Origin of the sequence: Ascidiaceihabitans sp. (genome assembly GCF_039986515.1) — a bacterium.
Lineage (GTDB): Bacteria > Pseudomonadota > Alphaproteobacteria > Rhodobacterales > Rhodobacteraceae > Ascidiaceihabitans.
Window position 1 is genome coordinate 168,790 of the sequence record NZ_JBDWQO010000007.1, and the last position, 224,050, is coordinate 392,839.

General features: G+C 55.6%; 224 protein-coding genes and 1 tRNA gene (2 of these 225 running past the window's edge). 117 read left to right on the forward strand and 108 right to left on the reverse strand.

The genetic code is table 11. The annotated features are described in order from the left end of the window. On the forward strand, nt 1-25 hold the final stretch of the coding sequence (locus ABJL60_RS03455) for a gamma-glutamyl-gamma-aminobutyrate hydrolase family protein (protein WP_348288040.1). Its footprint begins 752 nt before the window's first position; 25 of the gene's 777 nt are visible here — the last part of the coding sequence; the start codon falls outside the window, past its left edge; its stop codon occupies nt 23-25. A gap of 36 nt (nt 26-61) precedes the next feature. Here the strand turns inward: ABJL60_RS03455 and ABJL60_RS03460 are convergent, their stop codons facing one another. Next, complete coding sequence (locus ABJL60_RS03460; RefSeq protein WP_348374798.1) at nt 62-685, reverse strand: transposase; 624 nt, start codon at nt 683-685, stop codon at nt 62-64. A gap of 88 nt (nt 686-773) precedes the next feature. Then, nucleotides 774-1,526, reverse strand: a complete 753-nt coding sequence (locus ABJL60_RS03465) for an SDR family oxidoreductase (RefSeq protein ID WP_348374799.1) — start codon at nt 1,524-1,526, stop codon at nt 774-776. A gap of 105 nt (nt 1,527-1,631) precedes the next feature. Between ABJL60_RS03465 and ABJL60_RS03470 the strand changes: the two genes are divergently transcribed. The 3 genes from ABJL60_RS03470 (at nt 1,632) to ABJL60_RS03480 (ending at nt 5,270) form a co-directional block, all read left to right on the forward strand. Next, nucleotides 1,632-2,099 carry an isoprenylcysteine carboxylmethyltransferase family protein gene (locus tag ABJL60_RS03470; protein ID WP_348288034.1) on the forward strand — a complete coding sequence of 156 codons (468 nt, stop codon included), beginning with the start codon at nt 1,632-1,634 and terminating at the stop codon, nt 2,097-2,099. A gap of 150 nt (nt 2,100-2,249) precedes the next feature. Then, nucleotides 2,250-3,824, forward strand: a complete 1,575-nt coding sequence (locus ABJL60_RS03475; RefSeq protein ID WP_348288032.1) for a Re/Si-specific NAD(P)(+) transhydrogenase subunit alpha — start codon at nt 2,250-2,252, stop codon at nt 3,822-3,824. Between the two features lie 12 nt (nt 3,825-3,836). Then, nucleotides 3,837-5,270 carry an NAD(P)(+) transhydrogenase (Re/Si-specific) subunit beta gene (locus ABJL60_RS03480; RefSeq protein WP_348288031.1) on the forward strand — a complete coding sequence of 478 codons (1,434 nt, stop codon included), beginning with the start codon at nt 3,837-3,839 and terminating at the stop codon, nt 5,268-5,270. 48 nt (nt 5,271-5,318) lie between these two features. On the opposite strand, the gene ABJL60_RS03485 is transcribed toward ABJL60_RS03480, so the two are convergent. Then, the gene (locus tag ABJL60_RS03485; RefSeq protein WP_348374801.1) at nt 5,319-5,756 is read right to left on the reverse strand and encodes a hypothetical protein; all 438 of its coding nucleotides are present in this window, start codon (nt 5,754-5,756) and stop codon (nt 5,319-5,321) included. 136 nt (nt 5,757-5,892) lie between these two features. On the opposite strand from ABJL60_RS03485, the gene ABJL60_RS03490 reads away from it, so the two are divergent. Further along, complete coding sequence (locus ABJL60_RS03490) at nt 5,893-6,795, forward strand: hypothetical protein (protein ID WP_348374803.1); 903 nt, start codon at nt 5,893-5,895, stop codon at nt 6,793-6,795. Nucleotides 6,796-6,912: 117 nt separating this feature from the next. After that, nucleotides 6,913-8,199 carry a DUF3422 domain-containing protein gene (locus tag ABJL60_RS03495; RefSeq protein WP_348288025.1) on the forward strand — a complete coding sequence of 429 codons (1,287 nt, stop codon included), beginning with the start codon at nt 6,913-6,915 and terminating at the stop codon, nt 8,197-8,199. A 33-nt stretch (nt 8,200-8,232) separates the two neighbouring features. On the opposite strand, the gene ABJL60_RS03500 is transcribed toward ABJL60_RS03495, so the two are convergent. From ABJL60_RS03500 to ABJL60_RS03510, 3 genes are all read right to left on the reverse strand, one after another. Then, nucleotides 8,233-9,222, reverse strand: a complete 990-nt coding sequence (locus ABJL60_RS03500; RefSeq protein ID WP_348288023.1) for an ABC transporter permease — start codon at nt 9,220-9,222, stop codon at nt 8,233-8,235. Then, complete coding sequence (locus ABJL60_RS03505; protein WP_108828820.1) at nt 9,215-10,222, reverse strand: ABC transporter permease; 1,008 nt, start codon at nt 10,220-10,222, stop codon at nt 9,215-9,217. The genes ABJL60_RS03500 and ABJL60_RS03505 overlap by 8 nt, the downstream gene beginning before the upstream one ends. An 86-nt stretch (nt 10,223-10,308) precedes the next feature. Further along, on the reverse strand, nt 10,309-12,030 hold the full coding sequence (locus tag ABJL60_RS03510) for a peptide ABC transporter substrate-binding protein (RefSeq protein WP_348374805.1): 1,722 nt from the start codon (nt 12,028-12,030) through the stop codon (nt 10,309-10,311). 302 nt (nt 12,031-12,332) lie between these two features. Here ABJL60_RS03510 and ABJL60_RS03515 point away from each other — a divergent pair, with 302 nt between their 5' ends. The 5 genes from ABJL60_RS03515 (at nt 12,333) to ABJL60_RS03535 (ending at nt 19,257) form a co-directional block, all read left to right on the forward strand. After that, nucleotides 12,333-14,180 carry an ABC transporter ATP-binding protein gene (locus ABJL60_RS03515; protein WP_348374806.1) on the forward strand — a complete coding sequence of 616 codons (1,848 nt, stop codon included), beginning with the start codon at nt 12,333-12,335 and terminating at the stop codon, nt 14,178-14,180. Nucleotide 14,181: 1 nt separating this feature from the next. Continuing rightward, on the forward strand, nt 14,182-15,348 hold the full coding sequence (gene argE / locus ABJL60_RS03520) for an acetylornithine deacetylase (protein WP_348374808.1): 1,167 nt from the start codon (nt 14,182-14,184) through the stop codon (nt 15,346-15,348). Between the two features lie 79 nt (nt 15,349-15,427). Continuing rightward, the gene (locus tag ABJL60_RS03525) at nt 15,428-16,771 is read left to right on the forward strand and encodes an FAD-binding oxidoreductase (RefSeq protein ID WP_348374810.1); all 1,344 of its coding nucleotides are present in this window, start codon (nt 15,428-15,430) and stop codon (nt 16,769-16,771) included. Nucleotides 16,772-16,869: 98 nt separating this feature from the next. Beyond that, the gene (locus ABJL60_RS03530; protein WP_348288014.1) at nt 16,870-18,039 is read left to right on the forward strand and encodes a M20 aminoacylase family protein; all 1,170 of its coding nucleotides are present in this window, start codon (nt 16,870-16,872) and stop codon (nt 18,037-18,039) included. 54 nt (nt 18,040-18,093) lie between these two features. Then, the gene (locus tag ABJL60_RS03535; protein WP_348288012.1) at nt 18,094-19,257 is read left to right on the forward strand and encodes a M20 aminoacylase family protein; all 1,164 of its coding nucleotides are present in this window, start codon (nt 18,094-18,096) and stop codon (nt 19,255-19,257) included. Between the two features lie 39 nt (nt 19,258-19,296). Here ABJL60_RS03535 and ABJL60_RS03540 read toward each other — a convergent pair whose 3' ends face one another. From ABJL60_RS03540 to moaA, 3 genes are read right to left on the reverse strand one after another with little or no spacing between them, the layout of a single operon-like run. After that, nucleotides 19,297-20,325: a glycosyltransferase family 4 protein gene (locus tag ABJL60_RS03540; protein WP_348374812.1), complete on the reverse strand. Its 1,029-nt coding sequence runs from the start codon at nt 20,323-20,325 to the stop codon at nt 19,297-19,299. Beyond that, the gene (locus ABJL60_RS03545; RefSeq protein WP_348374814.1) at nt 20,322-21,602 is read right to left on the reverse strand and encodes a 3-deoxy-D-manno-octulosonic acid transferase; all 1,281 of its coding nucleotides are present in this window, start codon (nt 21,600-21,602) and stop codon (nt 20,322-20,324) included. Before ABJL60_RS03545 ends, ABJL60_RS03540 begins: the two co-directional genes overlap by 4 nt. Next, nucleotides 21,602-22,609 carry a GTP 3',8-cyclase MoaA gene (gene moaA, locus ABJL60_RS03550; protein ID WP_348288006.1) on the reverse strand — a complete coding sequence of 336 codons (1,008 nt, stop codon included), beginning with the start codon at nt 22,607-22,609 and terminating at the stop codon, nt 21,602-21,604. The genes ABJL60_RS03545 and moaA overlap by 1 nt, the downstream gene beginning before the upstream one ends. 86 nt (nt 22,610-22,695) lie before the next feature. On the opposite strand from moaA, the gene ABJL60_RS03555 reads away from it, so the two are divergent. Together ABJL60_RS03555 and ABJL60_RS03560 are read left to right on the forward strand one after the other, a co-directional pair. Next, a complete protein-coding gene (locus ABJL60_RS03555; RefSeq protein WP_348374816.1) occupies nt 22,696-23,208 on the forward strand; it encodes a hypothetical protein in 513 nt (170 codons plus the stop codon). A 131-nt stretch (nt 23,209-23,339) separates the two neighbouring features. Next, nucleotides 23,340-23,873 carry a peroxiredoxin-like family protein gene (locus ABJL60_RS03560; protein ID WP_348374818.1) on the forward strand — a complete coding sequence of 178 codons (534 nt, stop codon included), beginning with the start codon at nt 23,340-23,342 and terminating at the stop codon, nt 23,871-23,873. Between the two features lie 12 nt (nt 23,874-23,885). On the opposite strand, the gene ABJL60_RS03565 is transcribed toward ABJL60_RS03560, so the two are convergent. Genes ABJL60_RS03565 through glmU form a run of 4 tightly spaced genes read right to left on the reverse strand, consistent with a single transcriptional unit; the run spans nt 23,886 to nt 28,309 of the window. Continuing rightward, entirely contained in the window at nt 23,886-24,566 is a 681-nt protein-coding gene (locus ABJL60_RS03565) for a DNA alkylation repair protein (RefSeq protein WP_348374820.1), read from the reverse strand. Beyond that, nucleotides 24,563-25,129 carry a pyridoxamine 5'-phosphate oxidase family protein gene (locus ABJL60_RS03570; RefSeq protein ID WP_348374822.1) on the reverse strand — a complete coding sequence of 189 codons (567 nt, stop codon included), beginning with the start codon at nt 25,127-25,129 and terminating at the stop codon, nt 24,563-24,565. The genes ABJL60_RS03565 and ABJL60_RS03570 overlap by 4 nt, the downstream gene beginning before the upstream one ends. 10 nt (nt 25,130-25,139) lie before the next feature. Beyond that, nucleotides 25,140-26,960 (reverse strand): glutamine--fructose-6-phosphate transaminase (isomerizing), encoded by a 1,821-nt coding sequence (glmS, locus tag ABJL60_RS03575; RefSeq protein ID WP_348374824.1) that lies wholly within the window; start codon nt 26,958-26,960, stop codon nt 25,140-25,142. 2 nt (nt 26,961-26,962) lie between these two features. Continuing rightward, nucleotides 26,963-28,309 (reverse strand): bifunctional UDP-N-acetylglucosamine diphosphorylase/glucosamine-1-phosphate N-acetyltransferase GlmU, encoded by a 1,347-nt coding sequence (glmU, locus tag ABJL60_RS03580; RefSeq protein WP_348287994.1) that lies wholly within the window; start codon nt 28,307-28,309, stop codon nt 26,963-26,965. A 140-nt stretch (nt 28,310-28,449) separates the two neighbouring features. On the opposite strand from glmU, the gene ABJL60_RS03585 reads away from it, so the two are divergent. Continuing rightward, the gene (locus tag ABJL60_RS03585; protein ID WP_348374826.1) at nt 28,450-29,115 is read left to right on the forward strand and encodes an HAD-IA family hydrolase; all 666 of its coding nucleotides are present in this window, start codon (nt 28,450-28,452) and stop codon (nt 29,113-29,115) included. 75 nt (nt 29,116-29,190) lie between these two features. Then, entirely contained in the window at nt 29,191-30,402 is a 1,212-nt protein-coding gene (locus ABJL60_RS03590; RefSeq protein WP_348374828.1) for an aminotransferase class I/II-fold pyridoxal phosphate-dependent enzyme, read from the forward strand. A gap of 119 nt (nt 30,403-30,521) precedes the next feature. On the opposite strand, the gene ABJL60_RS03595 is transcribed toward ABJL60_RS03590, so the two are convergent. Next, nucleotides 30,522-30,752 carry a hypothetical protein gene (locus ABJL60_RS03595; protein ID WP_348374830.1) on the reverse strand — a complete coding sequence of 77 codons (231 nt, stop codon included), beginning with the start codon at nt 30,750-30,752 and terminating at the stop codon, nt 30,522-30,524. Between the two features lie 204 nt (nt 30,753-30,956). Between ABJL60_RS03595 and ABJL60_RS03600 the strand changes: the two genes are divergently transcribed. From ABJL60_RS03600 to ABJL60_RS03645, 10 genes are all read left to right on the forward strand, one after another. Beyond that, nucleotides 30,957-32,120 (forward strand): isovaleryl-CoA dehydrogenase, encoded by a 1,164-nt coding sequence (locus ABJL60_RS03600; RefSeq protein WP_348287988.1) that lies wholly within the window; start codon nt 30,957-30,959, stop codon nt 32,118-32,120. Beyond that, nucleotides 32,120-32,410, forward strand: a complete 291-nt coding sequence (locus ABJL60_RS03605; protein ID WP_348374832.1) for a hypothetical protein — start codon at nt 32,120-32,122, stop codon at nt 32,408-32,410. Before ABJL60_RS03600 ends, ABJL60_RS03605 begins: the two co-directional genes overlap by 1 nt. Beyond that, nucleotides 32,407-33,888 (forward strand): AMP-binding protein, encoded by a 1,482-nt coding sequence (locus ABJL60_RS03610; RefSeq protein WP_348374834.1) that lies wholly within the window; start codon nt 32,407-32,409, stop codon nt 33,886-33,888. Before ABJL60_RS03605 ends, ABJL60_RS03610 begins: the two co-directional genes overlap by 4 nt. Nucleotides 33,889-34,034: 146 nt before the next feature. Then, the gene (locus ABJL60_RS03615; protein WP_348374836.1) at nt 34,035-35,639 is read left to right on the forward strand and encodes a carboxyl transferase domain-containing protein; all 1,605 of its coding nucleotides are present in this window, start codon (nt 34,035-34,037) and stop codon (nt 35,637-35,639) included. Between the two features lie 57 nt (nt 35,640-35,696). Beyond that, a complete protein-coding gene (locus ABJL60_RS03620; RefSeq protein WP_348287981.1) occupies nt 35,697-36,134 on the forward strand; it encodes a hypothetical protein in 438 nt (145 codons plus the stop codon). Between the two features lie 57 nt (nt 36,135-36,191). Continuing rightward, nucleotides 36,192-38,138, forward strand: coding sequence for an acetyl/propionyl/methylcrotonyl-CoA carboxylase subunit alpha (locus ABJL60_RS03625; protein ID WP_348374838.1), 1,947 nt, complete (start codon nt 36,192-36,194; stop codon nt 38,136-38,138). Further along, nucleotides 38,135-38,794 (forward strand): glutathione S-transferase family protein, encoded by a 660-nt coding sequence (locus ABJL60_RS03630; protein ID WP_348374840.1) that lies wholly within the window; start codon nt 38,135-38,137, stop codon nt 38,792-38,794. Before ABJL60_RS03625 ends, ABJL60_RS03630 begins: the two co-directional genes overlap by 4 nt. Then, nucleotides 38,791-39,462: a glutathione S-transferase family protein gene (locus ABJL60_RS03635; protein WP_348318606.1), complete on the forward strand. Its 672-nt coding sequence runs from the start codon at nt 38,791-38,793 to the stop codon at nt 39,460-39,462. The genes ABJL60_RS03630 and ABJL60_RS03635 overlap by 4 nt, the downstream gene beginning before the upstream one ends. 3 nt (nt 39,463-39,465) lie before the next feature. Then, entirely contained in the window at nt 39,466-40,320 is an 855-nt protein-coding gene (locus ABJL60_RS03640) for a hydroxymethylglutaryl-CoA lyase (RefSeq protein WP_348374842.1), read from the forward strand. An 11-nt stretch (nt 40,321-40,331) separates the two neighbouring features. Beyond that, a complete protein-coding gene (locus ABJL60_RS03645; protein ID WP_348374844.1) occupies nt 40,332-41,111 on the forward strand; it encodes a crotonase/enoyl-CoA hydratase family protein in 780 nt (259 codons plus the stop codon). A gap of 21 nt (nt 41,112-41,132) precedes the next feature. Here the strand turns inward: ABJL60_RS03645 and ABJL60_RS03650 are convergent, their stop codons facing one another. Further along, on the reverse strand, nt 41,133-41,450 hold the full coding sequence (locus ABJL60_RS03650; protein ID WP_348374846.1) for a cupin: 318 nt from the start codon (nt 41,448-41,450) through the stop codon (nt 41,133-41,135). Between the two features lie 409 nt (nt 41,451-41,859). Here ABJL60_RS03650 and ABJL60_RS03655 point away from each other — a divergent pair, with 409 nt between their 5' ends. The 30 genes from ABJL60_RS03655 to ABJL60_RS03800 all read left to right on the forward strand — a co-directional run bounded on the left by ABJL60_RS03655 (nt 41,860) and on the right by ABJL60_RS03800 (nt 66,702). After that, nucleotides 41,860-42,225 (forward strand): NADH-quinone oxidoreductase subunit A, encoded by a 366-nt coding sequence (locus tag ABJL60_RS03655; protein WP_108828789.1) that lies wholly within the window; start codon nt 41,860-41,862, stop codon nt 42,223-42,225. Further along, entirely contained in the window at nt 42,216-42,740 is a 525-nt protein-coding gene (locus tag ABJL60_RS03660) for an NADH-quinone oxidoreductase subunit B family protein (protein ID WP_348287967.1), read from the forward strand. The genes ABJL60_RS03655 and ABJL60_RS03660 overlap by 10 nt, the downstream gene beginning before the upstream one ends. A gap of 11 nt (nt 42,741-42,751) precedes the next feature. Further along, entirely contained in the window at nt 42,752-43,351 is a 600-nt protein-coding gene (locus tag ABJL60_RS03665) for an NADH-quinone oxidoreductase subunit C (RefSeq protein ID WP_108828787.1), read from the forward strand. Nucleotides 43,352-43,402: 51 nt separating this feature from the next. After that, nucleotides 43,403-44,284 (forward strand): sulfotransferase, encoded by an 882-nt coding sequence (locus ABJL60_RS03670; protein ID WP_348374848.1) that lies wholly within the window; start codon nt 43,403-43,405, stop codon nt 44,282-44,284. Then, nucleotides 44,284-44,457 carry a hypothetical protein gene (locus ABJL60_RS03675; protein WP_181364478.1) on the forward strand — a complete coding sequence of 58 codons (174 nt, stop codon included), beginning with the start codon at nt 44,284-44,286 and terminating at the stop codon, nt 44,455-44,457. The genes ABJL60_RS03670 and ABJL60_RS03675 overlap by 1 nt, the downstream gene beginning before the upstream one ends. After that, on the forward strand, nt 44,457-45,350 hold the full coding sequence (locus tag ABJL60_RS03680; protein WP_348374850.1) for a sulfotransferase: 894 nt from the start codon (nt 44,457-44,459) through the stop codon (nt 45,348-45,350). The genes ABJL60_RS03675 and ABJL60_RS03680 overlap by 1 nt, the downstream gene beginning before the upstream one ends. After that, on the forward strand, nt 45,350-46,561 hold the full coding sequence (locus ABJL60_RS03685) for an NADH-quinone oxidoreductase subunit D (RefSeq protein WP_108828784.1): 1,212 nt from the start codon (nt 45,350-45,352) through the stop codon (nt 46,559-46,561). The genes ABJL60_RS03680 and ABJL60_RS03685 overlap by 1 nt, the downstream gene beginning before the upstream one ends. Nucleotides 46,562-46,643: 82 nt before the next feature. Next, nucleotides 46,644-47,798 (forward strand): NADH-quinone oxidoreductase subunit E, encoded by a 1,155-nt coding sequence (locus tag ABJL60_RS03690; RefSeq protein WP_348374851.1) that lies wholly within the window; start codon nt 46,644-46,646, stop codon nt 47,796-47,798. 32 nt (nt 47,799-47,830) lie between these two features. Then, nucleotides 47,831-48,877, forward strand: a complete 1,047-nt coding sequence (locus ABJL60_RS03695) for an endonuclease (RefSeq protein ID WP_348374853.1) — start codon at nt 47,831-47,833, stop codon at nt 48,875-48,877. A gap of 15 nt (nt 48,878-48,892) precedes the next feature. Further along, a complete protein-coding gene (locus tag ABJL60_RS03700) occupies nt 48,893-49,111 on the forward strand; it encodes a DUF5337 domain-containing protein (protein WP_108828782.1) in 219 nt (72 codons plus the stop codon). A gap of 4 nt (nt 49,112-49,115) precedes the next feature. Then, complete coding sequence (gene nuoF / locus ABJL60_RS03705) at nt 49,116-50,411, forward strand: NADH-quinone oxidoreductase subunit NuoF (RefSeq protein WP_348374855.1); 1,296 nt, start codon at nt 49,116-49,118, stop codon at nt 50,409-50,411. A 5-nt stretch (nt 50,412-50,416) separates the two neighbouring features. After that, nucleotides 50,417-50,800, forward strand: coding sequence for a hypothetical protein (locus tag ABJL60_RS03710; RefSeq protein ID WP_348287956.1), 384 nt, complete (start codon nt 50,417-50,419; stop codon nt 50,798-50,800). 11 nt (nt 50,801-50,811) lie between these two features. Beyond that, on the forward strand, nt 50,812-51,246 hold the full coding sequence (locus ABJL60_RS03715) for a DUF5333 family protein (RefSeq protein ID WP_348287954.1): 435 nt from the start codon (nt 50,812-50,814) through the stop codon (nt 51,244-51,246). Beyond that, on the forward strand, nt 51,243-51,575 hold the full coding sequence (locus ABJL60_RS03720; protein ID WP_348374857.1) for a hypothetical protein: 333 nt from the start codon (nt 51,243-51,245) through the stop codon (nt 51,573-51,575). Before ABJL60_RS03715 ends, ABJL60_RS03720 begins: the two co-directional genes overlap by 4 nt. A 132-nt stretch (nt 51,576-51,707) precedes the next feature. After that, on the forward strand, nt 51,708-52,109 hold the full coding sequence (locus tag ABJL60_RS03725) for a DUF5333 domain-containing protein (protein ID WP_348374859.1): 402 nt from the start codon (nt 51,708-51,710) through the stop codon (nt 52,107-52,109). Nucleotides 52,110-52,112: 3 nt separating this feature from the next. Further along, nucleotides 52,113-54,128, forward strand: coding sequence for an NADH-quinone oxidoreductase subunit NuoG (gene nuoG / locus ABJL60_RS03730; protein ID WP_348374861.1), 2,016 nt, complete (start codon nt 52,113-52,115; stop codon nt 54,126-54,128). Continuing rightward, nucleotides 54,125-54,505, forward strand: coding sequence for a hypothetical protein (locus tag ABJL60_RS03735; RefSeq protein WP_348287946.1), 381 nt, complete (start codon nt 54,125-54,127; stop codon nt 54,503-54,505). Before nuoG ends, ABJL60_RS03735 begins: the two co-directional genes overlap by 4 nt. Before the next feature lie 6 nt (nt 54,506-54,511). Beyond that, entirely contained in the window at nt 54,512-55,552 is a 1,041-nt protein-coding gene (nuoH, locus tag ABJL60_RS03740; protein ID WP_108828776.1) for an NADH-quinone oxidoreductase subunit NuoH, read from the forward strand. Between the two features lie 2 nt (nt 55,553-55,554). Further along, nucleotides 55,555-56,049, forward strand: coding sequence for an NADH-quinone oxidoreductase subunit NuoI (nuoI, locus tag ABJL60_RS03745; protein WP_348287945.1), 495 nt, complete (start codon nt 55,555-55,557; stop codon nt 56,047-56,049). A 17-nt stretch (nt 56,050-56,066) separates the two neighbouring features. After that, nucleotides 56,067-56,483 carry a DUF4259 domain-containing protein gene (locus ABJL60_RS03750; RefSeq protein ID WP_348374862.1) on the forward strand — a complete coding sequence of 139 codons (417 nt, stop codon included), beginning with the start codon at nt 56,067-56,069 and terminating at the stop codon, nt 56,481-56,483. Further along, nucleotides 56,480-56,896 (forward strand): carboxymuconolactone decarboxylase family protein, encoded by a 417-nt coding sequence (locus ABJL60_RS03755; protein ID WP_348287941.1) that lies wholly within the window; start codon nt 56,480-56,482, stop codon nt 56,894-56,896. Before ABJL60_RS03750 ends, ABJL60_RS03755 begins: the two co-directional genes overlap by 4 nt. After that, nucleotides 56,893-57,495 (forward strand): NADH-quinone oxidoreductase subunit J, encoded by a 603-nt coding sequence (locus tag ABJL60_RS03760; protein WP_108828772.1) that lies wholly within the window; start codon nt 56,893-56,895, stop codon nt 57,493-57,495. The genes ABJL60_RS03755 and ABJL60_RS03760 overlap by 4 nt, the downstream gene beginning before the upstream one ends. A gap of 8 nt (nt 57,496-57,503) precedes the next feature. Further along, nucleotides 57,504-58,034 carry a hypothetical protein gene (locus ABJL60_RS03765; protein ID WP_348374864.1) on the forward strand — a complete coding sequence of 177 codons (531 nt, stop codon included), beginning with the start codon at nt 57,504-57,506 and terminating at the stop codon, nt 58,032-58,034. Nucleotides 58,035-58,047: 13 nt separating this feature from the next. Beyond that, a complete protein-coding gene (nuoK, locus tag ABJL60_RS03770) occupies nt 58,048-58,353 on the forward strand; it encodes an NADH-quinone oxidoreductase subunit NuoK (protein ID WP_039686350.1) in 306 nt (101 codons plus the stop codon). 5 nt (nt 58,354-58,358) lie between these two features. Further along, nucleotides 58,359-60,455 (forward strand): NADH-quinone oxidoreductase subunit L, encoded by a 2,097-nt coding sequence (gene nuoL / locus ABJL60_RS03775; protein ID WP_348287937.1) that lies wholly within the window; start codon nt 58,359-58,361, stop codon nt 60,453-60,455. Further along, entirely contained in the window at nt 60,455-61,996 is a 1,542-nt protein-coding gene (locus ABJL60_RS03780; RefSeq protein ID WP_108828769.1) for an NADH-quinone oxidoreductase subunit M, read from the forward strand. The genes nuoL and ABJL60_RS03780 overlap by 1 nt, the downstream gene beginning before the upstream one ends. Nucleotides 61,997-62,010: 14 nt before the next feature. Continuing rightward, nucleotides 62,011-63,456: an NADH-quinone oxidoreductase subunit NuoN gene (nuoN, locus tag ABJL60_RS03785; protein ID WP_348374866.1), complete on the forward strand. Its 1,446-nt coding sequence runs from the start codon at nt 62,011-62,013 to the stop codon at nt 63,454-63,456. 39 nt (nt 63,457-63,495) lie between these two features. Beyond that, nucleotides 63,496-64,245: a biotin--[acetyl-CoA-carboxylase] ligase gene (locus ABJL60_RS03790; protein WP_348374868.1), complete on the forward strand. Its 750-nt coding sequence runs from the start codon at nt 63,496-63,498 to the stop codon at nt 64,243-64,245. Between the two features lie 12 nt (nt 64,246-64,257). Beyond that, nucleotides 64,258-65,031 carry a type III pantothenate kinase gene (locus ABJL60_RS03795; RefSeq protein ID WP_348287931.1) on the forward strand — a complete coding sequence of 258 codons (774 nt, stop codon included), beginning with the start codon at nt 64,258-64,260 and terminating at the stop codon, nt 65,029-65,031. Between the two features lie 3 nt (nt 65,032-65,034). Continuing rightward, complete coding sequence (locus ABJL60_RS03800; RefSeq protein ID WP_348374870.1) at nt 65,035-66,702, forward strand: ribonuclease J; 1,668 nt, start codon at nt 65,035-65,037, stop codon at nt 66,700-66,702. Between the two features lie 79 nt (nt 66,703-66,781). Here the strand turns inward: ABJL60_RS03800 and ABJL60_RS03805 are convergent, their stop codons facing one another. From ABJL60_RS03805 to ABJL60_RS03820, 4 genes are all read right to left on the reverse strand, one after another. Then, complete coding sequence (locus ABJL60_RS03805) at nt 66,782-68,296, reverse strand: DEAD/DEAH box helicase (RefSeq protein WP_348374872.1); 1,515 nt, start codon at nt 68,294-68,296, stop codon at nt 66,782-66,784. Between the two features lie 131 nt (nt 68,297-68,427). Continuing rightward, entirely contained in the window at nt 68,428-69,366 is a 939-nt protein-coding gene (locus ABJL60_RS03810) for a glycosyltransferase family 2 protein (RefSeq protein ID WP_348287925.1), read from the reverse strand. A 32-nt stretch (nt 69,367-69,398) separates the two neighbouring features. After that, complete coding sequence (locus tag ABJL60_RS03815; protein ID WP_348374874.1) at nt 69,399-70,148, reverse strand: hypothetical protein; 750 nt, start codon at nt 70,146-70,148, stop codon at nt 69,399-69,401. After that, complete coding sequence (locus ABJL60_RS03820) at nt 70,148-71,767, reverse strand: peptide chain release factor 3 (RefSeq protein WP_348318605.1); 1,620 nt, start codon at nt 71,765-71,767, stop codon at nt 70,148-70,150. Before ABJL60_RS03820 ends, ABJL60_RS03815 begins: the two co-directional genes overlap by 1 nt. A gap of 157 nt (nt 71,768-71,924) precedes the next feature. Between ABJL60_RS03820 and ABJL60_RS03825 the strand changes: the two genes are divergently transcribed. Both ABJL60_RS03825 and ABJL60_RS03830 read left to right on the forward strand, forming a co-directional pair. After that, nucleotides 71,925-72,311 carry a RidA family protein gene (locus ABJL60_RS03825; protein ID WP_348374876.1) on the forward strand — a complete coding sequence of 129 codons (387 nt, stop codon included), beginning with the start codon at nt 71,925-71,927 and terminating at the stop codon, nt 72,309-72,311. 141 nt (nt 72,312-72,452) lie between these two features. Then, a complete protein-coding gene (locus ABJL60_RS03830; protein WP_348374878.1) occupies nt 72,453-73,010 on the forward strand; it encodes a GNAT family N-acetyltransferase in 558 nt (185 codons plus the stop codon). A gap of 55 nt (nt 73,011-73,065) precedes the next feature. On the opposite strand, the gene ABJL60_RS03835 is transcribed toward ABJL60_RS03830, so the two are convergent. Then, the gene (locus ABJL60_RS03835) at nt 73,066-74,088 is read right to left on the reverse strand and encodes a Hint domain-containing protein (RefSeq protein ID WP_348374880.1); all 1,023 of its coding nucleotides are present in this window, start codon (nt 74,086-74,088) and stop codon (nt 73,066-73,068) included. 195 nt (nt 74,089-74,283) lie between these two features. On the opposite strand from ABJL60_RS03835, the gene ABJL60_RS03840 reads away from it, so the two are divergent. The 7 genes from ABJL60_RS03840 to ABJL60_RS03870 all read left to right on the forward strand — a co-directional run bounded on the left by ABJL60_RS03840 (nt 74,284) and on the right by ABJL60_RS03870 (nt 80,119). After that, complete coding sequence (locus ABJL60_RS03840; RefSeq protein WP_348286905.1) at nt 74,284-75,063, forward strand: SDR family oxidoreductase; 780 nt, start codon at nt 74,284-74,286, stop codon at nt 75,061-75,063. Between the two features lie 48 nt (nt 75,064-75,111). Then, nucleotides 75,112-76,218, forward strand: coding sequence for a DNA alkylation repair protein (locus ABJL60_RS03845; protein WP_348374881.1), 1,107 nt, complete (start codon nt 75,112-75,114; stop codon nt 76,216-76,218). 89 nt (nt 76,219-76,307) lie between these two features. Next, complete coding sequence (locus ABJL60_RS03850) at nt 76,308-77,666, forward strand: sodium:proline symporter (RefSeq protein ID WP_348374883.1); 1,359 nt, start codon at nt 76,308-76,310, stop codon at nt 77,664-77,666. 37 nt (nt 77,667-77,703) lie between these two features. Next, a complete protein-coding gene (locus ABJL60_RS03855) occupies nt 77,704-78,828 on the forward strand; it encodes an ABC transporter ATP-binding protein (RefSeq protein ID WP_348286911.1) in 1,125 nt (374 codons plus the stop codon). Continuing rightward, nucleotides 78,828-79,175 carry a Lin0512 family protein gene (locus ABJL60_RS03860; protein WP_348374885.1) on the forward strand — a complete coding sequence of 116 codons (348 nt, stop codon included), beginning with the start codon at nt 78,828-78,830 and terminating at the stop codon, nt 79,173-79,175. The genes ABJL60_RS03855 and ABJL60_RS03860 overlap by 1 nt, the downstream gene beginning before the upstream one ends. Continuing rightward, the gene (locus tag ABJL60_RS03865; RefSeq protein ID WP_348286914.1) at nt 79,168-79,539 is read left to right on the forward strand and encodes a Lin0512 family protein; all 372 of its coding nucleotides are present in this window, start codon (nt 79,168-79,170) and stop codon (nt 79,537-79,539) included. The genes ABJL60_RS03860 and ABJL60_RS03865 overlap by 8 nt, the downstream gene beginning before the upstream one ends. Nucleotides 79,540-79,573: 34 nt before the next feature. Continuing rightward, the gene (locus tag ABJL60_RS03870; RefSeq protein WP_348374887.1) at nt 79,574-80,119 is read left to right on the forward strand and encodes a hypothetical protein; all 546 of its coding nucleotides are present in this window, start codon (nt 79,574-79,576) and stop codon (nt 80,117-80,119) included. Between the two features lie 2 nt (nt 80,120-80,121). Here ABJL60_RS03870 and ABJL60_RS03875 read toward each other — a convergent pair whose 3' ends face one another. Then, nucleotides 80,122-80,787, reverse strand: a complete 666-nt coding sequence (locus ABJL60_RS03875; protein WP_348374889.1) for a YafY family protein — start codon at nt 80,785-80,787, stop codon at nt 80,122-80,124. 363 nt (nt 80,788-81,150) lie between these two features. Here ABJL60_RS03875 and ABJL60_RS03880 point away from each other — a divergent pair, with 363 nt between their 5' ends. From ABJL60_RS03880 to ABJL60_RS03895, 4 genes are read left to right on the forward strand one after another with little or no spacing between them, the layout of a single operon-like run. Next, the gene (locus tag ABJL60_RS03880; RefSeq protein ID WP_348374891.1) at nt 81,151-81,375 is read left to right on the forward strand and encodes a twin-arginine translocase TatA/TatE family subunit; all 225 of its coding nucleotides are present in this window, start codon (nt 81,151-81,153) and stop codon (nt 81,373-81,375) included. 3 nt (nt 81,376-81,378) lie between these two features. Continuing rightward, a complete protein-coding gene (tatB, locus tag ABJL60_RS03885) occupies nt 81,379-81,861 on the forward strand; it encodes a Sec-independent protein translocase protein TatB (protein WP_108828751.1) in 483 nt (160 codons plus the stop codon). Continuing rightward, complete coding sequence (locus tag ABJL60_RS03890; RefSeq protein ID WP_348374893.1) at nt 81,858-82,856, forward strand: twin-arginine translocase subunit TatC; 999 nt, start codon at nt 81,858-81,860, stop codon at nt 82,854-82,856. Before tatB ends, ABJL60_RS03890 begins: the two co-directional genes overlap by 4 nt. After that, entirely contained in the window at nt 82,853-83,689 is an 837-nt protein-coding gene (locus ABJL60_RS03895) for an ATP-binding protein (RefSeq protein WP_348374895.1), read from the forward strand. Before ABJL60_RS03890 ends, ABJL60_RS03895 begins: the two co-directional genes overlap by 4 nt. A 59-nt stretch (nt 83,690-83,748) precedes the next feature. Here ABJL60_RS03895 and ABJL60_RS03900 read toward each other — a convergent pair whose 3' ends face one another. The 5 genes from ABJL60_RS03900 to ABJL60_RS03920 form a co-directional block, all read right to left on the reverse strand. Next, entirely contained in the window at nt 83,749-84,777 is a 1,029-nt protein-coding gene (locus ABJL60_RS03900; RefSeq protein ID WP_348374896.1) for a Hint domain-containing protein, read from the reverse strand. Between the two features lie 160 nt (nt 84,778-84,937). Further along, nucleotides 84,938-85,471, reverse strand: coding sequence for a hypothetical protein (locus ABJL60_RS03905; RefSeq protein ID WP_348374898.1), 534 nt, complete (start codon nt 85,469-85,471; stop codon nt 84,938-84,940). Between the two features lie 230 nt (nt 85,472-85,701). Beyond that, nucleotides 85,702-86,892 (reverse strand): peptidoglycan DD-metalloendopeptidase family protein, encoded by a 1,191-nt coding sequence (locus tag ABJL60_RS03910; protein ID WP_348286927.1) that lies wholly within the window; start codon nt 86,890-86,892, stop codon nt 85,702-85,704. A 214-nt stretch (nt 86,893-87,106) separates the two neighbouring features. Further along, the gene (locus ABJL60_RS03915) at nt 87,107-90,547 is read right to left on the reverse strand and encodes a pyruvate carboxylase (protein WP_348286928.1); all 3,441 of its coding nucleotides are present in this window, start codon (nt 90,545-90,547) and stop codon (nt 87,107-87,109) included. A gap of 176 nt (nt 90,548-90,723) precedes the next feature. Further along, on the reverse strand, nt 90,724-91,866 hold the full coding sequence (locus tag ABJL60_RS03920; protein WP_348374900.1) for an alpha-hydroxy acid oxidase: 1,143 nt from the start codon (nt 91,864-91,866) through the stop codon (nt 90,724-90,726). Between the two features lie 156 nt (nt 91,867-92,022). On the opposite strand from ABJL60_RS03920, the gene ABJL60_RS03925 reads away from it, so the two are divergent. Further along, nucleotides 92,023-94,410, forward strand: coding sequence for a UvrD-helicase domain-containing protein (locus tag ABJL60_RS03925; RefSeq protein WP_348374902.1), 2,388 nt, complete (start codon nt 92,023-92,025; stop codon nt 94,408-94,410). Here ABJL60_RS03925 and ABJL60_RS03930 read toward each other — a convergent pair. The 9 genes from ABJL60_RS03930 to purF form a co-directional block, all read right to left on the reverse strand. Then, nucleotides 94,407-95,189, reverse strand: coding sequence for a lysophospholipid acyltransferase family protein (locus tag ABJL60_RS03930; protein ID WP_348374904.1), 783 nt, complete (start codon nt 95,187-95,189; stop codon nt 94,407-94,409). The two genes, ABJL60_RS03925 and ABJL60_RS03930, sit on opposite strands and share 4 nt — an antisense overlap. Before the next feature lie 144 nt (nt 95,190-95,333). Then, complete coding sequence (locus tag ABJL60_RS03935; RefSeq protein ID WP_348286933.1) at nt 95,334-95,651, reverse strand: hypothetical protein; 318 nt, start codon at nt 95,649-95,651, stop codon at nt 95,334-95,336. Between the two features lie 25 nt (nt 95,652-95,676). Continuing rightward, the gene (locus ABJL60_RS03940) at nt 95,677-96,048 is read right to left on the reverse strand and encodes a hypothetical protein (protein WP_348286935.1); all 372 of its coding nucleotides are present in this window, start codon (nt 96,046-96,048) and stop codon (nt 95,677-95,679) included. Nucleotide 96,049: 1 nt separating this feature from the next. Further along, entirely contained in the window at nt 96,050-96,253 is a 204-nt protein-coding gene (locus ABJL60_RS03945; protein ID WP_348286936.1) for a hypothetical protein, read from the reverse strand. 139 nt (nt 96,254-96,392) lie between these two features. Further along, nucleotides 96,393-97,052, reverse strand: coding sequence for a protein-L-isoaspartate(D-aspartate) O-methyltransferase (locus ABJL60_RS03950; protein WP_348286938.1), 660 nt, complete (start codon nt 97,050-97,052; stop codon nt 96,393-96,395). Then, nucleotides 97,049-97,834, reverse strand: coding sequence for a 5'/3'-nucleotidase SurE (gene surE / locus ABJL60_RS03955; protein WP_348286940.1), 786 nt, complete (start codon nt 97,832-97,834; stop codon nt 97,049-97,051). Before surE ends, ABJL60_RS03950 begins: the two co-directional genes overlap by 4 nt. A gap of 157 nt (nt 97,835-97,991) precedes the next feature. Next, nucleotides 97,992-98,633, reverse strand: coding sequence for an SDR family oxidoreductase (locus ABJL60_RS03960; RefSeq protein WP_348286942.1), 642 nt, complete (start codon nt 98,631-98,633; stop codon nt 97,992-97,994). Nucleotides 98,634-98,664: 31 nt separating this feature from the next. After that, nucleotides 98,665-99,066 (reverse strand): DUF1801 domain-containing protein, encoded by a 402-nt coding sequence (locus ABJL60_RS03965; RefSeq protein WP_348374906.1) that lies wholly within the window; start codon nt 99,064-99,066, stop codon nt 98,665-98,667. 608 nt (nt 99,067-99,674) lie between these two features. Beyond that, on the reverse strand, nt 99,675-101,132 hold the full coding sequence (gene purF, locus ABJL60_RS03970; protein WP_348375359.1) for an amidophosphoribosyltransferase: 1,458 nt from the start codon (nt 101,130-101,132) through the stop codon (nt 99,675-99,677). Nucleotides 101,133-101,300: 168 nt separating this feature from the next. Between purF and ABJL60_RS03975 the strand changes: the two genes are divergently transcribed. Continuing rightward, nucleotides 101,301-102,611: a methyl-accepting chemotaxis protein gene (locus ABJL60_RS03975; protein ID WP_348374908.1), complete on the forward strand. Its 1,311-nt coding sequence runs from the start codon at nt 101,301-101,303 to the stop codon at nt 102,609-102,611. A gap of 72 nt (nt 102,612-102,683) precedes the next feature. Here the strand turns inward: ABJL60_RS03975 and ABJL60_RS03980 are convergent, their stop codons facing one another. From ABJL60_RS03980 to ABJL60_RS04050, 15 genes are all read right to left on the reverse strand, one after another. Next, nucleotides 102,684-103,250: a CvpA family protein gene (locus ABJL60_RS03980; protein WP_108828735.1), complete on the reverse strand. Its 567-nt coding sequence runs from the start codon at nt 103,248-103,250 to the stop codon at nt 102,684-102,686. Between the two features lie 27 nt (nt 103,251-103,277). After that, nucleotides 103,278-104,648: a DNA repair protein RadA gene (gene radA, locus ABJL60_RS03985; RefSeq protein WP_348374910.1), complete on the reverse strand. Its 1,371-nt coding sequence runs from the start codon at nt 104,646-104,648 to the stop codon at nt 103,278-103,280. A gap of 38 nt (nt 104,649-104,686) precedes the next feature. Next, a complete protein-coding gene (locus ABJL60_RS03990) occupies nt 104,687-105,406 on the reverse strand; it encodes a DNA repair protein (RefSeq protein ID WP_348374912.1) in 720 nt (239 codons plus the stop codon). Nucleotides 105,407-105,596: 190 nt separating this feature from the next. Then, the gene (locus ABJL60_RS03995) at nt 105,597-106,064 is read right to left on the reverse strand and encodes a paraquat-inducible protein A (RefSeq protein WP_348286952.1); all 468 of its coding nucleotides are present in this window, start codon (nt 106,062-106,064) and stop codon (nt 105,597-105,599) included. A gap of 89 nt (nt 106,065-106,153) precedes the next feature. Then, a complete protein-coding gene (locus tag ABJL60_RS04000; RefSeq protein WP_348374913.1) occupies nt 106,154-106,900 on the reverse strand; it encodes an ATP-binding cassette domain-containing protein in 747 nt (248 codons plus the stop codon). Further along, a complete protein-coding gene (locus tag ABJL60_RS04005; protein ID WP_348374915.1) occupies nt 106,897-107,670 on the reverse strand; it encodes an ABC transporter permease in 774 nt (257 codons plus the stop codon). Before ABJL60_RS04005 ends, ABJL60_RS04000 begins: the two co-directional genes overlap by 4 nt. Continuing rightward, nucleotides 107,667-108,701, reverse strand: a complete 1,035-nt coding sequence (gene alr / locus ABJL60_RS04010) for an alanine racemase (RefSeq protein WP_348374917.1) — start codon at nt 108,699-108,701, stop codon at nt 107,667-107,669. Before alr ends, ABJL60_RS04005 begins: the two co-directional genes overlap by 4 nt. Before the next feature lie 67 nt (nt 108,702-108,768). Further along, nucleotides 108,769-110,265 carry a replicative DNA helicase gene (locus tag ABJL60_RS04015; protein WP_348286959.1) on the reverse strand — a complete coding sequence of 499 codons (1,497 nt, stop codon included), beginning with the start codon at nt 110,263-110,265 and terminating at the stop codon, nt 108,769-108,771. A 161-nt stretch (nt 110,266-110,426) separates the two neighbouring features. Beyond that, nucleotides 110,427-111,104, reverse strand: coding sequence for an orotate phosphoribosyltransferase (locus tag ABJL60_RS04020; protein WP_348286961.1), 678 nt, complete (start codon nt 111,102-111,104; stop codon nt 110,427-110,429). A 70-nt stretch (nt 111,105-111,174) separates the two neighbouring features. Continuing rightward, nucleotides 111,175-112,212, reverse strand: a complete 1,038-nt coding sequence (gene pyrC, locus ABJL60_RS04025) for a dihydroorotase (RefSeq protein ID WP_348374919.1) — start codon at nt 112,210-112,212, stop codon at nt 111,175-111,177. A gap of 80 nt (nt 112,213-112,292) precedes the next feature. After that, on the reverse strand, nt 112,293-113,240 hold the full coding sequence (locus tag ABJL60_RS04030) for a phosphoadenosine phosphosulfate reductase (protein WP_348286965.1): 948 nt from the start codon (nt 113,238-113,240) through the stop codon (nt 112,293-112,295). Nucleotides 113,241-113,360: 120 nt separating this feature from the next. Further along, nucleotides 113,361-114,410, reverse strand: a complete 1,050-nt coding sequence (locus ABJL60_RS04035) for a glycosyltransferase family 2 protein (RefSeq protein ID WP_348374921.1) — start codon at nt 114,408-114,410, stop codon at nt 113,361-113,363. Between the two features lie 28 nt (nt 114,411-114,438). Further along, nucleotides 114,439-116,814, reverse strand: coding sequence for a glycosyltransferase family 2 protein (locus ABJL60_RS04040; RefSeq protein WP_348374923.1), 2,376 nt, complete (start codon nt 116,812-116,814; stop codon nt 114,439-114,441). Beyond that, nucleotides 116,814-117,455: a sulfotransferase gene (locus ABJL60_RS04045; RefSeq protein ID WP_348374925.1), complete on the reverse strand. Its 642-nt coding sequence runs from the start codon at nt 117,453-117,455 to the stop codon at nt 116,814-116,816. The genes ABJL60_RS04040 and ABJL60_RS04045 overlap by 1 nt, the downstream gene beginning before the upstream one ends. Continuing rightward, nucleotides 117,452-118,495 carry a glycosyltransferase family 2 protein gene (locus ABJL60_RS04050; protein ID WP_348375360.1) on the reverse strand — a complete coding sequence of 348 codons (1,044 nt, stop codon included), beginning with the start codon at nt 118,493-118,495 and terminating at the stop codon, nt 117,452-117,454. The genes ABJL60_RS04045 and ABJL60_RS04050 overlap by 4 nt, the downstream gene beginning before the upstream one ends. A 208-nt stretch (nt 118,496-118,703) precedes the next feature. On the opposite strand from ABJL60_RS04050, the gene ABJL60_RS04055 reads away from it, so the two are divergent. Both ABJL60_RS04055 and ABJL60_RS04060 read left to right on the forward strand, forming a co-directional pair. Next, nucleotides 118,704-119,612, forward strand: a complete 909-nt coding sequence (locus ABJL60_RS04055; RefSeq protein ID WP_348286973.1) for a MoxR family ATPase — start codon at nt 118,704-118,706, stop codon at nt 119,610-119,612. 2 nt (nt 119,613-119,614) lie between these two features. Beyond that, nucleotides 119,615-120,868, forward strand: a complete 1,254-nt coding sequence (locus tag ABJL60_RS04060) for a VWA domain-containing protein (protein WP_348374927.1) — start codon at nt 119,615-119,617, stop codon at nt 120,866-120,868. Here the strand turns inward: ABJL60_RS04060 and purL are convergent. The 4 genes from purL to ABJL60_RS04080 form a co-directional block, all read right to left on the reverse strand. Then, on the reverse strand, nt 120,865-123,027 hold the full coding sequence (purL, locus tag ABJL60_RS04065) for a phosphoribosylformylglycinamidine synthase subunit PurL (RefSeq protein ID WP_348374929.1): 2,163 nt from the start codon (nt 123,025-123,027) through the stop codon (nt 120,865-120,867). The two genes, ABJL60_RS04060 and purL, sit on opposite strands and share 4 nt — an antisense overlap. Nucleotides 123,028-123,184: 157 nt before the next feature. Then, nucleotides 123,185-123,670 (reverse strand): hypothetical protein, encoded by a 486-nt coding sequence (locus tag ABJL60_RS04070; RefSeq protein ID WP_348374931.1) that lies wholly within the window; start codon nt 123,668-123,670, stop codon nt 123,185-123,187. Nucleotides 123,671-123,801: 131 nt separating this feature from the next. After that, nucleotides 123,802-126,078: a mechanosensitive ion channel family protein gene (locus tag ABJL60_RS04075; RefSeq protein WP_348374933.1), complete on the reverse strand. Its 2,277-nt coding sequence runs from the start codon at nt 126,076-126,078 to the stop codon at nt 123,802-123,804. Between the two features lie 256 nt (nt 126,079-126,334). Next, nucleotides 126,335-127,240 (reverse strand): LysR family transcriptional regulator, encoded by a 906-nt coding sequence (locus tag ABJL60_RS04080; protein ID WP_348374936.1) that lies wholly within the window; start codon nt 127,238-127,240, stop codon nt 126,335-126,337. Between the two features lie 169 nt (nt 127,241-127,409). Between ABJL60_RS04080 and ABJL60_RS04085 the strand changes: the two genes are divergently transcribed. The 10 genes from ABJL60_RS04085 to ABJL60_RS04130 all read left to right on the forward strand — a co-directional run bounded on the left by ABJL60_RS04085 (nt 127,410) and on the right by ABJL60_RS04130 (nt 138,796). Further along, nucleotides 127,410-130,811: an indolepyruvate ferredoxin oxidoreductase family protein gene (locus ABJL60_RS04085; RefSeq protein ID WP_348374937.1), complete on the forward strand. Its 3,402-nt coding sequence runs from the start codon at nt 127,410-127,412 to the stop codon at nt 130,809-130,811. 142 nt (nt 130,812-130,953) lie between these two features. After that, nucleotides 130,954-131,841, forward strand: coding sequence for a lysophospholipid acyltransferase family protein (locus ABJL60_RS04090; protein WP_348375362.1), 888 nt, complete (start codon nt 130,954-130,956; stop codon nt 131,839-131,841). A 17-nt stretch (nt 131,842-131,858) separates the two neighbouring features. Further along, a complete protein-coding gene (locus ABJL60_RS04095) occupies nt 131,859-132,668 on the forward strand; it encodes an aspartate/glutamate racemase family protein (RefSeq protein WP_108828717.1) in 810 nt (269 codons plus the stop codon). Nucleotides 132,669-132,694: 26 nt separating this feature from the next. Further along, nucleotides 132,695-133,723: an N-acetyl-gamma-glutamyl-phosphate reductase gene (gene argC, locus ABJL60_RS04100; RefSeq protein ID WP_348374940.1), complete on the forward strand. Its 1,029-nt coding sequence runs from the start codon at nt 132,695-132,697 to the stop codon at nt 133,721-133,723. A 15-nt stretch (nt 133,724-133,738) separates the two neighbouring features. Then, nucleotides 133,739-134,182 carry a cytochrome c maturation protein CcmE gene (gene ccmE, locus ABJL60_RS04105; RefSeq protein WP_108828715.1) on the forward strand — a complete coding sequence of 148 codons (444 nt, stop codon included), beginning with the start codon at nt 133,739-133,741 and terminating at the stop codon, nt 134,180-134,182. A gap of 88 nt (nt 134,183-134,270) precedes the next feature. Continuing rightward, on the forward strand, nt 134,271-134,882 hold the full coding sequence (locus ABJL60_RS04110; RefSeq protein WP_348374942.1) for a holin-associated N-acetylmuramidase: 612 nt from the start codon (nt 134,271-134,273) through the stop codon (nt 134,880-134,882). After that, nucleotides 134,873-135,448, forward strand: coding sequence for a holin family protein (locus tag ABJL60_RS04115; protein WP_348374944.1), 576 nt, complete (start codon nt 134,873-134,875; stop codon nt 135,446-135,448). Before ABJL60_RS04110 ends, ABJL60_RS04115 begins: the two co-directional genes overlap by 10 nt. Before the next feature lie 82 nt (nt 135,449-135,530). After that, a complete protein-coding gene (locus ABJL60_RS04120; protein ID WP_348374946.1) occupies nt 135,531-137,501 on the forward strand; it encodes a heme lyase CcmF/NrfE family subunit in 1,971 nt (656 codons plus the stop codon). Beyond that, nucleotides 137,498-137,950 (forward strand): cytochrome c-type biogenesis protein, encoded by a 453-nt coding sequence (locus ABJL60_RS04125; RefSeq protein WP_348286993.1) that lies wholly within the window; start codon nt 137,498-137,500, stop codon nt 137,948-137,950. The genes ABJL60_RS04120 and ABJL60_RS04125 overlap by 4 nt, the downstream gene beginning before the upstream one ends. 69 nt (nt 137,951-138,019) lie before the next feature. Continuing rightward, nucleotides 138,020-138,796, forward strand: a complete 777-nt coding sequence (locus ABJL60_RS04130; RefSeq protein WP_348374948.1) for an enoyl-CoA hydratase-related protein — start codon at nt 138,020-138,022, stop codon at nt 138,794-138,796. Between the two features lie 22 nt (nt 138,797-138,818). Here ABJL60_RS04130 and ABJL60_RS04135 read toward each other — a convergent pair whose 3' ends face one another. The 3 genes from ABJL60_RS04135 to gltX all read right to left on the reverse strand — a co-directional run bounded on the left by ABJL60_RS04135 (nt 138,819) and on the right by gltX (nt 142,276). Next, the gene (locus tag ABJL60_RS04135; protein ID WP_348286997.1) at nt 138,819-139,109 is read right to left on the reverse strand and encodes a hypothetical protein; all 291 of its coding nucleotides are present in this window, start codon (nt 139,107-139,109) and stop codon (nt 138,819-138,821) included. 335 nt (nt 139,110-139,444) lie between these two features. Continuing rightward, nucleotides 139,445-140,740 carry a citrate synthase gene (locus ABJL60_RS04140; RefSeq protein WP_348286999.1) on the reverse strand — a complete coding sequence of 432 codons (1,296 nt, stop codon included), beginning with the start codon at nt 140,738-140,740 and terminating at the stop codon, nt 139,445-139,447. A gap of 126 nt (nt 140,741-140,866) precedes the next feature. Continuing rightward, nucleotides 140,867-142,276, reverse strand: a complete 1,410-nt coding sequence (gltX, locus tag ABJL60_RS04145) for a glutamate--tRNA ligase (RefSeq protein ID WP_348374950.1) — start codon at nt 142,274-142,276, stop codon at nt 140,867-140,869. A 78-nt stretch (nt 142,277-142,354) separates the two neighbouring features. On the opposite strand from gltX, the gene ABJL60_RS04150 reads away from it, so the two are divergent. Further along, on the forward strand, nt 142,355-144,397 hold the full coding sequence (locus ABJL60_RS04150; protein ID WP_348374952.1) for a ComEC/Rec2 family competence protein: 2,043 nt from the start codon (nt 142,355-142,357) through the stop codon (nt 144,395-144,397). 53 nt (nt 144,398-144,450) lie between these two features. Here the strand turns inward: ABJL60_RS04150 and lexA are convergent, their stop codons facing one another. The 6 genes from lexA to ABJL60_RS04180 all read right to left on the reverse strand — a co-directional run bounded on the left by lexA (nt 144,451) and on the right by ABJL60_RS04180 (nt 149,406). Then, nucleotides 144,451-145,152 (reverse strand): transcriptional repressor LexA, encoded by a 702-nt coding sequence (lexA, locus tag ABJL60_RS04155; RefSeq protein ID WP_348287004.1) that lies wholly within the window; start codon nt 145,150-145,152, stop codon nt 144,451-144,453. A gap of 98 nt (nt 145,153-145,250) precedes the next feature. After that, complete coding sequence (gene glp / locus ABJL60_RS04160) at nt 145,251-146,423, reverse strand: gephyrin-like molybdotransferase Glp (protein ID WP_348287006.1); 1,173 nt, start codon at nt 146,421-146,423, stop codon at nt 145,251-145,253. Between the two features lie 100 nt (nt 146,424-146,523). Next, nucleotides 146,524-146,997, reverse strand: coding sequence for a cyclic pyranopterin monophosphate synthase MoaC (gene moaC, locus ABJL60_RS04165; RefSeq protein WP_348287007.1), 474 nt, complete (start codon nt 146,995-146,997; stop codon nt 146,524-146,526). After that, complete coding sequence (gene trpC, locus ABJL60_RS04170; RefSeq protein WP_348374954.1) at nt 146,997-147,809, reverse strand: indole-3-glycerol phosphate synthase TrpC; 813 nt, start codon at nt 147,807-147,809, stop codon at nt 146,997-146,999. The genes moaC and trpC overlap by 1 nt, the downstream gene beginning before the upstream one ends. Next, nucleotides 147,806-148,828: an anthranilate phosphoribosyltransferase gene (gene trpD / locus ABJL60_RS04175; RefSeq protein ID WP_348374956.1), complete on the reverse strand. Its 1,023-nt coding sequence runs from the start codon at nt 148,826-148,828 to the stop codon at nt 147,806-147,808. The genes trpC and trpD overlap by 4 nt, the downstream gene beginning before the upstream one ends. Beyond that, on the reverse strand, nt 148,825-149,406 hold the full coding sequence (locus ABJL60_RS04180) for an aminodeoxychorismate/anthranilate synthase component II (protein ID WP_348374958.1): 582 nt from the start codon (nt 149,404-149,406) through the stop codon (nt 148,825-148,827). Before ABJL60_RS04180 ends, trpD begins: the two co-directional genes overlap by 4 nt. A 164-nt stretch (nt 149,407-149,570) precedes the next feature. Here ABJL60_RS04180 and ABJL60_RS04185 point away from each other — a divergent pair, with 164 nt between their 5' ends. Both ABJL60_RS04185 and ABJL60_RS04190 read left to right on the forward strand, forming a co-directional pair. Further along, nucleotides 149,571-151,052, forward strand: a complete 1,482-nt coding sequence (locus ABJL60_RS04185) for a divergent polysaccharide deacetylase family protein (RefSeq protein ID WP_348374960.1) — start codon at nt 149,571-149,573, stop codon at nt 151,050-151,052. A gap of 43 nt (nt 151,053-151,095) precedes the next feature. Next, a complete protein-coding gene (locus ABJL60_RS04190; RefSeq protein WP_348374962.1) occupies nt 151,096-151,749 on the forward strand; it encodes a hypothetical protein in 654 nt (217 codons plus the stop codon). 17 nt (nt 151,750-151,766) lie between these two features. On the opposite strand, the gene ABJL60_RS04195 is transcribed toward ABJL60_RS04190, so the two are convergent. The 5 genes from ABJL60_RS04195 to ABJL60_RS04215 form a co-directional block, all read right to left on the reverse strand. Beyond that, nucleotides 151,767-152,954 carry a VWA domain-containing protein gene (locus ABJL60_RS04195; RefSeq protein ID WP_348287020.1) on the reverse strand — a complete coding sequence of 396 codons (1,188 nt, stop codon included), beginning with the start codon at nt 152,952-152,954 and terminating at the stop codon, nt 151,767-151,769. Continuing rightward, nucleotides 152,954-153,121 (reverse strand): apolipoprotein acyltransferase, encoded by a 168-nt coding sequence (locus ABJL60_RS04200; protein ID WP_108828696.1) that lies wholly within the window; start codon nt 153,119-153,121, stop codon nt 152,954-152,956. The genes ABJL60_RS04195 and ABJL60_RS04200 overlap by 1 nt, the downstream gene beginning before the upstream one ends. 26 nt (nt 153,122-153,147) lie before the next feature. Beyond that, nucleotides 153,148-154,515: a DUF2927 domain-containing protein gene (locus ABJL60_RS04205; protein WP_348287022.1), complete on the reverse strand. Its 1,368-nt coding sequence runs from the start codon at nt 154,513-154,515 to the stop codon at nt 153,148-153,150. Then, a complete protein-coding gene (locus ABJL60_RS04210; RefSeq protein ID WP_348287024.1) occupies nt 154,512-154,970 on the reverse strand; it encodes a GNAT family N-acetyltransferase in 459 nt (152 codons plus the stop codon). Before ABJL60_RS04210 ends, ABJL60_RS04205 begins: the two co-directional genes overlap by 4 nt. 330 nt (nt 154,971-155,300) lie before the next feature. Then, nucleotides 155,301-156,143, reverse strand: coding sequence for a MoxR family ATPase (locus tag ABJL60_RS04215; RefSeq protein ID WP_348374963.1), 843 nt, complete (start codon nt 156,141-156,143; stop codon nt 155,301-155,303). Nucleotides 156,144-156,316: 173 nt separating this feature from the next. Here ABJL60_RS04215 and dksA point away from each other — a divergent pair, with 173 nt between their 5' ends. Then, a complete protein-coding gene (gene dksA / locus ABJL60_RS04220) occupies nt 156,317-156,739 on the forward strand; it encodes an RNA polymerase-binding protein DksA (RefSeq protein ID WP_108830147.1) in 423 nt (140 codons plus the stop codon). A gap of 90 nt (nt 156,740-156,829) precedes the next feature. Continuing rightward, a complete protein-coding gene (locus tag ABJL60_RS04225; RefSeq protein ID WP_348374966.1) occupies nt 156,830-157,993 on the forward strand; it encodes an FAD-dependent monooxygenase in 1,164 nt (387 codons plus the stop codon). Here the strand turns inward: ABJL60_RS04225 and xth are convergent. Continuing rightward, complete coding sequence (xth, locus tag ABJL60_RS04230; RefSeq protein WP_348287029.1) at nt 157,990-158,772, reverse strand: exodeoxyribonuclease III; 783 nt, start codon at nt 158,770-158,772, stop codon at nt 157,990-157,992. The genes ABJL60_RS04225 and xth overlap by 4 nt on opposite strands. A 351-nt stretch (nt 158,773-159,123) precedes the next feature. Between xth and ABJL60_RS04235 the strand changes: the two genes are divergently transcribed. Further along, entirely contained in the window at nt 159,124-159,516 is a 393-nt protein-coding gene (locus ABJL60_RS04235; protein WP_348287031.1) for a hypothetical protein, read from the forward strand. Nucleotides 159,517-159,562: 46 nt separating this feature from the next. Next, complete coding sequence (locus ABJL60_RS04240; RefSeq protein ID WP_348374968.1) at nt 159,563-160,627, forward strand: hypothetical protein; 1,065 nt, start codon at nt 159,563-159,565, stop codon at nt 160,625-160,627. A 4-nt stretch (nt 160,628-160,631) separates the two neighbouring features. Here ABJL60_RS04240 and ABJL60_RS04245 read toward each other — a convergent pair whose 3' ends face one another. After that, nucleotides 160,632-160,955, reverse strand: coding sequence for an iron-sulfur cluster assembly accessory protein (locus ABJL60_RS04245; RefSeq protein WP_348287036.1), 324 nt, complete (start codon nt 160,953-160,955; stop codon nt 160,632-160,634). A 94-nt stretch (nt 160,956-161,049) separates the two neighbouring features. Between ABJL60_RS04245 and ABJL60_RS04250 the strand changes: the two genes are divergently transcribed. The 7 genes from ABJL60_RS04250 (at nt 161,050) to ABJL60_RS04280 (ending at nt 167,869) form a co-directional block, all read left to right on the forward strand. Beyond that, complete coding sequence (locus ABJL60_RS04250; protein ID WP_348374970.1) at nt 161,050-162,189, forward strand: deoxyguanosinetriphosphate triphosphohydrolase; 1,140 nt, start codon at nt 161,050-161,052, stop codon at nt 162,187-162,189. A gap of 85 nt (nt 162,190-162,274) precedes the next feature. Next, nucleotides 162,275-164,020 (forward strand): arginine--tRNA ligase, encoded by a 1,746-nt coding sequence (gene argS, locus ABJL60_RS04255; RefSeq protein ID WP_348374972.1) that lies wholly within the window; start codon nt 162,275-162,277, stop codon nt 164,018-164,020. A 78-nt stretch (nt 164,021-164,098) separates the two neighbouring features. Next, entirely contained in the window at nt 164,099-165,100 is a 1,002-nt protein-coding gene (locus ABJL60_RS04260) for an SPOR domain-containing protein (RefSeq protein WP_348374974.1), read from the forward strand. Then, nucleotides 165,097-166,092: a beta-N-acetylhexosaminidase gene (nagZ, locus tag ABJL60_RS04265; RefSeq protein ID WP_348374976.1), complete on the forward strand. Its 996-nt coding sequence runs from the start codon at nt 165,097-165,099 to the stop codon at nt 166,090-166,092. Before ABJL60_RS04260 ends, nagZ begins: the two co-directional genes overlap by 4 nt. Before the next feature lie 15 nt (nt 166,093-166,107). Beyond that, nucleotides 166,108-166,890, forward strand: coding sequence for a ScpA family protein (locus ABJL60_RS04270; protein ID WP_108828683.1), 783 nt, complete (start codon nt 166,108-166,110; stop codon nt 166,888-166,890). 4 nt (nt 166,891-166,894) lie between these two features. After that, the gene (gene scpB, locus ABJL60_RS04275) at nt 166,895-167,557 is read left to right on the forward strand and encodes an SMC-Scp complex subunit ScpB (protein WP_108828682.1); all 663 of its coding nucleotides are present in this window, start codon (nt 166,895-166,897) and stop codon (nt 167,555-167,557) included. A 63-nt stretch (nt 167,558-167,620) separates the two neighbouring features. Next, nucleotides 167,621-167,869 (forward strand): hypothetical protein, encoded by a 249-nt coding sequence (locus ABJL60_RS04280; protein ID WP_348285468.1) that lies wholly within the window; start codon nt 167,621-167,623, stop codon nt 167,867-167,869. Between the two features lie 6 nt (nt 167,870-167,875). Here ABJL60_RS04280 and ABJL60_RS04285 read toward each other — a convergent pair whose 3' ends face one another. From ABJL60_RS04285 to ABJL60_RS04320, 8 genes are all read right to left on the reverse strand, one after another. Then, entirely contained in the window at nt 167,876-168,958 is a 1,083-nt protein-coding gene (locus ABJL60_RS04285; protein WP_348285469.1) for a 2'-deoxycytidine 5'-triphosphate deaminase, read from the reverse strand. Nucleotides 168,959-169,029: 71 nt separating this feature from the next. Next, nucleotides 169,030-169,106, reverse strand: a tRNA-Pro gene (locus ABJL60_RS04290). 58 nt (nt 169,107-169,164) lie between these two features. Then, entirely contained in the window at nt 169,165-170,661 is a 1,497-nt protein-coding gene (locus ABJL60_RS04295) for a MerR family transcriptional regulator (protein ID WP_348374978.1), read from the reverse strand. Nucleotides 170,662-170,665: 4 nt separating this feature from the next. After that, nucleotides 170,666-170,968 carry an integration host factor subunit alpha gene (ihfA, locus tag ABJL60_RS04300; RefSeq protein ID WP_108828679.1) on the reverse strand — a complete coding sequence of 101 codons (303 nt, stop codon included), beginning with the start codon at nt 170,966-170,968 and terminating at the stop codon, nt 170,666-170,668. Nucleotides 170,969-171,076: 108 nt separating this feature from the next. Further along, on the reverse strand, nt 171,077-172,048 hold the full coding sequence (locus ABJL60_RS04305) for a beta-ketoacyl-ACP synthase III (protein WP_348374980.1): 972 nt from the start codon (nt 172,046-172,048) through the stop codon (nt 171,077-171,079). Next, nucleotides 172,045-173,148: a phosphate acyltransferase PlsX gene (plsX, locus tag ABJL60_RS04310; protein WP_348285472.1), complete on the reverse strand. Its 1,104-nt coding sequence runs from the start codon at nt 173,146-173,148 to the stop codon at nt 172,045-172,047. Before plsX ends, ABJL60_RS04305 begins: the two co-directional genes overlap by 4 nt. Nucleotides 173,149-173,192: 44 nt before the next feature. Beyond that, a complete protein-coding gene (rpmF, locus tag ABJL60_RS04315; RefSeq protein WP_108828676.1) occupies nt 173,193-173,399 on the reverse strand; it encodes a 50S ribosomal protein L32 in 207 nt (68 codons plus the stop codon). 176 nt (nt 173,400-173,575) lie between these two features. Continuing rightward, entirely contained in the window at nt 173,576-174,127 is a 552-nt protein-coding gene (locus ABJL60_RS04320; RefSeq protein WP_348374982.1) for a DUF177 domain-containing protein, read from the reverse strand. Nucleotides 174,128-174,214: 87 nt separating this feature from the next. Here ABJL60_RS04320 and ABJL60_RS04325 point away from each other — a divergent pair, with 87 nt between their 5' ends. From ABJL60_RS04325 to ABJL60_RS04335, 3 genes are all read left to right on the forward strand, one after another. Then, entirely contained in the window at nt 174,215-174,673 is a 459-nt protein-coding gene (locus ABJL60_RS04325) for an outer membrane protein assembly factor BamE (RefSeq protein ID WP_108828675.1), read from the forward strand. Between the two features lie 28 nt (nt 174,674-174,701). Further along, nucleotides 174,702-175,421 (forward strand): GNAT family N-acyltransferase, encoded by a 720-nt coding sequence (locus tag ABJL60_RS04330; protein WP_348374984.1) that lies wholly within the window; start codon nt 174,702-174,704, stop codon nt 175,419-175,421. Between the two features lie 159 nt (nt 175,422-175,580). Next, nucleotides 175,581-177,389, forward strand: coding sequence for an ATP-binding cassette domain-containing protein (locus ABJL60_RS04335; protein ID WP_348285475.1), 1,809 nt, complete (start codon nt 175,581-175,583; stop codon nt 177,387-177,389). Nucleotides 177,390-177,468: 79 nt separating this feature from the next. Here ABJL60_RS04335 and ABJL60_RS04340 read toward each other — a convergent pair whose 3' ends face one another. From ABJL60_RS04340 to tyrS, 3 genes are all read right to left on the reverse strand, one after another. Next, a complete protein-coding gene (locus ABJL60_RS04340) occupies nt 177,469-178,224 on the reverse strand; it encodes a 3-hydroxyacyl-CoA dehydrogenase (protein ID WP_348374986.1) in 756 nt (251 codons plus the stop codon). Nucleotides 178,225-178,290: 66 nt separating this feature from the next. Further along, the gene (locus ABJL60_RS04345) at nt 178,291-179,118 is read right to left on the reverse strand and encodes a GNAT family N-acetyltransferase (protein ID WP_348374988.1); all 828 of its coding nucleotides are present in this window, start codon (nt 179,116-179,118) and stop codon (nt 178,291-178,293) included. Between the two features lie 59 nt (nt 179,119-179,177). Continuing rightward, entirely contained in the window at nt 179,178-180,428 is a 1,251-nt protein-coding gene (gene tyrS, locus ABJL60_RS04350) for a tyrosine--tRNA ligase (RefSeq protein WP_348374990.1), read from the reverse strand. A gap of 80 nt (nt 180,429-180,508) precedes the next feature. Between tyrS and ABJL60_RS04355 the strand changes: the two genes are divergently transcribed. After that, nucleotides 180,509-181,633 (forward strand): anhydro-N-acetylmuramic acid kinase, encoded by a 1,125-nt coding sequence (locus ABJL60_RS04355; protein WP_348374992.1) that lies wholly within the window; start codon nt 180,509-180,511, stop codon nt 181,631-181,633. On the opposite strand, the gene ABJL60_RS04360 is transcribed toward ABJL60_RS04355, so the two are convergent. Both ABJL60_RS04360 and ABJL60_RS04365 read right to left on the reverse strand, forming a co-directional pair. After that, the gene (locus ABJL60_RS04360; RefSeq protein ID WP_348374994.1) at nt 181,599-182,486 is read right to left on the reverse strand and encodes a fatty acid desaturase; all 888 of its coding nucleotides are present in this window, start codon (nt 182,484-182,486) and stop codon (nt 181,599-181,601) included. The two genes, ABJL60_RS04355 and ABJL60_RS04360, sit on opposite strands and share 35 nt — an antisense overlap. 3 nt (nt 182,487-182,489) lie before the next feature. After that, complete coding sequence (locus ABJL60_RS04365) at nt 182,490-182,921, reverse strand: cupin domain-containing protein (protein ID WP_348374996.1); 432 nt, start codon at nt 182,919-182,921, stop codon at nt 182,490-182,492. A 45-nt stretch (nt 182,922-182,966) separates the two neighbouring features. Here ABJL60_RS04365 and ABJL60_RS04370 point away from each other — a divergent pair, with 45 nt between their 5' ends. Continuing rightward, nucleotides 182,967-184,040, forward strand: coding sequence for an FAD-dependent oxidoreductase (locus ABJL60_RS04370; protein ID WP_348374998.1), 1,074 nt, complete (start codon nt 182,967-182,969; stop codon nt 184,038-184,040). Here the strand turns inward: ABJL60_RS04370 and ABJL60_RS04375 are convergent. The 4 genes from ABJL60_RS04375 to ABJL60_RS04390 form a co-directional block, all read right to left on the reverse strand. Continuing rightward, complete coding sequence (locus tag ABJL60_RS04375; RefSeq protein WP_348375000.1) at nt 184,028-184,537, reverse strand: GNAT family N-acetyltransferase; 510 nt, start codon at nt 184,535-184,537, stop codon at nt 184,028-184,030. The two genes, ABJL60_RS04370 and ABJL60_RS04375, sit on opposite strands and share 13 nt — an antisense overlap. Next, nucleotides 184,534-185,808 carry a phosphopyruvate hydratase gene (gene eno / locus ABJL60_RS04380; RefSeq protein WP_348375002.1) on the reverse strand — a complete coding sequence of 425 codons (1,275 nt, stop codon included), beginning with the start codon at nt 185,806-185,808 and terminating at the stop codon, nt 184,534-184,536. The genes ABJL60_RS04375 and eno overlap by 4 nt, the downstream gene beginning before the upstream one ends. Before the next feature lie 54 nt (nt 185,809-185,862). Then, nucleotides 185,863-186,732: a DMT family transporter gene (locus ABJL60_RS04385; RefSeq protein ID WP_348285485.1), complete on the reverse strand. Its 870-nt coding sequence runs from the start codon at nt 186,730-186,732 to the stop codon at nt 185,863-185,865. 533 nt (nt 186,733-187,265) lie between these two features. Then, nucleotides 187,266-187,676 carry a Fur family transcriptional regulator gene (locus ABJL60_RS04390; RefSeq protein ID WP_108828659.1) on the reverse strand — a complete coding sequence of 137 codons (411 nt, stop codon included), beginning with the start codon at nt 187,674-187,676 and terminating at the stop codon, nt 187,266-187,268. Between the two features lie 346 nt (nt 187,677-188,022). On the opposite strand from ABJL60_RS04390, the gene ABJL60_RS04395 reads away from it, so the two are divergent. Then, nucleotides 188,023-189,360 (forward strand): DEAD/DEAH box helicase, encoded by a 1,338-nt coding sequence (locus tag ABJL60_RS04395; RefSeq protein WP_348375003.1) that lies wholly within the window; start codon nt 188,023-188,025, stop codon nt 189,358-189,360. A gap of 240 nt (nt 189,361-189,600) precedes the next feature. Next, nucleotides 189,601-189,900 carry a hypothetical protein gene (locus ABJL60_RS04400; RefSeq protein ID WP_348375005.1) on the forward strand — a complete coding sequence of 100 codons (300 nt, stop codon included), beginning with the start codon at nt 189,601-189,603 and terminating at the stop codon, nt 189,898-189,900. 181 nt (nt 189,901-190,081) lie between these two features. Here the strand turns inward: ABJL60_RS04400 and ABJL60_RS04405 are convergent, their stop codons facing one another. Beyond that, a complete protein-coding gene (locus ABJL60_RS04405; protein WP_348375006.1) occupies nt 190,082-190,936 on the reverse strand; it encodes a DUF533 domain-containing protein in 855 nt (284 codons plus the stop codon). A gap of 186 nt (nt 190,937-191,122) precedes the next feature. Here ABJL60_RS04405 and ABJL60_RS04410 point away from each other — a divergent pair, with 186 nt between their 5' ends. Beyond that, complete coding sequence (locus tag ABJL60_RS04410) at nt 191,123-191,998, forward strand: DMT family transporter (RefSeq protein ID WP_348375364.1); 876 nt, start codon at nt 191,123-191,125, stop codon at nt 191,996-191,998. A 60-nt stretch (nt 191,999-192,058) separates the two neighbouring features. Here ABJL60_RS04410 and ABJL60_RS04415 read toward each other — a convergent pair whose 3' ends face one another. The 5 genes from ABJL60_RS04415 to mazG form a co-directional block, all read right to left on the reverse strand. Then, a complete protein-coding gene (locus ABJL60_RS04415; protein ID WP_348375007.1) occupies nt 192,059-193,474 on the reverse strand; it encodes a protein adenylyltransferase SelO in 1,416 nt (471 codons plus the stop codon). Nucleotides 193,475-193,499: 25 nt separating this feature from the next. Next, nucleotides 193,500-193,949, reverse strand: a complete 450-nt coding sequence (locus ABJL60_RS04420; protein ID WP_348285491.1) for a GNAT family N-acetyltransferase — start codon at nt 193,947-193,949, stop codon at nt 193,500-193,502. Next, the gene (locus ABJL60_RS04425) at nt 193,946-194,458 is read right to left on the reverse strand and encodes a GrpB family protein (RefSeq protein WP_348285492.1); all 513 of its coding nucleotides are present in this window, start codon (nt 194,456-194,458) and stop codon (nt 193,946-193,948) included. Before ABJL60_RS04425 ends, ABJL60_RS04420 begins: the two co-directional genes overlap by 4 nt. Next, entirely contained in the window at nt 194,455-195,396 is a 942-nt protein-coding gene (locus ABJL60_RS04430) for a nucleoside hydrolase (protein ID WP_348375008.1), read from the reverse strand. The genes ABJL60_RS04425 and ABJL60_RS04430 overlap by 4 nt, the downstream gene beginning before the upstream one ends. Nucleotides 195,397-195,500: 104 nt before the next feature. Then, nucleotides 195,501-196,325: a nucleoside triphosphate pyrophosphohydrolase gene (gene mazG / locus ABJL60_RS04435; RefSeq protein WP_348375010.1), complete on the reverse strand. Its 825-nt coding sequence runs from the start codon at nt 196,323-196,325 to the stop codon at nt 195,501-195,503. Between the two features lie 63 nt (nt 196,326-196,388). Between mazG and ABJL60_RS04440 the strand changes: the two genes are divergently transcribed. Genes ABJL60_RS04440 through ABJL60_RS04455 form a run of 4 tightly spaced genes read left to right on the forward strand, consistent with a single transcriptional unit; the run spans nt 196,389 to nt 199,909 of the window. Beyond that, nucleotides 196,389-197,555: a M20 aminoacylase family protein gene (locus ABJL60_RS04440; RefSeq protein WP_348375012.1), complete on the forward strand. Its 1,167-nt coding sequence runs from the start codon at nt 196,389-196,391 to the stop codon at nt 197,553-197,555. Nucleotides 197,556-197,559: 4 nt separating this feature from the next. Beyond that, the gene (speB, locus tag ABJL60_RS04445; protein ID WP_348375014.1) at nt 197,560-198,528 is read left to right on the forward strand and encodes an agmatinase; all 969 of its coding nucleotides are present in this window, start codon (nt 197,560-197,562) and stop codon (nt 198,526-198,528) included. Continuing rightward, nucleotides 198,518-199,465: an agmatinase gene (gene speB, locus ABJL60_RS04450; protein WP_348375016.1), complete on the forward strand. Its 948-nt coding sequence runs from the start codon at nt 198,518-198,520 to the stop codon at nt 199,463-199,465. The genes speB (ABJL60_RS04445) and speB (ABJL60_RS04450) overlap by 11 nt, the downstream gene beginning before the upstream one ends. A 48-nt stretch (nt 199,466-199,513) precedes the next feature. After that, nucleotides 199,514-199,909, forward strand: coding sequence for a DUF1499 domain-containing protein (locus ABJL60_RS04455; protein WP_348375018.1), 396 nt, complete (start codon nt 199,514-199,516; stop codon nt 199,907-199,909). On the opposite strand, the gene ABJL60_RS04460 is transcribed toward ABJL60_RS04455, so the two are convergent. Next, nucleotides 199,853-200,164, reverse strand: coding sequence for a hypothetical protein (locus ABJL60_RS04460; protein ID WP_348285499.1), 312 nt, complete (start codon nt 200,162-200,164; stop codon nt 199,853-199,855). The two genes, ABJL60_RS04455 and ABJL60_RS04460, sit on opposite strands and share 57 nt — an antisense overlap. 63 nt (nt 200,165-200,227) lie before the next feature. Here ABJL60_RS04460 and prfA point away from each other — a divergent pair, with 63 nt between their 5' ends. From prfA to ABJL60_RS04480, 4 genes are all read left to right on the forward strand, one after another. Continuing rightward, entirely contained in the window at nt 200,228-201,283 is a 1,056-nt protein-coding gene (prfA, locus tag ABJL60_RS04465; RefSeq protein WP_348285500.1) for a peptide chain release factor 1, read from the forward strand. After that, nucleotides 201,280-202,113: a peptide chain release factor N(5)-glutamine methyltransferase gene (prmC, locus tag ABJL60_RS04470; protein ID WP_348285501.1), complete on the forward strand. Its 834-nt coding sequence runs from the start codon at nt 201,280-201,282 to the stop codon at nt 202,111-202,113. The genes prfA and prmC overlap by 4 nt, the downstream gene beginning before the upstream one ends. 229 nt (nt 202,114-202,342) lie before the next feature. Continuing rightward, a complete protein-coding gene (locus ABJL60_RS04475; RefSeq protein ID WP_348285502.1) occupies nt 202,343-202,939 on the forward strand; it encodes a DUF4167 domain-containing protein in 597 nt (198 codons plus the stop codon). Between the two features lie 138 nt (nt 202,940-203,077). Then, complete coding sequence (locus tag ABJL60_RS04480) at nt 203,078-203,257, forward strand: hypothetical protein (RefSeq protein ID WP_108830144.1); 180 nt, start codon at nt 203,078-203,080, stop codon at nt 203,255-203,257. A gap of 1 nt (nt 203,258) precedes the next feature. Here ABJL60_RS04480 and rsmA read toward each other — a convergent pair whose 3' ends face one another. Genes rsmA through lptF form a run of 6 tightly spaced genes read right to left on the reverse strand, consistent with a single transcriptional unit; the run spans nt 203,259 to nt 210,645 of the window. After that, nucleotides 203,259-204,101, reverse strand: a complete 843-nt coding sequence (rsmA, locus tag ABJL60_RS04485; RefSeq protein ID WP_348285503.1) for a 16S rRNA (adenine(1518)-N(6)/adenine(1519)-N(6))-dimethyltransferase RsmA — start codon at nt 204,099-204,101, stop codon at nt 203,259-203,261. Further along, nucleotides 204,098-205,063: a 4-hydroxythreonine-4-phosphate dehydrogenase PdxA gene (gene pdxA, locus ABJL60_RS04490; protein WP_348285504.1), complete on the reverse strand. Its 966-nt coding sequence runs from the start codon at nt 205,061-205,063 to the stop codon at nt 204,098-204,100. The genes rsmA and pdxA overlap by 4 nt, the downstream gene beginning before the upstream one ends. Continuing rightward, entirely contained in the window at nt 205,060-206,265 is a 1,206-nt protein-coding gene (locus ABJL60_RS04495) for a peptidylprolyl isomerase (protein ID WP_348375020.1), read from the reverse strand. The genes pdxA and ABJL60_RS04495 overlap by 4 nt, the downstream gene beginning before the upstream one ends. Nucleotides 206,266-206,276: 11 nt before the next feature. After that, nucleotides 206,277-208,430: an LPS assembly protein LptD gene (gene lptD, locus ABJL60_RS04500; RefSeq protein WP_348375022.1), complete on the reverse strand. Its 2,154-nt coding sequence runs from the start codon at nt 208,428-208,430 to the stop codon at nt 206,277-206,279. Further along, nucleotides 208,427-209,524, reverse strand: a complete 1,098-nt coding sequence (lptG, locus tag ABJL60_RS04505; protein ID WP_348285507.1) for an LPS export ABC transporter permease LptG — start codon at nt 209,522-209,524, stop codon at nt 208,427-208,429. The genes lptD and lptG overlap by 4 nt, the downstream gene beginning before the upstream one ends. Beyond that, nucleotides 209,521-210,645, reverse strand: a complete 1,125-nt coding sequence (gene lptF / locus ABJL60_RS04510) for an LPS export ABC transporter permease LptF (protein ID WP_348285508.1) — start codon at nt 210,643-210,645, stop codon at nt 209,521-209,523. Before lptF ends, lptG begins: the two co-directional genes overlap by 4 nt. Before the next feature lie 148 nt (nt 210,646-210,793). Here lptF and ABJL60_RS04515 point away from each other — a divergent pair, with 148 nt between their 5' ends. Together ABJL60_RS04515 and ABJL60_RS04520 are read left to right on the forward strand one after the other, a co-directional pair. Next, a complete protein-coding gene (locus ABJL60_RS04515; RefSeq protein ID WP_348375024.1) occupies nt 210,794-212,266 on the forward strand; it encodes a leucyl aminopeptidase in 1,473 nt (490 codons plus the stop codon). Then, on the forward strand, nt 212,266-212,724 hold the full coding sequence (locus ABJL60_RS04520) for a DNA polymerase III subunit chi (protein WP_348285510.1): 459 nt from the start codon (nt 212,266-212,268) through the stop codon (nt 212,722-212,724). Before ABJL60_RS04515 ends, ABJL60_RS04520 begins: the two co-directional genes overlap by 1 nt. Before the next feature lie 5 nt (nt 212,725-212,729). Here ABJL60_RS04520 and ABJL60_RS04525 read toward each other — a convergent pair whose 3' ends face one another. The 3 genes from ABJL60_RS04525 to ABJL60_RS04535 form a co-directional block, all read right to left on the reverse strand. Continuing rightward, entirely contained in the window at nt 212,730-213,311 is a 582-nt protein-coding gene (locus ABJL60_RS04525) for a TIGR02281 family clan AA aspartic protease (RefSeq protein ID WP_348285511.1), read from the reverse strand. Between the two features lie 48 nt (nt 213,312-213,359). After that, nucleotides 213,360-213,989 carry a MarC family protein gene (locus ABJL60_RS04530; protein WP_348285512.1) on the reverse strand — a complete coding sequence of 210 codons (630 nt, stop codon included), beginning with the start codon at nt 213,987-213,989 and terminating at the stop codon, nt 213,360-213,362. Between the two features lie 73 nt (nt 213,990-214,062). After that, nucleotides 214,063-215,907, reverse strand: coding sequence for an ABC-F family ATP-binding cassette domain-containing protein (locus ABJL60_RS04535; protein WP_348375026.1), 1,845 nt, complete (start codon nt 215,905-215,907; stop codon nt 214,063-214,065). Nucleotides 215,908-216,050: 143 nt separating this feature from the next. Here ABJL60_RS04535 and ndk point away from each other — a divergent pair, with 143 nt between their 5' ends. Further along, nucleotides 216,051-216,473, forward strand: a complete 423-nt coding sequence (gene ndk, locus ABJL60_RS04540; protein ID WP_108828632.1) for a nucleoside-diphosphate kinase — start codon at nt 216,051-216,053, stop codon at nt 216,471-216,473. A gap of 107 nt (nt 216,474-216,580) precedes the next feature. Here the strand turns inward: ndk and ABJL60_RS04545 are convergent, their stop codons facing one another. Together ABJL60_RS04545 and ABJL60_RS04550 are read right to left on the reverse strand one after the other, a co-directional pair. Then, nucleotides 216,581-216,910, reverse strand: a complete 330-nt coding sequence (locus ABJL60_RS04545) for a TfoX/Sxy family protein (RefSeq protein WP_348285514.1) — start codon at nt 216,908-216,910, stop codon at nt 216,581-216,583. 240 nt (nt 216,911-217,150) lie between these two features. Continuing rightward, nucleotides 217,151-218,095 carry an aldose epimerase family protein gene (locus tag ABJL60_RS04550; protein WP_348375027.1) on the reverse strand — a complete coding sequence of 315 codons (945 nt, stop codon included), beginning with the start codon at nt 218,093-218,095 and terminating at the stop codon, nt 217,151-217,153. A 111-nt stretch (nt 218,096-218,206) separates the two neighbouring features. On the opposite strand from ABJL60_RS04550, the gene ABJL60_RS04555 reads away from it, so the two are divergent. Together ABJL60_RS04555 and ABJL60_RS04560 are read left to right on the forward strand one after the other, a co-directional pair. Continuing rightward, on the forward strand, nt 218,207-220,399 hold the full coding sequence (locus ABJL60_RS04555) for a thiamine pyrophosphate-dependent enzyme (protein ID WP_348375029.1): 2,193 nt from the start codon (nt 218,207-218,209) through the stop codon (nt 220,397-220,399). After that, nucleotides 220,396-221,427, forward strand: a complete 1,032-nt coding sequence (locus tag ABJL60_RS04560; protein ID WP_348375031.1) for an ACP S-malonyltransferase — start codon at nt 220,396-220,398, stop codon at nt 221,425-221,427. The genes ABJL60_RS04555 and ABJL60_RS04560 overlap by 4 nt, the downstream gene beginning before the upstream one ends. Before the next feature lie 555 nt (nt 221,428-221,982). Here ABJL60_RS04560 and ABJL60_RS04565 read toward each other — a convergent pair. The 3 genes from ABJL60_RS04565 to ABJL60_RS04575 form a co-directional block, all read right to left on the reverse strand. Continuing rightward, nucleotides 221,983-222,369, reverse strand: a complete 387-nt coding sequence (locus ABJL60_RS04565) for a response regulator (RefSeq protein WP_348285518.1) — start codon at nt 222,367-222,369, stop codon at nt 221,983-221,985. A gap of 92 nt (nt 222,370-222,461) precedes the next feature. Continuing rightward, the gene (locus ABJL60_RS04570; protein WP_108828625.1) at nt 222,462-222,920 is read right to left on the reverse strand and encodes a chemotaxis protein CheW; all 459 of its coding nucleotides are present in this window, start codon (nt 222,918-222,920) and stop codon (nt 222,462-222,464) included. A 17-nt stretch (nt 222,921-222,937) separates the two neighbouring features. Continuing rightward, nucleotides 222,938-224,050: the 3' portion of a chemotaxis protein CheA gene (locus ABJL60_RS04575; RefSeq protein ID WP_348375033.1), read on the reverse strand. The gene runs 999 nt beyond the window's last position; 1,113 of the gene's 2,112 nt are visible here — the last part of the coding sequence; its start codon lies beyond the right edge, outside the window; the stop codon is at nt 222,938-222,940.

The following is a 224,050-nucleotide window of genomic DNA, read 5'->3' on the forward strand; positions in this document are numbered from 1 at the left end:
GCGCCCTGCGCTGAAGTCTGCTTGAACGGGGGAGGGTGCACTGAAGCGCACCTTACCATTTTCAGAGCGACTTTGACCCTGTTACCGCAGAGGTTTCATTGGGAAGAGGATGGCGCGTAAGGCGTGGCTTGCCGCGCATTGGGGCAGTTGGGTTGTGCGCCTTTGTCTGGTTTGGGGCATACGAAAACCCCACAGGCGTTTGTGGATCATACTCACCACGCCGAATGGCTCTGTGAACCGACGTATAGGCCCAATCCTGTGGACGGCGGACCAAACCAGCCTGCACCGGTGCCTTCAGGATCATTTGCCGGTGTGCTTCATAATCATCGGCATCTTTCAGGTGGTGTTCCCAGAAACGACGCTGCCAAATACCTTTCTCACCCCGCCGTATGGTCACTGGATCGCGGTGTGCCGGAGTAGGAAGTCCACGCGAAAACTGCGACTTTAGCATGCGCCAGCGGGTGCTAAAATCAGAGTCGGCGGGCGGCAACGTCCAGATGGTGTGGATGACAGCGGGCAAAACAACGATCTCGTTGATCTCGAAGGGGTAACGCGTGCGGGTGATGCGTGTGGCGTGTCGCAGCCGCTCGATTTCGCGCACAAGCAAGTCGCCGTTGCGGTTTGCAAGACGGACGGTGAAGAAAAGTTGAGCGCCGGGTTGCTGTGTACGGATATAATTGGACATGTCCCGATCCTATCCACGTCTTGGTTAAGCGAAGTTTAACGTGAGACGGGAAAGGGACGGGGTAAGGTGCACCTTGGTGCACCCCATTTCACATCTGTCCGCCGGCAATCTCGATGTTCTGGCCATTGATGCTGCCGGATCCCGGACCGACGATGTAATTCATGGCGGCGGTCACTTCCTCGACCTCGACCAAGCGGCGATGCCGGTTTGTATTCACCATGATCCCACGTGCTTTGTCTTCGGAAATACCTGCACGTTGGGCAATGCTCGTGGTGTTGCGGGTCACGATGTCGGTGTCGACGTAGCCCGGGCAGATCGAATTGAAGGTAAACCCGGTGCCCATGTAGTCCTCTGACAAAGAGCGGATCAGCCCGATCATGCCGTGTTTGGACGCCGAATAGCAGGCCGCCCCCGGCACGCCGCGGATGCCCGCAATCGACGACACCGCGATCACACGTCCCCAATCGGTGTGTCGCATCGAGGCGAGACTTTCGCGGATGGTCAGAAAGGCGCCGTCCAAATTGGTTGCCATCATGTCGCGCCAGAATGCCATGTCGGTTTTATGCACGGCCTTGCCTGTCGCAACGCCTGCGTTGGCGATGCAAACCTGCACTGGCCCGCGTGCTTCAACTGCGGCCCCGATGGTGTCAACAATCTGCTGTTCTTCGCGTACATCCATCGCCATGCCTGTCATGCCAGCGGTCGCAACCTCGTCCAGAACCTCTTGGCGGCGTCCTGTGATTGTCACCAACGCCCCCTGCGCCGCAAGACTACGCGCCATATCCAGACCAATCCCCGTGCCGCCGCCGGTGATCAGCGCGTGTTTTCCCTGCAATGTCATATGAGTGCTCCCTTAAAGTTGATTTCACGGTAGTCGCAAGGATTTGTATCGCAAACTGTGCCGTTGGGTCATTGCACTGGCTGTGACGTTAGGTGACAAGGGGGAATGGAACAGCTTTCCCTACCCAAAATGATAGATGTGCCACCCGTTTGGTTGGCAGCCTTCGCTGCGATTGCATGGTGTCAGGCGACCTATCTGCCATTGGGATTAAGCCTTGCACACCCGATAATCCAATTGCTGGGCGGATTGCTTGTTGGGGCAGGGGTCGTGGTGATCTTATTGGCTGCTTACGAATTCCGACGTCATAAAACGTCAATTATTCCACATCTCACACCAAACACGATTATCCAGTCCGGCGTGTTTTCAAAGTCGCGTAATCCAATCTATCTGGGCGACGCACTGATCTTGTTGGGACTGGTTTTGCGCTGGGACGCCGTGCTGTCGCTGCCCTTGGTCCCGATCTTTGTTTGGTGTATCGAAAAGCGGTTTGTCGTGGTCGAGGAAAACCGGATGCGGCGTGAATTTCGGGCAGATTATGGTCGATACGAACAAAAAGTACGTCGCTGGCTGTAAATCTTTGCGTTTATTGTTGCTGCGTCGCAGCGTCGTGACTTGTATCGGAAACTTTTGCAGGGTAGTGGACATTGCAGAATAATGCGCCATGTTGCCGCCTATCCAAGCGCGGTTGTCGCTTATTGAATAGGAACGATGGGGGACTTTCGAGTGAAGATCGGGACACCAAAAGAGTTATTTGAGGGCGAAGCCCGTGTGGCGATGACGCCAGACAGTGCGCTTCAGCTGCAAAAGCTGGGTCATGAATGTGTTGTTGAAACGGGCGCAGGTGCGCTGGCGGGTTTTGATGATGCTGCATACAAGGACGCAGGCGTTGAGGTCGTGAAAACGGCTGCCGCTTTGTGGAAGGCCGCAGATGTGGTCGCCAAGGTCCGCGCACCGGATGCGACAGAGGTCAAACGCCTGCGCGATGGTCAAACGCTGATTTCCTTCATCAATCCAGCGGCTAACGAAAAGCTGATGGATCAAGCCGCTAAAAAGGGTGCTACCGTCGTCGCGATGGACATGGTGCCACGTATTTCGCGTGCCCAGAAAATGGATGCGTTGTCGTCCATGGCAAACATTGCGGGTTATCGCGCGGTTATTGAGGCTGGCAACAACTTTGGCCGCTTCTTTACGGGGCAAATTACGGCTGCTGGTAAGGTTCCGCCTGCCAAGGTTCTGGTTGTTGGCGCTGGTGTGGCTGGTTTGGCCGCTGTGGGCACTTCCACGTCGCTGGGTGCCATCACATATGCCTTTGACGTGCGGCCGGAAGTTGCCGAACAGATTGAATCCATGGGCGCCGAATTTGTCTTCCTCGATTTTGAAGAAGAACAGCAAGACGGTGCGGCCACGGGCGGTTATGCCTCGGTGTCTTCCCCTGAGTTTCGCGAGGCCCAATTGGCCAAGTTCCGCGAAATGGCCCCTGAGGTTGATATCGTCATCACCACGGCCTTGATCCCCAACCGTGAGGCCCCTGAATTGTGGACCGAAGACATGGTTGCGGCCATGAAACCCGGTTCGGTTATCGTTGACTTGGCGGCGGAAAAAGGCGGCAACTGCAAGCTGACCGTCATGGACGAAAAGATCGTCACCGACAACGGTGTCACCATCATCGGGTACACCGATTTCCCAAGCCGTATGGCGACCCAAGCCTCGACACTGTATTCCACGAACATCCGCCACATGATGACGGACCTGACGCCGGAAAAAGACGGGGTCATCAACCACGACATGGAAGATGACGTTATTCGTGGGGCCACCGTGACCCATGAAAAAGCCGTCACTTTCCCGCCACCCCCACCAAAGATCGCAGCGATTGCAGCGCAGCCTAAAAAGGACGCGCCAAAAGAGCTGACGGCCGAAGAAAAACGCGCCGCAGAAACAGCGGCCTTCAAAGCACAGACCAAAAATCAGGTCACGCTTTTGGCCGTGGGCGGCATTGCATTGCTTGCTGTGGGTCTTGTTGCCCCCGCCAGCTTTATGCAGCACTTCATCGTGTTTGTTCTGTCGGTCTTTATCGGCTTTCAGGTTATTTGGGGCGTGGCGCATTCGCTGCACACACCGCTTATGGCCGTCACAAACGCCATCTCGTCCATCATCATTCTGGGCGCACTTATGCAGATCGGATCGGGCTCCGGCCTTGTCATTCTGCTGGCGGCCTTGTCGGTCTTTATGACGGGTATCAATATTTTCGGCGGCTTCTTGGTCACACGGCGCATGCTCGCCATGTTCCAGAAATCGTAAGGGGGCGGATCAATGGAATTCGGTTTTACAACAGCGGCTTATGTGGTCGCAGCGGTTCTTTTCATCCTGTCTTTGGGTGGATTGTCCGGTCAAGAAAGCGCGAAACGCGCGGTATGGTATGGCATTGCGGGCATGGCTTTGGCTGTGGCTGCGACACTGGTCGGTCCTGGTGCGGGGTACTGGTTGCTGTCGCTGATCCTGATCGCCATGGGCGGCATGATTGGTTATCAATTGGCCACCAAAGTGCAGATGACGCAGATGCCGGAACTGGTTGCAGCGATGCACTCATTGGTCGGCTTGGCCGCGGTCTTTGTGGGCCTCATCGCGCACATTGAAATGGGCCGCGTTGCGGGCATGGGCGAAGACGAACGCAAAGCGCTTGAAGGTTTCGCCGCACTCCTCGCCAAGAAAGACGGCGTTGAGATTGCGATTTTGCGCGTTGAGCTGTTCTTGGGCGTCTTCATCGGTGCTGTGACCTTCACAGGCTCTGTCATTGCCTATGGCAAGCTGGCGGGTAAAGTGGATTCAGCCGCGACGAAACTGCCAGGCGGTCATTTGTTGAACGCAGCGGCAGGCGGTTTGTCGATCATCTGCCTTGTTTGGTACTTCAACACAGGCGGCTTTATGCCCTTGTTCTTGATGACGTTGGCGGCACTCTTCATCGGCTACCACTTGATCATGGGCATCGGCGGCGCGGATATGCCTGTGGTTGTTTCCATGCTGAACAGCTATTCCGGCTGGGCGGCGGCGGCGATTGGTTTCAGCCTTGGCAACGACCTGTTGATCGTTGTGGGCGCACTTGTTGGCTCTTCCGGTGCGATCCTGTCCTACATCATGTGTAAGGCGATGAACCGGTCCTTTGTGTCTGTGATCTTGGGCGGTTTTGGCGGCCCGGCTGGCGAACAAATGGCCGTTGAAGGCGAACAGATCGCGATTGAGGCGGACGGCGTTGCCACCGCTTTGAACGAAGCGGACAGCGTCATCATCATCCCGGGTTACGGCATGGCGGTGGCGCAGGCGCAAACAGGTGTGGCCGAGCTGGTCCGCAAACTGCGCGCCAAGGGCAAGAACGTGCGCTTCGCCATTCACCCCGTCGCGGGGCGGTTGCCGGGCCACATGAACGTGCTGCTGGCCGAGGCCAAAGTGCCTTATGACATCGTGATGGAAATGGACGAGATCAACGAAGACTTCCCCGACACGGACGTCGCCATCGTGATAGGCTCCAACGACATCGTGAACCCTGCGGCGCAGGACGATCCGAACTCGCCTATCGCAGGCATGCCGGTTCTGGAATGCTGGAAAGCGAAAACCGTGTTCGTGTCCAAGCGCGGGCAGGGCACAGGGTATTCCGGCATCGAAAACCCGCTGTTCTTCAAGGACAACACGCGCATGTTCTATGGCGATGCAAAAGCATCCCTAGACAAGCTTTTGCCGATGATCGACTAAGGCACAGTCATAGACATTTGGGAAAGGCGGTCTTCGGGCCGCCTTTTTCTATTTGGGCAGGTTTTTTGCATACCATTGCAACGTCTTGAACAGGGCAAATAACCCGCCAGCCAGAACCATGCTTGTGATCCCGTTGCGGTTTCTAAGAGTTAGACCGAACAGGTCGGGTAACAAAACTTCGCACAAGACAAGCCCCATCAGGCTGAACAAACACCCCGACACGATCATGGCCAACACGATGACGCGGGCCTCACGTTCTGGAATGTTGGAATTGCCCTTTAACACGGCGATGCTGGCTTGCCTGTTTGATTTTGAAAAACTGCGACGCAGGCTGACGGTAGGGAACAACAAAAAATACGGCCAAAGCGCCAAAGCCACTGCTCCTGAAATCACAAATGCCAAGGCCACGGGACCATGCATCAACGCCACGGTCGCTCCGACTGCGGCTTGTAGGGCAATGTATTTGGGATCTTCTACGGTCTTCATGGATCACCTTTTACTCGGTTTTAAGACAGACTTAGCTGACGGAAATACCGAAAGGCGAAGGGAAAGGCAAAACCCGACCTGCATTTTTGAGGGGTTGTAAACTTGATAGCAATATTTTTGTGGCACTCAAAGGCAAATGGATAATCTTGAAAAATACGTCGAAGCAGGCAGTGCTGCCAAGACTTCGGGTGGCTTTACGAAATGGCTGACAAAGCATGCAGTCATGTTTTACCCACGCAGCAACCGGCTGGTGGTGACGTTTGACAATATGAAAAGCAGGGATGCGAAAGCGCCTGTTTATCCGTGGGGTTACAATTTTGTGGCCAAACACGGCTGGTCGCATCTGGGGATCGTGATGGTGGATCGAAATGATTGGTTTCGACATCCAAGCTTGTGGGCGTGTCTGGACCGGTTTCGCAAGAAGGGTTTTTTTGAACAATTCGACGAGGTGGTTTTTTACGGCAGTTCCATGGGGGGCTACGGGGCACTTGCCTATGCCCCATTGTCACCGGGGGCTACGGTGGTGGCTTTGACGCCGCAAACTTCGCTTGATCCACGGATTGTTCCATTTGAAACGCGTTTTCCGGCCCCGTTCAACCGCGGCACATGGACAGGGCCTTACGCTGACGGGGTTGCGGGTGCTGCTTCGGCACAAAAGGTGTATGTGCTGGTGGACCCATTTTTTGCACCAGACGCGCAACACGTCATGCGACTGCAAACGGACAACCTGATCTGGTTGAAAACACCACATCTGAAAAATCAGGCGGCAAATGTTCTGAAAAACGGCAACCTTCTTTCAAAAGTGGTGCCTGATGCGTGGAACGGTACCCTGACGGCGCAGTCCTTTGACAGGCAGTTTGACGCTTTGCGCCTATCCAAACCCTTTGCGCGGGTTTTGATCCGTTCTGCTATTGATGCAGGGCATTACGATCTTGCCGAACGCGCCTTGGATGCAATTTCCGCAGCGCACCCAAAGTGGGCGTTTTCACCTCTGCACGAAAAACTACAAGGCGCCACCGGGGACGAACAAAGACACTAAACCTACTTGGATTTGCCTTTGGTATACAATTGTATTCCAGTAACATGTTGAAATATAATAAAAGTTTGACTTTTTGTTGAAAGGGCGTATCTCTCCTACAAGAGCGGAGAATAAGACATGCCCCCTATCGACGATCACCCGATGCGCTACAAATTGGCCAATGAACTGCATGCGCGTCCGTTCCCGTCCATGTCAGCGCCTTGCACAGCAGCCTATATTGCGATCAAGCAATCGGGCAAATCGGCGACGCGTGACCGCACCCTTGATCTGGATCATTTGATTGCCTTGTTGGACCGTCACGGGGCACCTCACCCTCAGCCCGGGGCCACGCATTACTACGGGCAAATCGGCCGCCATTGGTTGAAGTGGGAACAGCACACCGAATTTGTCACCTACACGGTCTTCTCGGAAGGGGTAGGGGACCGTGCGTTTGACCCGTTAGCGTTCGATCCCTTTCCTGCCGATTGGCTCGGTGTCGCACCAGGGGTGACGATGACGTCGGCCCTTTTGCGCATCGAAGTGGAAGCTACCGAAAGCAAGATTGTGCAGCGCCTGCAGGATTGGTTTGTGCCGGAAAGCCTGGCTGTCAGTTCTGTGCTTGACGGTGCCGCTGTGGTGGCCGGAGACTTTCGGATAGACACAAGCGGTCACCAGCGGTTTGCGGTCTTTGTGGCGCCGAACACAGGGGCGCGGCGCATCGGGCGCATCGTGCAGCGTTTGTGCGAGGTCGAAACCTATAAGACAATGTCGATGCTTGGATTCGCGCGATCGCGCGAACTGGGGCCTGACCTGAACCGGTTGGACACGCAACTGACATCGCTGGTGGGCAACATGCGCGATGCGGATGCAGAAGCGGAAAAGACGCTTCAAGAGCTGCTGGCGGTGTCCGCGGAACTGGAAACCTTGTCCGCGGAAAGCGCATTCCGCTTCGGGGCGACAGGGGCTTATGAGGCCATCGTAGATCAACGCATCAATGCGCTGCGCGAAGAACGCTATCTTGGGCGTCAAAGCTTTGGTGAATTCATGATGCGCCGGTATGAGCCTGCAATGCGCACTGTCAAATCAGCTGAGCGACGCCTTGAGGCAATGACCAGCCGTTCTATTCGTGTCAGTAATTTGTTGCGCACCCGCGTTGATGTGGAACGCTCTGCCCAGAACCAAGCCTTGTTGGAAAGTATGGACAAGCGATCTGATTTGCAGTTGCGGTTGCAGCGCACGGTAGAGGGCCTGTCTGTGGTCGCGATCAGTTACTACGCAGTGTCGCTGGCTGCTTATGTTTTGTATCCCGTGACAGAGCTTACAGGCATCAGCAAAGGTATGCTGACAGCGCTTGTCGCTTTGCCTGTGGTTGGTCTGGTCTGGTACATGGTGCGACGTATCCGCAGCAGTGTCGAAGGCAAGTAAGCCCGAAAGGCGCAGGTAAAACGCGCCCTTTGGTCAGCGCCCCCGAATACGTGGATCAAGCGCGTCGCGCAGCCCGTCGCCCAAGTAGTTCACACCCAGAACCGTGAGGGAAATCGCAATGCCCGGAAACAGCACCCGTTCTGGAAATTCGGTCATGCGCGGAACTGCATCAGACAGCAATTTGCCCCATGTCGGAAAATCAGATGGAAAGCCAAAACCAAGGAACGACAGCGCACTTTCGGTAATGATCGCCGTCGCCAGCCCCAAAGTCGCTGACACCATGATTGGCGAAATGACGTTGGGCAGCAGGTGCCGTGTGATAATTTTGTAGTTGGATGTTCCGATAGATCGCGCCGCCAGAATGAATTCGCGTTCTTTCAGGGCCAGTATTTCACCACGCACAATCCGTGCGGTTTGCATCCAGCTTGTAATGGCGATAACGCCCACAATCAGAATAAACATCCCCATTTCGGGTCCGAAGTTCGACCGTAAGGGTTGCCGAAACAGCACCACAGCCACCAACAAAAGTGGCAGGATCGGCAAGGACAACACAAGGTCGGTGAAGCGCATCAGCCAGAAATCCATCTTGCGGAAATAGCCTGACATCACACCAATGCCAGTGCCGATCACCAAAGACAGCACCATGGCAGCCCACCCGACGGCCATTGATGCGCGCCCGCCTGCAATGATGTTGGCCAGTATATCGCGGCCCAGATTGTCCGTGCCTAACGGGCGTGACCACATCACTTTGGCATCAAAATCCCACAGTGCGACAAAGATGGGCCGCACGTCGCGCAGCGTCAACATTTCGCGGCCCTTTGGCAGCGCTTGCGGATCAACCCGCCAGATGTATGGGCCGATCAACACAAACAGCGTGATAAACACAAGGAAACCGCCGCCAAACAGCGCCCCTTTGTGCTTTTTGAATTGGTTCCACACATCAGCCCATTGGCTGCGGGGGTCCTTTGGAGGCTCGATGTCACGAAGCGCCTCGAAGTGATCGTCAGGTGCAGTCTCAGTCATAGCGGATCCTCGGGTCGAGCACGCCGTAAAGGACGTCTGCGATCAGGTTGAAAAGCACGATCAGGATCGCGAAGATAAAGGCCAGGGTTTGAACCGTGGGCAGGTCGTTGGACAGCAGTGCACGAATGAACATGTCGCCGATGCCCGAGACACCAAAGACCACTTCGGTGATGATTGCGCCGCCAAAGATGGCAGGGATGCCCAAAGCGATGACAGTGATCACCGGGATCATGGAATTGCGCACGACATGCACCATGACCACAACCGCCTCGGACAAGCCTTTGGACCGCGCTGTGCGCACATAGTCCTGGTTCAGGTTGTCCAGCACAGAGGCCCGCATATAGCGGCTGATCTGGGCCGTGGTTTGCAGCGCAAGCACCATCACGGGCAGGATCATTTGCTGGAACTGCACTTTGAAGCTGGCCCAGTCCTCAACCACGTGGGTGGTGTCGTACAGCAGGGGCACCCATCCCAGTTGCACCGCAAATATGATGCCCAACAAAGGTCCGGTGAAAAACGGTGGCACGGAAAAGCCGATCATGGTGATGAATGTACCCGATTGATCAAAGACCGAATACTGGCGGTAGGCTGAATAAATGCCCACAGGGATCGAAATCAGCACGCCCACAACATAGGCCATGCCCACAACCCAGAATGTCTGGGGCAGGCGTTGCACGACCACATCCATGACCGGACCACGCCACTGCCATGAGATCACGCGTTGTTTGCCTTCGGAAAACTCCGTTCCGAAGAAGTAATCAAAGGCAACTTGCGGTTCGATCCAGAAGAACTGGATCAGCCATTTGTAGTATTGCACATAGATAGGCTCACCCAAACCAAGGGCTTCGCGCATCTTCTGTTTCACCTCTGGAGGCACGGTCAAAGGCACTTGCGCCATCGGATCACCGGGGGCGAGCTGCAACAGTAAAAAAATGATAAGGCTGATAAACAAAAGCGTCGGGATCGACAGAAGCAGTCGTCGGATCGTGAAGGTCAGCATGCGCGGCGCCTTTGTGCGTCAGTCTTTTTATGGGAAAGGGTTGGGACGCACACGCGCCCCAACCCATGGATCATAAGGCAGATGCCTTATTCGCCTATACGGTACCAGTCTGCAACATTCCACAGCTCTGAATCGAACACGTTCAAGCGAACGCCACCCAATGTGACGGCATGGCCGGACACACGACCACGATCGACCAAAGGTACGATTGTGTTGCTTTCTTTCGTCAGCATGTCGTTCATTTTACGTGCGATTTTGCCGCGCTCTTCCAAGTCGCCTGTTGTGGCAAGCTTGTCGATCAGTGCGTCATATTCTGGATCGCAGAAGCGGTTGATGTTTTCACCCTGCCACTGGCTGTCTGGTTTTGGCTCATTGCCGCAACGGTAGGCTGCCAGATAGGCTTGCGGGTCTGTACCATCAAACACGTTCGCGTACATTTCAACGTCCGCATAGAACTTTTGGAACGTGTCAGGCGAACCTGGGTCACCACCAAAGAACACGGAACCGTCCAGGTTGCGCAATTCGGTTTCAACGCCGATTTCGCTCCAGGATTGTTTGATCAGGGCTTGGAAGTCCTGACGCACAGCGTTTGTGGATGTTTGATACAGCAAGGACAGCTTCATGCCGTCTTTGTCGCGGATGCCGTCGCCGTCTGTGTCAGTCCAACCGGCTTCGTCCAGCAGCGCACGTGCGCCGTCCAGATCCTGTGTCAGGCATTCCGTGTTGTCGGACGCGTAGATCGCAGGTGCAGGCACCAGATTACATGTTGGGCGACCCGCGTCACCGTAGCCGACTTCAACCAGCAATTCGCGGTCGATGGCGATAGACAAAGCTTTGCGCACACGACCATCGCTGAGGATCGGGTGAGGTTCGGCAACTGTTGCGCGCGTTTCTGGCGGCAGGTCAGGCGACGGGTTTGTCAGGTTCATTTCCAGACGCTCAACCAACGCACCGAATGCGGACACAGGCACACCTTTGCCGCCTTCAGCCATTTTGGCGATGACGTCGGGTGCCAGTTGCAGGTTCCAGCCGTAATCAAATTCGCCTGTTTCCATGACCGCACGACCAGAGGCTTCGGCAGAACCGCCACCTTTGAACGTGACAGAAGCAAAGGCAGGTTTGCCCGCTTCACGGTAGTTTTCGTTCGCAACCATCGTGATCACATCATTCGGTTTGAAGTCTGTGACGACAAACGGGCCTGTGCCGATGGGGCCAAAGTTGGCGTCTGTGCATTCAGGTGCGCGTGCACCCATGCAGTCTGCAAACTGTGCCGCTTGGATAATCGGGGACTGACCGCCCATGAAGGGACCATAGGGGTTTGGCTTGGGCTGATCGAATGTGACTTTGATGGTCAGATCGTCCAAGGCTTCAACGCTTGTGACACCGTCAAATTTGGCACCCTGGGCGCAACCGCCTTCTGGGTCCATGCAATATTCAGCCGTGAATTTGACGTCGGCGGATGTCACGGGCGTGCCATCGGACCATTTCAGGCCCTCTTTCAGCTTCCATGTGATGGATGTCAGATCTTCGGACACGCCACCATTGCCAACTGTCGGAATTTCTTGCGCCAGAAACGGCACAGGGTTGCCGTCGGGGTCGTAGCGGCCCAGCGGTTCGACCACCAGCGAAGACGATTCGATGTCTTTGGTGCCGCCCGATAGATAAGGGTTCAGGATGGAAGGGGCCTGCCAATAGATGATGCGCACTTCGCCATCGCGGCCGCGTTCACCTTCGTGGCCGTCTGCATAAGCCATAGGCGCCATCGCACCCATAGCTGTTGCAGCAAGCAAGAGGGATTTGAGTTTCATGTCATACTCCATGTTGGACACTTTTCGTGCCGTTGAATGTCACGGTTGTCCGCGAACATTTTTGACCTTTGGGAATAAAGACGCTTCAACTGCGATGCTTAACCTTACGGTTAAATTCAGTTTTTGCCTGTTCCCCCACAAGCCGATCATCCTATCGAAACAGGTTTGTGAAAAAAAGCAAGTGCTGTCGTGCGGGAAATGCTGCGAAACCACGCGTTACTCGGGTTGGTGTTTGACACTGTCTAAGAAACGGTCGTAGCGTCGCGTACCATTGATTTTTCCAAAGACCTTGAGGACATAGGATGCTCGATACGGCCGACGCGGCGCAACCGGCACAAACCATTGCAGAAATTGAAGGTTTGCGGGTCGAATTTCAAACCAAAGACGGGCCGGTGGTCGGTGTCAAAGACGTGTCTTTCAACATCAAATCGGGCGAAACGGTCTGCGTTGTCGGAGAATCAGGGTCGGGTAAGTCGGTGTCGTCGCTGTCTTTGATGCGTCTGGTAGAGTTCGGCGGCGGCAAAATTGCGGGTGGGCGCCTGTTATTTGATCGTAAGGATCAAGACAAAGTCGATTTAGCCGACATCGACCCCGAGATTATGCGTGGCATTCGTGGCAACGAGATCGGCATGATCTTCCAAGAACCCATGACGGCGCTCAACCCCGTGTTTACGGTCGGGCGTCAATTGACGGAAGGGCTGCGCCTGCATCGCGGCATGTCCAAATCCCAAGCCAACACGCGCGCCCTTGAGCTGATGCGTCAGGTGCGGATCCCTGAACCCGAACGTCGCCTAAAGCAATATCCGCATGAATTGTCAGGTGGTATGCGCCAGCGTGTTGTCATTGCCATTGCGCTTGCCTGTGAGCCGCGCCTGCTGATTGCGGATGAACCGACCACAGCACTTGATGTGACCATTCAGGCCGAAATTCTGGCCCTGATGGATCGGTTGAAGCGCGAAACAGGTACGGCCGTGATGTTCATTACCCATGACATGGCGGTGGTGGCCCAAATGGCGGATCGGGTTGTCGTCATGTTCCGCGGCGAGAAGGTCGAAGAAGGCACTGTTGAAGAAATTTTCGAGAATCCGCAGCATCCCTACACAAAATCGCTTTTGGCAGCGGTCCCCAAGCTGGGCGAAATGACCGGCAAAGAATATCCGGAACCCATGGTCTTGATGAACAGCCGCAATCCGTCGGCGGGTGTCCCCATCAAAGGCACAGATGAAGTGCTGCTAGAGGTGAAAAACCTGACGACGCGCTTCCCGGTGAAAGGCGGGTTTTTCCGGCGCACTGTCGCCAATGTTCACGCCGTTGAGGATTTGTCATTTTCCATCAACAAGGGGCAAACCTTAAGTCTTGTAGGCGAATCTGGGTGCGGCAAATCTACAGCGGGCCGATCCATTTTGCGGCTGGTTGAACCGCAGGCGGGTTCGATCAAAGTGGGCGACACCGACATCATGGCGCTGAGCCACAAAGATCTGCGCGACAGCCGTCTGGATATGCAGATGATCTTTCAGGATCCATTTGCAAGCCTGAACCCGCAAATGCAGTTGTCCGATCAGGTTGCGGAACCCATCCATAACTTTGGCACTTTAAAAGGGGCCGCCATCCAACAACGCGTTGAGATGCTGTTTGACCGTGTGGAACTGCCGCGCAGCTTTATGCGCCGCTTCCCGCATGAATTGTCCGGTGGCCAACGTCAGCGCGTGGCGATTGCGCGGGCACTGGCTTTGAACCCCAAGCTGATTATCGCAGACGAAGCCGTGTCGGCGCTGGATGTTTCGGTGCAGGCACAGGTTTTGAACCTGATGATGGAATTGCAATCCGAACTGGATTTGTCGTTTCTGTTTATTTCACATGACATGGCAGTTGTTGAACGGGTCAGTCACAATGTGGGTGTTATGTATTTGGGGCGGATCGTTGAAATGGGGCCACGTGCCGCTGTTTTCGAGAACCCGCAACATCCCTACACCCAAGCCTTGATGAAAGCGGTACCCATTGCGGATCCGCGAAAGCGCAAAGACGAAAAAGATCTGAATTTTAAGCCGATCCCGTCACCGATCCACGGGCTGGATTACACTGCTGAACCGTCGGTCTACAAAGAAGTCTCGCCGGGTCACCAAGTGCTTTTGACGGACAGCGGATACTGATATGATCCTACGAATGGCGCCGCTGGACCTGATGACCAAGCTTATCAGTTTTCCAACGGTCAGCAGCGAAACCAATCTGCCTTTGATCGGTTGGGTGGAAGATTATCTATCGTCTCACGGGATCACGGCACATAGGTGGCCGGACCCGGACCAACCCCATAAGGCGGCTTTGTTCGCCCATGTCGGCCCGGACGTCGAAGGGGCGGTGGTGTTGTCGGGCCACACGGACGTGGTCCCTGTCGAAGGCCAGCCATGGGACACCGACCCTTGGACCGTGGTAGAGGCGAAGGGGCGCTATTACGGCCGCGGTACCTGTGACATGAAAGGCTACGATGCGCTGGCGATCTGGGCGCTGGTCGAGGCGCATTATGCTGAATTGCGCACGCCGATGCAGCTTGCACTCAGCTTTGACGAAGAGGTCGGTTGCACGGGTGCGCCGCCTATGATCCGGGCCATGCAAGGAGTGGTGCCCAAGGGCCGCACAGTTATTGTGGGTGAGCCGTCGATGATGAAAGCCGTCACAGGCCATAAGGGGGGCAATGCATGGCGCACCCATGTGATCGGGTTCGAGATGCATTCGTCTTTGCAAGACCGCTCTGTCAGCGCCATTCATGAAGCAGCCCGTTTGATCGGTTGGGCCAACGATATGAACGAAGCGGCTGCCGCGGCCACGCCGGGGCCATTGGCAGCAAAGTTCGATCCGCCCTTCACCACCTGGCACGTGGGCACCATTCAAGGCGGTACGGCCGACAACATCACGGCCAAGGACTGCCATTTCAACATGGGATACCGGGCTGTGCCAGGCGACGACACGGACGCGTTGGACAAGGCATGGCTGGATAAGGTCGCGCAAGTTGAAGCCGCAATGAAAAGGATCCGCCCCGAGGCGGAGATCAGATTGACCCCGAAGTTTGCTGTGCCGCCTTTGTTGCCAGAAGATATGGGGCGCGCTGAGACTTTGGCCCGGGCGTTGACCGGTGACAATGGGTCCCATGTTGTCAGCTATGGCACTGAAGCGGGGCAGTTTCAGGACGCTGGTTATTCCGCCGTGGTCTGTGGTCCCGGTGACATCGCACAAGCGCACCAGCCCAACGAATTCATCGAAGTGACACAATTCGAGGCGGGCCATCAGTTCATGCGCGATCTGGTGACGCGCCTTTGTCAGTGAGACGGCGCGCTTGGCTTCACCAAGACGCCCCGCCCACCGACCCACGCCACGTCCTTTAGGATCACAAACAGGTAAAACAGTGAAATTCCCGATCTCAGAAGCCACCCCTATTACGTATCCCGGTCCCGTCCCAACGGAAGCGGACGTTGTTGTGATTGGTGCCGGTGTCATTGGCGTATGCACGGCACTTTTTCTAGCGCAGGACGGACACAAGGTCGCGCTGCTGGAAAAGGGCCGCATCGCGTGTGAACAATCCAGCCGCAATTGGGGGTGGATTCGGCAGCAAGGGCGCGACCCCGATGAACTGCCTATCACAGCCGAAGCCAACCGTTTGTGGCGTGAACTGGCAACCCAAACCAATATCGACATTGGTTTGGTGCAAGGTGGTGTGACCTATCTGGCAGAAACGACCGAAGAAATGGAGACCTATGCAAACTGGTTGCCACACGCCAAAACACATGGCGTCGACAGTAGACTGTTGAGCGACGCGGAGATTGCGCAGGTGTTTCCTGGGATTTCGCGTCGGTTTGCAGGTGCGCTCCATACACCCAGCGACATGCGCGCAGAGCCTTGGGTGACGGTGCCCGCTTTGGCCGGAATAGCGGCCCGCGCAGGTGTTGCAATTGTTGAAAACTGTGCAGTGCGATGTCTGGACCGCGAAGCGGGCCGTGTCAGTGGCGTTGTGACCGAAGCAGGCGTTGTAAAAACAACACAGGTTGTTTTGGCAGCGGGGGCGTGGTCATCCCTGTTTTTGCGCAACGAAGGAATATCGCTTCCACAGTTAAGTGTCCGCGCCACAGTGGCCGCGACCCACCCCTTGGCACATCTTTCGCAAGGGGCTGCAGCTGCTGAAAACGTCGCGTTTCGTCCACGTAGCGACGGCGGGTATTCGCTGGCGGCTGGCGGGTTTCATGAGCTGTTTGTTGGTCCGGATGCGTTTCGCGCATTGCCAAAATTTTTAACGCAACTGAAACAGGATCCCTTTGGAACCCGTTTCTTGCCCAAAGCGCCCAAAGGATTTCCGGATGCGTGGGGTACAAAACGCAAATGGACAGGCGATGCGCAAAGCCCATTTGAGGACATGCGTGTCCTTAACCCATTGCCAAACAAGAAAAAACTGACTGACTTGTGTCGTAACTTCGCAGCATTGTTTCCCGAAATGGGCGATGTCACACTGAAAACGGCCTGGGCGGGAATGATCGATACGATGCCTGATGTGGTGCCTGTGATGGACCGCGTCGACGCCCTGCCGGGGTTGACCATTGGAACCGGGTTTAGCGGTCACGGGTTTGGGATCGGACCGGGGGCGGGCAAAGTGCTGGCAGGGCTGGTCACTGGTGCAGATGTGGCGCATGATCTGACACGATTCAGGTTGAGCCGCTTTTCGGATGGCTCCCCCATGGACATCGGCCCCTCTGTTTAGGCCCCATCGGTCCAGAACCGCCAAATCAAGGTCCGACAGGTTAGGGCGTATCACATAAGGGCCTTTTCCATCGGGGGCCGCATTTTACAGGAGATACTATGCCGATCAAAAACCGTTTTGCCGAAACCCATGCCGACATCACAGCATGGCGCAGGCATTTGCACGAGATTCCCGAACTTGATTTCGATTTGTTCGAGACCTCGAAATTCGTAGAAGAGCGTCTGCGCAGTTTTGGCATCACTGACATCACGACAGGTGTGGCGAAAACCGGTTTGGTTGCTGTGATCAAAGGCAAAACCGACACAAAAGGCCGTGTGATCGGGTTGCGCGCCGATATGGATGCATTGCCAATCGAGGAAGCGACGGGGCTGGATTATGCCTCAAAGACCTCTGGCAAAATGCACGCTTGTGGTCATGACGGACACACTGCGATGCTGTTGGGGGCGGCGCAATATCTGGCAGAGACCCGTAATTTTGACGGGACAGCTGTGCTTTTGTTCCAACCGGCCGAAGAGGGCGGCGGCGGCGGCCGTGTGATGGTTGAAGAAGGCGTCATGGATCGCTTTGGTGTTCAAGAAGTCTACGGCATGCATAATATGCCCGGACTGAAGGCGGGAGAATTTGCGATTTGCAAAGGGCCTTTGCTGGCGGCGACTGATGAATTTGTGCTGACAATCACGGGGCAGGGTGGCCATGCCGCTGCCCCGCATGAGGCGGTTGATCCAAATGTGGCGTCTGCCCATGTGATCTTGGGGGTGCAAAGCATCGCATCACGTATCACGGACCCTTTGAAACAGGTTGTGGTGTCGATATGCGCACTGCATTCTGACACCGACGCCCACAATGTGATCCCGCAATCGGTCACCATGCGTGGCACTGTGCGGACCTTGGATGCGGGTGTGCGCGATGTGGCTGAAACCAGCTTGAAACGGATTGTGGAGGCCACGGCGCAGGCCCATGGGTGTAAAGCCAATATCGCTTATGTGCGCGGATATCCTGTGACCGTGAACGCCGACGAAAACACCGATTACGCCGCCGAAGCCGCAGCCGCGGTGGCGGGGTCGGTGATTACCGATACGCCACCGATCATGGCGGGCGAAGACTTTTCCTATATGCTGGAAGCCCGCCCCGGCGCCTACATCATGGTGGGCAACGGAGAAGAGGGCGCAACGGTGCACCACCCGGCATACGACTTTGACGACGATACCATTCCAGCCGGATGTAGCTGGTTTGCAGAAATGATTGAACGGCGCATGCCTGCGGCGTAAACACGGCGATTTTTTGAAAGCGCCCCAGACAAGACACCACAAAAAGAGATTCCTATGCCCGTAAAAAACCGACTTGCCGAACTGCATGACGACATCACTGCTTGGCGTCGTGATATCCACGAACATCCCGAAATCCTGTTTGAAACCCACCGCACCAGTGCTTTGGTGGCCAAGAAACTACGCGAATTTGGCTGTGACGATGTGGTTGAAGGGATCGGGCGTACGGGTGTGGTCGGCGTGATTAAAGGGAACGCGACAGGGTCCGGGAAGGTGCTGGGCTTGCGGGCGGATATGGATGCGTTGCCCATTCATGAGCAAACGGGATTGTCTTATGCCTCTAAGACAGACAACGCGATGCATGCGTGTGGGCACGACGGGCACACCGCCATGCTGTTGGGGGCCGCGCAGTACTTGTCGGAAACCCGCAATTTTGACGGGACGGTTGTTGTCATTTTTCAACCCGCAGAAGAAGGTGGCGGCGGCGGGCGCGAGATGTGTGAAGACGGGCTGATGGAGCGTTTTGGCATCCAAGAGGTGTACGGCATGCACAATTGGCCGGGCCAACCTGTGGGCAGTTTCGCAATCCGCCCAGGGGCGTTCTTTGCCGCAACCGACCAGTTTGAAATCCTGATTGAAGGATTGGGAGGGCATGCGGCCAAACCACATGAAACGGCAGATCCCACGATCATGGGAAGCCAGATTGTTATGGGGATGCAAACCATCGCGAGCCGCAATGCCGATCCGGTTGATCAGTTGGTGGTGTCTGTGACCTCTTTCGAGACATCATCAAAGGCGTTCAATGTCATTCCACAACGTGTTCACCTGAAAGGGACTGTGCGCACGATGTCTGCTGAAATGCGAGTTCTGGCCGAAAAGCGTATTCACGAGATTTGTGAAGGCACAGCGACGGCATTGGGCGGCAAAGCAGAGGTTGTTTACCACCGCGGCTATCCCGTCATGGTCAATGCAGAAGCCCAGACAGAATTTGCAGCAGACGTTGCCAAATCCATTTCGGGCCAATGTGATGAAGCGCCTTTGGTTATGGGGGGCGAAGACTTTGCCTATTTGCTGGAAGAACGCCCCGGCGCGTATATTCTGGTGGGCAACGGCGATACTGCGATGGTGCATCACCCCGAATACAACTTCAATGACGACGCCATTCCGGCTGGATGTTCGTGGTGGGCCGAAATTGTCGAACAGCGTATGCCCGCAAGCTAATTGGCAGGCGTGTGGTGCACCAAGGTGCACCTTACGTCTCTATTGCCCTGATAGCATTTGCCTTGACAGTTTTTGATAGACGGTGTCGATCCCGTCTGCCTCGGATTGAATGCCAAATCCTGCACAGGCCATGACCCGGGCCTGTGCGCCCATTTTCTCAACATTGCCGTTTAGAATATCATCCGCTGCTTTTGTGGCTTGCCCTGCGGTGCCCACGATGGTTCCTGCAATCCCGTCAGCCGTAAATGCGCGGTAATACCCTGTGTCCGTTCCCACAAAAGGCACTGCTGAGGCCATGCCTTCCAGTGGGACCATCCCATAGCCTTCGTATGTGGGCAGTTGCACCACCAAGGACAGCGCTTGCATCAGTTTTGGCAGGTCCGGTGACGGGATTTCACCCACAAACAGGATGCGGTCGCTTAGGTTAGCCCGCGCAATGACGGACTTCAGCTTGTCTTGAAACGCCTGATGTGACCGCGATGCCTTGCCCACCACCAACGCCACTGCGTCCGGGTGGTCACGCAGCAACGGCAGCATCGCAGTCACAAACTGATCGGTGCCCTTTTCGGGCCGCACCCGTCCGATTGTCGCGATGCCCCGTTGGCCGCCATACCCCAAAGCCTGCCAAGCCGCGGCCCTGTCAGCGGCTGGCACATACAGGTCTGTGTCAACGCCGTGCGGCACAACTGCGCGGACATGGGGCACAAAGGAAGCGGCCGCATCGGTGGTGGCAATGACCGCGTCCATCCGGCCGATCAGCCAACGGGGAAATGCGGAATGGCGGCGAATGGCGGCGGACGTGAACACAATTTTGATAGGAAGGCGCAGCACATCACGCGCCCAAAGTGCCGCACGCATTTCAGTGTTGCGCCGCACGTGCCAAATGGCGCCGCCACGTGACAGCGCACGGGCCTGTTTCACCGTGATCGGTGCAGGGCAGCCGGGCAGGGGACGGCCCACCAAATGCAAGTCGTACCGCCCGGTTTGTGCTTTGACGACATTGGCTGCGGTTGCTGAAACGCCTGTGAAGTTCTTGTTAAAGTTGGTGACGAACAGCTTGTGTTTCATACGTTCAGGTCCAACCCGTCGACCAGTGCATTTGCGATGCTGTCCAGGGTGTCTGCCTGACCGCCTGCAAAGTCACGCGCGGCCTGCCTTGCTTGGGTCAATGCGACAGGGTGCTCAAACCAGTCTTGCGCCAGTTGGGCAAGGTTCGCACCGCTGCTGACCAAGCGGGCACCGCCTGCAGCCTCAAGCTTTGCATAGGTGTCGGCAAAATTGTTCACGTGTACCCCGGACAAGACCGCAGCTCCCATATGGGCGGGTTCATAAGGGTTGTGCCCGCCAATCGGTTTGAGAGAACCGCCCAAAAACACAAAAGGCGCCAATGTATACCACAGCCCCAGTTCGCCCAGCGTGTCGGCCAGATAGACTTGCGCTTGGGGTATGTCGCCAGTGCTGCGCCGCGACAGGCTTAGGCCTAAATCTGTGACCAGCTTGGCGACTTCTAGTCCACGTTCAGGATGACGGGGGGCAAGGATCAAACATAGGTCCGGTTGGGTTTCGAGCAGTGAAATATGGGCTGTAAGCACCTCTTGTTCTTCACCCGGATGGGTCGAACAGGCCGCCCAAACGGGGCGTGGTCCCAAAGCGTGCTGCACATCCGACAAGGATTTGCCATGCACTGGCAAAGGCGCGGACAGCGATTTCAAGTCAACGCCTTTGCGTGTTTTATCTGGCTGTGTGCCAAGTGCGATCAGTTGATCGGCCAGCGCATTGGTCTGTGCAAACACCAGCGAAAACCCTTCCAACAGGAAGCGCGCGGTTTTTGGCCGTTTGGCCCAGCGTTTCAAGGATCGTTCTGACAACCGCGCATTGACCAGCGCCATCGGCACACCGGCTTTGCGGATGTGCACAAGCATGTTGGGCCAAAGTTCACTTTCCACCAACACAAACGCATCGGGCCGCCACGCCCGTAAAAAACGCTTCAACGGACCAGCGCCATCAAGTGGTACAAACTGGTGCTGGCATCGCGGTGGCATACGTTTGGCAATCAGGGTGGCAGAGGTGGGGGTGCCGGATGTGATTAAGAACCGTGCTAGGGGCAACGCACGGCCCATAGCTGTGATCAGCGACAACACCGACAGGCTTTCGCCAACAGAAGCGGCATGAAACCAGATCAGCGTGCCGCCTGGACGTCGTTCTGTCGCGTGGCCCAGAACCTCATGGGCACGGTGGGCAGAAATGCCGGCACGGCGCAGTTTTTTGACCCTTGCGCGTGCAGCAAAAGGCAAGACCAGCGCCGTGGCCGCCGCATAGGTACGGTAAAGGCCGGTGGGCTGCATTAGCCGCCTGTGTGGCTCATGTGGCGCGGCATTTGCCCGTCCAGCGTTTGGCGGGAATAGTCAAAATCGTGCCCTTTCGGCTTCATAGCGATTGACGCACGAATGGCATCCTCAAGGGGGCCATCGTCATCGGGATGGGCGCGAAGCGGTGCGCGCAAATCGGCCATGTCTTCTTGACCAAGGCACAGGTAAATTTCACCAGTACAGGTGATGCGCACGCGGTTACAGCTTTCGCAGAAATTGTGGGACAACGGCGTAATAAACCCGATCTTTTGCCCTGTTTCCTCCAGGCGCACATACCGCGCTGGTCCACCTGTGCGTTCGGCTAAATCAGTCACTGTATAGTGCTTTGCATATTCGGAACGCACATCTTTCAAAGACCAATATTGCCCCAAACGGTCTTCGTTGCCGATGTCGCCCATCGGCATGACTTCGATCCAGGTCAGATCCAGCCCCATCTCGGCACACCACTGTGTGATATGTGGCAGTTCCGGTTCATTGAAACCTTTCAGGGCCACAGCGTTGATTTTAACCTTAAGCCCTGCTTTCAGCGCCGCATCGACGCCACGCAAAACTTGTGGAAGGCGCCCCCATCGGGTGATATCGGCAAATTTTTGATCGTCCAACGTGTCCAAAGAAATGTTCACACGACGCACGCCCGCCGCAAACAGGTCATCGGCATAGCGTTCCAGCTGCGAGCCGTTGGTGGTCAGCGTCAGTTCCTTTAAAGTGCCCGCATCAAGGTGGCGTGACATGCTGTCAAAGAAGGTCATGATGCCTTTGCGCACCAATGGCTCACCGCCTGTGATCCGCAGCTTTTCAACCCCAAGCCCGATGAACGTCGAACACATGCGGTCCAGTTCCTCTAGCGTCAACAGCTCTTTTTTGGGCAGAAATGTCATATTTTCCGACATGCAATAGACGCAGCGGAAATCGCAGCGGTCCGTGACGGAGACACGCAGATAGGTGATGGCGCGGGCGAATGGGTCAATCAAAGGAGCGTTCATAGGATCATAGGTAAAGATGCGCCAAAGGCTCGGCAAGGGGGGAAAGGTGATTGATGAGGTGCAAGGCGCACACTAAGGTCGGGGTTATGAAGAATATCTGTATATGCGCGGCGCTGGCCGCAATCTTGGCGAGCTGCGCGATTGTGCCAGACCGGTTCAAACCGAAAAACCGCGCAGAGGCGGTGCAAACCGCGCAATCGCAAGACACGGGTAACAGCACGGGCATCAACACAGGCATCAACACTGCGGGGGCAAGTGATCAACAACGCCCCAAAAGCCGGCCAGACGGTGCTGCTGTTGACGGTACAGCTGCCGAAGCGGGTGCTACCGGCGTGGCGAACCCGCCTGCGAAAGCCAGCGGGGCATTGGGCACAACTGTGGCATCCTTGGGCAGCCCGGCAGAGCCCGGCTTGTGGTTGAAAACCCCTTTGGTGAAAACCCAAACATCCGGCACCGTTAGCTATAACGGCACATCGGCCCAAGTTACCCTGATCCCGATCGAAGGCCCAAAAACAGCGGGCAGCCGCATGTCTTTGCAGGCGTTTCAAACCCTTGGTGCGTCTTTGACAGACCTGGTTGAGGTTGCCGTTTCAATCTAGGGTCAGGTTGGCGCTAAGGCAAAATCCAGCGACCGCCGTGTCACGGCTTCGTGTTTGTGGGGCAGTTGATCTTGCGGCGATAATCCACAAGTTGACCGAACAACAACACATGATTTGCCTTGGAGAAAAACATGCCTGAGATGAAGCTGGCCGCCGGAGCGGCTTTTCCCAATTTTGATGTGCCACAATACGGCGGCGGCACCTTGCAAGTGGGCGTGCCAACCGGTGACCACGACTGGCAGATGGTTGTGGTGTACCGCGGCAAACACTGCCCGATCTGCACACGTTACCTGACCACAATAAATGACCTGTTGGCCGATTTTCATACACAAGGCGTGGATGTTGTTGCTGTCAGTGCAGACAGCGCAGAACAAGTGGAGACGCAGTTGGCTGATATTTCGCCAGCGTTTCCAGTGGGGTACGGGATGAGCATCGAACAGATGCGGGATCTTGGCCTGTATATTTCAACGCCACGGTCTGAAGCGGAAACCGATCACCCGTTTCCGGAGCCGGGTCTGTTTGTGATCAACGGTGCAGGCCAGATCCAAATCTTGGACATCTCCAATGCACCGTTTGCGCGCCCGGATCTGAATGTTGTGTTGGGGGGCATCAAATTTGTGCGCAACCCCGACAACACCTATCCGATCCGTGGCACCTACGCCTAGACTTTCAGGCGCCTAAACTTTCAGGTATTTCGCCGCTTCCTTTGCGGCGAAAGGCTTCATTTGGGGGCCGTGTTGCGCCAAAAAGCTGCGCACGGCCTCTGCATCATGTTTGGACAGATCACGCAGCCACCACGCGATGGCTTTTTGGATAAACCATTCACGGTCAGACACGTAATCAGCGGCCCATCCCAGAACGCGCTGCCGGATTTCCAGATCCAGCGGCTTGGGATGGTTTTGCTTTGTCCATGGCAGGGTGATCACCAAAGCCGCGCGGCGGGTCCACATGTGGTCCGATGTTGTCCAGCTTTCGATGTGATCAATACGCGAGGGATCCGCGATTAACCGCTTTTGACCGGCCATGCAGGCGTGATCGGCAATCGCCCAACTGTCAAAATCATCCACCCAAGACGCGATAAGCCCCCATACATCGTCGTCGTCTTTGATGCGTGCCTGTGTCAGGAGTTTGGCCGAGGCAAGACGGGCCTCATAGATGTCTGTTTCCCAAAGGGCATCCGCCAGATCAACGCGTTCCTCCACGGTCATGTCCGCGCGCCATGCTTTGGTCAGATCATTGATGATGGGGTTTGCAATTCCCAGATAAACGCGGGGTGCTTTGTGGTAGCTTGCCGATTGTTCCGCTTTTTCAGCATCTTGGTGAGTGTTCAGTTGCTCTAGGGCGTCGTCTAGGTTCATGTGGGTGCGTCCGGGGAATTGGGGGCTAAAATATGGGTGGGCAAGCCATCCAGCGTATGCTGGTTGCGATCTTCCCAATAGGTCTGGATGCCGTCGGACCCTTTGTCCTCTGCCCATTTGGTCAAAACGTCGCGTGGGCCTTGGTGTTCAAAGAATGGCACGGCATAGCCACAGCTGGTTTGCAGCATATCCACCTGCATGTCATAGATTTGGCGGGCCGCGAAGGTTTCGGGAAACAACGCATTCAACGCGTCAAACTCTGCGTCCCGTGGATGCAGAGTTTTCGCAGTACCGTAGGTGCGCATGATCATGGGCCGCGCTTCAAATCCGCACCACATCAAGGTCATACGTGGATGTAGCGCCAAATGGCCTGCCGTTTCATTGCCAGACCCGGTCAGATTACGCCAAACGATGCGATTGGGGCCAAGGATGCGCAGGCTGTCCATGCCCTTCGGCGAGATGTTGACCTTACCGTCAGGGGCAGCAGAGCCGCTGAAAAACATGTGTTGCGCTTCTATAAAGGCGCGGTGGTCGTCTGCGATGTGATCGAATTGCTTGCCCATTGTTTTCCAACTATTCCACTGTGACAGACTTGGCCAGATTTCGGGGCTGGTCCACGTCGGTGCCTTTAGCTACCGCCGTATGATAAGCCAACAGCTGGGCCGGGATCGCGTACAAAATAGGGGCCACGATATCCGGTGATTCAGGCATTTCGATAGAGGCCCAGACCCCCTCGCTTGCTTCCGCCAAACCCTTTGCATCAGAGACCAGAACGACCTTGCCTTTGCGTGCCATGACCTCTTGCATGTTGGATACGGTCTTGTCGAAAAGACTGTCTTTCGGTGCCAAAACGACAACAGGCACATGTTTGTCGATCAGGGCGATGGGGCCATGCTTCAGCTCACCTGATGCATAAGCTTCGGCGTGTATATAGCTGATTTCCTTTAGCTTTAATGCCCCCTCATGCGCGAGAGGGTACATTTGACCGCGTCCCAGAAACAGCACATCGCGGGCTTCGGACAATTTACGCGCAGCCGTGCGGATGGATTTGTTTTGTTCCAGTGCCGTGTTGATCAATGCAGGCACACCGCGCAAACTTGAGATGTGATCTGCCAATTGGTCGTCGGATACTTCACCGCGCGCATGCGCAGCTTTCAGAACCATCATTAACAAAACTGTCAACTGGCATGTGAACGCTTTGGTGGATGCCACGCCGACCTCTATGCCTGCGTGGATGGGCAACGCCAAATCGCTTTCCCGCGCAATAGAGCTTTCGGGCACGTTGATCACAGACACGATTTTGTCGGCTTTGCCTTCGCAGTACCGCAGGGCGGCCAAAGTGTCGGCTGTTTCGCCAGACTGGCTGACAAAGATCGCGGCCGTACGGGCAGGGATGGGTGGTTCGCGGTAGCGGAATTCCGATGCCACATCGACTTCAACAGGAATACGCGCGATTTGTTCAAACCAGTATTTCGCAGTCAAACACGCCAGATAGGCCGTGCCGCATGCGACCATGGTCAAGCGGTCGATCTTTGTGAAATCTATGCCAGGGTCGGGCAGGGTGATTTGACCGTCGCTGCCCAGATAATTGGCCAGCGTATGACCCAGAACAGTTGGCTGTTCCGCGATTTCTTTGGCCATAAAATGCTTGTGACCGGCTTTGTCCACACGCGCGGCGTCAATTTGGATGGTCTTGATGGGGCGGTTGGCCAAAGTGCCACTTCCATCGCGGATCTCCAAAGATGTGCGGGTCAGAACGGCCCGGTCGCCTTCTTCCAGATAGGTAATGCGGTCAGTCATTGGTGCCAAAGCAATCGCGTCAGAGCCCACGAACATCTCGCCTTGACCGTGGCCGATGGCCAAAGGTGACCCTTTGCGTGCCGCGATCATCAAATCCTCTTCACCATCAAATAAAAACGCCAAAGCAAATGCGCCTTCCAACGCGTCGATGGTCTTGTTCACAGCCTCTACAGGCGATGCGCCCTGCGCCATGTGATACTGGGCCAGCAAAGCGACGGTTTCGGTGTCGGTTTCGGTTTGCGGCGTGATGCCGTTGGACGCCAACATTTCGCGCAACTCGCGAAAGTTTTCGATAATGCCGTTGTGCACCACGGCCACGTTTCCCGATTGGTGGGGGTGCGCGTTCATTTCGTTGGGAGCACCGTGCGTGGCCCACCGTGTGTGGCCGATGCCGGATTTGCCAGCAAGCGGTTCATGCACCAGCTTGTCGCTTAGATTTACCAGTTTTCCCACGGCGCGCCTTCGGTCCAACGCACCGTTGTTGACAGTGGCGATACCCGCGCTGTCGTAGCCGCGATATTCAAGGCGTTTCAGCGCTTCGACAAGGATGGGCGCTGCTTCATGGTTGCCCAAGACCCCAACAATTCCACACATTTTTAGCTGCCCCTGCTTTGTCTGGCCTTTTTGGCCTTTAACATATCGAACAATTTGCGGGCCATGCCCGGTTTTTCCACTTGCGGTGCGCGTGACAGCGCCAACGCGTTTGATTCAACGTCAGATGTGATGACTGAACCGCTGCCTGTCATTGCTCCATCCCCGATGGAGACGGGTGCCACCAGCATAGTGTTCGATCCAATGAAGACGTTTGATCCGATGTCGGTGTAATGCTTCATAACGCCGTCATAGTTGCAGGTGATCGTGCCCGCGCCGATGTTGCTTTTGACCCCCACGCCTGCATCGCCGATGTAGCTTAGGTGGTTGACTTTGGCCCCTTCGGCGATCTGCGCATTTTTGATTTCAACGAAGTTGCCGATGCGCACGTCCTCGGACAATTCTGTGCCGGGACGCAAGCGGGCGTATGGACCGATGATGCCGCCGCGCGCCACATGGCAGCCTTCCAGATGCGAAAACGCGCGGATGGTGGCACCACTTTCCACGGTCACACCGGGTCCGAAGACAACATTGGGTTCAATCAGTGTGTCGCGCCCGATGATCGTGTCCAACGCAAAGTAGACTGTTTCGGGGGCGACCAAAGTCACGCCATCTTCCATCAATTCTACCCGTTTGCGGGTTTGAAACAGCGCGTCGGCCGCAGCCAGTTCAGCACGCGAGTTGACGCCCAGTGTTTCGGCTTCATCACAGGTGACCACGGTGGCGGAATGACCGCTGCGCCGCGCCAAACCGATAACGTCGGTCAGATAGTATTCGCCCGACGCATTATCGTTGCCGGTCTGGTCCAAAAGGTCGAACAAAAGCGGCGCCGGTGCACAGATTACCCCACTGTTGCACAGCTTCAGGCTGCGCTCGATCGGAGAGGCGTCTTTGTATTCGACAATCCGTTCCAACGACGTGCCATCCATGACCAACCGTCCGTAACGGCCCGCATCCGCAGGTTCAAATCCCAGCACAACGACGTCGGCCTCGGCGTCCAGCATCGCCTGCAATGTTTCGGGCTGCACAAATGGTGTGTCACCGTAAAGGACGATCGCTTTGCCGTCAAAACCGGTCAGGCTGTCTTTGGCCTGCAACACTGCGTGACCCGTACCCAGTTGTTCCGTCTGAAGAACAACTTTGGCCGTGTCATCATGGGCTGTTGCTGCTTTTGTGACCGCGTCCGCCCCGTGACCGGCCACAATGACGGTATGTTCGGGATCCAGCGTCGCACCTGCGTTCATCGCATGCACCAGCATCGGCGCCCCCGCGATGGGGTGCAAGACCTTGGGATTTTCGGAATTCATTCGCGTGCCTTTGCCAGCGGCAAGGATAATCAGGGCAACGGCCATAGCGTTTTCTCTTTTGTTCTGCTCGTCTCCGTTTTATCCGTTTCCCCCGAAGGCACAAGATGCAGTGGCATCAAACAAGATTGCGGGTTGCAACATCGGCAAGCGGCAACATGCCGACACCAGACCAAAGGACAAGCGGAATGAAGACGGTAATTTTTGATTTGGACGGCACATTGGCAGACACATCCGGTGATCTGATCGAAGCTGCAAACGTTTGTTTTCGTGACATGGGTGCGGGCGATATGCTGGATCCGTTGTCTGATGCCGGCACAGCGTTGCGCGGGGGGCGTGCGATGTTGCGTCTGGGGTTGTCGCGGCTGAACCAAGATCATGATATGGACACGCTTGATCGGTATTACCCCATCTTGTTAGAGGCTTACGCCAAAGACATTGACAGCCGCACCGTCATGTACCCCGGTGCCATGGACGCGGTTGAGACGTTGAAAACCCGAGGCTACGGGGTGGGCATCGCCACCAATAAGCCCGAAGGTTTGGCCGAAGAGTTGTTAAAGCGGTTGGGGGTGCGTGACGCCTTTGCATCTATGGTGGGGGCAGACACGCTGCCAGTCCGCAAACCCGACCCCGAGCACCTGTTCGAGGCTGCGCGCCGTGCCGGGGGTGATCCTGCCAAAACCTGTTTGATCGGTGACAGCGACACGGATCGCAATACGGCCAAGAATGCCAATGTACCTTCGGTTTTGGTCACTTTTGGCCCCGCAGGCGGCGATATGGCGGCCTTGACCCCCGAAGCTTTGCTGCATGATTTTGCCGATTTGCCCGACTTGATCGACAATTTGCTAGGCTGAACGTGCCATTTCCGCTTTGCGGAATATGACGTCGACACCTTGACCTTGCGCTTGCGCCTTTTCACAACGGACACCATGACACAGCATAGCGACACCGAACACTTCACCGGCAGTTTCACCCAACAAGAGCCTATTCCGGAAGCAGGCATTGAAGCCGCTTTGTCGATCCTGCGGCACGGACGCTTGCACCGATACAACACGATGCCAGATGAGCTGTCCGAAACCGCGCTATTGGAACAGGAATTCGCGGCACTGACCGGAGCCAAATACTGCCTGTCTGTGGCATCGGGCGGATACGCGATGGCAACGGCGTTGCGGGCTTTGGGTGTCGCACCTGGCGATACTGTCTTGTCCAACGCTTTCACATTGGCGCCTGTACCGGGCGCGATTGCATCGGTGGGCGCGAAGCCCGTCTTTGTCGGGGTCACGGAAAGCCTGACCATCGATCTGGATGATCTTGAGGCCAAAATCGACCAAGCCAAAGTTCTTTTGCTAAGCCATATGCGCGGCCACATCTGCGATATGGAACGCCTGATGGCGATTTGCGATGCGGCTGGCGTCAAAGTGGTGGAAGACTGTGCCCACACGATGGGTGCTGCGTGGCGTGGTGTGCCCTCCGGGCGGTCAGGTACCGTGGGCTGCTATTCGTGTCAGACGTATAAACATGTCAATTCCGGCGAAGGTGGGTTTCTTGTCACCGATGATGAACAGGTCGCGGCCCGTGCGATCATGATGTCAGGATCTTACATGCTGTTTGAACGGCATTTGGCAGCCCCTGATCCATCGGTATTTGCCAAGATCAAATACGAGACACCCAACATATCCGGTCGCATGGACAACCTGCGCGCGGCCATCTTGCGGCCGCAACTTGCGGACTTGGATACCCAATGCCAGCGCTGGAACGAACGCTACTATGTTTTGGAAGACGGTGTGCGCGACACGCCCGGGATGCAGGTGGTTGAACGTCCTGATGCGGAAACCATCGTCGGATCTTCATTCCAGTTTTTGCTGCTGGATTGGTCTGCGGATGCCATTCGCAAGGTGGTGTCACGTTGCGGCGCACGGGGCGTTGAATTGAAGTGGTTTGGCGCACCCGAGCCTGCGGCCTTCACCAGCCGCTATGACAGTTGGCACTATGCAGACCCGCAGCCTATACCCAAGTCAGATCGCATCTTGCACGGGATTGTGGATATTCGCGTGCCTTTGACCTTTTCCTTGGACGATTGTGCATTGATCGCACGTATCATCAAAGCTGAAGTATCTGCGGTCTATCAGTCCGAGATATAAGGAAAACCGGGGCTTTGTACCCCGGTTTGTTTTTGGTGTGCCGCAATCGGGCCTTATGATCCAGGCCGCCTTGCGGAACACGATTGTTCCATGGTGACCTGGGTTCGCTGTGTCGTCTGTCAGGTTCGCTTTGGCAACTTCGTACAAGAATGCCAGCTTGCCTTCTGTCGCCCAGACCTCGGCTTTGGCCAGGTCAACGGCACCAGCTGTAGGTTCGGGTCGTCTTTGCCGTCTTCATCGTCGTCGGCGTAATGCGACATTGGCACTGTGCGGCCAAATCCGGAGGACAACATCCCCTCGCGGGCGTCCTCAATACAGTCCCAGAATTCTTCTTTCAGATGATGTGACATGTGTCTCTCCTTTGGTCGTTTCGTGGCGCTTCGCAAAGTTAACGCGCAGTGCGTCCAATCGTTCCAACAGGGGGGTATCCTTCGAAACATCTTGACCCGTTTGCATGGGTCGCGTTAAGTAATGAACAACTGTTCAATAAATCTGGTCTGAAATTCGGTATCCAGCGATCCGATATTTATCAATCCGACGGGGGAAGACGCACGATGTTCAATGCGACCATGCAATTCGATTTGGGTGAAGACGTAAATGCACTGCGCGAGATGGTGCATCGTTGGGCGCAAGAACGTGTCAAACCGATGGCGGCTGAGATCGACGCTAAAAATGCCTTTCCGCCAGAACTGTGGACCGAAATGGGGGACCTTGGCCTTTTGGGGATCACCGTGGACGAAGACTATGGCGGGGCGGGGATGTCATATCTGGCCCATACTGTCGCTGTCGAAGAAGTGGCCCGTGCCAGCGCGTCTGTGTCACTGTCTTACGGGGCGCATTCCAACCTGTGCGTCAACCAGATAAAGCTGAACGGCACCGATGACCAAAAACGCCAATACCTGCCCGGCTTGATTTCAGGCGAACATGTTGGCGCATTGGCGATGTCCGAAGCGGGGGCGGGATCGGATGTGGTTTCCATGAAGCTGAACGCGGAAAAGCGCAACGATCACTACCGGTTGAACGGCAACAAGTACTGGATCACCAACGGCCCTGACGCCGACACACTTGTGGTCTACGCCAAGACGAACCCCGATATGGGATCCAAAGGCATCACGGCCTTTATCATCGAAAAATCCATGACGGGCTTTTCGACGTCGCCCCATTTTGACAAGCTTGGCATGCGCGGATCAAACACGGCCGAGCTGATCTTTGACGACGTGGAAGTGCCCTTTGAAAATGTGCTGGGCGAAGAGGGACGCGGTGTCGCCGTTTTGATGTCCGGTCTGGATTATGAGCGGGTGGTGCTGGCAGGGATCGGCACCGGTATCATGGCGTCCTGCCTCGATGAAATCATGCCTTATATGGCCGAGCGTAAGCAATTCGGCCAACCCATCGGAAGCTTCCAGCTGATGCAGGGCAAGATGGCGGATATGTACACAGCGATGAATTCCGCCCGCGCCTACGTCTATGAAGTCGCCAAGGCTTGCGACCGTGGGGATGTGACGCGGCAGGACGCAGCAGCGTGTTGTTTGTATGCGTCAGAGCAAGCCATGGTGCAGGCGCATCAGGCCGTGCAAGCCATGGGCGGGGCAGGGTATTTGTCCGACAACCCTGTGGGGCGCATCTTCCGCGATGCCAAACTGATGGAAATTGGGGCTGGCACATCCGAAATCCGCCGCATGCTGGTGGGGCGCGAAATGATGGGCGCGATGGGCTGATGCCACGCCAAGTCCTTCTTACGGTGTCGGGGCTGGTGATGATGGCGGCTGCGGGCGGGCTTTATCTGGGCCGTCAACAGGCTGCATTGTCCGAAACAAAAGTCATAAATGCCATCGCCGACCGTTATGTTGCTGAAACAGGCGGCGTTCACAGCGATTGTGTGGCGCGTCCTGCTGAAGACGTCGGGGCTTGGCTTGTGATCAGCTGTGGGACCGCGTCCAGCATCAGCCAGTATTGGGTAGATCGCACAGGGCGTTTGGTTACGCCGACTGCAGGGCCAGACGCATGATGACGTCTGCCCAAAATATGGCCATGCAGTGTTTGGATCACCCAGAAGATCAAACAGCGATTGTGGATGTGTCACACGGTGTGCGGCGTGATGTCAGCTATGGCAAGCTGAAGGACATGGCCGATGGGATTGCGCGTGCATTGCTGCCGCAGGTGCAGCCAGGCGACCGCGTGGGTGTGTTGCTTAGTCAAAGCCCATGGTGTGCTGCGGCCCATATCGCAATCTGGAAAATAGGCGCAATATCAGTGCCTTTGTTCAAACTGTTCAAGCACGATGCCTTGCAATCGCGCATATCTGATGCCGGCATCCACATCGTTTTGACGGACGATGAAGGGGCGGCTTTGGTGGATGGGCTGGCTACGGTCTGGTTGGCAGACACCTGCGGCGTCGCCGGTGCAGTGGTGCCCACCCAAGCGGTGGATCACCAAAGCCCCGCGATCATAATCTACACCTCCGGCACAACCGGCACAGCCAAAGGTGCGTTGCACGGCCATGGCATACTTGCAGGGCATTTGCCCGGCGTTTCGGTCAGCCACAACCATCTGGGCCATCCTGACGATTGCCTTTGGACCCCTGCAGATTGGGCCTGGATTGGCGGTTTGTTTGATGTGCTCATGCCCGGCCTTGCCTTGGGGGTGCCAGTGGTGGCCGCCAGAATGGGAAAGTTCTCGGTTGATGAATGTCTGCAGATCATCCGCCAGGGCGCTGTCCGGAATGTGTTTTTTCCACCCACGGCTTTGCGGATGCTCAAGGCGGAAGGGGCGCGGATCGACGGATTGCGGTCTGTGGCCTCGGGGGGCGAGCCGTTGGGCGCGGAAATGCTGGCGTGGGGGCGTGACGCCTTTGGGCTGCAGATCAACGAATTCTATGGCCAGACAGAATGCAACATGACGGTCTCAAGCTGCGCTGCCGATTTCCCGGCAGCCCCGGGGTGCATCGGTAAGCCTGTGGACGGTCACGAGGTGCAAGTGGTTGATAAAGACGGGAACATGACAGACGCGGAAGGGGATATTGCGGTCAAACGCGGGTCTCCTTCGATGATGTTGGAATATTGGCAACGCCCGAACGCGACGTCCGAGAAGTTCCGTGGTGACTGGATGCTGACGGGTGATCGCGGCATCTGGGAGGGTGACTATCTGCGTTTCGTGGGCCGCGAGGACGATGTGATCACATCTGCGGGCTACCGGATCGGTCCGGCCGAGATCGAAGACTGCCTGTTGACCCACCCCGATGTGGTGACATGCGGCGTCGTTGGCAAACCCGACCCGCTGCGCACCGAGGTCGTGAAGGCCTATGTGGTTTTGCGGGACGGGGCTGCACAGGACGCCGAAGCGCTTCAGATCTACGTTAAAGACCGGCTTGCAAGCTATTCTTATCCAAGGGAGATCGGTTTTTTGAAGGCTTTGCCGATGACAGTGACAGGTAAGGTTATTCGGAAAGAATTGAAGGCGATAGCGATTGCGGAGTTGCACACATGAGCGCAAGCAAGAGGTCAGTTGGCTTTGAGCCAAAGGGGCGCTTGCGTGTTCAAGTGCCAGACCGTTCGGTTATGGCATTTGGGATCGCGATGGCCACACGCATGCACGCGCTGCACCTCAACACGGGTAGGATTAAGGATTAGGTTATGAAGCTCAAATCACAGATATTGACGTCCTCAGAAACGTTCAAAGTGAACGTGACCGCCCACGAAGCTGCGTTGGGCCAGATCACAGACGCCGCCCAAGCCGCAGCATTTGGCGGCGGCGAACGGTCTCGTGACCGTCATGTGTCGCGCGGGAAAATGTTGCCGCGCGAACGTGTGGCGAACTTGCTTGATCCGGGGTCTCCGTTCTTGGAGGTCGGTGCGACGGCTGCCCATGGCATGTATGACGGTGCTGCCCCTTGCGCGGGCGTCATTGCGGGCATTGGCCGGGTGCAGGGCCACGAGGTGATGGTGGTGTGCAACGACGCCACTGTGAAGGGTGGCACCTACTACCCGATGACCGTGAAAAAGCACCTGCGCGCCCAAGAGATCGCGGAACAGAACCACCTGCCATGCATTTATCTGGTCGACAGCGGTGGCGCGAACCTGCCCAATCAGGACGAGGTGTTTCCGGATCGTGACCACTTTGGCCGCATCTTCTTCAATCAGGCGCAGATGAGCGCAAAGGGCATCCCGCAAATTGCTGTTGTGATGGGGTCTTGTACGGCGGGCGGTGCCTATGTGCCTGCCATGTCGGATGTGACGATCATCGTGAAGGAACAGGGCACGATTTTTCTGGCGGGCCCGCCATTGGTAAAGGCCGCGACGGGTGAAGTTGTATCCGCCGAAGATTTGGGCGGCGGTGATGTGCACACGCGTTTGTCCGGGGTCGCGGACTATCTGGCTGAAGATGACACTCACGCCTTGGCGCTGGCCCGTCGTGCTGTGGCGCAATTGAACCGTACAAAACCCACAACAGTGCAATGGCAAGAAGCAGAAGAACCTGCATATGACCCTGCCGAATTGCTGGGGGTTGTGCCCGCAGACACCCGCCAGCCCTATGACATCCGCGAAGTCATCATGCGCGTTGTAGACGGATCGCGGTTTGACGAATTCAAACCGCGCTTTGGCGAGACTTTGGTGACGGGGTTTGCCCATTTGAAAGGCTGTCCCATTGGCATCATCGCCAACAACGGCGTGTTGTTCTCTGAGGCGGCCCAAAAGGGCGCACACTTTGTTGAGCTGTGTTCGCAGCGAAAAATCCCTTTGGTCTTTTTGCAAAACATCACCGGCTTTATGGTGGGGCGCAAATACGAAAACGAAGGCATCGCGCGACACGGTGCCAAGATGGTCACGGCCGTGGCCACAACGTCGGTGCCCAAGATCACAATGGTGGTGGGCGGATCCTTCGGGGCAGGGAATTACGGCATGGCGGGCCGTGCCTACAGTCCTCGTTTCATGTGGTCATGGCCAAATTCACGTATCGGTGTGATGGGCGGTCAACAGGCCGCCGGTGTTCTGGCGACGGTCAAACGTGACGGGATAGAGCGCAAAGGCGAAACATGGTCCGCCGAGGCAGAAGCCGCCTTTAAGCAGCCCACCATCGATATGTTCGAAGAACAATCGCATCCGCTTTATGCGTCGGCCCGCCTTTGGGATGATGGTGTGGTTGATCCGCGCAAAACCCGCGACGTGCTGTTTCTAAGCCTGTCGGCTGCCCTGAATGCCCCGATCGAGGACACACGCTTTGGCGTGTTCCGGATGTGATGTTGCGTATGCGACTGCTTTGCGCCGGAAAGCTTCATGTTTTAAAGGATGTCACATATGACTGATTTCAATCTGGGTCCTTTGTGCCTGACTGTGAAACGCTATGCACATGACGACGCAAAAGACTTCGAAAAAGCCAATTGGCTGCATATCGGCGTCAAATGCCCGACCGATGACGGCGACGTGTCCTTTGCGTCTTCCTGTCTCATGACCACCGATATTTTCGATTTTATGGATGAAATGGACGCTTTGCTGGCCGGGGAAGGCTTTCAAGCCTACCTTGTCAGCCTTGAGCCCCAAGTTGACGTGCAAATTCAACGCGCAGACGGGCCTGACAGCTTTTCGCTGGACATTGAACTCACGCCAAACGCGCAGGACGATGAGGACATTTATGCAGTGTCCACGACCCTGTCGCGTGGCGATATGCAAGATATGGCGGCTCAGGCCAAGCGGATCATTGAAGCGTTTCCAGTGCGCTCTCTCAAAGCATCTTGAAACCGATACCATACGCCATGCCGCAGGCGTGGGGCTTTCACGCCAAGGAGAACCGGAATGTTTAACAAAATTCTCATAGCCAATCGGGGCGAGATCGCGTGCCGCGTCATGGAAACCGCCCAATCCATGGGCGTGGTTTGCGTTGCTGTTTATTCGGATGCGGATGCGGCGTCCAAACATGTGCAAATGGCCGATGTCGCGGTCCATATCGGTGGCAACGCGCCCGCCCAAAGCTATTTGCGCGGCGATGTCATCATTCAGGCGGCCTTGGATACGGGCGCTGAGGCCATTCACCCCGGCTATGGGTTTTTATCCGAGAACCCCGATTTCGTGGATGCGGTTGATGCCGCGGGGTTGACGTTTATCGGGCCGTCGGCGGATGCCATTCGTGCCATGGGACTGAAAGATGCCGCCAAGGCTTTGATGGTTGAGGCAGGCGTTCCGGTTGTTCCGGGCTATCATGGTGCCGATCAGGATGATGCGCTTTTGGCGTCGGAAGCCGATAAAATCGGGTATCCTGTCTTGATCAAAGCGGTTGCGGGTGGCGGCGGCAAAGGTATGCGTTTGGTCGACGCACCGTCCGCATTTGCCGAAGCCCTGCAATCGGCCCGTTCAGAAGCATCTACAGCTTTTGGCAATTCCGATGTTCTGGTTGAAAAATTCGTCTCGAAACCCCGCCACATCGAAGTGCAGGTTTTCGGGGACGGCACTCAGGCCGTACATTTGTTTGAACGCGACTGTTCTTTGCAGCGTCGCCACCAAAAGGTGATTGAAGAAGCCCCGGCACCCGACATGACCGAACAGATGCGCGATGCTATGGGGCAGGCGGCCACCCGCGCCGCAGAAGCCATCGGGTACAAAGGTGCGGGTACCGTGGAATTTATCGTGGATGGGTCCGATGGTCTCAAAGCTGACGGGTTCTTTTTCATGGAAATGAACACCCGCCTGCAGGTGGAACACCCCGTCACAGAAGCCATCACTGGGGTTGATCTGGTGGAATGGCAACTGCGGGTTGCGGCAGGTGAAGCATTGCCCAAAACCCAAAGCGAGCTGACCATTCAAGGCCACGCCTTCGAGGCGCGATTGTATGCCGAAGACGTGCCCGCAGGCTTTTTGCCCGCCACGGGTACATTGACCCATCTGCAATTTCCCGCCACCGCCCGCGCCGACAGCGGTGTGCGCAGCGGCGACACCATCAGCCCGTTTTATGACCCGATGATTGCCAAGGTGATCGTGCATGGCCCAACACGCAGCGTCGCCCTTGCACGTTTGTCCGCAGCCTTGAACGCCACGCAAGTGGGGGGCACTGTGACGAACCTAAGCTTTCTGGGGGCGTTGGCCGCCCACGACGGGTTCGCCGCTGGCGATGTGGACACAGGGTTGATTGCGCATGATCTGGATGCTTTGACGGCTGTCGCGCCGCTCACGCCAGCCCATTTGGCATGTGCGGGCATGTGCGCTTTGGGGCTGGGGGGCACACAGGCCGAAACAGGTTTCGCGCTTTGGGACCCTTTGCGCCAATCCGTAGACATCGGCCATGGCGATGTGATCCTGCGTTTGCAGGTCGAAGTGACTTCGCCGCAGTCGCAAGTCTGGCACATCGACGGCACGCGCGTAGAGGCCAGGCATGTCGGCGGACGTTGGATGCTTGACGGACAACCGGCACCAAATGCCGTTCTGGCGCAGGGTGTCGTGACCGTGTTTGACGATTATGGCATTCCTTTTGATGTGATTGACCCACTGAACCGCGAAGCCGGTGCGGTGGGGGATGGCAACCTTGTGATGGCCCCCATGCCGGGTCTGGTGAAACTGGTGGCGGCCCAAACAGGACAAACGGTTCAGGCAGGTGATCGTCTGGCGGTGTTGGAAGCGATGAAAATGGAACACAGTCTTTTGGCGGCGCGTGATGGTGTGGTCGCTGAAGTTTTGGCGGCAGAAGGCGATCAAGTCGAAGCGGGGGCCCCTTTGGTACGCTTGGAGGCTGACACAGAGACGCAGGCGTGAATGATCTTACGCTCATAGGGTACGCACCAAGCGTATACACCCGCAGTGTGCGCATGGCGTTGCACGCAAAATCGGTGCCCTACACCTTCACGCAAGTGGACCCGTTTCAGGAAGACGGGCAGGCGGCGTTGGTGGGGGTGCACCCATTCGGGCGTGTGCCGGTCTTGATCCATCAAAACACCCGCATCTACGAGACAACGGCCATTCTGGAGTATCTCGACACGCAATGTACCAGCGTTCCATTGATGCCACAGGCTGGATTGCCCCGCGCCCGTGTCACGCAGGTGCAAAGCATCGCCGACAACTATGTGTACAGCAATCTGGTGCGTGGTGTGTTTTCAAACGGTGTGTATCTGCCGCATCTTGGCATGGACGCAAATCTTTCTGCGCTAAATGCAGGGCTGGCGGCGGCCCCCCGCGTGCTGGATGCGTTGGAAGAGATTGCCCAAGAAGGCCACGCGCTAACGGGCGACGCTGTGACCCGTGCAGAATGCCATCTTGGGCCAATGATTGCATATTTTTCCATGTATGCCGAAGCCCGCGTTATGGTGCAGTCGCGCGCCTGTCTGGCGCGGTGGTGCGCGGCGTTGAATACAATGGATGCCTTTCTAAGCACGCGGCCGGACATTGTTCATCAGATAGAGAAAGACATATGATTACATTGCATCACGTTCCTCAGTCGCGGTCCATGCGATCGCTTTGGTTGCTGCATGAACTTGAGATCGATTTTCAGGTGATCGTCCATCCGTTCGACCGGTCTTTGCGTGATCCTGCGTTTTTAAGCTTGTCGCCGGCGGGACGTGTGCCAGCCCTTGAGATTGAAGGCGAACGTATGTTCGAGACGGGCGCCATCACGCAATACCTGTGTGAATGCTTCAGCCCCGACCGCTTCGGGCGCCGCGTCGATGATCCCGACCGCATGGCGTGGCTGGTGTGGTTGCACTTTGCAGAAACCATTAGCCAGCATGCCGCTGCATTGACGCAACAGCATGTTGCGCTGCGCGAAGACCATATGCGCAGCCCCATTGTCATGAAGCTGGAAGCCAGCCGGATTTCGAAATGTTATGATGCGCTTGAGGCACGATTGAGCACGCCCATCGAAAACCGCGACTACTTGCTGACGTCCGGATTTTCTGCGGCCGATATTTCTGTCGGCCAAGCCGTTTACATGGCCCGTCACTTTGCAACGCTGGACGCGCACCCGGAAACTGCCGCATGGTATGAACGTATCACCGCGCGGCCTGCGTTTCAGGCCAGTTTGCCAAGGGACGGCGAGAAGCTGTTTGAACAAAGCTTTTTTGCCCCTTGGCCTTTGAAAGGATAATCTATGTCGCTTGGACCCGTTGAGATTTTTGAAGTTGGCCCCCGCGATGGGTTGCAAAACGAAGCAGCAGAAATTGCAGTGGCCGATAAAGTGGCACTGGTCGATTGCCTAAGCGGTGCAGGTTTCAAACGCATTGAATGTGCCAGTTTTGTCAGCCCCAAATGGGTGCCGCAAATGGCGGGCAGCGCGGATGTGCTGGCGGGGATCACCCGTGTGCCTGGCGTGCGTTATGCGGCGTTGACCCCGAATATGCGCGGCTTTGAAGATGCTCAAGCCGCCAAAGCCGACGAGATTGCGGTGTTCGGGTCAGCCTCCGAAGGGTTTTCCAAGGCCAATATCAATGCGTCGATTGACGAATCTTTGGATCGGTTCGCTCCGGTGATCGAAGCGGCCCGTATGATTGACTTGCCGGTGCGTGGATACGTGTCTTGCGTTGTTGAGTGTCCCTATGATGGCGCGGTTGATCCTGCGGCGGTGGCGCGTGTCGCGGACCGTTTGTTTGCGATGGGCTGTTATGAGGTGTCGTTGGGCGACACAATCGGGGCAGGAACCCCTGACAGCATCGCCCGTATGTTGATGGCTGTGCGCGATGTGGTGCCTGTTGGCCGTTTGGCTGGCCATTATCACGACACGGGCGGTCGCGCGATCGACAATATTGATGCGTCTTTGGCGCTGGGCGTGCGGGTGTTTGATGCGGCTGTCGGCGGGCTTGGGGGGTGCCCTTATGCACCGGGTGCCTCTGGCAACGTGGCCACAGAAGCCGTGGCCGCGCATCTGGAACGGCTGGGATACGAGACAGGGCTGGATCTGGATGTGATTGCCAAAGCGGCTGATATGGCCCGTGCGATGCGAGGGTAACGGAACAACCAATGGACACAATTTCAATTGATGTTGACGCCCGCGGCGTCGCCACACTGACGCTTGACCGTGCCGACAAACACAACGCCATGAGCGCACAGATGCTTGCGGAACTGACGCAAGCGGCCCACGATCTGGGATCGGATGATGCGGTGCGGGTTGTTGTGCTGACGGGGGCGGGCAAAAGTTTTTGCGCGGGCGGCGATCTGGGCTGGATGCGCGAACAAATGGCCGCAGACGCCGAAACGCGCGGGCGCGAAGCTGCAAAACTGGCCCATATGTTGCAGGCCATGAACACGATGCCAAAACCTTTGATTGGCGCGTTGCAGGGCAATGCATTTGGGGGTGGCGTGGGCATGGCGTCGGTCTGTGACGTGGCCATTGGGGTGGACCATCTGAAGATGGGACTGACCGAAACCCGGTTGGGCATTATCCCTGCCACCATTGGCCCTTATGTGATTGCACGCATGGGCGAAGGACGTGCGCGGCGCGTCTTTATGTCGTCGCGTCTGTTTGGCGCGGCCGAGGCGGTGGATCTGGGGCTTTTGGCGCGCGCTGTGCCTGCAGAGACGTTGACAGAGGCCGTCGAGGCGGAAGTCGTGCCTTACCTGAGTTGTGCCCCCGGTGCTGTGGCGGCCGCGAAAGCCTTGGCGCGGGATTTGGGGCCGCGCATCGACAATGACACGATTGCCATGACCATCAACGCCTTGAAGTCACGCTGGGAAACCGATGAAGCGGCCGAAGGCATCGGTGCGTTCTTCGACAAGCGTAAAGCGGCGTGGATGGGCTAAGGCCTTTGTTTGGTTCGTAAATTACGGCTTTGGCTGCTCCAGAAATTCGATTTCGATGAAGGCGCATTCGAAGTCGTTTGCGCTTATCACGTCGTGGGCAACGCCAAGTTCACGGAAGTAGGGCACACCTGTCTTCATGTCGGCCAATGTACGTGCGCCGTCTTCGCCCAGGATTTCCAACTGCACGTCAAACAGTGGGACCACCACGTAGTCGTAAGCATGGCGGTGCCAGCCTGTGTTGTCGCCGCGCTTTGGGAAGCGCCATTCGGTGACACGCGTGCGTTCGTTTTCGATATAGGCATGGGCAAGGGCGGTGCCTTGGGTCGGTGCATCACACATTTTTGGGTCCTTTTGACAACAGTCCGGGTGATGGGGTGACCAAAGAATCAACCGCGCACAGGATTTTGTAAAGGTATCAGAATCAGGACAGCGTTTGGCCGGATTTATGCTGTGTGAATGTGCACAAAAGAACACAAACCCAAAACATAGGGACAACATCGTGGCCCAAAATACCGGCTTCAGGCCGGCGCTTGCCATTGGGGGTGTCGTGAAATCTTGCGGGGTTTAACCAGATTTGAACTTATAGGCCGTTAGGGGATGAAGAAGACAGCCGACACCGCGAACAGGCAAGGCGAAAACCTTGTCCGGTTGGTTGACCCCGGACAGGCGTGGGGGTACACCCAACACCGTCAACATCGCCACTTGACTGCACGGCTCAAAATGCGCTGTGCAAGACAAAGGAGCCAACATGGAAGAGATGCTGCGGGAGTACCTCCCCATTCTCGTTTTTCTGGCCGTCGCCATCGGTCTCGGTCTTGCCCTCATTCTAGCCGCTGTCGTGGTTGCCGTGCGCAACCCGGACCCCGAAAAGGTGTCGGCGTATGAATGTGGGTTCAATGCATTTGATGATGCGCGCATGAAGTTTGATGTTCGGTTCTATCTTGTGTCGATCTTATTCATTATTTTCGATCTTGAAATTGCCTTCCTGTTCCCTTGGGCTGTGGCCTTCAAGGACGTCAGCATGGTGGGTTTTTGGTCTATGATGGTGTTCTTGGCCGTGCTGACTGCCGGGTTTGCCTATGAATGGAAAAAAGGGGCGCTGGAATGGCAGTAACAGCCACAGCAGGGGCCGACCGCGAGGTCGCCACCCAGTCTTTGAACGCCGAGCTGCAAGACAAAGGCTTTTTGCTGACCTCTACCGAGGATTTGATCAATTGGGCGCGTACAGGGTCTTTGCACTGGATGACGTTCGGCTTGGCGTGCTGTGCCGTCGAGATGATGCACACTTCGATGCCGCGCTATGATCTGGAACGGTTCGGGACAGCGCCGCGTGCGTCCCCGCGCCAGTCCGATCTGATGATTGTGGCGGGCACGCTGACCAACAAAATGGCACCGGCCCTGCGCAAGGTGTATGACCAGATGCCAGAACCGCGGTATGTGATTTCCATGGGGTCTTGCGCCAATGGGGGCGGGTATTACCACTACAGCTACTCTGTTGTGCGTGGCTGTGACCGGATTGTACCCGTGGATGTTTATGTTCCGGGTTGCCCACCTACAGCCGAAGCATTGCTTTATGGCATCATGCAACTGCAACGCAAAATGCGCCGCACCGGCACAATCGTTCGTTAAGGACCTGAATCATGTCTGAAGCATTAAAAGAACTCGGCGCGTATATCGAAGCCAAGCGGGCGGATTGTGTCTTGTCATGGGACATCAGCCGCGATGAACTGAACGTCGATGTGGCCCCAACCAACATCGCGGGCCTTGTGGATTTTCTGAAAACTGACGCCACCTGCAAGTTTTCGACTTTGGTTGATATCACGGCCGTGGATTACACAGGCCGCGCAAAGCGGTTTGACGTCGTTTACCACTTTTTGTCGATGTATCAGAACCACCGCATCCGTTTGCGTGTGTCGATCCGCGAAGATCAGATGGTGCCGTCGCTGTGTGATGTGCATCCTTCGGCCAATTGGTTCGAGCGCGAAATCTTCGACATGTTTGGTATTCTCTTTTCCGGCCACCCGGATTTGCGCCGCATCCTGACCGACTACGGCTTTCGGGGCTATCCGCTGCGCAAGGATTTCCCAACCACAGGCTATACCGAAGTGCGCTACGACGAGGTCGAAAAGCGTGTGGTTTATGAACCTGTCAGCCTTGTTCAGGAATACCGCCAATTCGACTTCATGAGCCCATGGGAAGGCGCGGAATACATCCTGCCCGGCGACGAGAAGACGGACTGACAGCATGGTTGGCGCGCATCTTTTCACACCAAGTACCCCACGAGGTACACTATGACAGACAAAACGGTTGTCATAGGTATTGGTGCGCAAAAGGGTGGCACGTCATGGCTGCACTATTTTTTGAAACACCATCCACAATGTGCGATGTCGTCGATCAAAGAACTGCATTATTTTGACTGTGTTGAAATGAAACGTCAGGCGTTTATGGCGGATATTGTAAAAACCCGTCGGGCTGCGATCTTTGGCGATCCCGACCGCACGGCTGAAATCGTGGCCCCAATGTCTTATGAGGCCGCGCTGGAACGGTTTGAAAAGTGGTCCGATTTGATGACACATGAAACCATCGATAAAGACGCCTATCTTAATTATCTATTGTTGGGCAGTGACGACGCGTCGGTTGTTGGTGAAGTAACACCCGCCTATGCAATGCTAAGCGCTGACAGTTTGCGTGAAATGCACAGCGTTGCCGCGAACACAAAGCTGATTTTCTTGATGCGCGATCCGGTGTCACGGTTGTGGTCGAACTTGCGTATGCGGGCGAAAAAACGGACGCAAACACCCGAAGACATGCTGGCGCATGCATTTGCCGATTTTGCCAAAATACAGGCCGGTGGGATCAAAGGGGTTGCCTGGCGTTCGGACTACCGAACGACGCTGGACAATTTGAAAGCAACTTTGCCTGCACAAGATGTACATGTTGATTTCTTTGAAACCCTGTTTGACGACGGTGCGTCGCGGATTTGCAAGTTTCTTGGAATTGATAACATCGAAGCCCCGGTCGAGACAAATGTAAATGAGGGCATAAAAATCGATTTGCCGCAGGATTTGGCGCATCAGATGTTTGTGTGGCTGAAGCCGCAATACACGTATGTGCGCGACATGTTTGGACAATTGCCCGCCAAATGGACACAAAGCATGGAGGTCTACGCCTGATGGATACTTTGTTTTGGTTGGCTGTTGCGGCCGCTACAATCATTCCAATGCTGAAATTGCTGCCATTTTTTGGTATTAATAAACTGTGGGCCTTTGCCTGCTTGTTACCCATCGGCACAGTCGTGTTGTTGTGGGTTATCGCGATGAAGCAACAAGAGCTGGAGAAGCGTTAATGGCCGCTCCGACGTTTCTTTTCGGGATAGGGGCCGCGAAGGCGGGCACCACTTGGCTGGCGCAAGCCCTGCGTGCGCATCCGCAAGCGGCACTGCCCCCGTTCAAGGAAACGCACTATTTCGACAGCCTCGAACACGACAGCGCACTTTGGTCCATGGACCAGTTGATCGGTGTGCGCCAAGGGGTACGTGCTGATTTGGCGCAGGCCAAGACCCGAAAAATACGCGACCGGCTGACATTTCGTGTCAAGGAAATGGACCGTTGGATGGGCTTAGTCGGTGCGAAGGTTGAAAACGACAAGCGGTACGAAGTCCTGATGCATCGCCGCGCAAACGATGAAACGCGGGTATGCGCCGACATCACGCCCGCCTATGCGTTGTTGTCTGAAAAAACGTACAAACGTATGGCTGCTTTGAATAGTGGAAATACACGCTTTGTGATGATCTTGCGCGATCCGGTAGACCGGTTGTGGTCTAACCTTTCGATGACGGCGCAGCGACGGGCGAAACGCGGGCGTCCATTGGACGATGTGCAAAACGAATTGTTGCGTGGTATCACGGATGGATCGAACTCTGCGGAAATGGCGCGATCTGACTACGCATCGACCTTGGCGCGGCTGACCAATGCTGTTCCAAAATCCAAGTTAAAAGTATTGTTTTTTGAACAGTTGTTTGAAAAAGACACTTTGGAAGATTTGTCCGGGTTTCTGGGCTTCGATGATGTTTTGACGGGTCCGTCAGAACCTGCGAACGCCGGAGCAGGGCAGGCGATGGATGCAAACACACACACGCTCTTGGCGGATGCCATGCAGCCTCAATATGATTTTGTCATGTCCAGGTTCGATGCGGTTCCCCCGCGTTGGCAGGACAATATGAAGGGACCAGTGCAGTGATGGACGGCTCGAAATTTGACGACGCCTTGACGGGCGAACAAAAAATCCGGAATTTCAACATCAATTTCGGGCCTCAACACCCGGCGGCACACGGTGTTTTGCGCTTGGTGCTTGAGTTGGACGGCGAAGTTGTGGAACGGTGCGATCCGCACATCGGTTTGTTGCACCGTGGCACTGAAAAGTTGATGGAATCGCGCACCTATCTGCAAAACCTGCCTTATTTCGACCGCCTCGATTACGTGGCGCCAATGAATCAGGAGCACGCATGGTGTTTGGCGATCGAGAAGCTGACCGGCGTTGAAGTGCCGCGTCGCGCGTCGCTGATCCGTGTGCTGTATTGCGAAATTGGCCGTGTTTTGAACCACTTGCTGAACGTGACGACACAGGCTTTGGATGTGGGGGCTTTGACGCCGCCGTTGTGGGGCTTTGAAGAGCGCGAAAAACTGATGATTTTCTACGAACGTGCCTGTGGCGCACGTTTGCACGCAGCCTACTTCCGCCCCGGTGGTGTGCATCAGGATTTGCCTGATGATTTGCTTGATGACATCGAACAATGGGCGCATGAATTCCCCAATATGTTAAACGATATTGACGGGCTTCTGACCGAAAACCGTATCTTCAAACAGCGTAACTGCGATATTGGCGTTGTTACCGAAGAAGACATCCTGAACTATGGGTTTTCCGGTGTGATGGTACGCGGCTCTGGGATGGCATGGGATTTGCGCCGTGCGCAGCCCTATGAATGCTACGACGAATTTGATTTCCAAATCCCGGTCGGTAAAAACGGCGATTGCTATGACCGTTACCTGTGCCGCATGGAAGAGATGCGTCAATCTGTGTCGATCATCAAACAGGCTATTGGCAAATTGCGTGAAGCGACAGGTGATGTTCTGGCGCGAGGCAAGATTACGCCACCGTCGCGGTCAGACATGAAAACCTCGATGGAAAGCCTGATCCACCACTTCAAGCTTTACACAGAAGGGTTCCATGTGCCCGAAGGCGAGGTTTACGTGGCCGTTGAGGCGCCGAAAGGTGAATTTGGCGTCTACCTTGTGGCAGATGGCTCAAACAAGCCATACCGCTGCAAAATCCGCGCACCCGGGTTCCTGCATCTACAGGCTATGGATCACATCAGCAAAGGGCACCAACTGGCTGATGTTGCTGCGATTATTGGCACCATGGATGTCGTATTCGGGGAAATCGACCGATAATGCAACGGATCCCACTTCATCTCGCTCAAAAAACCTCCGCCGGAGGCTCCTGCAGTCTCCGCACGCATCAAGGTAAAATCTAATGCTCCGCCGCTTGCACAAAGACCAACCAGACAGTTTCGCTTTCACCCCAGCCAACCAGGCATGGGCCGAAGCGCAGATCACCAAATACCCCGAAGGACGCCAGGCTTCGGCGATCATCCCTTTGTTGTGGCGTGCGCAAGAACAAGAAGGCTGGCTGACACGGCCAGCCATTGAGCACATCTCGGATATGCTGGGCCTGGCTTACATCCGTGGTCTCGAAGTCGCATCTTTTTACTTCATGTTTCAGTTGCAACCTGTTGGAACAGTGGCACATATTCAGGTTTGTGGCACCACGTCCTGCATGATCTGCGGCGCCGAGGATCTGATCGGTGTTTGCAAAGAAAAGATCGCCGCCAAACCGCACGAGGTTTCGCAAGATGGCAAGTTCTCGTGGGAAGAGGTGGAATGTCTGGGGTCGTGTTCAAACGCACCAATGGCACAGATCGGCAAAGACTATTACGAGGATCTGACAACGGCCCGCTTCACAGAAATTCTTGAGGAACTGGCCGACGGTAAAGTGCCCACGCCGGGGCCGCAAAATGGCCGCTATGCGTCCGAACCTTTGTCGGGCATAACAAGCTTAAAAGACTTCGACAGCGGCAAAACCCAGTACAATGCGTCCGTTCAGCTTGCGACGGATATTGGTGACACGGTCAAGCGTATTGACGGCACAGAAGTGCCTTTGCTTGCACCGTGGCAAGGCAAGGCCGCCAATGCCTCAACGACGCCGAAAGCCAAAGCGGCGAAAACGCCTGCAGTGTCCAAGGCGCCAGCGTCTGAAAAGAAATCCACCGCAAAACCCAAACCATCTAAACCTGCAGCCGCGTCGGCAACCCCCGTTTCTGCCGCGTCTGGACCTGGTAAAAAGCCCCGAACCATGAGTGCGCCGCGCAAAGCCGGTGCTGATGATTTGAAGTTGATCAAAGGCATTGGCCCAAAACTTGAGGCTTTGGTGAACTCTTTAGGTTTTTTCCACTACGACCAGATTTCCAAATGGACCGCGGAAGAAGTGTCTTGGGTTGATCAGAATCTTGCCGGTTTCAAAGGTCGCGTGACCCGTGACACTTGGGTGGACCAAGCCCGCGCACTGGCGGCTGGCGAAGAAACAGAATTTTCCCAACGCGCAAAAAAAGACGGTATCTATAAAAAATAATACGAACATAAAAAGACGGGAGAGGGACGACTATGGATAACAATCAAGGAAGTATGGGCTGCGCCTTAGGGTGTTGGTTGGTTGCTGCTTTGGGCGGCTTGCTGGCAATGGTTTTGCTGATCTTTATCGGCGGATGGACCTTTATGCAGGCAGCCTTCATCGGTGCTGTTATATTTATTGTTGCGGGTTTGCTTCTTAGCCTGGTGATGTGCAAACCGCTGCCCGCGCCAGGTGCACAGTCCGAAGTCGAAACGCCTTTGGCCCGCGCTCAGGCGCAGAACGCTGCCGATACTGTAGCATCTGCCCCAACCACTGCATCACAAAGCGCGGCTGGGGCGACAGCGCCTGCGGCTCCAACGTCTGCTACAGATGCCACGCCGTCAGACGCCGATGCATCGACAGATACATCCACATCGGGGGCTGCAGCATCGCCTGCTCCGGTTGCAGCGGCAGCAACCGCCAGCACAGCCGCAGTAATTAAACCGTCTGCAGAGCTGAAAGGCACAAAGGAACTTGCAGAACGCAAGGGCACTTACAAATACGAAAAGCCGGTGGAAGACGCGCCCAAGGCCAAAGCCCCGACCAAGAAAGCGGCTGCGAAAAAGCCAGCGGCGAAAAAGGCAGATGCAAAACCGGCTGAGACAAAGGCTGCGGCGACAAAACAAGCACCCGCCAAAAAAGCACCTGCCAAAAAGGCAGCCACGGCCGAGAAAGCACCGACCAAGAAATCGGCAGCTGAAAAACCTGCAAGCGCTGCAAAACCTGCGGCGGCCAAACGTGCGCCGGTTGCAGCGGACGGCAAGCCTGAAACCCTGACCGCCGCACGCGGCGGCGCGGCCGATGATCTCAAACAGATCAAAGGTGTGGGACCGGGTCTTGAAAAGACATTAAACGAACTTGGCTTTTACCACTTCGATCAAGTTGCCGGTTGGCGCAAAAAAGAGATCGAATGGGTGGACAGCCGCTTAAAGTTCAAAGGCCGCATCGAGCGGGACGAGTGGACCAAACAAGCCAAAGTTTTGGCAAAAGGCGGGACTACCGACTTCTCGAACAAGGTTAAGAAAGGTGGCGTTTACTAAACGCTAAACAAAACTGTGCAAAGCCAAGACACAACCACAAAAGCAGGACAGCGTGTTGCGCTGGTAATTGCCGGATTGGGCATATTTTGGCTTTGCGCGAATTTGGCAGGTTCCTATTTCGGCTGGTCCAACCGGACCCGCGCCTTGATGGACTTAGCCACGCTCGCCGGTTTCGGCGCAGCACTTTGGATCGTTTTTAAAATCTGGCGACAGCGCCAGACAGACAAGGGTTAGCGTTATGCTGAAGGACCAGGACCGCATCTTTACCAACTTGTACGGCATGCATGATCGTACATTGGCAGGCGCCAAAGCGCGTGGCCACTGGGATGGCACAGCGGCCATGATCAAAAAGGGCCGCGACTGGATCGTCGACGAGATGAAGAAATCAGGTCTGCGTGGGCGGGGTGGTGCAGGCTTCCCGACTGGGTTGAAATGGTCCTTCATGCCTAAGGAAAGCGACGGTCGCCCGTCTTACCTTGTTGTGAATGCCGACGAATCCGAACCCGGCACCTGCAAAGACCGTGAGATCATGCGCCATGATCCGCACACGTTGATCGAAGGCTGCTTGATTGCGTCCTTCGCCATGAATGCAAACGCCTGCTACATCTATATTCGTGGTGAATACATCCGCGAAAAAGAGGCCCTGCAAGCGGCCATTGATGAAGCCTATGATGCGGGTCTTTTGGGCAAGAATGCCGCGAAATCCGGCTGGGATTTTGACCTTTACTTGCACCACGGTGCGGGGGCCTACATTTGCGGCGAAGAAACATCGCTGTTGGAAAGCCTTGAAGGTAAAAAAGGCATGCCACGCATGAAGCCGCCATTTCCTGCTGGCGCAGGTCTTTATGGCTGCCCGACAACCGTGAACAATGTGGAATCGATTGCCGTTGTGCCAACGATCCTGCGACGCGGGGCAGAGTGGTTTTCGGGCTTCGGTCGCGCAAACAATGCGGGCACAAAACTGTTTGCGATTTCCGGTCACGTCAACACTCCTTGTGTCGTCGAAGAGGCCATGTCGATTGGTTTCGAAGAGTTGATCGAAACCCATTGTGGCGGCATTCGCGGCGGTTGGGACAATTTGAAGGCTGTGATCCCGGGCGGGTCTTCGGTGCCGATGATCCCGGGCAAAGACATGCGCGACGCTATCATGGATTTCGACTATTTGCGCGAGCAACGGTCCGGTCTTGGCACTGCAGCTGTCATCGTCATGGATAATTCCACAGACGTGATCAAAGCAATCTGGCGCTTGTCCAAATTCTACAAACACGAAAGCTGCGGCCAGTGTACGCCGTGCCGTGAAGGCACCGGCTGGATGATGCGCGTGATGGACCGTCTGGTCACAGGCGAGGCAGAGCCAGAAGAAATCGACATGTTGCTTGATGTGACCAAACAGGTCGAAGGCCACACAATTTGTGCTTTGGGTGATGCCGCAGCGTGGCCCATTCAAGGGCTGATCCGGCATTTCCGCGATGAGATCGAAGATCGCATCAAACACAAACGTACCGGGCGCGTCAGCGCAGTGGCGGCGGAATGAGCTTGATGTCGCACAGTACAACATCGGCGACAGTGCTTGCCTTGACACTTTGTGCAGCGCCCGCCTTCGCAGGGCCTAAAACCAAAGTTTCTGTCTTGTTCCAAGATTTTCCCAAAGGAACGGTTTGCGGCGCAGAGGGCACGCGGGTTGCTCCCAAACTGTCCAAGAAAAGAGGACACCCCAAAGTCGACGTGAAAAAGTACGGGGACATCGGGACATTCTTTTGCGTTTTGCCGGACGGGCGACGTGTTGTTACAGATGTGAACAAACGTCTGCCAGAGGGTTCAAAATCTGCGGGTGTGACCGTTTATCCTAATGGCCAAACGTACCTGACGGTCAATGCAGCCGCCGGTTTGGTTCAATTGCAATTTGAAAACACGTTGAAGTAGGAATGCCACACGTGACAGGTGTCAGACATATCAAAGCGAACAGGCGCGGCGGGAAACTGTTTGCCGCTTTGATCGCTGTGTGCGGTGTGGCCGGTACGGGACAGGCTGCAGAACGCCCTGCGCCTGATTACTATTTGGACGCTCTGATCGATACGACCACCGCGCAGCAACTCGCGCTTTCTTGTCCGACGTTAAGTGTAAATTTGCCACGGGTGGCGCAGGCTACGGGCGACGTTATCGCGCGGCTTGAGGAAGACGGATTTACCATGACCGCGGAACAAACCGGCATGGAAGATGCAACCGATGCACTGGCGTCACGTCAGGACGCGTTTGTGACGAAATACGGTCTGCAGAATCCATCCGCTGATGCGGTGTGCGCGGCGGGGCGGGCTGAAATCCAAGAGGGGACTGTGATGGGTAGCTATTTGATTGAGGTGTCGGGATGATTGTGAAGTATTCCTTGGGCATACTTGCAGTCGCCGCAACTTTGGCAGCCTGCAACAAGAAGGAAGATGCGATTGCATTTGACGGCCAGTTCTTTCGCGCCAAACTTTCTAAGGTCGACAAACAGCGCGATCAGTTCACCGTAACAATTGGTCCTGTGTCGTCTTCCTTAGATGGTGCCAAAGAAGCCGGCCGCTATGAGGCCACACGGTATTGCATCGAACAATTCGGCACATCCGACAAAACATGGGTCATTGGCCCGGACAGCCCGAACGAACAGCTTCGTATTGAAGGTGACAAACTTGTTTTGCGCGGAGCCTGCGTAGAGTGACACCGATTTTCACATACGGAGCATTTTTGCTGCTGGGGACGGCTTGTTATTGCATAACAGCATGTCTCTTTCCCATGTCTGCGGACAGGTTGACGCATTTTGCGCAACCAATGTCCGCGAAAGGGAAATGTGATGAATAAACTTGTGCAAATCACCACCATTGCTTGCGTTATGGCCGGGGCTGCGGCCGCAAAACCGAACCTGCGCGATGTCGATGCCATCGACGATGCGCTATTGGCTGTGGGTTTGGCGGATGAAATACGAAAAACCTGCCCAGAAATCTCTCCAAGGTACTTGAAGGCCTTGAGGTTTGTGAATGGTTTGCGCGATAAGGCCCGTGACATGGGGTATTCGGACGCAGAGATCGACGCGTACCGAAAATCCCCGACTGAGAAGGCGCGTCTCAGGAAAGAAGGCAAGGCATATCTGGCCGCCAATGGTGTGGTTCCGGATCAGCCAGAAACATATTGCGCGCTTGGCCGCGCCGAAATCGAAAAATCGAGCCTTATTGGTTCGTTACTCAGGGTGAATTGACGCATGAGCGACCTTCGCAAAGTTAACATCGACGGCACCGAGATCGAAGTAGATGGGGCCATGACCCTAATCCAGGCCTGTGAGCAAGCAGGCGTGGAAATCCCGCGGTTTTGTTACCACGAACGTCTGACGATTGCCGGCAACTGCCGCATGTGCCTGGTCGAAGTTGTTGGCGGCCCGCCAAAACCCGCGGCCTCTTGCGCCATGCAGGTGCGCGATTTGCGCCCCGGTCCCGAAGGTCAGGCCCCACAAGTCAAAACCAATTCGCCCATGGTCAAAAAAGCCCGCGAAGGCGTGATGGAATTTTTGCTGATCAACCACCCGCTGGATTGCCCCATCTGCGATCAGGGCGGCGAATGTGATCTGCAGGATCAGGCCATGGCTTACGGCGTCGATTTCAGCCGGTTCCGCGAAGCCAAACGTGCGACGGATGATCTGGATCTTGGCCCGTTGGTCGAAACCCATATGACGCGCTGCATTTCATGCACCCGCTGTGTCCGCTTCACCACCGAAGTGGCAGGCATTGCACAAATGGGGCAAACAGGCCGTGGCGAGGATGCTGAAATCACGTCCTATCTGGGCGAAACCCTCGACAGCAACTTGCAAGGCAACATTATTGATTTGTGCCCTGTCGGCGCACTCGTCTCTAAACCCTATGCCTTCACGGCGCGTCCTTGGGAACTGACAAAGACCGAAAGTATAGACGTAATGGATGCGCTTGGATCCAACATTCGCGTTGACACAAAAGGTCGCGAAGTCATGCGTTTCTTGCCGTTGAACCACGATGGCGTGAACGAAGAATGGATTTCCGACAAGACCCGCTTTGTCTGGGACGGCTTGCGCCGCCAGCGCTTGGACACGCCTTACATTCGCGAAAACGGCAAGTTGCGCAAAGCGTCATGGCCTGAAGCCTTGTCTGCTGCTGCCGCTGCAATGACAGGCAAAAAGCTTGCCGGTTTGGTGGGCGATCTGGCATCGGTCGAAGCCACCTACGCTTTGAAGGCATTGATCGAAGGGCAAGGCGGTGTTGTTGAATGCCGCACCGATGGCGCCAAGCTGCCTGCGGGCAACCGTGCGGGCTATGTGGGGCAAGCCACCATCGAAGACATCGACGACGCCGAAATGATTTTGCTGGTCGGCACAAACCCGCGTCTTGAAGCGCCTGTATTGAACGCACGTATCCGCAAAGCGTGGCTGCGTGGTGCAAAAGTGGCAATGATCGGCGAAGCAGCGGATTTGACCTATGATGTGGAACATATCGGAACGGACCGCGCGGCATTGTCCAAACTGGCAGCGATGGACCATTCTGACAAACACGGCGTCAAAGGCATCACTATTGTGGGGCAGGGCGCTTTGAATGAAGCTGACGGCGCTGCTGTCTTGGGCACTGTGATGTCTATGGCCGAAGCGGCACAGTCCAAATTGATGGTGCTGCACACCGCCGCGTCCCGCGTAGGGGCCATGGACGTGGGGGCGACAAATGACACTGGCATGGACGGCGTGTCGCAAGCCGAGGTGATCTACAATCTTGGTGCGGATGAAGTGGACGTCGCTGACGGCCCATTTGTGATCTATCAGGGCAGCCACGGCGACCGCGGTGCACATCGTGCCGATATCATCTTGCCAGGTGCCGCCTATACAGAAGAACCCGGGATTTTCGTGAACACCGAAGGGCGTCCGCAATTGGCGCAACGTGCGGGGTTTGCCCCCGGTGAAGCCAAGGAAAACTGGGCCATTTTGCGTGCACTCAGCGCTGAACTGAATGCGACACTGCCCTACGACAGCGTCGCCCAACTGCGCGCTGCATTGGTCAAAGACGTGCCGCATCTGGGGAACATAGATGTTGTTCCTGAAAACAGCTGGGTCGCCGAGGCCGCAGGTGATTTGGGCAAAGCGGACTTCCGCGCGGCGGTTACAGATTTCTATCTGACAAACCCGATTGCGCGTGCCAGCCAGCTGATGGCTGAACTTAGCGCGGGGGCAAAGGCCCGCCAAACAGAGGCGATTGCCGCAGAATGAAGCTTTTGGCGATCATACCATTAGCGACCTTGACGGCCTGCGACCCTGTTCCCACGGCGGAACAGTTCATTCCTGATTACCTCGGGGTGGAAACGGCGCTTTTGGATGATGATCTTGTGCAATTTAAAGTGGCGATGACGAATGCCTTGTCGTCCAAAGACGTTGATAACTATGCCGAATGTGCAGCCGCCCAGTATACGCTGATCCGTGGCTGGGGTTTCGCGCGCCATGTGCGCACAAATGTAAATGAGGAGGGTGGCGTGTGGCGTGCAGATGCTGTTTACACCATTTCGCCATCCTTGCCGCGCGGGTTGCGCACGATCGACGCTGAAGTCGTGACTGCCGCTTGTGTGGAAAAGGGAATACCGACGGTGTGAGGACCTATGGCTGACTTCTTTATGAACACCACATTGGGCATTTTGCTAACGATTGTTGGACAAATTTTGCTTGTTGTCGTCCCGCTTTTGCTGGCTTTGGCCTTCTTGATGTATGCGGACCGTAAAATCTGGGCCGCTGTTATGATGCGCCGCGGACCCAATGTGGTTGGCGTGTTTGGCTTGCTGCAAAGCTTCGCAGACTTTGGCAAATACATCGTCAAGGAAATCGTTGTGCCAGCGGGCGCAGACAAGGCGGTTTTCTTCATGGCGCCGATGGTCACGCTTGTAATGTCGCTGATTGCCTGGGCAGTGATCCCGTTCAATGACGGTTGGGTGTTGTCCTCGATCAACGTGGCTATTTTATATGTCTTCGCGGTGTCTTCACTTGAAGTTTACGGGGTGATCATGGGGGGCTGGGCGTCCAACTCCAAATATCCGTTCCTTGGATCTTTGCGCTCTGCGGCGCAGATGATTTCATACGAAGTGTCGATCGGCCTGATCATCATCGGTGTGGTCATTAGCGCGGGTTCTTTGAACTTCGGCGAAATTGTTGCTGCGCAAGACACGGGTGCGGGTTTGCTGGGCTGGTTCTGGTTGCCGCATTTCCCGATGCTGATCTTGTTCTTTATCAGCGCCTTGGCCGAAACCAACCGTCCACCATTTGACTTGCCCGAAGCTGAATCCGAATTGGTTGCGGGCTATCAGGTCGAATATTCATCAACACCGTTCTTGTTGTTCATGATCGGTGAATTGGTGGCCGTTGTTTTGATGTGTGCGTTGATTTCGCTGATGTTCCTTGGCGGATGGTTGTCGCCTATCCCGGGCTTGCCTGATGGCATTTTTTGGATGGTTGCCAAAATCGGCTTGGTGTTCTTCTTCTTCTCGATGGTGAAAGCCATCACACCGCGCTACCGCTATGACCAACTGATGCGTTTGGGTTGGAAGGTCTTCTTGCCGTTCTCTCTCGCTTGGGTCGTTTTCGTGGCCTTTGCTGCCAAATTTGACTGGTTCTGGGGTGTTTATGCCCGCTGGGCCGTAGGAGGCTGATCATGACACAGATTGATTACACACGTGCCGCCAAGTACTTCTTGCTGCAGGATTATTGGCTGGGTTTCAAACTGGGTATGAAGCACTTCTTTCGTCCCAAGGTGACGTTGAACTACCCACATGAAAAAGGCCCGTTAAGCCCGCGTTTTCGGGGTGAACATGCGCTGCGTCGCTATCCCAACGGTGAAGAACGCTGCATCGCCTGCAAACTGTGCGAAGCAGTTTGCCCGGCACAAGCCATCACGATCGACGCTGAACCACGCGATGACGGCAGCCGCCGCACAACGCGGTACGACATCGACATGACAAAGTGTATCTATTGCGGCTTTTGCCAAGAAGCCTGTCCTGTGGATGCGATTGTCGAAGGGCCGAATTTCGAGTTTTCCACGGAAACACGCGAAGAACTGTATTATGACAAGGACAAATTGCTGTCCAATGGCGACCGTTGGGAGGCCGAGATTGCGCGTAATCTCGAACTCGACGCGCCGTATCGCTGAAGGCTAGGGCTAAGACCATGGGCGCTTGGAGCGTAAGCATATTTGAAGACGACACCAGCCTCGATTGGATCGAGGATGACTACACGTCTGGTGGCGTTGAAGCTGTGCGCGGGGCGTTAACGGTGGCTGTCGAAACCACGGCTGGTGACACCTTGGACTATGACGAAGGCATTCCCGCCCGCGTTGCAGCCGAAATCGTCGCAGTGTGTTTTGGCGCTGCACATCCCGGAATGGGTACTGACAATTCCGAAACGCTTCTGGAGCATATCGACGACGTCACCCAGGATCGTGATCTGATCCCGTTGGCTCTGCAAGCGCTCGCCCGGGTGAATGCCGACAACTCCGAACTGCAAGAGCTTTGGGCCGAAGGTGACCAAAGCGCATGGGACGCGGAAATCGAAGGCCTTGAGATCAGGTTGCGGGGGCTGACATGACCGACCCGAAAAATCCGTTCGCCGACATGATGGCGCAGATGCAGAAAATGGCCAAGGATATGCCGGCCATGGACGCCTTCACGCCCGAAGGTTTTGAAAAGATGATGGGCACTATGCCCAAGGATATGATGGAAAGCATGTTTGGCAACGCATTGAACGAAGGCGCATTAGACGCACGTACAAAGCTGTTGCTGACCCTTGCAGGCTTAACCATTCAGGGCGCCGACAATGCCGTTGCCATGCGCCAGACCATGCGCCACGCCAAAGAGGCAGGCGCCACCGACCAACACATCAGTGAAACCATTGGAATGATGACGGTTTTTGCCGGAATGCCTGCTGTAACCAAAGCGTTGCAATTGGCCCAAGAGGTCACCGCCGAAACCAAGTCCGACACAAAGGATGACAAATCATGAGCGTCTTCGCCTTTTACCTTTTTGCGATTTCGGTAGTTGCGGGGGGCTTCTTTACAGTTGTAAGTCGCAACCCCGTCCATTCCGTGTTGTGGCTTATTTTGGCGTTCCTCAGCTCGGCAGGACTGTTTGTTTTGCTTGGTGCTGAATTTGTCGCCATGTTGCTGATCATCGTTTATGTGGGCGCGGTTGCGGTTCTGTTCTTGTTCGTGGTCATGATGCTGGACATCGATTTTGCAGAACTAAAGGCCGAAATGGCGAAATACATGCCGCTGGCCTTGTTGATTGCTTTGGTTATTTTGATGCAATTCGTGATCGCATTCGGGGCGTGGGAAAGCAACGCGGCTGCGGAAGGGTTGCGCGCACAGGTCACACCCGTTGATCGTCACAATACCGAAGCCCTCGGCCTGATCCTGTATGATCAATATTTCCTTTTGTTCCAACTGTCCGGATTGATCCTGCTGGTTGCGATGATCGGGGCCATTGTGCTGACGCTGCGCCACCGGACGGATGTGAAACGTCAGGATGTTGTGGCACAGATGATGCGCGACCCGGCGAAGGCGATGGAATTGAAAGACATCAAACCGGGGCAGGGGTTGTAAGCAAAACCATGACCGTGCGCCTGTTTTTTATATCCTTTGGTTTGGCGGCCTCGCTGTGGGCTGTGCCTGCTGTGGCATGCTCCGTTGCGCAGCCGGACTGGAACAAGCGGGTTAAACATTCTGACAGCTGTTCCTTTTACTACGCCGGCGCAAATGACATGGGCGCTGGGAAAGACGCTGTCGATCAAGGCAACGGACTTGTGTCGCAAGAGCTTAGCTTTTTCTTCGCAAGTGGAATGGCTGTTGTGGACTGCACCTCTGCCACATCTGCAATTGTCTGGGCCAAGAACCCACCGCAAGACGAACAGACAAGTTGTGGAGAAACACTGCCGATTTCAGCGCATTTGCCGCCAACAGGTGCACTGGATGTGTCGGGTATCGGTTCTGTGGCCGGTCTGGTTCAATTCGCTGCAGCAAACGGGTTCCGAACCACGGCTGATGCAAATGACCTGAACAAAAATCAACGTCGCAAAGATCGCTTTGATGCGTTTTGTGGATGCAAATTACATTACCCCGAAAGCGCGGGTGCCAAGAAATGACCGAGGGAAAGACATGATCGGACTAGAACATTATTTGACGGTGGCGGCGACGCTGTTTGTCATTGGCATTTTTGGGCTCTTTCTGAACCGCAAGAACGTGATCATCCTGTTGATGAGCATTGAATTGATGCTGCTGGCTGTGAACATCAACCTCGTTGCGTTTTCTAGCTTTCTCGACGATCTGGTGGGCCAAGTGTTTACCTTGTTTGTGCTGACTGTGGCCGCCGCCGAAGCTGCCATTGGCCTTGCCATTCTGGTCTGTTTCTTCCGCAACCGTGGCACCATCGCGGTTGAAGACGTCAACGTGATGAAGGGTTAAAGATCATGGAAACCACTATCCTTTTCGCGCCACTTGTTGGTGCCCTTCTATGTGGCTTTGGTTGGCGCGTTTTTGGCGAGGCCGCAGCAATGTGGATCGCAACCGGCTTTCTGTTTCTGGCCGCGACACTGTCGTGGGTTGTTTTCCTGACGTTCGACGGTGCCACACAGCAAATCGAGATCCTGCGCTTTATCCAAAGCGGTTTGCTTGACACGTCTTGGGCGATCCGCCTCGATCGTTTGACGGCGATCATGCTGATCGTGATCACAACGGTTTCGGCGCTGGTGCACCTTTATTCCTTTGGATATATGGCCAACGATCCGCAGTGGCGTGATGGCGAAAGCTACAAACCACGCTTTTTTGCCTATCTGTCGTTCTTTACCTTTGCGATGTTGATGCTGGTGACGGCTGACAACTTGCTGCAGCTGTTCTTTGGCTGGGAAGGTGTGGGCGTCGCTTCCTATTTGCTGATTGGCTTCTACTACCGCAAACCGACTGCGAACGCCGCGGCGATTAAGGCGTTTGTAGTGAACCGGGTTGGCGATTTCGGCTTCTTGCTGGCCATCTTCGCGCTGTATTTCATGACGCAAAGCATCAGCTTTGACCAAGTGTTCGCAGCCGTCCCAGATTTGGCCGAGCAGCAACTGACCTTCTTGTGGCGCGATTGGAACGCCGCCAACGTGATTGCGTTCTTGTTGTTTGTCGGTGCGATGGGCAAATCGGCCCAGTTGTTCCTGCACACTTGGTTGCCAGACGCGATGGAGGGGCCGACGCCTGTGTCTGCCTTGATCCACGCCGCAACCATGGTCACCGCCGGTGTGTTTCTGGTTTGCCGCATGTCGCCGTTGATGGAATTTGCCCCTGAGGCGATGATGTTTGTCACCGTCATAGGTGCGACGACAGCGTTTTTTGCTGCAACTGTTGGGTTGGTTCAAACCGACATCAAACGCGTGATCGCGTATTCGACCTGCTCACAGCTGGGTTACATGTTCGTGGCCGCTGGCGTCGGAATGTATTCCGCGGCCATGTTCCACCTGTTCACACACGCGTTCTTCAAGGCGATGCTGTTCCTGGGGGCGGGGTCGGTGATCCATGCCATGCACCACGAACAGGACATGACCAACTACGGCGGTTTGCGCAAAAAGATCCCGTGGACTTTCCGTGCGATGATGGTCGGTACATTGGCGATCACCGGTGTTGGTATTCCGCTGACGCATTACGGTTTCGCGGGCTTCTTGTCTAAAGATGCCATCATCGAAAGCGCCTATGCGGGTGGGTCGTCTTATGGCTTCTGGCTGCTTGTGATCGCGGCTGCCATGACGTCGTTCTATTCTTGGCGCCTGATGTTCCTGACGTTCTACGGTGAAGCGCGCGGCGACAAGCACACCCATGAGCATGCGCATGAAAGCCCGATGGTGATGCTGATCCCACTTGGAGTTCTAAGCCTTGGTGCGATCTTTGCGGGCATGATCTGGTTCAAGCCGTTTTTCGGGCACACAAATTACGTCGCCGATTTTTACGGCATCCCTTACGAAGAAGCGGCCTCGCATGGCGACACCAAGGTCGAGGGCGCCGAAGAAGATCACGGTAACGCAGGGTCACACGGCGACGAAAAAGCCGAACACCACTATGCGTTTGCAGGGGCACCCGGGGAAGGGGCCTTGTACTTTGCCCCTGACAATACAGTGCTGGATGATGCACACAATGTGCCGCCTTGGGTCAAAGTATCGCCGTTTGTCGCGATGCTTGGCGGCTTTGTCATGGCGATGTGGTTCTATATCTGGAACCCGACGCTGCCGGGCCGTTTGGCCGAAAACCAGCGCCCGTTGTATTTGTTCTTCAAGAACAAATGGTACTTTGACGAACTTTACAATGTGGTGTTTGTCGGTCCGGCCAAAGCCATCGGACGGTTCTTGTGGAAGCGTGGCGACGGAAACGTCATTGACGGCGGCCTCAACGGCATCGCTATGGGGATCATCCCGTTCTTCACGCGCCTCGCGGGACGTGCGCAATCGGGTTACATTTTCACTTACGCCTTCGCCATGGTGATCGGCATCGCAGCACTCGTCACATGGATGACGCTCAGCGGAGGAGCGCACTGATGGATAACCTTCTTTCCATTGTCACCTTTATCCCGGCTCTTGCAGCTTTGATTTTGGCCGTGTTTTTACGCGGAGACGATGCAGCCGCCAATCGCAACGCCAAGATGGCTGCGATGTTTGCGACTTCGGCCACATTTGTTGTGTCTTTGTTTATCCTGTTCGGTTTCGATGTGAACGACACCGGCTTCCAGTTTGTCGAACAGGCCGACTGGCTGATGGGGCTGCAATACAAAATGGGCGTCGATGGCATCAGTTTGTTGTTTGTGATGCTGACGACATTTATGATGCCACTGGTCATTGCCGCATCTTGGAATGTTGAAAGCCGCGTCAAGGAATACATGATTGCATTCTTGCTGCTTGAGACACTGATGCTGGGCGTGTTTATGGCGTTGGATCTGGTTCTGTTTTACCTCTTCTTTGAGGCAGGTTTGATCCCGATGTTCCTGATCATCGGTATTTGGGGCGGGGCGAACCGTGTGTATGCCAGCTTTAAGTTTTTCCTATACACATTCTTTGGCTCTGTTTTGATGCTGGTCGCGATGGTCGGCATGTACGCCGATGCCCAGACCACAGACATCACAGTGCTGTTGAACCATGAATTCGCATTTGAGACATTCAGCATTCTGGGTGTGCAGATTGTGGGCGGGCTACAGACGCTGTTGTTCTTGGCGTTTTTTGCAAGTTTTGCAGTCAAAATGCCGATGTGGCCGGTGCACACTTGGCTGCCGGATGCGCACGTCCAAGCGCCAACCGCGGGCTCGGTCGTGTTGGCTGCGATCTTGTTGAAAATGGGCGGCTACGGCTTCTTGCGTTTCTCCTTGCCAATGTTCCCTGTAGGGTCTGACGTATTGTCGCCATTGGTGCTGTGGATGTCGGCCATTGCCATCGTCTACACATCGTTGGTTGCTTTGGTGCAAGACGATATGAAAAAGCTGATTGCCTATTCATCGGTCGCGCACATGGGGTTCGTGACCATGGGGATTTTTGCGGCCAACCAGCAAGGTATTGATGGCGCGATTTTCCAGATGATCAGCCACGGCTTTATCTCGGGCGCGCTGTTTTTGTGTGTTGGTGTTATTTACGACCGGATGCACACCCGCGACATCGACGCCTATGGCGGGCTGGTGAACCGGATGCCTGCGTATGCGATGATCTTTATGCTGTTCACCATGGCCAATGTCGGCTTGCCGGGCACGTCCGGGTTTGTCGGTGAATTTCTGACGCTGATGGCTGTGTTCCAAGTGAACACCTGGGTGGCTTTGGTGGCGACAACCGGCGTCATCTTTTCGGCGGCCTATGCGTTGTGGTTGTACCGCCGCGTGGTGATGGGGGACCTGATCAAGGAAAGCTTGAAATCGATCACGGATATGACGACCCGTGAACGTATGATATTTGCACCGCTGGTGGTCATGACCCTGTTGCTTGGGGTTTATCCTGCACTTGTGTTGGACATCATCGGGCCATCTGTGGCCGCTCTGGTTACGAATTACGATACGGCACTGGCCGCGGCGGATGCTGCAAGCCAGATGGCCTCAAACTAAAAGGAGCGGGGCATATGTCCGCTGATCTGAGCATTATCCTGCCTGAAATCCTGTTGTCGCTGTTTGCGATGCTGGGCTTGCTTGGCGCGGTTTACACTGGAAAAGACGGCATGGCGTCAGCCCTTGTTTGGGCGACGGCCGTGGCCATGACAGCCTTTGGGGTCTGGATCGGGTTGACAGGGCAGGGCGTCAATGTGGCCTTTGGAGGCATGTTCGTTGAAGATGGCTTTGCACGTTTTTCCAAGGTGATGATTTTGCTGTCAGCGGCGGCTGTGCTGATCATGTCTGAAGGCTATATGAAAGCACGCGGGCTGTTGCGCTTTGAGTATCCGGTTCTGGTCGCGCTCAGCGTTGTGGGCATGATGGTTATGGTGTCGGCGGGTGATTTGATGGCGCTTTACATGGGGTTGGAACTGCAATCCTTGGCGCTTTATGTCATTGCGTCTTTGCGTCGGGATTCCGTACGCTCGACCGAGGCCGGCTTGAAGTATTTCGTTCTGGGGGCGTTGTCGTCGGGGTTACTGTTGTACGGTGCCTCCCTGATATATGGCTATGCTGGCACGACGCTGTTTTCCGGCATTGCCCAAACCGCTGTGCACGGTGAAGTGTCGCTTGGGTTGTTGTTTGGCTTGATCTTCCTGATTTCCGGTTTGGCTTTCAAAGTGTCCGCTGTGCCGTTCCACATGTGGACCCCCGATGTCTACGAAGGGGCGCCGACGCCGATCACAGCATTTTTTGCCACAGCCCCGAAAGTTGCGGCCATCGCGTTGTTCGCCCGCGTGATGCATGACGCCTTTGGCCTTGCGGTCCAAGACTGGAGCCAGGTAATCGCGCTTTTGTCTGTGTTGTCGATGTTGCTGGGGGCGATCGCAGCGATTGGTCAAACCAACATCAAGCGCCTTATGGCCTATTCATCAATCGCACACATGGGCTACGCGTTGATCGGACTGGCGGCAGGCACGGCATTGGGTGTTCAGGCGATGCTGGTTTACATGGCAATCTACGTGACGATGAACATCGGCACCTTCGCCTTCATTCTGATGATGGAACGCGACGGACAACCGGTCACAGACATCGCGGCCCTGAACCAGCTTGCGAAACGTGAACCGGGCAAAGCACTTGCCATGTTGGTTTTGCTGTTTTCACTGGCTGGTGTGCCGCCCATGCTTGGGTTCTTCGCCAAGTTTGGCGTGTGGCAAGCGGGTGTGGACGCGGGATTGGTCTGGCTGGTTGTGGTCAGTGCGGTGGCGTCCGCCATCGGTGCATATTATTATCTGCGTATTGTGTTCTTTATGTATTTTGGGGCAGAAAACGGCGGTATCGAAATGCGCGGATCACGCAGGCTTTGGGTCTTTTTGATGGGCGGAGCATTTATCATCGGTGTGGCATGGGTGCCCGGTGTGAATATGTTCGGCATCGAAAGCATCGCGAACGTTGCGGCTGTATCACTTGTTAAATAATCGACCCTTCGGGGAAGATTTATCAAACGAGGTAAAACCATGAGCGGATGGCCGGACGGATATGGACGGCGCATTATGGCATCCGTGGATTCCACTTTGTCTGAAGCCGCGCGTATTGCACCTGAAATTGCGGGCCCTGAATGGATTCTCGCGCACACGCAAACCGCTGCGCGGGGCAGACGGGGGCGGGCATGGTCTGCGCCTACGGGCAACTTTTCAGCGACATTGGTGCTGCCGGTTGCAGAACCTGCGCAACACGCAGCATTGCGTTCCTTTGTGGCTTCTTTGGCGTTGTATGATGCGTTTGTCGCGGTCAGCGGACAAAGTGCAGCGTTTGCGCTGAAATGGCCCAACGACGTATTGCTGCGCGGCGGTAAGGTCGCAGGCATTCTGCTGGAAAGCGCAGGGCAAGGACATGTGCTGTCGCATTTGGCGATTGGCATCGGTGTGAACCTTGCCGCGGCCCCCAGTGTTCAGGACGTCGAAGCAGGCGCCGTGCCGCCTGTCGCGTTGCGGACCACCTTGGGGATCGATGTCACCCCGGAAGCCTTTCTTGATGCGCTGGCTGTGGCTTATGCAAACTATGAAACCCAATTTCGGGATTTTGGTTTCGCCCCCATCCGCACGGCATGGATGCAAAAAGCGGCCCGTCTTAATGAAATGATCCGCGCGCGTACTGCACGTGAAGAATGGCACGGTATCTTTCGAGAGGTGGATGCTGATGGCCAACTTGTTCTAGAGACAGCCAAAGGCCGGATCAGCGTGCCTGCGGCGGACGTCTATTTCTAAGGGAGAAACCTTATGCTTTTGGCGATTGATTGTGGTAATACCAATACGGTGTTTTCGATCTGGGACGGCGAGGCGTTTATCGGCACTTGGCGCACGGCCACGGAATGGCAACGCACGGCGGATCAATACTATGTCTGGCTTAGCACTTTGATGAAATTCCAGAACATTGAGGTCGAAATCACCGACGTCATTGTGTCTTCGACGGTGCCGCGCGTGGTCTTCAATTTGCGCGTTCTGGCGGACAGGTACTTTAACACGCGTCCCATTGTGGTGGGCAAGCCAGACTGTTTGCTGCCTGTGGACGTGCGCGTTGATGCTGGTACAGCCGTGGGACCGGACCGGTTGGTCAACACGGTGGCCGGGTTCGACCTATATGGCGGGGACCTGATTATGGTCGATTTTGGCACCGCCACGACCTTTGATGTTGTTGCCACAGATGGGGCTTACGTGGGTGGTGTCATTGCACCAGGCGTGAACCTAAGCCTTGAGGCACTTCACCAGGCAGCGGCCGCTTTGCCCCACGTAGATATTTCCAAACCGCAGGCTGTTGTTGGCACCAATACTGTGGCCTGTATGCAGTCTGGTGTCTTTTGGGGTTACGTGGGCCTCGTTAAAGAGATATGTGCGCGCATAAAGGCGGAGCGCGACCGGGATATGAAAGTGATCTCGACCGGCGGGCTGGCACCATTGTTCCAGCAATCCCAAGCGCTTTTTGATGACTTTCAAGATGATTTGACGATGCACGGACTGACCGTGATCCATCGATACAACAAGGAAAATAACTGACTTATGAGCAGTGAACGATTGATTTATCTGCCCCTTGGCGGGGCGGGCGAAATTGGCATGAATGCCTATGTTTATGGCTACGGGAAACCCGATCAGGAACGCCTGATCGTTGTGGATCTGGGCGTGACCTTCCCGGATATGGACGGGACCCCGGGGGTGGATCTGATCCTGCCCGATGTGACATGGCTGGAAGAACGGCGCGACCGGATTGAAGCCATCTTTGTGACACACGCCCATGAAGACCACGTCGGCGCGGTTGCACATACTTACAAAAGCTTAGGCGCCCCGATCTATGCCCGTGCCTTTACTGCGAACATCGCAAGGCGTAAAATGTCCGAACACGGCCACCCCGATGACGCGGTGACAGTTATGGGCGCTTGGCCAGAGCAACGCGACTTCGGCCCGTTCAAAGTCGGCTTCTTGCCAATCTCGCATTCCATCCCGGAAAGTGGTGCGTTGGTCATCGACAGCCCGTCGGGCCGCGTGATCCACAGCGGGGACTTCAAACTGGATAAAACCCCTGTTGTGGGCGAAGCCTTTGACCCCGATCTGTGGGCCGAGGTCTGCAAGGGGGGCGTCAAAGCGCTGGTCTGCGACAGCACCAATGTGTTCTCTCCTGTCGCGGGGCGCTCGGAAATCACAGTGGGCCCCGAGATCGAAAAGCTGGTGAAGTCGGCCTCCGGTATGGTGGTGGCCACAACATTTGCGTCCAACGTCGCACGCGTCAAAACACTGGCGGATGCTGCCGAACGGGCAGGGCGTTCCATTGTGCTGCTTGGCCGTTCTATGCGGCGCATGATCGAGGCATCCATCGAGACGGGCGTTTTAAAAGACTTCCCGGCTGTTGTATCCACGGAAGACGCCAAGAACATTCCGCGCGAAAACCTGATGCTTTTGGTTACGGGATCGCAAGGCGAACGCCGCGCGGCGTCTGCGCAATTGGCACGTGGGAAATACATGGGATTGTCGATGAAAGAAGGCGACATGTTCCTGTTTTCATCCAAAACCATTCCAGGCAACGAACGCGGCGTGATCCGCATCATCAACGCGTTTTCCGAGATGGGGGTGGACGTGGTCGACGACAGCTCTGGTTTGTACCACGTGTCGGGCCATGCCAACCGACCCGATCTGGAAGCGTTGCATGACATTGTGAAACCGCAAATTCTGGTGCCAATGCACGGTGAACACCGGCATCTGCGCGAACACGTGAAGATTGCCAAAGCCAAAGGCATGGCAGGTGTTTTGGCTGTCAACGGCATGATGATCGATTTGTCAGGCAACGCGCCCACTGTCGCCGAATACATTGAAACGGGCCGGACATATCTGGATGGTTCGGTTCAAATTGGTGCATTGGACGGGGTTGTGCGTGATCGGATCCGGATGGCGCTGAACGGTCATGTGGTTGTGACGCTGATCATTGATGACGAAGATGAGCCGTTGGGTGATCCATGGTGCGAACTGATGGGGTTGCCTGAAACAGGCAGCTCAAACAGTGCATTGGTTGACGTTCTGGAACATGATCTGGGGCAGTTTTTGGGGCGTGCAGACGCCAAAATCTTGCGTGACGATGACAAACTTGGCGAAGCGCTGCGTCGTGTTGTGCGCAACTCTGCGCAGGGCGAGATCGGCAAAAAACCTGAAGTCACAGTGGTGGTGTCGCGTCTGCATTGATGTGCAACACGCTTAATCTAAACAAAAAAGGGGCGCAGCGATGGCTGCGCCCCTTTTTCAATTTCACGGGTCAAAAGCTCTATTGGCTTTCGTAACGCTCTGCAAAGCTTTGTTGAATGAACGTCGGTGTGTGATCGCCCAAGCCGACAACTTTGTTATGGTTGTTGGTGTGGCGGTTGTTGTTTTTGTCGTGATCACCCGAATTGGAACGACCGCGCCCCCCCCTCGATCGGGATTGTTTCTGATCCGTTTCAGCCGGAGGCGTCTGTTCAGATTTAGCTGGCGCGGGTGTTTCAACGACTGCCGTATCTTTCGGCGTTTCGTTCGCAGCTTCAGATTTTGCTGTGTCCGTTTTTTTTGATCTGCTGCGTGTGCGTTTCGGCTTTTCAGATGGTGCCGGTTTGTCATCCGCCGCAACGTCGGTTTCCACGGGCGTTTTGCCTTTGGACAGCGGGTTTTCCAAGCGCGGGATTTCTTTTTGGATCAGGCGCTCGATGTCTTCGAAGTTCTTTTCATCACGGGGAACACAGATCATGATGGCCTTGCCATCGCGCCCTGCACGACCCGTCCGTCCGATGCGGTGTACGTAGTCTTCTGCGTGACCGGGCACGTCGAAGTTGAACACATGGCTAACGCTTGGCACGTCAAGCCCACGGGCGGCAACGTCAGAGGCACATAAGAAGCGTAATTCGCCGTTGCGGAACCCTTCCAGTGTCTTGGTACGCTGCGATTGGTCGAGATCCCCATGAATGGGCGCTGCATCATAGCCGTATTTCTTCAATGACTTAGCAACAATATCCACATCTGTTTTGCGGTTGCAGAAGATAATGGCGTTGGTGCATTTGTCGCCCTCGGCATCAATCAGCATCCGCAACGCTTTGCGCTTTTCTGTGGCTTCACGGTCTTTACGTGACCCTTTGAACATGACCACGGCCTGTTCAATATTCTCCGAGGCCGTCGCTTGACGGGCCACTTCGACGCGTTCGGGGTTGGACAGGAACGTGTTTGTGATCCGTTCGATTTCAGGTGCCATCGTGGCCGAGAAAAACAGCGTTTGGCGGGTGAAAGGTGTCAATCCGAAGATACGTTCGATGTCAGGGATGAACCCCATATCCAGCATCCGGTCGGCTTCATCGACAACCATGACTTTCACGTCGTTCAAGATCAGTTTGCCGCGCTCAAAATGGTCCAGAAGACGGCCCGGTGTGGCAATCAAAACGTCGACGCCTTTGTCAATCAGCGTGTCTTGTTCCTTGAACGACACGCCACCGATCAACAGCGCTTTGGTCAGTTTCACATGTTTGGCATAGGTGTCGAAGTTTTCGGCAACTTGTGCTGCCAATTCACGCGTTGGACACAGCACCAAAGATCGCGGCATACGTGCACGGGCACGGCCACGTGCAAGCATGGTTATCAAAGGCAAAGTAAAGCTGGCGGTTTTGCCGGTGCCGGTTTGGGCGATGCCCAGAACGTCGCGCCCTTCCAGGGCCGGTGGGATTGCCCCGGCTTGAATGGGGGTCGGGCTTTCATAGCCTGCTTCGTCAATGGCTTTGAGAACCTTAGGGTTCAGGTTCAGATCAGAAAATTTTGTCATGTACGTCCGTGGTTTGCGGACTACAATTTGGCCCGCGGCAGCAATAAATGTCGGCCCGCATGGCCCAAGAGGCGGCCCTATAGCCGCGACATGGAGGGGACTTAACAAAACCCCGCGGCAGGGTCAAACAATCACGTGATTTGCGGGAAATGACGCGCGACTGTTGCATCCAAATCCAGATCGATCAGTCGCAACGCCCCGTGATCTTCCAGCCGTGCCCGCAATTGGGGACTATCGCCTGCGACTTCGTCGTAAAAGGCACGTAATCCGGCAGCACCGTCGTGGGCTTCGATCGCGCAGAACATCTCGTGAATCGTCAACCCGCCTTTTTCGGTGCTGTGAACGCTGGGGATTTCGGACCTGTACGACCCTTGTTCCAGTCGAAACTGGTAACTTGCCATCCAGTCATCCCATGTTTTTGCATGGCAATGCGCAAGATCTATGCCCGGCAGTTCAACTTCGCCAGGGTTCATATCGTCGCCTTGAAACGCATTGTGGATGCGCAAATGCATATCTTGTAGGCCAGTGCGGACAAAAATTTTGCCAGCAACATGACTAAGGAACCCGGCCCGCAAGTAGCTGCCGTAAGTTGGGTAAAGCTGTGCAACAAGCGCTTTGCGCGCCGGGCCACTTGGCAAAAAGGCTTTGAACGCGGTGCCGTCGCCCGCCAATTGTTCCATGGGGCGCATTCGCGCGCAGATTGCATCGTCCGCCAGCTTGCCCAGATGCCGTCCCACAGGGGCGTCGGTCACTAAGAATTCGTCGACATCGATATGGCCCAACCAGGCGACGTCTTGTTTGCGCCTATAGGCGTATGTCGCGTTGCGGGATTGGCGCACCTGATGTTTGACGGGGCGCTTTCCACCCAGCTTTTTCCAATGCGCCGTGTCGCAGGCGAATACTCTGATTTTTGAATGGGCTTTAAGAGGGGCGTATGCATCGCTGTCTGGATCATCCAAAAAGATGAAAAGTCTGTGGGCGCCCTTGTCCAAATGGTAGGCTGCGAATTTCAGGATGTCTGAAGACGGGCCAAGGAAAGTCGTGACCAATCCCCATTTTACATCGTCCATAGAATGTGTCCTGCTACCCGTTCTGCGCGAGTTTACTGCATTTTCTCGGATTTGAAATCCTGCATCCGCGCGAAAATGCTGCGCGTGTCCGACATGACCATCCGCAACATACGAACGGCGAGGGGGCGAATGGTTTTGTCGTGTTCCCCCAGCGCCCAAAGTCGCGCCAACATGACTTTGTCCAAATCACCGCCACGCAGGCTGTAGGGGTCCATGTCAAACGCCAATGGGGGGCGCTTTTTGGGACGCAGAACACGGCGGCGTGTGTCGCCGGCGTCACCGGATGCGCGCCGTTCGCTGTCATGCAGTTTCACCAGATCAAACAGTGTGGACAGCCCCATACCACAGGCCCTTTGTTCCGGTGTTTGCCCGCAATCGGCAAAGGTTGTGGCGGCCGAGATCAGCCAACGCACTGGCAATTCCGCTGCAAGCACATGGCCTTGTTCTTCCCAAATTCGGTGGAACAGGGGCAGCGCTGCGGCAGGTGGATCGGCCCGGCGCGACACTGCAATTAGAAAGCCGTGCAAAAGCTCTAATTGGCTTTTACCTTGAAATTCTATCTGTAATTCCAGCCATTTGCGGTCTGCGGAAAAACGTGGTGTTTCCTCAAGGTCTTGCGTGGGAACAGGCACGATCGCTTTGTTAAGCGCCTCAAGGTCAACGTCGGAAGGGGGCAATCTTGCGGCTGCATCCTCGAAGGGGATTTGGCGTTTTCCCAGAAAGCGCATCAAGCGTCTGTAACCGCCTGCGTAGATGTCGTCATCTGGATCGTGGGGGGGCACTATACCATCATTTCCTTGGTCGCCGTCAGCCGGATGTCGGGGTAATCGCGATCAACGCGGTCAATGTCCCACTGCAAACGCGTCAAGTAAACAATGTCGCCATCATGGTCGTGCGCAATGTGCTGCTTGTTACTTTCTGTAAATTTATCAATGGCTTGCTTTTCACCATTAACCCAACGGGCTGAGGTGAACTGGGATTGCTCAAAACGCACAGGCAACCCGTATTCCAGCTCAATCCGGCTGGCGAGCACTTCAAATTGCAACTGCCCTACGACGCCTACGACAAATCCGGAACCGATCGAAGGTTTAAAGACTTTGGCTGCGCCTTCTTCCGCGAATTGCATCAATGCTTTTTCAAGGTGTTTGGATTTCAACGGATCACCCGCCCGCACCCCTTGCAACAATTCCGGGGCGAAAGACGGGATGCCCGTCACGCGAATGGCTTCGCCTTCGGTCAATGTGTCGCCGATGCGCAATTGACCATGGTTCGGAATGCCGATGATGTCGCCTGCCCATGCTTCTTCCGCCAGCTCACGGTCCGAGGCCAAAAATAGCACCGGGTTGCTTATAGCCATCGGCTTTTTGGTGCGCACGTGTGTTAATTTCATGCCTCGGTGGAAGTGTCCTGATGCAAGGCGCACAAATGCGACGCGGTCGCGGTGCTTTGGGTCCATGTTGGCTTGCACTTTGAACACGAAACCAGAAACCTTTGTTTCTTCAGGCAGAATTTCCCGTGGCTGGGCGGACTGAATCTGCGGTTCTGGACCAAATTTGGCGATGCCTTCCATCAATTCCTTCACACCGAAAGAGTTAATCGCAGAGCCAAACCAGATGGGTGTTAACGACCCTTCAGCCATGGCCGCGGCGTCCATCGGAGGCAGCAGTTCGCGCGCCATTTCCAGTTCTTCGCGCAGTTGTTCCAGCTGCGCGGCGGGCACATGTTCTGCCAGCTTGGGGTCATCAAGCCCATTGATTTCTATGGATTCAGACACTTTGTTGCGGTCTGCACGGTCCATAATTTCCAAGCGGTCGCGCAAAATATCGTAACATCCGATAAAGTCACGCCCGACCCCGATCGGCCATGACGCAGGTGTGACGTCGATGGCCAGATTTTCTTGTATTTCGTCAATAATTTCAAATGTGTCGCGGCTTTCGCGGTCCATTTTGTTACAGAATGTCAAAATGGGCAGATCGCGCATGCGGCAAACTTCGAACAGTTTCTGGGTCTGGCTTTCCACGCCTTTTGCGCCATCGATAACCATCACGGCGGCATCCACAGCCGTCAACGTGCGGTACGTGTCTTCGGAAAAGTCTGAGTGGCCGGGTGTGTCGACCAGATTGAAACGGAATTCCCCGGTTTTGTTGGTGAAATCAAATGACATTGCGGATGCTGAAACCGAAATGCCACGATCTTTTTCCATCGCCATAAAGTCGGATCGCGTGCGGCGCGCCTCACCTTTGGCCCGCACTTGTCCTGCCATTTGAATGGCCCCGCCAAACAGCAGGAATTTTTCCGTTAACGTGGTCTTGCCCGCATCGGGGTGAGAGATGATCGCAAAGGTGCGACGCCGCGCAATTTCTGGCGGCAAGGCGGGGCGGTTTTTGGGCGTGTCCAACATGAAGACTGCTATAGATTGGGGGGGGCAGGGGCGCAAGACGGCAGCGAAGAGCGGATGATGTCGGTTTGTCCGATTGTGAAGGTGACGCCCCATATCTGACATCGCCAATATCATCTAATTTGGCATTCTCAGCTTACATTTAAACAAGGTCCAGCGTATGCCCCCCCTTCACATAACAGACGTTGCGGGTGTTCCCGCATCTTCTTCACCGATATCAAACGCCGTTGTTGTTGGCGGCACCTGCCATATATCCGGCCAATTGTCGGTTTTTGACGATGGATACCGCGTGGGCAGTGCGCGCACAGAAGCGGAACGCGCGTTTGAATTGGTGTTCAAAGTCGCGCAGGCTGCGGGTTTTGATCGCGACGACATAGTGTATATCGACATCGCATTCTCTGACATCGAGCGTGACTTGGCAGAGGTAAACGAGGTGTGTCGCGCGCAGTTTTCCCGCTTTCCAGCACGGACAATCTATGAGGCGGCAAAGCTTCCGTTTGGCGCCAAGATCAAAATTCAAGCGGTGGCCATGAAAGACACCGGTTGACGGGCCTTTGAAAGCTGACGGGCCTTTATGAAAGGCCAACACGACAGGCCAACACAGCCCAGCGTCTTAGGCTTGTAACCCATTGTTTTGCAGGGCTGGTTGGACATCACACAAAACCTGTGGAAAATGAGACATCGAAAAATGGCATTTATGTTCCCGCAAGGTTTCGATCCGAACCCCATCCTGACAGCAGGCGGTCTTACGTTAAGTCCTTTAGTCGAACGGGATCGCCAAGGCCTGACACAGGCGGCCAGTGATCCGCTGATTTGGGCAGGGCATCCTGTGCGTAACAGGCACGAACCAGCTGTATTCGAACCCTACTTTGATATGCTTTTGGCATCCAATGCGGCGCTTGCCATCCGGGACAAAACGGGCCGCATCATCGGCTGCACAGTCTTTTACACCGACACCAACGCGCGGTCGCGATTGTCGATTGGCTTTACCTTTTTGGAACGTGCGCATTGGGGTGGCAACACAAACCGGATCGTCAAGCGACTGACGCTTGGCCATTTGTTCACCTATTGCTCTGAGGCCTGGTTTCATATTGCACCAGATAACGTGCGATCTCAGACTGCAACCATGCGCCTTGGGGCGGTTTTTACCCATGAGGCGGATATTGATCTGGCAGGGGGCGAAACCCGCTGGCGATGCTATTGTCTGACGCAAGAGGCTTGGCAGACTAACGATATGGGGCGTTGAGATGTGCTTGCCTGCGCATCATCGGCATTTGGCAAGCGTTTGTCTGGACTGCAGACTACCGCGACGATGCTTTGCGCAGCACTTCGGCGATGTCAGGCCGGTTCAACAAACCTTCTTGAACGTCCAAGCCTGCATGGGGCAGGTCAGAGTGGCCCGGGATGACATCGCCCATAGCCTCTGACAATTCTGTCGGAAGCACGGGTTTTGTGCGTGTGTCGATCAGCATGGATTCAGCCGCGATCCCTTCGGCGTAGATGATCTGGTGGCTGTCGAACAGCAGTTGGAAATAATCGACAAATCCGCCGTCCTGCACTGTGACGCTGTCACCGTTTACAAGGTGGCGGGCTTTTACCAAAAGCTCTGATCGTCCAGCGCCAAGTTCATCGGAGCGCTGGTAAATAAACAGGCGATGGTCCGGGCTGACAATCAGGTGGTTGTCGTTGTTCAAAGTGCCTGCGCGAATGCAAATGGGGGCGAATTCCCCGACGGCGCGCACAGTGCTTTGCCCGATCCAACGCACCGCTTGTGGCCCGTCATCGCGGGTCAGGACCTTATCGCCCAGTTTCAGGTCTTCGATCAGTCGCTGTTCGCCCGACGCCATGGTAATATGGGTTCCGCGGGTGAAGCTGACACAGGCAACATGGGCAAATTTCTGTGCAGCGTTTTTGGTGTCGATGCCCACAAGCGAATAGGTGGTTTTGGGTGACAGCATCGCGAGGGGCAGAACATATATATCGTTGATATCACCTGCGCCATCGACCTCGACCAGCACCAAAACATCTGTGGTTTGCCCGTCTGGCGACATAAAGGTCAGGGCGCTGTCCAAGTGAACGGCAGATCCCGGCGCACCGGTTTCGCTGCCTTGGGACACGGTGAATTGCGCACCTGTGCCCGCCTGAAGGGACAACTGGACCGGAGCCGTTGCGGCAGACAGTTCATAGGTATCGTCCAACATCAGTTCTGCTGCGAAAGACACAGCGTCCCCCATATTTGCGCCGTCGATCACAGACAACGCCTGCGCCCTGAAAACAGGTACGCTTCGGGCGGGTCCGGGGCGGTTGTGTGTGCTGTGTGACATGAAACTCAAAAACCTTGTGGTGCGACGGACTATGTCTCTATCCGTTCGTAGTTTAGAAATATGGCACAGACACGTCAAACTTCCGTTATTTTGCAGGAGATTGCATTTTCGTGCTCTGGCGTTGGGGCAAGGGCAACGGTAGGGTTTGGCAAATGGCACCCCGAATTGGGCTGCATCCATCAAGGAGACTGCGAAATGGATTTAGGGATCACAGGCAAACGAGCATTGGTATGTGCGTCGTCCAAAGGTTTGGGGCTTGGATGTGCCGAAGCCTTGGCCGAGGCTGGTGTTGATTTGGTGATGAACGCGCGTGGGGCCGAGGCGCTTGAAGCCTCTGCCGCCGATATTCGCACGCGCTTCGGGGTCGATGTGGTGACAGTGGCTGCGGATGTGACTACAGCCGAAGGGCAGGCGGCGGTGTTAGAGGCCGCGCAAGGTGTGGACATTCTGGTCAATAACGCAGGTGGTCCGCCCCCCGGCATGTGGTCGGACTGGGACCGCGATGATTTCATTGCAGCGCTTGATGCCAACATGTTGACGCCCATCGCTTTGATCAAAGGCCTTGTGCCGGCCATGATGGATCGCGGATGGGGCCGCGTGGTCAATATCACGTCGCAATCCGTCAAAGCCCCCATCGCGGTTCTGGGGCTGTCCAATGCCGCACGCACAGGGCTTACGGGCTATGTTGCCGGGACATCGCGCCAAGTCGCGGGATCAGGTGTGACCATCAACAACCTGCTGCCGGGCATACACGCGACTGACCGCGCGGTGTCGCTGGACACAGGCGTTACAAAAGCCAAAGGCATCACAATGGAAGAGGCCAAAGCCGAACGCTGTGCAACCATTCCAGCGGGCCGCTATGGCACACGAGAAGAGTTCGGTGCGGCCTGCGCGTTTCTATGCAGCAAACATGCGGGCTTTATCGTGGGGCAGAACATCTTGCTGGACGGTGGCGGCACCAACGCCACCATTTAAGGGGCGCACTGCAATGGTAGCATCGCAATGGTAGCTCAGGGGGAAAGCATGGCGGATGCGCTGTTCAATCCGGACAGCGTGGGCCAGCTGGCGGCAGAGTTTGCCGCAGGCGTGCCCGGCTTTGACGCCGCGCGTTTTGCGCGTGATGCTCTGGCCGGGTTCGAAAGCCGTGCGCTTATGGCGCGCATGGAATGGCTTGCCGATTGTGCACAGGCACAATTGTCGCCGGAGTTCGCCGTGATGGCGGATCAGCTGGAAGCCGCGATGCCCGCGCCGTTGGATCCCGACCTGACAGACGACGATTTTGGGCATTTCATCCATGCCGTACCCGGAATTCTGGCTGTGCGCCACGGTTTACAAGACGCTCCGGACCGCGCATTGGATTTGCTACTGGCTGCCACCCAGCGCTTTTCGATGGAATTTTACATTCGTGACTTCATCAATCACTGGCCTGAAAAAACGCAAGCCCGCCTGATCGACTGGGCGCAGCACGACAACTATCATGTGCGGCGTTTGGTCAGCGAAGGCACTCGCCCGAAGTTGCCATGGGCCAAGGCCATCACCATGAGTACGCAGGCCCGCCAACCTCTTTTGGATGCGTTGCAGGGGGACAAGACACGCTATGTCACGCGGTCGGTGGCCAATCACCTTAACGATCTAAGCAAGTCCGAACCGGACACTGTTTTGCAATGGCTGGGCGCATGGCAGGCTGGCGGGCAGCAAGATCCCAAAGAATTGGGCTGGATGACAAAACACGCGCTGCGCACCTTGATCAAGCAGGGGCACGAAGGTGCAATGGGCCACCTTGGCTACCACGCCGATGCGCCGATTGCGGTGCGGGCCACGTTGCAAGACACCCATGTGGCGATGGGGCAGGCCGTTACTTTTCAGGTTGAAATTGAAGCGTCACAAACTGTGCCCCTGTTGATCGACTACCGTATCCGCTTTGCGCGTCCGGGTGGTAAAACCAGCGAAAAAGTATTCAAGCTGAAACAAACCGAAGTCCATGGGGGAAAGCCTTGCGTGGTCAAAAAAGCCCATAAACTAAAGGAGGGTGCAAGCACGTTTACGCTGCATCCCGGTGCGCATCAAATCATTGTGCAGGTCAACGGGCGCGATCACGCAAAACTGGATTTCGATCTGACCCAAACCTAGCGCATCACATTTAAGTGCAAAAGGGCGGATGTGCTGGTTCAAGGCTGGCGCACCTGCTAGCAGCGCAAAAACAGTATTTCGGGGTCTTTATGCAAACCACTATCCTTATCGCTGTCTTTGCGGCCCTCGTTGTGGCCAGTGTTCTGGCGGCCCCCCGACGTGCATCGGTGGACGGGTTTTTCTCTGGTCGCGGCGCGCAAGGCCAAGCGCCGGCGTTGTGGGTTCTGGTTCTAAGCCAAGTCACGACATGGATTTTTGCACGCAGCCTGATGAACGCGGCCATTCTGGGTTACTACTACGGCAGTGCTGGCACGTTGGCCTATGCGGCCTACTATGGATCGTTTCTGAGTGGTGGTTTTATCGTGGCGCGACTGCGTGAAGGCGGCGCAATGTCGGTGCAAGACTGGTTGCAAGCCCGCTTTGGCGCTTTGGGCACGACGTGCTACAATGTCGTCATCGGCTTGCGCTTGTTGTCAGAAGTCTTTGCCAATCTGTTGGTTGTGGGGCTGATTGCGTCGGCTGTTCTGGGTGGCTCCGGGACGTTGGCAGTCGTTATCGTGGCAATTTTAGGCTTGGGGTATTCGGCGTGGGGTGGGCTCAGTGCCGCGCTGCGCACCGATGTGGTCCAGATGCTGCTGTTTTTGGTGGCATTCGGGGCTGCGTTTCTCAGCCTGATCCTAAGCCCCGGCTTTGACGCCGTGGCGGTTGTCACGGCACCCGGCGCTTCGGGGCCTTATAACGGTTGGATTTTGCTGGTGGTTGCGGGGTTGCAGGTCTTTTCCTATCCGGCACATGATCCGGTGATGATGGACCGCGGGTTTATCGCGGACCGCGACACAACCAAACGGTCCTTTGTTCACGCCTTTTGGCTGTCGACCTTGTGCATTCTGGCATTTGGCGCTTTTGGTATTCAGGCAAGCCTCGTGGGGGCCGAATACCAAAATGAGCTGATTGGCACTTGGGCGCAGATGTTTCCGCCTTGGGTTTTTGCGCTTTTGATGGTGTCGCTGATTGTTTCGGCACTCAGCACATTGGATTCGGCGTTGGCCTCTTCGGCGCGGCTGGTTGTGGAAGAACTAAAGCTGGCGCCACGTAGCCTAATGGGGGGCCGTGTTGTCATGGTCGTTTTCATGGCGCTTGGGGCGGCTTTGACATTGTGGGGCAATAAGACGCTGTTTGACGCGGTTGCCGTGTCGGGAACGGCGTCGATGTTCTTGACGCCTGTGCTGGTTGTCGGGCTGGTGCTGGGGCGCAAAATTGCGCTTTGGTCTTATCTTGTGGCTTTTGGCGCGGCTATTTTGGGCGCCTTGGCCTATTTTGGGCGCAGCTGGCCAAGCTTTGCGGCAGTTTTGCCAGAGGGGCACAAATACGAACAGCTGTTGGTGATTTGTGTGCTGGTTTTGGCGACGGGTTTTGTTGCGGTGCTTGCAGGGGCGCGCAAGGGCTGATAGCTGCTTATCCGATGGTTTTAATCGGAATTTGCCAATGTTGGAAAAGCCAGTGAACGAAGCGTCCTTTGCCGATGTGACGCCCCCCCGCCTTGAAATCCGCAATCTGCATCGCAGCTTTGAAGGCCGCGCAGTGGTGGATGACGTGTCGCTGCGTGTTATGCCGGGGCAGGTGACGTGCCTGTTGGGGCCGTCCGGCTGCGGCAAATCCACAACGTTGCGCATGATTGCTGGCGTGGAAATGCAAGACAGCGGACAAATTTTTGTGGACGGCAAGCTGATTTGCGACACGGTGTTTCGGGTGCCACCCGAGCGGCGCGAGATCGGATTGATGTTTCAGGATTTTGCCCTGTTCCCGCATCTAAGCGTGGCCGACAACGTGGCATACGGTCTGAAAGGCTCCAAGGCCGACAAACGCGCCCGGGTTGAGGAATTATTGGTGCGTGTGGACCTGTTGCGCTTTATCGATGGATATCCGCATCAGCTTTCGGGTGGGGAACAGCAACGTGTGGCTTTGGCCCGCGCCTTGGCCCCCAAACCGCGTATCATGCTGATGGATGAGCCGTTTTCGGGCCTTGATAATCGCCTGCGTGATGGCATTCGCGATGAGACACTGGCGATTTTGAAAGAAGAAGACACAGCTGTTTTGCTGGTCACCCACGAACCGGACGAAGCTATGCGAATGGCCGATGAGATCGCGTTGATGCGCGACGGCAAGATTGTGCAGCAGGGTGCACCCTACAATGTGTACACGCGCCCCATTGACCGTGCCTCTGTTGCGTTTTTCTCGGATGCGAACATGCTTACTGCCACGGTCGAGGGGGCGCTGGCGATGACACCGTTTGGTCGCTTTCTGGCCCCTGGTGTGCCGGATGGTACGGCCGTGGATATCGTCTTTCGCCCCCAGCATCTGCGTATTGATTTTGACCGCGCGGGCCAAGGCCCTGTGCCCACGCCTGTAGACGGAACACCCGCGCGCGCGGTGGTGGAACGTGCGCGTTTCATGGGCAACGAAAGTCTGGTGGAATTCCGTCTGGATCACGATGGTTCTATCATGAAAGCCACAGTACCGGCGGTGTTTTTGCCCGCCAAGGGCAAAGCCATGTGGCTGACGATCCGGCGTGACCGGTGTTTTGTTTTTCCATCTGAAGGGGGCGCGTGATGCGGCTTTTGACTGAGTTTGGCATGGGCACGTCCCTGCGTCGTGGCGATTACACCCAAGCGGCCAAGCGCGCTGTGCAAGACGCGCTGTGGCACAATTCGATCAATCTGGCAGAGCTGTTTGGCTTTGATAAAGCCGCCATGCGGATCACCGTTGAAATTGGCGTGCAAAAACCTGATTTGGTGGATGTTGAAGCCGTCGCAGAGGTGTTTCCCTACGGTTCAACCACCTTCAAGGTCCACAAAGGCGGCCTTGATGTCCCGCGCCCTGACGGGGACGGAAACCCCACCATAATGGCCAATGTTGCCCTGTCTGTGGCCTTTGACATGGAGAAAGCCGATGACTGATCAAATTGAACAGCGGGTGATTATCGAAATGGGCATGGGCAATGATTTGCACGGTCAGGATTACACCAAAGCAGCAGCCCGTGCGATCGAAGATGCGTTTCGCCATTCGTCGCTGCCATTGTTCGGTGCGCTTGAGTTGTCCCATGATGCAATGCGTGTGCAGGTGACAGTTGGTGTACAGGAACCCGACAAGCTGGATATGGACGTGTTGACTGCGAAACTGCCACGCGGCCGTGCTGAAGTGCGGGCTGTATTTGGTGGTATGAATGTGGTGTCTGATGAAGGGGCAGATACAATTGTGATTGCCCAAGCGGCTGTCGAGGCATTCCTGCCGCCCCAGACTGGGTGGCGGTTGAAAGGGTAGGGCGGTTCCGCTTTAAGAGGAACAGAGGTATTTTATGAAATTCATTCACGCATTTCTTGTTGTTCTTTTGATGCAGGTGCCCGCCGGTGTCGCCCAAGCGCAAGCGCGCCTGACAGTGCCATTGGATGGATCGTTTCAATTTTTTGTTTCGGGGCAAAAGACGGGTAAAGTGTCCGTTGATAACGCAGCAACTGCTGTTTTTTTCAAAGTGATGACGCACAAAGGCCGCACCTATGTTTGTGGCGCTTTCAAAACCCAATATCCCTATTTACGCAATTTTCTGGACCAAAGCAGGCTGGTGGCCCAAGACGGTACCATCATGCGTCGTGATCTGGGGTATTTTACAGATGTGACGTACAAAGTGACGAGTGCCGAAGTCGATGCACTGGTAAAATCCAAAGATTGGCGGGTTCACAATGCCCAGTTGCGCAAGTTGCGGTTTGAAAAGAACAGATTTGGCGACCTTCAAGGCAAACCGGTGAAATGTAGACGTAGCGCCAAAGCCTGGCAGCCGGATTTTGCGACGTCTGTGTACCGCCTTGATCTGCCTGACCGTGTGAGCATCACAAGACTTGAGTGATCCTAGGCTGTGTAGTCGTCCAAGCGTTTGCCAGGTTCGTCCACAAACAATTCCGGCAAAGCATCTGCCGATTGGATCAGATCGACGCGGAACACGCGGAAGGCATCGCGGGTTTCGCACCACGCGGTCAGGCTCCAGATCCGTCCCCAATATTCTAGGTGCAGCGGGCGGATTTTCCGTGTTGTGATGCGGTCGCCTTTTGAATGGTAGGTGATGCGCAGCTTTTGGCGGGCTTTGATTGCTGTGCGCAGGGTTGCCATGTGGGAAAATCCGCGTGCGGCGTCGGCAAAAGGGTAGCTTGCGAATTTCCAAAGGTCGGAATCCGCAATTCCCCGTTCTGGCAGCATCGCGTCCACTTTTTCGGCCAGTGTTTCGGCAGCAGCCTTAAGATCAGGATCCGCAGCCTCGGCCACAATTGCTATTCCCAGGTTCAGGGCTTCAAGCTCTGACGGGGTCAGCGTGAGCGGGGGCAGGGTGACGGCAGGGCTGATTTTGTACCCCACGCCACGCGTCCCTTCGATGGGCACGCCGGATGCCATCAGCGTGTCCATATCGCGGTAAACTGTGCGTAAAGACACATCCAATTTTTGCGCTATGTCTTTTGCGCGGTGCAGGTTCCCATCGCGCAGGATTTGCATGGCATCGAACAGGCGGTCAGAGCGGCGCATGGGAATGCCTTTGTGATGCGTTTTTCCAAAACGGTCGCGTGATGTTCGATCTTGGACAGGGGGCTCTGCCCCCTACGCCTGTTCCAGGCGACCCCCGGGATATTTTTGGCAAGAAGAAACCCAAGCCGTGTCGTGTGTGTGTTGGTTTGTGATGCCGTGTGTGGGCCATTGAGCCTCTGTTTGAAGGATATCCAACTGCCATTAAACTGTCAGTTGTTGTAAATGTCCAATGGAATGGCGTGAAATTTTTCCTACAGAATTGCATTCTGGCGCTTTGGCGCTTTCCATGACCGCCGCACTGCGATTACGTCCTTGGAAAAATCACGAGCGCATCTGATGTGCGTCCATTGGGAGAATTACAAAATGTTGAACAATATCGGCCTTCCGGGCATCCTGCTTATCGCTATCGTTGTTTTGGTCCTGTTTGGACGTGGCAAGATTTCCAACCTGATGGGGGAAGTTGGCAAGGGCATTACATCCTTTAAAAAGGGCATCAACGAAGGCCAGAAAGAGCTGGAAGAAGAAACCGCCACTGCCGACGAAATCAAAGACGTGACACCGGAATCTACTGAAAAAGACAAGGCGTAAGTCATGTTTGATCTGGGCGGAACAGAGCTGTTGGTGATTGGGGTCGTGGCGCTGATTGTGGTTGGCCCCAAGGACTTGCCAGTGCTGTTTCGCAATGTGGGCCGGTATGTCGGTAAAGCCAAAGGCATGGCGCGCGAATTTTCCTACGCCATGAACAAAGCGGCTGATGACACCGGCATGGGTGATATTTCCAAGACCCTCAAGACCGCAACCAACCCCATCGGGTCGGCCATGGATGGCGTCAAGGATGCCGCCCGCGATGTCACCAGTTCCTTGACCGACGTCGATGCCAACAGCGAAACCGGCAAGTTGGCGGCGCAGAAGGCAGAGCGCATCGAAAAGGCAAAAGAAACAGCCAAGAAGATGCAAGCATCCTCTGCGCGTGCCGCGGCCGAGCGCAAAGCCCGCGAAGCTCAGGACGCTTTGGAAAAAGCCGACGCATACGAGGCCGCATTGAAGGCCGACACCCCCAAGAGTGATACATGAGCCAATCTGACAATATGGACGACAGCACAGCGCCGCTGATTGAACACCTGACCGAATTGCGCACGCGGTTGATCCGCGCTGTGCTTGCGTTTCTGGTGGGCATCATTCTGGCCTTTGTTGTGGCTGAACCGATTTTGCAATTCCTGCTTGTGCCGATCAAAAACACATTGATCGAATTGGGCGACGCGGCGCCCACGCTGCAATATACTTCGCCGCAAGAATACCTGTTTACGCTGTTTCGAATATCCATGGTTTTCGGATTTGCGCTGTCCTTTCCCGTAATCGGCTACCAGCTATGGCGGTTTGTGGCACCGGGGCTTTACAAACAGGAAAAGAATGCGTTTTTGCCGTTTCTGGTCGCGTCCCCTTTGATGTTTTTGCTTGGCGCATCCTTTGCACACTTCGTGGTGACGCCGCTGGCGATGGCCTTCTTTTTAGGTTTCGCGGATGTATCTTCGATCTTTGCCGCAATTCTGGGGGGGGCTGTGGGCGGTGACGTTCCCGCCGACGTGAATGTGGCCACCGGTGGTTTGGACGCGGCCGTGGCAGATGACAGCGTACGCATCACATTCTTTGGGAAAGTAAATGAAAGCCTTGATATTACACTGAAATTCATCATGGCTTTTGGGTTGTGCTTTCAACTGCCTGTCCTTTTGACCCTGATGGGTAAAGCCGGTCTGGTTAGTGCAGAGGGCTTGGGCAATGTGCGTAAATATGCGGTTGTTGGCATTTTGGTGTTGGCGGCTTTGGTGACGCCACCGGATGTGATCACCCAAGGGATTTTGTTTGTCGTGGTCTACGGGCTTTACGAGATTTCCATCTTTTTGGTGGCGCGTGTTGAAAAGACGCGCGAGGCAAAGCTGCGTGCTGATGGCTATTACGACGACGAAGATGACCTCGGGGATGATCTTGACGATGATCTGAGCGATGAAATGGTCGATGAATTTGACAATGATCTGGATGATAGTCTGGGCGAAGACGGTCCAAAGAAATGATCGTGGACCCCATGGAACGGATTGCGCAGGCGCTGGAACGTATGGCGCCCGCGCCGTCGCCTGCGCCTGATTTTGCAGCCTCCGCTTTCGTGTGGCACACAGGACCGGATCGCCTTGAACCGGTATCAAACGTGTCGCGCGTGTCGTTGGATTTGCTTGTGGGCATCGATCGGTCCCGGGATACGCTTTTGGCAAACACGACGCAGTTCGCCAAAGGATTGCCCGCCAACAATGCCCTTCTTTGGGGTGCGCGGGGGATGGGAAAATCCAGTCTGGTCAAGGCTGTGCATGCAGACGTCGCATCCCGTCATCCCGACCTGAAAATTGTGGAACTGCAACGCGAAGACCTGCCTTCGGTTGGACGTTTGCTTAATCTATTGCGCGCCGCGTCGGGGCGTTTTGTCCTGTATTGCGATGATCTGAGCTTTGGGCACGACGACGCGCACTATAAATCGCTAAAGGCCGTTTTGGACGGTGGAATTGAAGGGCGACCAGACAACGTGGTGCTTTATGCGACGTCAAACCGACGTCATTTGATGCCGCGTGACATGATCGAAAATGAACGCGGTTCTGCGATCAATCCGGCGGAAGCGGTGGAAGAAAAGGTATCATTGTCCGACCGTTTCGGACTTTGGCTGGGGTTCCATGCCTGCGATCAGGATCAATATCTGTCAATGATTGACGGGTACTGCGCATCTTACGGTCTCAAGACGAACACGGACACGTTGCGGGCCGAAGCGATTGAATGGCAGGCGACACGCGGGTCCAGATCGGGGCGCGTCGCTTGGCAGTTTTTTACGGACCTTGCAGGCCGTCACGGGGTTAAGCTTTAAAAGGGCCAATGTCTTTTTCCTATAAATTTCGGGGGGGCCGTGCGCCCAATGTTCCAAATTTATGCGGCCAGAACCGAGGCCTCATATTTGCGTAAAGATGGGGCAGCCTTTGGACCAAAAGCCGAAATATCAGGTACCAGAGCTCCGATTTCGCGGCGTGCTTGGGGACTGATAGTTTGCAGCGTGATTTCATCGGGGTACAGGCTTTCGCTCCAAAGTCCTGCGCTTTGCACAATCTGATGGGCGTCGAACAAGATGTGCCAATAGTCTACCATACCGCCTACACGGCGAAAAACACCATCGCAGCCCAACAGATTGACAGCATGTACCAAAACCTCATCCTGACCAAATAGCAAATCAGCACGCCAATCATCCAGCAAAATAGCATTTTGCGGCGACACAACCAGATCCTGGGTGTTGCCGAACGCACCGGCGCGGATCACGATAGGGGCCGTTTCTGCAATGGCAGGGGCCCGGGTACAGCCTGACCAGATCAAGGGTTGGTATCCTGCGTCCCGGGTCAAAACCAAATCGCCGGGTGACAATGTTTCGATTGCGCGAGGGCCTGTTTGGGTCTCGATCATCGTGCCTGCTGCGAAACAAACCACTTCGCCGCCGAGGGCGGTATGGGGCACAAAGTCCCCGTTGTCGGTGATGCCGCCCACTGTCAGGTCTGTGTCTGCAGGGGGCATGCCATCGGGAAAAACAAGGAAATAGCCGTTTTCCGCGCCAGCGGTGATGGTGTCGCTGTTGTCCAGATCGACGTCAATGACCCCCACGGTCCATGTATTGCCTAACCCGTCCGAGACGGAAAAGGTATAGTCCCAGATCAATTGGGTGTCTGTGCCACCGATGTTTGTCGTTTGCTCGCCAACGCCGCCGATTTGTTCTTGGGCATTGACCTGTTCGTTGTTTGTGCCGTCGCCGTTAAAGTTTGTGGAGCCGTCGTTTTCCTCGACCACAAAGTAAGTGCTGTCACCGCTGTAGCGCCACGTGCCAGAGGGGGCGAACCGATAGTCAACGGCACTGCCGCCCAATGTGCTTTGTGTGCCTAAAATGGCAAAGGTGTACCCAAAAAAAACAGCCATCGTTTCTTACCAATCCAATAGGTTACGTTGAATTGTTTCTGAATGGGCAACAGGGCCTCAGTGCGGCGGAAACAGTCGATTTGAGGCAAATACAAGGTCATTTTTAAACAAATGGGGCAGATATCCGCGATTGTGGCAGCAGTTGGTCAAAGAAACCTATCTACAGCTGCATGTGAATGTGATCGTCATGACGTGCGGCGCGGCACCCTTGAAACCGTACCTTTCCGCCTGTCACGCCGTACCGTTGCGCCAAATGCGGTTCGACAAAAACCTTGTCCACACGCGGGTCGTTCTTCAAAAGACGCAACGCTGTGGCCATGCGTCTGTCATCCAAGGACCAATTTGGCCAAACACCTTGCAACCATGCCATATCCCACCGCAACGACGGCCAGCGCTTGGGGCAGGATGTCGGTCCGTTCTGGAAGGCAAAATAGCCGATAGGTGATCTTGTTTGCCCCCGAAGATAACCGTTTTCGTTTTCGTAGAAAAACGCGATATCCGCCTTTTCCCCGTCATTGTGGGACAGATGCGGCAACAAAGGCATGCCGTTCCAAAACGGAAATCCCGCATCCAGAACCTGTATGACTGTATCGGGATGGGCAGCGGCCATGTCGCGGGCCATGTCTTGTAGCACTGTGCTAAGCTCAGGTGTCACATAGTGCCGGTTCAAGGCGCAATACAGGGTGGATTGCATCTGAAGCGGTCCTGATGGCAGACAGGACAATGGCGTCCGCCCAAAAACAGGCGCTACAAACACAGATGTTACGGACAAAACGACATATGCACACAGAAAAACCAAAACTCGGCGTCTCGTCAACAGGGCTATAATCCAGGCAATGCCCCCCAATTGCGTCACCACAGTCAGAAACACAACAAGCAGGCCGTGCAGCCCAAAAGACAGCGTGCGCCGCACCGGTTAGGCGCTTACTGGAGGTAAGGTGTTGGATCGACGCTGTCGAAGCCTTTACGCACTTCAAAATGCACAAATGACTGATCGCCATCGCGCAGTTTTGCAATGCCTTGTCCGCGGCGCACCGTGTCGCCTTTTTGGACCTGAACGTCCGTGACATTGGCATAAACCGTCAAAAGGTTGTCTGCATGGCGCACGACAACGATTGGCACGCCGTCACCGCTTTTGGTGATGGCGGCAACCGTGCCTGCATCTGCGGCTTTCACGGACGTGCCTGGGGCTGCTTTGATATTTATGCCTTCGTTGCGGCCTTTTGCATATTCGCGAATGATGCTGCCCTTTACGGGGTACACCAAGCGGGCGTTGGTTGCAGCCTTTGAGGGGGCGCCCACATCAATGGCAGGGGCTGGCTCGGGCTTTGCAGCTGCGGGGGTTGTGTCTTCATCGGGCAAAGGTTTGGTCGCACTGGGCGGGGTTGGCGTGGCGGATCCGGCGCCGGGCACCGAAGTGTCATCCAGTACACGGGCAGGCGGGGCCTGTTTGGCAACAGGGATCAGCAAGAATTGACCTTCGCGCACGGCAAAGTCGCTGCCAAGCCCGTTCCATTCCGCCAAAGACCGCACAGGCACTTGATACAGGCGCGCAATCGTATAGGCGGTTTCTCCGCGTTCAACCTTGTGGCGGATGGGCTCGACGCCTGAAGGTTTCGGGGTGTCTGGCAGGGTGGCCGTTTGCACAGGCGTGGTGTCGGGGGCATTGTCGATTGCACTGCCAGCCAATGTGGTGACATCAACAGAAGAAGGACGGATCGGGCCTGTGGTGGCGGCACCGGTTGCTGGCGATGGTTCTGACACGCGGCGGGGCAGGGCGATGATTTCATCTTTGCGCAAGGGAACATCAGCCGCAACACCGTTAAAGCGGGCCAGTTCATTGGCATCCAGCCCCAGACGCGCGGCCACATCGTTCAAAGTGTCGCCGCGTTTCGCAATGGCGACTTGGTAGTTCGGATAAGAAATAACCCCCCGATTGTCCGCTGAGGGTCGTTTGGCTGTGGCGTTCACAGCTGCATCCTTGGTGGTGAAACCGCCGCCAATACCGCGCAGATCAAAATCAAGTGGTTCGTCACAAGCGGATAAAACCATCAAACCGGAAACGGCAAAAAACAAAGAAGTGCGCACACTCCGGCGGGAATTAACGTGGGTCATCGACTGCGTCCTCATGTGGCCCCATGTTTGCCCGGGGCGCTTGGGCGCAAGAATATAGGGTTTAACACCGTTTTGCCAGAAACGATTGCACAGGCGCAAAACCGTGCAAAGCCCCGCCGAGGCAGGGTTTCTTTTCGCTAAAAATATCCTGGGGGGGCGCGAAAGCGCGGGGGCAACGCCCCCAACCACCGCGCCCCATGCTCAAGGGACAGACTTATTCAAGTTCTACCAGCAAATCCTTGGCGTCAATCTGGCCGCCGGGTTGCACATGCACAGCCTTCACAACAGCGTCGCGTTCGGCGTGAATACCGGTTTCCATCTTCATGGCCTCAATGGTTAAAAGCAAATCGCCCTCCTTGACCTCATTGCCGACTACTGCGGCAACAGAGGCCACAACCCCCGGCATCGGCGCACCAATATGATCGGAGTTGCCTGCTTCGGCCTTGGGACGCTGGATCGTGGTGGCTTTGACCATACGGTTGGGCACGCGGATGACGCGGGGCTGACCGTTCAATTCAAAGAAGACTTTGGCTTCGCCGTCCTCATTGGTCTCGCCAATGGCTTGCATGCGAATTTCCAGCGTTTTTCCCGGATCGATCTCGGCTGTAATTTCGTCACCGGGCTGCATGCCATAAAAGAAGGTATGCGTCGGCAGCACGCGTACAGGGCCATACGTACGATGACGCCCCATGTAGTCCAAAAACACCTTTGGATACATTAGATAGCCTTGCAAATCCTCGTCATCGACGTCTTTGCCTTCCAGCAAGGCTGTCAGTTCTGTGCGGGTTGCATCGAGATCGGTGGGGGGCACGTCTGCACCGGGGCGCATTGTGTTGGGGGCCTCACCCTTGAGCACTTTGGTTTGAATGCCTGCAGGAAACCCACCCGGAGGCTGGCCCAGGTTGCCGCGCATCATGTCGACCACGCTGTCAGGAAAGGCCACGTCTTTGTCCGCGTCCTCGACCTCATCGCGGGTCAATCCTTGGGACACCATCATCAGTGCCATGTCGCCGACGACTTTCGAGGAAGGCGTGACTTTTACGATGTCGCCAAACATCTTGTTCACATCCGCATAGGTGCGCGCGACCTCGGGCCAGCGTTCTTCCAAGCCCAAAGACCGTGCTTGGGCCTTGAGGTTGGTAAACTGGCCACCCGGCATCTCGTGCAGGTAGACCTCGGACGAGGGCGCCTGCATGCCAGACTCGAACGCCGCATATTGCCCGCGTACCGCTTCCCAGTAATCGGAAATGTCGCGGATTGCATTCATGTCCAACCCTGTGTCGCGGTCGGTGTGTTGCAGGCTTTCGACCACGGTGCCAAGCGTCGCTTGCGATGTGTTGCCCGATAGCGCGTCCATGGCGCAATCGACTGCATCCACGCCTGCCTCAGCCGCCGCGAGGATCGTGGCTGACGCGATGCCGGCTGTGTCGTGAGTGTGGAAGTGGATCGGCAGGCCGACTTCCTGTTTCAACGCACGCACCAAAACACGTGCGGCTGCGGGTTTCAACAAACCCGCCATGTCTTTCAACCCCAGCACATGCGCACCAGCGGCCTTCAATTCATTGCCCATATCCACATAGTATTTCAGATCATATTTGGACCGGTCGGGGTCCATGATGTCGCCGGTGTAACAAATGGTGCCTTCACAAACCTTGTTTTGGTCCTGCACTGCGTCCATCGCCACACGCATGTTTTCAACCCAGTTCAGGCTGTCGAACACGCGGAACACATCGACGCCGGTGTTTGCGGCCACACGCACAAAATCCTGCACCACATTGTCAGGATAGTTGGTGTAGCCCACGCCATTGGCGCCCCGTAAAAGCATCTGCGTCATGATGTTGGGCATACGTTCGCGCAGATCACGCAGGCGTTGCCATGGGCATTCTTGCAAGAAGCGATAAGCCACATCAAAGGTCGCACCGCCCCAGCATTCCATGGAAAACAGTTGTGGCAGATTGGCAGAATAGGCCGATGCGACCTTGACCATATCGTAGCTGCGCATCCGCGTCGCCAGCAGCGATTGGTGCCCGTCGCGCATGGTGGTGTCGGTGATCAGCAGTTGTTGCTGGGCCTTCATCCAATCGGCCACGGCTTGCGGGCCTTTTTGTTCCAAAAGGTTGCGCGTGCCCATTTGTGGTTCGGCAAGATGGGCCGGGGCTTTGGGTTCCTTGAGGTCCGTGCGTGGCACGGCGCGGTCTTTGGTCTCGGGATGCCCGTTCACGGAAATGTCGGCGATGTAGGTCAGAACCTTGGTGCCGCGATCCCGCCGTTTGGTGAATTGAAACAGCGCGGGCGTCTCGTCGATGAATTTGGTGTGGTAGGTATTGTCGAGGAACGTGGGGTGTTTCAGCAGGTTTTCCACGAAGGCGATGTTGGTGCTGACGCCGCGAATACGGAATTCACGCAGGGCGCGATCCATACGCGCGATGGCCAGTTCCGGCGTTTGGGCCTTGGCGGTGACTTTGACAAGCAGTGAATCGTAGTAGCGTGTGATCACGCCGCCCGAATATGCGGTGCCGCCATCCAATCGGATGCCAAAACCTGTCGCTTCGCGGAAGGCGGTGATGCGGCCATAATCGGGGATAAAGTTGTTTTGCGGGTCTTCGGTGGTGATCCGCGTTTGCAAAGCGTGGCCTGTCAGTTGCACATCAGCTTGAGTGGCTTTGCCGGTGGCCTCGGCGATGGTTTTACCTTCGGCGATCAGGATCTGGGACTGCACGATGTCGATCCCGGTGACTTCCTCGGTCACGGTGTGTTCGACCTGCACACGTGGGTTCACTTCGATGAAGTAGAATTTGCCGGTTTCCATATCCATCAGGAATTCGACGGTGCCGGCACATTCGTAATTCACATGTTTGCAGATTTTATAGCCAAGCTGGCAGATGTCTTCGCGCTGTTGGTCTGTCAGGTAGGGCGCAGGGGCGCGTTCCACGACCTTTTGGTTGCGGCGCTGCACGGAACAGTCGCGTTCAAACAGGTGGTACATGCCGCCGTGGCTGTCGCCGAGGATTTGCACCTCGACGTGGCGGGCGCGCATGATCATCTTTTCCAGATAACCTTCACCGTTGCCAAAGGCGGCTTCGGCCTCGCGGCGGCCTTCCAGCACTTTTTCTTCCAGCTCGTCCTCGGACATGATGGGTCGCATGCCGCGGCCACCGCCACCCCATGACGCTTTCAGCATCAAAGGATAACCAACTTCGGCCGCTTCTGCCTTGATGGCTGCCATATCGTCACCCAGAACTTCTGTGGCAGGAATGACGGGAACGCCAGCCTCAACCGCGACGCGGCGTGCGGACGCCTTGTCGCCAAGGGCGCGCATGGTTTCGGCCTTGGGGCCAATGAATGTGATGCCGTTCTTTGCGCAAGCATCCACAAAATCGGGGTTTTCAGACAGTAAACCATATCCGGGATGGATCGCGTCAGCACCGCATTCACGTGCCACACGAATGATTTCGTCGATGCTGAGGTAGGCCGCCACGGGCCCCATGCCTTCCCCGATCCGGTAGGCTTCGTCCGCTTTGAACCGGTGCAACCCAAGTTTGTCTTCTTCGGCAAACACCGCCACCGTTTTTTTGCCCATCTCATTGGCGGCCCGCATTATGCGGATGGCGATTTCGCCGCGGTTGGCGATGAGGATTTTTTTGAAGTCGGTCATAGGGCAGGTCCTTTTTGGAGCCGGTATGCAGTTGCGCCACGTTCTATGTCGTTTTCTTAAAGCGGTAAACGCGTAGTTTTGGGTAGAAAAGCGATGTTTGCGCCAACGGGGGCGACGCAAGGGGGCAATTGTTTCCCTTAGGTCACTTATATGCAGTTGTGAACAGAACCAGAGACTTAGCGCCCATGGCGGACCGTGTCAGGCAATTCGCCCAACGTCCGTGCACCCAACTGACCCATGTTGGCTTCCATGTCGCGTGCCAGCAGATCGGCCAGATGTGCGGGACCCGCTTTGCCCAATGCGCCAAGGGCATAGTGCCAGGCGCGGCCCATCATCACAAAATTTGCCCCCAGCGCCAAAGCGCGTAAAATATCAAGCCCGCCTTCAATTCCGCTGTCAAAGATGATTGGCAAAGTCGTCGCGGCCCGCATTGCAGGCAATGTATCAATGGCGGCCGGCGCCCCGTCAAATTGGCGCCCTGCATGATTGGACAACCAGATCGCATCTACGCCAAGTGTTTCAAGCCGTGCCGCATCTTGGGGCCGCGTGACACCTTTGATCACAAATGGCCCGTCCCAGGTATCGCGCAACCACTCTACATAAGACCAGTCAGGCGAGGTACGCAGCAAGTAACCAACATGCTTTGTTGTTGACCGGCCTTCTCCCGCCGCATCGGTGTATTTGTCCAGCATGCGCATATGCGGCATGCCTGTCTTCATGATACCCATGGCCCAAGCCGGGCATCGAACCACCTGCGCCAGCAAACGCGGCGTCAGCTTTGGCGGGTTTGTCAGCCCCGACCGCGTCTGGCGTTCGCGCCGCGAAGCCACGGGTACGTCCACGGTCAATATGAGCGTTCTGAACCCGCTGGCCTTTGCACGGTTCAGCATATCTGTGCGAATGGCTTCGTCGCGCGGGGGGTACATCTGGAACCAAGCATGGTCCCCCAGATGCGGTGCGACGTCTTCCGGGGCCTGCGTGGCCACCGTCGACAATGCGTAAGGAATGCCAAGCTTAGCGCCTGCGGCGGCCAGCAATGGTTCGGCGCCGGGCCATATCAGCCCGGACATCCCGATAGGGGAAATGCCAAAGGGCAAGGGATAGTCTTGTCCCAGCAATGATGTTGAGAGGTCTGGTTTGAATTCGCCGTGCAAAATCGAGGGCAAAAATCCTACAGCGTCCAAGCCATCCCGGTTGCGCTGCTTTGTCCGTTCGTCGCCTGTGGCGCTGTCGAGGTATTCCCACACGAAATGCGGGATACGTTTTTGGGCTGCATGGCGCAGGTCAGAAAGGCCGGGGTAACTGCTGTGAAGGTCCATTTGTGCATTTGCGCTGGGTTTGCATGGCTTGGCAAGGGTGCAAGGGGGCCAGCCCCCGTCCTGCGGACTCCCCCGGGATATTTTTAGCGAAAAGAAGCGGGGAACATCTTGTGAACACGGGTTTTCCTTTTTTTGAATTGGCGTTACATTATCGCCATGAGCAGTTTTGATGAAATGGACGCCTTTGATGGCGCGTCTTTGTCCGCCCGCGCCATGGCTGCGCGTCCGCAACCCTATCTGGACGGGTTGAACCCCGCACAGCGGGCCGCCGTCGAGCAGATGGACGGTCCTGTTTTGATGTTGGCAGGCGCTGGCACTGGCAAAACAAAAGCTTTGACTGCACGCATTGTGCATTTGATGAATACGGGCCGTGCACGTCCCAATGAAATTCTGGCAGTTACGTTTACCAACAAAGCCGCGCGTGAAATGAAAAACCGCGTCGGCGGCATGTTAGGCCAACAGATCGAAGGCATGCCGTGGCTTGGCACATTTCACGCAATTTGTGTGAAGCTTTTGCGCCGACATGCTGAACTTGCCGGATTGAAAAGCAACTTCACGATTTTGGATACGGATGACCAGTTGCGCTTGCTCAAACAGCTGGTGTCTGCCGCTGGCATTGACGACAAGCGTTGGCCTGCGCGCATGCTGGCTGGCATTATCGACGATTGGAAAAACCGCGCATTGACGCCAGATAAAATTCCGGCAGCTGACGGCGGTGCCTACAACCATAAAGGCCCGGAATTATACGCCCAGTATCAAGCCCGCTTGCTGGAGCTGAACGCCACAGATTTTGGCGATTTGCTACTGCACATGGTCACGATTTTTCAGACCCATGGCGATGTTCTGTCGCAATACCAGCGTTGGTTCAAATACATCCTTGTGGATGAATATCAAGATACGAATGTCGCGCAATATCTGTGGCTTAGGCTGCTTGCCTCGGGTCACAAAAACATCTGCTGTGTTGGCGACGATGACCAATCTATCTACGGGTGGCGCGGGGCAGAAGTGGGCAATATCCTACGCTTTGAAACCGACTTTCCCGGATCGCACGTGGTGCGTCTGGAACAAAACTACCGCTCCACGCCCCATATTTTGGGTGCTGCGTCCGGGGTTATCGAAGGCAACGCAGGACGGCTTGGCAAAACCTTATGGACCGAAGAAACCGACGGCGAAAAGGTGCGTTTGATTGGTCATTGGGACGGTGAGGAAGAGGCGCGTTGGATTGGCGACGAGATAGAGGCGTCCCAACGCGGTACGCGGGGCATGGCCCCTATGTCGCTGGACCATATGGCCATTTTGGTCCGTGCGTCACATCAGATGCGTGCCTTTGAAGATCGATTTTTGACAATAGGCCTGCCGTACCGTGTGATTGGGGGGCCACGCTTTTATGAGCGCATGGAAGTCCGCGATGCCATGGCATATTTTCGCGTTGTAACAAGTCTCGATGATGATTTAGCGTTTGAGCGCATCGTGAATACACCCAAACGGGGCCTTGGCAATGTCGCACAAAAGAAAATCCAACAAGCTTCTAAGGAGAATGGTGTAAATTTTGTGGAAGCCGCACAAATTGCTTTGGATCGTGGGATATTAAAAAATCGAAAGTTGGAAGAATTGGTCAACGGTTTCGTTAGATGGCGACAAATGAACCGCGATCCTCGATACAATTTGACTGAGGTTGCCGAAACCATTTTAGATGAATCTGGTTATATTGATTCATTTTTTATTCCTCAAACCGACGCTGAAATTGCGAAGGGCGTTGAACGAAAGTACAAAGATACAGAGGCTGGTGGTCGGCTTGAAAACCTGAAGGAGTTAGTGAAATCCCTCAGCGAGGAAGAGAGTATGCAAGGCTTTCTCGAAAGAGTCGCACTCATAATGGATAACAACACCGATAATAGTGAACCAAAAGTGTCCATCATGACGCTGCACGCGGCCAAAGGGCTTGAATTTCCCTGTGTGTTTTTGCCCGGCTGGGAAGACGGGTTGTTTCCATCGCAGCGTTCAATGGATGAAAGCGGGCAAAAGGGGCTCGAAGAAGAACGGCGTCTGGCTTACGTGGGCATCACCCGCGCAGAGGAGTTGTGTACGATTTCCTTTGCCGCCAATCGCCGCGTGTTCGGGCAATGGCAATCAAGCTTACCGTCGCGTTTCATTGATGAGCTGCCTCAGGAACATGTCGATGTTCTGACCCCTCCGGGGCTGTATGGCGGTGGGTTTGGTGCTGCCGCCCCCCAAGCAGAGGTGCAGTCGAATTTGCATCAGGCGGCTTCTGAGGCGAATGTATACAATTCGCCCGGATGGCGCAGGTTGCAGGCGCGGTCACAACAGCGTCCTGTCAGTCAACCCGCCGAAAGCAAAAACACCATCATCGATATGACCGCAGTCAGCAGCTTTACAGTGGGCGAACGCGTGTTTCATCAAAAGTTCGGTTATGGCGCCGTTTTGGAAATTGAAGGCGACAAGCTGGAAATCGAATTTGAAAAGGCAGGCACCAAGAAGGTTGTGGCCAAGTTCATCTCTGGCGTGGATGACATCCCGTTTTAGATGTCCGTGGCGGCAGTCTCTGCGTCAAAGACAGCCATCATTTGGGCACGCAGGCGCGCCATATCTTCGTCCGGCGTGGCGTCCGGGTCGCAATGAAACGGCGGTAGAACCTTTAACGTGACTGTGCCGCTCAAGGGGAAAAACCGCCCCTTTGGCAGTAAACGGTCTGAATTCAGAATAAGAATAGGCCGGATCGTACGCCCCGTTTCGCGGGCCACCAAAACAGCGCCGGCTTTGAATTCCCCCAAGGATTGCGTCTTTGTGCGTGTGCCTTCGGGAAACAGCACCACAGAGCGGCGCGGTGGCATGGTTCCCACGGCTTCTGATAGCGTTTCCATCGCAACCTTGCCGCTGCGACGGTCGATTTCGACCAGTCCTGCGCCTTTGAAACCGGTGCTGAGAAGTTTGGCGTCGCACAGTTCTTTTTTGGCCGCGAATGTGAACCATTTCTGATCCGGCACCGCGTCCATCAGGGTGAATCCGTCCAGATGGCTGCGGTGGTTGATAACAATCACGCTGTTTTCGTCGGCCGCCAAAGCGTCTCTTTCCGCCTGTGTGATGGCGACTTTGATGCTGAGGAGGTTCAGCAGCCGCGTGCAGGCCCGTTTCACAGTGCGCCAATACCAGCCGCGAAAACCGGGGCGGCGGGCACAAAGCAGGGGCACAAACGCGATGAAGAGGAAATAGAACGGACCGGCGACACTCAAAAGGGCGCGTTTGAGCAGACGAACCGGGGTGGCGTCCACAGGGACGATCGCAGAGGGCTGTTCCTGTGACACGGGCAATCCTGACAAGTTATTGCGCAGGTCTGGCGCACAGCCTGCCGTATCAGTTAAGACGGCAGGGCTGCAATCTCTAATGCTAACGCAGGGTAAACTTGTCGGCTGTTATCCTAGGGTCAGGACCCTAGAGACATCTTGACCCTAGAAGATTTGTTCACCTTTTACGACGACCGTTTTGCCCGCCAGAACAACATCGTTCATGGCTTGGCCATCGGCGTTTGTGATGAGGGTGAATGTGTGTTTTTCGCCATTCAGCGTGATATGTGCCGTGTGGTAGATGCGGTGCAGCCCGTTGGAGGGCAGTGCAAATTCTTCAGGTTCTTCACCACCACCTGAAGCGCCTGAGCCGATTGTGCCCGCGACTTTTTCAGCGGCATGCGCCCCATGCAGGCCGCCTTCTATAATTTTTCCGCCTGTGCTGACGGTGTGATGCCAGATTGTTTTTCCTACGCTTCCCATGAAAATTCCTTTGAGTTCAAGTTGGTTAGAGTTCTTTGGTCAGCAGCGCATAGGGTTCGTCGTGCAAAGACATCCCCAACCGCTGCGCCCGTTTTTCGATTGAGGGCAAGGCCGTGAAGGCGGCCACATATTCAAACCCTTTTGCGCGTGCCAATCCCAGCAGTGCTGCGGTGATCTGATCTATGGCTGTCGCCACTTGTTTTGGGCGCGCGTCCGGGTTGGAGATGTAGTTCTCCAGATAGGCAACGCCTGCATCGGTTTGCATCAAAAAACCAGCGGCCACATCGTCAACGATGAAGCCTTTCATTTGCATATGGCGCTCTGAGATGCCGGGCCAGCCACGGGCTTGAAACCAGTTGTTCAGAGCGCCTAAGTCGCTCGTTTGCGTTGGACGCATGTCAGTGGATCAATTCACCCGCTTTGACGACAACTTTGCCTGCAACAACAACGTCATGCACGGCTTTGCCCGTTTCGTCGGTCACAACGCTGACGGCCTGTTCAACGCCATCAATGGTTAAATGTGCTGTGTGCGTGACAGTGTGGATAACTGTTTCACCAATATCTTCACCAACTTCTTTAATCTTTTTGAATACGATTCCCATAGGGATCTCCAATGTTTTGAATGTAAAAAAATAAACGTCTCAAATCGTAGTTCACGCTCGCACCGATGTGCTGTTTGGTCAATTCTAAAACAATGACAGACACAAATAAGGTCATGCCCGCCAAAAAAGCGGACTTGGATTAACTGTCTTTTCCCAAGCCTTCCAGCAACGGTACAAATCGCACGTCGCGCATTTCGTCGTACTCTAATCCGCTTTCGGTTTTGTGCACGCGGATCAGGCTTTGGACGGCGTCGCTTTGGCCAACAGGCACCACCATTATTCCACCCATTTTGAGCTGTGCCAGAAGGGGGCCGGGGGGGTCTTCTGCGGCGGCGGTGACGATGATCTTGTCGAAGGGCGCTTGGTCGGGCAAGCCAAAGCTGCCGTCGCCGGTGATGGCAGTGATGTTGTGCAGGTCAAGCGCGTCAAAGATGTCGCGTGCTTCGCGCACAAGGCGGCGGTGGCGGTCGACGGTATAGACGCGGCGCGCGAGTTTGGCGAGGATCGCGGCCTGATAGCCGGACCCCGTGCCCACTTCGAGCACCTTGTCGCGTGGGGTGATATTCAATGCCTGGCTCATCAAACCAACAACCGATGGCTGGCTGATGGTTTGTCCGCACGCAATTGGCAGCGGCATGTCCTCATAGGCGCGGTCGGTGAAAATGCCTTTCACAAAGGGGCCGCGATCAATCGCTTCCATGGCCTCAAGCACCCGTTTGTCTGTCACCCCCTTAGAGCGCAGATGGTAAAGGAACTGCATCTTTTGTTCCGCCTGAGACAGAGCACCGTCATCCGTCATGTGTTGAGGCTTTGCAGGCTGTCAAACGTGTCATGTGCCGTCAAATCGGCGCGCATCGGTGTGACCGAAATATACCCATCAAGGTTCACTGCGGCATCTGTACCCGGGGCGCATTCAGCACGTTGGTCACCGCCTTTGATCCAGAGAAACTTGCGTCCTGACGGCGCATGGTGGGGTTCTGTCGAGAAGCCCGTGTTTTCACGGCGCCCCTGTGCCGCAAGCCGGATACCTTTGACATCGGCGCCCATCACTGGCGGGAAATTGACGTTGTAGAACAAGGAATAATCATCGCGTTCTTGCGGGGCGGCGGCAAGTATTTTGCGCACGACATCGACGCCGTGCATCGCTGCGGCCTCAAACGGATTGTCTGTAGTGTTGTTGGCAGGCCCGTAGTATTGCGAAAGCGCTATAGCAGGCAGCCCTTGTAAGGCCGCTTCCATCGCGGCCCCGATGGTACCGGAATACAGCGTATTTTCGGCGGAATTGTTGCCGCGGTTGACACCTGAAAGTACAAGATCTGGCTTTGCGTTTTGCATCACTTCGTGCAGCCCCGCCAGAACGCAATCTGCTGGTGCGCCTTCACAGGCAAATCTGCGGGGGCCAAGTTCGGAAATCATCATAGGGTGTGTGTAGCTGACGCAATGCCCGACGCCTGATTGTTCAAACGCAGGGGCCACTGTCCAGACTTCGCCTTTTGGCCCCGCGATCTCGGATGCGATGGCGTGCATGATTTTTAGCCCCGGTGCTGCGATGCCGTCGTCGTTTGTAATGAGAATGCGCATTTGGGTCCCCTTTTGCATCTTGATAGGCGCGGCGGGGATACGCGGCAAGGGCAGGAGCCTCTGGCGGGGATTTTTTACGGAAAAAGACCTGTGCGGCGTTGCGTTTGGGACTCAGGCGTTTGGTCTTGTGGTGTGGTCGTGGTCTATTTGGAACGGTTTATATGCTGATATGTGCCAACAGCGCCTGTGCTTGTGACGCAGGCGTGTTCAAAGTGCTGCGGTCTTCGCCCGGATGAAAGCGTGCGCGGGTGCTTGTCGGCATTGGCTTCGGTGTCAGAATATGCACATGAGGTCCGGTTTTCTCGGTCTCGCGTTGCCAGCTCGTCGCCAAAGCAATTTGCGCGGCTTTTGTGGCTCCGTAGCTGCCAAAAAACTTTGCACCCGCGCATGGGTCGTCGAAGAACAATGCGTGTCCGGTGTCGCCCAGAAGGGGCGCAATGAACTGGATCAATGTTGCTGTCGCGGTGATGTTGCCTGTAATGGATTTCGCCAGATCTTTGCCGTCGATGTGGCTGGTAGGGGCAAGCGGGGCTGCGTGGATCGCAGTGTGCGCCCACACATCCAATGTGCCCCAACGGTCATGGATGCCGCGGCACAAGGTGGCCATCGCATCCGCGTTCGTCACATCCATCGGGGCCAGTGTGGCGCTGCCACCCTTTGCTTTGATCCTATCGTCCAGCTCTTCCAGTGCACCTGTGGTTTTGGCCACGGCAATGATGTGGTGCGTTGCGCAGAGGTCTTCTGCGAGGGCTGCGCCGAGGCCGCGAGAGGCGCCGGTTATAAGAGCTGTTTTTGTCATGCCTGCGTAGTGATGCGCTTTCGGCCCGTCGTCAAGCTTTGCTGCGGTGATAGGTCAGCGTCAGTGTGGCGCAGTGATGCAGCGCGTCTTCGGGCAGGGGGGCATCAAGGGGCAGCCAGATGGACCGTTTGCCTTTAAAGGTGAAGGTGTCGGGGTAGAGCGTGCGCATTGTTTCGGGCAAAGTGCTGTTGCAATTGAGGAATAGCCCCAAGGCGTCCGCGTGTCTTGGATGCCAGCAGGACCGCAGCGTGGAGCCAATGCGCGGCTTTGAAGGCAGCCATGCAGGTTCGTTCCATTTGGTGGTTTCCAGCAGGTCAACATCTGCGGAGCGGGCGGCATCGTGCACGATGCTGCGCAGTTCACGGAAGTGATTTTGTGCGGCTGTGGGCCAGTTTTGCAGGATGGCGGTGAAGTTTAGGGCGAGAGGGTGCATGAGACATGCTTAGTGGGGGCTGTTGTCAGTTTCTGGCAGTAATGAAATGATTTGGCCATTAGAGACAAATTACAGTAACGTTATTCCTACGAAAGTGAGGTGGTTATGCGATGGTGTTTGGTACTGAGTAGTGCGGTGTTATGTCTTGCGACTTCGGTTGCCGCGCAAAGCAAACGTGCATTGCGGATCGAGGCAGTTGAAGATCGGTTCATTGCCAAAGCGACCTGTACTATTGAGGGCCCGAACTATTCAAAGTCATTTGTTACGCCAAAAACGGTTCGATTGCCTGTTGGCCCAGATAAACGCTTTCTGGTTGATCGCATGACCTGTTCACTCAAGGGCCATTCTTTAACGTTGGACAAAATACCGTCTGCCCGCACAAGACATGTAAGCTTGTCGTTTCCAAAACCCGGCAGATCAAATTTGAAGCGGTTCGAGGTCACACGACTTGAAAACGGGTCAACATCTACCAAGGTTTTTGATGCAAGCAGCCCAGCATTGGCCCTTTACGATGCACGTGGGACACTACTGTTTTTTTACGTGAATGACGCCAAAGGTGTAACACGATTTGAGAGGAAACACCGTGATGCAGTAGAGTAGCTATAGTGCTATTCAGCCGCCTTCATCACAAAGCCATCGTCGATCTTATCCGCGGGGATAACCGGATATTCCCCCGAGAAGCAGGCGTCGCAATATTGTGGGCAGGCTTTGTCGCGCCCCTTGGCTTGGCCGACCGCGCGGTAAAGACCATCCAGTGAAATGAATTTCAGGCTGTCAACGCCAAGGTGGTCGCGCATTTCCTCTTCTGACATCGTGGCGGCCAGAAGTTTGTCGCGATCAGGCGTGTCGACGCCGTAGAAACATGGCCATGCAGTTGGGGGCGATGCGATGCGGAAATGGACCTCTGCGGCGCCGGCATCAAGGATCATTTCCTTGATCTTGCGACTGGTTGTTCCACGCACCACACTGTCGTCCACCAAGATCACGCGTTTGCCCTTGATCAGGGCGCGGTTCACGTTCAGCTTCAGGCGTACCCCCATGTTGCGGATGCTTTCCGTCGGCTCGATAAACGTGCGTCCCATATATTGGTTACGGATGATGCCCATGGCATAGGGGATGCCGGATTGAAGCGAAAAGCCAATAGCTGCGGGCGTGCCTGAATCGGGTACGGGGCAGACAAGGTCCGCCTCGACAGGGGATTCTTTTGCCAGTTCACGTCCGATGTTTTCGCGGGTCTCATAGACGGACCGTCCGCCAAGGATGCTGTCGGGGCGGCTGAAATAGACATGTTCAAAGATGCAGAACCTGGACGGTTGGCGGCGGAAGGGAAAGTGGCTTTGGACGCCGTGTTTTTCCGAAATGACAACCATTTCACCGGGTTCAATCTCGCGGACGAATTCCGCGCCGATGATGTCCAGCGCACAGGTTTCTGAACTTAGCGCCCAGCCGTCACCGACCTTGCCCAACACCAGCGGACGCACGCCCAAGGGATCGCGCACACCGATCAGTTTGGTGCGGGTCATAGCGACCACTGAAAACGCGCCTTCAACACGGCGCAAAGCGTCTTCCATGCGTTCAGGGATGTTGCGCTGCAAGGACCGCGCCATCAGGTGGATGATACATTCGCTGTCTGAGGAAGACTGAAAAATCGAACCCCGTTCGATCAGTTCACGGCGCAGTGCATTGGCGTTGGTGATGTTGCCGTTGTGGGCAATAGCGGCCCCGCCCATGGCGAATTCACCAAAGAATGGCTGCACATCGCGGATCGCGGTTTGGCCTTTTGATCCGGCAGTGGAATAGCGCACATGGCCGATAGCAAGGGGGCCGGGCAGGGTTTCCATCACTTTTTGCGAGGTGAAGTTGTCGCGCACATAGCCAAAGCGGCGCGCAGAGTTGAACCCCATTTCAGGGTCATGGCTTACGATGCCGCCTGCTTCCTGACCGCGGTGTTGCAGCGCGTGCAAACCAAGGGCCACAAAATTGGCGGCCTCTTTGGTGCCAAGGACGCCGAAAATTCCGCATTCCTCCTTGAGCTTGTCATCATCAAAGGGGTGTGCGGGAGGCATTAGATTGGACACAGCGGCAGCTCCGAATCCGGACAGGGAAGGTTCATCCCTCTGTTAAGGGGTTCGGGCGCGTATGTCACGGTGCGATGACAAAAAGGCAGGCTGTTAGCTGTCTCTAAAGAAATTGTGTTTAAGGCAGGGCAGACTTGATCATATTTGGAACGACTTATGCGCCCAGAGTTCACAAAATCTTCTAGCGATGCCGAAATGGCCAAAGCCATGGCCCAAATGGTCGATCGCACATATGCAGTGATCGAATTTGACGCCAGCGGCCATATTTTACAGGCCAATGACCTATTTTTGAGGGTCATGGGATACACAATGAATGAAATTGTGGGCGAACATCACAGAATTTTTGTCGATCCGGTATATGGCAGGTCTGTGCAGTATCGTGAATTTTGGGATTACCTCAATTCGGGCCAGACCCACCAAGGACAGTACGAACGCTTTACAAAACGGGGGCAGGCAATGTGGCTACAGGCGTCATATGCGCCGGTTTTTGCAGCTGATGGCTCTGTGTCTTCGATCATTAAACTTGCGTCGGATGTTACACAGCGGCGCAACGCTATGAACGCCATTTCTGCAGGGTTGTCGCAACTTGAGAATGGTGATCTGACATACCGGGTCCAAGTGACGCCCGACAATGAATTGTTTGATCTGGCCCGGGGCTACAATACCTCTATGGAACGATTGGAACATGTGTTCCAGACCGTAGGGAAGGTCGCCAAGGGATTGAACGTTGCAGCGGCGGACATTCTGAACCGTGCCAACGAAGCAGCTGACGCAGCCTTGCGCAATGCTGCGTCTTTTGAAGAAACCTCGGCAGAGGTTGATGTGGTCGCATCTTCCGTCACCAAGACTTCTGAAAACGCAGGACATGCGTTGAAAAATACGGAAAAAGCGGCACAGATCGCCGATTCCAGCGCAAGCACAATGGCGTGCGCCTTGGATGCAACCACTGAGATGCGCAAAGCGACAACGGAAATGTCGGAAATCAATGAGGTCATCGATTCTATAGCATTCCAAACCAATCTTTTGGCTTTGAACGCAGGTATTGAAGCTGCCCGCGCGGGCCAAAGTGGCGCAGGTTTTGCTGTGGTGGCCACTGAAATTCGAAATCTTGCGGGGCGGTCCCAAGATGCTTCTGGCAAAATTCAGGCTTTGATCGCACGCTCTGTCCAGCAAGCCAAGACCACCCAGAACCATGTCACGGAAAGCGAAGCCAATCTAAAAGATGTTCAGGAAAAATCTCGCCAAGTTGCTGAAGGCATGACACAGATTTCCAGAGAGGCAGGCGAACAGGCGGAACGCGTTGCAATGATCAATGCAGTTGTTCGTGATCTTGCCGCATCCAGCGAAAAAAGCGCTCAATCGGCGTCGGACAACCAAGGTTCCGTCGAGCGTCTCACACGTTACAGCCAGACCTTGAACCAAGAGCTTCGCAATTTCGGAGTGACGCAGGCGCAATCCGAGCGGTGATAGATGACTGCACAATAAAAAAGGCCGCGCTGATGCGCGACCTGATTAGAATAGTGCCAAGACGGTTTGTCTTTATTGGGGATCAGGGGCTTCGCAGCTGCTGATCAGGTTTTCGTATTGTTGAGTGATCCAACCGAATGCCTGTTCTGGTTCTTGATCTTGAATTTGGCCTGTGAAACGCCCGAAGACCGCGGCGGACCGGCTTTCGTCGACAACTGTAAATTCCTGTCCCGTGATTACGGTATCGTAGACGAAAAACGCGATGGCTACCAAAAGGATGCCGCGCAAAACACCGAAGAAGAACCCAAGGCCCTGATCAACACCGCCCAATGCGGAGCGTTGGATCAGAGAAGAAAACAGCGGTGTGAACAAAGACACAACGATCAGCGCCACGGCGAACACCAAGCCAAACGCGCTGATGATCCCCAATTCACAGCTGTCTGCAATGATGTCGCCCACGACAGGAATTTCGCGGACCAGCGGTTCAACTTTCGGTGCAAAAAGAAAACCCAGGATAGCGGCCAGAACCCAGCCGGCGATGGCCATGATTTCACGCATAAGACCACGGCCGTAAGCCAATAAGGCCGAGAGTATGATGACAATGGCGACGACGCCGTCAATGATGGTAAAACCTTCCATGGTTTTCTGCCCTTTTCTTGTTCTTATTTATCCGGCGCCGAAAATGTCACCAACAAACTGTGTTAAATCGCCCATCTGTCGCAAGGACATGCCAGTAACCTCTATAGGTTTTCCACCCGATGGCGCAATCGCGGTTGTGAAACCAAGTTTTTGCGCTTCTTTCAACCTATTTTCGGTCTGTGGGCCGGGACGCAGGGCGCCAGATAGGCTGATTTCTCCAAAAACAACGGCACCTTCCGGCAAAGGTGCGTCTTCACGCGCACTTAAAAGGGCGGCTGCCACGGCCAGATCTGCCGCAGGTTCGCTGATCTTCATACCGCCTGCAACGTTCAAATAGACGTCCAACCCCGCAAACGGGATGCCGCACCGCGATTCTAGAACGGCCAAAATCATCGCCAAACGACTGCCATCCCATCCCACAACGGACCGGCGCGGCTGCGAATGTGGGCTAGGGGCCACCAATGCCTGCAATTCAACCAACACGGGGCGTGTGCCTTCGACGCCTGCAAAAACGACCGATCCGGCGCTGGGTGTGCCGCGTTCGCTTAGGAAAAGGGCTGATGGATTTGTGACCTCGGCCAGACCTGATCCCGTCATTTCAAACACGCCGATTTCATCTGCAGGCCCGAAACGGTTCTTGACCGCGCGCAGAATGCGAAACTGGTGGCCGCGCTCTCCTTCGAAATAAAGCACGGTATCAACCATGTGTTCAACAACGCGTGGGCCGGCAATCTGTCCTTCTTTGGTGACATGACCAACCAGAATCACGGACATGCCGTTGCGTTTTGCAAATGTCGTCAGCTCATGTGCCGCGCTACGCACCTGACTGACAGAGCCCGGCGCACTGTCCACCGTGTCAGACCACATGGTCTGGATCGAATCGATGATCACAAGCTGTGGTTTTTCGTTTTCAAGCGTCGTGAGAATGTCACGCAAATTGGTTTCTGATGCCAATTGCACCGGCGCGTCCGTCAACCCAAGGCGCTGGGCGCGCATGCGGACCTGTGCACTGGCTTCTTCGCCTGACACATAGATGGTTTTTAAACCGGAACGTGCAAACTGCGCCGCACCTTGCAGCAAAAGCGTGGATTTTCCGATGCCTGGATCGCCGCCCACCAAAATGGCGGAGGCAGGCACCAAGCCGCCCCCTAAAACCCGATCCAGTTCGTCAATTCCGGATCGCGTGCGCGGCGGCGGGGCTTCTTTGGTGGCGAGATCGGTCAATTGTACCGTGCTGCCGCGCCGTGCGCCCAGGGATTTTCCCGATGGGCCGGACTTTGACAGCCCCTTGTCTTCGACAATGGTGTTCCATTCGCCGCAACCGTCGCACCGCCCGGACCATTTGGTGTAGCTGGACGCGCAAGCAGAGCAGGTGAATGTCGTTGATGATTTGGCCATGGCGCCTTTTGCCTTAAGCAAGGAAGGGGGTCAAAGGCTTATTCGGCTGCTTTTGGTGGTAGTTCCACAACGGTATTGTCCGTGCGCACAATGGTTTCGAGACCAAGTTCCGGCAGCGCCCCACGCAATTCATCCCGCAAACGATCTAATTGTGCGGCAGCGACGCTTTCTTCAAGCTCAATTTCATGAAGCCAGTGTTTCAATTCTGTGCTGACGGCTTTGGCTTCTGCCAGACGCGTGTTGAATTGTTGCACTTCAAACTGTCGTTCTTTCAAGAAGGCCCGCGCCCGCGTGACGCGATCATCTGAATATACTTCTGCAAGTTCTTTCGAAATGTGCGACATTTGTGCTGCAATCTCAAGCACTTCAGGTTCTAAAGACGACAGATCTGGATGATCGCGCAGATAGGCCAAGCGTTCTTTGATGGCGTCAAACTCCGAACTGATCCGAAAAACATCACCCCGATCCGCCGCGTGAACCGCCCCATACGCGCGGGCCACGTCCTGCATGCCAATGGCAAACTGGCGGTGGGAATTTTCCAAAGCCATTATGCGTCTGTTCGAGGGCAGGAAGAAACACAAGGCCACGGCCAACACGGTGGCGGTGATTTGCACATACATGCCGGCATTGTCGACGAATTCACCATTCCAGATTGCGTTGACTTCCAACCAAGGCAACAGCCCAAGGACAGCAAGACCCGTTACAGTAACAAGTGCCAAGGCGGTGAAGGCAAAGCAAGCCAAGGCAACGCGTTGCATTAAAAACTGCACCAGATAAAAAACACCACGCACATGCGTCACGACCGTCTTCCCCCCAGAAGATAATTTCGTAGGCAAACATACGCCGATTAACCATCTTCACGAAGGGGAAAACCAAGAAATCTACACCAACCCGCTAAAACGTGATCATTTTGAAGAAATTTTTAAGGTGATTGTTTCAACTTCCGCGTCAATCCTTTGGTCGCTTTTGCAATTGTTCACTGAGCCAACTGATCAAGATTGAGGCAAGGATGAGCACGGTAAACAAATACAGGCCCCAGGCTGTTTCTATGCGCCCAATCCCGATGCCTTTTGAAAGTGTGATGTAGACCGCGATTAGAAATATGTCGGCCATCGCCAGTTTCCCCATCACGTGGATGGCGGGTAAAGTGCGCGTACTCAGAAGGTCAAAATGCAATAAAGCCAGCAGGATCGTTTTGAGATACGGCGCAAAAAGCGCAAAAACCGTAACGACAAGCGCCAGAAAAACATCGCTGCCCCAAAGCGACTGCAAGCCTGTTACTACACTGATTTCATTCAAACTGAACAGCGGCAGGACACCGGCGCGCATCAGTGGAGCGAACCATGCCACAGGATAAAGCACCAGCAAACTCAGATTGGCACAGCGCAGGAAGGTCAGAACGATGGGGCGTTGCATTGGGTTCAGGCCTTAGACGGGGTCAAAAACGGGTTCATTTGGAGGGGTATGAAAGGTTTTCGGCGTCGAACATGCATCTTTGATACTTTTTAACGTACCGATTCAATAGGGCCCTCGGCACGGCCATGGATAAACTGATCCAGATATGGATCGCCGGCCGCGTCAATGTCTGTCGCAGGACCCGCCCACTGGATAACCCCGTTGTGCAACATCGCCACTGTATCCGCGATGGCGCGCACCGACGTCATGTCGTGGGTGATTGTCATGGTCGTCGCCTTCATTTCCGTCACAATTTCGCGGATAAGATCGTTGATGACACCGGCCATGATCGGGTCCAGACCTGTTGTTGGTTCGTCAAAAAATATGATCTCGGGTTCGGCAGCAATGGCCCGCGCCAGCCCCACGCGTTTTTGCATGCCACCGGACAGCTCTGCCGGTAGACGGTCCGCAACATCAGGGGTAAGCCCGACGCGGCGCAGTTTCTCGATCGCAATGGCGCGGGCTTCGTCTTTGGGTTTTTTCAAGCTGCCCCGCAGCAAACGAAACGCAACATTTTGCCAGACCGGCAAGCTGTCGAACAGCGCAGCCCCTTGAAACAACATTCCGAATTTGGCCAGAAAGGCATCCCTTTCTGTTTTGGTTACATCCTGCCCATCGACAGTGATTGTGCCTTGATCGGGTGTGACCAACCCCAGCACGGACTTGATTGTGATCGATTTGCCGGTGCCGGACCCCCCAATGATCACCATGGATGTGCCGCGTTCGACCTTTAGATCAACACCGCGCAATACATGATTGTTTCCAAAGGATTTATGGACATTTTCAAGTTTGATCATAGCGAGAAAAACACCCCAGTCAGCACAAAGTTGGCTGCAAGAATGAGGATCGCTGCAGCTTCGACTGACCCTTTGGTTGCGCGTCCAACCCCTTGGGCGCCGCGACCGGAGTTCATACCGTAGTAACACCCCATCGTGGCTGCGATAAATCCAAAGACCCCACCTTTGACCAGCGACGATCCAATATCGCGCAGTTCCAGAAAATCGACGGTGTTTCGGATGTAGGCCGCAGGATTGAACCCAAGCGTGCCTGTGGCCACGGCGTAGCCTCCGAAGATGCCGATGATGTCACCGACGGCGACCAGCGCAGGCACTGTCAGCGTGGCGGCAACGACGCGCGGCACAGTCAGATATTGCATGGGATGCGTTGACAGCGTCACCAATGCGTCGATTTGTTCGGTGACTTTCATGGTCGCGATTTCGGCGGCGATAGATGATGTGACCCGTGCGGCAATCATCAATCCCACCAGAACCGGCCCAAGTTCTCGGACCATGCCGATGGCCACAATTTGTGGCACCACGGCTTCTGCGTTAAAACGCGCCCCGCCTGCATAAATTTGCAAGGCCAACGCACCGCCTGTGAACACCGCCGTCAGGCCCACGACGGGCAATGACAGCCAGCCAATATTCAGTAAGGCAACGGCCAGTTCGCGCAGATAAAAGGGGGGGCGCACCATATGGCTTAACGTCGAGAAAGCGAACAAAGTCACGCGCCCGATTGCGCCCAACAGCCCCAAAGCAGAACGTCCTATGCCCGCAAGCCAGATCATTCCGTGTAGGTCCTGTGGTATCTGTGGCCCATTGATGTCAGGATTTCATAACCGATGGTGCCTGCACAAGCTGCCAGATTATCCACGGTTTGGTTTTGTCCCAACAGCTGCAATGTCTGTGACGCGTGGGGTGCATCTGTGATGTCGACTGTGATCATGTCCATAGACACACGGCCAATCACGGGGACTTCGACCTGACCGGCGTACATGGATGCACCGTCCCCGATGGCGCGGATCAAGCCATCGGCATATCCTGCGGCCACGGTTGCAACCAGACTGGGGCGTGTAGCCACCCATGCATTGCCGTACCCAACGCTTTCTCCGATGGCGACCTCGCGGGTCTGGATTACGGGAACATCCAGTGTCACGACGGGCGCTGCATCTGCAAACGGCGCACCGCCATATAGGCCGATCCCGGGGCGGGTCATGTCGAAATGATAATCGGATCCAAGCAGAATTCCGCCTGTGGCAGCCAAGGACCGTGGCGCGTCTATGCCGTCTGTCATTTCGACAAAGCTGCCAAGTTGTTGCGCGTTCATCGGATGGGCAGGGTCATCTGCACAGGCCAGATGAGACATAATCAACGTGGGGTTTTGCGCCAACGCAATATCGCGCAGCGCAGACCATTCGCTTGGTTCCATGCCCAGCCGGTTCATCCCTGTATCAAGCTGCAACCCGAAGGGGGCACCGGGCAGGGCTTCTACGTGGCGTAGCATCTGGTCAACCGAATTGATCATCGGCGTCAGGTCAGCGTCGCGGATCACGTCTGTGTCGCCGGCCATATGCCCTGAAAACACATTGATTGTCGGACCGGGGCCAAGGGCTGTGCGCAAAATGGCACCTTCTTCGGCGGCTGCGACAAAGAAGGTGCGTGCACCGGCTTTGGCCAAAGCGCGTCCGACCGACGGCGCACCCAATCCATATCCGTTGGCTTTGACCACGGCGGCGGTGTCGACCTCTGTCATAGCGTCCAGCGACGTCCAATTGGCGACCAAAGCGCCCAGATCAATTGTTAAATGTGCAGTGCTCATGACCTGCGTTGTGACATGTGTGGATTTGCGGTCAAGTGGATTTAAGCTTGCACCTAAGCGCTCAAAGTCAGAATTCCTGATCGTCGCCTTGGTTCAGGTATTGGGGGGCCAGATTTCCAAACCGGGTAAAGCGGCCTTCAAACGACAAATCAACGGTGCCGATTGGACCGTGACGCTGTTTGCCAATCACAACTTCGGCGCGGCCGTGTAGGCGCTCCATTTCTTCTTGCCAAGCTGCCATGGCTTCAAGATCGTGATCGCCGGGTTTCTCGCGTTCTTTGTAATATTCTTCGCGGAACACAAACATGACCACATCCGCATCCTGTTCGATAGAGCCGGATTCACGCAAATCCGAAAGCTGCGGGCGTTTGTCTTCGCGGTTTTCGACCTGACGCGACAGCTGGGACAGTGCGATCACTGGGATGTCCAGTTCCTTGGCGATGGCCTTTAGACCCATCGTGATTTCGGAAATCTCGTTCACACGGTTTTCCGACCGACCCGTGCCGCGCACAAGCTGAAGATAGTCGATGATCAGCAAATCAAGACCGTGGGTCCGCTTCAGACGCCGTGCACGTGCTGCCAATTGGCTGATCGGCAAAGCAGGGGTGTCATCAATGAACAGCGGGCAGGCCTCTAGTGCTTTTGCCGCGTCCACGAAACGCCGGAATTCGCCTTCAGTCATGTCGCCTGACCGAATTTGTTGGCTGGGGATTTCTGAGGCTTCGGACAGGATACGGGCAGCAAGCTGTTCGGCGCTCATTTCCAGTGAATAAAAGCCCACGACACCGCCGTCTACCGCACCTTCCGTGCCATCTGCCGTCAGTCCGCGCCGATAGGCTTTGGCGACATTAAAAGCAATGTTGGTGGCCAGAGAGGTTTTGCCCATGGATGGGCGTCCGGCCAGGATCAGCAAGTCGGAGCGGTGCAACCCGCCCAGCTTTTTGTCCATGTCGATCAGGCCAGTTGAGACACCCGACAAGCCACCATCACGTTGGTAAGCTGCGTTTGCAACATTCACTGCGTCCGTTACGGCCTTGAGAAAGCTTTGAAATCCGCTTTCCACCTGGCCTTGCTCTGCCAGCTTGTACAGGTGTTGTTCAGCCTCCACGATCTGTTCGCGTGGCTCGGATGCGACGTCAATTCGCGCCGCTTTCGCTGAAATATCGCGCCCTAACAGGATCAGATCGCGGCGGGTGGACAGATCATAGATCATCTGGGCGTAGTCGCGCACCGCGTAAGATGAAATCGCAGCCCCCGCAAGGCGGGCCAGATAGGCGGGACCGCCAAGTTGTTTCAGGCCTTCGTCGTCTTCCATAAAGGACTTCAACGTCACGGGGCTGGCCAAATTGTTTTTGGCAATCCGCGCCGCAGCGATGTCAAAAATCCGCGCGTGCACGGGTTCATAAAAGTGTTTTGGCCCGATGATCGACGCCGCGCGGTCATAGACGTCGTTGTTGGTCAGAATTGCACCTAGAAGCTGTTGTTCAGCTTCGATGGAATGGGGCATGGTTTCGGCCGCTTCAACCTGCGGACTGTCACCGGAAAAACTGCTGATTTCGTTCATGTGCCCCACCTTTTTTGATCGCCTTCCCCCCGGAACGCGTTGTTGCACCTTCTACAATCACGCCCGCGTGGGGCGCAAATTGTATAACCTGTGGATAAGTGAACGCTTACAGGATGTAGGGGGTAAATGCACGCATTACCCCTAGATGCAGCGAAAATAATCTATTTTTTGTTGGCGTCTTGCCATTCACGAGGGTTGTTCAAAAAGGCTTCCACTCCCGTAATGGTGGCGTCGTCAAAAGCGCCAGAAGCTTTGGCCTCTGCCAGAACGTCCCACCATGTGCAAAGGTAGTGCAGGCCAACCCCATGATCGCCAAGCGTCTTTTCGGTTTCGGGGAAGATACCATAGTAGAAAATCACCGCTGTGTGCGCACAGGTTGCTCCGGTGTCGCGAATCGCATCGACAAATGACAGTTTTGAACCACCGTCCGTGGTCAGGTCTTCGACCAACAAGACCCGTTCACCTTCGGACATTGCCCCTTCGATGCGGGCATTGCGACCGTAGCCTTTGGGCTTTTTGCGCACATATGTCATTGGCAGAGCCATGCGTTCCGCGACCATTGCCGCAAACGGAATCCCTGCAGTTTCGCCACCGGCAATGTTATCGAACGCTTCAAAACCTGCGTTGCGCATCACTGTTACCGTCAAAAAATCCATCAATGTGCTACGGATTCGTGGATAGCTGATCAATTTGCGGCAATCGATGTACGTTGGGCTGGGCAGGCCCGACGCCAATGTAAACGGGTCTTCGGTGTTGAAATGTACCGCTTTGATTTCTAGCAACATACGTGCCGTCAGGCGGGCCATTTCTTGCGCTGTGGGGTAGCTGGTGGGGATCATCAGAGAAACTTTCGTATGGTGCGCCGGTTGGAGCCTCCGGCGGAGGTTTATTTTGCGAGATGAAGCAGGATCAGGTCACACGCCAATGGAGCGGGTAGCCGGGATCAAAGACTGTGACCGGGCCTTCGTCGGTGTCCACGTGGCCCGGATAGGCAATAACGTCGCCTTTTGTCAGCGTGATTGTGTCTGTATTTGCTGGCAGCCCGTAGAACGCAGGGCCGTGCAAGCTGGCGAAGCCTTCCAGATGTCCCAGCTTGTCTTCTTCTTCAAAGACCTGTGCCAGAATTGACATCGTATTTGGCGCAGTGAAACAGCCTGCGCAGCCGCATGGCAGCAACTTGTTGGCGTCGGTGTGTGGTGCGCTGTCTGTCCCAAGAAAGAAGCGCATTTCACCTGATGTCGCAGCGTCGCGCAGTGCCAGACGGTGTTCTTCGCGTTTGGCCACAGGCAAGCAGTAGTAGTGCGGCTTGATTCCACCTGCCAGAATGTGATTGCGATTGATCACCAAATGGTGGGTTGTGATTGTCGCACCAAGGTTTGGCCCTTGGGCGCGGGCATAATCGACTGCGTTTTTTGTTGTGATGTGTTCCATCACAACTTTCAGGTCCGGCGTTGCTTTGCGGATCGGATCCAAAACGCGGTCGATAAAGACGGCTTCGCGGTCGAAAATGTCGATGTCATGATCTGTTACTTCGCCGTGCACACACAAAGGCAAGCCGATTTCTGCCATCTTTTCCAGTGTGGGGCGCACATTTTCAAAACGGCTGACCCCGGAAGCGGAATTGGTTGTGGCGCCTGCCGGGTAAAGTTTGACAGCATTGATCAGACCGGATGCATAGGCCGCGGCCACATCTCCGGGATCGGTGTCTTCGGTCAGATACAGCGTCATCAGGGGGGTGAAGGCGCTGCCTTTTGGCAAAGCTGCCAAAATCCTGTCCTTGTATGCAGCGGCTTGCGCGCCTGTGACAACTGGCGGCACGAGGTTTGGCATGATTATCGCACGGCCAAAATGTGCGGCGGTATGGGGCAAAACGGCTTGCATCATCGCGCCATCGCGCAGATGCAAATGCCAATCATCGGGGCGACGAAGCGTAAGCGTTTGTGTCATGGTGGCGCGTTAGCACGGCAACTGTGCTGAGGCCAGAGCTTTACGCTTGTGGCGATGTGTCTGCGGCATCGTCATGAGCGCTATTTTGGGGGGGCGTCCAGTTCCGCCAAACGCCGCGCAAATCGGGGCGCTTTGGTTCGAGACGTCACATTCTTGCAAATCATACGCGTCAATGCGAACCGTTCGTCGCGATCGGTGACTGCCATTAACGTACGTAGATATCCACGGTTGTCCCGCCGTGCGCGGTACATTTTTGCAAAGCTTTCTGTGTCCAGCTTGCCTGCGTTCGCTTTGGAAATGACCTGAAACAGAATGTTCATTTCCATCATTTGGCTTTGCAAAGCTGCCCCCATAAAACGCATCCGGAATTTGGATACGTTCGGGCGGGTGAACAGCGCCGCATGCATCGCATCCAGCGGGTCGTTGGAATCGTAGAACACAAATGCAGCGTCGGCCGCATCCAGCATATCGGGGGCGTAACCGTAACGGTTTGTAAAGCTCACGCGGCGATGGTCTGTAAAGCGGTCGTCCCATTCGGTGACGCGGGGGTCCAAAGTGGCTTGCGGTTGTATCGCCACAACACGCGCCCCCGGGGAGGCCACAGAAAACGCGGAAGCCGCATAACCACAAGGGCCCGCGCCGTAAAAAATCACCTGTGAGAAGTCGTCGAAAAAACCGTCGTCGATCAATGCATCAAAGTGACCGTAGACCTTTCCGTCGCGGAACCATGTGTCGCCATCGCTGACCAGGCACAAATGCGACCACCCCATGCTGGCAACCATATCCCAGCCCAAAGGCAGGGCGTTTTCACGCAAGCCACGGATGCCTTGTACCGTCTCAAAAGTCACCAGCAACGTATCGCTTTTTTGTACAAAGGCTGCGAAATGCTTGCGCCCTAACGCTTTGAAGTAGCCGTGTTCATTGGTAATTTCTGCAATACGCGTGACCCATGGACCTTTGGCCAGATCACCCAAAGGTGTCTCGAATGTTTGGGCATGGTCTTCCATGTGCGTCACGTCCTCAATCACAAAATCTCCCCTTTTGATGGGGATGGTTGCAATCAAGTTAGGCGTCGATTGGGGCATAAATTGGAACAATTTGTGCCAATTGCGGGCCATTTGCCGGTTACATGCGCTGTCGTATTTTAACTATTTTTGTTTCGCTTTGCGGGCCGCATTGGCAAAACCTACCATGAAACGGGCCGCCGATTTATTCACGGGCCGCGTCGGGGCCGCCATCAGCAAACGTCCGAACAAGGCGCGAAACGGTTCTTTCAACATCAGTTCTTCAAAGCGTTTGTGGCGCCACTGAACCGCTTTATTGTGCAGCGCGTCCAGCTTTTTGTCGCCTCGCAATTCCTGAACAACCTGAGCGCGTTTGGGCATGATCCGGGAAATGCTTGTGTCTGTGTCGGTGTTGAAATTCCTCTCGACCCAGTAATCGAGCCCCAGAATATCATCGGAATGCACCGCACGCCCCCGATCGGCTTTCACCACATAGCTTTCAAGAGCGCCCAAAGGATAATGGTTCAGCTGTGCCAAAGCATAATTTGATTGCCCGAAGTTTGAAAAAATGCGTTTGGTCTTGAACTGGTCTGGCAGGGCACGGCCTTCGCAATCGTACCAATGTGCCTGCGCCAGTTTCTTTTCATCGAGATTGCGGGGGCGGTGTACACCGACCTTTCGGTAGGTGCCGTTGTTGGCGTAAAGCGTTTTGAACATCGACGCCCGCCATGGCCATTGCAAAACCGCTGGGGCGCATTTGGTAAACTGATCCAGAACGGGCATGTCTTTGAAGCGGACAACGTCGCTGTTCCCGAACAAGCGCCAAGTAAGCGTTATGGCCGTCGCGTCTGGTAGTGCAGACAACAACGCGGGCAGAGTGCCATCACCGACGTGAATGTTGACGAATTCATCCACATCCAGTGGAAGTATCCAATCTGCTTGTTTGACGATGTCCAATTTATCGGCTTGCTTCAGCGCCGTGAACTGGATGCCGCCTTTGTCATAGGGGCCATCGTTGCGGATATGCGTGATCTGCCCCATATTGTGCAACCGGTCCAAAATGGCGTCGGTGCCATCTTGGCAATCGTTTGAGAAGACAAGAAAATCCGTAAACCCGACAGCCCGATGATGGGCCAACCATTCCAGCAGAAAGGCGCCTTCATTACGGACAGTCAAGATGGCAAGGAATTTCAATGGCTTGCCTTGGGGAATTGACCCGTCATCAGCTTTCCATATCCAGCGCCAACGCATAGGCCACGCGTTCTGTTTCGTTCAGTTTCACCTTGAGCGCTTGCTGGTAGAGGTCTTCGAATTCGGGCATGCCGTGCAATTCTTCCGCCTTGGCAAGATGCCATTCTAGACCCGTTTTATGCCATTTTCGCAAGTGCGGATCAGACATCAGACGATCATATTCGGCGCGGGTGCGCGGTACGTTTCGCTTGATCGTAATGTCGCGGAAGTCGGACCAATCCATGCGAATCCAGTAGTTGATGCCAATGGACCGATCGACATGCAACGCCCGTCCGCGCTGACGCTTGATTAGAAAGCTTTCGGCAGAGCGAAGCGCGTAGTGGTTCAGTTGAATCAGGTCGTACCCAATGGATTTCTTGGAATTCCGCCACCCGCTTTCGGCGGCCTCTTTGGTCATGTCTTGACCGGACCCATTCACCCATTTCACTTTATTTTTATAGCTGTCGTCCAGTTTGTTTGGGCGGTGACAGCTGATTTTTTCATAGGCTCCGATGTTTTTGAACATGGTTTTGAAGCCCCAGACCGTGTGTGGTTTTGGACAAAACTTCGGGGCGCATGTGTCGAATTGATCAATCACCAGATCATCGTTCAACCGCGTGACACCGTTGTGCCCGAACAAGCGCCAAGTCATCGCAACATTTGTCGCATCCGGGACGCGTTCAAAGAAATCGGCCAGTGTTCCGTTGCCACAGCGCACGTTCATGAATTCATCCACATCAATGTGAATGATCCATTCCGCATTCTTGATCACAGGTTCTTTCAGGGACTGGTTCAGGGCATATTGCTGGGGCGAATTGCCTTTCCAGTTGTCGTTGTTGCGATGTTGGATCACGCCCATGTCCTGCAAGCGGTCCAGCAATTCAGACGTGCCATCAGAACAGTCATTTGTGTAAATCAGAAAGTTATCGACGCCCATCGCGCGGTGATAGGCGATCCATTCCACGATGTAGGGCGTTTCGTTTTTCATGCAGCCCACAATGACGTTGCCGGAATTGTTTTTGGGCAAATCCCGAGGAGGCACAGGGGTGTAAGCCGCCGCCAACTCTTCTTCGTTTACAGCCCCCATTTTGTTGTGCGGCGCGAAAGACGATGTGCGCAGCTTTTCAAAGTTTTGCACAGCCAGCGGGGGCATCAATTTGCGCGCCGTGGCACTTAAACCGTCTTTGGGGGCTGTATCGTCGGTGACTGGCGCGGGCGCAGAACTGCCATTGATGCGGGCCAAATCTGCGGCTTTGGTTTTGCGTTCTTCTTTGGTGGCTTTGTCGATGCGCCACATAAAGCCCAAAAGATATTGAGAGGCGCGAAACCCGAACATTGGATCGGCTTCGATCCATGTGGTTTTTGCGCGGGGCTTTTTGAAGGTTGCCGTGGTTAACCCTTTGTGTGCTTTGGTTAATTTCGCGTTGTTGGCGGTAAAGGTTTTTGAGATGTCGCCAAGGGACGCCACATCAATTGCATCGCCGTCTACTTTGATTTCGTTGACAAAACCGCGCCATAACTGGCGGGGTAAAATACGCTTTTTGGACGCGAGAACCTTTAAGATCAACGCATTCAATTGCCGTCCACGGGCCAACCATGCCGCTGATGGCAGTGGCGATACATTGCTGGCCGCAGCTTTGCCGATTGCGGCTTTGATCCCGAACATATCGCGCAGCTCGTCCGTGACGGTTTGGGCTGCAAATGCTTCGGCATCAAATCCGCGCAATGCGACAGAACCGGTGCCGAACACTTCTTCCCAGAACGTGACAAGGCGCGCGTAATCCAGCCAAAAGGGGGCCCCTTGATTTTCTTCAAACACACCGGCTTGCGGATCGATTTTAGGATGCGATGCAATGCAGTCATCCCACCACGTTTTTGTGCCTGCCAGATCAAGTTCCTGCGTCAAGGACACGCCACGGCCTTCAAGGATTTGTTCGTGGTAATGGCGCGTCAGCACAGCGGCCTGTTCGTCAACATGGGCAATGATGCGAATGTCATCTGAAAGAGGGGCCAACAGTGCCTTAAGGCGGTGCAATTCAGTTGCCCGCGACAGGCAAGCGCCCAGTTGCGAGGCAGAAAGGATCAGATCAGTCGGCTGATGTTGCGCGACTTCCTTGGCCAAATCACCAGCTAGGGCATCATGCAGCACTTTTTGTTTGTCAGCAGTGATGTAGCCGCGATTGTAGCGTAGCGGATCAACATGATCGGCGTCGGTCACAGCCATAAACAAGCGGGTGTGGTTTTTGTTGCCGGGGCTGCGTGCAAACAGAACGCCTTTGGAAATCAACTGGTCGCGTTTGTCGGCCAGAACGTCTTGCAGCCGGTCTGCGCCGACATGTTCCAAACCGATGTGCAAATGGATGCGCATTACGCTACCTCATTGTTTGTATTTAGGTTTTCCGGATTGGCATTGGCGCGGCCCCACCATGTGATCGGCACGCCAACAAAACCGCTCAAAAGATCGGTCACATTGGGGTCGGTCACTTCGTATTCCAGAAAATCATCATCATCGTTAAAATATGCTCGCAGTGTCGCGTAATGGGCGTCGATCCATTGAACACGCTCTTTCGATGTTTCGCCGTAGCCTTTGGGCAAACCGGGAATGTTGCTTTCCGGCAAGCGCACAGTGCCCAGATTGGACCACGCCAGCATAGATTGCGACACATCCCAGCTGTCGCGATTGGAGGCCACGAACTTGACGCCGGGATTGGTTTCGCGCAGCGCCTCGATCAGCCCGAAATCCATTTGCGGCCAGATTGATTTGCCCTCGGATAGGGTGCTCATTTCTGCAACGGCATCAAAACCATAAAGCAACGCGGCGGGGTTTCCGGATTCGTAGTACCCGCGATACAGCAATTCTGCGACAAACTGGTGGTGTATGGCGCGGTTGTTGGTTTGCTTCGGTTTGATACGGTGATCCGCCACATGCATGCCCGCGCGGCGCAAAGCACGCGCCAAAGTCGTGGTGCCGGTTTTTGGCAAGCCAAGGTTGACCACGCTCAAGCTCATGACGCTATGTCCAGGGGCAGGCCCAACGCGACAAGCATTTCTTCTTCTTGAGGCGGCAATTTCGATGCGCTGCGCAACTGCTTTTGCATATCCTGATAGGCGGGTTGTGCCAAAAGCTCGTCGCGTTTTGCACGGTGCAAAGCCACTGCATCTTCATGCAAACGCTTGATTGTTTCATCTGCCATCAACGCAGCCATTTCTGATGCCAGATCAGGAAGGTAGCGTGAAATTGACGTGTCTTCCCATGCGGGATCATTGCGTTCGCGCCAATAGGTATCGTCAAACGCGCGGTTCTCGCGGTTGACATCGCCACGGTCATTTTTGACCAGATAACTGTCCAAACTGCGCAGGGCGTAATGGTTCAAAGTTGCAAAATTCCGTGCGCCAGCGGCGGGAAATTTGCGAATACGCCGTGGATTGGCCGCAACCAAAAAACGGTGCGGCACAGGTCTGCCCGATCCGTCTGTCCAGCTAGGGCGTTTTTTGGGGGGCAGTTTGCCTTTAAAGAATGGACGGTGTGCACCGTAGTAGTGCAGGGGAAAATCGTGCCGGGTCAACGACTTCACTTCGATCGCGGCTTCTCCGCACCACAGATCAGGATTGTGGCACCGGGTGAATTGTTCAATGACAGGACGGTCTTCGAATGTATCCACATCATCGTTGGCAAAAAACTGGAAGGTCAGGCTGATGGCTTGTGGATCCCCGCAGGCGTCGATCAGCGCGGGAATTGTGTGATCACCCACATGAATGTTTAGAAATTCGTCAACATCTGCGACCCAAACCCAATCCGCATTGATGACGACGTCTTGTTTGCGTGCGTCTTTCAAGGCTTCCATCTGATAATTGCGCCCCTCTGCGGGGTTGGGCAGGTGTTGCACCAAACCCTTGGCCGCAAGCGCATCCAGCAAATGGTCTGTGCCATCTGTGCAATCGTTTGAATAGAAAAGGAAATCGGTTACGCCAAGAACGCGGTGAAACGCGATCCATTCCAGCAAAAACGGGCCTTCGTTTTTAACACAGGTGACTGCGGTTATGCGCATATCTGGCATAGCCCCGCGCATAAAATGTGTGCGTGCATCGTTTCTTCCGCCTCTTGGGTCACAGCCTTATGGCTTACGGACCTCTTTTATTCGCTTAATAGCATGCCAGTTTCTGCGAATCAGGTCAATCTTTCCGAAACCACGACTTTATGCGCCCTTGACCGCGCACCTTTGCAATGCACTTGATACGCGCAAGGGGAGACCACGTATGACCGAAATTTCATCCATCGATGCGGTGCAAAAAATGTTGGCGGATCAAGGCTATGTCTGTAGTCGGGCGTTGGGCACAGTTGTGTTCTTGTCGCTGCGTCTGGGGCGGCCTTTGTTCTTGGAAGGCGAGGCTGGTGTTGGAAAGACCGAAATCGCCAAGGCGCTGGCCGCGTCTTTGGGCCGCAAATTGATCCGCTTGCAATGCTACGAAGGGTTGGACGCATCCAGCGCGGTGTATGAATGGAATTTTCCAGCTCAAATGGTTGCGATACGGGCTGCAGAGGCATCAGGCGGGTCGGACAAAAAGGCGCTGCAAACCGAACTTTTCAGCGACGACTACTTGATCGAACGCCCGTTGCTGGAAGCGATGCGGCCCAATGAAAACGGCCCGCCGGTTTTGCTGATTGACGAACTTGACCGCACCGATGAACCCTTTGAGGCGTTTTTGCTAGAGGCGCTGAGCGATTTTCAGGTGACCATCCCCGAAATGGGCACAATCAAAGCACCGGAACCCCCCATTGTGGTTGTCACGTCCAATCGCACCCGCGAAGTCCATGACGCGTTGAAGCGACGGTGTTTGTATCATTGGGTGGACTACCCGAATTTCGAACGCGAAATGGAAATTTTGACAGCACGTGCACCGGAAGCTGCCGAAAGCCTAAGTCGCGAAGTGGTTGCTTTCGTGCAGAAATTGCGCACAGAGGACTTGTTCAAAAAGCCCGGCGTTGCAGAAACCATCGACTGGGCCAAATGCCTGCTGGCTTTGGATGTCATAACCCTAAGTCCGGAAGTCATCGCCGACACGTTGGGCGCCATCCTGAAGTATCAAGACGACATTGCAAAGCTACACGGATCAGAAGCCAAGCGTATTCTGGATCAGGCCAAAGCGACAATGGAACCTGTCTAGCTGTGGTCGAACACATACCTCTTGAATTGCCGGATGATCCGAAACTGGCCGGCAACATCACCCACTTTGCACGGGCGCTGCGGCGTGGTGGTCTGCCGATTGGACCGGGGCGGGTGATTGATGCTATTCGTGCGGTGGAAGCTGCCGGGTTTACCGAAAAGCAGGATTTTTATTGGACGTTGCACGCGTGTTTTGTCAACAGGCCAGAACATCGTGCCGTCTTTGCCCAGATTTTTCGCCTGTATTGGCGCGACCCGCGGTATCTGGAACATATGATGGCTGCGATGTTGCCTGCCGTGCGTGGTGTGCAAGAAGACCGAAGCGCTCAGGCCGCTGAAAAGCGGGCCGCCGAGGCTTTGCTGGACGGCGCAGAGGCGCCTGTGGATCAGCCTGAACAACCCAAAGGCGAAGACGGATCAGAGCTTGAGATCGACGCCTCCCTCACCATGAGCGCTGAGGAACGTTTGCGCAGTCTTGATTTTGAACAGATGAGCACAGCTGAAATGGCCGCCGCCAAGCGCATGTTGTCGCGCATGAAACTGCCTGTGCAGCCGATCCCTTCGCGCCGCTCAAAGCCCGCGCATCAGGGTCGTGTCGATGCGGCCAAGACCCTGCGCGCCGCGATGCGTCGGGGGGGCGAATTGCACAAGATTGAACGCAAAGCGCCGCGCTTGCGCTGGCCGAATTTGGTTGTTTTGTGCGATATTTCAGGCTCCATGAGCCAATATTCCCGTGTGGTTTTGCATTTTTTGCATGCGGTTTCAAATGCCAAAGGGGCGGGGTGGGCTAAGGTGCATGCGTTCACCTTTGGCACGCAATTGACCAATATCACCCGCCACTTGGGGCAACGCGATGTGGATGCGGCCCTTGCGGCTGCAGGGGCGGAAGCGCAAGATTGGGAAGGCGGGACGCGCATCGGGCAATGTCTTGAGACGTTCAACCGCGATTGGTCGCGGCGTGTGATGGGGCAGGGCGCGGTTGTGTTGGTCATCACCGACGGGTTGGATCGCGACGATCCCGATGCATTGGCCAAGCAGATGCAACGCCTTCAGCTGTCGTCCAAGCGCTTGATATGGTTGAACCCTTTGTTGCGTTGGGACGGGTTTGCGCCCAAGGCCCGCGGGATTGCCGCGATGCTGCCCCATGTGGACAGCTTTCGCGCAGGCCATTCGATTGCATCGCTGGAGGAACTCGCAGAGGTGATTTCCCGCCCGGATGATGTGGGCGAGAAAGCGCGTCTTATGGCCGGGCTTTAGGCGACTGCAGCCGCAAAGCTGCTGCGGTAGATGTCAGACAATTCTGCCAAAGTAGCGCTGCTTGTGTTGCTGAACCAGACGTCTTCTGATGTGAATTTGCCAACGGACTGGATCGCAATGCCGGCCTGTCCAGCCGCCAACATCAGCCCCTCTGCCTGATCAAAGTTACAGGCAATCAGGTAACGTCCTTGGTCCTCACCAAACAATGTGGGCGTGTCGTCGCTGTCCAGCCAAACACCGACGCCTGCCGCTTCAGCCAGTTCAAACGCAGCCAGAGCAAGGCCGCCATCTGACAAGTCCGTGCAGGCCGTAATCAACGCACGGTTGTCGCGGATAAAGTCGCCGTGTTTCTTCTCGGCTGCCAAATCAACCGCCGGGGCGTCGCCTTCAACGCGGTTGAAGACCTCGGCCAACAAAGCTGATTGTCCCAGATGACCTGTGGTTTCGCCGACCACCAATGCCACATGACCATCGCGCACGTCGCAGCCGATAATTTCGTCAGTGTGTTTCAACAAACCAACCGCGCCGATGGTAGGTGTTGGCAGGATCGCGGTGCCGTCTGTCTCGTTGTAAAGGGACACATTGCCCGACACGATCGGCATATCCAGCGCTTTAACCGCTTCGCCTATGCCTTTGATAGCACCCACAAATTGGCCCATGATTTCCGGCTTTTCAGGATTGCCAAAGTTCATGTTGTCGGTGGTCGCCAGCGGCACAGCACCCACGGCTGTCAAATTGCGATAGGCTTCGGCCACGGCTTGTTTGCCGCCCTCAACGGGGTTTGCCTTCACGTAGCGCGGTGTCACGTCTGACGTGAAAGCCAGCGCCTTGTCGGTGCCGTGAATGCGAATAATGCCCGACCCGATGTTCGGGGTGCGGGCGCTGTCTGCCATCACCATCGTGTCGTATTGTTCATACACCCACTGTTTTGCCGCGTAGTTTGGCGACGAAATCAACGCTTTCAACCCGTCGATGGGGTCGATGCTGGGCACGTCTGCCAATTCTTCCGCCGCAGGTGTTTCAACCCATGGGCGATCATATTCGGGGGCAGTGCCCGCCAGCGTCTTCAGCGGCAGGTCGGCTTTGGTTTCGCCATTGTGCACGATATGGAAACGATCTTCGGCGATTGTTTCACCAACGATGGCAAAATCGAGGTCCCATTTGTCGAAAACGGCTTTCGCTTCGGCCTCCAGTTCCGGTTTCAGAACCATCAACATACGTTCTTGGCTTTCCGACAGCATCATTTCGTACGCTGTCATCGCCTCTTCGCGCACAGGCACGTTTTCAAGATGCAAACGGACGCCAAGATTGCCTTTGTCGCCCATTTCAACTGCGGAACAGGTCAGGCCAGCGGCGCCCATATCCTGGATCGAGATCACGGCGCCAGTTTGCATCAACTCAAGCGTCGCTTCCATCAGGCGTTTTTCGGTGAAGGGATCGCCGACCTGAACGGTGGGGCGTTTTTCTTCAATCGTGTCGTCAAATTCGGCGGAGGCCATCGTGGCACCACCGACACCGTCGCGGCCCGTTTTTGCGCCAAGATAAACAACGGGCATGCCAATGCCAGAGGCGGCCGAATAGAAAATCTTGTCGGCGTCCGCCAAACCTGCGGCAAAAGCGTTCACAAGGCAGTTGCCGTTGTAGGCCGGGTCAAAGCGCACTTCGCCGCCCGCGCATGGCACGCCGAAACAGTTGCCGTAACCACCAACGCCCGCAACAACGCCGTTCACAAGCTGTTTGGTTTTGTGGTGGCCGGGTTCGCCAAAGCTTAACGAGTTCATCGATGCAATAGGACGTGCGCCCATGGTGAACACATCGCGCAGGATGCCGCCGACGCCTGTGGCCGCCCCTTGGTAGGGTTCGATATAGGAGGGGTGGTTGTGGCTTTCCATTTTGAAAACAACGGCTTGCCCGTCACCAATATCAACCACGCCGGCGTTTTCACCAGGGCCGCAGATCACCTGAGGGCCTTCGGTGGGCAGGGTGCGCAGCCACTTCTTGGAGGATTTGTAGGAACAGTGTTCGTTCCACATCGCGGAAAAAATGCCAAGTTCGGTGAACGTCGGCTCGCGTCCCACGATCTCGAGGATGCGGTCGTATTCATCAGGGCTAAGCCCGTGGCTGGCAATGAGATCTGGTGTGATTGCTGGCTCTGTCATGTGCCTGATGTCCCCCGAATGGCAATGCGTTGCTGTCTCTTACATGCACCTGCGCGTGGGGGGAAGGGGCTGCGGGTGGACAAGGGCGAACCTGCGAAAAACCGGGCCATGCAACGATGCGCACGACCCGGTGTGATGGCCGATGGTTTGCGGGGTCTTAGAAGATTGTGACGTCCACGCGGTCCGCGCTGCCTTGCACGCCCGACGCTTTCACTTTTGCCAACAGCTCGTTGTATGCGGTGTTCAGCACAATGGCGTTGCCTGCCAATACGATGTTGTCGGGCTGGATCGCCATGACCATGCGGTCGGCGCCAACGACGGACTTGTCGAACACGTCAATCACCAGTTCTGGATTGCCTTGGGCGTTGTAATCAATTTCCTCGATCACACCGATCTGTTCGCCTTCATTGGTTTTCAGCATCTCGCCCTTTGCGTTTTCCAGCGCGATGATGTTCTTCGTCTCCAGACCACTGGATTGCACGTCGGAAGCGGCGTCTCCGGTAGAGATTGCAGGCGAATTGGTGTCGTATTCTTTCTGCGTCGACGCCACAGTGGTCGCATTGTCTGTTTCAGCTTCGTTGTATCCGGCCAATGCGCCTGTGTCGGAAGCTGTGGTCAGGGTCAGAAATACATTGCGTTTCACGGTTGTCTCCTTTTGCTCTGCGGCGTGTGTGCCGCTGTCTGGGGAAACAACGTGAAGATCATAGGAATCGTTCCAAAAACTTTCTAATTGGATTCGGTGTGCAAGTTAAGTAATTGACTTTAATTTAAAAATTAACGTTGATCACCTGCACCGCCGGGTGTGGTGTCTTGGGCCGCTTGTGTGGCGGCCGCGGAAATTGCAGCTTTGTCTTCCTCTGTCAGATCGCCATTGTCCATGGATGGCAGTGCAACGCGTACTTCGCGGCGTGCAAATTCGATCCCGTTGGACGCGAACGCCGCGTTCACACGGTTGAAGATCTCTTTTCGGATCATGAATTGTGTGCCGGGTTTGCACATGAATTTGCCCCGGATCACCATACCGACATCATCAATTTCCAAGACGCCTTGGGATTTGAAGGGGGCAAGGAAATCATCTTTGAATTCTTCCACGGCAAGCAGATCCTGACCGATTTTCTTGAAGATTTTTTTCACTTTGTTGGGATCGCTGTCGAAGGGCACAGTGAAGCGTAGTTTCATGATCACCCAATCGCGGCTGAAATTGGTGATCTTGGGGATTTCACCGTAGGGGATCGTGTGCACGGGTCCCTTGTGGTGGCGCAGTTGCATGGACCGGATCGAGATTTTCTCGACCGTGCCCATGGTGCCCTCGACCTCGACATACTCTCCGGTTCGAAACGCATCGTCGACCAGAAAGAAAATACCGGATACGACGTCTGTCACCAGCTTTTGTGCCCCAAACCCGATCGCCAAGCCCACAATCCCGGCCCCTGCCAGCAAGGGTGTTGTGTCAACGCCGACGTTGGATAGGCCAAGTAGCAAAAACACCACCACGATTGTGGCCTGACATACCGCCAAAATCAGTGGAAGCACTGTGGACAACCTTGATCCACCCGCACCGCCACCATCTCCGCCGATCTCTTGGCTTTCAGGGTCGAAGCCCGATGCAGTCTGTTCCGCGGCCAGTTTGCGGTTGATGTAAAGTGAGACAACCTCGTAGATCAGATATCCGATCGACATGATGATCAGGAATTCCATCAGTTTGGCGGCCAGTTGTGGCCCAACGCCTGCTGAGGCCACGTTTTCCGGGCTCATGCCCCAGAAACCAGCAATAGAGATGATCACCAATCCAAAAACGACAACACGTCCGATGCGCACATAAGACCTTTTGGCCGAGGCATGGGCGCGTTCTGCCACAGCCCCTTCGCCAGTCATGGGGGGCGCGAAATGGCGGACAAGTCCACGGATCATCGTATCCATAGCAGGTGCAAACATCAGCAACATCATCGTTTTGTAGTGGGGTTGCGACCGCAGCAATTCGAAATTTTCGTAGCTGACAACGATGTTGATAACCCACCATACAGCAAACACCACAAAGATAGCGAAATAGGGATAGGCCCGTGCGATCCTGTTTTCCATGACACTGACGTCGGGATCAAATCCGCGCATCATGGATTGCATGCTGCTACGGTAGCGCCAAAGGACAACAATCAGATAAATATGAAGCGACAGGTTCAACCAGAACCCAAGCCGTGTTTCCCCCATGGGCACGCCGTGCAATTCGTTAAACGCGATAATTGCACCAGAGAACCCAAGCATGAACGCGATCCAAAACTGGTGAAAACACGCAGAGCGCGCCGATTTTGTATCGACATTCAGCAGTCTGTATTCTGGGTTCATGGGGGCAAACAAGAAAAAGCCAATGGCAAGCATAAAGCGGGGGAACCCGATCAGATAGAGCCCGACAATGGCCACGATCGGCATAATGTCTTCGGGCAAAATCGTCAGGCCAACGGCACGTGACACGCCCACAAAGATCAGGACTGCCACGACCTGTGTTGTCAGCCGCTGCACCAGCAACTGAATTGTCTCGCGCAGTTGCATGTTGTCGGGGTCTGCTGGGGGTAAAATGCGCCAGTTCTGCGTCAACCTGCGAAAAAACAATTCAGCAATGATACCGGACCCGTACACCAACGCCATGTACCCCAACAGTTTCAGCAATCCGCCAAAGCCGCCTAGACGGTCATTGTAAAACGTCGAAAATGCCTTTGCTTGCTGGGTGAAAAGAAGCGGCAGGCGTTCGATTGCCACTGTGATCGAACTAAAAGCACCGGCTGTGGCGTGGTAGAAAAAGTCCGAGACGTTGCTGTCTCCGTCAGGCTTCTGGACAGCTTTCGCTTCGAGCTGATCCAGCAAAATGGCGCGCACTTCGGCATCCGATAGCCTGGAAATCAACGCGTTGGCTGTTTCAACAGTAAGGTTGTCGGGTAATGTTACTTGCGTGTCCGGGACAGAGGACGTGCCGCTTGGTAAGCCCATTTGTGCCTGCGCAAACGTCGGCGCGATGCACACACACAGCAAAAGCGCAGCAATCTGGATTAATCTTAACATTAAGTGTCCCCCTAGGCCTTAAACGAAGGGTGACTTCAAATCCGTCGTTGAAACAAGAGGATTTATCGTTCTAGCGTTCGCATTAAGCGAAAAAAAAGGGCCGAGACAAGCTCGGCCCAGTCCAACAGGGAGGTTGAAGATGCGGCGCTGGGAAGCGCTCAGTATCTTCATGAGTTGAATTAGTAATCACAGTGCCTACGATCAAGGCGCATTGTGCCGCAGGGTGATCAAACCCGCTATGCATTTTTTGCATATCTCAGGTTTTTTGCTGAGCTCTCAATTGCTTACGATACGAAATGATCTCTTCCTGCACAAAGTCACGGAAGGCAGAAATTCGCTTGGACTGACGTAATTCTTCTGGGTACGCTAAAAATACAGGCACTTCGGCCGACTCGACTTCGGGTAAAACCCGCACAAGGTCAGGAAAATCCTGTGTTACATAGTCCGGCAAAATGCCGACCCCCAGATCATGTAAAACGCCTTGCAAAACTCCGAAGTAGTTGTTCACGGTTAACAGCGATTTCACGTCATGGGTCATCAAGCTTTGCACAAGCGTCGCACTTGCGCCAACCTGCGTGGCGTTTACGTTTTGGCAGATCAGCCGGTGATTTTGCAAATCCTCAGGTGTGTTCAGTGCCGCATTTGCATCAAGATACCCAGGCGAGGCGAAGGCCTGCATGCGCACACTCATCAACCGCTTCCGGATCAAATCGGCCTGACTGGGTTCTTTCATGCGAATGGCCACGTCAGCTTCGCGCATGGGCAAGTCCAAGACACGTTCTTCCAGCATCAGGTCAACGCTAAGGTCTGGGTACTGTTCGTAAAGCTTCGGCAGGCGCGGGGCCAACCACAGCGTGCCAAAACCGATGGTTGTCGTGACGCGCAGGTCTCCGAACACCTCTTCTTCACTGTCGCGAATGCGCGCACTGGCGGCATCAAGCCGTTTGGTCATGGCGTTGGTAGCGTCAAACAACAGCTCACCTTGTTCGGTCAGAATCAAGCCGCGTGCATGACGATGGAACAATGTTGCGTTCAGTGATTCTTCGAGGGCGCGGACCTGACGGCTGACCGCCGATTGCGAAAGGTGCAGTTTGTCACCTGCATGTGTCAAACTGCCAGCGTCAGCCACCGCATGAAAAACTCTTAACTTGTCCCAGTCCATCTTACACTCTTTCCAGTTTGGCTATGTCATACCGTGAAATGACGCAAATGACACATAGGGTTGGTCAGCTTTTGTCCCAATGGGCAAAAAAAATACTATACAGGTCAGCAATTGTGACCTAATATGATGTCAAATTACGTTAGACTGATCCAAGCTGGGAGGCACGGGGATGACCACGCAAAAGATTTCGCTTCATGATCGCTATGATTTGGAAAAAAGCCCGGTTTTGTTGAACGGGACCCAAGCGCTTGTGCGTTTGATGTTGATGCAAAAGGCACGTGATGAGGCGGCTGGGTTAAACACGGCTGGGCTTGTGACAGGCTATCGTGGATCTCCGCTGGGGGCGGTCGACATGCAGATGGAGCGCGCCCTAAAGCCGTTGTCAGCAGCAGATATTACCTTTCAGTCCGGTTTGAACGAAGACCTCGCAGCCACAGCCCACTGGGGGGCACAGCAGGCAGAATTGCGCGGCGAAGGCAAATACGACGGTGTGTTTGGCCTGTGGTACGGAAAAGGCCCCGGCGTGGACCGGTCCGGCGACGTGATGCGCCACGCCAATATGGCGGGGTCGTCCGCACAGGGCGGTGTGTTGATGGCAATGGGGGACGACCACACCGGTGAATCGTCGACCGTGTTGCACCAATCCGAATTTGCGATGGTCGACGCCTATATGCCCGTGGTGTCGCCCGCGGGTGTGCAGGAAATTCTCGATTATGGTTTGTATGGCTATGCCTTGTCTCGGTTTGCCGGTGTTTGGGTTGGGCTAAAGACCATGAAGGACACAGTCGAAGTGACGTCTGTGGTGGATGGCGATCCACACAGGTTGTCTTTTGTGACGCCGGGCTTTGAATTGCCAGATGGTGGGTTGAATATACGCCTTGTCGATGACCGTATCGAACAAGAAGCGCGATTGATCGACTACAAGCGCCACGCCGCCGAAGCCTTTGCTGCTGCCAACAAAATGGACAAACGCGTTTGGGGCAAGCCCGGCGCCAAAATAGGTTTGGTGGCGGCGGGTAAAAACTGGCTTGATCTTGTTCATGCGTTGTCCTTGCTGAACATCGACGCCGCAGAGGCAGAGCGTTTGGGCATAACCACCTACAAAGTGGGGCAAACGTGGCCTTTGGATATGAAGACCTTCAACGATTGGGCTGACGGTCTGGATCTGATTATCGTCGTTGAAGAAAAGCGCAAATTGATCGAGGTGCAAATCAAAGAGGCATTGTTCGACAATCGACAGGGCCGCCGTGTGTATGGCGGAAGCCGCGAAGGCGAGATATTTTTTAGCGCCAAATGGGCGCTGGACCCGATCGAGATTGCAGAAAAACTCGGGCAAGTTCTGGTTGATGAAGGTCGCAACACTGACGGCATCACTGGTGGATTGGCCATGTTGGACGAGGCCCGCAGGTCGGACAACGCAGAGGAAATCGCAGCGCGCCTGCCGTACTTCTGTTCAGGATGTCCGCACAACTCTTCGACGAAAGTGCCGGAGGGCAGTCGGGCCTACGCAGGCATCGGGTGCCATTTCATGGCACAGTGGATGGACCGCGAAACGCTTGGATTTACCCACATGGGGGCAGAAGGCGCGAACTGGATCGGTGAAGCGCCATTTTCCAAAACGCCACACGTGTTTCAGAACCTTGGCGACGGAACCTACAATCACTCGGGCGTGCAAGCGATCCGTGCAGCTTTGGCAGCTGGCACCAACATCACGTATAAGATTTTGTTCAATGATGCGGTCGCCATGACAGGGGGCCAAGACAACGACGGCGATTTAAGTCCTGAGCGCATCGCATCTGAATTGCGGGCGATGGGTGTGCAAAACCTTGCCGTGGTGTACGATGATAAAGAAGACGTGAACTTTGCAAATTTCCCGCAAGGTATTGAAATTAAAGAACGCGCGTATTTGCAAACTGTGCAAGAGCAGTTTGCAAAGTTAACGGGCGTATCGGTGATCGTCTACATTCAGACCTGTGCTGCCGAAAAACGTCGCCGTCGCAAACGGGGCACCTTTCCCGATCCCGACAAGCGCATGTTCATCAACTCTGATGTGTGTGAAGGCTGTGGCGATTGTGGCGTGCAGTCCAACTGCGTGTCTATCGTGCCAAAGGAAACCGAACTGGGCCGCAAACGCGCGATTGATCAATCATCGTGCAACAAGGACTTTTCTTGCGTTAAAGGGTTTTGCCCGTCGTTTATCAGCTTGGAAGGCGCAGTTGTGCGCAAAGAAGCCACAACAGATCTGGAATTGCCCGACCTGCCAGCACCCACGATTCCCGAAATTGACGGCACGTGGAATGTGGTGATCACAGGGGTTGGCGGTACAGGTGTCGTGACCATCGGTGCCGTGATGGCGCAAGCCGCGCATATCGATGGCAAAGGCGCCGGCATGATGGAAATGGCAGGATTGGCGCAAAAAGGCGGTGCGGTGCATATCCATTGTCGCCTTGCGAATGATCCGCATGATATTTCGGCCATCCGTGTCGCCACCGGCGAAGCCGACGCGTTGATAGGTGGGGACTTGGTTGTGTCGGCCGGGGCTAAAACGCTTGGTCTTACCAAGTCCGGTCGCACAGGCGCTGTGGTGAACAGCCACGAAATTATCACCGGTGATTTCACGCGAGACACCGAGTTTTCGCTGCCATCGGACCGCCTAAGCCTTGCCCTTGAGGCACGCATGCAGAACCGTGTGGACCTGTTTGATGCCTCTGATCTGGCAAAGGCCGTTCTGGGTGATAGCATTTTTTCCAATATGATGATTTTCGGGGCCGCATGGCAGCGTGGATTGTTGCCTCTGACCCATGCCGCAATCGTGCAAGCTGTCACGTTGAACGGTGCTGCGGTTGACCGCAATCTGCGTGCTTTCGAGATCGGGCGCTGGGCCGTTTTGCACCCGCAAGATGCGCAGGCGATCTTAACGCCCAATGTGGTTGCGTTGCCGAAATCAACAGAGGAAGAACTGCAGGTTCGTGCTGCTCAATTGGTGGCTTATCAAGGCCGCGGATTGGCGAAGAGGTACCGTAAGCTGGTCGATGCTATTGCAGACAACGACGTTAAAAAAGCTGCATTAAAAGGCTATCATAAGCTTCTGTCTTATAAAGATGAATACGAAGTAGCCCGCCTGCTTTTGACCTCTCGTGAAAAGGCGCGTGCAGAGTTTGATGGCGACTTCAAAATGACCTTCAATCTGGCCCCGCCCATGGTGTCGAAGATGGGACCCGAAGGGCGTCCGATGAAGCGTGAATTTGGACAATGGCTGGAAACGCCACTGCGCATGTTGACCAAGTTCAAACGCTTGCGCGGCACGCCTTTGGATGTGTTTGGCTACACAGCAGAACGAAAAATGGAACGTGCCCTGATCAAGCAATACGAGGCCGACATGAAAGCTGTTCTGCCGCTGCTGACTGCGGACACCAAAGACGCGGTTGTGGCGTTGGCAGAGCTGCCGTTGCAGATAAGGGGCTTTGGTCCTGTGAAGGCCCAAAATGAGGCCAAGGCAGCAAAGCGGCGTGAAGAATTGCTAAGTGCAATCAAATCAGGTGGGGCACCCATGGCGCACGCGGCGGAATAGCGATGTCACATCTGTGTCATAAGGCCTGTGCACAGTGAAGCGCAGCGCCTAGAACACCGACAGATCAAACATGCCGCTGGGAACCAAAGCCATGGCCCCGTCACAAATGCCGTCACAAATGCCGTCACATATGCCGTCACATATGCCTTCGCAAAAGCCTTCACGCCGTGATGTCACACGCGATATCACCTACGCCCATTCCGCATCCTCCAAAGCAGGACGTGCAGTGATACGTGTGATTGAGAATTCCACTGGGCGCTTGGGTCTCATCAAACGTGCGCAAGGCTATGAGGCAGAAGTGGCTGCGGGCCGCGACTTTTGGTCCGTTATGGTGGATCGATATGGCCTTGGACTGGAAATCTTCGACGGGGCATTGTCCAATATTCCGCGCAACGGTCCAGTTTTTTTGATTGCCAATCACCCGTATGGTATTCTGGACGGGTTGATGATGGGACATATCCTGTCCCAAGCACGTGGGGATTTTCGAATACTGGCCAATTCGGTGTTTTGCAAAGCGGAGGCGTTGAACAGGATTGTTTTGCCAATCTCTTTTGACGCATCCAAAGAAGCGGCGTTGGTTAATCTTCAAACCCGTAAAGATGCCCTGTCTTATTTGCGCAACGGCGGTGCAATGGGTGTGTTTCCTGGTGGCACGGTAAGCACGGCAGAGCGGCCTTTTGGCCAGCCTTTGGATCCCGGTTGGCGTCATTTTACGGCGCGGCTGATCGCACAGTCTGATGCCACAGTGGTGCCCGTATATTTTGACGGGCACACCAGCCGGATGTTTCAGATCGCCAGCCATTTGCACAGCACCCTGCGCCTTGGATTGCTTATTAAAGAATTCAAAACACGCGTCGATACACCTGTGCGTTTGGCCATCGGCAATCCGATTGGCCGCGACGTCTTGAACAGCTTTCATGGCGACAGCAAACAGATGATGGATTTCCTGCGCAAAGCCACGTATGAGCTGTCACCAAGCCCAAATCAAAGCTTTGATCTTGGGTACGAGTTTGAAACCAAACTTCGATAGCAAAGTTGGGTGACCTTATGGCGGTTGGTATTTTTGACAGTGGATTGGGCGGCTTGACCGTTCTAGAGGCCGTGCAAAAGCGTTTGCCGGATGTCGAATTCGTGTATCTTGCTGACAGCGCCAATGCGCCTTACGGCGTGCGCACAGCCGATGACATCTACGACTTGACCTGTAAAGCCGTTCAACGCCTGTTCGATGCCGGTTGCGATTTGGTGATTTTGGCCTGCAATACAGCCTCTGCTGCCGCTTTGCGTCGGATGCAAGAAGGCTGGATACCGGAAGGCAAGCGTGTCTTGGGTGTGTTTGTCCCCTTGATAGAGGCGCTGACAGAACGGCAGTGGGGTGACAATTCTCCTCCCCGTGAGGTCGAGGTAAAACACGTGGCATTGTTTGCGACCCCTGCGACAGTGGCCAGCCGCGCGTTCCAGCGTGAACTGGCGTTCCGCGCTATTGGCGTCGACGTCGAAGCACAGGCCTGTGGCGGTGTGGTAGATGCCATCGAAGACGGTGACATGATCCTTGCCGAAGCGCTTGTGCGCAGCCATGTGGATGCGTTGATGCGTAAGATGCCGCAACCGCAAGCGGGCATTTTAGGGTGTACGCATTATCCTTTGATGAAAGATGCGTTTCAAGCGGCTTTGGGCGCTGATGTGAAGCTGTTTTCGCAAGCCGATCTGGTGGGCGAAAGCCTTGCTGACTATCTGGGCCGCCATCCTGACAAAATCGGAGCAGGTGAAAGCGCCAATTTAACCACAGGCGATCCCAAGCGCGTCAGTGACCGCGCGACGCAATTTTTGCGACGACAGATCAGCTTTGACGCCGCTTGATCCTGATCTAAACACACGAGACCAACATGACACATTCTATCGCAATCCTGGGCGCCAGTGGTTACACTGGTGCCGAACTTATTCGGCTGATTGACGGGCATTCCGCTATGCGAATCAAGGCTTTGGGCGCCTATTCCAAAGCCGGACAAAGCATCGCGCAAGTGTTCCCGCATCTGCGCCATCTGGATTTACCGGACATGGTCAGCTTTGACAAAATTGACTGGTCTGGGATTGATCTGTGCTTTTGCGCCTTGCCCCATAAAACCAGCCAAGAGGTCATTCGCGACCTGCCAAAGACGCTGAAAATCGTTGACCTGAGTGCTGATTTCAGGCTGCGTGATCCGGAGGCTTACGCAGCTTGGTATGGTAATCCGCACTCTGCTTTGGAGATGCAGGGCGAGGCGGTCTACGGCCTGACTGAATTTTACCGCGACGAGATCAGAGCTGCGCGTTTGGTGGCAGGCACTGGCTGCAACGCCGCCACTGGCCAGTTTGCATTGCGCCCCTTGATTGCCGCTGGCGTTATTGATCTGGACGAAATCATCTTGGACCTAAAGTGTGCCGTATCAGGGGCGGGGCGCGCGTTAAAAGAAAACCTGCTGCATGCAGAATTGTCCGAAGGCTATCATGCCTACGCCGTTGGTGGCACGCATCGGCATCTGGGGGAGTTTGATCAGGAATTCACAGCCCTCGCGGGACGTCCGGTGCATGTGCAGTTCACGCCACATCTGGTTCCTGCCAATCGCGGAATTCTGGCCACAACTTATGTCAAAGGCGATGCGCAAACGATCTACGACACTCTGGCGCAAGCTTATGTGAATGAACCCTTTATCGAAGTTCTGCCGATGGGCGAAGCCCCAAGCACGCGCCACATCCGCGGGTCGAATTTTTGCCATATCGGCGTCATCAAAGACCGCATCGATGGCCGTGCGATAGTTGTTGCGGCCTTGGATAACCTGACAAAAGGTAGCAGCGGGCAGGCGTTGCAAAATGCCAATCTGATGTTAGGTGTGGATGAGACCGAAGGCCTTATGATGGCGCCTTTGTTCCCGTAACCGCAGGAGCTGCTGATGAAATCGCTGAAAAAACAACGCCGTATTCAAGTGATTGCTGTTGCGGCCGTGGCGTTGGTTTTGTCCACAGTTCTGATTGGTTACGCGATGCGCGACGGAATCAATTTCTTCCGCTCACCCAGCCAGGTCGTTGACGCGCCCCCACCTCCGACTGAAGTGTTCCGCATCGGTGGCTTGGTTGAAGAAGGGTCTATTGTGCGCGGGCAGGGCGAAAGCATCCGGTTTGTTGTGACGGACGGCGGGGCCTCTGTCCCTGCAGTCTACACTGGCGTTTTGCCGGACTTGTTCGAAGAAAATCAGGGTATGGTGGGCACTGGCCGTTATGTGAACGGCATCTTTGAAGCCTCTGAAATCTTGGCCAAGCATGACGAGACATACATGCCATCCGAAGTTATCGATGCTTTGAAAGAACAAGGCGTTTACGTCGAACCCGAGGCGTGAGGCGCCCCGCACCGTACGCAGCCCAAGCCTTGCGTTAACCTTGATATGTGCAGTCTTGCCGCAATGAAACATGCGGCGAGGCAGCGACATGCAAACGGTTCACGACATTGCAACCCAGATTGTTCACCGTGAAGGCGGGTACGTCAATGATCCCGATGATCCGGGAGGGGCTACAAATTTTGGCGTAACCATCCACACCATGCGCCGGTTGGGGCTGGATCTGGACCGCGATGGCGCAATCACACCGCGTGACGTTCAGGCACTTAGCCGTGCGCAGGCCATCGATATCTTCGTAAAGCACTACTTTGAGCGCCCCCAAATCGCAGAGCTGCCCAAAGGGCTGCATGCGACCGTGTTTGACATGTATGTCAACGCAGGCGGCAATGCGGTGAAGATTTTGCAACGCTTGTTGCGTGACATGGGACAGGCAGTTGTTGTGGACGGCGCACTTGGACCGCAATCAATTGGCGCCACGCATGCCGCCCACAAACAGGCGCACGGCTATATGGTGGACGCTTATGGCATCGCACGCCGGAATTATTATTTTCGCATCGCAGACAAACGCAGCGCCAGTCGCAAATATGCAAGGACACGGGCAGGGGGCAAAGGGGGCTGGATCACCCGCGCAGAAGAATTCATTTCACCCCAGTACCACCTGTCAGCGGAACAATTTAAGCAAAGGATCGCGTCATGGGGTTGATAGAACGTATGTTTGGTCTGGTCTTTGGCGGAGGCAGCAATGTCATCCGCGACACAGCACATGTCTTTCGGGAGAACGCCGAAAATGGCGCCGGGCGTCAAGCACGTATTCAAGGTCAAGCCATGCAGCAATACGGACGCGAGTTCGAGGTGCCACGCCAAGGCGGCTTTGACCGGTTTATGGATGGCGTAAATCGTTTGCCGCGGCCCGCTTTGGCACTGGGCACGATGGGGTTGTTTGTTTCCGCCATGGTCAACCCGCTTTGGTTTGCAGAGCGTATGCAAGGCATCGCTTTGGTGCCTGAACCGCTTTGGTGGTTGTTGGGGGTGATCGTATCCTTTTATTTTGGCGCTCGTCACCAAGTCAAAAGCCAGCAATTTCAACGCGAGATCGTGGGATCGATGGCGCATGTTCCGCAAGTAATGGAGAACATCCAAGCCCTGCGCAGCTTGCGGGCGGACAGCATAGGTGCCGCAGATACCGGGCAAGATGCACGTCTGGGTGCGGCATCTATCCTGCCTGACGCCAATGCTGCCCTTGACGCTTGGAAACGTCGCAAAGCGTGATGCTTTTCCCCGCGACAATGTGATCACCTGAATTTGGGGAATTCCATTGGCGCGGGGCGGATGCGGGCCTATACCCTTAGGTATGATTACAGAGCTTGGACATTTCGCACTGCTGCTCGCCTTTGTTGTGGCGATCGTGCAGACTATCGTTCCCCTGATCGGGGCACACAAACGCTGGGCGTCTTGGATGGCGGTTGCAGAACCCGCAGCTTCGGCGCAGTTCTTTCTGACTGCTTTTTCCTTTGCTGCATTGACTTGGGCATTTGTGACATCTGATTTCAGCTTGCGTCTTGTGGTGTTGAACAGCCATTCGGCAAAGCCGCTTTTGTACAAAATCAGCGGCACGTGGGGCAACCACGAAGGATCAATGCTGCTTTGGGTGCTGATCGTGACATTGTTCGGGGCGACAGCCGCCTGGTTTGGCAACAACTTGCCCCCAACCTTGCGCGCCCGCGTTCTTGCGGTGCAATCCGCCATTGCCGTGGCGTTTTTCGCTTTCATCATTTTCACGTCCAACCCGTTTGTGCGCTTGGGCGTTCCTCCGTTTGACGGACAAGATTTGAACCCGCTTTTGCAAGACCCCGGCTTGGCGTTCCATCCGCCGTTCTTGTATTTGGGCTACGTCGGTCTCAGCATGGCGTTCAGCTTTGCGGTTGCAGCCTTGATCGAGGGGCGCGTGGATGCGGCATGGGGCCGTTGGGTGCGTCCTTGGACCTTGGCCGCATGGGTATTTTTAACCATCGGTATCGCGCTTGGATCTTGGTGGGCGTATTATGAGCTTGGCTGGGGTGGGTTCTGGTTCTGGGATCCTGTCGAAAACGCATCATTCATGCCTTGGCTGCTGGCCGCTGCGTTGCTGCATTCCGCTATTGTTGTTGAAAAGCGCGAAAGCTTGAAAAGCTGGACCATATTGCTTGCAATTCTGGCGTTCGGATTTTCGTTGATCGGGACATTCATTGTGCGGTCTGGCTTGTTGACATCGGTGCATGCTTTTGCCAACGACCCTGAGCGGGGCGTATTCATTTTGATGATCCTTGGCTTTTTCATGGGCGGAGCTTTGCTGTTGTTTGCCTTTCGCGCCAGCACCATGGAAGCCAAAGGGATCTTTGGGGTTGTTAGCCGGGAAAGCGCTTTGGTGACGAACAATGTGCTGTTGGCTGTCAGTTGCTTTGTGGTGTTTGTCGGCACGATGTGGCCGCTGGTCGCAGAGATGTTTTTTGACCGAAAGCTCAGCGTTGGGCCCCCGTTCTTTAACATGGCGTTCACACCCTTCATGTTGGTGTTGGGCCTAGTGTTGCCGGTCGGTGCCATGTTGCCTTGGAAGCGTGGTCAGTTGACCCGCGCAATGGCGCCTTTGAAGTACGCGTTCCTGCTGGCTTTTGCCATCGGCGGACTGGTGTGGGCGATGCAAACCGGACGCAGCTTGTTGGGGCCGATTGGGGTGTTTCTGGTGGCTTGGCTGATTATGGGGTCTGTGGTGGATCTGTTGTCGCGCACTGGTCGTGGCGGGGACCGCTTTGGCAGGCTTTTGCGCCTTCCGCGTGCCGATTGGGGCAAAACGGTTGCCCATTCGGGGCTTGGGATCACTATGATGGGGGTCGCTGGGCTAACGGCATGGCAGCAAGAGGACATCCGTGTCGCCCAGATCGGTGAACCCTTCAATGTAGGTGCATATACGCTGACTTTGAATGGTGTCGAAGAGTTCGAAGGTCCAAACTACCTGTCCACCATGGGATTGGTAACTTTGGCGCAAAACGGGCGTGAAATCGCACAGTTGCGTCCGGAAAAGCGGATCTATCCCGTGGCGCAAATGCCAACCACCGAGGCGGCGATTGACTATGATCTGGCCCGCGATGTCTACGTTGTGATTGGCGACCCGCAAGCTGCGGGGGGGTGGGCCATTCGGACTTATATCAAGCCGTTGACAAACTGGATTTGGATTGGCTGCGCTTTGATGGCCTTGGGTGGACTTCTAAGCCTAAGCGACCGGAGGTTCCGCGTAGCAGCCGGCGCCCGCAAAGCTGCGAAGCCGCAAGGGGTGCCCGCGGAATGAAGCGCTTTGTCTTGATGTTGTGCCTGTTGGCTGCCCCTGCGTGGGCGGTTGAACCGGATGAGGTGTTAAGTGATCCAGTGCTGGAACAACGGGCGCGTGATATTTCAAAAGGATTGCGGTGTCTGGTGTGCCAAAACGAAAGTATCGACGAAAGCCACGCGTCTTTGGCCAAGGACCTACGGGTGCTGGTGCGTGAACGGTTGGTGGCGGGCGACAGCGACACGCAAACGGTTGATTTCATTGTCGAGCGCTATGGCGAATATGTGCTGTTGAATCCGCGTGCGTCCGGATCAACCCTGTTGCTTTGGGCGGCGGGGCCTTTGATGCTTTTGTTGGCTGGCGCGATCGGGTTTGGCTATGTGCGCAAGCGGGCGGGGGCCAAAGCGCCACAAGAGGACGCTTTGAGCGTTGAGGAAGAAGCACGTTTGCGGCAAATTTTGAGAGAATGACGCGCGGTTTCGCTTTTCAGGCGGGACCGTTTTGATATGTCAGGGGCAAGCTTTGAAAAAGGACGCCCCATGGATTACCAAACGCTGACATATGAACTGTCTGAAAACATTGCGCTGATTTCGCTTAATCGCCCAGATGTGATGAACGCGATGAACACGCAAATGCGGGCCGAAATCCAACATGCGGTGACACAAGGCGGGCGCTCTGCGCGTGCGGTTGTCATGACAGGCAATGGTCGGGCGTTTTGTTCGGGACAAGATTTGGGGGACAGTGGGGATGGTACCGGTTCTGATCCCGAGCAGTCATTGCGGGACGAATATGAACCGATGCTGCGCGCGATCTTTGATTGCCCTGTGCCTACGATCGCGGCCGTAAACGGGGCCGCAGCAGGCGCAGGGGCCAATCTGGCGTTGGCATTTGATGTGGTGATTGCTTCGGAAAGTGCCTATTTTATGCAGGCCTTCACGCGCATCGGTTTGATCCCTGACGCGGGCGGCACTTACACAATGCCGCGCACCATGGGGATGGCCAAAGCCATGGGGGCTGCGCTTTTTGCGGAGAAAATCAGTGCCAAGCAGGCCGATGACTGGGGTATGATCTGGGAACACGTTGCGGACGATGTCTTTGACGCGCATTGGAAAGCAAGAGCGGCCCATCTGGCCCAAGGGCCAACGGCCGCCTACGCCTCTGCCAAGATCGCCATTCGAGGCACTTGGGACAACGATCGAGAAGAACAGCTTGCCCTGGAAGCCAAAGAACAAGGCAACTGCGGACGCACCCGCGATTTTAAAGAAGGTGTTTTGGCATTTTCAGAAAAGCGTCCGGCGCTTTTTGAGGGGCGGTAAACGATCCGCCTGTCTTTGTGTTTTAGGTCGCGTGTCGGGCGACCAAAAGCACATCTTCGGCACACGGGACATCGCCTGCGCGTGACAGCACTGCCACTGGGGTGCCGTCCGCACGCAGGGTGATCAGAGCAGACGCATCGTCTGCGTCAACTGTTATGACGGGGGGGGCGTTTTGCGCGTCATAGATCACGACGATCTGGTCATTTTCCGCATCAGGATCAGCAAGCAACGCACATTCGGTTTCAATCATCGGCGCTTTCATCAACGCAGCCCAGTGCTGTTCGGGGGCGGGTCGTTGCGTGTGTGTCGCCATGGTGTTTTGCCTCTTGTCTGCACGCCACGTCCAAATAGCCGCGTGCGGTCCATTTAGCAGCTGCTGATGCCAGCCAAATCTGCGTTTTTGAATCGTCTTGAGCTTAGTTAATGGGTGATGGATTGCCGGGTCAAGCGCCGTAAGGCCATTGTGAGAGCTGCGGCAACAATGGCCTTTTATCGCGTTTATTGCTTGTTGTTTACGATGACAATTCAGCGAAAAACCGCTTGTTTTGGTGTGGGGGTATCCGGATCTTACGTGATTTGATGGGCACAAAATTAAACGCCCCGCTGCATCTGCGCGGGGCGTTTAATCCGGTAAGAACTTGATTTGCGTTAGCGGTTCTCGATGTCCACATAGTCGCGGGATGTGTCACCAAGATACAATTGACGTGGACGACCAATTTTATTTTGTGGATCAGCAATCATTTCTTTCCACTGTGAAATCCAGCCCACGGTCCGTGACAGTGCAAAGATCGGTGTGAACATGGATGTTGGAAATCCCATCGCTTCAAGAATGATGCCTGAATAAAAGTCCACGTTCGGGAACAGTTTCTTCTCTGCGAAATACGGATCGGCCAATGCGGCTTTTTCCAATTCCTTGGCAACTTGCAAGATTGGATTGTTGTCCACACCCAGCAATTCCAGAACTTCGTCTGCGGATTGCTTCATCACGGTCGCACGCGGGTCGTGGTTTTTGTAGACGCGGTGTCCAAAGCCCATCAAGCGGAATGGATCGTTTTTGTCTTTGGCCCGGGCGATAAATTCAGGAATGCGATCCGGTGTGCCGATTTCATTCAGCATTTCCAGACACGCTTGGTTCGCACCACCGTGGGCAGGGCCCCAAAGGCAGGCGATGCCGGCCGCAATACACGCAAACGGATTGGCACCGGACGAGGACGCCAAGCGGACTGTAGACGTAGATGCGTTTTGTTCGTGGTCTGCATGTAACGTAAAGATCCGGTCCATAGCACGGGCCAAAATGGGATCGACGTTATATTCTTCCGCAGGAACCGAGAAACACATGTACAGAAAGTTGGCGGCGTAATCCAGATCATTGCGTGGATACACAAACGGTTGCCCGATCGAATATTTGTACGCCATTGCAGCAATCGTCGGCATCTTCGCAATCAAACGGTGGGACGCAACTTCGCGCTGATACGCGTCGGAAATATCCGTGCTGTCGTGATAGAACGCAGACATCGCGCCCACCACGCCGACCATTGTGGCCATCGGGTGTGCATCGCGGCGGAACCCACGGAAAAAGTTGTGCATTTGTTCGTGGATCATCGTATGGCGCGTGATCGTCGCCTCGAACTCTTCCAAAGCTGCTGGTGTCGGCAGTTCACCGTACAGCAGCAGATAGCATACCTCTAGATAGTGGGATTTACCCGCCAACTGGTCGATGGGATAGCCACGGTGCAACAATTCGCCTTTGTCACCGTCAATGAAGGTGATTGTGCTGTCACAGCTCGCCGTTGAGGTGAAGCCCGGGTCATATGTAAAGACGCCAGCCTGCGCATAGAGTTTGCGAATATCGACCACGTCCGGGCCTGCGGTTGGCGAAAACATTGGCAACTCATACTCGGTGCCGTCAATCGTCAGCGTTGCGGATTTATTACTGTCGGTCATGTTATCCCTTCCTATGTCATCATCCGGGGTTCTCCCGGTTGCGTTTGAGCAGCGACGCTCAGCGCATTTTTGCGGTTCAATTCCCGCAGTTGCGCAGTTGTTATACTGTGCACCCTTTCAAAGGTCTTAACCCTCGACGGATGCAGCCTCATTCAGTCGGGCAAGAGTTTCCTCGCGCCCCAGAACAAGCATCATATCGAAAACCGAAGGGGTTACCGCGCGTCCTGCAAGTGCCGCCCTTAAAGGCCCAGCCAACTTACCGAACTTGGTGCCCTGAGCCTCGGCAAAGCCATTCAGGACTGTCTCCAGTGTGTCTCTGTCCCAGCTAGCATTTTGCAGATGCGGCGTCAATTCTCTCAGTATACCACGGGATACCAAATCAAGATGTTTTGATGCTTTTTCATCTGGCGTGATAGGGCGGCTGGATAGAACAAATGCTGCCTTTTCAAGAAGCTCAGGGAAAGTTTTAGAGCGTTCTTTCAAAAATGGCATTGCAGCCAATAAGCCTGTCAGTTGCGCTGTATCCAATGAATCGCCACCAGACGCGTTCAGAAATGCTATCAATTCGCGCTGCAACGCAGCGTCACTTGCCGCCGCAATGTGCTGCCCTGACAGGTTTTCCAGCTTTTTAAGATCAAATCGCGCGGGGCTTTTGCCGATTCCACCCAGATCAAACCAGTCCAGCGCCTGCGCGTCGCTAAAGAATTCATCGTCTCCGTGGCTCCATCCCAACCGGGTCAGATAATTGCGCATACCTGCGGCGGGATACCCCATTGTCTGATACTCTTCCGCGCCGGTGGCACCATGGCGTTTGGACATTTTTTTGCCGTCTGGCCCATGGATCAGAGGAATATGTGCCCAAACTGGGACGTTCCAGTCCATCGCGTTGTAGATCATCATCTGGCGTGCGGCGTTGTTCAAATGATCATCGCCGCGGATCACATGGGTCACACCCATATCATGATCATCGACCACAACAGCCAACATATAAACGGGACTGCCATCAGAGCGCAGCAGCACCATATCGTCCAACTGGTCGTTGCGTATGGTCACATCGCCTTGCACGGCATCCTTGATGACGGTGGTTCCATCACGGGGCGCTTTGATGCGTACAACGTAAGGTGCATCGGGGTGGGCGCCCTCTTGCGCGTCTCGCCATGGGCTGTGATACAGCGTTGATTTTCCTTCCGCTTTCGCAGCGTCGCGAAAGGCTTGGATGTCTTCTTGTGTTGCGAAACACTTATAGGCTTTGCCTGCGGCCAGCAGTGTGTGGGCCACCTCTGCGTGACGGGCGGCGCCTTCGAACTGGCTGACGGGATCACCATCATAGTCCAGTCCCAGCCACGCCATGCTTTTCAGAATCGCTTCGGTGGCTTCGGGGGTCGAACGCGCACGGTCTGTATCTTCGATACGCAACAGGAACTTTCCGCCGCGACCGCGCGCATATAGCCAATTGAACAAGGCGGTCCGCGCCCCGCCAATGTGCAAATAGCCGGTGGGAGAGGGTGCAAAACGGGTGACGACTGCATCGGTCATTGGCGGAATTTACCTTTCCGTAACCATAAAGGGGATAGCGTTTTAACCTGTCTATATAGTGAAGAAACCGGGGGCAAGATGCGCGCCTTAGTAGCAGTGGGCGGCGTTTGGGCCGCACAGCGTGGGCATTTGTTTGCTTGGGTGCCGGTGTGCTTGGCGATTGGCATCGGCGCATTCTTTTCCCTGCGGTTTGAACCGTCCTTTGGGATGATCGCAGGCGTTGGGATGATCGGCGCTTTTGCGGCGACTTGGGGCTGGCACAAGCGTGCTTTGGGATCACCTCTGGCAATCGCACTTTTTATCATCTGCGCTGGGTTTGTTGGTGCAGCATGGCGCGCCCACAGCGTTGCGGGGCCAATTTTAGGGTGGCGGTATTACGGCGCTATCGAAGGGCGGGTGATTGCGATGGACCGGTCGTCTTCCGATGCGGTGCGCCTGACTTTGGACGCGGTGACACTAGACGATGTGTCGCCGCGGCGTACACCGCTCAGGGTTCGTATATCCTTACACGGTGATGCGGCTTTCGGGGTCACGGCCTTGCCTGGAATGCGCATCATGACAACCGGGCATCTGTCGCCTCCGGGGGGGCCTGTGGAACCCGGCGGTTTCAATTTCCAACGTCATGCGTGGTTTGGCCAGTTGGGGGCGGTCGGATATACACGTGTGCCTTTGGTCGCCATCAAAGCCCCGAAACGTGGCGACATGTCGTTGATGATCTTTCGACTGCGCATGGCGATTTCTGCGCGTGTCCAGCAGACTTTACCCGGTGATGTGGGCGGATTTGCCGCCGCAGTGACAACAGGGGACAGATCGGCATTAAGCAAAGAGGCGTTGAATGATCTACGCGCCAGCAACACCGCACATTTGATTGCGATTTCAGGGCTGCATATGGGATTGCTGAGCGGTTTTGTCTTTGCGTTGTTGCGCATTGTTATCGCATTGATCCAGCCGTTGGCTTTGCGCATTTCGGCACGCAAATGGGCGGCCGGTGGTGCGCTTTGTGTCGCTGCGGTTTATCTTGCGTTGTCGGGGGGCAACGTGTCCACAGAGCGTGCATTCATCATGGTTGCGGTCGCATTGACGGCAGTGATGTGTGACAGACGCGCCATCAGTTTGCGTGCCGTGGCAATGGCCGCAATCATTGTTTTGGTTCTGCAACCCGAAGCCATGTTGGGGCCGGGGTTCCAGATGTCTTTTGCAGCGACAACGGCGTTGGTTGCCGTGTTTGGCTGGATGCGCGATGCACAAATCAAAATAGGACCGGATTGGGCGCAACCCGTTGTTGGGGTTGTGTTGTCATCTGCGATTGCCGGATTGGCCACAGCGCCAATCGGGGCGGCCCATTTCAACGCTGTGGCGCACTACGGTTTGGTGGCAAACTTGTTGAGTGTGCCACTGATGGGCATGATCGTTATTCCCGCAGCTGTGTTTGCCGCCCTTTTGGCGCCCTTTGGGCTGGAAAGCTTGGGCTTGTGGGTCATGGGATTGGGGTTGCAGTGGATCCTTGGTGTGGCTGACTGGGTCGCTGCGCTGGATGGTGCGCGTGGTTATGTTGCGGGGCCGGGGCCGTGGGTTCTGCCAGTGATGGCATTGGGCGGTTGCATGGTCATTATCTGGCACGGCCGATTGCGGTGGCTTGGCGCTGTTCCTGTCATTTTAGCTTTTGCAATGTGGGGGGGCGCACAGCGTCCCACGGCACTGATTGCCGACAATGGATCATTGGTTGGTGTGATGACAGATGCGGGCCGCGCCCTCAGCAAGGCCAAAGGGGCAGGGTTTGTCGCACGCAACTGGTTGGAAAATGATGGGGATCCCAGCAGTCAATCATATGCTGCAGGGCGTTGGCCGGGCGAAGGGGGACGGCTGCAAGTCACGCACATCGGATCGGTGGAACTGGTTCATGTCATTGGTAAAAAAGCGGCATCTGCCGTTCTGGATTGCGATGCACGACAGCTTTTGGTGGCCTCAGCGCCGCTCAAGATCAGCGGATGTCCGGTGTATGATCCGCAACGTTTGCGACAGACAGGCGCCGTGGCTTTGTTTGCCAAAGGGGATGGCCTTGATGTGGTGACGGTGCGCGATATGACGGGGGACAGATTGTGGTCAAATTGGGCCAAATGAACATGACAAAGGCGGCCGAAACCTGACCGCCTTTGCAAAAAGAAATGGTGTGGTCAGTAGGTGCGGATAAGGCCGACCAGCTTGCCCTGCACTTTGACTTTGTCGTCCGTAAACACGCGCGTTTCATAGGCGGGGTTGGCGGCTTCCAAAGCAATGGTGTTGCCCTTGCGCATGTAGCGCTTCAGCGTGGCTTCGTGGTCTTCGACAAGGGCCACGACAATATCGCCATTGTCCGCCACAGATGTTTCGCGGATCACCACCACGTCACCGTCATTGATGCCCGCGTCGATCATGGAATCGCCTTTGACTTCAAGGGCATAGTGGTTGCCTTGGCCTGCCAGCATCTGGCCCGGCACGGCGACATTGCGCGATGCATGGCTGATGGCTTCGATGGGAACACCAGCAGCGATCTGACCCATAACCGGCAGTTCGATCGCGTGAATGGCTTCGACGGGCAGGGCAGCCGGAGGGGGTGGCCCATCAGGCCGATCGCCCTGAATGACACGCGGTGTAAATCCGGATGTGGGTGCGCCACCCATGCTCTCGGGCAGCTTCACAATTTCGATGGCACGGGCGCGGTGGGCAAGGCGGCGGATAAAGCCGCGTTCCTCCAAAGCGGTGATCAACCGGTGGATGCCGGATTTGGAACGTAAATCCAACGCTTCTTTCATTTCGTCAAAGCTGGGGGGGACACCGTCGCGCTGCACACGCTTGTGAATAAATCCCAGCAAATCCAACTGCTTCTTGGTCAGCATACTTGGTCCTCACGCCTGTTGGTTTGCGTTTGTTCTATTCCTGTTCTTGTTTTGTGTCAACGAATTGTTAAAATTGACGCAAATATCTTACCAAATCGTTAAATTGCAATTGTTTCGACGATATCGCCTATGGCGCGGGCAGGGTCGCTGGGCGGGCGCACGATCAAAACATCCGATGTGGACAGAACCGACAACAATGAGCTGTCTTGCAGATCCGCGCTGATGACACCTTGGGCAGTGGTCGTGCCGCGCATGTAGTGTTCGCGTGGTCCGTTTGCGTTCAAAGGTGCTGCCAAAGCCATATTTCGCCGTGGCGCTGCGGTTTTAGGCAAACCCTGCATGGCACGCACAAGTGGCGCTATGAAAACACTGCCGCAGACCATTGCAGACACAGGATTTCCCGGCAACCCGACCATTGGCATGCCTGACAAACGCCCCGCCATCAGCGGCTTTCCCGGTCGCATGGCGACTTTGTAAAACGACTGCTCCATGCCCATTTCAGCGGCCACTGGCGCCACCAGATCATGGTCCCCCACAGATGCGCCGCCTACTGTGATCACCAGATCGGAGCCCTTGGCCAGATCGAAAGCCGCACGAAGCGACCCTTCCGTGTCGGCAGCAATCGGCAATATGCGGGGGTGTGCGCCAAGGTCTTCCAACATGGCTGCAAGCCCGAAGGTGTTGGACGCGATGATCTGATCGGGGCCCGGGGCTTCGCCGGGCATGACCAATTCATCCCCCGTTGAGATCAGGGATACAACAGGTCGGCGCACAACAGGGACATCGGCGATGTTCATTGACGCCAACAGTGCGATATCGGCAGGCGTCAGCAGACGTGGCGCAGACAGGGGGGTGCCTTTTGTGAAATCAACGCCAGCCGCTCGAATGTTGTCTTTGGATCCAACATTCCGGCCCAGAGTAATCAAATCACCGCGGCGGATTGTATCTTCTTGAATGACGACAAAATCTGCGCCCTGCGGTACAGGTGCGCCGGTGAAAATACGCACGGCTTGCCCCGCACCTACAACGCCGTCCCAGCCATGCCCTGCTGCACTTTCACCTATCACCTTGAAAAGCGCGTCTGCCTCGACTTCGGCCGCCTTAAGGGCGTATCCGTCCATCGAAGACGCTGCAAAAGGCGGTTGTGTACGCTGTGCAATAACATCGCGTGCCAAAACACGTCCATTGGCGTGGCGTAAGGGCACGTCTTCGGTGGCCAGTGGCGAGACCAAAGCGAACAGCGCATCCAAAGCTTCTGTGACGGTGATCATGACAATTCGCCTTCCTGTGCCAGTGCATCGATTTCTGGGGCTTCTTCGTCAATGGCCGAAACGAGACTGGTTAAATTCCGCCAGTCTTTACCGTTTGACGTCATGACGCCTCGTAACGCCCTGATTTACCGCCGTCTTTCAGCACCACGTGAATGCCGCCGATTTCCATCGCTTTGTCCACCGCTTTCGACATGTCGTACACGGTCAATGCAGCCGTGGAGGCGGCCGTCAGGGCTTCCATTTCGACACCGGTCTGTCCGGTGGTTTTCACGGTGGCCGTAATGCGGATGCCGGGAAGATCTGCGTCGGGGGTCAAATCGACCGCGACTTTGGTGATGGGCAGCGGATGGCACAGCGGGATAAGATCGCTGGTGCGTTTGGCGGCCATAATACCGGCCAGACGTGCAACACCCAGAACATCACCCTTTTTGGCGCGGCCTTCAGTAATGATATCAAAGGTTTCGCGCTGCATTTTAATCCAGCCTGTCGCCGTGGCAATACGGTCCGTGACGGCCTTTTCGGACACGTCAACCATATGGGCGTCGCCCTTGGCGTCAAAATGGGTCAGTGCCATTACATGCCACCTGGCATAAGCGGATTGGCCAAAAGATCGCGGGTCGCGGACATCACGTTGTCCTGCCGCATCAGGCTTTCTCCGATCAGGAAGCTACGCGCACCATACATGGCCATTTCAGCCAGTTCTTTTGGCGTGTTCAAACCGCTTTCGCAGATGATCATTTTATCGGCAGGCACAAGTTTGGACAGGGTGCGCGTGGTGTCCAAAGTGGTTTCAAAGGTCTTGAGATTACGATTGTTGATGCCGATCAGCGGGCTTTTTAGATGGCCCGTGCGTTCCAGTTCTGCCTGATCATGTACTTCGATCAAAGCGTCCATGCCCCATTCAAAAGCGGCGGCTTCCAGTTCGGCGGCCTGAGCGTCGGTGACGGACGCCATCACGATCAAAATGCAATCTGCACCGAGGGCGCGGGCTTCGGCCACCTGATAGTTGTCATACATGAAATCTTTGCGCAAAACGGGCAACTTGCACGCGGCGCGGGCATCTACCAAGAATTCTTTGGCACCTTGGAAACTGGGCGTGTCTGTCAACACCGACAAACAAGCAGCACCGCCGTCTTCATAGGCTTTGGCGTGGGCAGCGGGATCAAAATCATCACGGATCAACCCTTTGGACGGGCTCGCTTTTTTGATCTCTGCAATCAGTGCATAGCCTTCGCGGGATTTGACGCGTAACGCATCGGCAAAGGGACGTACAACAGGGGCAGATTGCGCCTCTGCTTGGACTGCTTCCAGTGGTTTTGCGGCCTTGTCGGCTTCTATTTCTTCCAGCTTGTACGCTTTGATTTTATCCAGAATGGTGTCGGTCATGATGATGCACCTTTTGTTATTGCAGCCACAGCTGTGATTTTAGCACGTGCCGCACCGCTGTCGATGCTTTCACGCGCCATTTCGACGCCCGCCTTCAGGTCAGGGGCCGCGTCCGCGACAACCAACGCCGCCGCCGAATTTAAAAGCACGGCATCACGGTAGGCGGAGGGGGTGCCGTCAAGCAACGCATTGAAGTCACGTGCGTTTTCTTCAGGGGTGCCGCCGATGATGTCCTCAAAGGGATGCTCGGGCAGGCCCGCGTCTTCGGGGGTGATCTCAAAATCGCGCACAGCCCCGTTTTCCACGGCGGACACCCAGCTAACACCGGTGATTGTCAGCTCATCCGTGCCGTCGGAGCCGTGAACCAACCATGCCTTTTCGGAGCCAAGCGCCAAAAGCGTTTCCGCCATGGGCCGGATCAAGTCGCGCGAAAAGGCACCCGTCAGCTGTCGTTTCACACCGGCAGGGTTGGTCAGCGGCCCAAGGATGTTGAAAATAGTGCGTGTGCCCAATTCCGCCCGCGCAGGCATAACATGTGCCGTGGCCGGATGGTGCATCGGGGCCATCATGAAACCGATGCCGGCTTCGTTCAGCGCCTTTTCCACCACGTCCGGCCCAACCATCACGTTCAACCCCATCTGGGTCAACGCATCCGCCGCGCCGGATTTGGAGCTGAGGTTGCGATTGCCGTGTTTGGCCACCACGACGCCCGCGCCTGCCACCACAAAGGCAGTGGCCGTGGAAATATTCAACGTGCCTTTGCCGTCGCCGCCGGTGCCCACGATGTCCATCGCACCTTCGGGGGCACGTACCGAGTTGCATTTGGCACGCATCACAGCGGCGGCTGCGGCGTATTCATCCACGGTTTCGCCGCGCGTGCGCAGCGCCATCAGCAGACCACCCGTTTGGGCGGGGGTGGCTTCGCCGTCAAATAGTATTGAAAATGCCTGCTGGGCCTGATCACGTGTCAAAGGCCCGTCGGCTGCGGCATCAATCAGCGGTTTTAAAGCGTCACTCATGCAGGCACCTTCATTGTATCGACGAAGTTTTTCAAAAGGGCATGCCCGTGTTCGGAGCGAATGGATTCGGGATGAAACTGCACGCCGTGTATTTGCAGGTTGCGATGTTGCAAACCCATGATGGTTCCGTTTTCAAGCTCGGCGGTGATTTCCAGGCTGTCGGGCAGGGTGTCACGGTCAACCACAAGCGAATGATACCGCGTGGCTTCAAAGGGCGTGGGCAATCCCGCGAAAAGCCCTTGGCCTGTGTGATGCATCCGCCCCATTTTGCCATGTACAATTTCATCGCAGCGCACGACTTGACCTCCGAAGGCCTGACCGATGGTTTGATGCCCCAGACAAACCCCCAAAAGCGGTGTCTGCGTTTCGGCAGCGGCTTGCGTCAAGGCCAGACATATTCCGGCCTGATCGGGATCGCATGGTCCAGGTGACAACAAAATCCCGGCTGGGTTCATCGCCATCGCGGCCTGCACGTCAATTTGATCGTTGCGGCGCACTTCGATTTCGGTGCCAAGAACACCAAGGTAATGCACGAGGTTATAGGTAAAACTGTCGTAATTGTCGATCAGAAGCAGCATGTGATTAACTTTTGGTTCCGGCTTTGTTTTCAGGGCTAGAGAGGCGTCGCGGGGCAGTGTAGAGTATGCGTCATACATGTTCAGGCTTGTGCGCCAGCGTCAAGAGGTGCGGCAAGTCAAGATCAGGCAATTGAGACAGAGCAAACAGGCGGAGACGACGGGCAATGGCACGGGGATTTCTGAGCGGAGCAGTGATGGGCGGCGTGGTCAGCGTTGCAGTGGCGGGGGCAGCATCGCTTTTGTCGGGCGATTTGGCCGTGCCGCAAGTGTCTGATGCGGCACCGGGTGGCGTGGACGCGCCAGCTGTTGGAGAGGCCGCACAAACCACAGCACAAACCACCGCCGCACGCGACGCAGATCTTGTACAAGACGGTGCCGCGCAAACCGCAACACCGACACCGGACGATGTGGTTGCGGCAAAACAAGCGGGCGAAGATCGTCCAACAGTGCCGCAAGCAGGCAATGTTCAGGGGCTGGGCGATCCATCACAAGGCGCAAGCTCTGCTGCGGTGGAAGTGGACGGGGACGCGCCCGTATTGCCAAGCCCGCAAGCCGTTTTGCCCGAAGCGGAGACACGCGAAGAACTGTCAATTTCCACGGATCCTGCGCAACCTCCGGCGCCTTCGGTGCCTGATGCCGAAACAGCCTTTGAAACGCCCTCGACGGATGCGCCTGCACAGCCGCAAGCCCCAGACGTGACAGGGCAGGCTGCGCCGGACGATGTAACGTCTGAAGACACCAACACACCAGAAACGCAGCTACCAGAAACATCGGCCGAACCGGACGCGCAGGCCGAAAACAACACCACATTGCCCACCACATCAAATGCGCAAGCGGCTGATCCAGAGCGCCGCCCGACCATCGGGCAGCCTGCCGGTTCTTTGGTGGACCGAACCGACGATACCCCCGAAGTCGTGGACACCGCGCCGGCACCAACTGAGCCCGCGTCAGACACGCGTCCGATCGTGGCCTTCGCCCAGCCATTTGAGCGATCGGAAGACAAGCCGTTGATGTCTATTGTGTTGATCGACCAAGGCACGGACCTCAGTGAAGGACCCGTCGGTTTGGCCGCTTTGCGCAGCTTCCCGTACCCGATCACCTTTGCCATTGACCCGAATTTGCCCGACGCGGCATCACGTATGACAGGGTATCGCGCGCAAGGTTTTGAGGTTTTGATCTTGATGGATTTGCCAACAGGGGCCACGCCAACTGATGCAGAAGTGACGTTGGATGTGGCGTTTTCCGCATTGCCCGAAGCCGTTGGCGTTCTGGAAGGTGTGTCGACAGGGGTACAGGAAAACCGTGAAGCGTCTGATCAGGTGACCCAGATTTTGGCGGCATCTGGGCACGGTTTTGTGGTGCAATCCAAAGGGCTGAACACGGCGCAAAAACTGGCCGCACGGGCCGGAGTGCCATCGGCGACGGTGTTCCGCGACTTTGACAGCGCGGACCAGACCCCCACCGTCATTCGTCGCTTTTTGGATCAGGCCGCATTCCGCGCAGGGCAAGAAGGTGGTGTAATCATGATGGGGCGTTTGCGGGCCGACACCATCTCGGCGCTGATTTTATGGGGCCTCCAAGACCGCGCATCCCGTGTGGATCTGGCACCTGTTTCGGCACTGTTGGGAACGCAAGACGACGGGTGAGATCCCTTGAACAGTAGGTAGTTGAGGTCGTGGTGATAGTGAAATGACGTTTTTGACAAACCTAATTTGTGTGGCCTTCGCGGTTTTTGCGGTGCATGTGCCAATGCAGGCTCAGGCGCAGCAGCTTCAAACCTTTGGCACAAAAGCAAAGGTTCTGGTCATCGACGACACCGGTTTGAGCGCAGAGCAAACAAAAGAGTTACGGAGCTTTACCAAAAAACGCTCATATTTCGGGGCCTTTGCTGCAAGCCCGTCAACAGGCCGTTGGGATGCAGAAACAGGTTTTTCCAGTCAGGCAAAGGTGCAAGATTTTGTACGGGGCAAATGCAACATCTTGGGCGGCACATCGGATTGCAAAATTGTGGCAGTTTCAATTCCGGCCGCGTTACCCGTTAGCAGCACAAATGCGACTGGGCTGTCGCTGGCGCAGTCAGAGTACTTCGAAAAGACATATTTGAAAAACACCCGACGGTACCCGCGTGATTACGCGGCATTTGCTGTGAATGGATTTTTTGCAGTTGCGCGCTGGGGGCGTCGGCATGAAGCGCGTGCTGTTTCAGACGCTTTGGCGGATTGCCGCAGATACGGCGCACGATTCAAAGGCCAAGACACAGCGGAGGTTTACAAACTGCGCGTAAAGCTCGGGTTGCTTGAGTGCTCTGTCATTGATGTGCGGCGCCATAAAGACCAGAACTAAATAAGGCCCTTGGGCGCCTAACGGGTCAATTCCTTCATCCCGCGTTCCAACCCGTTCAATGTCATCGGCACCATGCGGTCTTTGCCAAAGATCTCTTGGATCATGGTGATGGAATGGGTGTAGTTCCAATATTTCTCTTGGATGGGGTTGATCCACAGATGTGACGACCACTGGTCGCGGGCCCGTTCCAGCCAGACTTGGCCACTTTCGGGGTTCCAATGTTCATTCGCGCCCCCGGGGTAGGCGATCTCATAAGGCGACATGGATGCGTCGCCCACAAAAATGCATTTGTAATCAGGGCCATAGGTGCGCAAAACTTCTTGGGTGGATTGCTGTGCGTCCCAGCGGCGGCGGTTGTCTTTCCAAACGCCTTCGTAAAGGCAGTTGTGGAAATAGAAGTGTTCCATGTGTTTGAATTCTGTGCGCGCAGCCGAAAAAAGTTCCTCAACGACTTTCACATGCGGGTCCATTGATCCGCCAATGTCCAAAAACAGCAAAACCTTAACGGCGTTGCGGCGTTCGGGGCGCGTCTTTACGTCCAGGTAACCGTTTTCAGCCGTCGCGCGGATGGTGCCGTTCAGGTCCAATTCGTCCTGTGCGCCATCGCGGGCCCATTTGCGCAAACGCTTCAAAGCGACTTTGATGTTGCGCGTGCCCAGTTCAACTGTGTCGTCCAAGTTCTTGAATTCGCGTTTGTCCCAAACTTTGGTGGCCTTTTGGTGACGCGATTCTTTTTGGCCGATGCGGACGCCTTCGGGGTTGTAGCCGTAGGCCCCAAAAGGCGAGGTGCCCGCAGTGCCGACCCATTTACTGCCGCCTTGGTGGCGGCCTTTTTGTTCCTCAAGACGTTTTTTCAACGTCTCCATTAACTTTTCAAAGCCGCCCATGGCCTCGATCTCGGCTTTTTCGTCTGCGGACAGGTGCTTTTCCGCCAACTTCTCCAGCCAATCCGAGGGGATATCGACAGCTTCCATGACTTGTTCGATGGAAATGTTTTCCAAACCCTCAAAGGCGGCAGCAAAGGCACGGTCGAATTTGTCGATGTTGCGTTCATCTTTGACCATGCTGACGCGGGCCAAATAATAGAAGGCTTCAATGTCGTAGGTCGCAAGCCCCGCTTTCATACCTTCCAGAAACGCCAAAAATTCGCGCAAGGACACAGGTACGCCGTTGCTGCGCAGGCTCTCGAAGAAGGGAATGAACATCAGACGCCCACGCGCTGCAAGATCACGACGCAGATCGTGCCGACAATGGCAAAAGCCAGTGCATAGCCCGCTGCATATTGTGCGATGTCCAGTTTGTTGCCACCGCGTCTTTGTGCTGTGAAACCGCCGATAATTGCGCCGAATGCCGCGCCGCCCCAGATGATCATAGTGTCCGCCCCTTAGCAAAAAGGTATTAAATGCGGCCTTTTTTCAGCGGGCTGAGAGACGAGATTTCACGCAGCTTGGCCCGCACGGCCCAGTCAGGACCAAATCCGTATCGCGCCCACCCCAGACTGTCCAGTCTGACGGTACGTGCTTCTGCGGTACGGCCTTGCAAATCAAGCGCTTCGGCCCGCAACAACAGCAGCGTGGACAACAGTGCAGCATTTTCGTTTTGCGCAGCTTTGTCGATGTGCGGCGAGATCAGGCGCAAAGCCCGTTCGCCGTCGCCTTGGGTCACGGCACGGGCCGCCAGTTGGGTCGCAACATAGGCACGGTGCAGGGTCGCTCCGGGGGTTTTGGCGTAGTATTTGTCAGCCATCAAAAAGTGCTGATACGCCGCTTCGGGGTCGGCCCCCAACAAAATACGGCCCTTGGCGTAATGCGCGAACGCACGGCGGTGATCTTGCCATCCCATGGCGGCCGCAATGTTCAACGCTTTGTCTGCGGCCACAATCCGGGCCTTCATTGCGGTTCCGGGCCCAAGTGCGGATTGCACCGCTTGGGACCATGCGCGCGGAGTGCGGGTGGCGAATTTGGCGGCACGGGCGCCGCCCGCAGGATTGATACGATTAAATATCTGCGGCAAACGCTGCGCCACTTGGCCGCGCGTCATGCCGGACCGGATTTCAGGCGCGTAATAGGCCTTCAACATCATCATATCGAAGCCTGTCAGAACCGTGTGCACGTTATCATCGTTGAACACGCTGTCGGGCAAACGGTACAGGTCGTTCAAGGGCCCAATGGCTTGTGCCAGTTCTTCATGAAGGCAGTCACGTACCTCTTGGGGGCTTGCGTCATTGGGCAGGAAAATCGCCAATTGTTTGCGTTCGCGCATCTCGGCCCAGCTGGTGCGCGACGTGCGTTTGGCTTGGCGGTATTCCTTGATGGATGTGATGTTCGGCACCACAAAACATGCAGCATGGGGCAGGGCGCGGCGAATATCGGCACGACTGACCGCTTCAATGGTGATATTTGCGGGCTTGTTTGATGCGGTTTGCTGGATGTCGATGCTGGCTTCTGAGCGCAGTCGGTGCAGCAGCTTGTTCAGATCAGATCCAAGAGACGCAGGCGGGGCACCTGTGACACGCACCGAAATCGGGGTCTCAAAACGGGTGAAAACCGGCAATGCGCGCCCGCTTTCCAAATTGAAAGACAGTTCCACAAAATCCAGCGCCAGATCGTTGTTCGATTTGGCTGGACGCACTGGACGCGGCGCTCCAAATGTTTTCATCGGTGGGAATGTGCTGTTTGCAATCGCGGCACGGGTGGCTGTGTCCGTGGGCGTTGTGGGCATACAGGCATTCAACGTCAGGGCCAGGGGCAGAAGAAACCGTCTCATGTTGCCCTCTGATATTTAAGAAAAGGGGTCAACTGAGCGACGCAGTCGTAAAGTTTGCGGGCTGTGGCGTTGCTGTCTTGCGTATTCCAATAGACGGACGGGGCGTTTTTAGCGTCTGCGGCGGCGTAGACCGCTTCAATCAGGGCTTTGCCGACACCTTGTCCGCGTACAGCCGGAACAGCGTACAGGTCTTGCAGGTAGCAGGTGTTCTCGATTTTCCAGCCGTGACGGTGGAACAGGTAGTGGGTTAACCCGACAAGGCGGCCATCCAGTTCGGCGACCAGACCTGAGAAATCTTGTGGATCATCTCCGAGAAGGCGGTCGAAGTAGACGTCAAACGTGCCTGTGGGCACCGAAGTTTCGTAAAACTCCAGATATGCTGTCCACAGCGCGGCCCATTGTTCGCGGTCTGACGCCGCAAGAGGCCGCACACGGAGTGCGTTGGTTGTCGTCATTACTGGTGCCTGCCCAATATTATTGCCGTTGGAGGGTCTTTTGCCCCCTCAACCCGACCTTGATAGGGAGCAATTAAGGCAAAAACGTGGCAAATGGTACAGAAAATTACACGTCAAGCGGGAATCTCCCGGCCGCACTTCTGGTGTTAAGGCATTGTTAAGGTTAACGAAATGTTACTTTGGAGGCCCGTGGCAAAAAAGTCCCAAATGGGGCGGAAAGCCGATTTTTGCCTTATTTCAAATCCTTGGCAGCCGGGCATGAGTTAATGAATTATGCCTCAAGCGGCTGCCAAGTTTGGTTAATGCCATTTGATTGGCTTCAAGAGCGTGCTAGCGCCGTTCACCGCGGGCCATAAATGCGAGACGCTCAAACAGATGTACGTCTTGTTCGTTTTTCAGCAAGGCACCATGCAGCTTTGGCAAGGCACTGGCGCCGCCGGTTTTCAGATCCTCGGCGCTCATGTCTTCGGCAAGCAGCAGCTTGAGCCAGTCCAGCACTTCAGATGTAGACGGCTTTTTCTTTAGTCCCGCTTGTTCGCGGATTTCAAAGAACTGCGTCAACGCCGTCGTCAGCAGTTGTTCTTTGATACCTGGATGGTGGACTTCGACGATTGAGCGCATCGTGTCCATGTCGGGGAAGCGGATGTAGTGGAAGAAACAGCGGCGCAAAAAGGCGTCTGGCAGTTCTTTTTCATTGTTGGAGGTGATGATAACGATAGGGCGGTTGACCGCGCGAATTGTTTCGCCTGTCTCGTAGACATAGAATTCCATCTTATCGAGCTCTTGCAGCAGGTCGTTCGGAAATTCGATATCCGCCTTGTCGATCTCGTCGATCAGCAGCACGACTTTCTCACCGGCTTCAAAAGCCTCCCACAATTTTCCCTTGCGGATATAGTTGGCGACATCATGCACTTTTTCTTCGCCCAACTGGCTGTCGCGCAACCGCGACACCGCGTCATATTCATACAGGCCTTGCTGTGCGCGGGTTGTGGATTTGATGTTCCATTCAATCATACGTAGATCAAGGGATGTGGCCACTTGCTTGGCCAATTCGGTCTTACCTGTGCCGGGTTCGCCTTTAACGAGTAAGGGGCGCTCCAAAGTGACGGCGGCATTCACCGCAATCGTTAGGTCGTCGGTGGCGACATAACTGTCAGTGCCTTGGAATTTCATAGTCTTTTCCCCTTAAGAATATCGTAACGTGTTGCTCGCTTTTAGCCACAAATACGCAGTATTGTGTAGTGACAATCGTCGGGGGCTGCGATAGACGCTGCGGCATAAGCCTTGGCTTCATAGAATTTGAGGGATCAGAAATGGCAAATGCCAAAACGATCGAGGGGGACGACATGAAACAAGAGACGTTCTTGCCGGATGACTACCGTCCTGCCGAAGATGAACCATTTATGAACGACCGTCAGGTGGAATATTTCCGCCGCAAACTGCAAAACTGGAAATCGGAATTGCAAGCAGGCAGCCGCGACACCATTGAAGCGCTGCAAGACGGAACACGTAACATTCCGGATGTGACGGACCGTGCGTCGGAAGAAACAGACCGCGCATTGGAATTGCGGACGCGTGACCGCCAACGCAAACTGGTCGCAAAGATCGACGCGGCCCTGCGCCGTATCGACGAAGACGAATTTGGCTACTGCTCGGTCACGGGCGAACCCATTTCTTTGAAACGTCTGGATGCACGTCCAATCGCGACCATGAGCCTTGAGGCGCAAGAGCGTCACGAGCGCCGTGAAAAAGTGCACCGCGACGACTGAATGCGTCTTGGATAAAGTTTCAAAAACGCGTGGGTCTGTCGGCCTGCGCGTTTTTGCGTTTCGGCGATGTGTTAAGTGGGTGACAAGGCGATGCTTCGAAATGTGATTGTGGTTGGTGGCGGGATTGCCGGTCTTGCGGCGGCCACACTTTTGGGCCGTGCAGGGGCGTCTGTTACACTTTTGGAACGGGCCCCGGTCCTGCGCGAGGTGGGCGCAGGCATCCAGATTAGTCCGAATGGCCTGGCTGTTCTGCGGGCCATGGGGCTTGAAACACCTTTGCAACAATCGGGCGCCGTTCAAGCGCAGGCGGTGTGTCTGTGTGATTACAAACGACCCGGTGAGGTGGCCCGTCTGGATCTGACACGTCTTGGGAATGACCAAAAATACTACTTTGTGCATCGCGCAGATGTGTTGACCGTTTTGGTCAATGCCGCGCGTCAGGCCGGTGTGCAGATTATGACCAATGCGGCTGTGAAAGCGATCTCTTCCGGTGCGCCGGCGTCGGTCGAGCTGATGGATGGCTCGTGTTTGCGGGCCGAACTTGTGGTGGCTGCTGACGGTGTACATTCTGTCGGTCGCAGCGGCCTGAACCCTACATCCGATCCGTTTTTCACAGGGCAGGTGGCTTGGCGGGCGATGGTAGAGAACACGCATGATGTGCCATCCGAAGCCCGCGTGTTCATGGGGCCGGGACGACATATCGTCAGCTATCCACTGCGCCACGGTAAATTGGTGAACATCGTGGCTGTTGAAGAACGCGACACTTGGGTTTCTGAAGGATGGGATCACGTAGGCGACGCCGACGTGCTACGGGCGCGGTTTGCCGATTTTGAAGGGCCGTCGGCTGCGTTGCTGGACGCAGTTGGTGACGTGTCGGTCTGGGGGTTGCACAGGCATCCGATTGCAAAGACCTGGTACAATGAAGGTGTCGTGTTGGTTGGCGATGCTGCCCATCCGACGCTGCCGTTTTTGGCACAGGGCGCTAATATGGCGCTTGAAGACGTTTGGGTTTTGGCACAATGTTTGAAAAACAAAGGCTTAGACGGCCTGCAAGCCTATCAGAACATTCGCATGGCCCGCGTGCCGCGCGTTTTAAAAGTGGCTGACGGGAATGCACGAAACTACCATTTGCGGCCCGGACCGATGCGGTCTGTTGCGCATTTAGGGTTGAAAACGCTTAGCAAACTGGCCCCTGGCGTGATGCTGGGGAAGTTCGATTGGCTGTATCGCCACGATGTCACGGCATCGCGTTAGATCGCCAGTTCGACCCAAATGGGCACGTGATCGGATGGCTTTTCCCGTGCTCTGATGTCTTTATCAATGGCGCAATTGGTTAATGTATCGGCGCATGTGGGGCTCAGCAAAAAGTGGTCGATGCGGATGCCGTCGTTTTTGTTCCATGCCCCTGCCTGATAATCCCAGAATGAATACTGACCGGGCCGCGGATCACGAGCGCGGAACGCATCTGTCAAACCAAGGTTTATCAATTTACGAAAAGCTGTGCGGCTTTCGGGTCGGAAAAGGGCGTCTTCTGTCCAGACTTCTGGGCGGGCGGCATCTTCGGATTGTGGGATAATATTGTAATCGCCCGCCATCAAAAATGGCATTTCTTCCGCCATCAGCTGTTCAGCACGATTTTGTAGGCGCTGCATCCAGGCCAGTTTGTAGTCGTATTTTGGACCGGGCGCAGGGTTGCCGTTTGGCAAATACAGGCCGCACACGCGCAAGGGGTGGTGATCGCCCATAACCGTTGCTTCGATCCAACGCGCTTGTTCGTCGGTGTCGTCGCCGGGCAATCCGCGTGTGACGTCTTCGAGCGGCAGTTTTGACAGGATGGCAACGCCGTTGAAAGACTTTTGACCGTGGGTTTCGACATTATAGCCGCGGTCCTCAAACAGCTCACGCGGGAAGTTTTCATCGACGGACTTGATTTCTTGCAAGACGACCACGTCTGGTTGCGCTTCATCCAACCATTCGGGAAGTGCATTTATGCGCGCTTTGATACCGTTGATGTTGAAACTGGCGATTTTCATTTGGTCGCTCCCTGCAGTGGTCCTGAAGCTATCGCCGAAGTCGATGGATTGGGCAAGGGGCGTGTCTTCACAGATTCGCCGGTAAAGAATCTATTAACTAAAAAATACACCTTAAGGTTGTTTGATTTGATGTGATTTGAAGCACACACACCTGCTCATTTTGACTAAATGAAAGTTTTTTGGAATTAGATAAAAATCATTATAAATTATTAAAAACATATAATTATGCGTGTTTTGTAAAGTGAAAAAATGTGCGTATTAATCAATTATTAACTGTATTTTTCTTTTAACACTCTCCTTTAGCGTGCAAGCAAAGAAGCATTCAAGCCAACCTCAAAAAGGAAGTTTACAATGACTGCACTGCGCAAATCCGACCTTCAATTCGATCTGATAGATACCGCTGCTTTTGCTGGCGAAGGCGTTGAAATGTTTTCATCTGGTTCGGCCCCGTCTGCCTCTGAAATGCTGACAGGAGATCTATGTGATGCGTTTTCTTCCGGCTCTGCGCCGACGATGACAACTGGCGCTGAAACCGGGTTGTTTTCGTCCGGATCTGCACCAAATCTGGCGTCGATGTCTTTGACTGGTGATGCTGTCGAGATGTTTTCTTCGGGCTCTGCGCCGGTCATGTCATCTGATGCGACACGCGGTGAAGCCGTGCAGATGTTTTCGTCAGGGTCCGCGCCAGTTACCACATCGCAAGTGACGGGCGATGCGACCGAGATGTTCTCGTCTGGGTCTTAACCCCCACGCTTTGGCACGTTTGAAGTCACATAAGGACACCTGAATTATGACCAATATCGTAACTTTGAACGTGCCCGCACGCCGCCAAACGGACCAAGATCAAACATCGCATTTGATTGCAGGCTTCGGGCAGCACCGCAGAGGGCCAGACGATGTGTTTTGGCTAAAAGAGAATGCGGAATTATTGAATATTCTGGAATGTACCAAGGCCAATATCTTGCCAAACGCCTTGGAAAATCACCAAGAGTTCTACCTGGGTCTAAAGCAAAGGTTTGCCTTTTTTCCACAATATTACAGGTTCTTACTGTCTATCTGCTTGGATCTGGAAGACCTTGGGTATGGCGGGTCGCAAGGCGAAGGCTTGTGTGATTGGGTGGTAAGGCAAGGCCTGCCTGAAGCAGAAGTGTCAGACTTACAACGTGCTGAGGCCCGCCGGTTATTGGCAAGGCGCGGCGTGGACCTGAAAGGTGATACAGGATTAACGGAACGGTTGCACCGATTTATCGATAGGGCGGACACGTTTGCTTTGCCCAACAAAAAAGCAGCCTATGAGCTGACACATATCGTGTTCTACCTTTCTCAATACGGGCGTTGTGATCCGAAACTGAGCAGCAGCGCTATTCGCGGACTGCGGTTTGCGGGTGTTTTGGCCTATCTCGATCAAAACGCCGATCTGTTGGCGGAAATCTGCATCGCACTGCGGTATGCAAACCAAACACCCCCGCAGGTATGGGAAGATTGGGTGATGCGAACGCTTTCGGATTTTGATGTTCAGGCTGGCCATAACGTTGATGTCGCCGACGACTACCACATGTTTTTTGTTTGCGGATGGCTGTCACGCCTTAAAGGGGGGACTGCGCATAATGCTACGATCCCCGAAGGGCGCATGCGGTTGACGGCAGCAACACTGCCAGCAGGTCCGCTGCGTAGCATGTCAGCCTGCCTGTTTCAAATGGAGGGGTCACGCAGCGCGGACTGGCACAAAATGCGTCCTGTTCTGGAACAATCCGTGGACGAAAATGGCTACTTGATCTTGCAATCTGCGGCACAGTCGATAGATGAATTCGATGTGTTTTTTGAAGGGTTTTCCCGCGTCAGCTTTGCGTCGTAACCTGTTACATAGAAAAAGAAGTTCCGCATCCACAGGCGCTGGTTGCATTCGGATTTTCAATCACAAAACGTGCACCAATCAATTCCTCTGAAAAGTCGATCACAGCATTGGACAAAAACGGCAGCGACACGGCGTCCACAATAACTTTCTGCCCTGATCCTTCCAGTACCAGATCATCTTCTTTCGGAGTGTCGAGTGCAATTTCATATTGAAACCCGGAACACCCGCCACCTTCAACAGCAACACGAAGGGCTTGGCCCTGATCGTTGGCGCCAATTTCAGCAAGGCGTTCAAATGCGCGGGGTGTGACTTTTGGGGGCAGTTGCATAACCTGAAGCTCCGAAAATTAAGTGATGGCTATATTTCCATCGCTGTTCGACATCAATATAGAGGGGCTGTAGCCAAGCGACAAGGACAGGCCGATGAACGCCGCATATGCTTGTGACCCTGCCACGTCCAAGGGACGGCGCGTGCCAGAGGAAGAATCGCATTTTCGGTCGTGTTTTCAACGCGATCGTGACCGTATTATTCACGCCAGCGCTTTTCGCAGGCTGAAACATAAAACCCAAGTGTTTGTTGAACACGAAGGGGATTATTACCGCACACGTCTGACCCATTCCATTGAAGTGGCGCAAGTGGCACGCACCATCGCAGGCGCGCTGCGTTTGAATACTGAACTAACCGAAGCTGTGGCATTGGCGCATGATCTGGGTCATCCGCCGTTTGGGCACACCGGCGAAGACACTTTGCACGCGTTGATGAAGGGGTACGGCGGCTTTGATCACAACGCCCAAGCCATCAAGATTGTGACGTCTCTGGAACAGCATTACGCAGACTTCGACGGGTTGAACTTAACCTGGGAAGCCCTTGAAGGTATTGCAAAACACAACGGCCCGGTGGTCGGGGAATTGCCCGTGGCACTTGCAACCTATGATGCATTGCACGATCTGGAACTGGACACACACGCAAGTGCCGAAGCCCAGGTTGCGGCCTTGTCCGATGACATTGCCTACAACAACCACGATCTGCACGATGGCTTGCGCGCAGGCCTGTTCACGGACGCAGACATTCAGGCGTTGCCCATAGTTGGCGCAGCCTATGCGCAGGTCGATGATGCATATCCAAACCTTGACGTTGAGCGCCGCCGCCACGAAGCGTTGCGCCGCGTCTTTGGTGTGATGGTGGCCGATGTGATCGAGACATCGCAAACACTGCTGGAAACCAGCGCCGCGACATCTGCCCGTGACATCCGCATGTTGGGGCGCCCCGTGATCAAGTTTTCGTCGCAGGTCTGGGAAGACCTTCAAGCCATCCGTCACTTTCTGTTCACACAAATGTACCGCGCACCCAGCGTGATGCAAAAGCGGGCAGAGGTCAGCCAGATCATCGAGGACTTGTTTCCACTGTTTCTAAACCATCCTGACAAAATGCCTGAAAACTGGTATGCGATGACACGAAATCTGGACAAAAGCGGCACGGCGCGTGCGGTCAGTGACTATATTTCAGGCATGACTGACCGGTTTGCGCTTTTGGAACATCTGCGCTTGCACCCCAGCGGGTGATCGCCCCAAGGCCTTGCCGCTCTGACCGTTGACCTGCCTGTGCTGCGTGATACACCGCGCACACCATCATCTTAGGAAAAGTCCCATGAACCTTTTTGCCCAAATGCGCGCCCGTGTCCTATCCGATTTGGAAGCGCTGCAATCCCGCGGTGTGTTGCCAGAAGGGCTTTCCATGGACAACGTCGCGGTTGAACCGCCACGTGATCCGGCGCACGGCGATATGGCGACTAACGCTGCTATGGTTCTGGCCAAGCCCGCAGGCATGAAGCCGCGCGACATTGCACAGGCGCTTGCAGATGAATTGACATCTGATGACCGTGTCACGTCCTGCGAAGTCGCAGGTCCTGGCTTTTTGAACCTGCGTTTGGCCCCGACTGTGTGGCAGGGCGTCGTTCAGGATGTTTTGCAACAAGGTGCCGGATTTGGCCGGTCAAATCTGGGGCAGGGCAAAAAGGTGATGGTGGAATATGTGTCTGCCAACCCGACGGGGCCTTTGCACGTGGGGCACACCCGCGGCGCCGTCTTTGGCGATGCTTTGGCGTCTTTGCTGGATTTTGCAGGCTATAATGTGACCCGTGAATACTACATCAATGATGGTGGCGCACAGGTCGATGTTTTGGCGCGGTCTGTGTACCTGCGGTACCTTGAGGCGCACGGTCAGGACGTCGCATTCGAGGACGGGACATACCCCGGTGATTACCTGATTGATGTCGGGATAGCCCTGAAAGCCAAAGTGGGCGATGCGTTTGTCGGCAAAGGCGAACAGTTTTGGCTGCAAGAGGTGCGGGAATACGCAACCGAAGCCATGATGGATCTGATCCGCGCGGATCTGGGTCAGCTGGGCATCAAAATGGACAATTTCTTTTCTGAAAAGTCCCTGTACGGCACGGGGCTGATTGAAAGCGCCATCAAATCACTGGATGACAAGGGCCTGATCTATGAAGGCGTTCTTGAACCTCCCAAAGGCAAAAAGCCCGAGGACTGGGAACCACGCGAACAAACTTTGTTCAAATCCACGGACCACGGCGACGATGTAGACCGCCCTGTAAAGAAATCGGACGGGGCATGGACCTATTTTGCGCCCGACATCGCCTATCACTTTGATAAGGTGCAGCGCGGATTTGACATGTTGATTGATGTGTTCGGGGCAGATCACGGCGGCTATGTGAAACGCATGAAGGCTGCTGTTTCGGCCCTGTCGGACGGCTGTGTGCCGCTGGACATCAAGTTGACGCAACTTGTGAAGTTGTACAAAAACGGCGAGCCATTCAAAATGTCCAAGCGGGCAGGGACCTTTGTCACCCTGCGCGATGTTGTGGATCAGGTGGGGTCTGACGTGACGCGGTTTGTGATGCTGACCCGCAAGAACGATGCGCCATTGGACTTTGACTTTGACAAGGTGCTGGAGCAATCCAAAGACAACCCTGTCTATTACGTTCAATACGCCCATGCGCGGATTGCGTCGATTTTGCGCAAAGCCACAGATGCGGGCATAGCGGTCCAGGATACAGATTTGTCTTCTGCGGATTTGAGCAAGCTGGATCACACAGCCGAATTGGCGCTGGCCATGAAGCTGAGCGAATGGCCCCGTTTGGTCGAAACGGCGGCCCGCTCAAATGAGCCGCACCGGGTTGCGTTTTATCTTTACGAATTGGCGTCTGATTTCCACAGTTTGTACCATCTGGGCCGGTCGGAAGACGGGCTGCGGGCAATTCAGGACGATGATCATGCCACAAGTCAGGCAAAAATCGCCCTCGCACGTGCCACAGCTGTTGTAATAGCTGCCGGCCTTGGTATCTTGGGAGTTGAGCCAGCCGAAGAGATGCGTTGAACCAATAACCGCCTCGGCTGAACAGGCACGAAATCAGTTGACCGATCAGGCAATGTATCTGACCGGCAAAGAGGCAAAATGGCAAACGTATCCTATACCCATGATCTGGGCGCTGGTAGCTATGCGCAATCCGCACCCCATACATCACCAAAGCCGCGTAATGCTTTGACTAACCTGACAAATCTGACTGCAGCCGGAGTGTCTTTGGCGCTGATGGCTGGGGTCGCTGTTTGGGGCTACAAGCTGATGGTGCGTGATGTCAGCGGTATTCCTGTGGTGCAGGCGGCCAGCGGTGACATGCGTGTGCGTCCCGAAGACCCGGGTGGGCAACTTGCCATCAATCAGGGCCTTGCCGTGAACGAAGTGGCTGCTGTTGGTGTGGCTGCAAAGCCTGCCGATCGGCTGGTTCTTGCGCCACGTCCGGTGGATTTGACCCACGAAGATATGCCAACACCCGTCACAATGGTGGCGCCTGTGCAACAGCCGGTTGTATCATCCGCCCCGATTGAGCAACCACAAACGCTGGATGTGGCCGCAGCGCTTGAAAGTGGATCAGTTGAGGATTTGGTGAACCAGCTGACAGCGGGCGCAGACAGGATCGAAGCGGAAACGGAAGCTCAACCTGTTCAGGTGGTGGCCTCAGTCACGCCGCCCACACCGGAAGCCATGCCAACGCCTGTGGTGATTGATGCCCCTGGCATAAAAAAGTCATTTCGCCCACAACTGCGCCCGAAGGCTTTGAACGCAGTGGCGTCTGCCACGGCCACAACAAATGCCACCCTCGCAGCCGCACCCGCAAACGCGGAAGTGGATGCCGCATCCTTGCCCGCAGGGACGCGTCTGGTGCAACTTGGTGCCTTTGACAGCGCGGAAATCGCGCGCAGCCAATGGGCCAAGTTGGAAGGTCGGTTTGGGGATTATCTGTATGGAAAACAGCGCATTGTGCAAAAAGCGAAAAGTGGTGGACGCACATTTTATCGCCTGCGCGCCATGGGGTTCGAAGACCTGAGCGATGCACGCCGTTTCTGTTCGGCGCTGCTGGCTGAAAAAGCCGATTGTATTCCGGTCGTCACGCGATGAACCGTTTCGGGGCGACGATCCTTGATGCGGACGGGCTGCGGCTGACGTCTGAGGAAAAAGCGTTTTTCAAAGATGTGAAGCCGTTTGGCTTTATTCTATTTGCCCGCAACATCGACACGCCGGATCAAATACGTGCCTTGTGTGGCGACTTTCGCGAGGCTGTTGGGTACGATTGTCCCATAACCATTGATCAAGAAGGCGGGCGTGTGCAGCGGTTGCGTGCCCCGATCTGGCGCGAATGGTTGCCTCCGATGGATTTTGTCACAGCGGCCGGACCGCAAGCCGAGCGTGCCATGTATCTGCGCCACCGGGTGATCGCCCATGAATTGTTTGCGCTTGGCATCGACAGCAATTGTGCCCCTATGGTGGATGTTGCGGGCGATGACACCCATGATTTTCTGCGCAACCGGTGTTACGGAACGGATGCTGTGACGGTGTCCGCTTTGGGGCGTGCGGCGGTGACGGGTTTGTTGGATGGCGGCGTTCTGCCTGTCGTTAAACACATGCCGGGCCACGGGCGTGCAACGGCGGACAGCCACTTTGATTTGCCACATGTTGCAAACATCAAAAACGATCTGCAAGGTCATGACTTTGCGCCGTTTAAGGCGCTTTGTGATCTGCCCATGGGGATGACGGCGCATCTGGTCTATTCCGACATCGACACAGCCCCTGCGACGTTGTCCAAACCTGTGATGGACGTGATCCGCAAGGACATCGGCTTTGATGGTTTGATCATGACCGATGACATCGCCATGAAAGCACTAAGCGGCGATCTGGGGGACCTAAGCCGTCAGGCTCTGCACGCTGGATGTGACGTGATATTGCACTGCAACGGCACACTGGCCGAACGGCGCAGGGTGGCAGAAGCTTCGGGCGAAATGACAGATGCGGCGCAAACACGGGCCATTGCTGCCTTGAATGCGCGCAAAACCCCTGACGAGATTGACATTTCCGCGTGTGACGCCGAACTTGAAGCGCTGACAGGGGGCTGAAGCGGGGCAGGCCAAATGGCTGAAGATACATTCGAGGAAGATCGCGTTTCTGTAGCCGACCGTTTGGCTGCAGAGGCATTGATTGTCGACGTGGACGGCTTTGAAGGCCCGCTTGACTTGCTCTTGACCCTATCGCGTACGCAAAAAGTTGATTTGCGCAAAGTTTCTGTTTTGCAATTGGCACGTCAATACCTTGCGTTTGTTGAAAAAGCGAAGGCTCTGCGGCTGGAATTGGCGGCGGATTACCTTGTGATGGCGGCGTGGTTGGCTTTTTTGAAGTCCCGTTTGTTGTTGCCACCGGACCCAACAGAAGAGGGTCCATCAGGTGAGGAACTGGCCGCCCATCTGGCGTTTCAGTTGGAACGCTTGCAGGCGATGCGCGACAGTGCGGCACGCTTGATGGGGCGCGACCAATTGGGGCGGGATTTCTTTGCGCGGGGGCAGGCCGAAACCGTGGAACGGGTCAAACGGGTCACATACACAGCGACGCTTTTGGACCTGATGCAAGGCTACGCGCGTATTCGAACCCGTGACGATTTCCGCCCCTTCATTCTGGACAGGGATTCGGTGTTTACGATGGAGCAAGCCTTGGAGCGGATGCGTCCCCTTATGGGATATGCGGGGGAATGGACTGACATTCTAAGCTATTTGCCTGAAGGGTGGGACATGGACCCCGTCAAACTACGCTCTGCCACTGCAGCGACGTTTGCCGCATCTTTGGAGTTGGTGAAAGAAGGGCATATGGAAATCAGGCAAACCGAGATTTTTGCACCTATCCAGCTGCGTAAGAAGGTGTAAAGGCATGACGGATCGCGTGGAAGAGATTGAAAATGAAGAACAAAGCCTGTTTGCAGCCCCTCCGATGGGGGAACAGGAACGTATGGTCGAAGCGATCTTGTTTGCGACAGCCGAACCTGTCACGGCCAAGGAACTGGCAGCACGGATGCCGCATGGCTGTGATCCCGCGGAGGCACTGGTTCATTTGCGCAAACGCTATGACGGGCGTGGTGTGACGTTGAACAAGGTGGGGGATGCCTGGGCGATGCGCACCGCCCCCGACCTTGGGTTTTTGATGCAAAAGGAAACGGTTGAAACCCGCAAGCTTAGTCGCGCGGCCATCGAAACACTGGCCATCATTGCGTACCATCAGCCCGTGACCCGCGCCGAGATTGAGGAAATTCGTGGCGTTTCGGTCAGTCGGGGCACTGTGGACCAGCTGTTGGAAATGGAATGGATCCGCTTTGGCCGCCGCAAAATGACACCGGGGCGGCCTGTGACTTTTGTGGTCACCCAAGGGTTTTTGGATCACTTCGGCTTGGAAAACGCACGCGACTTGCCGGGTTTGAAAGAACTGCGATCTGCCGGATTGCTGGAAAATCGGCCACCGCCAGGGTCGATGCCGGGTCCGGGAGAAGTCGAAGAAGATGAAACCGATGAAGGGCAATCCGAACTTTTTGAGGATTAACCTGAAAATCGCCGTATTTGATGCTATATTGGTGCCATACCTAAAACGAGGCAGTGCTCTGCAATGAACCAGATATTGAACATGTTTATGCGTCTTGTGATGCGCAAAATGATGAGCAAAGGCATTGATGCAGGGTTCAAAGGGGCCAGCGGTATGGCGCGGCGTCGCAAGCAGCAGCAGCAGCCAATGGGCGAGATCGACGATTATGGAAATCCCACAGGTCGGTCTGGCAGCACGCCCAAAGACACCTCTGAACGCGACCGCATTAGGGCAGAGCGACGGGCCCGCCGCGCCGCACGTCAACAGGATTGATACGCGTTAGGCTGTCGGCGTTTTGAAATGCTTGCTTAGCTTAAGACCCTGACCTTGATAGTTGGATTTCAGGTCCGCACCGTAAAGCTGCGTTGGGTCTTCGGCCATCTTTTCATAGACCAAACGGCCCACGACTTGACCATGTTCCAGCACAAAAGGTGCCTCGTGGCAGCGCACTTCCAACACGCCGCGGGACCCTGCGCCACCGGCTGTCGCGTGGCCAAACCCGGGGTCAAAAAAGCCTGCGTAATGCACGCGGAATTCTCCGACCATGGCAAGGTAAGGGGCCATTTCAGCAGCATAGCTTGGCGGGATGCACACGGCCTCGCGGCTGACAAGAATGTAGAACGCGCCGGGATCCAGAATGATATGCCCATCCGTGCTGTGCACATCTTCCCAATAGGCACGCGGATCGTAGTGGCCGATGCGGTCCAGATCTATCACGCCTGTATGGGGTTTTGCGCGGTAGCCCACCAAGGACGTGCCGGGCAATTTTAGATCGACAGAAAACCCAAGCCCGTCATCAATCACAGCTGTACCATTCACAAGCGGCGTGTCGTTGTGCAACGCGCTGAGGGCGGCATCGTCCAGCACAGCATGTCCGGTGCGAAAGCGGATTTGGTTCAGGCGCATGCCGGGCCGCACGAGAACGGAAAAAGACCGGGGGCAAATTTCTGCGTAAAGCGGGCCTGTGTAGCCGTCGGGAATACGGTCGAATTCTGTGCCGCCATCGGTAATTGTGCGCGTTAATAAATCCAGACGACCGGTTGAGCTTTTGGCGTTGGCCACAGCGCTCATACCCGCAGGCAGAGCAAGCCCTTCCATCAAAGGCACCACGTACACGCAGCCCTTTTCCAACACCGCACCATCGGTCAAGTCGACCCGGTGCATTTCAAATTCCTGCAACCTGTCCGATACTTTTGCACCAGCACCCGACAAGAAGGAAGCACGCACGCGGTACGCCACAGTTCCCAGACGCAGATCAAGGCTTGCGGGTTGAATTTGTGGTACAGAGACAGCAGGGGACCCCGTGATCTGACCGGTTTCAATCATCTGGCTGATGTGTTGATTTGGGATGACGCCTGTCACAGGTTTTGCTTCCTATCTACGACAAACGCCCGCAACCGAATGGCCGCGGGCGATTTGAGCAAGTCGGTAATTGGTCGGGCTAGCAGGACTCGAACCTGCGACCTTCCGTCCCCCAGACGGACGCGCTACCAGGCTGCGCCATAGCCCGACTTGTGGGGCTTCATACCCGATTTTGGGCGGCAAGCAAGAAAGAATTGCCACTTCGCTTACTCTTTATGTGCGGCGGTCATCCTGTCGCGCAATGCGGCCAGCTGCGACAGCAAAGCCGTGGCTTCGGGGGATGCGGATTTCGCTGTTGTCAGTGCCGTCAACACTGCGGGGTGCGCCGGAAATTCTGAATCGGGCGGCGTGTCCGGCACATCAATGATATTGGGCTTCAGCACCGGGGCCGGGGTTGGCGCAATGTCTTCTACGGGATCCGTCGTGACTGCATCGCTGGCGTCAACTGGAAGGTCAGCTTCTGGTTGTTCGTCAGCTTCTGTCTGGGCGTCAGGATTTGGCTGGGCTGCTTCGGGGGCCTGCATCTGCGTGCTTTGGGTTTCGTCCGCAACCGGGGGCGGAGACAATGGCGATGTGCGCCGGACAAACGCGGGCATCTGTGGCATGGGGTCTGAAACGGGCGTATCATCCGCTGTGTCTGGCGTCAGCTCAGGTTCAGAAGGGTCAGGTTCAGAAGGGGCAGGCTCAGACGGGTCAGGTGCAGATGGGGCAGACGCTTTGAACATCACCTCTGGTACATCTGGTTCCGACGCAACTGGTTCGACCATTTCGGTATCTGCTTGCACCGTATCCGAAATGTCCGCCCCATCACCATCACCATCACCATCACCATCACCAACAACGTCAGCTTCAGGGGAGGAGGTCGCGGTTGGCTCTGCCGGTGTGGTCTGCATCTCGGGTGCAGGCACTGGCACGTCAGCGGTATCATCCGATCCGTTGTCCGCAGACGATGATGTGTCAGCGATAACTTCGTCTGCTGCGTCGGACACAAGCGCGGTGTCTTCTGGGGGGGGATCGTCCTGCGTAGATTCGTCTTGTGGTGGTTCGTCTCGTGGTGGTTCGTCTTGCGCAGAGGCTTCGTCGTCCGGGACCACTTGGGATGGCTCAACCGTTTGTGGCTGCTGCGGTACAGGGGGCGGAGGAGGGGCCACAGGAGAAGTGGCTTGCGGTTGTTGGGATGCAGATGGCGCGGCCTCCGGCATCACGACGGCGTCTTGGGTGAAAGACGGGCGCGGCGCGTCTTCGGGTGCTTTGGGCTGAACATCTACCGGACTGGCAAACTTTGTAATTGTGACGTCCGTGTTCGGCTGTGCACCATTGTCGAAAAGGTCCAATGTGGACGTGTCATTTGCGTCTTGCATATTTTTTGGAGTTGTCTGACTTTGTCGTTTTAAGGGTACATCGGCAGGAATAGCGGCAGAGGCCTCATCCAAGCTGGAAGACATTGCAGACACATGTGCGATGCCTTTTTCGCGCAACACCTTTTGCACACCTTTGATCGTCAGTCCGTCGTCGTGAAGCAGCTTTCTGATGCCGCCCAACAACAACATGTCAACAGGACGGTAATACCGGCGACCACCTGCGCGTTTGACAGGTTTCACTTGGGTGAATTTGCTTTCCCAGAACCGCAGAACATGGGTTTGGACCCCAAGCCAGTCTGCCACTTCGGAGATTGTGCGAAAGGCGTCGGCGGATTTACTCATGTGATCAGGACTTGTTGCCTGACGCCACACGGTCCTTCATCAAATGCGAGGGACGAAAGGTTAAAACGCGACGGGGATTGATTGGAACTTCTTCACCAGTTTTTGGGTTACGGCCCACGCGTGCGGATTTTTCACGCACAGAAAAGGTGCCAAAGGATGAAATTTTGACTTGCTGGCCTTTGACCAAAGCATCGGACATGTGGTCTAGCACGCTTTCCACCAATGTCGCACTTTCGTTGCGCGACAATCCAACCTCGCGAAATACCGCTTCGCTTAGGTCCATCCGTGTCAAAGTCTTTTCGGCCATTACTCATCCCCTTATTCTGAGCAACCATAGGGTGCTGTGAATTTACGAGTCAATATCAATGACTTGTGCTGCGTTGTTTCTGCAGGTTTTTTGCGCAAAAAGAGCGGCTTACCAACGTAGAACCACCGCACCCCACGCCAAACCGCCGCCGATTGCTTCGGTCACGATCAAATCACCGTCTTTGATTTGTCCGCGATCACGTCCCACGGACAAAGCCAGAGGAATCGATGCAGCCGACGTGTTGCCATGATCCTGAACCGTCACCACAACGTTTTCCATCGGCACACCCATCTTCTTGGCGGTGCCTTGGATGATGCGAATGTTGGCTTGGTGGGGCACGACCCAATCGATGTCGTCCGCGGTTACATTGGCGTCCGCCATAGCGGTGTTGGCGGTTCCAGCCAGTTTTTCGACGGCATGGCGGAACACCTGATTTCCCTGCATCCGCAAGTATCCGGTGGTCCCTGTGCTGACGCCGCCGTCCACATAAAGCAAATCGCGGTGCGTGCCGTCCGAATTCAGGTCGGTGGCCAAAATCCCGCGGTCGTCTTTCGTGCCGCTGCCATCCGTGGCTTCCAGCACCAATGCGCCGGCCCCGTCGCCAAACAACACGCAAGTGCCACGGTCTGTCCAGTCCATGATGCGACTGAAGGTTTCGGCACCAATCACCAACACGCGTTTGGCCTGACCGGACAACACCAAAGCGTTGGCATTGGACAGCGCAAAGATGAAACCGGCACACACGGCCTGAATATCAAACGCAAAGCCCTTTTTCATACCCAGATTGGCCTGAACCATGGTCGCGGCTGACGGAAACGTCAGGTCGGCTGTCGACGTGGCAAGTACGATGGCATCCACGTCATCAGCTGTCAGACCGGCATCTGCCAAGGCTGCTTTGGCCGCTTCTGTGGCCATCATTGATGTGGTTTCACCGTGGCCTGCAAAGTGCCGCCGTTCGATACCGGATCGCGACACGATCCATTCGTCGGTGGTGTCCAGGGTCTTTTCAAACTCTGCGTTTGGTACAACGCGCTGGGGTAAATAGTGGCCAACGCCTTTGACTGTTGCGCGAAGTGTCATGCCTGCGTGTGTCCTGTGTCTTCTGTCGTTTTGTCTTCGGTTGGCAAAACGGCGGCGACTCGGGCCGCCAGTTTATCGTTGAACCCATTCTGCGCCAATTGTGCCGCAAGGGAAATAGCCGCTGATACGCCGGTAGCATCTGCTGACCCGTGCGACTTCACGACTGTGCCATTTAACCCCAAAAACACCCCGCCATTGACGCGGCGTGGATCAATGCGCCGTTTCAGTCGCTGCAATGACGTAAATGCAAGCAATGAGGCAAGCCGCGACAAAGGGGTGTACTTGAATGCTTCTTTCAGCAAATCACCGATCAAACCCGCAGTGCCTTCACCTGTTTTGATGGCCACATTGCCCGTGAACCCGTCTGTGACGATCACATCTGCCACATCTCCCGGAATGTCACTGCCTTCGACAAAGCCCACAAAATCGAATTCGGCTTGGGCTTCGTTGGCTTTGATCAAATCAAAGGCATCGTGCAATTCGGCGCGGCCTTTGTGTTCTTCGGTTCCGACGTTCAGCAATCCGACACGCGGGCGGGGCAGGTCCATACCATTGCGGGCATAAGACGCGCCCATCAATGCGTAACGCAACAGATCATCAGCATCGGCGCGAATGTCGGCGCCCACATCCAGCATCACATTGAAACCTTGCGGATTGCGTGAGGGCCATAGAACGGCGATGGCTGGGCGGTTGACACCCGGCAATTTACGCAACCGGATCATGGACAGCGCCATCAGCGCGCCTGTGTTGCCGCAGCTGACGGCCACATCGGCTTCGCGGGCACGCACCGTTTCGACGGTAGAATACATCGACGTGCCTTTGCCGTGGCGCACGACATGGCTGGGTTTGTCTTCCATCGTCACGACGGAATCAGCCGCACGTACGGTGCAACGGCCCCGCAACGGTTTACGTTTTGCGATCAATGCGTCCAGCTCGGCCTGGGGGCCGTGCAAGATCAGATCAATGTTGGGATTTCGTTTGACGAAGATAGCGCAGCCGGCAACCACTGTTGCCGGGCCGCTGTCTCCGCCCATGGCATCCACTGCGATCACAAGCCGCTGGCGCGTGGTGTCCGTCTTATCGGGTCGCGCCAGTGTCATAGGTGTGCCTGTTTGCCGGGATGCCTTAAGGCGGCCAAAGGAGCTTAGGCCGCGTCGTCTTCCAGATCAACTTCTTCAGTCATCGCAACAATTTCATTGTTGTCGTAGTGACCGCAAGACGCGCAAATGTGGTGTGGGCGTTTCAGCTCACCGCAGTTGTCGCATTCGTTTGGGTTTGCAGCCACCAGAGAATCATGCGCGCGGCGGTTGTTGCGGCGTGAATTGGAGACTTTGTTCTGTTGAACAGCCATAGGAAGGGCCTTTGTGTTTGAGGGCGGCGTTCATGTTGCCGCCAAGGTTACAGCGTATCGGTTCTTTGAGCTTTTGGAGCGTTTAGGGTGCAAGGCCCCGCATGTCCAACGCTAAATGCAATGAGGGCGGCAAAATACTGCGAATTCGTGTTTAAGCAAGCAGATATTTTGACCTGTCAGTCGGGTTTGTCTTCCATCTTGTCCTTTAGGGCTGCCAGCCCGGCAAAGGGGCGTGCGTCTGCGTCCGTCATCGCCGCTTCACCCGGTTTGGTAAAGACTGTGTTGAACAGGGCCGCATCTGGCGCACGGGGGTAATCGGGGACCGCAAGGCTTAGGGCTTCAATCATGACGTCTGCGGGATCGATAAACGCGCCCAGCAACTCGATGCCATCGTCGTCAGGCATTTCGACTTCTTCTTCGTTCACTTCGGGAATCGATTTTAGAAACATCCGTTCCACCGGCGTATCAATGCGTGTGGTCACAGGGTCCAAAGTCACGGTGCAGGGCTGCACGACGGTCGCCCCGAGGGTGCCTTTCAATTGCCAGTCAACTTTGCCGACGGCGCGGATGGAACCAAAGAATCGCAGTTTGCGCAGGCTTGTCAGATCAAGCTGCGCGGCAATTTCGGACATTGCATCAGCGTTGGGCCGTAAATCAAACGGTTTTGGCGCACGTTGCGGCAGGTCAGCGACGCGATATGCGGTGGGTGAAGCGATCTGTGAACACATGTTATTGCTTTCATTTCTTGAAACGGGGCCGTTCCTTTGTTAGGCGAGATAAAAGCCAAGTGGGTTTAGGGCAAGAGGGCAGAGTAAATGACACGCAGCAATTTGAACCGCACGGTTGTGCGCTCGTGCGCAATTCTGGCCTTGGGCTTTAGCTTAACTGCATGTGCAGCGACCTTTCGCAACCACGGCTATATCCCACCGCAAGAAGATCTTGATCTGTTGGCTGTGGGCATCGACACCCGTGCGTCCGTTGAGGAATCAGTGGGATCCCCATCCGCGGGGGGCGTGTTGGAAGGCGGCGACTACTTCTATGTCTTTTCGCGGGTACGCACCTTTGGGTTCAAAAAGCCCACGGTTGTGGAACGTCAGGTGCTGGCGATCAGCTTTGACGAAGCGGGCGTTGTGAAAAACATTGAACGCTTCGGGTTGGAAGATGGTCGTGTCGTGCCTTTGGCGCGCCGTGTGACCAGCTCTGGTGTGACCAACAAGACGTTCTTGCGTCAGTTGCTTGGCAACTTGGGCCGCTTTTCACCCGGGGCGTTGTAAGCCGCGCCCATCTGAGTGTTCTGATCCAATGAAGCCGTTGTACAAAGGGCGATACGTCGCAGCATTGGCCTCATCCCAACAAGATTTGAACGAAGCCTTTGATCTTCGTGCGCGCTGTTTTGGTGTCAAACATCCGGATGTGGACCGTTTTGATGCGGGATGCGCCCATATCCTTGTGCGGCGTGATGATGTGCTTGTGTGCTGCGCGCGCATGATGCCGTTGCGTGGTGGCGATATCCTGCACAGCTATACGGCGCAGTTCTATGATCTGGGCGCTTTGGCAAAATATCCCGACAAAACGATGGAACTGGGCCGTTTTTGCATTGATCCGACACTTTTTGACCCAAACATTTTGCGCATTGTTTGGGGGGCCATCACCTCCTATGTCGATGAGAACAAGGTAAAAATGTTGTTTGGGTGTTCTTCTTTTGCAGGGATCCAACCCGCGCCTTACGGCGATGCCTTTGCGTTGCTAAAATCCCGCTACCTTGGGCCGGACCAGTGGCTGCCAAAAGCAAAGGCCGCCCATCGGTGCGCATTTCCTGATACATCGGTGCAAACCATCAACCGCAGCGCTGCGCTGAAACAGATGCCGCCGTTGTTGCGGACCTATCTGGTGATGGGGGGGTGGGTGTCGGATCATGCCGTTGTGGATCATGACATGAACACGCTGCATGTCTTTACAGGTGTGGATGTGGCGGCAATCCCCGCGTCGCGCAAACGGGCTTTGCGGGCCGTTGCGGGCTGAGACGTGACGCGCGTATATTTTTCGCCCCCGTGTTCGCCCCGTGTAGGGCCCGTGTAGGGCCCCACTTATTTTGCGCTTCGCGCAAGGCTTGATGTTTATTTTGTGCTCCGCGCAAGGGTAGGCGTTGACCCTATGGCCTGCGCAGTCTAGCTGGCAGGCATGGCACGTGTACCTCTTTTACAGCTCAACGAAATATCTCTGACCTTTGGAGGCGATCCTGTCTTTGACGGATTGTCTTTGGTGGCGCAACCGGGCGACCGCGTCGCTTTGGTCGGGCGCAATGGGTCAGGTAAATCCACCTTGATGAAAGTCATGGGAGGGCTGATCGAACCCGACCGCGGTGAAGTGATCGCGGGGCCGGGGGTCTCGGTGGGATACATGGAGCAGGACCCGGATTTGTCGGGCTACGCCACGCTTGGGGATTTTGCGTCAGCGGGGCTTGATGCTTCCGAGATGTACAAGGTGGAACGCGCAGGCGAAGGGTTGAAATTCGATCCGGCACGCCCTGTTGAAACTGCGTCAGGCGGGGAACGGCGCCGCGCCGCATTGGCGCGTTTGATGGCCGATGCGCCCGATCTGATGCTGCTGGACGAGCCGACAAACCACTTGGACATCGAAGCGATTGCTTGGCTGGAATCAGAGCTGAAAGCGACGCGCAAGGGGTTCATTATTATCAGCCACGACCGTGCATTTTTGCGTGAACTTACCCGTGCAACCCTTTGGATTGACAGAGGATCTGTGCGGCGTCAGGAAAAAGGCTTTGAAGCCTTTGAGGCATGGCGCGACGAGACGTGGGATGAAGAAGATACCCAGCGCCATAAGCTGAACCGCAAGATCAAAGCCGAAGCGCGATGGGCCGTCGAAGGCATCAGTGCGCGACGCAAACGCAATCAGGGCCGGGTGCGGGCGTTGCAGGAGCTGCGCTCTGAACGGGCCAGCCAGATCAATCGCCAAGGGGCCGCCGCCATGGCGCTGGATGCGGGACCAAAATCGGGTCGCAAGGTGATGGAAGCCACAGGGATTACAAAGGCCTATGGCGAAAAGGTCATCCTGAAACCCTTTGATCTGACGGTGCAACGCGGTGACCGGATTGCGTTGGTTGGTCCCAACGGTGTGGGCAAAACCACGCTTTTGAACATGCTGATCGGGCGCGAAGAACCAGACACAGGCACCATCAAACTGGGCACCAATCTGGAACTTGCGTTGTTCGACCAGGCCCGCGACCAGCTTGACCCCGACATGAGCCTTTGGGACAGCCTGACAGGGGATCCGGAGATGCGCGTTTCAGGCAAAGCGGATCAGATCATGGTGCGCGGCCATCCCAAACACGTTGTGGGGTATCTGAAAGAATTCCTGTTTGATGAAGGGCAGGCGCGCGCACCGGTGCGGTCTTTGTCCGGTGGCGAAAAAGCGCGGTTGCTGCTGGCCAAGATCATGGCACGCACGTCAAACGTGCTGGTTTTGGATGAACCGACCAACGATCTGGACGTCGAAACGCTGGACCTGTTGCAAGATTTGCTAAGCCAATATGACGGCACTGTCCTTTTGGTCAGCCACGACCGTGATTTTCTGGACCGCGTCGCCGTGACGACCATCGCTATGGAAGGCGACGGCAAGGCCACAGTTTATGCGGGCGGCTGGTCCGACTACATCGCGCAACGCCAGCAAGATGATTTCTCACAAAGTGTTGTGAAAACAAAAGGGTCTGCGCCGAAGGTCAGGGATGAAAAAACCGTTAAATCGGGGTTGAGCTTCACTGAAAAGCACCGTTTGGAAACGCTGCCTGCCGAAATGGAGCGTTTGTCCGCCGAGATCGCAAAGCTTGAAGACCTGATGAGCGATCCGGAATTGTTCACGCGTGAGCCTGTCAAATTCCAGAAAGCCACCGATGCGTTGATACAGCGCAACGAAAAGCTGCAGGAAGCTGAAGAAGAATGGCTGATGCTTGAGGAAAAAGCCTCAGAGTGATCGTGCGGGGTTGCCGACAACCGTCGCACCCGCCGCCACATCTTTTGTGACGACGCGCCCCGAGCCGGTGGTGGTACTGTCACCGCATCCGCAATGCGCCGTCCAACCGGATCACTTCGCCGTTCAGATAGTCCATTTCCACGATAAATGCGGCCAGTCTTGCGTATTCCTTCGGATCACCCAAACGTGCAGGGTTTGGCACGTCTGCGGCCAACGATGCCTGAACGTCGTCGGGCAAACCTGCCAGCATGGGTGTCATAAAGATACCGGGCGCAATCGCCATGACGCGGATGCCGCTGGATGCCAAATCGCGAGCCATGGGCAGTGTCATGCCCACGATCCCACCTTTGGACGCGGCATAGGCGGCTTGGCCTTTTTGGCCGTCAAAAGCCGCGATAGAGGCCGTGTTGATGATAACCCCGCGTGCGCCATCTGCGTCGGGATCATTTTTGGCCATGGCTGCCGCAGCCAGGCGCGACACGTTAAAACTGCCCACCAGATTGATGTCGATGGTTTTCTGGAAGGCGCCCAAAGGATGCGGCCCGTCGCGGCCCACGGTTTTGATGCCCAATGCGATGCCGGCGCAATTCACAGCTGTTGTGATGCGACCCATGGCTTTGGTCGCTGTATCCAAGGCATTTGCCACGGATGCTTCGTCTGTGACGTCCGTTTGCACGAATGTGCCGCCGATGTCTTCTGCCACAGTCGGGCCGCGGTCCGCGTCGCGGTCCAGCAAGGTCACAGAGGCGCCCAAAGACGCAAAATGGCGTGCGGTGGCTTCGCCCAGACCAGACGCGCCCCCGGTAATGATTGCCGCTGTTGATGAAAGATCCATGGTGCGCCTCGCAGTGAGAAGGGCGATCCGACAAGATCACCTTGATTTGAACATTTGTTCAGTTAATCACGTGGTGTCATGCCGTGCAAGGGGCGACCAACGCAACCAAGTCCCCCCCATTTCAAACGCTTGCGCCCCCGAGCGCAGCTTGAACCTGTTTAGATTTGGTGTCTTGGGGTCCAAAAGCCCCAGGTCCAGCCGCCCGATACCCCGATCACTTAACCAGTTCTGAGCGGTCCATAAGATCAGGTTATGGGCATGATGTAGTCGTCCCAGCGTGGTGGTGTGCCCGATGTGATACGTCGCGCGGGTGGTGCCATGCAACAAAAACAACATTTGCGCCACGGTTTGCCCTTTCAACTTAGCGGTGAAGACCTGGCACTTCTTTGGGGCCACTTGCGCAAATGCCCGTGTCAGCCCGACTGGCCAATTGCGGTAACCCTGCTTTTGTCCCTGTGCGGCATCAAGATCGGGCAATGCGGCATCTGGCAACATGGGGGCACGCACAACGGTCAGGTCCGAATTTTGCGCATGTCGCAACTGGTTACGCCATTTTTGATGCAATCTGGCAAAGCGGATGGACTGCGGAACACGCAAGTCGATCTTGGCCGCGCAGGCTGGTTTACGCAGGCGCAGCCCATGCTTACGGGTAAAGGTTTCAGGTGACAGGATCAGCGGAAGGCGATGCAACCCGACCTGTCGCAGATGGTCGCTTAAGGCTGCGCAGGGCGTGGCGCGTGGCAGCATGGCCACGGATACGCCCATGACACGGCGGTGTAGAACAAGGGCACCATCAGGCAAAATCACAGGATCCTGACCACACAGCCGCAAAGCGTCTGCAAAGTCATGCGACTGCATCAAGGAGGTGTCGGGGGCGTTGGCCATGTCGAACATAGCCGCCACCATGCCGAATTAACCTTAATCAAAGGTAAAACGGCATGGCGGGTTTTGAGTTATCCCAGCTGCACCAAAGCGTGACGCTTTTTGCCTGCTGACAGCTTGATTGGTGACGCCAAGGCGCCCGCGTCGATCATCATCCCTGCATCCGTCAAAGGCGCGTCATCGATTTTTGCGCCGTTTTCAGAAATCAGCCGTTTGGCTTCTTTGCCAGACCCTGCAAGCCCAGATTTGACCAAAAGCTGGACAATGGAAATCCCGTCACCGACATCCGCGGCACTCAGCGTCAAAGTGGGCAGATCATCCCCGATCCCGCCTTTTTCAAACACTTCGCGCGCAGTTGCTTCTGCTGCAGCTGCGGCGTCGGCCCCGTGCAGCAACCCTGTGACCTCATTGGCAAGGCGCACTTTCGCGGCGTTGATTTCGGACCCTTCCAAAGCACCAAGATGGTCACATTCGTCCACAGGCAGCTCTGTATACAGCTTCAGGAAACGTCCCACATCGGCATCCGTGGTGTTGCGCCAGAATTGCCAGAATTCGTAGGGCGACAGCATGTCGGGGTTCAGCCACACAGCACCGGATTGGGATTTGCCCATCTTTTTGCCATCAGACGTGGTCAAAAGGGGAGAGGTCAGCCCATAGACTTCGCCATCAATCACACGGCGCGTCAGGTCGATCCCGTTGACAATATTGCCCCATTGATCCGATCCACCCATCTGCATGATGCAGCCATAACGGCGGTGAAGCTCCATGAAATCATAGGCTTGCAGGATCATGTAGTTGAATTCCAGAAACGACAGCGACTGTTCGCGGTCCAGCCGCGATTTGACGCTTTCAAAGGATAACATGCGGTTGATCGAAAAATGCCGCCCGATGTCGCGCAGGAAATCGAGGTAGTTCAACTCGTCCAGCCACTCGGCGTTGTTGATCATCATCGCGTCTGTGGGGCCGTCGCCGTAGTCGAGGTATGCCGAGAACACCTTTTTGATGCCTGCGATGTTGTCGTCGATGGCAGCCGCGTCCAGCAAAGGCCGCTCATCCGCGCGAAAGCTTGGATCGCCCACCTTGGTTGTGCCGCCCCCCATCAGGGTGATCGGCTTGTTGCCGGTCTTTTGCAGCCAGCGCAGCATCATGATCTGGATCAGCGATCCGACATGCAAAGACTTGGCCGTGGCATCAAATCCGATGTAACCGGGCATGCCGCCTTTCAAAAGCGCCTCGTCCAACCCTTGATAGTCGGTGCAATCGGCAAGAAAGCCGCGCTCCATCATCACAGTGACGAATTCCGATTTTGGGTGGTAGGTCATGGCTCTTGCCCTTGGTTTGATTTGCGGGGCAATCTATAGGCGCAGGGCAAGAGAATAAAAAGGGGCAAAGGGAACGCGCCATGAGCAAGCTTAAGACAAAAGATGCAGTGGTGCGTGCTTTGGGCGCTATGAGCGGCACGTCATTGGATGGTGTCGATGCGGCGGTGCTGGAAACCGACGGTCATGATATTGTCGGTTTCGGCCCATCGGAGTACCGGATGTATTCCGCCCAAGAACGGGCCACCATCGCTGCGGGTTTTGGCCAGTGGGCGGGCACCGCTGTTGACGCTGCATCTTCGGTTGTGGACGCGGCCCACGCACAGGCGTTGCAGGGGTTCGGGGCTGTAGATGTGATCGGTTTTCACGGTCAGACCCTTGCGCATGCCCCGCGCTTGCAAGGCACGTTGCAAGTGGGCGATGGGGCGGCATTGGCACAGGCGTTGAATGCGCCGGTGGTTTGGGATTTTCGCAGTGCCGACGTGCAGATGGGGGGCGAAGGCGCGCCGCTTGCGCCGTTTTTCCACCATGCCTGCGCTCGGTACATCAAGACAAAGGCGCCTTTGGCATTTCTGAACCTCGGTGGCGTGGGCAACATCACATGGGTTGATCCGCGCATACCGCAGCCACAAACCGACGGGGCTGTGCTGGCTTTTGACACTGGCCCCGCCAACGCGCCGATCAATGATCTGGTGCAGGCGCGCTGTGGGTTGGCCTTTGATGAAGGCGGTCAGATTGCGGCTAAAGGCACAGTAGAACAAGGTGCGCTTGAACTGTTTCTGGCAGAACCCTACTTTACCCGAATGCCGCCAAAGTCATTGGATAGAAACGATTTTTCGGAAATGATCGGCTTGGTGTCGGAACTGGATGATGCCGACGCCGCAGCCACATTGACTGCCATGTGTGCGGCAGGCGTGATGGAAGCGATGCAACATTGCCCGTCACCGCCGTCCCGCGTTTTGGTCACAGGCGGCGGGCGGCACAATCCGGTGTTGATGCAAATGCTGTCGGTGTCGCTGGATTGCCCCGTTGCGGCTGTGGAAACCGTGGGCCTCGACGGGGATATGCTGGAAGCGCAGGCTTTTGCCTATCTGGCTGTGCGTGTGGCGCGGGGGCTGCCCACGTCGTGTTCCAGTACAACAGGGGTGCGGGCGGCAGTGTCTGGGGGGACGCTTAGCTATCCAAGCCCTGCACATAGTCTTTCGTAAAACGCCTATAGCCGGGCGAGGTCGATTTCAGATGCGGCTGCATGATACCGTGCAGCGCTGGCAATTGGTGAAACGGCACGGTCGGATAGCTATGGTGTTCAGCGTGGTAGGGCATATTCCATGCAAGGAAGCGCACCAGCCGGGATGTGTATGTGGTGCGCGTGTTTTCCAACATATCGGCGACAGGCGGGCAATGACCGTGTTCCGCCAAAAGATACAAGCGCAACACCGGTTGACCGATCAAGGCAGGCACAACCCATATCCACAACGCGACGGGCGAAACCGTCAACGACAGTGCAATCAGGGCGTAGAGCCCCAGCAACACACGGGCTTCGCGACGCATGGCACCGTGTTGTCGCGGTGGCAGGTATGGTGCATCCAGTGCGCCAAACGCGTTGGACAACAGTGTTTTGGCATTGCCCGTCCAATATCCCCATCCGCTTAGGTACAGCACATAAGCCTTCCATGTACGGGGCCGTCCTGCGCCTGCCAGTTCGGGGTCACGGTCCGGATCGTTGGTAAACCGGTGGTGGGCCAGATGAAAATAACGAAACCACATGAAAGGCAAAATCAAGGGCAGGGCGGTCAGATGCCCCACAAAGTTGTTCATCCAGTTTTGTGCAAAAGGCGTGTGGTGGGTGCATTCATGGCTAAGGGTGAATAAAAACACGATCAACACCCCTTGGGGGATCATCATCAACAGCCAGAACGGGCCTTGCAACACGATGTACGCGGTGGCGAAACCCAAGGCCGCAACATACACCGCCAGATGACGCAGGCCCTTTCGGGTGTCTTTTTGCGTCAAGCTGGCTTTTGTGTCCGGCGCGATGCCTGCGATGATGTCTGTGTGCATTTTTCAGTCTCTGGGAATGTCGAAACCGGGGGCGGCCAAAGTGAAACCGTCAAAGCGGAAGCCGGGCGAGACAGTACAGCTGACCAAGGTGTAATCGCCTGTTGTTGCGGCGGCTTGCCAATGGCCTTTTGGCACGATGATCTGGGGTGCGCCTTTGGACAGGTCAGGGGACAAAATGTGATCTTTGGCGGGGCCTTCGTCCGTAGCAGACAGGGACAATATCAAAGGTGCACCGGCGTGATAAAGCCAGATTTCGGTTGTGTCGACGTGGTGCCAATGGCTGCTTTCGCCCTGTTTTAAAAGGAAATAGATGCATGTTCCTGAGGGGCGGTCGTCTGACCCTTCCACGGTTTCAGCCACCCAGGTCTGACGGTAAAAGCCGCCTTCCGGATGGGGACTTAGGTTCAAGCGGTCGATGATGTCTTGAGCTGTCATTCACAAAGCGTAAAGGTATCACAAAGGACTTCCAAGGGGACTTCTATGCATGTGGTCATCATCGGCGCCGGGATCATCGGGGCCAGTCTGGCATATTCAGTCGCGCAGGCGGGTGGGCGGGTCACGGTCGTTGATGCAAGCGGGCCTGCGGCTGCAGCCTCTGGCCGGTCGTTCGGGTGGATCAACGCCAGCTTTTTTCATGACACGGATCATTTTCGGCTGCGGGCGGCTGGTATCGACGCTTATCGCAAGCTTTGCAGTGACCTTGCGTTGCCCGTGACGTTTTCGGGATGTTTGTGCTGGGAAGATCAAGGGGCGGCGTTGGATGCACAGGCGCAGGCTTTGGTGGATTTGGGCTATGAGGCTGACATTCTGTCATCCAAGCAGATTGCTGCAATGGAACCGCATATCAAAGCCCCGGAGCGCGCGTTGTTCTTTCAGGCAGAGGCGGCGGCAGATACGACGGCCATGACGCACGCATTATTGAAGGCCAGCGGTGCACGGCGCGTTATGGGATGTGCTGTGGACGCCGTTGAGATATCGCAGGGGCGTGCCACCGGGGTGCGTATTGCGGGGGGCGTTTTGAAGGCGGATAAAGTTGTGGTTGCCGCAGGCACGGCAAGCCCCGATCTGTTGTCGCCAATGGGGGTCAACCTGCCGATGCTGCGCCGTCCCGGCGTTATTTTTCACACGCGCCCATTGCCACGCGTGGTGTCGCATGTCTGCGTGGCGCCGATTGGCGAGTTTCGGCAATGTCCCGATGGGCGTATCGTAATGCCAGCGGCTGTGGCGCATCAGGCGGATCAAAGCAGCGCGATCGACGCCACGCCATACGATCTTGCAACTCAAGCCTGCGCCCGTTTGCAAAAGATATTGCCAGATGTCGCGCTTGAATGGGAAGAAGCCAACCTTGCCATGCGACCTGTGCCGCAAGACGGTTTGCCAGTGGTGGGGGCTTGCGGTGCAGACGGCGTGTTCACGTCAGTCATGCACTCGGGCGTGACGTTGGCCCCGATCGTGGCGCAGATTCTGGCGCAAGAGATACTGGAGCAGCCTTTGACCAACGCGCAGGCTGATCTGATTGCCCCTTACCGTCCAGATCGCTTTCAAAGCGCGTGATCAAAGAACCGCAATGTGTTTGCGAATGCGGGGTCAGGATCATAAAACGGATCACAGGGTTGGAAACCATTTTTTTCATATAACGCAATGGCTTCGGTCAATGTATGCACCGTGTCCAGAACCATGCGGGTGTGTCCGTCGGTTTTTGCAGCGCGCATTGCAGCCTGTAGCAATTGCCCGCCAGCCCCCAATCCGCGTGCGGCGTCAGATACATAGATACGTTTGACTTCGCATGGGCCGGACGGGTGTGGGTAATACATTGCACAGCCGACCACATCCCCGTCCAGATCCGCGACCAGAATGTCGCCGAAAGGACGCGCATGGATGTGGGGCAAATCAGCGATCAGGGCCGCATAAGATGTCTTGGAATAATAGCGTTCCACCATATCGGGCACGTGACCTGTGCGCCCGATCAACAGGTCGCGGTAGGCCCATGCCAAAGTGGCAAGGGCCGCAGCGTCTTCAGGCAAGTGCGCAGACCGGATGCGCAAGGTCATTTCAGGATAGAGCGACCCGCATAGCCAGCGGTTTCGCCCAATGCCTCTTCAATGCGGATCAACTGGTTGTATTTCGCCAACCGGTCCGACCGCGCCAATGACCCGGTTTTGATTTGTCCGCAATTGGTGGCCACAGCCAGATCAGCGATGGTGGCGTCTTCCGTCTCGCCCGAGCGGTGGCTCATGACGTTGGTGAAGCCTGCGCGGTGGGCCATATCCACAGCTTGAAGAGTTTCCGTCAAAGTGCCGATTTGGTTGACTTTAACCAGCATGGAATTGGCGCTGCCGCGTTTGATGCCTTCGGCCAGACGGGCCGGATTTGTCACAAACAAATCGTCGCCCACCAGTTGCACTTTGCCACCCAAACGGTCGGTCAGAGCCTTCCAGCCGTCCCAGTCGTCCTCGGACATACCGTCTTCGATGGAAATGATCGGGTAGTCGGCAACCAATGCGGCAAGATAATCGACATTTTCCTCTGACGACAGGGTTTTGCCTTCGCCTGCCAGCACGTAATTGCCGTCTTTGTAGTATTCCGTCGCCGCGCAATCGAGGGCCAGATACATATCTTCACCGGGGCGGTAGCCTGCTTTTTCGATGGATTTCAGAACGAAATCAAGCGCATCGCGGGTAGAGCTGATGTTGGGGGCAAACCCGCCTTCGTCGCCGATGCCCGTGGACAAGCCTGCCGCAGACAATTCGCCTTTCAGGGTGTGGAACACTTCGGCGCCCATGCGCACAGCGTCGCGGATGTTTTCGGCCGCGACCGGCATGATCATGAATTCCTGAATGTCGATGGGGTTGTCGGCGTGTTCACCGCCGTTGATGATGTTCATCATCGGCACAGGCAACATGCGCGCTGACGTGCCGCCAACGTAGCGGTACAGCGGTTGGGCACAGTAATCGGCGGCGGCTTTGGCCGTGGCCAGCGACACGCCAAGGATTGCGTTGGCCCCAAGGCGGCTTTTGTTGTCGGTGCCGTCCAGTTCGATCATCGCCTGGTCGATTTCGACTTGCTCGACGGCCTCGATGCCCACAAGCGCTTCGGCGATTTCGCCGTTGACGGCGGCACAGGCTTCCAACACGCCTTTGCCCATGTAGCGTGCTTTGTCGCCATCGCGCTTTTCCACGGCCTCATAGGCGCCGGTCGATGCGCCCGAAGGCACCGCAGCACGCCCCATTGTGCCATCTTCGAGGATCACATCGACTTCGACCGTTGGGTTGCCCCGGCTGTCCAGAATTTCGCGGGCGTGAATGTCGATGATGGTGCTCATGATGCGTGTCCTTTGGTGGCTGATATGCGCCTTCTACAAGCCCTGACGCTAAGGTTAAAGTGCGGTTTTGACGCGGCGTTCGCGCCAGACGGTATAGATGCCCGAAGCGACGATGATCACCGACCCCAACAACGTCAGCGCATCGGGGCGTTCTTGAAACACAAAGAACCCGACAACCAATGCAAACAACAAACGGCTGTAGCGAAAGGGGGTCACAAAGCTGACTTCGCCCACACGCATGGCGGCGACGATCCCGTAATAGGCAGTCACACCGATCACAATCGAACATCCCACCAAAAGCCAACCCGTGGGCGAGGGCGCGACCCACCACGTATCATTTACACTTTGCAAGATCAGCGCGGCAGGGATCAGCACAACAAAGGCCAAAAAGCTAAGTTGCATGGACGACATGGATTTAGGGATGCGCCGTGTGGCGATGTCGCGGATGGCAAGTCCCAACACGCCTTGCAGCGTGAACAGGGACAGGTAATCAAAGCCCTCCATGCCGGGGCGGATGATCAACATGACGCCCACAAACCCCACCAGAATGGCAGACCAGCGCCGCCAGCCGACCTTTTCGCCCAAAAACACGGCGGCCCCAAGCGTGACAACCAAGGGGGTGGCTTGCAAAATGGCCGAAGCGGTTGAAATAGGGGTCAGGGCAATCGCGGTCATAAACCCCACGGTGCCAAAAAGTTCGCCAAAGTTGCGGATCAGCACAGGGGCGGTCAGCATGTCGCGCGAGAAAAGCGCAAGGCCCATGCTGCGGCAGATAAGGGCGTAAGTAATCGCGCCGCCCGTGGCCATCAGCCCGATGATCTGGCCAATAGGCAGACTGCCCGCCAGAAGTTTGATGAACATGTCTTCGATCGCAAAGCCAAGCATCGCCAGCACCATGATGCCAGCCCCGCGTAAATTGTCCATGATGCGTCCTTTGCCCGTGTGCCGCACAGGTGTCAGTGAACGCAGGGAAAGTCGAGACCAATATCAAAGCAGACCGTCATATGGGGCAAGGCAATTTGCCCCGCACCCGTGGGTGCCTTAACGCAGTGGTCCGCGCTTATTAGGTTTCGCCCAATTCTTGCGTCAACCCTCTGCCAAGGTCCGCGGCAGGCAGAATTTTTTCCGGGTGATCGTTGAAAATGATGTTGTTGGGCATGCCGTCGAATGCAGCTTCTCGGGGGGTCCTGAACGATGGTACGCCCGCCCACGTCAAAGACCATCTGCGCACCGCGCATTCCGTCTTTGAGCGTGCCTGACAAGATAACAGCCACCGCCCGATCACCGTATTCTGCAGCCATCGTCATGAACAACGCATCAATCGACGGTCGAAAACCGGAATCATGCACCAATTGCGACAACATTTTTCAGATGGACAGACGCGTCTTGCACGCTGATGTCCTTTCAGATGCGACAACACAAATCTCGTGGCGCAGAATGCCGCTTGTGCCACCGCGTTACTTTTTTATCGGCACCCCAAACAGTTCCAACCGATGGCCGCGCAGCTCATAGCCAAGTTTCTTGGCGATGCGTTCTTGCAGTTCTTCGATGTCGGGGTCCACAAATTCGATAACTTCGCCCGAATTCATATCAATCAGATGGTCGTGATGTTCGCGTTCGGCGTCTTCATAGCGCGCACGCCCATCGCCGAATTCCAGCTTGTCGAGGATGTTTGCCTCTTCAAACAGTTTCACGGTGCGGTAGACTGTGGCGATTGAAATGCCGGCGTCTATGGCGTTTGCACGGGCATAAAGTTCTTCCACATCAGGGTGGTCGTCACTGTCTTGCAACACTTGGGCGATGACGCGACGGGGTGCGGTCATGCGCAACCCTTTGGCTTCGCAACGCTGAATGATGGATTGGCGCATGGGCTGGCGTCTCGTGTTCGGATCGTGGTTCTTCAATGTAGCGACCTTTGCGCACAGGGGCCAGTGGGCAATGGGCTGCGGGTTGACTTATTGTGTGCAAAGGCGCATCTGCCCCCCAAGCGATGCTGTCTGCCGCGTGAGCAGTGCAAGTAAGAGCGGGTCTATCCGCCTCAATGACGGACCAAAATGGTCCTGATGAAACAGCAGCAACGCCGATGTTCCCAAAATCACGCGTGGGGCCGACCCCGTGGTGGCCGCCTTTGTACGTTTGGTGCAATGGCGTGATGTTGCTGCGGCACCCAAGAACGCTGCGGCCTGAGATGATCAGAGCCGCGATAGGACTGATATGAGCGATTTTGACATGATGAACCTGCCACCCAAACTGGTGGCACGGATTGAAGCGATGGGTATCAAAGAACCCACACCGATCCAGAAACAAGCCATTCCACACGGGCTGAACGGCCGTGACGTGATGGGGCTGGCGCAAACCGGCACCGGTAAAACGCTGGCCTTCGGTGTGCCTTTGGTGGCCCAAATGCTGGAATACGGCCAAAAGCCCGACCCCAAAACCGTGCGCGGTCTGGTTTTGGCACCAACCCGTGAACTGGCCACGCAGATTGCCGAACAACTGCAGGCCCTGACCCAGAAAACTGCCATCAAAACGGCCATTGTGGTGGGCGGCCAATCCATCAACGCGCAAATCAAGCGTTTGGAAAAGGGCATCGACCTGCTGGTTGCGACACCGGGCCGTTTGATCGATCTGATGGACCGCCGCGCATTGCTGTTGGATGAAACGGTCTTTTTGGTCTTGGATGAGGCCGACCAGATGCTGGATTTGGGCTTTATCCATGCGCTGCGCAAAATTTCGTCTATGTTGCCTGAAGATCGCCAGACCATGCTGTTTTCGGCAACCATGCCCAAACAGATGAACGAGATCGCCAACAGCTATCTGAAATCGCCAATTCGCGTTGAAGTCTCGCCCCCCGGCAAGGTGGCGGATAAAGTCACGCAGGAATTGCACTACATAGCCAAGGCTGAAAAATCCAAGCTGCTGATTGAATTGCTCAGCGCCCACAAAGACGAACGCGCTTTGGTATTTGGCCGCACAAAACATGGCATGGAAAAGCTGTCGCGTAATCTTGAAAAGGCTGGATTTGCGGCAGGGTCCATTCACGGCAACAAATCCCAAGGCCAACGCGACCGTGCGATTGCGGCCTTCAAGGCAGGTACGATCAAAGTGCTTGTGGCCACAGATGTGGCCGCGCGGGGCTTGGATATTCCAGACGTCAAACATGTCTACAACTACGAACTGCCCAATGTGCCAGACAATTACGTCCACCGCATCGGTCGGACGGCGCGGGCAGGCAAAGACGGTGCCGCGGTGGCATTCTGTGCCCCGGACGAGGTCAAGGAATTGCGCGACATTCAGAAAACCATCGGGAAACCGATCCCCGTGGCCTCTGGTCGGGCATGGGAGCCTTCCGAAGAAGAAAAGCCCAAGCAACGCGGACGTGGCGGACGCCCCGGTGACAAACCGGGCGGTCATCGCAGCGGCGGGCGCGGCAAACCCGGTGGCAATGCTGGGGGGGGGCGTCCCGGTGGCGGTGCAGGACATTCGGGTGGTGGTGCAGGCAAGCCCGGTGGTGGCAATCGTCGTCGGCGCAAGCCAGCCCCCAAGGCTTGATAGGCTGCCTTGCATGTCCTTCGCTTTTTGCGGGGGGTGCGGGGGATTGATCTAAACTGGACCGCGCCCCGACAACCGGGCGCGGTTTTTGCTTTGGTGGGGTTTGATATGACTTGGATGACACAGGTGACTGGACTTGCGACAGAACCCCCTGTGCAGGTGCATAAGCATTTGCACATGCAAGCAGACAAACTGATGTGTGCGCCCAATGGTCAGCAGTAAGGGGCAGGGCACTTGACCATGCCGCGTCTTTCAAAGGTAAAGCAGGCGCCAATACGTGCCACAGGCCCGTTGAAGGTGCGTGACGTTGTGGCGGATGTGCAGGCATTGCACACAGTCCCCGTCCATGCGGGGGCCGTGTTTCAGGTGGCTTCGCAGTTCAACATGCTGGAAATGATGTCGCCACGGGGTTCGCCGGAACAGGGTGTTGGCACTTACGAACACGACCAGACCCAAGGACCGGCTTGCGCGATTGCCTGTGGCGCATGCACGGTTTTTCGCAACTACTTTGTAGACACTTCTGGGTGGGGGCGCATTTGACAATCGCGCGGATTGGATTGTGGATGCGGTGTTGCACGGGTTGGCATGTGTTGCAGACAGCGGGCTGGACGTGCGCATCGTAAGCTATGGCGGGTCAAGCGCCGTGGCGCAAGATATCCTGACCCGGTGGCACGCATAGCCCGCAGGTTTTGATGTGCAGGCTATGCAAGTTGGTGTGGTATCAGGTGTAAAGCGCAGGCTCTCCGAGCTTTTCGTGAATTTGGTTGACTGTCTGCGGGGCCACGTTCAGCGCTTTGCTCAGCTGATCCAGATATTGCGCTTCGGCTTGGCTGTCCAAATCAATGCCAAGAACAGAAACCGCGTAAATCTGTTCCTCCATGCCGGCGGGCACCTGTGACGCCAAACCGTTCACGTCGACGGGTGATTGCATTTCTGATTGCACAAAGGCGGCTTCTTCGGTGTCGACCTCTTCGCCCAACTGACCCAAAAGCGCGTCGCGTTCGGCGTCGTCAAAATTGCCATCGCATTTTGCGGCTTGGATCATGGCGCGAAGCATCAATGCTGCGGCGGCTTCCTGATCGGCAGAGGGTTCAATTTCAGGTTCTGGTGTTTGCGAAAACGCAGAATTCAGCACAGAGCCGAAGCTGTCGTTGCTGGTGGTGGGCTTGCTGCCCAGTGCGCCCGCCAGCCCGCCCAGAAGCCCACCGGCGCCTGCGGCCCCTGCCAGACCGCCCAAGACATCCGATAGACCCCCGCCAGAACTGTTGTTCGCGCCCCCACCAAGGTTGTCTAGCAGACCGCCCAAACCGCCTGAAAGACCGCCCGCAGCTTGCTGTGTGCCGCCCAATAAACCGCCCAGCAAATCCTGAACTCCACCGCTGGCATTGGCCGCCGTCTGACTACCGCCGCCCAGAAGACCGCCGAGTAGATCTGCAGCACCACCACCACTGCCGCCTGACAATCCGCCCAATAGTCCGGCAAGACCACCGCCGCCGGCTTGCGCAGCCGCAGGATTGGCTTTTTTGGATGTGGCGACGCCGATGGCGACTTGGGCCAGTGTTTTCATCAGACTCATGACAGTGTTCCCTGTGTAAATTAGATTCGTTTGGGTTAATTTGGCAGATTTTGCAGCTTATGCACACAAATGCCTGTCCCAGAGAGATTTTGAGACATCCAAGGCGGCGCATCCCTTCGGCCACCATGTGCAGGTTTGATCGCGCAAGTGATTGACTTTGTTTCGGTCCTGCCGCTTGCTGCGCCCATGGAACGCAAAGCGCATCTTGACCAGTTTGGCACGATTGCCTTGACCGCATTCGCCTTGAATTTGGCGGTGAATCAGGTGGTGGTCAAAATCACAAATGGCGGGTTAGAGCCGGTTTTTGCAGCCGGACTTCGGTCTGTTGGGGCGGTTTTGGTGCTGACGCTTTGGATGTGGTGGCGTGGTGTGTCGCTGCGGTTGTCGATGGCGACCTTGTGGGCGGGGGTCTTGTCGGGTGTGTTGTTCGCCGCAGAGTTCACCGCACTTTTCACCGCCATCGATTTGTCCACCGTGTCGCGTGTGTCCATCATTTTCTATTCCATGCCTGTCTGGTTGGCACTTGGCGCCCATGTGTTGTTGCCGGGAGAAGCTTTGACGGGCAAACGGGCGTTGGGGTTGCTTTTGGCAATGTCAGGTGTGGTGTTGGCGATTTTTGAACGCGATCAGGTTCAGGTCAGCTGGTTGGGCGATGCGTTGGCGCTGTTTTCGGCGATGTGTTGGGCTGCGATCGCGCTGGGCGTCCGTTTGACGCCATTGGCCAAAGTTCCGCCGGCCCAACAACTGTACTGGCAACTGATCGTATCCGCGCCCATCTTGCTGCTTTTGGCGCCTTTGTTCGGGCCTTTGGTGCGCGACATAGCGCCCATTCATCTCGTGGGGCTTGTCTATCAGATCATCGCCGTTGCCAGCTTGGGGTTTTTGGCTTGGTTCTGGCTTATGTCGGTTTATCCCGCGAACACGGTGGCGTCGTTCAGCTTTTTGTCGCCGGTGTTTGCCGTGATCCTTGGATGGTTGGTTCTGGACGAACAGGTGGGGGTGCAAATTTGGGCTGCTTTGGGTCTTGTCGCTGCCGGAATATTCTTGATCAACCGGCGGTAGGGGGCGCTGCCCCCCGCGCTGTTCGCGCGTCCCCCGGGATATTTTTAGCGAAAAGAAGCGTTACGTGCCGCAGAACGTCGCGGGCACGATTTGCTGTGTCGTCGGGGCGCTGTGCAGATCAGGGTCCGTGGATGTGTAGGGCGTCTTCAGTGCTTTGTTCAGCCGTTCAAGCGGTTCGTAGTCGCCTGCAACTGCGTGGGAAATCATGTCTTCAATGCGGTGATTGCGGGGAATGACCTGCGGGTTGCACCGCGCCATTGTTTTTTGTGCATCGGGTTCGGATTGCAAACGCGCCATCCAATCCTTTTCCCAAGCATCAAAACCGTCGCGGTCCACAAATTGGTCCCGAGCGGTGTCTGTGCCAAGTGCTGCAAAGGTGTTGGTGAAATCCGCACCGTCTTTTTGCATCAAAGCCAGAAGATCGTCGATCAGTGCACGGTCATCGGTTTTTGCGTCCACCAACCCGATTTTCTGGCCAAAACGGGTGAGCCAATGTGCTTCGATCCGGTCTGGCATCGCGTGCACAATAGCTGTTGCCTGCTCCAATGCCGCTTCTTTGTTGTCCATCTGTTGCAAAAGTGCCGTTGCGAATTGTGCCATGTTCCACACCGCGATCCCCGGTTGGTTGCCATAGGCATACCGCCCGTGAGCATCGATGGAACTGAACACACGCCCCTGATCAAAATTGTCCATGAAGGCGCAGGGGCCATAGTCGATGGTTTCCCCCGAGATCGTGCAGTTGTCGGTGTTCATAACACCGTGGATGAAGCCCACAGACATCCAAGCAGGAATAAGTGCCGCCTGCGCGTCACATACCGCTTCTAGCAGCCCCATCGGCCCGTCTGCTTCCGGATAGTGCCGGGCGATGGCGTAGTTTGTCAGTTGCGTCAAAGGCGCGATTTGCCCGCGATGCGCAAAAACCTGAAAACTGCCCACTCGCAAATGGCTTTGGGCCACACGGGTCAACACCGCGCCGGGCATTGCGCCGGTATCACGGTATACGGTGTCTCCGGTACCCACGGCGACCAAAGCACGTGTTGTAGGAATACCCAAAGCATGCATTGCTTCCGAGATGACGTATTCACGCAGCACTGGCCCCAACCACGCGCGCCCATCGCCCATACGGCTGTAGGGCGTGGGTCCTGATCCCTTAAGCTGGATGTCGCGTCGTATCCCGTCCGTGCCGACAGTTTCCCCTAGCAGCACCGCGCGGCCATCGCCAAGCTGTGGATTGTAATTGCCAAATTGGTGTCCGGCATAAAGCTGCGCAAGAGGATCTGCCCCGTCAGGCACTGCATTGCCAGAAAAGATCTGCGCCATATCCGCGAGATCCCCCGGTTCAACCCGCAAAAGCTGCGCAAGGTTTTCGTTAAACGCAATCATATAGGGGGCACTGACGGGCGTCGGGTTCTGCGCACTGTAAAAGGTGTTTGGTAGGCCCGCAAAGCTGTTGTCGAAGGGGATTGTCAGGGTCATGGGGCAAGCCTTTGGGCGAAATAGGTCAGAAGCGGCGTGTCATCAGGTGATAATTGGGTCGCAACGCAAATCCTGCCCGGGCGTAAAGACGCTGGGCGGTTTCATTTGTTTCATCAACTTCAAGGTGCAAGGCCTTTAGTCCGGCACCTGCCAGCGCGCGCGGCAAACTTAGAAGCGTTTCGGAGGCGATGCCGCGTTTGCGCACGCCGGGGCGAATATAGAGTTCATCGATGAAGCCGTCCAAGCCGCCAAACTCGACCGACCAGCCAAAGGTGATCACGATATAACCGATAGCGGCTCTAGGGGGGCCAATCAGGTAAACCACGCCGTGGGGAATACCGTCCAGCAAAGGGGCAAGGCCCGCGCGGCGCATATCGTCGGATTGCGCGATGCCTTCTTCGGCGTGACAGGCGGCAACCAGGGTCATCAAACGATCCAGGTGCTCGGGGGTTGCAAGGGTCAGGGCCGCGCTCATACGTAGTGTTCCAATGCTTTGGCTTCGGCCTTTTTGATCCAGTCGGATTTGCAATCACCGTAGCTGTGTGTGTCACCTGGATGCAGGGCAGCACATCTGGCTTTTTCACGGGTGTAGGCGGCGCGTAAAATGCCGTTGTCGCGTAAGGCATCGCGGAAGGCGAGGTGGCGTGCAATGTCTTTGTGGTCTTGCGGGTAACAATGGGCCTGAACCTGCCGAGCGCCAGTGACCGGATCGTCGCGGCGGGCATATTGCCGCCCTTCAAGGCCAAAAGCGCCCAGCCATTCGTAGCCCAATGAAGTCACGGCATCTGCTGCCGCAGCTGCATGGGGCTGCGTGTCAAAGATCGGCATCAGATCAATCACCGGTTTCGCAGGCAACCCCGGCACAGAGGTCGACCCGATGTGGTGAATAGTTTGCAAACCCACAAGTTTCAAAGCCCGCCATTCATCGCACAGTGCTTGCGCAACAGCAGGCCAGCTTGGGTCTGGTGCGACAAGAATGGTCACAAACGTGCCAACCGCGTCGTCAAAAGCGCGAAGAAAGCATCGGCATCAAGGTCTCCGATGAACAGCGCGTTTGGGGGGCGGTCCGTCACATCCCACCAGTCGGCCACTGTCATGCCCATCGTCAGCTCGGATTGTGTTTCCACCGCAACATTGACCTTTCGGCCACTGAAAATATCGGGGCGTATCAGATAGGCTGTCACACAAGGATCGTGCAACGGGGCGGCCGCAGATCCGTATTTTTCCTTGTCAAAGCGTTCAAAGAAGTCGGTCATTTGCGCAACTGCAACACCGCAAGGGGTGCCAAGGGCGCGAAATGCGTCGTTGCGCGTTTTGGTTACAAGGGCTTTGTGTGTGACATCAAGGGGCATAACCACAATGTCCACACCGCTTTTAAACACAATATCAGCCGCTTGCGGGTCAACGTAAATGTTGAATTCGGCAGTCGGGGTGATGTTGCCAACTTCAAAATAGGCGCCCCCCATCAGCACAATCTGTTGCACGCGCTGGGCAATGTCGGGGGCTTTTTCAAAGGCGGTGGCGATGTTGGTCAGCGGCCCCAAGGGGCAAAGTGTCACGGTGCCGGGGGCTTCGGATCTGAGGGTGTCGATGATGAAATCAACCGCATGCTGGTCTTGCAGGGGCATCGCAGGGGCTGGCAGGTCTGGACCGTCAAGACCGGTTTGCCCGTGCACATGTTCCGCTGTCACAAGGTCGCGGCCCAAAGGGCGATCACAACCCGCAAAGACAGGCACATCCGTTTTGCCCGCCAGCTCGCAAATTTTACGGGCATTTTTCTGGGTCAGATCAAGTGGCACATTGCCTGCGACAGCAGTGATGCCCACGACTTCAAGGTCTTCGGGGCTGGCGAGGGCCAGCAAAATAGCGACGGCGTCGTCCTGACCGGGGTCCGTGTCGATGATAATCTTGCGAGGGGGCATGTGGTGTTTTGGCCTTTAGTGCTGTGGCGCGGACTGTCGCAAGCCGGTGCGGGGTTGTCCAGACACATCGCGGTGACATGGTATTGTGGGCAGTGTCCGGTAGATCAGGCGGGGCGGTTGGCTTTCTCGGCGCGTTTCAAGTCATTCCACGCCGCATCCATTTCCTGCAGATCGCTGTCTTGTGGGGTTTTGCCTTTTCGGGCAAGGGCGGCCTCTACGCCTTCAAAGCGGCGCGTGAATTTGGCATTGGCGGCCCGTAAGGCGGCTTCTGGTTCTACCCCCAGATGGCGGCCAAGATTGGCCATGACAAACATCAGATCACCGAATTCCTCGGCGACTTCTGTGTGGGTCAGCGTATCACGTGCCTCGACGAGTTCTGCGGCTTCCTCTTGGATTTTATCGATCACCTGATCGGTGCTGGGCCAATCAAAGCCAACACGGGCGGCACGTTTTTGCAACTTATATGCCCGCAAAAGTGCTGGCAGGCCGACGGCAACACCGTCCAGTGTCCCGCCTTGCGCTTTTCCAGCGCGTTCGGCTGCTTTTATCGCCTCCCAGTCGCGGGTTTGTTGTTCGGCGGATTTGTCGCGTGATTCGTCGCCAAAAACATGGGGATGTCGCGCCACCATCTTGTCGCTGATGTTGCGGACCACCGATTGAAAGGTGAAATGGCCCAATTCCTCACCGATGGCGGTGTGATAGACCGACTGCAGCAGCAAATCGCCCAATTCGCCTTCCAGATCGCCCCAATCGCCGCGCTCGATCGCGTCGGCGACCTCATAGGCTTCCTCAATCGTGTAAGGGGCAATGGTGTCAAAGGTTTGCTCGATGTCCCAAGGGCAGCCTGTGGCAGGATCACGCAAGCGGCGCATGATCTCAAGCAGACGGTCGATGCCCGCATTCTGGTCGTGGATTAGTGCATCTTCCATTGCAGCCCCCTGCGGTTTCGGTTTGGATGTACCAAACCTTATTCAGGGCAAAGGAGTCCACCCATGGCCATCGTTAATCGTATTGCAGGCTTTGCCGAAGACATGGCCGCGTGGCGGCAGCACTTGCACACCATTCCCGAATTGGGACGCGAGTGTCACAAGACGGCAGCGTTTGTTGTGCAAAAGCTGCGTGAGTTCGGGATCACTGACATTCACGAAGGGTTTGCGACAACGGGTGTTGTCGCAATCATCGAAGGGCAGGGGCCGGGGCCGACAATCGGGTTGCGGGCAGACATGGACGGCTTGCCCATTGTTGAGGCCACGGGGCTGAATTATGCATCCACCCACGACGGCCGGATGCATGCCTGCGGTCATGATGGTCATACCACCATGTTGCTGGGCGCCGCCAAATATCTGGCCGAGACACGCAATTTCTCGGGCCGTGTTGCCCTGATTTTCCAGCCCGACGAAGAAGCCACCGGCGGGGCCGAAGCCATGGTCGAGGCAGGCATCATGGACACCTTTGAGATCGCGCAGGTCTACGGCGTGCACAATGCGCCCGATTTTCCGGTGGGCCAGTTCATGACCACGCCGGGCCCTCTGATGGCGGCTGCGGATTCGGTGCATATTACCATTCAGGGACAGGGCGGGCACGGCGCCAACCCCCACGACGCCATTGATCCCGTGGTCGCGGCGTGTTCCATCGGCCAAGCGATCCAGACGATTTCCAGCCGCAACATGGACGCGTTCAAGCAACTGGTCATCTCACTGACGCAAATCCACACCGGTTCGGTGGAAAACGTCATCCCTGACACGGCCTACATGAATTGCACCGTGCGCACCTTCGATCCCGAGATCCGCGACATGGCCGAACGCCGCCTGCGCGAGATTGCCGAAGGTCAGGCCGCCAGCTTTGGCTGCACTGTAGATTTTGTGTACCATCGCGGCTACCCGCCAACTGTGAACACGGAAGTGGGCGTGGCGCTGGCCACAGACGTGGCGCGGAATGTTGTGGGCGCGGACGCAGTTCTGGACAATGTGGAACCCGTCATGGGGTCTGAAGATTTTTCCTACATGCTTGAGGCCCGCCCGGGCGCGTACCTGTTTCTGGGCCAAGGCAAAAGCGCATCGCTGCACCACCCTGAATACAATTTCAACGATGAAGTGGCCCCTGTCGGTGCGTCCTTCTTTGCGCGGCTGGTGGAAACGGCGCAACCGGTGGCGGGATAAGGTCATGGGATTGGAAGATGCAAAAAGCCAAGTGGATCATGGGTTTACCCGCGATGACCTAAAAGGGCTGACCAATGAAAACACCTTTGGTGGGGCGTTGTCTTTTCTGCGTCGCCGTTACACCAAGGACCTGACCCACGCCGATATCGCCGTGACGGGTGTGCCGTTCGACCAAGCGGTCACCAACCGCCCTGGCACACGGCTTGGGCCGCGCGCAATCCGCGAAGCCTCTGCCCTGCAAGCCCCTGATGCGCCCTATGGCTGGCCCTTTGATGTGCTTAGCGAAATGGCCATCGTGGACTATGGCGATCTGGCGTTTGATTACGCCAATATTCCTGCTTTTCCTGTGTCCCTGACCGATCACATCGCGGGTATTTTGGCGACGGATACAGCATCTGTGACCTTGGGCGGTGACCATTACATCAGCTTTCCGATCCTTAAGGCCTATGCCGCCAAATACGGTCCCATGTCGTTGATTCAGGTGGATGCACATACCGACACTTGGGCAGATGACAATATGGACCGCGTCGATCACGGCACGATGTTCTACAAAGCCGTCAAAATGGGTTTGGTCGATCCGGCGCGGTCGGTGCAGATCGGCATTCGCACCACGAACGAAGACACATTGGGCGTCAACATCATCGACGCGGCCACCGTGCATGACATCGGCCCTGTAGAAACCGCGCGGCGCGCCCAAAAGATTGTGGGCGACCATCCTGTCTATCTGACCTTTGATATAGACGGATTGGACCCCGCCTTTGCGCCCGGCACAGGCACCCCCGTCTGGGGTGGTCTAAGCAGCGCACAAGCGGCGCGACTGTTGCGTGAATTGGCGGGCATCAACATCAAAGGCGGCGACGTGGTGGAAGTGTCCCCGCCTTTTGACACAACGGGGGCCACGGCGATTGCGGGCGCCCATGTTGCAACAGAGCTGTGTTGCCTGCTGGGATGGAGACTGCGCGATGGCCGATAAAAATCAACCGATCAGTGGAAATGCGCTGGCCCGTTTTTCGGGTCCTAACACATTTATGCGTCTGCCTGCGGTCAACGACCTGAAAGGCCTTGATGTGGCGGTTCTGGGCATTCCCATGGACATCGGCACTTCCTGGCGGTCGGGCACGCGCTTTGGCCCCAAGGAAGTGCGCAGCCAAAGTGCTATGTTACGGCCCTATCATATGCAAACGGGGGCAGCACCCTTTGACAGTTTGCAAGTGGCGGACATTGGCGATCTGGCGATCAATACATTTTCCCTAAGCGACAGTTTGCGCATTATTCAAGACAGTTATGATGCGATCTTAAACTACGATGCGATGCCTATGGCCATCGGGGGCGATCACTCAATCACCTTGCCCATCCTGCGGGCGATGGCCAAACGGCACGGGCCCGTGGCCCTGGTGCATGTGGACGCCCATGCGGATGTGAATGACGAGATGTTTGGCGAAAAAGAAACCCACGGCACCGTGTTCCGCCGCGCCTATGAAGAGGGGTTGGTCATTCCCGAAAAGACCTACCAAGTCGGCCTGCGTGGCACAGGGTATGGTGCAGATGATTTCAAAGAAGCGGCGCGGTGGGGGTTCCAGCAGTTTCCCAGCCACGAACTGTGGCATCGTCCGCTGGACACTTTGGGCGCTGAAATCCGGCGCGATATCGGGGATGTGCCCACATACATCACTTATGACATCGACAGCCTTGACCCGGCCTATGCCCCCGGAACCGGAACCCCGGAAATTGGCGGGCTAACCACACCGCAAGCCATGCAACTTATTCGTGCGTTGCGTGGCGTCAATGTTGTGGGTTGCGACCTTGTTGAGGTATCGCCGCCCTATGACACGTCTGGAAACACGGCGCTGGTCGGGGCCAACATTCTGTACGAAATGCTGTGCATTTTGCCCGGGGTGGCCTACCGATAATGCCGATTTTGATGATGTGACGAAAGCAACATGAAAAAAGGTGTGCGCATGGCGATTTGGGGAATATTGCTGCTGGTTGTGGCGGGGCTGGCTTACATCCGGTTGGCGCCGTCTGATCCGGCGCGTTGGCACACCGCGATTGAAGCCGACAACGACAAACGCTTCGCGGCGGGCGCTATTCGGGTGACGCAAGCAGGTCCAGATGCGCTGGCTCTTGTCGATAAGGCTGCACAGGCTTTGCCGCGCACGTCACGTTTGGCCGGATCCGTCGAGGACGGGCACATCACCTACATCACACGGTCCAAATTGATGGGGTTTCCCGACTACACGACAGTTCAACAGGCAAATGGGACGTTAAAATTGCACGCTCGTTTGCGGTTCGGGCGTTCAGATCTTGGCGTCAACGATGCGCGATTGGGGCAACTGCTGGCGGCTTTGCCCTAGGCCGGGCCGCACGTCTGGCCCCATGCTGGACAAACACCCGTTTTGCACTTCGCGCCACATTGGCACGTTCAGGGACATCTGGCACTGGGCTGTGAACATGCGCCCGTCAACATGCAGGCAAATGCTTTGCCCCAATTCAATGCGGGCACCGGATGTATCAGTGCAATAACACTCGACCGTTTTGCGGCTGGGGCTGGTCACGTCAGCGGCTGCGGGACAAGCCAACAGGCTTAGGATAAAAACGCCATATCTCATGCGATGAAGCTTATCACAGGTCCGCCTCTTGACCAAACCCCTTCAATCCCGCACAGACAGGTCATGATCCCTGCAGACCGACTAGAACAGATCAATCAGCGTTTTCAATTCCTTGAAGCCTCAATGGCGGCGGGGGCTGATGGCGCGGATATTGCGGCGTTGGCCAAAGAATATTCCGATTTGAAGCCCGTCGTGGACCAAATCACCGCATATCGCCAAATTCTGACCGGAATTGATGACGCAGAGGCGATGCTGGACGACCCTGATATGGCAGAGTTAGCGCGCGAAGAACTGCCGCAATTGCGCGACGCCTTGCCGGACGCCGAAGCTGCATTGCAACTGGCGCTGTTGCCCAAAGATGCTGCAGACGCGAAGCCTGCCATGCTGGAAATCCGCCCCGGCACAGGCGGCGACGAAGCGGCGTTATTCGCGGGCGATTTGCTGCGTATGTATCTGCGTTACGCCGAGGCGCGGGGCTGGAAATACGACATCATCGAAGAACAGCTGACTGAACTGGGCGGCGTCAAGGAAGTCGTGGTGCACATCAAAGGCGAAAACGTCTTTGCGCGGATGAAATACGAAAGCGGCGTGCACCGTGTGCAGCGTGTGCCGTCTACCGAAAGTCAGGGGCGTGTGCATACGTCTGCGGCCACGGTCGCGGTGCTGCCCGAAGCTGAAGACGTAGACATCCAGATTGACGCAAACGATCTGCGGATCGACACCATGCGGGCGTCAGGCTCTGGTGGGCAGCACGTCAACACCACCGATTCTGCCGTGCGCATCACCCATTTGCCCACAGGGCTGATGGTCACCAGTTCCGAGAAAAGCCAACACCGCAACCGCGAGATCGCGATGCAGGTTCTGCGCGCGCGGCTTTATGACATGGAACGCAGCCGCATTGATGACGCGCGTTCAGCAGACCGTGCCAGCCAAGTGGGGTCGGGCGACCGGTCAGAGCGTATCCGCACCTATAATTTCCCCCAAGGGCGCATGACGGATCACCGTATCAACCTGACGCTCTACAAGCTGGATGCGGTCATGACGGGGGATCTGGATGAAATTGTCGATGCGCTGACCGCCGACGATCAGGCCCGTAAACTGGCAGAGATGGGCACATGACCGCAGCGCAAGCTTTGGTGGCCGCGACGGCGAAACTACGGGCGTCTGGTGTGCCGGACCCTGCGCGCGATGCACGGGTGTTGCTGGCCCATGCCGCTTCGGTGGATGCGGCGCGTATCACCTTGATTGCACCCGAAGATTTGGCCCCTGATATTGCCGAACGCTATGACCAGTTGATTTCGCTCCGGGCTGTGCGCGTGCCAGTATCTCATCTGATCGGGGCGCGTGAATTTTATGGCCGCCGCTTTAACGTAAGCTCTGATGTTCTAGACCCAAGGCCCGAAACCGAGACGCTGATCGAAGCGGCATTGGCGCAGCCGTTTGGGTCGGTTTTGGACATCGGGACCGGTTCGGGGTGCATCCTGATCACGCTGTTGGCCGAACGCCCCACGGCCGTCGGGGTGGGCACCGACCTGTCCGAAGCGGCCTGTTTGCAAGCCAGTGCAAATGCTGTGTCCAACGGGGTGGCGGAGCGCGCCGATATTTTCCAATCCGACTGGTTCGGAGCTGTGCGGGGGCGCTTTGATCTGATCGTGTCCAATCCGCCCTATCTTGCTGTCGAAGAAATGGAAGATGTGTCACCGGAATTGCGCGACCATGAACCGCGTATGGCACTGACGGATGAAGCAGACGGGCTGACGGGATACCGCGTGTTGGCGGCGTTGGCGCAAGACCATCTTGACCCGGGGGGGCGTGTGCTTACGGAAATCGGACACAAACAGGGGCCGGGTGTGTGTGCGCTGTTCGAGGCCGCGGGCTGGCGCAATGTTCGGATTTTGCCGGATCTGGATGGGCGCGACAGGGTGGTTTGTGCGGATTTTGCTGGCTGATCGTAAAGAATTCAGCATTAATCTACTGAATCATGTGATTTATTGGGGCTATAGTGGGATTTAGGCTTGCCGCGACAGGGCCACCGTGTTTATTCAAGGGCGTTGCAGTGGTGGATGCCTACGTTAGGTAGTCCCGCGCGGCTCATAGCCCAACAATTCGATATCGCAAACAAGATGCAAGGCGCATCCGACATCGTCCAAGCTTAATCACGAAGGCTGAAGTGAATTTATGAAATCGTCCAGATCACGCTCTAGGTCCAAGAACAATCGCAACCGCGGTGGCAACAACAACAACAGCGGTGGCAACGTCGTCAATCGCGTGTTCGACAGCTCCGGTCCCGAGGGCAAAGTGCGCGGCACGCCGCAACAGATCATCGACAAATACAATCAACTGGCCCGCGATGCGCAACTTAGCGGTGATCGCGTCGCGTTGGAAAACTTCCAGCAACACGCCGAACACTACACACGTATGCTGTCTGAAGCGCAGCGTGAAATGGACGCCAAGCGCGAAGAACAAGAACGCCAGAACCGCGAACGTCAGGCCGAACGGGATCGCGAACGTCAAGAACGTGTGGATCGTCAGGAAGCCGCATCAAACGACCCCGGCGAAGCGCCACAGCCTGAGGTGACGGAACAGCCTGCACCCAAACCACAGCCCGAACAGGCAGCAGAGGCTGACAGCGGGTTGGTCGAAACACCGGAAAGCCAACCCAAGCCAAAACCGCGGCCACGTCGCAAACCCAAACCAAAACCGGCACCAGCCGCCGACGCGGCCCCCGCGCCTGAGGCCCCAAGCACTCCGGACGCGCCCGAAGCCGCAGAGTGATCACGTAAAAACGAGTGATCGCGTAAAAACACGACGATGACAAAAGCCCTGCCAGTCGCGGGGCTTTTTTCGTGTGTTGGACAGTTTGTGCACGAAACGCTGTTGTCAGTGCGGTTTGCCGCACGTAGGCTTTCGACTATGAAACATGTCCCAAAAGAAACCACAGACGACGCCCTTATTCAGGAATTTCTGAACAAAGGCGGCAAGGTCAGCGTTGGCAAAACCAAACCGTTGAAGCCTGAACTGGGCCTAAGCAACAATGTTTGGAACAACAAGCTGACAAAAGAAGAAAAAGCGGCCCGCGACAAAAAGGGTTGATTTAGGCCGCGTCTACGGCACGGGCCAACGCGCAAAACCCTTCCAGCGGGATTTGCTCTGCGCGGTCTGTGGGCTTAATGCCAGCCTCACGCATACGGTCTTCGATATCGGGCGCGACACTTTTTAACGACGCACGCAGCATCTTACGACGTTGCCCAAACCCGGCAGCCACAATGCGCGACAGCGTTGCTGCCTTGGCAGGAAAGCGCGGTTCAGCCAACGCCTTCAAATGCACCACGGCGCTGGATACTTTTGGCGGTGGCGTGAAGGCCCCGGGCGGCAACGACAGCACGATTTCCGCCTCTGCACGCCATTGCGCCAGAATGGCCAAACGCCCATAAGCCTTCGACCCTGGCTGCGCCACGATCCGCTGTGCCACTTCGCGTTGAAACATCAACGTCAAGCTGTCCCAGAAAGGCGGCCAGTCCTTGGGCGTCAACCACCGCACCAAAAGTTCGGTGCCCACATTATAGGGCAGGTTTGCAGCGACGCGAATGGGTGGGGTCAGATGCACAAGCGGGTCAATGTCCAATGCATCACCTTCAATGACCTGCAAACGGTCGGGGTAGGCTTGGGCGATTTCGTTCAGTGCAGGCAAGCAACGCGGATCTTTTTCAATCGCCAGGACCCGCCGCGCCCCTTCGCTGAGCAAACCACGGGTTAACCCGCCCGGGCCGGGACCGATTTCAAGCACATCACAACCCGTCAGATCACCGGCTTGTCGTGCAATCTTTGCCGTCAGGTTCAGATCCAGCAGAAAATTCTGTCCCAAGGATTTGCGTGCGCTCAGGTCATGGGTGGCAATCACGTCCCGCAATGGGGGAAGGGTGTCGATCTGGCTCATGTTTTGCTCATCTTTTGGGCCAGTTTCAGGGCCTCTACCATGCTGGTTTCATCGGCAATGCCTTTGCCTGCGATATCAAAGGCTGTGCCATGATCCGGCGATGTTCGGACAAAGGGCAGTCCAAGCGTGACGTTGACACCCTTGTCAAAAGCCAGTGTTTTTATCGGAATAAGCGCTTGGTCGTGGTACATGCAAATCGCGGCGTCATATTTGGCGCGGGCTGCGGCGTGGAACATCGTGTCTGCAGGCAGGGGGCCGGTCAGGTCATAGCCCTCTGCCACCATGTCACGCACAAGGTCGGCTATCCAGTCGACCTCTTGGCGGCCCATTTTACCGCCTTCGCCTGCGTGGGGGTTCAAACCTGCGATGGCAAGGCGGGGGGCTTTGATCTGGAATTGACGTTGCAGATCGCGGTGCGTGATGGCGATAGTGTCACGCAACAATGCAGGCGTCAGCGCCGCAGGCACATCGGCCAGCGGGATGTGGATTGTTGTGGGCACCACGCGCAGCGCATCACTGGCAAGCATCATGACGGCATGTGCCCCGTTGCCTGCCAAAGCCTCTAGGTATTCAGTATGTCCGGGATAGGCAAACTGTGCCCCGTCTTGCAGCGCTTTTTTGTGAATGGGGGCGGTACAGATTGCACTGGCATGGCCTTGGGTGACCCAATCCACACAAGCCGCAATGACATCGATGACGCCTTGCGCGTCTTTTGGATCAGGGTGCCCGGGCGTTGAATGTCCGGCAAAACCATGGGTTAGAACAGGAAGCCCTTGCGCCATGGCACCCGCCGCTTGAGACGGATGGTCAATGCCCACAACAGGTGTGTCTGCTGGCAGATGTCTGGGGTCCCCCACATAGGCCATGGGCACCGCTGAGCGCAAAACCTGATAAGCTTTTGCGGCGACTTCGGGGCCAATACCCGCAGGTTCACCGCAGCTTATAACGACCGGCAGTGTCACTTGTATTCGATACGAGCGTCCGCACGCAGCTGTTCCAAAAGACTGTCAGACAGGCCCGTCAACTGTTGTTGACGCAGGCCGGCTGCAACGGTTTCACGATCGGTTTCTTCGTTCAGCGCAGCAGTGCGGCCGCACAGCATCAAAAAGACCAGCGTTTCGCCGTTGGACCGGGTCAGATTGGTAGAGACTTCGCCGGGGTCCAGTTTTGCCAGTTCGATGGCGATGTCTTGGGGGATGTCCGCAGGGGCCAAGCTGCCGCGATCCAACGCGGATTCGGGTTGGCCTTTGGCGACGGCGTAAAGATCATCGCAAACATCGATTTTGGTTTTCAGGGCTTCGGCTGCGGACAAGGTCGCCTGAGACCGGCCACCTGCCATGTAGTATGCTGCATACTCTAAGGCTGCGAATTCTGGGGCAGGGGCGTCCGTTTCTTCAATGTCGCGCAGTTGGAACAGGGCCACGGCACCGGGAATGGGCAATGGCTGCGTGATTTCACCAACGCTCAGCCCCAAAATCACGCCACGCAACTGAGGCGGCATATTGCTAAGCGGCACCCAATCCAGCCGTCCGCCGCGTGTCCGCGTGGCCGTGGCAGAATGCTGTCGGGCAAAGCTCGAAAATTCAGCGATGCTTTTGGCTTGGGCAATCCGTTCCGCCAAAGCCTGCACTTGGGCGGCCTTCGGGGGCGGGGCGGGAATGATAATTTCCGACAGCAGAATGCGAATGCTGCCTTGGTCGCTGGACGCGGCCAATGCCCGGTCAATTTCCGCAGACGAGATTTGAACTCGGTTGCCATATCGCGCCCGGATCAGGTCGCGCCACGCAATGTTGACGGTGACGAAATCACGGAACGTTTCTTGTGATACACCGGCTTGCCCCAACAGGCGCACAAATTCGGGCAGCTCAATGTTGCCGCGTGTCGCGAATTCCGCCATCGACGCGGTGATGCCTTCTTCCGTCAGGACAAGACCTGCGTCGCGGGTTGCCTCGATCCGCAAGCGGTCTTCGATCAGCGCTTCAATGGCTGCATCACGCGTGCCACCGGGGGCGCCAATGATTTGCAAAAAGCGGATGCGCTGGTTGACTTCGAATTCCGTGACAATGCTGTCGTTGACTTGCACGACGGGTTTAAACAGGTTTTGGGCTGTGGCAGGCAACGAGAGGGCCGCAGTGAGCGCCAAGGCAAGGACGGATCGTTTCATCGGTTTACTGCTCATCTTGTTTTTGTTTCGCATGAGTTGGCGTATCTTTCGGTTCCATTGGAGGCTGAAAAACCGCGCAAGGATATTGTAAAGCCCAGATTGGTCGAAGGCTCAACACTTGTTGAGGATGTATAGCGCCGCTTCACAGAGAAATCGACTGTAACACATTCATTGACGTATTGGATGCCCAAACCAGCGCTGGCCGCGCGGTCATCCACCAGATCGTACCGCCAGTTCGCATTGGCGGTCCACACATTGCTTAGCTTGTATGTGCCATCAAACGTCAGTTCCGATACGGCTGTGGGACGGTCCTCTGCGGCATCCGCGGTCAGCCACACATAAGAGGTGCCAAAGCTGCTGCGTTGTCCGGCCCAATCACCGCGCAATTCGGCTTTGGAGACGTCGAACTTTTCGTTGAACAGGGCGCGGCCCGTCACAGAAAACCCGCCTTTGGATTTGATTTGTCCAGCCAGCAAGAAATCGGAATGTGTTCCGGCCAAGCCGGATGTGTCAGAAAAGTCGGTGTTGGCACGGCGGCGAATGACTTGGCCGAAGGTCAGATGACTGTCCCAGCCTTCGTTGCCAAAGTGGCTCCAGTTGATCCCGATTGCGGCGGTGGCGCTGCGTTCGCGCCGATCAGGGCGCGGGAAACGTGACAGGGACAACAGGTTGCCTTCGTCGAATTCGACGCGGGTGCTTTCCTCGTTGGGAATGTTCAGGCTTGATCCACCTGTCGCACCAATTTGCAGCACAGGTTCTAGCAATTGGCGACCATTGCGGCCCTGACGCACCATCGGATAGCGCAACGTCAGCGACGTGCGGGGCACGATGTCAGAGTCCGGATCGGTGAAAAGCGCATCCTGTTTGATGTGGAACAGGTCTGCAGCAAATCCGATGCCAAAGTCCGCCTGCAGCCCGCTGCGGAAGGTCCATTGACGGTGCCAGTCCGCTTCAAGGTTCAAACGCAGCACATCCCGCCCGTCAGCAATGCCATCAAGGTTCGTATCGTTGGGATCACCGGATTGGCGGAAATGCCCATGGGCGTTGGCCGCAATACGAAATTCGCCGCCAAGCTGGTTGGGGAAAAAGCGCTGTTCATAGGTCGCTTCGATGACGTTTGTCGGCAGGGTCTTGTTCACTTCGCCTTCGCGCAAGGTCCGGAAGTTGATCACGGCCGCCCGTATGTATTTGTCGCGCCTGGCCCGTGTCAAAGCCAGCTCGCTGGTCAAGCGGTCCGCGTCGGTGATGCCATAGTCGATCAGATAGGCGTCATCTGATGTGGTTTCCAAAGCAAAGCTTAGAACATAGCCGCGTTCCAGATCAAAACGGCCTTCCCCGAACAAATAACCGCGATCTTCGCCGGGGCGCAGATCATCGCGGGTATAGGCACCTTCTAACGAAATGCGGCCCGTTTTGAACGCCTGACGATAGCGGAAATTCAACGTGTCTGTGCGTGCGGACCAATAGGGGCTTAGGGTCAGATCCCGATGATCGCCAAGCTTGATGAAATACGGAACAATGATGCCTGTGCCCAATTGCGACGTGGTGCGCAGCGACGGGATCAGAAACCCGCTGGCGCGTTCCAACGTCGGGTCGGGCAGGCGCAGGCGCGGCAAGTAAAACACCGGGACATTGCGGATGCGAAACTGGGCGCGATCAAAGTACAGCTGTTGTTCTTGCTGGTCATGCACAACGCGCTTTGCACGGATTTGCCACAAGGGGGCTTTGCCGCTGTCGCAGACATGGCACGATGTTACAGCAGTTTTGTAAAGCTGGGTGTAGCGCCCGCCGACGCGGTTCATTTCCACAGCGGCCAGCTGCAACTGTTCGTTCATCACAACGCGCGCCCCGATCAAAAGCCCGTCTTGCAGGTCTTTGCTAAGCTCTGCCTGATCCGCCACAACCACGATGTCGGGCCCGTCTTGCAGTAAAATCGGCCCTGTCAAAACCAGCGACCCTTTGCGGGCGTCATAGGTTACGCCTTGCGCACGAAGGCGGGTGTCGCCCTGGAATATCTCGACGTTGCCTGTTGCGATCAAAACGCGGTCACGGGTGACTTCTACACTGTCCGCGACCAAAGCCGCAGGCGGCGGTGGGGTATCTTGTGCAAGGACCGCCAAAGGGGCGCAGGCCAAAATACATGCAACTGTCAGATTACGGATCATCCATCCTCCGCATGCAACAAGAGGCCAACAGCCAATAGAATCGCAGCAGCAGGTGGCGCCCATGCTGCCAAAACGGTGGGAATCTGCCCGTTTTCCCCCAAAATCTGCGCAAAACTACGCATAAAATACAGCCCAAACCCCATTAGAACTGCGGACAGCACAGCAATGCCCGTCCCCCCAAAACGGGTATGGCGCATGGTGAAGGCCGCGGCAACAAGAACCATCGCCATCAAGAACGCGGGCCGCGCCAGTTCGGCCTGCATCCAGACCTTGTGGCGGCGTGCGGAAAAACCGGCTTGTTCTAATTGTGCGATGAATTCGGGCATATCCCAGATGGCCACACTGGCCGGTGTGCCAAGGCTTTCGCGGATGCGGTCCAAGGTCAACGACGATGGCACCTCTAGCAACTCGTGTGTTGTGGCGTTGCCCTCAGGGTTGATGCCGGCTTGCAATGGCCATTCCTTGGCGCTGCGCAAAGACCATGCCCCCAACAGCAAAGCGGCGCTTTTGGCTTCGATGCGCCGCAAAGGGCTGCCGTTTTCGCCATATTCCATGAAGGTCACGTCATATAGCACGGACGCATCTGCGTTGGATTGGTTTGCGCGAATAACCGTTTGGCCGCTTTCGCTGCCTTGGCGCAACCACAGGCCTTCCGCACTAATGGAAAGTGTCGATGCGCCACCACTGCGGTAGCCGTCCACCAATGCGCTGTAACGCTTTGTTGTGGCGGCAACGATAGGGGTCAGCATACCCACCCCCATACATCCGATAATCAAAGCCACCACTACAGGTGACATAAGGGTGCGCATGGCTGATCGCCCAGCGGCACGTGCCACCACCAATTCAGAAGACCGCGCAAGGCTGATAAACAGAACCACAGTTGCGAGGATCATGATCAATGGCAAAATCTGGTTGATGGTCTCGGGGGCATTCAACAAAGACAGTGTCAGACGTTGCCCCAACGTGACCCCCATATCCGAAAAGCGGCGGGTTTGTTCAATCAGATCGACCAAAACAACCAACGTCAAAAAGACGCCCGTAATGATCAAAAAACTTATGGCAAAGCGGCGGGCAAAATAGAAGTGTAAAATCATAACGCCACCTCTTTGCGGCGGCGCCACCATCTGGGGTGGGCGGCGGTGAACAACATTCCCGCAACCAAAACCGCCCCGATCAGGGCAGGCACATACATCACAAACCATTTGGATGCGTCTTGAACGACGGTATCAACCAAAGCCGATCGGGCCCCGTCAATGAAGATCAACAATCCAAATGCAATCACAACTTCGCGCCACACGCCAAAGCGTGAAAAGCCACCGATCAAAAGTGTCGAAAACCCGATCAATGCAGCAGCGACACAAAACAATGGCTGGGCAAAACGGCTGTGCAATTCCTCGGCTATGCTGCCGCGTTTGGCGCCGGTTTCATCGGCAATCACATCCCAGTCTTGCATCAAAGCCAAGGAATTAAGGTGCCTGATTGAGGTCGATTTGCCGTCGTCGGATTTGACGATGGCGCTGATATCAAAAGAAAAGTCCGCGAACTTTGCCGTAGATAAAGTCTGGGTTTGGGTGTTGAGCCGCTGCGCCAGCCCATCCACCATAATCAATGTGCTGCCATCCCCGTTGCGCACCAGATACGCCTCTGAGGCGGTGTAGGTGACCGTTTCCACAGGCGCACGCCTGTCGGACAAAAACACATCCCGCAACACACCTTCGTCATCGATTTCGCGGGTGTAAAAGGTGACACCTTTGGTGGGGTTCAGAAAGGTGCCTTCTGTCAAAAGGCGGGCCGTGACGTTTTGGGATATTTCCGCTTCGCGTTCACTGACCAAAGCCTGCGCCGAAGGCACCAAGACATGGCTGAGCAGCGACATCATGGTGGCCGAAATCAAACCGAAGATAAAAACAGGACGGGCCAAACGCCAGGGGCTGCTGCCTGTGGCGTGCATCACCGTCAGTTCGCTTTCATTGTTCATGCGGTTGGTGACGTAAACGGAAGCGGCAAAAGTCGCCAAGGGCAATACTGTCGTGATTAACTTGGGCAGGCTAAGTGCGGTGAATTCCAAAAAGACCAAAGCGGTCTGGCCATCGCTGATCAACCGGTCAAACAAAACCACGGCGCGGTTGATCCAAAGCACGGCCACCAGAACCAGCGAAAAGAATCCAAACAACAGCAGAAGCTGCGACAGGACATATCTGTCGAGTTTGGCCACTCATTTCCCCCAAGGTCTGTCGTGTTTTTCGTTTGCAGCCACAATAGGGCAAGCGGGGCGCGGGGAAAACTGTTATCTGGTTTTTTCATAGCGGTCGCGCTAGGTCTTGGCGAAACATCGCATGCCGCCTCCATGAAAGGGTCCCCCAATGAGAAAACCAACAGCTATCCGTTTCGAGATGACGGACATCGCAAAGCTGAAAGATCACACAGGGCGTGTGGCAATTTTTGTGGATGAAGAGGGCCGTTTGGACAGCAATGCGCGACGCTGCAACGCCTTGACCAAAGGTGCAGTCGCACGCGCTGTAGAAGGCGATGTTTTTGCAAAAACCAAGCCCGGACAGGCATTTACGCTGAATATGCCTGTTGGCATGGCAGCCATTGCGCTTGATATTGTGCGTGTGGCGCGTCGGTCGACAGTTGTGCAGTTGCGTAAAACAGGGGCCACCTTGGCCAAGCTGCGCGGCACGGCTGAAGTGTTGGTGGCAGCCGGGCCTTTGCGCGGTGTCGAAAACGTCGCACTTGGGCTGGCGATGCGGGATTATACTTTTGTAGATCACAAAACCGGCAGCGATGACATTTCGGGCTCTGTGGTGATTATGTGCTCCAAACCCGACGACGCAACACAAGCCGCTTCGCCTTTGTTGGCCATCGCGGAAGGCGCATTCATGACGCGCGATTTGACGAACGAACCCGCGAACATTCTGACAACCACGGAATTCGCCAACCGGTTGGAAGACATGCGCGACTTGGGGTTGAAGGTAGAGGTTTTGGATGAGGAGGCGCTGGCAAGCCTGGGAATGCGAACGCTTTTGTCGGTTGGTCAAGGTTCAGATAGCCCGTCCAAAGTCGTCGTGATGGAATGGAACGGTGGCACTGAGGGCGACGCACCACTGGCGCTGATCGGCAAAGGCGTGGTGTTTGACACCGGCGGCATCAGCCTGAAACCCGCAGGCGGCATGGAAGACATGACCATGGACATGGGGGGCGCAGGCGTTGTGGCGGGCACGATGCGTGCATTGGCGTTGCGCGGTGCCAAAGCCAATGTTGTGGGGCTTGTCGGTTTGGTGGAAAACATGCCGTCGGGCAATGCAACCCGCCCCGGGGATGTGATCACATCCATGAAAGGCGATACCGTCGAGGTCATCAACACAGACGCCGAAGGTCGTTTGGTGCTGTGTGATGTGATGTGGTACGCGCAGGACCGTTTTGCACCCAAGGCAATGATTGATCTGGCCACACTGACAGGTGCGATCATCATCGGATTGGGGCATGAAAACGCAGGGGTGTTTTCCAACAATGACACATTCTGCGATGCATTTTTGAAAGCGGCCAAGGCCGAAGGTGAAGGCGCGTGGCGCATGCCTTTGGGCGACGCATATGACGACATGCTGAAAAGCCGTATTGCCGATATGAAAAACATCGGCGGGCGTCCGGCGGGATCTATCACTGCGGCGCAGTTTTTGCAGCGGTTTGTGAGAGATGACACACCTTGGATCCACTTGGACATCGCAGGTGTTGCATCGGTCAAATCCGAAACAGCACTGGCACCCACAGGGGCCACAGGGTGGGGCGTTATGGCATTGAACCGCTTGGTGTCGGACGTCTACGAGGACGGCTGATGGGGGCCGCCTATTTCTATCATCTAACACGCCGTTCAATGGACGAGACGCTGACAATGCTGCTGGGAAAAGCCGGGCAGGCGGGGTGGCGTGTGGCTGTGCGTGGTGTCGATCCGGGACGCATGATGTGGCTGGATGAAAAGCTGTGGATGGGGGCAGACGACAGTTTTCTGCCCCATGGGATCGCAGGCGGTTCACATGATGCGGACCAACCGGTCTTGCTGACCACGCAAGCCCAATCCGCTAATGCACCGCATTGTGTCATGAGCATCGATGGGGCAGACGTGACCGCCGATGAAATTGCAACGCTGGACCGCGTTTGCGTGTTGTTTGATGGCAATGACGACCGTGCTTTGGACCGGGCACGGGGGCAATGGAAGACCCTGAAAGCGGCAGGCGCGTCGGCGCAATATTGGTCCGAGGAAAGCGGGTCTTGGGAGAAAAAGGCAGAGATGTAAGGCGCCTATCGCGTCAAGCTTAACCCTTTTGCCGTGATTTCGATCCTGCCCCAGCGTTGCAGGTATCCCATGCCCAATAATGATCCCGCCATGTCGCCTTCGTTCACAATGGCGCGGACATCTGTGTCGACATGCGGGCCCAAAGCGACCTCGTCCAAGCGTACGGTGGCTGTTTTCACTTCACCGTTGGCAGTGATGGCGCGCCCGGAAAAAATCAGGGTTTCCGGGTTCAAACCGGCGCGTTTTGCATCTTTGCGGGACAAAACCATGTCGGTGGCGCCTGTGTCGACGATGAAATCTACGGGCGCGCCATTCAAAGTCAGTGTCAGATAGTAGTGCCCATCCGGGCTGCGTGGCACCTCGACTTTGCCGCTTTCATCGAAGCTGGCTTGTTGCGGGTTCAGTCCTTTGGAAATGTCACCCCAAAGTCCAGCGGCGGCAATGGCCCCTAAAAATATGAGCACCCAAATGGCGGCCTGTTGCAACGTCCGATTCCAGTTGCTGCGTGCTTGTGTCCAGAATCCTACGGCCAACAAAAGCCCCAAAAGGATCAGATATATTGCACTGGCTTGATCGACGTTTTCCATGAACCCTCCGACGGCTTCGGATAGAACATAGTGGTTCTTTTAGAAATGTCAGCCTGCGCCGGGACCAAACCCGAACGCGGCTAGCCCGTCCAGCATAATTTGCACGGAAAGGGCGGCCAAAAGCATGCCCAAAAGCCGTGTCAAAACGGTAATGCCGGTCTTGCCCAGGGCCTTTTCGATCAACCCACTGGCCAAAAACAACCCGAAAGCGATCAGCACAACGGCCGCTGTTACGCCAAGCACCATGCCCAAACCTTCCAATCCGGGACGCTGGTTTGTCAGCAAAATTACAGATGCGATGGCGCCTGGCCCCGCAATCAGGGGAATAGCCAAAGGAAAGACCGAAGGGTCTTCGTTGTCATCTTCGTCTGCCTGATCTTCGCGACGTTTTGTGCGTCTTTCAAACAGCATGTCGAGGGCAGTAAGAAACAACAACACCCCGCCCGAGACCTGAAAAGCGGGCATGGAGATGCCAATAAACCCAAGCAAGGATTCGCCAAGAAGCGCAAAAAGGATGAGTATGACCATTGCGATCACACAGGCCCGCACCGCGACCGAGCGGCGTTTTTTGACATCCTGCCCCTGTGTCAGCGCCAAAAACAACGGCGCGAGGCCGATAGGGTCGATGATTACGAACATCGTCACGAAAGCGGTAATCAGAAATGTGGTGTCAATCATTGGCGTTGTATCCGGGGGCGCTGCCCCCGGACCCCCGGGATATTTTTAGCGAAAAGAAACAAAAGCTTGTGGTCTATGCGGCATTGGCTTTTTCAAGCTTTTCCAAAGCCTGCATCCACAAGGCTTCGGCGCGGTCCAGCGCGTTCATGACTTCGGCGTACTTCTTCTGCCAAACTTCCATTTCCCCAAGCTTGCTGTCCTCATAAAGGGCAGGGTCTGCCAGTTTGGTGGCCAGCTTGTCGCGCATTGTATTCAGTTTTTCGACACGGTCTTCAGATTTGCGCACCTCGGCTTTCAACGCCAACATTGCGTCCCGACTGGGCTTTTGTGCTTTGGGCGCTGCCGCCTTTGCCTTGGCAGGTTTGTCGCTGGACAGCAGAAGTTTGCGGTAGCTTTCCAGATCGTCGTCGTAGGGCTTTACTGTGCCATCAGACACCAACCAAAGCCGGTCTGCGACCATACTCAGCAGGTGCATGTCGTGGCTGACCAAGATGACCGCACCGGTGTAGGCGGTTAGTGCTTCGACCAGGGCTTCGCGGCTTTCGATGTCCAGGTGGTTTGTCGGTTCGTCCAAAATTAGCATATGCGGTGCGTCCAGCGTGGCCAGCAACAACGAAAGCCGCGCTTTTTGCCCACCAGAGAGGCGTCCTACAACAGTTTCGGCCTGATCCGGCCCCAAACCGAAGCCCGCCAGATTGGCCCGCAGCTTGGATTGCAGAACGCCGGGACGCATGGACTGTAAGTGTTGCAGCGGCGTCTCGTCCACGAACAATTCATCCACCTGATGCTGTGCGAAATACCCGATGCGCAGTTTGGTGGAGCGGTTCATACGGCCACCCATCAAATCCAGACGGTCAGACAGCAGTTTGGACAGGGTCGACTTGCCTTGCCCGTTCTTGCCCAGCAGCGCGATGCGATCGTCCTGGTCGATGCGCAGGTCAAGCTTTTTCAGTACAACTGTGTCGCCGTAGCCGGTAGAGCCGCCTTCAATGTTGATGATGGGCGGCGACATTTCTTCGGGTTCGGGAAAGGTGAACACCCGCTTTGCAGCCTCTTCGGGGGCCGCGATCATATCCATCTTTTCTATCATTTTCAGGCGGGACTGCGCCTGTTTCGCTTTGGATGCCTTGGCTTTGAAGCGATCTACAAAGGCTTGCATGTGGTCTTTGCGCGCCTGTTGTTTCTTGGCCATGGCAGCCTGCACCGCACGGCGTTCGGCGCGTTGGCGGGCGAATTGGTCATAAGGGCCGGAATAGAACGTCAGATTGCGTTCTTCGAGGTGCAAAATACCTTCTACGGCGCGGTTCAACAAACCACGGTCGTGGCTGATGATGATGACCGTATGGGGGTATTTGGCGAGATAAGCCTCAAGCCAAAGCGCACCTTCCAGGTCAAGATAGTTGGTCGGTTCATCGAGCAGCAACAGGTCGGGCTGCGAAAACAGCACCGCGGCCAACGCCACACGCATCCGCCAACCGCCAGAAAAGTCAGAGCAGGGCATCTGTTGTTCTTTGTCATCAAAGCCGAGGCCCTTAAGGATCGAGGATGCGCGTGCTTCGGCCGACCATGCGTTGATGTCGGCCAGACGGGTCTGGATTTCTGCGATGCGGTTGGGGTCTTCGGTCTGCTCGGCCAAAAGAGATGCGCGTTCGGTGTCGGCGGCCAAAACCGTGTCGACAAGCGATGTCTCGGATGCGGGGACTTCTTGGGCCACACCACCGATGCGGGCCTTGGAGGGTAATGAAATGTCGCCACCGTCCAGCAACAATTCGCCGCGGATCAGCTTGAACAGCGTGGTTTTGCCTGCACCGTTGGCCCCGATCAGGCCAACCTTGTGGCCTTCGGGAATGACAGCACTGGCACCAGCAAGCAGCGGGCGGCCTTCGACGGAATAGGATATATCATTGATGCGCAACATGGGCGCGGTGTGGCGCAAGGGCGCTGCACTGTCAATCGGTGGTGGGCGGGCGGAATTGTTCTTTTCAAGGGCCGCCGTGCATGGTAGGCGGCGCGCAATAGTCAAGGCGGGCCGGGGTCCGCACCATCCCAGGAGTGAATACCATGGCGCTTGAGCGTACTTTTTCCATCATCAAACCAGATGCCACCAAACGCAACCTGACAGGCAAGATCGTTGCCAAGTTCGAAGAAGCCGGTTTGCGCGTTGTTGCATCCAAGCGCATCCAGATGACGCTGGCGCAAGCGCAAGAATTCTACGGCGTCCATTCTGAGCGTCCTTTCTTTGGCGAATTGTGCGAGTTCATGATTTCCGAACCCGTCGTTGTGCAGGTTCTGGAAGGCGAAGGCGCCATTGCGAAGAACCGTGAAGTCATGGGCGCAACAAACCCAGCTGACGCCGCACCCGGCACGATCCGCGCGGAATTTGCCGAAAGCGTCGGCGAAAACTCTGTTCACGGTTCCGATGCGCCAGAAACAGCTGCAGTTGAAATCGCGTATTTCTTCTCTGGTTTGGAGTTGGTGGGCTAAGCCCTAACTGCTTCTAGCGACAAGATTAGAAAAAGGGCGGGTGCAAGTCACCGGCCCTTTTTTGTAGAAATAGGTTTGTTTTGTATGACGTACGGTGGGCGCCTGTTTTAGCGCCTTTCCAAAATTCCGATTTTATTCATCATTTGCTCGAATGCCCCACGCCCTTCATCGGAGGCTTGGGATTTGATCTGATCAAAGACTTTGCGCAATTTGCGTTTCTCATCGCCTTTGCAATCGTTCCATGGACGCCCCTGAAGGCCCATCACCAACACGTAATACCCGATAAAGTGCGGCTTCATGCCGGTTTGCAAAAGGCGACGGTAGGTTTCATCCGGCCCAAGTGCCCGCAATTCTTCCGCAGAATGTATCCCCGCCTTTGCACAGGACGCTTCCATGGCAGGGCCTAGATTGCGGATAGAAGATACAGGCGTTGTCATGCCCTGATCTTAGGGCCTGTGGTTCAGTTTGTCATCAATACAACGTGCCTAAAGGCTGGCGTAATCCGTGATGACGGGGGCAGGGCGGTTGTCCTGCGCTTGAACGGGTTGCGGGGCTGGTGCCTGGTCTTTTTGTGACATTGTGGACCTCAATGGGTTATGAACCCGTTAACTTCACCACAGCTCTAAGGTTACAGGGGGGCGCAAATGTGGCAAGATTATGACCAGGTTAGCGGGGCTTTACCCTTTTGAAATGCGGTAACGGGTGGTTTGGCGATAGGTGTCGCCGGGGGCCAACAGGATGTCTGGAAAATGGCCATGGTTTGGGGCGTCTGGCCAACCTTGGGGTTCCAATGCAACACCGGCATAGGGCGCCAGCGCATGGGGAACGCTGCCACAGGTTGCGTTTTGCGGCAGACCTGCGCCGTCATAGACCTGCAGGCCCGCTTCCGTGCTGTCGATGTCCACGCATAACCCGTCGCTTGCCTGCAGCGTTGCGATGTGGCGGGGGGTCATGTGTTTTGATCCAGGCAAACAAATACAATGGTCTATGTTTTTCGTATGAGGTAGGTATCGTAACGTGTTGAAATCAAGAACTGTTCCTTCGGTCTTGGGCGTCTGGCCTGTTGGAATGTTCGCGTTGTCCACTTCTACATACCGGTCCCCCGCCAGCCAAAGTTTCGTGTCCGAGATCGTTTTGTCCAATGCCCAATAGGGATGGTGGGCGATGTTCATCGGGGTTTTTTGCGTCGTCGTCGCCGTGATATCCAAACTTAGTGCGTTCGCGGTCAAACGATAGGTTGCTGTAATTTTACGAAGCCCGGGTAAGCCGCCAACGCCATCTTCCAAAACGCACTTTAGGGTGATTTGTGTCGGGGTGACTTCACAGGCCGTCCAATGAATGGCGTGCAATCCGCTGTCACCCGAATGAAGGGTGGTACGGTTGTTTTCGTTACCTTGCATTTGATAGGTTTTTCCATCGATGACCAATTGGCCTTTCGCAAGACGGTTTGCGATCGGTCCGACCAATGGACCGGCAAAGATAGGAATGTTCGCATGGTTTGCTGAATCCTCAAACCCCAGCAAAAGGTCGCGTTTCACGTAGCGCAGACGAGACAAGGTTGCCCCTTGGGCCAGAATTTCTGCTTGTAAGGGGCCGCAAGATAAGGTGAATTTGTCAGTCATGTTTCATATTTTGATCGTATCCACAGCTTTTGCAAGACACGCTTTGACAAAGCTTGACCTTGGCGCCGATCAAGCCTTTTGTGCAAGCAACACCAATAAAAGGATGCCCCAATGGACCGCGCAAAAATCGTGCATGAGAATTTCTTGCGGCGCGTGCAGGCGCAGGATTTCCCTCAGGGGGTCGCGCCGAAATCTGGTTTGGACGCAACCACAGCGATCGAGATTTTTCGGGCAGGTTGCCTGAGCCGGGCGTTAGACTTGACCAGCCGTGACATGCAAAAGGCGGGGCAGGGTTTTTACACCATCGGATCGTCCGGCCACGAGGGGATGGCGGCTGTGGCACGTGCGTTACGTCCCGATGACATTGCGTTTTTGCATTACCGCGATGCAGCTTTCCAAATCGCACGCGCGGATCAAGTGCCAGGGCAGACGATAACATGGGACATGCTGCTGAGTTTTGCCTGTTCCTCCGAAGATCCGACAAGCGGCGGGCGGCACAAAGTTCTGGGATCAAAGTCGCTGATGATCCCACCCCAGACATCAACCATCGCAAGTCATTTGCCAAAAGCCGTCGGGGCCGCATTTTCACTTGGGTTGGCCCGCAGGCACGCCCCGGAACATCGGGAATTGCCGCGAGACGGCATTGCGATGTGCAGTTTCGGCGATGCGTCTGCCAACCACTCCACAGCACAAGGGGCGTTTAACACCGCGGGTTGGACATCTGTTCAGGCCACACCTTTGCCTTTGCTGTTTGTGTGTGAAGACAACGGCATCGGGATTTCGACAAAGACGCCTGAGGGCTGGATTGCGGCATCCATGAAACACCGCCCCGGGGTTGCGTATTTTGAGGCTGACGGTTTGGATATCTATGACACATACGCCACGGCCCAAGCGGCTGCCGATTATGTGCGTACACGGCGCAAGCCTGCGTTTTTGCACCTCAGAATGGTACGTCTGTACGGTCATGCTGGTGCAGATATCGCCACCAGTTACTTGCCCAGGTCCGAAGTGGAGGCGGATGAGGCAAATGATCCGCTGTTGCACGGCGTGCGTTTGCTTCGGGATGCGGGGGTGTTGGTGCCGGAAGATGCTTTGAACATCTACACATCCACAGCCGCGCGCGTCAAAGACGTGGCGGCCACAGTGGTCACGCGGCCACATCTGCAGACGGCCCAAGATGTGATGGCGGCCATCGTTCCGCCAAAGCGCACCTGCGCCCCAAGCAATGGACCCAGCACATCAGCGCGGACAGCGGTGTTTGGCAGTGACGCAAAAGCACAAGCTTCGCCGCAGCCTATGGCCAAGCTGATCAATTGGGCTTTGACCGACATTATGTTGGACCATCCCGAAACGGTGATGATGGGGGAAGATGTCGGGCGCAAGGGCGGGGTTTACGGTGTTACACAGCGGTTGCAGCAACGTTTCGGGCCAGACCGTGTGATTGACAGCCTGTTGGACGAACAAAGTATCCTTGGTCTTGCGATTGGCATGGCGCACAACGGATTTATTCCGATCCCTGAAATCCAGTTCTTGGCCTATCTGCACAACGCCGAAGACCAATTGCGCGGCGAAGCGGCGACGCTGCCGTTCTTTTCAAATGGTCAATTCACCAACCCGATGGTTTTGCGCATCGCAGGGCTTGGGTATCAAAAGGGCTTCGGGGGGCATTTTCACAACGACAACTCCTTAGCTGTTCTGCGCGATATTCCTGGCGTGATTATTGCCTGCCCGTCCAATGGGGCGGATGCTGTGGGCATGTTGCGCGAAGCCGTTCGGTTGGCGCGTGAAGAACAAAGGGTCGTGGTTTTTGTAGAACCTATCGCCCTTTATCCTATGCGCGATCTTGCACAAACTGGCGATGGTGGCTGGATGTCGACGTATCCTTTGGGCCGTCAGAGTATTGGGTTAACCGATGTCGGTGTGCATGGTGATGGCACCGACATCGCGATACTGAGCTATGGCAATGGGCATTATCTGTCGCGTCAGGCGCAGGTTGATTTAGGGGGGCTCAACATCAATGCGCGTGTTATTGATATGCGTTGGATCGCGCCTTTGGCCGAAGCTGCAATTGTGCAAGCTGTTCAAGGCTGCGATCACGTATTGGTCGTGGACGAATGTCGGCGCACCGGCGGACAGGGCGATGCGCTGATCGCGTTGCTGGCCCGGAACAACGTAAATTCGGTTGGTATTTTGGCGGCTGAAGACAGCTTTATTGCGACGGGTCCGGCCTATGCTGCAACACTTCCATCCCGTGAGGGAATTGTTGCGATGGCCAGAAACATGGTCGCAGGAGAGGGCGCATGACCCGCCGTGCGGTGCTGATTTTCCCTGGAAGGGGGACGTATAATGCGCCTGAACTGGGGTATTTGTCGCGGCATCACGGGCTTGAAAACGACACTCTTCGACAATTCGACGCGCATAGGAAATCGAATGGTCACTTGACTGTGTCGGACCTTGACGGTGCTGCAAAGTTTGAACCGGAAACCTATTCGACTGGCAGTGTTGCGTCGGCTTTGATCTTTGCGTGTGGGGCCCTGGATGCTCAGGTCTTGGCGGATGACATTGAAATTGTTGCGATTACAGGCAATTCGATGGGTTGGTATACGGCTTTGGCCGCTGCCAGTGCTGTGTCGCTTGCAGACGGTTTTCGAGTGGCCGACACCATGGGCCGTTTGATGGAGGACCACGGTGTTGGCGGGCAAACTGTGTATCCTTTTGTTGCCGATGACTGGCAAAGTGATGAGGTTGAAAAGCAGCGGCTTTTAAACTTGATTTCAGACATAGCGTCAAAGCCTCAACATCAGTTGTCTTTGTCTATTGATTTAGGTGGCATGCTTGTTGTCGCAGGGGACATTGCCGGGTTGGCGGCGTTTGAAAAAGCGGTTCCGCAGAAGGGCGTATTCCCATTAAGGCTGAAAAACCACGCCGCATTTCACACGCACATGCAACAAAAAGTTGCGCAACTGGGGCGGCAGGCTCTGGCTGATATTGATTGGAGTGCGCCCAACGTCCCCATTATTGACGGAACCGGTAAGATCTGGTGGCCTGACATGTCGGACCTTCAGGCCTTGGCGGCCTACACTTTAGGCGACCAGATCTGTGAAACCTATAATTTTACGAAAGCTGTACAGGTTGCAGCAAAAGAATTCGCCCCCGATTTGTTTGTTGTCGCGGGGCCAGGTACGACGTTGGGCGGCGCTGTTGCACAATCTCTGGTGGGCTGCGGGTGGTTGGGTATGCGCGATCGAGACAGTTTTTTGCAGCTTCAGGCCGAAACTGGGTTGTTGAGTGCTATGGGGCGAGACGATCAAAGACGAAAAGTGGATAAGTGATGAACCTCGGTATCATTTTTCATGATTGTGAAACGCAGCCGCACCGACGTTGTTGAGTAACCTCTAATCAGACCAGTGAGCCGATGGATTGAATTTCCGTTGGGTCTGGTTTTTAAGGTTACTTTCAGAATCCCGTTACGGCAGCCAAACCCCGACTGTTTTGATCTAGCAAAATATTGGTGTCACGGACATTATGTCAAAACAAATTTACATTGCCTGAATCATCTTCATGCATTTTTTCAGACGTGACTGGGCATACCAGATGCTGTGTCGTTGCCAGATGTAGATCTTGAACCAATTGTTTTGGGTCCGTACACCCTTCGCTAAGACTACATAGCAATCTGGACGTGTCCATAATCGATTGGTTCAAAAAGTCTAGCCGCTGAAAGTCTTCCATAGCATTCGGATGTTTGGACACGATGACATGGAAATGTTCTGTCATGAAGTCTTCTGTGGTTGTCAAAGTTCTCGACAAGTTCGCGACGTGCTGGGCCATCCTGCCCAAAACAGTCAACAAATATTGTACTTCGGAATTTGGATCATGATCCTTCATTTTTACAAAGGACCAACAACGGTCTCTATGCATCTGCGCAAATCTGCTGGGTCGAATGGCTTTTTTAAATAGTTATTCATGCCTAATTTACGCCCATAGTCTATAATTTGCTGTTCAGCACGGCCGGTTATGAGAATAAACCCAACGCCTTTTGTCTTTTCTCCGCTGCGTAAGCTGTGAAGTAACTTTAGGCCGTCCATATTTGGCATGTTATAGTCAGATATGACCAAGTGAACTGGAGCCTTGGCCAGAACCCGAAGTGCATCTGCACCGTCTTCGGCTGACGACACATTTGGAATACCAAATGAATCGAGGGCTTGAGTTATCAGTCCTCTGCTTGTGGACATGTCATCGACGACCATAATTCTGATTTGATCCCTCAGTGCCATTTATTTTCCCTACGGTGTACGGTGGTCGAAAATTTGATTTTTCTTTTTCAAAATCGGATGATTTCGAAGCGTCTGTTCTGTTGTTTTTTTGGTCAGGCGGCCTCACTTTTTTCCAGCTCTATAATGTTCGACAAATCCAACACCCGGATCATGCGTTCATCCAGCAGAGTAAGGGCCTTAATAACACCAGCTTGTGAACTTGTTGACATTTCAGGAGGAGGTTGAAGATCGCTTTCCGTTAAAGCGATAATATCCGACACGGCGTCTACAAGAAGCCCCGTCATGCTATCTTTGTGTTTGACGACAATAATGACATTTCGCTCGGTATGTTCTCGAGATTCCATTCCCAGTCGTTCCGCTAAATCCATTACTGGAAGAACGGTGCCGCGGAGATTTATAACGCCTTTCATATGCTTAGGCGCATGTGGCAACGGCGTTGTCCGCGTCCATCCTCGGATTTCTCGGACACACATGATGTCTAGTGAATACTCTTGGTCCCCAAGACGGAAGGTGAGCAATTCGGAAGGTACGCTGGTTTCTACATCGGTCATTTGAAATGTCCTGTCATTTACGAAGCAAATCTGGTCGCAGCTGAACTATCCTGCGCTTGAACAATTATGTCCGAAGGGTCGAGAATAAGGGCAATCTGCCCATCACCCAGAATGGTTGCTGCGGCTATTCCGGGGGCACGATAGAAGCTGTCATCTAACCCTTTGATCACCACTTGGCGTTGGTCTTGAATATCGTCAACGATAAGCGCGGCCCTATTGCCGTCTTCCTGAACAATCAACAATACGACTGAATCTATGTAGCTGTCTTTAGTTTCCCGGTACCCTAAAGAGACCCCCAGATCGAAAAGGGGAACGAACTCTCCGCGGACCCGAACGACGTCAAGCCCAGGGCGGACCTGGTCCAAATTTTCTTCGGTAAGGGTCAGTGTTTCGACCACGACATTTAAAGGTAGAACAAGCGTTTCTTCTGCGATTTGAACAACCATTCCATCCAACACGGCCAGTGTTAATGGCAAAGATATTGAAAAAGTTGTGCCAACCCCTTTTTGGGAGGTTATTGTGATGCGTCCGCCCAAAGCCTGAATAGAAGTCCTTACTACGTCCATTCCCACACCGCGTCCCGAAAGGTCTGACACGCTGCTTGCGGTTGAAAAGCCTGGAAGAAACAACAGATTGTCAATTTCTGTGTCCAGAAGTACAGCGTCAGCAGGAATGAGCCCTTTCTCGATGGCAATCTGCTGAACTTTGGGTCGGTTTATTCCGCCGCCGTCATCTGAAACTTCAATCACAACGCGGCCCGAGCGATGCGCAGCGGTCAAACGGACTTGCCCTTGTGAGGATTTCCCCGCTGCTTTGCGGTCTGCAGTTGTTTCCAACCCGTGATCGACAGCATTTCGAATCATATGGGTCAGGGGGTCAGCAAGACGTTCAATGACAGTTTTGTCGACTTCGGTGTTTTCGCCGTCAGTTTCCAGCCGAACGTCTTTATCAACGGCTGCAGATGCTTCACGTATGATACGTGACATTCTTTGAAATAGAGATTTAACAGGCTGTGCACGGATCATCATGACACTGTCTTGAATGTCACGGGTGAGACGTTGAAACTCTTCCAGTCCGTTCATCGCATCCGAATGTGGTGACAGTCCGGCTGCTTCCAGACTTTGCGACAA

Excerpts from the sequence above, each read along its gene's own strand:
- ABJL60_RS03535 (WP_348288012.1), top strand. The coding sequence starts at position 18,094 with ATGCCCGTAAAAAACCGACTTGCCGAACTGCATGACGACATCACTGCT.
- ABJL60_RS04225 (WP_348374966.1), top strand. The coding sequence starts at position 156,830 with ATGCTTCGAAATGTGATTGTGGTTGGTGGCGGGATTGCCGGTCTTGCG.
- ABJL60_RS03570 (WP_348374822.1), bottom strand. The coding sequence starts at position 25,129 with ATGGGCAAGCAATTCGATCACATCGCAGACGACCACCGCGCCTTTATA.
- ABJL60_RS03780 (WP_108828769.1), top strand. The coding sequence starts at position 60,455 with ATGGATAACCTTCTTTCCATTGTCACCTTTATCCCGGCTCTTGCAGCT.
- ABJL60_RS03625 (WP_348374838.1), top strand. The coding sequence starts at position 36,192 with ATGTTTAACAAAATTCTCATAGCCAATCGGGGCGAGATCGCGTGCCGC.
- ABJL60_RS03820 (WP_348318605.1), bottom strand. The coding sequence starts at position 71,767 with ATGTTGGACACGCCCAAAAACCGCCCCGCCTTGCCGCCAGAAATTGCG.
- ABJL60_RS03660 (WP_348287967.1), top strand. The coding sequence starts at position 42,216 with ATGGCAGTAACAGCCACAGCAGGGGCCGACCGCGAGGTCGCCACCCAG.
- ABJL60_RS03805 (WP_348374872.1), bottom strand. The coding sequence starts at position 68,296 with ATGACAAAATTTTCTGATCTGAACCTGAACCCTAAGGTTCTCAAAGCC.
- ABJL60_RS04515 (WP_348375024.1), top strand. The coding sequence starts at position 210,794 with ATGAGAAAACCAACAGCTATCCGTTTCGAGATGACGGACATCGCAAAG.
- ABJL60_RS04115 (WP_348374944.1), top strand. The coding sequence starts at position 134,873 with ATGGGGTTGATAGAACGTATGTTTGGTCTGGTCTTTGGCGGAGGCAGC.
- xth (WP_348287029.1), bottom strand. The coding sequence starts at position 158,772 with ATGAAAATCGCCAGTTTCAACATCAACGGTATCAAAGCGCGCATAAAT.
- ABJL60_RS03490 (WP_348374803.1), top strand. The coding sequence starts at position 5,893 with ATGGATAATCTTGAAAAATACGTCGAAGCAGGCAGTGCTGCCAAGACT.
- ABJL60_RS03650 (WP_348374846.1), bottom strand. The coding sequence starts at position 41,450 with ATGTGTGATGCACCGACCCAAGGCACCGCCCTTGCCCATGCCTATATC.
- ABJL60_RS04360 (WP_348374994.1), bottom strand. The coding sequence starts at position 182,486 with ATGCACACAGACATCATCGCAGGCATCGCGCCGGACACAAAAGCCAGC.
- ABJL60_RS03890 (WP_348374893.1), top strand. The coding sequence starts at position 81,858 with ATGAGCCAATCTGACAATATGGACGACAGCACAGCGCCGCTGATTGAA.
- alr (WP_348374917.1), bottom strand. The coding sequence starts at position 108,701 with ATGAGCACTGCACATTTAACAATTGATCTGGGCGCTTTGGTCGCCAAT.
- ABJL60_RS03610 (WP_348374834.1), top strand. The coding sequence starts at position 32,407 with ATGATGACGTCTGCCCAAAATATGGCCATGCAGTGTTTGGATCACCCA.
- ABJL60_RS04385 (WP_348285485.1), bottom strand. The coding sequence starts at position 186,732 with ATGGACAATTTACGCGGGGCTGGCATCATGGTGCTGGCGATGCTTGGC.
- ABJL60_RS03995 (WP_348286952.1), bottom strand. The coding sequence starts at position 106,064 with ATGCAACGCCCCATCGTTCTGACCTTCCTGCGCTGTGCCAATCTGAGT.
- ABJL60_RS03590 (WP_348374828.1), top strand. The coding sequence starts at position 29,191 with ATGACACAGCATAGCGACACCGAACACTTCACCGGCAGTTTCACCCAA.
- ABJL60_RS04345 (WP_348374988.1), bottom strand. The coding sequence starts at position 179,118 with ATGTTCGACATGGCCAACGCCCCCGACACCTCCTTGATGCAGTCGCAT.
- speB (WP_348375016.1), top strand. The coding sequence starts at position 198,518 with ATGGCCGATAAAAATCAACCGATCAGTGGAAATGCGCTGGCCCGTTTT.
- ABJL60_RS03595 (WP_348374830.1), bottom strand. The coding sequence starts at position 30,752 with ATGTCACATCATCTGAAAGAAGAATTCTGGGACTGTATTGAGGACGCC.
- ABJL60_RS04340 (WP_348374986.1), bottom strand. The coding sequence starts at position 178,224 with ATGGATCTTTCATCAACAGCGGCAATCATTACCGGGGGCGCGTCTGGT.
- ABJL60_RS04280 (WP_348285468.1), top strand. The coding sequence starts at position 167,621 with ATGAACCAGATATTGAACATGTTTATGCGTCTTGTGATGCGCAAAATG.
- ABJL60_RS04080 (WP_348374936.1), bottom strand. The coding sequence starts at position 127,240 with ATGGACTGGGACAAGTTAAGAGTTTTTCATGCGGTGGCTGACGCTGGC.
- ABJL60_RS03795 (WP_348287931.1), top strand. The coding sequence starts at position 64,258 with ATGCTTTTGGCGATTGATTGTGGTAATACCAATACGGTGTTTTCGATC.
- ABJL60_RS03645 (WP_348374844.1), top strand. The coding sequence starts at position 40,332 with ATGGACACAATTTCAATTGATGTTGACGCCCGCGGCGTCGCCACACTG.
- ABJL60_RS03735 (WP_348287946.1), top strand. The coding sequence starts at position 54,125 with ATGAAGCTTTTGGCGATCATACCATTAGCGACCTTGACGGCCTGCGAC.
- ABJL60_RS03825 (WP_348374876.1), top strand. The coding sequence starts at position 71,925 with ATGCCCCCCCTTCACATAACAGACGTTGCGGGTGTTCCCGCATCTTCT.
- ABJL60_RS04420 (WP_348285491.1), bottom strand. The coding sequence starts at position 193,949 with ATGAGCGCGGCCCTGACCCTTGCAACCCCCGAGCACCTGGATCGTTTG.
- ABJL60_RS03790 (WP_348374868.1), top strand. The coding sequence starts at position 63,496 with ATGAGCGGATGGCCGGACGGATATGGACGGCGCATTATGGCATCCGTG.
- ABJL60_RS03695 (WP_348374853.1), top strand. The coding sequence starts at position 47,831 with ATGGATAACAATCAAGGAAGTATGGGCTGCGCCTTAGGGTGTTGGTTG.
- nagZ (WP_348374976.1), top strand. The coding sequence starts at position 165,097 with ATGAACCGTTTCGGGGCGACGATCCTTGATGCGGACGGGCTGCGGCTG.
- ABJL60_RS03870 (WP_348374887.1), top strand. The coding sequence starts at position 79,574 with ATGAAATTCATTCACGCATTTCTTGTTGTTCTTTTGATGCAGGTGCCC.
- ABJL60_RS03900 (WP_348374896.1), bottom strand. The coding sequence starts at position 84,777 with ATGGCTGTTTTTTTTGGGTACACCTTTGCCATTTTAGGCACACAAAGC.
- ABJL60_RS03500 (WP_348288023.1), bottom strand. The coding sequence starts at position 9,222 with ATGACTGAGACTGCACCTGACGATCACTTCGAGGCGCTTCGTGACATC.
- ABJL60_RS04480 (WP_108830144.1), top strand. The coding sequence starts at position 203,078 with ATGAAACATGTCCCAAAAGAAACCACAGACGACGCCCTTATTCAGGAA.
- ABJL60_RS03980 (WP_108828735.1), bottom strand. The coding sequence starts at position 103,250 with ATGGAAGGTTTTACCATCATTGACGGCGTCGTCGCCATTGTCATCATA.
- mazG (WP_348375010.1), bottom strand. The coding sequence starts at position 196,325 with ATGGAAGATGCACTAATCCACGACCAGAATGCGGGCATCGACCGTCTG.
- ABJL60_RS04370 (WP_348374998.1), top strand. The coding sequence starts at position 182,967 with ATGCATGTGGTCATCATCGGCGCCGGGATCATCGGGGCCAGTCTGGCA.
- prfA (WP_348285500.1), top strand. The coding sequence starts at position 200,228 with ATGATCCCTGCAGACCGACTAGAACAGATCAATCAGCGTTTTCAATTC.
- ABJL60_RS03950 (WP_348286938.1), bottom strand. The coding sequence starts at position 97,052 with ATGACGGATGACGGTGCTCTGTCTCAGGCGGAACAAAAGATGCAGTTC.
- ABJL60_RS03495 (WP_348288025.1), top strand. The coding sequence starts at position 6,913 with ATGCCCCCTATCGACGATCACCCGATGCGCTACAAATTGGCCAATGAA.
- ABJL60_RS04235 (WP_348287031.1), top strand. The coding sequence starts at position 159,124 with ATGACTGCACTGCGCAAATCCGACCTTCAATTCGATCTGATAGATACC.
- ABJL60_RS04195 (WP_348287020.1), bottom strand. The coding sequence starts at position 152,954 with ATGTTCATTCCCTTCTTCGAGAGCCTGCGCAGCAACGGCGTACCTGTG.
- rpmF (WP_108828676.1), bottom strand. The coding sequence starts at position 173,399 with ATGGCTGTTCAACAGAACAAAGTCTCCAATTCACGCCGCAACAACCGC.
- scpB (WP_108828682.1), top strand. The coding sequence starts at position 166,895 with ATGACGGATCGCGTGGAAGAGATTGAAAATGAAGAACAAAGCCTGTTT.
- ABJL60_RS04250 (WP_348374970.1), top strand. The coding sequence starts at position 161,050 with ATGAACGCCGCATATGCTTGTGACCCTGCCACGTCCAAGGGACGGCGC.
- trpC (WP_348374954.1), bottom strand. The coding sequence starts at position 147,809 with ATGACCGACACCATTCTGGATAAAATCAAAGCGTACAAGCTGGAAGAA.
- ABJL60_RS03720 (WP_348374857.1), top strand. The coding sequence starts at position 51,243 with ATGATTGTGAAGTATTCCTTGGGCATACTTGCAGTCGCCGCAACTTTG.
- ABJL60_RS03935 (WP_348286933.1), bottom strand. The coding sequence starts at position 95,651 with ATGGGAAGCGTAGGAAAAACAATCTGGCATCACACCGTCAGCACAGGC.
- ABJL60_RS03945 (WP_348286936.1), bottom strand. The coding sequence starts at position 96,253 with ATGGGAATCGTATTCAAAAAGATTAAAGAAGTTGGTGAAGATATTGGT.
- ABJL60_RS04015 (WP_348286959.1), bottom strand. The coding sequence starts at position 110,265 with ATGAACGAAATCAGCAGTTTTTCCGGTGACAGTCCGCAGGTTGAAGCG.
- ABJL60_RS04205 (WP_348287022.1), bottom strand. The coding sequence starts at position 154,515 with ATGAGACGGTTTCTTCTGCCCCTGGCCCTGACGTTGAATGCCTGTATG.
- prmC (WP_348285501.1), top strand. The coding sequence starts at position 201,280 with ATGACCGCAGCGCAAGCTTTGGTGGCCGCGACGGCGAAACTACGGGCG.
- ABJL60_RS04050 (WP_348375360.1), bottom strand. The coding sequence starts at position 118,495 with ATGCGCATAACCGCAGTCACCTGTGTTAAAAACGAAGGCCCGTTTTTG.
- ABJL60_RS03865 (WP_348286914.1), top strand. The coding sequence starts at position 79,168 with ATGACTGATCAAATTGAACAGCGGGTGATTATCGAAATGGGCATGGGC.
- ABJL60_RS04375 (WP_348375000.1), bottom strand. The coding sequence starts at position 184,537 with ATGACCTTGCGCATCCGGTCTGCGCACTTGCCTGAAGACGCTGCGGCC.
- lexA (WP_348287004.1), bottom strand. The coding sequence starts at position 145,152 with ATGCTGACCAAGAAGCAGTTGGATTTGCTGGGATTTATTCACAAGCGT.
- ABJL60_RS03760 (WP_108828772.1), top strand. The coding sequence starts at position 56,893 with ATGAGCGTCTTCGCCTTTTACCTTTTTGCGATTTCGGTAGTTGCGGGG.
- ABJL60_RS04130 (WP_348374948.1), top strand. The coding sequence starts at position 138,020 with ATGGATTACCAAACGCTGACATATGAACTGTCTGAAAACATTGCGCTG.
- ABJL60_RS03690 (WP_348374851.1), top strand. The coding sequence starts at position 46,644 with ATGCTCCGCCGCTTGCACAAAGACCAACCAGACAGTTTCGCTTTCACC.
- nuoK (WP_039686350.1), top strand. The coding sequence starts at position 58,048 with ATGATCGGACTAGAACATTATTTGACGGTGGCGGCGACGCTGTTTGTC.
- radA (WP_348374910.1), bottom strand. The coding sequence starts at position 104,648 with ATGGCCAAATCATCAACGACATTCACCTGCTCTGCTTGCGCGTCCAGC.
- ABJL60_RS04000 (WP_348374913.1), bottom strand. The coding sequence starts at position 106,900 with ATGATCAAACTTGAAAATGTCCATAAATCCTTTGGAAACAATCATGTA.
- ABJL60_RS03845 (WP_348374881.1), top strand. The coding sequence starts at position 75,112 with ATGGCGGATGCGCTGTTCAATCCGGACAGCGTGGGCCAGCTGGCGGCA.
- ABJL60_RS04040 (WP_348374923.1), bottom strand. The coding sequence starts at position 116,814 with ATGCGCATCCATTTGCACATCGGTTTGGAACATGTCGGCGCAGACCGG.
- ABJL60_RS04430 (WP_348375008.1), bottom strand. The coding sequence starts at position 195,396 with ATGCCCCCTCGCAAGATTATCATCGACACGGACCCCGGTCAGGACGAC.
- glmS (WP_348374824.1), bottom strand. The coding sequence starts at position 26,960 with ATGTGTGGAATTGTTGGGGTCTTGGGCAACCATGAAGCAGCGCCCATC.
- ABJL60_RS04395 (WP_348375003.1), top strand. The coding sequence starts at position 188,023 with ATGAGCGATTTTGACATGATGAACCTGCCACCCAAACTGGTGGCACGG.
- ABJL60_RS03840 (WP_348286905.1), top strand. The coding sequence starts at position 74,284 with ATGGATTTAGGGATCACAGGCAAACGAGCATTGGTATGTGCGTCGTCC.
- ABJL60_RS04565 (WP_348285518.1), bottom strand. The coding sequence starts at position 222,369 with ATGGCACTGAGGGATCAAATCAGAATTATGGTCGTCGATGACATGTCC.
- ABJL60_RS03585 (WP_348374826.1), top strand. The coding sequence starts at position 28,450 with ATGAAGACGGTAATTTTTGATTTGGACGGCACATTGGCAGACACATCC.
- tyrS (WP_348374990.1), bottom strand. The coding sequence starts at position 180,428 with ATGACCTACCACCCAAAATCGGAATTCGTCACTGTGATGATGGAGCGC.
- ABJL60_RS03555 (WP_348374816.1), top strand. The coding sequence starts at position 22,696 with ATGAAGAATATCTGTATATGCGCGGCGCTGGCCGCAATCTTGGCGAGC.
- trpD (WP_348374956.1), bottom strand. The coding sequence starts at position 148,828 with ATGAGTGACGCTTTAAAACCGCTGATTGATGCCGCAGCCGACGGGCCT.
- ABJL60_RS04245 (WP_348287036.1), bottom strand. The coding sequence starts at position 160,955 with ATGCAACTGCCCCCAAAAGTCACACCCCGCGCATTTGAACGCCTTGCT.
- ABJL60_RS03670 (WP_348374848.1), top strand. The coding sequence starts at position 43,403 with ATGACAGACAAAACGGTTGTCATAGGTATTGGTGCGCAAAAGGGTGGC.
- ABJL60_RS04140 (WP_348286999.1), bottom strand. The coding sequence starts at position 140,740 with ATGACCGACAGTAATAAATCCGCAACGCTGACGATTGACGGCACCGAG.
- ABJL60_RS03675 (WP_181364478.1), top strand. The coding sequence starts at position 44,284 with ATGGATACTTTGTTTTGGTTGGCTGTTGCGGCCGCTACAATCATTCCA.
- ABJL60_RS04045 (WP_348374925.1), bottom strand. The coding sequence starts at position 117,455 with ATGAGCTTGAGCGTGGTCAACCTTGGCTTGCCAAAAACCGGCACCACG.
- ABJL60_RS04460 (WP_348285499.1), bottom strand. The coding sequence starts at position 200,164 with ATGAGATATGGCGTTTTTATCCTAAGCCTGTTGGCTTGTCCCGCAGCC.
- ABJL60_RS04440 (WP_348375012.1), top strand. The coding sequence starts at position 196,389 with ATGGCCATCGTTAATCGTATTGCAGGCTTTGCCGAAGACATGGCCGCG.
- ABJL60_RS03540 (WP_348374812.1), bottom strand. The coding sequence starts at position 20,325 with ATGAAACACAAGCTGTTCGTCACCAACTTTAACAAGAACTTCACAGGC.
- ABJL60_RS04455 (WP_348375018.1), top strand. The coding sequence starts at position 199,514 with ATGGCGATTTGGGGAATATTGCTGCTGGTTGTGGCGGGGCTGGCTTAC.
- ABJL60_RS03975 (WP_348374908.1), top strand. The coding sequence starts at position 101,301 with ATGCGCCCAGAGTTCACAAAATCTTCTAGCGATGCCGAAATGGCCAAA.
- ABJL60_RS04120 (WP_348374946.1), top strand. The coding sequence starts at position 135,531 with ATGATTACAGAGCTTGGACATTTCGCACTGCTGCTCGCCTTTGTTGTG.
- ABJL60_RS04055 (WP_348286973.1), top strand. The coding sequence starts at position 118,704 with ATGACCGAAATTTCATCCATCGATGCGGTGCAAAAAATGTTGGCGGAT.
- ABJL60_RS04335 (WP_348285475.1), top strand. The coding sequence starts at position 175,581 with ATGGCACGTGTACCTCTTTTACAGCTCAACGAAATATCTCTGACCTTT.
- ABJL60_RS04085 (WP_348374937.1), top strand. The coding sequence starts at position 127,410 with ATGACCACGCAAAAGATTTCGCTTCATGATCGCTATGATTTGGAAAAA.
- ABJL60_RS03940 (WP_348286935.1), bottom strand. The coding sequence starts at position 96,048 with ATGCGTCCAACGCAAACGAGCGACTTAGGCGCTCTGAACAACTGGTTT.
- glmU (WP_348287994.1), bottom strand. The coding sequence starts at position 28,309 with ATGGCCGTTGCCCTGATTATCCTTGCCGCTGGCAAAGGCACGCGAATG.
- ABJL60_RS04320 (WP_348374982.1), bottom strand. The coding sequence starts at position 174,127 with ATGTGTTCACAGATCGCTTCACCCACCGCATATCGCGTCGCTGACCTG.
- ABJL60_RS04325 (WP_108828675.1), top strand. The coding sequence starts at position 174,215 with ATGACACGCAGCAATTTGAACCGCACGGTTGTGCGCTCGTGCGCAATT.
- ABJL60_RS03600 (WP_348287988.1), top strand. The coding sequence starts at position 30,957 with ATGTTCAATGCGACCATGCAATTCGATTTGGGTGAAGACGTAAATGCA.
- ABJL60_RS03875 (WP_348374889.1), bottom strand. The coding sequence starts at position 80,787 with ATGCGCCGCTCTGACCGCCTGTTCGATGCCATGCAAATCCTGCGCGAT.
- ABJL60_RS03990 (WP_348374912.1), bottom strand. The coding sequence starts at position 105,406 with ATGCAACGCGTTGCCTTGGCTTGCTTTGCCTTCACCGCCTTGGCACTT.
- ABJL60_RS03465 (WP_348374799.1), bottom strand. The coding sequence starts at position 1,526 with ATGACATTGCAGGGAAAACACGCGCTGATCACCGGCGGCGGCACGGGG.
- ABJL60_RS04330 (WP_348374984.1), top strand. The coding sequence starts at position 174,702 with ATGAAGCCGTTGTACAAAGGGCGATACGTCGCAGCATTGGCCTCATCC.
- ABJL60_RS04020 (WP_348286961.1), bottom strand. The coding sequence starts at position 111,104 with ATGATCCCCACCAGCTACCCCACAGCGCAAGAAATGGCCCGCCTGACG.
- argC (WP_348374940.1), top strand. The coding sequence starts at position 132,695 with ATGACACATTCTATCGCAATCCTGGGCGCCAGTGGTTACACTGGTGCC.
- ABJL60_RS04075 (WP_348374933.1), bottom strand. The coding sequence starts at position 126,078 with ATGTTAAGATTAATCCAGATTGCTGCGCTTTTGCTGTGTGTGTGCATC.
- ABJL60_RS04495 (WP_348375020.1), bottom strand. The coding sequence starts at position 206,265 with ATGAAACGATCCGTCCTTGCCTTGGCGCTCACTGCGGCCCTCTCGTTG.
- ABJL60_RS03810 (WP_348287925.1), bottom strand. The coding sequence starts at position 69,366 with ATGGACGATGTAAAATGGGGATTGGTCACGACTTTCCTTGGCCCGTCT.
- ABJL60_RS04405 (WP_348375006.1), bottom strand. The coding sequence starts at position 190,936 with ATGAGTCTGATGAAAACACTGGCCCAAGTCGCCATCGGCGTCGCCACA.
- ABJL60_RS03510 (WP_348374805.1), bottom strand. The coding sequence starts at position 12,030 with ATGAAACTCAAATCCCTCTTGCTTGCTGCAACAGCTATGGGTGCGATG.
- ABJL60_RS04190 (WP_348374962.1), top strand. The coding sequence starts at position 151,096 with ATGACGTTTTTGACAAACCTAATTTGTGTGGCCTTCGCGGTTTTTGCG.
- nuoH (WP_108828776.1), top strand. The coding sequence starts at position 54,512 with ATGGCTGACTTCTTTATGAACACCACATTGGGCATTTTGCTAACGATT.
- ABJL60_RS03640 (WP_348374842.1), top strand. The coding sequence starts at position 39,466 with ATGTCGCTTGGACCCGTTGAGATTTTTGAAGTTGGCCCCCGCGATGGG.
- ABJL60_RS03960 (WP_348286942.1), bottom strand. The coding sequence starts at position 98,633 with ATGACAAAAACAGCTCTTATAACCGGCGCCTCTCGCGGCCTCGGCGCA.
- ABJL60_RS03615 (WP_348374836.1), top strand. The coding sequence starts at position 34,035 with ATGAAGCTCAAATCACAGATATTGACGTCCTCAGAAACGTTCAAAGTG.
- argE (WP_348374808.1), top strand. The coding sequence starts at position 14,182 with ATGATCCTACGAATGGCGCCGCTGGACCTGATGACCAAGCTTATCAGT.
- lptD (WP_348375022.1), bottom strand. The coding sequence starts at position 208,430 with ATGATCCGTAATCTGACAGTTGCATGTATTTTGGCCTGCGCCCCTTTG.
- ABJL60_RS04400 (WP_348375005.1), top strand. The coding sequence starts at position 189,601 with ATGCCGCGTCTTTCAAAGGTAAAGCAGGCGCCAATACGTGCCACAGGC.
- moaA (WP_348288006.1), bottom strand. The coding sequence starts at position 22,609 with ATGAACGCTCCTTTGATTGACCCATTCGCCCGCGCCATCACCTATCTG.
- ABJL60_RS04550 (WP_348375027.1), bottom strand. The coding sequence starts at position 218,095 with ATGACTGACAAATTCACCTTATCTTGCGGCCCCTTACAAGCAGAAATT.
- ABJL60_RS04210 (WP_348287024.1), bottom strand. The coding sequence starts at position 154,970 with ATGACGACAACCAACGCACTCCGTGTGCGGCCTCTTGCGGCGTCAGAC.
- moaC (WP_348287007.1), bottom strand. The coding sequence starts at position 146,997 with ATGGCACTGACCCATTTTGACGCCAAGGGCGACGCCCATATGGTTGAC.
- ABJL60_RS04305 (WP_348374980.1), bottom strand. The coding sequence starts at position 172,048 with ATGACACTTCGCGCAACAGTCAAAGGCGTTGGCCACTATTTACCCCAG.
- ABJL60_RS03835 (WP_348374880.1), bottom strand. The coding sequence starts at position 74,088 with ATGTCACACAGCACACACAACCGCCCCGGACCCGCCCGAAGCGTACCT.
- ABJL60_RS04390 (WP_108828659.1), bottom strand. The coding sequence starts at position 187,676 with ATGCGCCAATCCATCATTCAGCGTTGCGAAGCCAAAGGGTTGCGCATG.
- glp (WP_348287006.1), bottom strand. The coding sequence starts at position 146,423 with ATGATCACCGTCACAGAAGCTTTGGATGCGCTGTTCGCTTTGGTCTCG.
- ABJL60_RS03710 (WP_348287956.1), top strand. The coding sequence starts at position 50,417 with ATGTCGCACAGTACAACATCGGCGACAGTGCTTGCCTTGACACTTTGT.
- ABJL60_RS03560 (WP_348374818.1), top strand. The coding sequence starts at position 23,340 with ATGCCTGAGATGAAGCTGGCCGCCGGAGCGGCTTTTCCCAATTTTGAT.
- ccmE (WP_108828715.1), top strand. The coding sequence starts at position 133,739 with ATGAAATCGCTGAAAAAACAACGCCGTATTCAAGTGATTGCTGTTGCG.
- nuoL (WP_348287937.1), top strand. The coding sequence starts at position 58,359 with ATGGAAACCACTATCCTTTTCGCGCCACTTGTTGGTGCCCTTCTATGT.
- ABJL60_RS04180 (WP_348374958.1), bottom strand. The coding sequence starts at position 149,406 with ATGCTGCTTCTGATCGACAATTACGACAGTTTTACCTATAACCTCGTG.
- ABJL60_RS03765 (WP_348374864.1), top strand. The coding sequence starts at position 57,504 with ATGACCGTGCGCCTGTTTTTTATATCCTTTGGTTTGGCGGCCTCGCTG.
- speB (WP_348375014.1), top strand. The coding sequence starts at position 197,560 with ATGGGATTGGAAGATGCAAAAAGCCAAGTGGATCATGGGTTTACCCGC.
- ABJL60_RS03655 (WP_108828789.1), top strand. The coding sequence starts at position 41,860 with ATGGAAGAGATGCTGCGGGAGTACCTCCCCATTCTCGTTTTTCTGGCC.
- ABJL60_RS03965 (WP_348374906.1), bottom strand. The coding sequence starts at position 99,066 with ATGCACCCTCTCGCCCTAAACTTCACCGCCATCCTGCAAAACTGGCCC.
- ABJL60_RS03750 (WP_348374862.1), top strand. The coding sequence starts at position 56,067 with ATGGGCGCTTGGAGCGTAAGCATATTTGAAGACGACACCAGCCTCGAT.
- ABJL60_RS03480 (WP_348288031.1), top strand. The coding sequence starts at position 3,837 with ATGGAATTCGGTTTTACAACAGCGGCTTATGTGGTCGCAGCGGTTCTT.
- purF (WP_348375359.1), bottom strand. The coding sequence starts at position 101,132 with ATGCCTCCCGCACACCCCTTTGATGATGACAAGCTCAAGGAGGAATGC.
- ABJL60_RS03635 (WP_348318606.1), top strand. The coding sequence starts at position 38,791 with ATGATTACATTGCATCACGTTCCTCAGTCGCGGTCCATGCGATCGCTT.
- ABJL60_RS03880 (WP_348374891.1), top strand. The coding sequence starts at position 81,151 with ATGTTGAACAATATCGGCCTTCCGGGCATCCTGCTTATCGCTATCGTT.
- nuoG (WP_348374861.1), top strand. The coding sequence starts at position 52,113 with ATGAGCGACCTTCGCAAAGTTAACATCGACGGCACCGAGATCGAAGTA.
- ABJL60_RS04185 (WP_348374960.1), top strand. The coding sequence starts at position 149,571 with ATGGCACGGGGATTTCTGAGCGGAGCAGTGATGGGCGGCGTGGTCAGC.
- ABJL60_RS03605 (WP_348374832.1), top strand. The coding sequence starts at position 32,120 with ATGCCACGCCAAGTCCTTCTTACGGTGTCGGGGCTGGTGATGATGGCG.
- ABJL60_RS04270 (WP_108828683.1), top strand. The coding sequence starts at position 166,108 with ATGGCTGAAGATACATTCGAGGAAGATCGCGTTTCTGTAGCCGACCGT.
- tatB (WP_108828751.1), top strand. The coding sequence starts at position 81,379 with ATGTTTGATCTGGGCGGAACAGAGCTGTTGGTGATTGGGGTCGTGGCG.
- ABJL60_RS04560 (WP_348375031.1), top strand. The coding sequence starts at position 220,396 with ATGACCCGCCGTGCGGTGCTGATTTTCCCTGGAAGGGGGACGTATAAT.
- purL (WP_348374929.1), bottom strand. The coding sequence starts at position 123,027 with ATGACAGAGCCAGCAATCACACCAGATCTCATTGCCAGCCACGGGCTT.
- plsX (WP_348285472.1), bottom strand. The coding sequence starts at position 173,148 with ATGACACTGGCGCGACCCGATAAGACGGACACCACGCGCCAGCGGCTT.
- nuoF (WP_348374855.1), top strand. The coding sequence starts at position 49,116 with ATGCTGAAGGACCAGGACCGCATCTTTACCAACTTGTACGGCATGCAT.
- ABJL60_RS04150 (WP_348374952.1), top strand. The coding sequence starts at position 142,355 with ATGCGCGCCTTAGTAGCAGTGGGCGGCGTTTGGGCCGCACAGCGTGGG.
- ABJL60_RS03545 (WP_348374814.1), bottom strand. The coding sequence starts at position 21,602 with ATGCAGCCCACCGGCCTTTACCGTACCTATGCGGCGGCCACGGCGCTG.
- ABJL60_RS03565 (WP_348374820.1), bottom strand. The coding sequence starts at position 24,566 with ATGAACCTAGACGACGCCCTAGAGCAACTGAACACTCACCAAGATGCT.
- ABJL60_RS04240 (WP_348374968.1), top strand. The coding sequence starts at position 159,563 with ATGACCAATATCGTAACTTTGAACGTGCCCGCACGCCGCCAAACGGAC.
- ABJL60_RS04570 (WP_108828625.1), bottom strand. The coding sequence starts at position 222,920 with ATGACCGATGTAGAAACCAGCGTACCTTCCGAATTGCTCACCTTCCGT.
- surE (WP_348286940.1), bottom strand. The coding sequence starts at position 97,834 with ATGCGCATTCTCATTACAAACGACGACGGCATCGCAGCACCGGGGCTA.
- ABJL60_RS04200 (WP_108828696.1), bottom strand. The coding sequence starts at position 153,121 with ATGATCATCTGGGGCGGCGCGGCATTCGGCGCAATTATCGGCGGTTTC.
- rsmA (WP_348285503.1), bottom strand. The coding sequence starts at position 204,101 with ATGAGCCAGATCGACACCCTTCCCCCATTGCGGGACGTGATTGCCACC.
- ABJL60_RS03830 (WP_348374878.1), top strand. The coding sequence starts at position 72,453 with ATGGCATTTATGTTCCCGCAAGGTTTCGATCCGAACCCCATCCTGACA.
- ABJL60_RS04110 (WP_348374942.1), top strand. The coding sequence starts at position 134,271 with ATGCAAACGGTTCACGACATTGCAACCCAGATTGTTCACCGTGAAGGC.
- nuoI (WP_348287945.1), top strand. The coding sequence starts at position 55,555 with ATGACACAGATTGATTACACACGTGCCGCCAAGTACTTCTTGCTGCAG.
- ABJL60_RS03915 (WP_348286928.1), bottom strand. The coding sequence starts at position 90,547 with ATGACCGACTTCAAAAAAATCCTCATCGCCAACCGCGGCGAAATCGCC.
- ABJL60_RS04555 (WP_348375029.1), top strand. The coding sequence starts at position 218,207 with ATGGACCGCGCAAAAATCGTGCATGAGAATTTCTTGCGGCGCGTGCAG.
- ABJL60_RS04295 (WP_348374978.1), bottom strand. The coding sequence starts at position 170,661 with ATGAGTAAATCCGCCGACGCCTTTCGCACAATCTCCGAAGTGGCAGAC.
- ABJL60_RS03470 (WP_348288034.1), top strand. The coding sequence starts at position 1,632 with ATGGAACAGCTTTCCCTACCCAAAATGATAGATGTGCCACCCGTTTGG.
- ABJL60_RS03680 (WP_348374850.1), top strand. The coding sequence starts at position 44,457 with ATGGCCGCTCCGACGTTTCTTTTCGGGATAGGGGCCGCGAAGGCGGGC.
- ABJL60_RS04135 (WP_348286997.1), bottom strand. The coding sequence starts at position 139,109 with ATGGCGACACACACGCAACGACCCGCCCCCGAACAGCACTGGGCTGCG.
- ABJL60_RS03685 (WP_108828784.1), top strand. The coding sequence starts at position 45,350 with ATGGACGGCTCGAAATTTGACGACGCCTTGACGGGCGAACAAAAAATC.
- ABJL60_RS03800 (WP_348374870.1), top strand. The coding sequence starts at position 65,035 with ATGAGCAGTGAACGATTGATTTATCTGCCCCTTGGCGGGGCGGGCGAA.
- ABJL60_RS04090 (WP_348375362.1), top strand. The coding sequence starts at position 130,954 with ATGCCTTCGCAAAAGCCTTCACGCCGTGATGTCACACGCGATATCACC.
- ABJL60_RS03895 (WP_348374895.1), top strand. The coding sequence starts at position 82,853 with ATGATCGTGGACCCCATGGAACGGATTGCGCAGGCGCTGGAACGTATG.
- nuoN (WP_348374866.1), top strand. The coding sequence starts at position 62,011 with ATGTCCGCTGATCTGAGCATTATCCTGCCTGAAATCCTGTTGTCGCTG.
- ABJL60_RS04525 (WP_348285511.1), bottom strand. The coding sequence starts at position 213,311 with ATGGAAAACGTCGATCAAGCCAGTGCAATATATCTGATCCTTTTGGGG.
- ABJL60_RS04545 (WP_348285514.1), bottom strand. The coding sequence starts at position 216,910 with ATGACAACGCCTGTATCTTCTATCCGCAATCTAGGCCCTGCCATGGAA.
- ABJL60_RS03530 (WP_348288014.1), top strand. The coding sequence starts at position 16,870 with ATGCCGATCAAAAACCGTTTTGCCGAAACCCATGCCGACATCACAGCA.
- ABJL60_RS03925 (WP_348374902.1), top strand. The coding sequence starts at position 92,023 with ATGAGCAGTTTTGATGAAATGGACGCCTTTGATGGCGCGTCTTTGTCC.
- ABJL60_RS03905 (WP_348374898.1), bottom strand. The coding sequence starts at position 85,471 with ATGCAATCCACCCTGTATTGCGCCTTGAACCGGCACTATGTGACACCT.
- dksA (WP_108830147.1), top strand. The coding sequence starts at position 156,317 with ATGAAACAAGAGACGTTCTTGCCGGATGACTACCGTCCTGCCGAAGAT.
- ABJL60_RS03620 (WP_348287981.1), top strand. The coding sequence starts at position 35,697 with ATGACTGATTTCAATCTGGGTCCTTTGTGCCTGACTGTGAAACGCTAT.
- pyrC (WP_348374919.1), bottom strand. The coding sequence starts at position 112,212 with ATGACACAAACGCTTACGCTTCGTCGCCCCGATGATTGGCATTTGCAT.
- ABJL60_RS04260 (WP_348374974.1), top strand. The coding sequence starts at position 164,099 with ATGGCAAACGTATCCTATACCCATGATCTGGGCGCTGGTAGCTATGCG.
- ABJL60_RS04005 (WP_348374915.1), bottom strand. The coding sequence starts at position 107,670 with ATGATCTGGCTTGCGGGCATAGGACGTTCTGCTTTGGGGCTGTTGGGC.
- eno (WP_348375002.1), bottom strand. The coding sequence starts at position 185,808 with ATGAGCACCATCATCGACATTCACGCCCGCGAAATTCTGGACAGCCGG.
- ABJL60_RS03665 (WP_108828787.1), top strand. The coding sequence starts at position 42,752 with ATGTCTGAAGCATTAAAAGAACTCGGCGCGTATATCGAAGCCAAGCGG.
- ihfA (WP_108828679.1), bottom strand. The coding sequence starts at position 170,968 with ATGGCCGAAAAGACTTTGACACGGATGGACCTAAGCGAAGCGGTATTT.
- gltX (WP_348374950.1), bottom strand. The coding sequence starts at position 142,276 with ATGACCGATGCAGTCGTCACCCGTTTTGCACCCTCTCCCACCGGCTAT.
- ABJL60_RS03460 (WP_348374798.1), bottom strand. The coding sequence starts at position 685 with ATGTCCAATTATATCCGTACACAGCAACCCGGCGCTCAACTTTTCTTC.
- ABJL60_RS03910 (WP_348286927.1), bottom strand. The coding sequence starts at position 86,892 with ATGACCCACGTTAATTCCCGCCGGAGTGTGCGCACTTCTTTGTTTTTT.
- ABJL60_RS04475 (WP_348285502.1), top strand. The coding sequence starts at position 202,343 with ATGAAATCGTCCAGATCACGCTCTAGGTCCAAGAACAATCGCAACCGC.
- lptG (WP_348285507.1), bottom strand. The coding sequence starts at position 209,524 with ATGATTTTACACTTCTATTTTGCCCGCCGCTTTGCCATAAGTTTTTTG.
- ABJL60_RS04125 (WP_348286993.1), top strand. The coding sequence starts at position 137,498 with ATGAAGCGCTTTGTCTTGATGTTGTGCCTGTTGGCTGCCCCTGCGTGG.
- argS (WP_348374972.1), top strand. The coding sequence starts at position 162,275 with ATGAACCTTTTTGCCCAAATGCGCGCCCGTGTCCTATCCGATTTGGAA.
- ABJL60_RS03505 (WP_108828820.1), bottom strand. The coding sequence starts at position 10,222 with ATGCTGACCTTCACGATCCGACGACTGCTTCTGTCGATCCCGACGCTT.
- ndk (WP_108828632.1), top strand. The coding sequence starts at position 216,051 with ATGGCGCTTGAGCGTACTTTTTCCATCATCAAACCAGATGCCACCAAA.
- ABJL60_RS03725 (WP_348374859.1), top strand. The coding sequence starts at position 51,708 with ATGAATAAACTTGTGCAAATCACCACCATTGCTTGCGTTATGGCCGGG.
- ABJL60_RS04410 (WP_348375364.1), top strand. The coding sequence starts at position 191,123 with ATGGAACGCAAAGCGCATCTTGACCAGTTTGGCACGATTGCCTTGACC.
- ABJL60_RS03920 (WP_348374900.1), bottom strand. The coding sequence starts at position 91,866 with ATGGACCTTCACAGCAGTTACCCCGGCCTTTCTGACCTGCGCCATGCA.
- ABJL60_RS04520 (WP_348285510.1), top strand. The coding sequence starts at position 212,266 with ATGGGGGCCGCCTATTTCTATCATCTAACACGCCGTTCAATGGACGAG.
- ABJL60_RS04365 (WP_348374996.1), bottom strand. The coding sequence starts at position 182,921 with ATGACAGCTCAAGACATCATCGACCGCTTGAACCTAAGTCCCCATCCG.
- ABJL60_RS03855 (WP_348286911.1), top strand. The coding sequence starts at position 77,704 with ATGTTGGAAAAGCCAGTGAACGAAGCGTCCTTTGCCGATGTGACGCCC.
- ABJL60_RS03850 (WP_348374883.1), top strand. The coding sequence starts at position 76,308 with ATGCAAACCACTATCCTTATCGCTGTCTTTGCGGCCCTCGTTGTGGCC.
- ABJL60_RS04095 (WP_108828717.1), top strand. The coding sequence starts at position 131,859 with ATGGCGGTTGGTATTTTTGACAGTGGATTGGGCGGCTTGACCGTTCTA.
- ABJL60_RS04215 (WP_348374963.1), bottom strand. The coding sequence starts at position 156,143 with ATGAAATTCCAAGGCACTGACAGTTATGTCGCCACCGACGACCTAACG.
- ABJL60_RS04355 (WP_348374992.1), top strand. The coding sequence starts at position 180,509 with ATGAGCAAGCTTAAGACAAAAGATGCAGTGGTGCGTGCTTTGGGCGCT.
- ABJL60_RS04415 (WP_348375007.1), bottom strand. The coding sequence starts at position 193,474 with ATGACCCTGACAATCCCCTTCGACAACAGCTTTGCGGGCCTACCAAAC.
- ABJL60_RS03755 (WP_348287941.1), top strand. The coding sequence starts at position 56,480 with ATGACCGACCCGAAAAATCCGTTCGCCGACATGATGGCGCAGATGCAG.
- ABJL60_RS03515 (WP_348374806.1), top strand. The coding sequence starts at position 12,333 with ATGCTCGATACGGCCGACGCGGCGCAACCGGCACAAACCATTGCAGAA.
- ABJL60_RS04535 (WP_348375026.1), bottom strand. The coding sequence starts at position 215,907 with ATGTTGCGCATCAATGATATATCCTATTCCGTCGAAGGCCGCCCGCTG.
- ABJL60_RS03860 (WP_348374885.1), top strand. The coding sequence starts at position 78,828 with ATGCGGCTTTTGACTGAGTTTGGCATGGGCACGTCCCTGCGTCGTGGC.
- ABJL60_RS04530 (WP_348285512.1), bottom strand. The coding sequence starts at position 213,989 with ATGATTGACACCACATTTCTGATTACCGCTTTCGTGACGATGTTCGTA.
- ABJL60_RS03485 (WP_348374801.1), bottom strand. The coding sequence starts at position 5,756 with ATGAAGACCGTAGAAGATCCCAAATACATTGCCCTACAAGCCGCAGTC.